The sequence below is a fragment of the Paraburkholderia sp. MM5482-R2 genome (assembly GCF_050436125.1).
GTDB classification, from domain to species: domain Bacteria; phylum Pseudomonadota; class Gammaproteobacteria; order Burkholderiales; family Burkholderiaceae; genus Paraburkholderia; species Paraburkholderia tuberum.
This window is the reverse complement of record NZ_JBNDLP010000002.1, coordinates 1,723,364-1,954,049: the sequence shown is the minus strand read 5'-3', so window position 1 is coordinate 1,954,049 and position 230,686 is coordinate 1,723,364. Positions and strand designations below refer to the sequence as shown.

The window sequence follows — 230,686 nt, the reverse complement described above, 5'->3', positions numbered from 1 at the left end:
ACCTGCATTCTGTTTGGTGTGGGATGGTGGCATCGTCCCACGCCTCTATCATGTAGAACGCCACCACGCCCGCCATGTTGACTGCCTGTTCCCCGTGATAGGTCACATCTACGCTGCGGCGGGTCATCACTTTGGTCCTTATAAGAAGCCGGGCGGCGCCCGGTGGGATCTGGGTGTGGCCGGCAAGCTGATGGCTTACATCGCGCTGGGCTCCGTTGACGAAGATATCGTTGAGGTATTTCGCGAGCTTTATCAGGCACGCTTTGCTGGCGACACGGAGTGTGCACAAGCTTATCGCGAGAACATCCACAGCGCGGACGCGTCACTAGCGGCTGTAGGAGAGTTCTTCGAAGCAAGCGCGCTGCGACTAGAAGCCAAGCCGCCCGAAGACGTACTCGCCTCGTTTCATGTATTCCTCGAGCGTCTTCTCGTTCATGAAATGGGTATCGCGCTGCAGCGCCATTCGATTGCGGGCCCGAAAAATTTGTGCGTCGCTGGCGGATGCGGACTCAATATCAAATGGAACAGCGCCCTGCGCGCGAGCGGTTTGTTCGACGCAATCTGGGTGCCGCCGTTTCCCAACGATAGCGGGTCTGCGATTGGCGCCGCTTGTTGCGCGCTGGCAGCCGAGAAGGGCTTCGTGCCGCTGGAGTGGTCGGTATATAGCGGACCGGCCTTAAAAGGTTGCCAAGTACCGCCCGGATGGACGGCGTCTACTTGCTCCATTGCAGAACTCGCCAGCATACTCGCCAGTAGCAAGCCCGTCATTTTCCTTGCCGGCCGAGCCGAGCTCGGACCACGAGCATTGGGGGGCAGAAGCATTCTGGCCGCCGCGACTTTGCCCACAATGAAGGATCATCTCAACGACATCAAGTTTCGAGAGCACTTCCGTCCCGTGGCGCCAATATGCCTTGAGGATCGTGCACCGACCATTTTTAGCCCGGGGAGCCCTGATCCCCTATATGTTGTTCGATCATCAGACGCGCGCGGAGTGGCGAGAAAAAATCCCTGCCGTCGTGCATCTCGACGGATCTGCCCGATTGCAGACCATTTCAAGAACTTCCGAGCATCCGGTGGCGCAACTTCTGGTCGAATACGAAAAGCTGACGGGTATTCCGTTGCTCTGCAACACGAGCGCCAACTATCACGGACGAGGTTTCTTCCCGGACGCTGCTTCAGCCTGTGCGTGGGGACGCGTCGAACGTGTGTGGTGCGATGGTTTGTTACTGACCAGGACTGGTCTTTCGCCGTCAGTCGACGAAACACTTTTCGCTACGTCGCCGTTCGAAGATTGCTGACGTTGCAGCTCAGTGGTCAGTACGACGCAGTCATTGTCCCGGCAGCTCGCTCTATCGCTACGGTCCGAAGACGATCAGCCGGCCTCCCTTGGCTCGATTTTCGCAAGCACTTATCCCCCGGGCGGAGGTTGCTCATCGACCCGCGGAACCTCGATGCCATCTTCTGAAATTTTCAAGGTAGTTGTCGCCTCAACGTTTGAGTTCAGACGGCCTTTCGCTCCTGCTGATCGCGCTGCGGAGTGCCTGGCAGGTTGTGAGTTCGATCCGGGTTCAGATGCTCAGCACTTACGCGCTGCCCGTTGCGCGTGCGGCCTTTCATCGCAGCGGATTGCGCTGCCGGGCAGTCTTGTAGAGCGCCATGCGCCGATCCAGAATGTCCTGATCAAGGTTGGCATGACGCTGCGGCGGCGTCACGAACTGGATCGCGCTGTGACGATGTTCGTCGTTGTACCCGCACACCAGTGCGCCCACCCAGCTGCGCGCGGCGAACGGGTATCGAACGCCTTGCGGGTAAGCGGGCCGGTACTTCATGGGCTTGAACAGCGACTCGGAACAGGGGTTGTCGTTGCTCACGCCCGGGCGACTCAACGACGGCATGACACCCAGCGCCTGGAGTGTGGCAAGCATCGCCGCGCCTTTCATCGGGCCGCCGTTATCCGAATGCAGAATCACCCGGTCAGGCTGTATCGCTTCACGCGGGCAGAGGTCCCTGAGAACCTCGCTGGCCAGCGCGCTGCTTTCCTCCGCATAGATCTGTCAACCCACTATCTTGCGACTGAATACATCCAGAAACAGGCACAGATAAAAGTAATGCCCACGGATCGTCGTCGGCAAATACGTGATATCGCAGGAATACAACTGGTCAATATATTGCCATGCACAGCCCGGGGTGGAAAAACCCCAAGCACGCCGACCAGTGGACCAATACCCTCGACACTTACGCGATGCCCGTCATCGGCAAGCTCGATGTCGGGCTTGTCGATACCCAGCATATCGTGCAGATCCTGGAACCGATCTGGGTCAGCAAGAACGAAACTGCGTCCCGCGTACGCGGCCGCCTGGAGCGCGTGCTGGCGTGGGCCAGAACCCGCGGCCTGCGCACCGGCGACAACCCGGCGACCTGGCGTAATCATCTTGATACCCTGTTGCCCCGTCCCGCCTCGGTACAACGGCAGAAACATCACGCAGCCCTTCCCTTCAAGGACATCCACGCGTTTGTCACCGGGCTGCATGCGCAGCCCGGCCGTGACGGCGCGAGCGCTCGAATTCACGATTCTTACTGCGACGCGCTCCGGCGAGGTCATCGCAGCCACCTGGGAAGAGATCAATCTGCGGGAGGCGGTATGGATCATTCCGACGACACGGATGAAGGCGAAGCGCGAACACCGGGTCCCGCTGTCCAGCCGCGCGATCGAACTTCTGACGCAGATGAAGAAAGCACGCAGGAGCGATTTCGTTTTCCCGGGATGGAAGGCGGGAACCGGCCTGTCGAACATGGCCATGCTTCAGTTGCTGCGCAAGGCAGGCTATCCGGAACTGACGGTTCACGGATTCCGCTCCACGTTCCGCGACTGGTGTGCCGAAATAACTGCCTACCCTCGCGAGCTCGCCGAAGCAGCGCTTGCGCATACGCTGAGCAACAAGGCAGAAGCCGCCTACTTCCGCAGCGACATGTTTGAGAAGCGGCGCAAATGATTCAGGCCTGGTGCCATTACATCAGCATGGCGCCAGCCGGAACACGGCGACCTCGCACCGCCGGACCCGACCGAGCCGCGGAGCCCTCGCGGGAGGTTGTTTCCGGCTAACGTGGAGCATGCATGCGACCATGCCTGGTTGTCCAAGGTGCGGTCGACATTTTGGGGCCACAGGACGGGAATTTTCGTTGCAGCTGCTGGCGAGATGGTCTCTCACTCTACGCTTGATTGCCGACGTCTATCGCTCGAATCAACATTCGTGACATGCAGCATAAGAGCCGGCACCTTTCATGTCCCTTGTCACCGGCCACGTAGTGCCAATTTTTGCACCCCAAAGCCAGCTCCTTCACGCTGCCGAATGTCAGGAATGGTAGGCTGATTCCCCATGCGAACTGACATCGAGCCCTTCCCGCTCACCCTCCTGTTCGATACGCAGTCCGACCGTCATGTCGACCAGCTTGAACGCGACGATCGATACCACCGCCGACCAGACCAGGGAGATACCCACGCCCCAACACTGCGCGATCAACTGAGCGAACATATCGTAGTCGCCGACCTTGTTAGCGACATAATCGTAGACACCGGTGCCACCGAGTCTCGGCGACGCAAACACGCCCGTCAGCAGTGCGCCAACCACTCCCCCGAGACAGTGCACACCAAACACGTCGAGCGAGTCGTCGACACCAAGCAGACGCTTTAGCCCGTTCACGCCCCAGTAGCAGACGCCCCCGGCGATCAAGCCCATCACGATCGCCCCCATGGGCCCGACGTAGCCGCATGCGGGCGTGATCACGACGAGTCCGGCAATCGCGCCGGACACCGCGCCGAGCATCGACGGCTTCTTCTTCAGCACCCATTCCACCAGCGTCCACGATACGGTGGCCGCGCATGTGGCGAGCAGGGTCGTGATGAACGCCAGCGTGGCCGCGCCACTGGCTTCGAGGTTCGAGCCGACGTTAAAACCGAACCAGCCGACCCACAGCAGCGATCCGCCCACCATTGTCATCGTGAGGTTATGCGGTGCCATCGTTTCGCGACCGAAACCGGTACGCTTGCCGATCATGACCGCGCCGACCAGCGCCGCGATGCCCGCGTTAATGTGCACCACCGTGCCGCCCGCAAAATCGATCGCACCCTTCTGGAACAGGAAGCCCGCGGTCGCGGTCGCCTTTTCGCCCGCGGCAGCGCTTGTGTAGGCATCGGGACCAGGCCAGTACCAGACCATATGTGCAATCGGAAGATATGAGAACGTGAACCACAGCACCATGAAAAGCAGCACCGCGGAGAATTTGGCGCGCTCAGCGATGCCGCCGATGATCAACGCCGGGGTAATCGCCGCGAACGTCAACTGGAATGACACATAGATGAATTCCGGAATCACGACACCCTTGCTGAACGTCGACGCCGTCGAGTCCGGCGTAATGCCGGCAAGAAACGCCTTGCTCAAACCGCCGAAGAAGGCATTGCCCTCGGTGAAGGCGATGCTGTAGCCATACACGGCCCACAATACGCCAAGCAGGCAGAACACCACGAGTGTCTGCATCAGCACGGACAACATGTTCTTGGCACGCACCATGCCGCCGTAAAACAACCCGAGGCCCGGCGCGGCCATCATCACGACGAGCAGCGTGGCGACGATCATCCAGGCGGTATCGCCCTTGTTCGGCACTGGTGCGGCTGCGGCGTTCTGCGAGTACACCGGCACAGCGAACGCCAGCATCATGAGTAACGCAAAAACCCTGTTCAGTCTTTTCATTGCGCGATCCTGTAGAAAACGTCGAAGCGTGCTCGTGCGCGATGGACCATGCGCGAGCAGGCGGTGACCGTGATGAGTGTGGGGTAAAACAGAATCCAATGGCGACTGCTACGCTGGTCTAAACCAGCGGCGATACCCGACCGCCGCGGCGCGGTCCTCCGTTAGCGCCGCACACAATGCATCAACCTCCGCGACAGTCCCGACGCCCGGCGTTACTCGCATGGCGAGCCCCGCACCGGGCGTCGAATCCTGCACCGATCAGTACGTCTGCCCCGGAATCCACGACGTACCCGCCAGCGGAATACGCGCCATTGCGGCGGCTTCCACGGTCAACGCAACGAGGTCCTCGGGCTCCAGGTGATGCACGTTCTGCTTGCCGCAGGCCCGCGCGATCGTCGTCAACTCCATGTTCAGCGTCTTCAGGTAGTTGCGCACGCGGCGCGATCCTTCTTCCGCCTGCACGCGCTGTTCGAGCACGGCGTCCTGCGTCGTCACGCCGACCGGGCATTTGCCGGTGTGGCAGTGATGACAGAACCCCGGCGACGTGCCGAGCGCGGCATAGTCCGCCGTCGCCGGATGCAGCGCGCCGTTCTGAAAGTACGTGTCGCTATTGCAGCCGAGCGCCATCAACATGCCCTGCCCGATCGCGACCGCATCGGCGCCCATGGCGAGCGCCTTGGCCACGTCCGCGCCGGAGCGGATACCGCCCGACACGACCAGTTGCACCGTGCCCTTCATGTTCAGGTCCTCGAGCGCGTCCACGGCCTGACGAACCGCAGCCAGCGTTGGAATACCCACGTTCTCGATGAAACACGTTTGCGTGGCGGCGGTGCCGCCCTGCATGCCGTCGATCACCACGACATCGGCGCCGGCATGCACGGCCAGCTTGACGTCGTTGAACGTGCGCGTCGCGCCGACTTTCACGTAGATCGGTTTTTCCCAGTCGGTGATTTCGCGCAATTCCTGAATCTTGATCGCCAGATCGTCGGGACCGGTCCAGTCCGGATGACGGCTCGCCGAGCGCTGGTCGACGCCCGCGGGCAGTGTGCGCATGGAGGCGACGCGCGGGTTCACCTTCTGCCCGAGCAGCATGCCGCCGCCGCCCGGCTTCGCGCCTTGACCGATCACGACTTCGATCGCATCGGCGCGGCGCACGTCGTCGGGATTCCAGCCGTAACGCGACGGCAGGCACTGATACACGAGCGTCTTCGATGAGCGTCTTTCTTCCTGCGTCATGCCGCCGTCGCCGGTGGTTGTGGACGTGCCCATCGCGGTGGCCGCCTGGCCGAGCGCTTCCTTCACGTTCGCCGACAGCGCGCCGAAGCTCATGCCCGCAATCGTGATCGGAATATCCAGCACAACGGGCTTCTTCGCGAAGCGCGTGCCGAGCACCGTTTGTGTCGTACACTTCTCGCGATATCCTTCGAGCGGATAGCGCGAGAGCGACGCGCCGAGAAACAGCAGATCGTCGAAATGCGGCACGCGGCGTTTCGCTCCGAGACCGCGAATTTCATAGAGTCCGCGCTGCGCGGCGGTGTGGATGTAGTCAATTGTCTTGCGGTCGTAGCCTTGCGACTCTTCCTGCTGCAAGCGGGCGAAATGGATGGGTTTGGCTTCCATGGAAATCTTCTCTGTGAACTGGTTGTTCGATTGCAGCTGCAGGCAGCGCTCAATACTCCTGGTCCGCGTCAGCGTTCCAGTGGTAGAGCGTGCGGGCCGATGCAATGCGCTTGAACGAGCGCGGGTCGTGACCGAGACCCGCGGCGTCGAGCAATGCGCTGACCGCCGTCACGTCCGCTTCGGTCATCGGTTCGTACTGCGCATCCGCGCCGAGCGACTTCACCTCGCCGCGCACATACAGCACGGCTTCATACAGCGAGTCGCCCAGTGCGTCGCCCGCATCGCCGCAGATCACCATGCGGCCGGCCTGCGCCATGAAGGCGGAGAAACTGCCCACCGAGCCGCCGACCACGATATCGCCGCCCTTGAGCGAAATCCCGCAGCGCAAGCCCGCATCGCCGTCGATCACGAGCAGGCCACCATGTGCGGACGCCCCCGCGCCGTTGGATGCAAATCCCTTCACGTGGACCTTGCCGCTCATCATGTTTTCCGCGACGCCGGTGCCGGCGCTGCCCTCGACGACGATCGTCGCGAGCTGGTTCATGCCGCCCACGTAATAACCGGCGTGTCCTTGCACCGTGACCGTCACGTGCGCGTTGACGCCCACCGCGATGTTGTGCGCGCCGTTCGGCGACGTGATATCCACCTTGACGCCTTCGAGCGCTTCTTTCTCGCCATGCAGGTACTGGTTCAGCGCGCGTACCGACGACCCTTCAAGGTCAAACGTCATGCTTTCCATACATACATCTCCTCGGGTGCGGGTTCGAATACCTTGGCGTTCCTGATGTCCGGCAAGTGCGCGAGCGAGCGAAACTCGGAGGCGATCGCCACGTAGTCGTCGTTTTCCGCGACCACCGCCGGCTTGCACGCGAACGGATCGCGAATCAGCGCGAGTTCGGTCGAGGTGCCCATCAGGAACGTGTAGAAGCCGTCGAGTTCTTCGAAGCCCTTCTGCAACGCGACCGGCAGTTCATCCCCTTCACGCAGCCGCCATTCGAGAAAGCGGCACGCGGCTTCGGTGTCGTTGTCCGTCTCGAAGCGGATACCTTGCGGCTCCAGCTTGCGGCGCACGCCATGCGCATTCGAGAGCGAGCCGTTATGCACGAGGCAGAAGTCTTCGCCGGCCGTGAACGGGTGCGCGCGATCCGGCGTGACCGCCGACTCGGTCGCCATCCGCGTATGGCCGACAAGATGCGAGCCTGTGAGGTTCGAGAAGTCGTAACGTTGCGCGACCTCGGCAGGCGAGCCGATGTCCTTGTACAGATCGATCGAGCGTCCGGTGGACAACAGGAACAGCTTCGGGAAATGCTCGGTGAGCCACGCCTTCACTGTTTCGACATTGCCGTTCACGGTCAGCACCGCATGATTGCCCTTTGTCTCGACGCGCGCATTCACGTCGATCGCGCCGTTGAGCGCATCGAGCAACGCGTTCCAGTCGAAGTCGTTTCCCGCGTCAGTAAAGCCCGCATACAGGCTCAGCTTGCGCTGGCTTTCGTCGACCGCGCTGCCGAACACGGCGAGTCCGGCCGAGTCCGGGCCGCGCTCGGTCATGCCGATCAGCATCGGCACCATCAATTGACCAAGTTGCGCGCGCAGTGCCGGCGTCTTGACCAGCAAGCCTACAATTCCACACATAGTCGTACCCCTTAGAAGAATTCCAGATAACTTTTCATTTCCCAGTCCGAGACATGACGCATGTACTCGAGCCATTCCATCCGCTTGAGCTTGATGAATTCGTCGGCGACGGGGCCGAGCGCATCGCAGATCAGTCGATCCCTTTCGAGTGCGTCGAGCGCCTGTTCGAGGTTCTGCGGCAGGATGCCGATCTGGTGCTCGCGCAACTTCGCAGGCGACCAGTCGTAGAGGTTTTCGTTGGCCGGCGCGCCCGGTGACAATTCACGTTCAACGCCGTCGAGACCCGCGGCGATCACAGCGGCCGTCGCGAGATACGGATTGCATGCGCCGTCGGGCAGACGCAGTTCGATGCGCTCGCCGGGCATGCGCACCATCGTCGAGCGGTTGTTATCGCCATAGCTGATGTAGGCCGGCGCCCATGTCGCGCCCGTCAGCGAGCGGCCCACCACGAGACGCTTGTACGAATTGACTGTCGGATTGCATAGCGCGGCGAGTGCCGGCGCATGCGCGAGCAGTCCCGCGGTGAACTGGTAGCCGAGCGTGGACAGCCCCATGCCGAGCTTGTCGCTTTTGTCCGAGAACAGATTGCGCTCGCCATCGCCGATCGACATATGCATGTGCATGCCGTTGCCCGGACGGTTCGCGAAGGGTTTGGGCATGAACGAGCAGATCATGCCTAACTCGTTTGCGATCTCGGAGGCGGCCATCTTGAAGAACACGTAGTGATCACACGAAGTCAGGCAATCGGTATACGTGTAGTTGATTTCGAACTGGCCGTTCGCGTCTTCGTGATCGATCTGATAGACGTCGATGCCGACCGAGCGCATCGATTCGGTGAGCCTTTCCAGGAAGACCCGCGTACGCGACAGTCCCTTGTAGTCGTAGCACGGCTTGGCGAGCGTATCGCTCGGGTCGCACGGTTCGATCGCGCCCGTCACCGAGCGCTTGAGCAGCGAGAACTCCGGCTCCAGTCCGGTGAAAAGCGTCCAGCCGCGTTGTGTCATGCGCGCGACCTGCTTCTTCAGCGTGACGCGCGAGTCGTATGCCCACGGCTGCCCGTCGACGTGGCCGTCGCAGACGATTCGCGCGAGACCGTCCTGCCAAGGCACCGGCGTGAGCGTCGACAGATCGCCCACCGCCATGTAGTCCGGACCGTTCGGCTCGATGCCCACGCCCCAGATCGCGAAGCCCGCAAAGCCGGCGCCCGCCTTCAGCACACCCTCGAGATGCGCGACCGGGACCGACTTGGCCTTCGCGACCCCGTGAATATCCACGAATTGCGCCAGCACGTATTTCACGCCGCGTTGCGTGAGATAGTCCTGGGCCTCTTCAGCCGAGCCAAAGCGGGGCACGCTACCCAACTCGTTGACCGGCAGCTTGCTCGCATCGTTCAGGTTCATCGTCACTCCTTGCACCACCATCGCTGGCTGATTGGCGAGTCATGCCCCATTGCACGACCCCACTGCGAGCCTGTTCGCAGCATCAATACAAATTTATTACCGTGCAACAATAGTTCCCAACAAGAAACATTCAGGGCGCAATGCGGCCTTTCTTATCTGCTACCCTCACGCCTTTCAACGAGGTTCAACCATGCAAAACGGCGAAGACAGCAAAAACTCGCTCGAACGCTATCTGGGTGCCACGATCCGCGAACTTCGCCAGCGCCACGGGCTGACCATCGCCCAGGTGTCGGAGCAGGCCGGGATCAGCCGCGGCATGCTCTCGAAGATCGAGAACGCCCAGACTTCCACCGGACTCGACGTGCTCAACCGGATCGCCAATGCGCTCGGTGTGTCGATGTCCACCCTGTTCCGCCGCTTCGACGTTCCCGAAGGCGGCGCCCAGCTCGTGAAGAAGGGCGAAGGCATGGAGGTGGTCCGTAAAGGCACCAAACGCGGCCACACCTATCACCTGCTTGCCTACGACCAGGGCCCCAAAAAACTGTTCGAGCCGTTCCTGATCACGATGGACGATGAATCGGAAACCTTCCCCGTCTTCGAACACCAGGGCACCGAGTTCATCCACATGCTCAAGGGTGTCATCGAGTACCGGCACGGCCAGCAAACGTACATCCTGCATCCCGGCGACACCCTCACCTTCCAGGCCGACGTGCCCCACGGTCCCGAGCGGCTGATCAAAATGCCGATTCAGTTCCTGTCCATCTTCGTGTACGGCGAAGGTGACCGGGACTGATGCGCCTTCATTCGCCGCTACCTCTTATGCAACCTCCATGCCATGATTACCCGTAGGAACATAAGATTCATGATGGGAAACACTTTGGGCGAACCGACGGCATGAAACGGGTGACTTCCGCGGATCCTCACCGCATCAAAGCAGTGCGGTTTACCGACCTGCGCGGTGCCTCGCTGCACAGGAACGGCATCTCGGGTTCAGATAAATCAACAGCATGACTTATACAAGTGGTCACAGGTGCTCGAGCGCATTCAGCGCGCCGCCCACCATGCGTTGCAGCGTCGGTTGAAGCGCCGCGGCGCGCGCGTCGTGATAGGAGAACGGCGCGTCTTCATTCATGTAGATGCACTGACACATTTCAAGCTGAACCGCGTGGATACCGCGCTCGGGTTCGCCATAGTGACGCGTGATATAACCACCCTTGAAGCGCCCGTTCGCGACCCACGTATAGGCGCTGTCCGCAGCGGCTCGTTCGGCTGCGTTTTGCACGAGCGCGTTTGCGGTGCGGCCGTCTTGCGTCCCGAGATTGAGATCCGGCAACTTCGCGTCGAAAAGGCGCGGCAGTACGCTCGCGATCGAATGTGCTTCCCATAACAGTACATTCGGATGCCGCTCGCGCAGCCTCGCCAACTCCGCTTGCAATGCCGTGTGGTATGGCTGCCAATAGGCAGCCACGCGGCGTTGCTTCTCCGCCTGATCGGGTTCCTGGCCGGGCCGGTAAACCGCTTCGCCCCGAAACGTTTCCGTCGGACAAAGGCCCGTCGTCGTTTGGCCGGGGTACAGACTCTCGTCGTTCGGCGGCCGGTTCAGGTCGATCACGTAGCGCGAGAGTCGCGCACCCAGCAAGGTCGCGCCCAGCGCTTTCGCAAAGTCGTAGAGACGGTCGAGATGCCAGTCGGTGTCCGCCACACTCAGTGCCACCTCCGAATACCCATGCTTCAACGACGACGGAATCTCCATGCCGAGATGCGGGATCGAAATCAGCAATGGCGCATCGCCGATATGCAGCTTGTAAAGCTCGCTCATCGTTGACTCCTTTAAGTTTATTTCTCAGCGCAGCGCGCCATCGGGCAAATGCGGCAATACGCGGGCCAGCGCCGGCCGGATACTGTGATCGAGCACGCCACGTGTGAGTGTGATGATCTCCGACGCGAAATCGTCCCATTCACCCTGACGATGCAGCAGAAAAAAATCACGACGCCCAAGACGGCTATCGGGCAGCGGCAATACGGCAATGTCGTCGAGATAATGACGCGCCTGCCACAAACAGAGCGGCGTCGAAATGGCGAATCCGAGCCCTGCGGCCACGAGACTCAATAGCGGATCGGTCGCGTCGAATTCATAGCGCCGCGCGCTCTCTATGCCAAGATGCCGCGCGAACCGCTCAACCTGCTGGCCGATCACGGAGCGCGCCGTATAGCGGATCAGCGGCAATTCCACTGCGAGCGTGCGCCAGTCGACGTTCTTGCGCTGATCGAGATAACGTCGCGCCACGACGGCCACGAAGGCTTCCGAAAACAGCGGGACTTCGACAATCCGTGCGTCGCTCAATAACGTCTGCGTGCAGATCGCCACGTCCAGTTCACGGTCGTGCAGCTGCTTGCTGAGGCCCGGCGTCAGACCAGACCAGAGCGAGATCTGCCGCGCCGAGCCCGATACCGCCCGGATCAGTTCGGGCCCCACGGTGGCCGCGAACGAATCCACGCAACCGAGCCGCACCGGCAGCTTGCCTGCATGCGACGCATCGCCGACGCGTGCGCTCACCATCTGCGCATGTTCGATCAACGGACCGGCCAGTTCCAGCAATGCGCGTCCAGCGATATTGGGGCGTGGCGGCCGGCTTTCGCGATCGAACAGATCGACGCCTTGATCGCGCTCCAGCGCGCTAATGGCCTGGCTGATCGCGCTCTGGCTTACGCCCAACTGCTTCGCCGCGCCCGTCATGGACCCCGCCTCGCAGACTGCGATGAAAGCCTGCAACGCGCGCAGGTCGATGGGAGGTTGGGTTCGTCGCATGAAAACTCCGCTGGTTATCGCGTCTGGCGCCTTTCGCCTTCTTGCCCTCTTTTGTCACGGAAGAGCGTGCATGATGCTTTTTTTCTGCCGGCACTTGCCGACCATGAGCAATCCACGGTCTGCACCATAAGTTTGCCTAATACAAAAGTCCCGTGGGGTTCGGTTGCCTAGAATCGGCTCCATCTTCAACGCAGAGGTTCACATGAGCCATTACGATTTTGTTGTGATCGGAGCCGGTGTGATCGGAGCCTCGGTAGCCCATCATCTGGCCGCGCTCGGCGCGAAAAGCGTGCTTGTGCTTGAACGCAGCACCATTGGCGCGGGCACGACGTCACAGTCGTCCGGTCTGTTGCGCACCCATTATTCGGTGAAACAGAACGTCGAACTGGCTCGCTCGTCGTGGTGGGCTTTCAACAATTTCGCCGAATATGTTGGCGACGACGAAGCATCGTGCGGTCTCGTCAAATGCGGCTACATGATTTCCGCACCGGACGGCGGCAAGATCGATCCGCTGCGCGCATCGTTGACCGCACAGCAGGACATGGGTATCGAGGTCCAACTGCTGGACCGGGCCGAGGCGCGCGAACGCCTGCCGATCGCGCAATTCGACGACGCCGCGTTGATCGGCTACGAGCCGGAAGCGGGCTTCGCCGACGCGTATCTGGTTGCGACCAGCTTCGCTCGCGCGGCGCGCCGGCAAGGCGTCAAGATCATGGAGGGCGTGAGCGTCACCGGCGTAGTACGCGAAGGCCGCAAGGTGGTTGGGGTTCAGACGTCGGCGGGCTCGTTCAGTTGCGGCGCGCTGATCAGCACGCAGAACATCTGGACGCCGGAGATGGCCGCGTGGATGGACGTCGAATTGCCGGTCAAGCCTGAACGTCATACGGTGCTTGCACTGGAATGCGACGCAGCCGCCTATTCGTTCAAGATGCCCGCGTTCAAGGATCTTGGCTCAGCCGGGATGCTTTACTACCGCAGCTATGGCGGCAGCCAGATGCTCGTGTCCGAAGGCGTGGTCGGCGAAACGTTGAATGCGCCGGAGACCGAGCAAGGCGATATCTCGCTCGATTACGTCGGAGAAGTCGGAGCGCAAGTCGCCGAACGCTTTCCCGCTTATGAGACCGCAGGTCTGGCGTCGTCATGGACGGGTGTGTACGACGTCACGCCCGACTGGAATCCGGTGCTCGGCTCAGTTGGCGATATCGAAGGACTGGTGGTGGGATTCGGTTTCTCGGGACACGGTTTCAAGCTGTCGCCGGGGGTCGGTAAGATTCTCGCGCAGCATGCGCTCGGACTGCCCACTGACGTTTCGCTGGACCCCTATGCGTTGAGCCGGTTCGCGAGCGGCGCGCTGCTGGTCGGCAAATACGGCGCGGGCGCCGTGTCCTGATCCGGAGCCTATCCACATGACCATTCGAATTCTCGTTCCCGTCAAACGGGTCGTCGATGCCAACGTGCGCGTGCGGGTCAGCACGAGCGGCGCGATCGACACAACCGGTTTGAAGATGTCGCTCAACCCCTTCGACGAATGCGCGGTCGAAAAGGCGCTGCAACTGAGGGAGGCAGGCGTGGCCTCCCAGGTAACGGTGGTGACGTGCGGCCAGTCCACCAGCCAGGACGTGTTGCGCACCGCCCTCGCGATGGGCGCCGACGACGCCGTGCTGATCGACACTGGCGCCGCCAGCGCCACCGTGGACTCGCTGGCCGTCGCGCGCTCGCTGCGCGCGTACATGGCAACGAGCGACTTCGGCCTCGTCCTATGCGGCAAGCAGGCAATCGACAACGACATTGGCGGCGTCGCCGCCATGCTCGCGGCGTTGCTTGGCTGGTCCCAGGCGCTGAACGCAAGCGCGTTGTCCGCACGCGACGCTCACTGGCAGGTGACGTGTGGCGATGACGGCGGCACATCCGTGTGGGAACTGGACGGTCCGAGCGTTATCAGCGCGGACTTGCGTCTGGCCGAGCCGCGTCGCGTCACGCTGCCGAGCATCGTCAAGGCGAAGCAGAAACCGCTTGTGACGATCGACGGCGCATCGCTCGGCGTCGATCTGACGCCGAGCACGACGATCGTCGAACTGCGAGACCCGCCTGTGCGCGAGGGCGGCATCAAGGTCGCGAATACCGTCGCGCTGCTGGATGCGCTCGCCGCACAGCGTCCGTTGGACAACCTGGGAGCACCGGTATGAGAAGCCTTGTGGTAGGGGAATGGGAGCATGGCGAGCTCGCGGAATCGACGCGGCGCGCCGTCACTGCGGCGTTGCAACGTGGTTTGCCGGTCGACGTCCTGGTACCGGCAGCAGGCGCCCACGCTGCGGCCAGCATCACCGGCGTGGAGCGCGTGCTCGCCATCACGGGCGATGTGGCTCATGTTCAGGTACCCGAAACGCTCGGCATGCAGCTTCAGGCCGTCTCTCACGATTACACGCTGATCGTCGCGAGTCACCGCAATCTCGGCCGCAGTGCGTTGCCGCGTGCCGCTGCGCTAACCGATGGCGCGTTTCTCGCGGACGTGACCGGCATCGACGCGCAAGGCCGCTTCACGCGAGGTCTTTATGCGGGCAGCGTCATCGCCAAAGTATCGGTCACAGCGCGCGTGACGTTTGCCACGGTACGAACCTCATCTTTCGTTGCGGCGCGGGCATCGGGCGGTGCCGCCGCGATTGTCGAAACGGAACCGGTCGCCGCGTTCAAGAAAACGAAGCTACTGGAGCGCCAGGCATCCGGACAATCCGGACGCGATCTGAGCACGGCACGTGTCGTCATCTCGGGCGGCCGCGGACTGGCATCGAAAGACAACATGGTCCGTCTCGGCGAGTTCGCCGATCGCATAGGTGCCGCACTCGGCGCATCGCGAGCCGCCGTGGATGCGGGTTATGCGCCGAACGCCACGCAAGTGGGACAGACCGGCAAAACCGTCGCACCCGATGTGTACTTCGCATTCGGCATTTCCGGCGCGATCCAGCATCTGGCCGGCATGAAGGATTCGAAGGTGATCGTCGCCGTCAACAAGGATCCGGACGCGCCGATTTTTTCGGTGGCGGATTACGGCATCGTCGGCGATCTGTTCGATGTATTAAGTGAACTCGAAGCCCACGCCGGCGCAGGGGCAGCGTGATGGAACTCGACCTGCCGAACCCCATCTCGCGCGATAGCGGCGAAGCGCTGGGTCATCTGAAAACGCATCGTGCCGACGACAACCTGCCGTCGGTCCGCTTTCTCGACTGCACGTCGGTCTCGCCCGAACCATGGGTCAACGGCGGCGGTACGACCCGCACCCTCGCTCGTGGTGCGAATCCGGCGGGCGTAGCCGACTGGCGCGTGAGTCTGGCGGACCTTAAGGGCGCCGCGCGGTTTTCGCAATTCCCTGGCTTCGAACGCACGCTGCTGCTGATCGACGACGGCACAGTCGATCTGCATTCGCAGGATGGCCAGTTGCTCGCGCGAACCGGCCAGCCTGTGCAGTTCTCCGGCGACCTGCATGTATGGGTCAGCTTGCCGACGAAGCCCGTTCAGGTACTCAACGTGATGGCCCGGCGCGGAGCCTGCCGCACGCAAGTCAGTGTAGCGACGAACGCGCTGCGGATCACGCCAGCAAGCGTGCAACTGTTGATCAGTCTCTCCGGACGATGGAGCCTGTCGAGTGAGTTGCTGAAGAACGTCACGCTGTCGCCGATGCATGGCATCTGGATCGAAGGCCGAAGCGAGGAGCTGGATCTGCATCATGTCGGCCCCGGCGCAAAGCTGGTGTCGATTGCGATCGAACCGAACGTCCGGACGCCCGCGCAATAAGGCATTCGACCATGCACAACCTCATTGAGCAGTACGGTCCTCGCGAGTCGATGGAATATGACGTCGTCATCGTCGGCGGCGGCCCGGCTGGGCTGTCCGCGGGGATCCGCCTGAAACAGCTGGCGGCGGAAAAAAGCGTCGAGCTTGGCGTGTGCGTCCTCGAAAAAGGCTCAGAGATTGGGGCGCATATTCTGTCCGGCGCGGTGATGGACCCGCGCGCGCTGACCGAACTGATCCCGGACTGGAAGGAAAAAGGCGCGCCGCTGACGGTCGACGTGACCGAAGACCGCTTCCTGTTCCTCTCGGCGACGGGCGCGAAGAGCGTGCCGAACTGGGCGTTGCCGGACAACTTCAAGAACCACGGCAACTACGTGATCAGCCTCGCGAACGTAACGCGCTGGCTGGGTCAGCAGGCCGAAGCGCTCGGCGTCGAGATTTTCCCGGGCTTTCCGGCGGCCGAAGTGCTGTACAACGACGACGGCTCGGTCAAGGGCGTCGCGACCGGCAACCTCGGCATCGGCAAGGACGGCGAACCGACCGGGAACTTCCAGCTCGGCATGGAGCTGCACGCGAACTACACGCTGTTCTGCGAAGGCGCGCGCGGCCACCTCGGCCGCCAGCTGAACGAGAAGTTCAAGCTGCGCGACGGCGTCGATCCGCAGGTCTACGGCATCGGTATCAAGGAGCTGTGGGAGATCGATCCCGCCAGGCACAAGCCGGGTCTGGTGATGCACACGGCCGGCTGGCCGCTCGAAAACGACACCTACGGCGGCTCGTTCCTCTACCACATGGACAACAACCAGGTCGTGGTCGGCTTCGTGGTCGGCCTCGGCTATTCGAATCCGTATCTGTCGCCGTTCGAGGAATTCCAGCGCTACAAGACGCATCCGGCGATCCGCGCGATTCTCGAAGGCGGCAAGCGCGTGTCCTACGGCGCGCGCGCGATCACCGCGGGCGGCCTGATGTCGTTGCCGAAGCTGGTGTTCCCGGGCGGTGCGCTGGTCGGCGACGACGCGGGCTTCCTGAACGCGTCGCGCATCAAGGGTTCGCACGCCGCGATCAAGACCGGCATGCTCGCCGCCGATGCCGCGTTCGACGCCGTGCAGGCCGGCCGCCAGTCGGACGAACTGAGCGCCTACCCGGAAGCGTTCAAGACGTCGTGGCTCTACACCGAGCTGTATCGCGCGCGTAACTTCAAGCAGTGGATGAGCAAGGGTCTCTACCTCGGCACGCTGATGGTCGGTCTCGAGCAGAAGCTGCTCGGCGGCAACGTGCCGTGGACGCTGCATCATCAGCATTCCGATCACGAGATGCTGAAGCCGGCTTCGCAGTGCAAGCCGATTACGTATCCGAAGCCGGACGGCAAGCTGACGTTCGACCGGTTGTCCTCGGTGTTCATCTCGAACACGAATCACGAAGAAAACCAGCCGGTGCACCTGACGCTGAAGGATCCGGCTGTGCCGGTCAACGTGAACTGGCAGACCTACGCGGGGCCGGAGTCACGCTTCTGCCCGGCGGGTGTCTACGAGTTCGTGAAGAACGAGCAAAACGAAGACCGCTTGCAGATCAATGCGCAGAACTGCGTGCACTGCAAGACCTGCGATATCAAGGACCCGACGCAGAACATCGTGTGGGTCACGCCGGAAGGCGGTGGCGGTCCCAATTATTCGAACATGTGACCATGTCAAATTAGAAAGCGGCTTCAACTTTGAAGCCGCTGTCTCGTAAACACTGACGAATCAACAAGCATTTGCCACCACCATGGCACAGGGCCTTTTCAACGTATTACAAAGAAACGAGAGTAAGCGGTTCGCGCCGACGGTCGCAGGCAGTGACTGACATAAACATCAAAGCAGCCTCTTGAACGGCACTAGACCTTCATGATCTCGCTTGCGCAATACGGACCTCCGCAAGCCTATCCGCCGTCTAAGCCCTCGACAATCGACACTTGCGCGATGCAGTGCCCGTCTCGCGCCTGCTTGGCCGACTGATATTCGGGTGAACTGTAGCAATCCAGCGCTGTTTGCATGTCGCTGAACTGGATAACCACGTGGCGCTCGAACGACTCCCCTTCGAGCACTTTCGACGCGCCTCCACGCGCCAGGAAAACCGCCCCGAATTTCTTGAATGCCAGCGGTGCGATGTCGGTGTAATCCTTGTATTTCACAGGGTTGAGCACGGTGACATGAGCAATCCAGTATGCAGTCATCTTTCCTCCTTTCCACCTTCAAAGATCTCTTAGCCATTACCGCCTGACACGCTGACGTCGAATTTCCGGCTCCTTCGCGCGACGCTCGTCAGCGCACATTGACCCTCGCACGAGTGCATTTCATGTCCTGAGCGCGGGCGACGCCATTTTCTGGGCCGCCATCCGTGCGCTAGGGTTAACACTCATGGTACGCCGTACTATGGCATACCACAATACTTTACATCAACAACTGACCTTGGGACACCTTGCCATGAGCCTGATTCGCAAATCTATTCTCCATGTCGAGACGGTCTTCGTGGATGGCGACAAAGCCGCCGCGAAGCCGCTGAAGATGATCGGCGCGGCGGCCGTCATCAAAAACCCGTGGGCAGGCCGAGGCTATGTCGAAGATCTGTCGTCCGAGATTCGCGCAATCGCGCCGCAACTCAGCGAGCACCTCACGAAGCTCATCCTTGACGAGGCGGGGTCAGGCGAAGCGGTCGAGGCGTTCGGCAAGAGCGCGATTGTCGGCCTCGACGGTGAGCTCGAGCATGCGTCCGCGCTGATCCACACGCTGCACTTCGGCAACATCTATCGCACGGCCGTCGGCGCCAAGTCGTATCTGGCTTTCAACAACACGCGCGGCCCGGCAAATGCGCCGCTGCTGATCCCGATGATGGACAAGAACGACGAAGGCCGCCGTTCGCATTACCTGACGCTACAGTTCGCGATCGCCGATGCGCCGGCGCCGGACGAACTGGTTATTGCAATTGGCGGCTCGACCGGCGGCCGTCCGCATCACCGCATTGGCGATCGTTACAAAGATCTGGCAGAACTCGGAAATGACCTCAACAATCCTGCATCTGTCAAGTAATCGCGTCGCGCACTATCTCGAGCAGGGAACTGGGGAGCCACTGGTCCTGATTCATGGGGTGGGCATGCAGGCGCGTGCGTGGCACCCGCAGATCGACGATCTGTCGGCCGAATTCAGGGTGATTTCGGTCGATATGCCCGGGCACGGCACGAGCACCGCGCTGGACGTGAATGCCGGATTGCAGCAATTCGTGAATTGGGCGATCGAATTCATCGAAGCACTGAACGCAGGCCCCGTCAATCTGGCGGGTCATTCGATGGGTTCATTGATTGCCGCGGGCGTGGCCGTCACACGGCCCGATCTGGTCAGGCGCGTAGCAGTTCTGAACGGCGTGTATCGTCGAACACCGGAGGCCCGCGACGCCGTGCTGCAACGCGCGGCCGAACTTCGATCGGGAACCATTGACGTCGAGACACCGCTCAGGCGCTGGTTCAATGCCGGGGAAGCGCAGCGCATCGCGGCGCAAATGGTCGAGTCCTGGCTGAAATCCGTCGATCTGGCAGGTTACGCCACGGCCTATACGGCCTTCGCGAGTGGCGATGAAGTGTACGCCGACGGCTGGCATACGATTGCCTGCCCTGCTCTCGTGCTCACCGGTTCGGATGATGCGAATTCGACCCCGGAGATGGCAGAACAGATGGCCAGTGCCGCCCACAACGGTCGTGCCGTCGTAATCCGCAACGAGCGCCATATGGTGAACCTGACCGCCCCCGAGGAAGTCAATCGCGCCCTGCGCGTCTGGCTGCAGACCGCAGCATCTCGCCGAAACGTTGAAATCGGAAGTGTGATATGACCCAAGAGACCGCCAGAATCAATCCTCGCGAACTGCGCGATGCATTCGGCGCCTTCATGACAGGCGTCACAATTGTGACGACGGCAGGAGACGACGGCAAGCCGCTCGGCTTTACCGCAAACTCGTTCTCGTCAGTTTCGTTGGACCCGGCCTTGCTGCTCGTGAGCATCGCAAAGACGTCGAGCAACTACCAGACGTTTTCCACGACGGGACACTTCGCCATCAACATTCTCGCGGAAGGCCAGAAGGATCTATCCAATACCTTCGCGCGGCCCAGCGACGATCGCTTCGCCGACGTGAACTGGCATCTGAGCGCGAACAACAACCCGCTCATCGGCGACGTCAGTGCGTGGTTCGACTGCACAACGCACACGGTGATCGATGCGGGCGACCACGCGCTCATCGTCGGCAAGGTCGAGGCATTCCACTCTGCTGGCTACGCGGGCCTCGGCTATTACCGCGGCGGCTATTTCACGCCCGCCAAGGTATCGGCCGAAGTGATCGCCGGCCCGAAAGTCATCGTGAGCGCGATCATCGCGCGCGACGACAAGGTGCTGCTCACGCGGGACGCGGACAACAGATGGCGTCTGCCTTCGAAAGAAATCGGCAAGGAAGGCGCCGACAAGGCACTCGCCGAGATCTTCGCGAAGTACCAGCCGGACGCATCGGCAAGCTTCATCTATTCGGCGTACAACAACACCGAAACCCACTACCAGTACATCTCGTTTCTCTGCAGCGCGCCGGATGAGGCCGCTGTTGCGGGCGAATTCGTGAGTCTCGACGAGATCGGCTCGAATCAGTTCCAGGACGCCGCCGTCGCCAGCATGCTCGAACGCTACCGCAAGGAAAGCCAGTTGAAGAGCTACGGCATGTACTACGGCGACCATAGCCAGGGCACCGTCCGCCCGCTTCTTTCCTGAAAGGTTACCCCATGCGTTTTTCACTTTTCGTGCACATGGAGCGCGTCTCCGACCAGACCAGTCAGAAACAGCTTTATGACGAGATGGTCGAGCTTTGTCAGATCGCGGACCGGGGCGGCATGCACGCCGTCTGGACCGGCGAGCACCACGCCATGGACTTCACGATCGCGCCCAATCCGTTCCTCAACCTCGTGGATCTGGCCAACAAGACCCAGAACGTCAGGCTGGGCACCGGCACGGTCATCGCGCCATTCTGGCATCCGATCAAGCTTGCTGGCGAAGCGGCGATGACCGACATCATCACCAACGGCCGTCTGGAATTGGGCATCGCACGCGGCGCGTATTCGTTCGAATACGAACGTCTGCTGCCGGGCCTCGATGCATGGGGTGCCGGCCAGAGAATGCGCGAACTCATTCCGGCAGTGAAAAAACTGTGGGAAGGCGATTACGCGCACGAAGGCGAGTTCTGGAAATTCCCTTCGACAACGTCGTCTCCGCGACCGCTCCAGCAGCCGCACCCGCCACTCTGGGTAGCCGCCCGCGACCCGAACAGCCACGAGTTCGCCGTGGCGAACGGCTGCAACGTCCAGGTCACGCCGTTGCATATGGGCGACGAAGAAGTCGAGAAGCTCGCCGGCCATTTCAACGCGGCATGCGAGAAGTTCAGCGACATGCCTCGCCCGCAGATCATGTTGCTGCGCCACACCTATGTCGCGAGCAGCGAGGACGACGCGCAACTGGCGGCCGACGAAGTGAACGTCTTCTATAACTACTTCGGCGCATGGTTCAAGAACGAACGTCCGGTAAGCCGTGGCATGATCAAGTCGCTGAGCAAGGAAGAGATCGCCGCTCACCCGTTCTACACGCCACAAGCCATGCGCAAGAACAACGTCATCGGTACGCCCGATGAGGTGATCGCGCGCCTGAAGGCATACGAAGCGCTCGGCTTCGACGAGTATTCCTTCTGGATCGACACCGGCATGAGCTTCGAGCGCAAGAAGGCGTCGCTCGAACGGATGATCAACGACGTGATGCCGGCCTTTCAGTGAGGACGTAATTCCATGAGTTTTCATTTTCAGCTTTATATCGACGGCCAGTTCGAATCGGGCGCCGCGACGTTCGGAAGCGTGAACCCGGCTACGGGCGAAGTGTGGGCGCAGATGCCCGAGGCCAGGAACGACGAGGTCAACCGCGCCGTGGACGCCGCCAGCCGTGCGCTGACCGATCCTGCGTGGGCCGGCATCACCGCGTCGGCCAGAGGGAAACTGCTGCACAGGCTTGCCGAACTCCTCGAAAAGGCTGCGCCGCGACTCGCTGAAATTGAAACCAACGATACCGGCAAGATCATCCGCGAGACGTCCAGCCAGATCGCGTACGTGGCGGAGTACTACCGCTATTACGCGGGCATTGCCGACAAGCTCGAAGGCAGCCATATTCCCGTCGACAAGCCGGACATGCAGGTCTGGCTCGACCGCCAACCCGTTGGCGTGGTGGCCGCGATCGTTCCATGGAATAGCCAGTTGTTCCTCTCCGCAGTGAAGCTCGGGCCGGCGCTTGCCGCCGGCTGCACGGTGGTGCTCAAGGCATCCGAGGAAGCGCCCGGCCCGTTGCTCGAATTCGCTCGCGTGGTCCACGAAGCCGGGTTCCCTCCGGGTGTCGTCAACGTGGTCACGGGCTTTGGCGCGCAATGCGGCGCCGTGCTCAGCAGCCACCCAAAGGTGGACAAAGTCGCCTTCACGGGCGGCCCCGAAACCGCGAAGCATATTGTCGCGAACACGGCGAATAACCTCGCCAAGGTTTCGCTGGAGCTGGGCGGCAAATCGCCGTTCATCGTATTCGCTGACACCGACATTCAAAGCGCCGTGAATGCACAGGTCGCGGCCATTTTCGCTGCCAGCGGTCAGAGCTGTGTCGCGGGCTCGCGTCTGTTGATCGAAGCATCCGTCAAGGACGAGTTTCTTGCGTTGCTGGTCGAACGCGTCTCGCGCATTCTCGTCGGCTTGCCCAACGACATGGCAACGGAATACGGGCCGCTTTGCACCGAGCGGCAACTGCGTAATATCGAGTCGGTCGTTGCAAGCTCCGTGCGCCAGGGCGCCAAAGTGTTGACGGGGGGCAAGGCTATCGAGCGCGCCGGCTTCTACTACGCGCCCACGATTCTGGACTGTACCGGTGTCGCGAACGCGGACAGTATTACGACGGAACTCTTCGGGCCGGTGCTTTCGGTGGATACGTTCGCCACCGAACAGGAAGCAATCGAAAAGGCAAACAGCACAGCCTACGGTCTTGCAGCCGGCATCTTTACTACCAATCTCACGCGTGCCCATCGCGTTTCAAAGCGCGTTCGATCGGGCATCGTCTGGATCAACACGTATCGGGCGGTTTCGCCGCTCGTCCCATTCGGCGGCTTCGGACTGTCGGGGCATGGCCGTGAAGGCGGATTCGCCGCTGCGCTCGAATACACGACGACGAAGTCCGTGTGGCTTCGCACCTCGGACGACCCGATCAGCGACCCGTTCGTGATGCGCTAGACGGGCGCGCTCCCCTGCCGTATCGATTCAAAGCCGTAAAGGCTGCGCTGTCGCCACACGCATTGCGTTCGTGGTGCGGCGCAGTCTGGTATAAAAATGGAGACATGATGACAAACCCGGCGAACGATAACAGCGTTCTGACCATCGAAAGCAACTCGATCGAGTATGTTGCGCCGGAAAACCGGCACGGCAAACCGGTCGATCTCTTCACCTTGTGGTTCTGCACGAATGTCGCGCCGCTGGCCGTGATTTCCGGCGCTACCTCAGTGCTGATTTTCCACCTGGATCTGGTGAGCGCCATTCTTGCCATCGTCGTCGGGCAATTCTTCGGCGCGATTTTCCACGCCCTCACCTCCGCGCAGGGGCCGCTCGTCGGCGTGCCGCAGATGATTCAGAGCCGTGCGCAATTCGGCCGGTATGGGTCGTTGCTCGTGGTGGAATTCACCACGCTGATCTATCTCGGGTTCTTCGTTTCGAACATCATTCTCGCGGGCAAGACGCTGCACGCCGCTATCCCGCCGGTTCCCGTGCCGGTTGCGACAGTGATGGGCGCCGTTCTCGCGACGCTGGTCGGCGTGATCGGCTATCACTTCATCCATCGCTTCAACAAGGTTGGTGCGTGGTTCATGGGCAGCGCGCTCCTGATCGGCATGATCCTGATGGCGCCGGGCCTCGACGCCCACGTCTTCCAGCAGGGCCATTTCGATCTCTCCGGCTGGTTCGCGATGTTCGGACTCTGCGCGGTGTGGCAAATCAGCTTCGCACCGTATACGTCCGACTATTCGCGCTACCTGCCGAGCTCCACCGGGTTCGTCAAGACCTTCGCATTCACCTACTTCGGCACGTCGCTGGGAACGATCTTCGCATTCGTGTTCGGCGTGGTCGCCGTGAGTACCGGCCATACCACCGACGCCATGCAGGCCATCCGCACGCAGACGGGCATGTTCGGCTATGTGCTGATCTTCCTCTTCCTCGTCAACATCATCGGGCATAACGGCATGAATCTGTACGGCGCTGTGCTGTCCTTCATCACCGCCGCGCAAACGTTCCGTCCGCACTGGATGCCTGGCCGCAACGTTCGCGTCGTCGTGTCGACGATCCTGCTGATCGGGTCCACCGTCACCGCGTTGTGGGCGTCGAGCAACTTCATCGCGATCTTCCTGAATGCAATCTTCGCGATGCGCATCGTGCTCGCGCCGTGGATTGCGATCAATCTCGTCGACTTCTACCTCATCAACAAACGACACTACCACGTCGCTGAAATCATCAGCAGTGACGGCGGCATGTACGGCTCGTTCAATGTGACGGCGATCGCACTGTACGTCTTCGGCATTGCGGTTCAGGTGCCGTTCATGGAAGAGAGCTTCTTCCACGGCCCTTGGGCGTCGCTGCTTGGCGGTGCGGACGTTTCCTGGATGGTCGGCCTCGTTGCGACGGCGCTTGCCTACTACCTGCTCGCGCCGACCAACGGTTCACGCTCCCCGCGCCGCGCTCCAGCAGGCGCCACGGCGTCCGAGTAACCGCGCCCGTTGAATCGCGTTTATTGAATTGCGATCTTCAGCCGGCTCGTTGCTGCAACGAGCCGGTTCTGCGTTGCCGCTACGGTCTACGCGTGTTGCCCAGCGTGATCCGCGAGATTGAATACCGCAACGGCATTTTTCAGATCCATCGCGTGGTCTTCCAGCGACTGGGCCGCCGCGGCAGCCTGCTCGACGAGCGCCGCATTCTGCTGCGTGACCTTGTCCATCAGGTTCACAGCCTGGTTCACCTGCTCGATGCCCCTGCTTTGTTCGTCGGATGCTGCCGCGATCTCGCTTACGATGTCGGCCACCTGCCTGATCGCGAGCTTCACTTCGGTCATCGTGCCGCCTGCGTTATGCGCCCGCCTCGCTCCGCTCTGGATTGTCTCCACCGATGACCCGATCAGTTCCTTGATTTCCCGCGCCGCTGTTGCCGAGCGCTGGGCGAGCGCGCGCACCTCGTTCGCCACGACGGCAAACCCGCGTCCCTGATCACCTGCGCGCGCGGCTTCGACCGCCGCATTCAAGGCCAGGATGTTCGTCTGGAAAGCGATGCCTTCGATCACGCCGGTGATTTCCGAAATCTGGTCCGAGCTGCCGCTGATGCGTTCTATCGTCTCGACCATGCCGTGCACCGCTTCATTGCTTGCGTCCGCCATGCTGGACGCGCGCGTCGCCAGTGTACTGGCCTGACGTGCGTTGTCCGCATTCTGGCGCACGGTTTCGGTCAGTTGCGTCATGCTCGCGGCCGTCTCCTCCAGCGAACTCGCCTGCTCCTCGGTGCGCGAAGACAGGTCGAGATTACCAACGGCAATCTCGCTGGACGCAGACGCAATGCGATCGGCGCTGGAGCGAACTCCGCCCACGATGCCCGCGAGACTCTGGTTCATCGCCTTCATGGCCAGCATCAATTGTCCGGTTTCGTCCGTCGACGTCGCTTCGATGCGATTCGTCAGATCGCCTTCGGCGACACACGTCGCCACCGATACGGCCTGTTTCAACGGCCGGGAAATCGTGCGCGATAGCCATCGTCCTGCGAGAATCGACGCTAGCACGGCAATCGACGACGCGCAGAGCACGCTAGCGTAAATCGAGGTGCGCAGCGAATCGAGCTGCGCACGATTCGCCGACACTCTCTGCTGCTCATAGCTTTCCAGCTTTCCGACCGCCGCAATCAGTTTTTCGGTTCCCAGATATGAGCCGAAACTCTCGGTCAACGTGGAGAGGTCGCTCACGTTCACCGAAAAAGCGTCCACCTTCTTGCGCATCTCCACGAGCGGGTCGACGACCGTTCTTACCCACGCGTCGTATTCCCGCTGACCTTCGTTGACCAGTGCCGCACCTTCGGGCGTGGGATCCATCGCGCGGAGCTTCGTCAATTTTTCGCCAAAGTCTGGGCGGTGATCGACGATCCATTGCTTGTGTGACGCCTTCCCGTTGAGGTTGTTCGCCAGAACCGCCCAGATTATGTTGAGATAGTCGCCCGTCCCGTCTTTCAAAAGACGCAACATCTGTTCCGATGCTTCGATCTCTTTCTGCTTCTGATCAATGGCCCGAACGCTGTAAAGACAAACGCACGCGCTGACAATAAAAACGAAAATCGCGCCTGAAAACGCGATGAAGATCTTGCTGGAGATGGAGACGCTTTTAATGATTTTCATGTTGAAACTGGCAAGTTGTGGTTGTAGTTCAGTCTCGTATCGGCCTTGTGCGATTGCCCGGTACCATCAGCACGGCGATTGCCGCCAGCAGACCCGCGGCAGCGAACACAAAGAAGTTCCACGCGAGCACGACGTCCCATTGCGCCAGAACGCCACCGATCAATGGTCCCGCGATCGCGCCGAAGCGTCCTATGCCGAGCGCCCAGCCGATTCCAGTCGCCCGACTGTGAGGCGGGTAGTACTGCGTGATATAAGCGCCAAGCAGCATGGTGTTGCCGATCGTGCCAACCCCCGCGATGCTGACCAGCACATACGTGAGCACCACGCCATGGGCAAACGGCAACGCGCATAGGCTCGCAGCCGCCAGCAGATACAACACGCTGACCACGCGTTTCGAACCGATGCGATCGGCCAACGCACCGCCGGACAGCGAGCCCAGCGCGGCGGCAAGATTGAGCGTCATGAGCAATGCGAGGCTCGACCCGAGCGGATAGCCCGCCTTGCGCATGAGTTGCGGCAGCCACGTGCTCAGGCCGTACAGGAGAAGCAGGCCCATAAACATCGCGAGCCAGAACGCCAGCGTGGCATGAATGAAGGAGCGATCGAACAACGAACGCACAGGCGCGGGGGCGCTTTTTTCAGCGATACGTACTGCGTCGCCGCCGCACTCGTTTTCAAGCCACGCGTGCCGGATCCGCAGCGCACGCGCCAGCGACCGCGCTTCGTCAAAACGTTTTCGTGCAATGAGGAAATCGATCGACTCCGGCAACGAAGGCCCCGCCGCGAGCACCAGCAGCAGAGGCAGCGCGCCCAGGCCGAACAGCCATCGCCAGCCATGCGTCGGCAACCAGGCGATCGCGAGCAGCGCGACGAGAATGCCGCCGAGCGAATAGCCGGTGTAGATCAACGCGTAGTTGAACGAGCGCCGGTGCGGTGGAGAATATTCGACGGTGAGCGCCGCGGCGGTCGGCACGACGCCGCCCAGCCCCAACCCGCCCACGACACGCGCGACGACGAAGACCGTGGGCGTGGGCGCCAGCGCCGCCGCAGCCATCATGGCCGAGAACAGCGCCACGCTGCCGAGTAATACCCAGCGCCGGCCGATCAGGTCGCTCACCGTGCCGGCACACATCGCGCCGATCATCATGCCCGCCAATGAGCAACTCGCAATCGCGCCCAACTGGAATGGCGAGAGCGACCAGTTCGTGCCATGCGTCAGCATGGGCAGCACGGCGCCGTAAATTGCGACGTCGTAACCTTCGGCGAGGATCATCGCCAGACAGATCGCGACGACGCGTATCGTTACCGGCAACGGTATGCTCACCGCGCCGGGTTCGGTGCGATCGAGCGCCGTGTCGTGCAAACGGGCCGCGCCCGCTTCATTGTTTCCGGATGACCAGGTATTCATGTTCGAGCGTCCGCTTTTGCACCCCGCTTTTTTCAGGTCAAACCGCCATGCACAGATATTTGATGACGACATAATCGTCGATGCCGTAGTGCGAACCCTCGCGCCCCATGCCCGACTGCTTCACGCCACCGAATGGCGCGACTTCGTTCGAAATCAGGCCCGTGTTCACGCCGACCATCCCGTACTCCAACGCTTCCGCAACCCTCCAGACGCGGCCGATGTCCCGGCTGTAGAAGTACGATGCGAGACCGAACTCGGTGTCGTTCGCGAAGCGGATCACCTCGTCGTCGCTGCTGAATCTGAAGAGCGGCGCGAGTGGGCCGAAGGTCTCGTCTTTTGCGACTCGCATCGCCGGGGTGACGTCCCGGAGCACCGTCGGTTCGAAGAAGCCGTGGCCGAGCGCATGACGCTTGCCGCCCGTGACGACGGACGCGCCCTTCGCGAGCGCATCCGCGATGTGGGCTTCAACTTTCTGCACCGCCGCCTCGTTGATGAGCGGGCCTTGCGCGACATCGGGTTCGGTGCCGCGTCCGACCTTCAGGCGGCTGACCGCTGCGGCGAGCTTTTCCGCGAACTGGTCGTACACGGTGTCGTGCACGTAGAAGCGGTTCGTGCACACGCACGTCTGCCCGCTGTTGCGGTACTTCGATGCGATGGCACCCTGGACGGCCGCATCGACGTCGGCATCGTCGAACACGATGAACGGCGCGTTGCCGCCGAGTTCGAGCGACACTTTCTTGACCGTCGACGCGCACTGGCTCATCAACAGGCGGCCCACCGGCGTCGATCCCGTGAACGAGAGCTTGCGCACGACGGGATTCGACGTCAGCTCCGCACCAATCGACTTCGGGTCACCCGTCACCACGCTGAACACACCGGAGGGCACTCCTGCACGCTGGGCCAGCACGGCCAGCGCCAGCGCCGAGAACGGCGTCGCTTCGGCGGGTTTGACGACGATGGTGCAACCGGCGGCGAGCGCGGGTCCAACCTTGCGGGTAATCATCGCGGCCGGGAAATTCCACGGCGTGATCGCGGCGCACACACCCACCGGTTCCTTCACCACGACGATGCGCTTGTCGCTCGCCGGCGTCGGAATCGTGTCGCCATACACGCGCTTGCCTTCTTCCGCAAACCATTCGAAGAACGACGCGGCATAGCCGATTTCACCCTTCGCTTCCGCAAGCGACTTGCCCTGCTCCGTCGACAGGACCAGCGCAAGATCATCGGCGTTCTCCATCATCAGATCGTGCCATTTGCGCAGAATGGCGCCGCGTTCTTTCGCGGTCTTTTTGCGCCACGCGGGCGAGGCCGCGTTCGCTGCGTCGATCGCCTGACGTGTTTCGCTCGCGCCCATCAAAGGAACGTTGCCGACGAGCGCGCCCGTTGCGGGATCGCGAACCTCGAATGTTTCGGCGTTGGCTGCGCTTTGCCATTCGCCGTTGACGTAGGCCTGTTGTCGAAACAGCAGCGGATCCTTCAACCGGGTTGCCAATTCCATGGTCATTCCTAAAGGGGTTGCAAAAAAGTGTCGCGCACCCCGATGCTGGTCAGGGCGCGCGATATCAAGCTGGGTCGAAACCGTGCTCCGCGCCAGGACGGAGCACGCTGCTATCAGAACTGGTGATACATACCGATACGCACGGCGGTCTGATGATTGTTCGACGACGCCGATCCCACCGCGCCATCGAAGATGTCGGCATTCGACGCCGCGCCCGCTGCCTTTTGCCAGACGCCCATCGCGTATAGCGAGGTGCGCTTTGACAAGGCATAGGCCGTCGTGAGTCCCACCTGGTGGTAAATCGGAATCGACTGGTCGTAGCCGACGTTGCCGTGCGTGTACACGTACTGCGCACCCACGTACCACGCCGACGTCAGGTTGTAGCGGCCCCACGCTTCGTAGTTCGCAAAAATCACCGTGCCCTGCGTGCCGTTGGCGTCGTTGAACTTCGTGTTGGTGTAATCCAGACCGAGCGTCGCCGAACCCAGCGCGTAATTGATCGCCGCACCGAAGATCTGCTCATTGGCCGGGTTGCCCACGTAGCTGAACGGGCCGCTCGCGCCAATCGCCGCGCCGGTGGTGTTGCTCACGTAATTTCCGTCGGTCAGAAGTGCCGCGGGATTCTTCGCGTACAGGTAAGCGCCCGCGATGTTGAACCCGCCAAAAGCGTAATTCGCCCCAAGGCTCCACAAGCCGGTCGTTCCACGGCCGGGCGCGTTCGTATTGGTGAACGAATAGAGGCCGCCAAAGGTCAGGCCGCCGATCTTCGGACTCGCGTATTTGATCGAATTGTCGACGCGAAAAGAGTTGTCCGTGTTGTCGATGTCACCAGCATGAACGAGCGGTCCCCCGAGTTGTCCGGGCGCGGTGAGCGGTTGCAGATAATCGACCACCGAATCGTACTGGCGCCCGAGCGTGACCGTGCCGAGATGCGCATCCGAAAGCCCTACGTAGGCCTGACGGCCGAACAGGCGTCCGCCCTGGCGGCTTTGGCCGTTTTCCGTGCTGAAACCCGATTCCAGCTTGAACAGCGCGCTCAGACCGCCGCCGAGATCCTCGCTGCCCTTCAAACCCCAGCGGCTGCCATAGACGCCGTCATACGTACCGTCGCGCATGCGCCAAAGCGAATGGCCGCCGCTGTTGCTGACGTAGTCGATGCCCTCGTCGATCACGCCATACAGCGTGACGGACGATTGCGCGTGCGCGTTCAACGCGACGAAAGCGCTCCCCGCCAATAACCACATAGCAATGTTCTTCTTATCACGACGTTTCATGCTTTCTTCTCTCCTTGTCAAATGCGCTGCTAACCCGCCACGAAACGTGGGGGCGTGTGGGTGAACGTGCTTTTTCCTTCTGAACGCTTCGTCGTACCGAGCCGTTTTATCTTTTCTATCGCCGCTTCTGCGCAAGGAGCAAAGGGCCCGAAGATTACCCCGCGCGTTTCAGGAGCAAGAGGCCCTGCCCTTCAACCAACAGCTTCCTGGCGATTTCCGCCACCCCGCTGATGTGCGTGACGGCGGCGCTGTGCGCGGCGACCGCGTCCCCCGCGCGTATCGCGGCCAGGATCTGACGCATTTCCAGAACTGCCTGGCTGCCGCGATCGTCGGACGCGATGGTCAACGCTCGCAGACGGTTGATTCTTGCCGTCAGCGACTGGACGATTTCCCACGCGACATGTTTGTGGCCCGCGGTGAACATGCGCTCGTAAAACGCCGTCGTGAACGCCAGCACTGCGCGATAGTCCCGGTCATCGAAAGCGAGCTGAATGCTGTCGATCAGTGCGTCCAGATCGTCGACGGTGCGTGCGTCGGCAAGCCGCGCACAGGCGGACGCCGCTTCGCCCTCCAGCAGGCCGCGAATTTCGTAAATCTCCGTTGCGGTCTTGAGATCGAGCACGGCAACGATGGGCCCCTGATTCGGCAGGGTATCGACGAGCCCCTCCGTCTCCAGATGGCGCAGCACTTCGCGCACGACCGTGCGGCTCACGCCCAGCTCTTCACACAAGGTCCGCTCGACCAGCCGGGCGCCTGGCTGAAAACGCGCGTCCAGGATGGCGCTACGCATTTTCTCGAGCGCAAGCGCTCTGAGCGTGGTCGTTCGGCGCTCAACTTTCAGGGACGAGATCGGTTGGTGCATTGCTGTATCCGATCAAGCCTGCGCGAACAGCCTCGTGTCGCGCGCATCCCAGTCGATCCAGGCCTGCGTGCCGATGACGATCCCACTGTCCCGATGATCTCCCGCGGGCATCCGCACTGACATGTCCTGTGCCCACGGCGTCGTCACCGAGTAGTGCATGGCGTCGCCCAGATAGGTGATGTCTCGCACGGTAACTGGCAAGCCCGCCGTGTTTTTGGCCGCGCCGGCAGCGCGAATGCGGATCTGCTCGGGGCGAACCATCAGCGTGCCGTCGCCGCCCACCGAAAGCGTGGCATCGCCGGTGGCCGCGATTGCATGGCCGCTCGGGAAGACGGCGCTCGATTGCGCCGCGTCGCGCGCGGTGATGCGAACAGGCAGGAAGTTCGAATTGCCAATGAAGTTGGCGACGAAGCGCGAAGCCGGATTTTCATAGAGCTCTTCGCCGGATCCGCATTGTTCGATGCGGCCCTTGTTGAACACAGCGATACGATCCGAAAGACGCAACGCCTCTTCCTGGTCGTGCGTCACGTAGAGAATCGTCACGCCGGTCTCCTGGTGGATGCGGCGCAATTCGAGCTGGATTTCCTCGCGAAGCTTCTTGTCGAGCGCGGACAACGGTTCGTCCATCAGCAGCACAGGCGGGTCGTACGCCAGCGCGCGCGCAATCGCCACCCGCTGTTGCTGGCCGCCCGAGAGCTGGCCGGGCATGCGATCGCGGAACTCCGCGAGATGAAGCAGCGCGAGCATCTGCTCGACCTTCTTCTTGATCTCCGCCTCGGGGCGGCGGCGCACCCGCAAGGGGAAAGCCACGTTTTGCCCGACGGTGAGATGCGGAAACAGCGTGTAGCGCTGAAACACCATGCCAATGTTGCGTTTATTGGGCGCGACCGACAGCAGCGGTTTGCCGTCGAGCAGCACGCGACCCTCAGTCGGCTCCTGAAAACCCGCGACGATATAGAGCGTCGTGCTCTTGCCCGAGCCCGACGGCCCGAGGAAGGTCATGAACTCGCCCTTGCGCACATCGAGCGAAACCTGGTCGATGGCAACGACGTCGTCGTAGGTCTTACGCAGGCGCTGGATTTGCAGGAATGCGGAAGTCATGGCTAATCACCTCATTGTTCGGGCGTTATCGGGCGCGGCGCAGCACTGCGCCCGCCAACATCAAAACGGTCGTCAGTCCAACGAGCAGCGAGGATGCTGCCGCGACGACGGGAGTCAGGTCCTGCCGCAGCGTCGCCCAGATGCGCACGGGCAGCGTCTGCAAGGTCGGACTCGACATGAAGATCGACACCACCACCTCGTCCCACGACGCAAGGAACGCGAAGATCGCCGCGGCGAACAGGCCAAGCCGGATCGCCGGCAATGTAACGCGCAGCTTCACTTCGAGCGGCGATGCCCCGCAGATCAACGCTGCGTCTTCCAGTGCGGTATCGAAGCTCGACAGCGAGTTGCTGATTGAAATGATCGAAAACGGCAAGGCGATGATCAGATGGCCGATCACGAAGCCGGTCATCGTGCCGGTCAGGCCGATGCGCAGAAAGAACGCATAGAGCGCCACAGCCAGCACCACCACGGGCAGCACCATCGGCGTCAGAAAAAACGCCTTCACCGCGTTGCGGCCGCGAAACTTGCCGCGAACGAGCGCAAGCGATGCAAGAAAGCCGATCAGCACGGACAGCACTGTCACGATCACCGCAAGTTTGGCGCTCGTGAGCAGCGAGTCGAGCCATCCCGGGTCGGTGAAAAGCTGGCGGTACCACTCCAGCGTCCAGCCCGGCGGCGGAAAGATCAGCCACTGCGAATCGCCGAACGACAAGGCGACGATGAACACGATGGGCAACAGAAGGAAAAGTGCAACGGCAGCGCCGATTGCAAGCAGCGCCCAGCGCAACGCACCTAAACGGTCGAAATCGAGCAACATGTCAAAGGCCTCCAGCAGTGGCGCGCGCGCCGCCTGTGAACCGCAGTTGAAGCGCGTAGAGCGAGAGCGTCACGGCGAGCAGCACGAAGGCGGCGGCACCGGCGAGACCCCAGTTCAACAACTCCTGCACGAGCTGGGCCACCAGTTCGGCGAGCATCATGTATTGCGCGCCGCCGAGCAATGCTGGGGTCACGAAGTAGCCGAGGGCCATGACAAATACCATCAATGCGCCCGATGCGATGCCCGGCATCGCCAATGGCACAAGGACGCGCCAGAAGGCCTGCCAGCGACTCGCGCCGCAGACCGCCGCGGCGCGCAGTGTCGAGGGGTCGATGCTGCGCAGCGTCGCGTGCAGCGGCATGACGAGAAATGGCAGCATGATGTACGTCATGCCGATCGTCACACCGATCAGGTTGTTCACGAGCGGCAGCGGCTCGTGGATGAGGCCGATCGCCATTAACATGCGGTTGATCGGGCCCGTCGACTGAAGCAGAACCATCCAGGCAAACGTGCGCGCCAGCAGGTTGGTCCACATCGAAAGCAGCATGATCGAAAACAGCAGCGAACTCAGCCTGCGCGGCGCAATGGCGAGCAGCCATGCGGTCGGGAAACCGATCGCCACCGTCACCACGGTCACGACGGTCGCGACCAGGAACGTGTTGCCGAACACGCGCAGGTAGGTGGAAGAGCCGAGAAGCTGCTCGTAGTTGTGCAGCCCCGGTGTGGGCTCCAGCACGCTGCGCAGCAGGAGCGAAAGCACCGGCAGCATGAAGAAGATCACGAGGAGCACGAGCCCCGGTATCAACAGGCGAATGTTGCGCCAGTCGCGACGCCGACGCGTGGGTGTCGCCGGCGGATGGGCCGCGGTACTCAGAACATTGGGCATGGTATCTCCTGCATTCTCCAGTTGCTGCTACGCGCCTTCTGCCTGACCGCCGCTTCGGGGCACGCCTCTTTCGCTGACGCTTATTTCGATTGCCACGCGTACCAGCGCTTCGCAATCGCGTCGCGATTGTCCGCCCAGTACTTCATGTCCAGGTCGATCTGGGAGGTCTTGTACTGGTCCGGCATCGTCTTCGCGACTGCAGCAGGCATCAGCGCCGCCGACTTCACGTTGATCGGCGCGTAGCCCGTATCCTGCGCGAACTTTGCCTGCGCCTGCGGACTCGTCGCGACGGCGAGGAACTTCATCGCCTCGGCCTTGTGCTTCGCGCCCTTCGGGATCACGAGCATGTCCGCGGCAGTCAGGTTCTGGTTCCACGAAACGCCGACCGGCACGCCCGTCTGTTCGAGCGCATGCAGACGGCCGTTCCAGAACATGCCGACGGGCGCCTCTCCCGATGCGAGCAGTTGCTGCGACTGTGCGCCGCCGCTCCACCAGACGATGTCGCTCTTGATCGAGTCGAGCTTTTTAAATGCGCGGTCGAGGTCGAGGGGATAGAGTTTGTCCGGCTGCACGCCGTCGGCAAGCAGCGCAATTTCGAGCACGCCGGGTGCGGACCACTTGTAGAACGTTCGTTTGCCGGGAAATTTCTTCGTGTCGAACAGATCGGCCCACGCCTGCGGCTGCGCGCCCTTGAAGCTCGATTTGTTATAGCCGAGTACGAACGAGTAATAGAAGCTGCCCACCGCATCGGCGCTCGAGAAGCGTGGATCGAGCTCGCCCTTCTTGACCACGGTGTAGTCGATAGGCTCGATCAGCCCTGCCTTTTGCGCGGCATAGGCAAAGTCGCCCTCGACGTCGACGACGTCCCAGCTAACATTGCCGCTGTCCACCATCGCCTTGAGCTTGCCGTAGTCGGTCGGACCATCCATCAGCACGGTGATGCCGCTCCCCTGGGTGAAAGGCTGCGCCCAGTCCTTTTGCTGCGACGATTGCGTCGTGCCGCCCCAACTCGTGAACACGATGGGATCTGCGGCAAGCGCCGGCGTCGCCATGAACGCTGCCGCGCACAGCGCGAACAGCGGAGAAATCATCAGACTGCGGGTGCGGGTCATATCGGTATCCTTCAAGTCGGTTTGGTCGCGCTAAATTGACTGCGTGGTCGTCGAATCGGTCTTCTCTGCGGCCAACGGCGAAGAACGCGCTGGCTTCATGTTGCTGTTTTCCATCTTTTCCTTTGTCTCCCCACTGCGATGCTGGATTGATGGATCTTTTTGGTGGATTAACCCCAGACAAACCGGTCGTCGCAAAGCGTATCTGGATGACGGCGGCAGCCGTGCGACACCGGGCATCTCAATGTGCTGTCGCGAGCGTCTGGACCTGTCCTGCCTCTGTGTCGCCGACGTAGATGCCGAAGGCGTCTTCGCTGCGCTCGCGCACATAGCGCTGCAGCATCGAGCGCACGGCGTCGTCGCGCAGTTCGCTCCATGGAATCCGTGGCAGCGGGACGATGTGGATCGCGGTGTCCATCATTGCGGCGAGGCTGCTGCTCACGCGTCCCCGGTAATAGACGTGGACGCTCGCCGACGGACCACTACCCGATTCGAAAACGGCAAAAATGAAATCGAGATGCGCGGTGAGACCGAGTTTCGCCAGCACGCCGCGCAGGCTCCCCGCATCACTTTCGGGTTCGAGCTTGACGCCGGTCGGCAACTGCAAACCGTTTTTCGTTTCAAGCAGCACCAGGCCGTCGCGATGTTCGAGAATTGCGCCCACCTGGGCGCGCGCGCCGGTTGCCGCGAGCGCGTCCTGCGAGAGACTGAAGTTTACGTACGCGCCACGGCAGTAACCCAACGGCGAAGAATTCGTATGCACGAAGTCGACCACGCGCCCGATCAGAATGATGTGATCGCCGGCACCCACGACGTCGTGCGTCCTGCAATCGAACGTCGCCGCCGCGCCCTCCATGATCGGCGCGCCCGTTGCGCGGACGCGCCATGAGACCTGCGCGAACTTGTCGACCGACTTCGACGCGAAGACGCCCGACACGGCCTTCTGCTCCCCCGCCAGCACGCTGACTGCGAAGTGATTCGTGGTGGCAAAGACCGCGTGGCTCGACGCGCTCTTCGCGATGCACACGAGGATCAGCGGCGGATCGAGCGAAACCGAGGCGAACGAGTTGGCCGTGAAGCCGCGCGGGGAACCGTCCGGCTGGATCGTCGTGACAACAGTCACGCCGGTGACGAATGCGCCGAGTGCGCGGCGAAATTCGAGAGTGTCGAAAGTCTGTTCGATGATCGGCTCAGACATGGTCTTCCCCCACGTTCGTTGCATTTGCCCCGTTTCGTTGCGCTGCTTCGGCGAAAAAAGCAAGCAGGCGTGCGGTGACTTCTTCTGGATGGCTAACGTTCATCATATGACGCGCACCCGCAATCACCTCGGCCCGACCGAACGGCGCGGCCTCCGCCATCGCCCACGACATGTCCGGACTCGAGTTCAGATCTAGCTCGGCGGTCAGGAACAAGGCGGGCACAGCGAGGCTCGTCAACCGACCGACGTGGACGTCGTCCGAGCAGGCGAAGAGACCGTAAGTCCGCGCATAGCCGACCGGATCGACCGAGAGCAGCAGGTGCCGCACCGCTTGCGCCGCCTGCGTCAGATGCGCCGGCACCGGGTCACCGAACCAGCGTTTGAGCGTGGCGTCGACGCCCGCAATCGCGCCCGTATCGGCCGGTGTATCGCCGAGCGTCGCGGCGCGCGACATTACTGCTTCGCGTTGTGCAGGCGAGCGGTCGTAGACCGCGTTCAGTGCAGCGACGCTCAGCGTACGCGGCGCACGAGTCAGCGCGAACTCGAGTGCGACGAGTGCGCCCATCGAATGACCGGCGACGTGCGCCTGCTCGATGTCGAGGCCGTCGAGCAGGCGTTCGAGCTGGGCGGCGTAATCATCGAGCGTCGGCTCGGCCGGAGGCAGAGCACTGGCGCCATGACCGAGCATGTCGTAGACCACGACTTCGTAGTTTGCCGCCGTCAACGGCTCGATCTGCGACGACCATACGCTCTGATTCATCCCCACGCCGTGAATCAGGACAACTGTTGCCGGCGCTTCGCCCGACTTCGGCGCATGCACGCTGTAGCTCGTCCCTGCAATCTCGCCGCGCGCTGCGGCAAGCCTGGGCGTCCGGTCAGGATTCATTCGGCTCATGCTCCACAAGATTATGGTATGCCATACTACAGCAAACTTTTCGCGTCAAAATATTATGGAATACCATAATTTCGAACGGAGAACTGGCTGGCATGGACGTTGCTGACGGCACGCGGTTGCCGGTCGGAGCCTCGCGCTGAAAAACCAGGAGCGCCTCGCGGCCGGGTCGAGCGAAGACAACGCCGCGAGCGAACGGCGCGTTATGGGGAGTGGAGTGGGAGTGGTCTGGCGCTCGGAAGGAGCGCGCGGAGCGCGCCGCGGAACCGCGGCGCAGACAAGCGGTAGAGAATCGTCAGGCCGTTCGCGTCAAGCTTCGGCCGCCCCTTCGCTTCGTTGAGCAAGCGCCGCAAGCGCAAGCTCCGCCGTGCGCCTGATATGCGCGATCGAGGCGGAAGACGCGGCATCGCCGTCGCGCCGTTCGATGGCATCAAGCATCATGTTCATCTCGCGATTCGACTCCTGGCTGCGTCCCGGCGTGGCTATCGTGAGTGCGCGCAATCGATTGATCCGCGCATTGAGCGTCTTGACCACGGCCAGGGAGACGGTCCGTTGCGCGCCCTCGAACAACGCCTCGTAGAAGTGTTCCGTGTAGGCGAGCACCGCTGGCAAGTCTTTGACCTGGAACGCTGCTTCGATCTGTTTGCGGATCTCCCGCAGTCGCCTCACGAGTTCGGGTGTGGACTGCTCGGCACACGCGCGTGCGGCATTCGCCTCCAGTAGCCCGCGCAGTTCGTATATTTCGCTAACCTGGCCGGCATTCAGTTGCGCGACGACCGGCCCTTGGCGCGCGATAACATCCACCAGCCCCTCGGTCTCGAGGTGCCGCAATACTTCGCGCACAATCGTGCGGCTCACCCCCAACTCGTCGCACAGCGTGCGTTCGACGAGGCGTGCGCCCGGCTGGAAATACCCCTGCACAATTGCGTCGCGCAGCTTGTCCAGCGTCAGTTCACGAAGGGTTTTGGTTTCGCGGACAACTTTAAGATCTGACATAAGTAAAAAAGTGGACAGAGAAAGCTCGGGTCACACCATGGCGTGATCGGAGCGTGGAATGCCATATTATCCACCATAAAGGAAGAGATTAGATGCGGTAAGGAGCGCGGATCGCACATTGCCGGTATGCAAAGTGCAGCCATAAGCGTTAAACATGTCTCCTCCGGCGCGAAGACGCACTCGACTCCGCAGACTCCGTCCTCTGCGTCCTGAGCTGGCGCAGCTTCTGGCTCACGATGATCAGCCGCGCAGTTCCACAGGCCACACCCGAAGCGGTATTCACGAAAACGGAAATCGAGTTACTGGATCGCCTGGATCTCGCCTGGGCGTTCATCGAAGCTGCGGCGTGCGACTTATTACATGATGCGTGATGACCAACCATTCGAGGTAACGCGATGCTTTAGCCAGGTTTGGCGGGAGACTGAGAGCCCGGTAGAGTCGTTGGTCCGAAACCATTGAGTTGATTGTGCCCAGTCCCCGGCCATCCCGCTGCTGCGAACACCGAGACGCCCAGGTCATAAGCCGATAGCTGTCTGGTACCGCCATGCGGGCGACCATGGAATTGACATGTATCCCTCTGGACATTGGCCCGGCACCGACGATTCTCTGGAGCTCGACTGAGCCAGGGGTGAATACCGGAAAGCGGAGGTTCACCTTGATCCCGATGAGTGACTGGTGCGGATCAGTTCCGCAGCCAGACGACGAGAAACCGGACGCGCCACCAAGCTTCGCATTGCCAGGATGGCCAAAAAAAGTACGCGATGCAGGGCTCGGGTCCTTGAGGGGAAGATTTATTCACTTACTCCAGTCTTGCAATGGGTGACAACTCCGCGGACCTGCGTAGGCTTCACTCCGTCTGGCAGCGATGGCCGGTTTCAAGGTCAAACGATCATGCGCTCACATGAGGTCGTGGCCGCAAATCGGCCATGGTGGATATCCGCTGCATTCACCCGTCACGGATCGCTGGATCGGCCTCCCCATAACTCCATTCGAATCCTCTGCCAACCCGCTTTACCGTGCCCGCCGATGTTTCCGCGAAATGCGCGGCAAATACTGTCGCGCCCGTTTCTAGTGAGAAGCGGCAGACGATGTTGATGAGCCTGAGCAGCGGTCCACCGCCTACGGACATGGCGGACAAACGCAGGCCGGGCCAAGCGCGCTAACGGAGGCGCGCGCTATGGTTGACAAAACGGGGGGCGTTATTAGCGCAAGCGTGCTTTCAACACGCGATCGCAGTCGCCGGCCATCAAGCCGCGAAGTCGCTCGAGCTGCGCGCCACGTTGAACCTCCTGCGCCTGTGGCAAGCACAAGGCAAGAGTGAGGCGGCCCGCCAGCGGCTCGCTGGAACCTATGGCGCTTTCACGGAAGGCTTCGACTCCACCGACTTGCGAGAGGCGAAGGCGGTGCCCGAAGAGCTATGAGCTGTCTCGTGCAATCGCCACGATGCAAGCCGGGGGCCCTCGCCTCAGAATTTCGTCCGCATCCCCACCACCCCGAACACTTGCGTTTTCGTGCCGGAAGGCGACAGCGAATAGATCTGTGCGAACTTTGCATCGCCGGCCGCGCGCTGGTAGGTGCCGACGAGAAAGAGGTCGGTCCGTTTGCTCAGGAAATAATCGAGCCCGACATTGATCTGATGCCATTTCGGGTCGACAGGTTGTGGGTGATAGCTGCCTGATGTGTAGATGTAGGCCGCGCCGGCGAGCAAGTCGGGTAAGACATAGTCCACCAGCGAGACCTCGAAGTTGTTCAGGTCGAGCCTGGACGTATCGAGGTAGTCGAAGCGCGACTTCGTATAGAGCACGGACGCGCTTGCCGCGCCGAACTTATAGGCCCCGCCTGCGCCGAACATCCACTGTTTGGCGACGCCTGCGCCGGTCGCCGGATTAGTGATGAACGGCGAAGTGAAGCCGTAGTCGCCGGAAACGGCGCCGCCGGTGTTATTCGGATCGTTCGGCTTTGTGACCTGGTTATAGGCCGCGCCGAGCGACAGCCCGCCGTTGTGGTACGACACGCCGGCGCTGTAGCTGCTGTTGTCCGAGAACCCGTCAGCCTTGTTCGAGAAGCCATACAGCGCGGCGACTTGCAACCCGCGATAGTCGAGACTTTTGAACTGGACAGCGTTGTTGATGCGGAACGTGTCGAACACGTTATCGTTGTCGCCGATATGCGTGCCGTAGGCGGCGAACTGGCACGCCGACTCGTAGCCATAGAGGGTTGCGGCGCCGAGGTCGTATTGCCGCCCGATCGTGAGCGTGCCGATCCTATCGGACGACAAGCCGACGAACGCCTGCCGCCCGAACATGCGGCCGCCCTGCCCAAGCGATCCATTGGTGATACTGAAGCCGTTCTCCAGCGTGAAGATGGCATGCAGCCCGCCGCCGAGGTCCTCGGTTCCCTTCAGTCCGAAGCGTGGCGCCTGCATCGGGCCGTTTGCCACGTACCATGAAGAGGCGCCTTTCTGATTATTCGCATAGGCGATGCCCGTCGAGATCAAGCCGTAGAGGGTCACGCTGCTCTGGGCACTCGCCAGCCCGGCGAAGCTCAGTAGGCCCGACGCAACAAGAAGATTGGCCAATTTAGATTTCACGCGTCTGTCTCCATTCCATTTATTTAGTAAGACTGACTACCGTCTCTATGCCGACGGATTCACATTCCGCCGTGTTCTGAACGAGCCGATGACGCCCCCTGCGGTCTATGGCCATCCGGCGCGACATCTGCCGTTCAGTGCGGTTCGCGCGTGCCGGCTTCCGCGCAATTCGTCATCGCCTCAATTGTTTGGCGTGGGCGTAACCGCCCACCTTGCGGCGCAGTTCCTAGCCCTCCCTGGCAAGAACGCCATGCATTCTTCGGCAAGTCGCTGAGGGTCAAGAGCGAGACCTTGCTGTGCCACCGCAGCGGGCGTTTGGAAGTCCGGCCCATTGGTAGCCATTAGAGCCTATCGGTGCCAATAAGTAAATTGCAATTCACTTTTGGTTTACCCGAACTGTGCTGCCAGTAACGACCTGCGAGTTTGTGCTGCGCAGACGCGAAGAATCGGGGGGTGAACCGTTAGACACTGCAGCCCGTCGCAATACACGAAGCGCAACGATAGGCGTCAGTCGAAGTTGAGTTGAGCCACGAAAGACGGACTCTTTTCTTGGATGAGGGGAATGTCGGCACGGGCAAGCTTCGAAAGCCTCGTGCCACGGATATCCAGGCGGAGATGTGGAGTTCGTGAAGACTGGGCGCACGCCCAGACAATTGGTGCGCGAGTTCTCGAGCCGACAGCAGAGGATCACCAACTGGGTGGCGCAGCCGGTCCCCGAAACATCCATGCGCTGAACGCGACTTCGCGCGTGGCCTCCGGCCCCCCATGCATTTCGAGGCCTCAACCACTACATAAGATTCGCCGGCTCAGCGGCGCTCCGATTTTGCACGACGCCGTACCGGATCGCGGCCGGGTTCCTTGTCTGCGGGAGACGCGGCTGTTGTCTCAGCGGCGCCTCCTCTCACACCGTTCAGGACCAGTCGAGTCAGTACCTCAATAGCCGCCCCGTCATCAATCAGCCGGTCTGGGAAGTCACCGGCGCGCGCAGTCCAGTTGTAACCGGTGTATTCGAGCATCGAACATAGTGCCGAAGCAATCAGTTCGCTATCGAGCCCGGCGCAATAGCCTTCCTTTTGGAGGAGCTTGATCACGCTCGACATGCCTCGTATGCCCTGTTGCCTCACGCCATGCCACGCACGAGCGAACTCACGATCCGCCATCGACATCTGAAATGCTGCAGTTGCCACAGGCCAGTCATCGCGATAGATCTTCCAGAACGCACCTAACCGCTCTTTCAGGTGTTCAAGCGGGTTCCCACGCGTGTTCAAGGGGCGGTTTACTTCTGCCTTGAGGCGCGTGCGAAATTCGTCAAGCAGCTCGTGCAGCAGTGCTTCCTTGCTTGGATAGTATTTGTAGAAGGCACCCGGTGAGCGGTTGACGCTCGCCATGATGTCGGCGATTTTCGCGTTCGAAAACCCATCTACTGCCAACGCGCGCTTCGCCGCAAGCTTGATCGCTTCTCGCGTCGTATTGCCCTTCGGGGTCCGCCGGGTCGCCGGCTCGATGAGTTCGTCCATAACGAGAACAATCGTCCATTAGTCTGACCGGCACTTGGCCGGAATATTCGTCAATTGCGGCTTCCCGCTGCTCAACGGGTTTTCGACATCACTCAGTCTCGAGGAATCCAGGTCACGCCGGGGCGCCCGCCCCCCCAGATTCAACGCCCGAGTGCGTGTCAAAGCGCCGCCTGAGCCGCATGGATCGGGAGTTTCCGCTGACGTCCCCGGGACGCGTAATTGTAATTCAGATTCACTTTCGCCGGCATCGAAACCATGCACGCTCTTTCGGCCTGCCGAGAGTGTCTAGCCAGGACTGGCGGGGCAACGGCGGGACGAACACCGTAGAATTTACTGTTCACTTTGGGAGGTGCGGCGCTTCGATTCGTTACGTCGGGAAAGCCAGCCGCGTGATGGAGTGCTCAGTGCGGTCAACTGCCGGCCGGATGGGCAGGCCATCGAAAGTGGCGGGCTCGAGAAACTCGGCCTGCCGCGGGAACGTGAGGTCCTCATGCGCGGCGCGGATTACTCGGCCACCGAAACTCCGGTGGCCGCCACCGCGTGGGCCGGCGGCCCACTGACCTCATCGCCTTGCGCTGCTCTCAAGCACGAAAATCAGACGTCGTGGGATTGCAGCCATTGCACATAATCAGCAACGCCGGTCGCAACCGACCATCGTGGTTCATAGCCGAGCGCACGCACGCGCGTTATGTCCAGATAGCGTTGGTCGCTCGAAGGCCCATGAGGGTGCAGCGGCAACGGCGGTATCGCGCCTGGGAACAGCGCGTTGACTGCATCAGCGAATTCGTCCAGCCGCGTGGTTTTGCCACTGCCCACGTTGTAGACCTTGTGCTCCGGGGCAATCGCCTGATGGACCAGCGCCATGCCGTATGCATGGTCCTTGACATAGTTGAAGTCCCAAGCCATGTCCGCGCATGGCAAGCGCCCTTTGTCCGAGGTCAGATCCATGGGGACGCCGCGCACGGCGGCGTGAACCATCCGTGCGACGACGTTGATCATCTTGTTGTAGAGCGGCCCGTATGTGCCGTCGATTCTCACGATTCGGATATCGAGGTCCGTCTGGCGCTGAAAGATGGCGGCGATCGCCTCGAGCAATTTCTTGGGCCCAGCCTGAATATAGTGATGGTCCTTCTGTTCAGTGATGGCGATCGGCCCGGCCTCGCTATACGGATAGTATTTTGAGTCCAGGCCCCAGTAGATGTCGCTGGAACTCGTGATCGTCAGCTGTCCGACATTCATGATTCGACAGGCTTCGATCACATTGAGCGCACAAGCTGTTCGTAAATGGACTTCACGCGCCGGCGACATCGATTTTGGGGCATACCCCGACGCGTCGAATACCTTATCGGGCTTGATACGGGCAATCGCATCGAAGACGTCATAGCTGACCGTCAAATCAATTCGTTCCTGCTGCGGGGCATCTCCGAAAAACTCCCTGAGTTCCGCAGGCGAGCGTTCTGCTCTCGCACCTGCAATCACAATCTCTTCGCCCCTCGCGGCAAGCTCGCGCGCGACATGCATCCCTATGAAGCCAGTACCGCCCAGGACAAGCGTTTTCATTCAGGACTTCCTTTTATCCGTGTTTCAGGAGAGCACGAACCCGCGGTATCCGGCATCGGCCACCTCGTTCAGAATCTTGCGGTAAGCCGGTACCCCGCCCACGTAGGGCATGAAGATTCGAGGCTTGCCGGGGATATTGGCGCCGACGTACCACGAATTGCCGCGTGGGTAGAGGGTGCGATCGGCCACCTCGTTGACGTGGTGAACCCACTCGTTCTCCGCCTCGAGGTCGCAAGCGACGTAGGCCCTTTTGGTCTCACGCGCGTGCTGAATGAGCCGAGTGACCCAATCGACGTGCTCTTCGATGGAGTGCACGACGTTGCTGAGCACCGATGGGCTGCCGGGCCCCGCGATGATGAACATGTTCGGAAAGCCCGCGCACGATACGCCCAGGTAGGTGCGTGGACCGTGCTGCCACCTTTCCCCCAGCGTCACGCCTCCGACTCCGCGGATGTCGATGGCACGCAGCGCACCCGTCATGGCGTCGAAACCGGTCGCGAACACGAGGATGTCCAGCTCATACGCTTGGGCGCTCGTGCGCAGCCCACGCGGTGTCACTTCCTCGATCGGCGCAGCCTTCACGTCGACCAGCGTCACGTTGGGGCGGTTGAATGTTTCGTAGTAGCCGGAGTCCACACAAAGGCGCTTCGTGCCGAAGCGCAGCTCCTTCTTGGGGCAAAGCAGCTCGGCCACCTTCGGGTCGCGCACGATCGCACGGATCTTGGAGCGCACGAAGTCGGAGACATACTCGTTGGCTTTTTCATTGACCAGCAGGTCATTGAATGCGCGGAGCATCCGGAATCCACCACCGGCACCGCGCCAGCGGAACTCGAACTCGCGCAGCCGCTCCTCTTCTGAAACCTCGAGGGCCGATTTGTCGACTGCCTCCAGATACAGGCCGTTGTTGGCTTCTCTCGCGCGAGCCCGCCGCTCACGGTAGTGGGCCTTGGCATGGCGGACGGCCTCATCGTCGAGCGGCTCGTTCTGCGCCGGCACGCTGAAGTTGGCGGTGCGCTGGAAGACTGTCAAATGGTCGGCCTGCTCCGCGATCAACGGAATCATCTGCACACCGCTAGAACCGGTGCCTATCACCCCTACCCGCTTGCCAGCGAAATCCACGCCCTGTTTCGGCCAATCGGCGCTGTGATACCAGGTGCCGGCGAAGCTGTGCAGGCCCTTGAAATTCGGGGCTTGCGCGATCGAAAGGCATCCAGTGGCCATAACACAGAACTGCGCGTCGAATGACTCGCCCGCGTCTGTCTCCAGGGTCCATCGCTTTGCCCGCTCGTCAAATACTGCCCGCGTCACACGCGTGCGAAACTGGATGTCCCGCCGCAGGTCGAATCGCTCGGCGACGTGGCGGATGTAACGCAAAATTTCCGGCTGTGTCGCGTAGCGCTCGCTCCAGGTCCATTCCTGTTCGAGCTCCTTGTCGAAGGAAAATGAGTAGTCGAGGCTTTCTACGTCGCACCGCGCGCCGGGGTAGCGGTTCCAGTACCAGGTGCCGCCGACGTCCTCGCCGGCCTCGATCACGCGGGCAGTCAGGCCCGCCTTGCGGGCGCGGTGCAACTGGTAGAGGCCGGCGAAGCCGGCCCCGACGATGACGACATCAAGCGACTTTTGTTGATTTGATGCATTCATTCCGGGGTCTTCCGATTCAGGTTGACAAAGCAGTAGCGCGCTGCGATCGCACCTCAGGAGCATCGGGCGTTCGATGCAGCCCGCCTGCGCGGCGCTATCTTCGAGCAGCCCTCCTCCCCACGCGGCGCCTAAACATCTGTCCTGAAATCCTCCGATTTCGGTGCGCGGTGATGGGTCCAGCGCGGCCCATGAAACGTATTACAATGCATGGCGCACAAAAAGTAAATCCAGATTCATTTATCGGAAACCCTTATTTGAAGTGATGGTAGCTTCGTCGAACTGGCGCTTGGTTAGCCGACCATGCCGCCCCTTCACCGCGGGAGAGTCGCGGCCATGCATGCAGACCAAAGCGAGAGGCGATCAAGCAGCGCGCCATGCGCGCGACATCGATGGCTTTGCCGCCGCGAAGGCCGCGGACGTCATGGCGCAGGCGGATTCAACCCCCGGTGGTCCTACTATTTCAAGATGAAGGAGTCGATCAGCAATGCCTCATACGCCGCAGCCAACCAAAGTCTGAGGACAAGTAACTTCGGTGGGAGAAATTCCGTCCGATGCGGTTTTCCGGCTAACCGGCTCTGCTCTTTTCAGCGGCAAGCCACGCTTCCCGCAGTTGGTTCTTTTGAACTTTGCCGATACTTGAAAGTGGTAACGGCTCGCTGCGGATGTCGTAGCTGCGTGGAACCTTGTAGCCGGCAATCTGCGCCCGGCAATGTGCGTCCAGTTCTGAGATGCTCAAACTCGCGCCAGGTTTCGGAACAACCGCGGCATGCACCCGATCTCCCCAGCGCTCATCGGGCAGACCCAAGACTGCGCAGGCGTCTACCGAAGGGTGCGAAGCCAACGCGTTCTCGACTTCGGCGCAATAGATGTTCTCGCCACCACTGATGATCATGTCCTTTATCCGATCGACGATGTACAGAAAACCGTCCTCGTCTAGATAGCCCGCATCACCGGAATAGAGCCAACCGTCAACGAGCGTCTGGGCAGTCTTCTCGGGCGCCTTCCAATAACCGCGCATGATAGCCGGGCCGCGCAGCAGGATCTCGCCCGCTTCCCCCGGTTTGCATGGGCGAGATTGATCGTTTGCAATACGGATCTCAAAGCCGGGCAACGCCTGCCCTGCCGATTTCAGTTTTCCCGCCTTGGGGCCGCTCAAGACATGCCGGTCGGGGGGCAAGCTACAAATGCCTCCGCATGCCTCGGTCATTCCATAGAACTGGTTGATCCGCGCATTGGGAAAGGCCTGCAGCATTCGAGCAAGCAACGCCTGCGATATCGGAGCAGCACCGTACTGGATCGAGCGAATTCGCGATAGAAGCTCGTCATCGCGCTCGGGCCCGTCCAGGACCATCGCAACCATCGTTGGGACGAGCTGAACGTGCGTGACACCATCGTCGCGCAGGCGCCGATAGAAAACCTCCGGCTTGAATTGCGCTATGAAGCTGTGCGTGCCGCCGCCAAGCGTCACAGCCAGCCCATTTGCAAGGTCTCCCAAATGGAACATCGGCGTCGAATGGAGATAGACCGTGTCCTGGTTGTACCCGAGTTCGCGATGCAGGCTCATCGCGGCGAAGCTGAAGTTCAGGTGCGTCAACTCCACTCCCTTGGGCAGTCCGGTCGTCCCCCCTGTGTAGCAGATCCCGGCTAGCGAATTGAGGTCACCGCAAGCATCCTCAACACGCGGGTGCTCGAGCATCGCCGCATACCGCGCGTCGTCGAAGCGGATGAATTCCTTTAGAGACGGCAGAACCTCAGCCATCCGCGCTCCGAACTCCTCGAACGACTCGTCGCTGAACAGCAGCACGGAATCGGAGTGCTCCACGATGTGGCGAAGCTCCTCGAAGGCCAAACGCGTGTTGAGGGGAACAATCACTCCGCCCGCCCACCAGATCGCCATCAGGAGTTCAAAATAGCGAGGCGAATTCCTCGCCAGCGTGGCTACCCGATCACCGCGCTCGAGCCCCGCAGATTGCAGGGCGCCAGCCAGCGCTGAGACTCGTCCCAACAGCTCGGGCCAGGTGCGCCGTTCGTCACCACTGGAAATGGCCAGCCCTTTTGGACAAATGCTCGCCGCTCTGCGCAGCGCTGCCGTCGACATCATAAATGGCGCTCCATGATCGTAAAAACTGAAGATTCAGTCGAACAGGCGAACCCGGCTTCATGGCCGAAGCCCCGCCGCACATCCGAAGCCGAAAAGGTGGTTTGCCGCAAGCCTGTCCGCTTCCACAGCGAATTGTCTCATCATCCATCCTTAAAAGTAAATCTTGAATTACCGAGGAAAACCCTACCACATTGGCGCCGTTGCCCGTTGCAGTAGCCAAGATTTGCGTGTAAATTCTGATTTACTTTAAACAACCATTCTTCAACGTCATGACCCGTCCGCCGAACACACTAAACGATTTGATTTCTCGTCGACACACCTGCAGAGCCTTTCTGCCGACTCCCGTCGCGCGCAGCACCATCGAGTCCATCCTGGAGGCCGCGCAGCGAACACCTTCGTGGGGCAACGTGCAGCCCTGGCAGGTGACCATCGTTTCGGGTGACGCCGCCGATACATTCCGAGAGGCGTACACCCGCTTCGCTCAGAAAAACGAACCGATTGCGCCCGACTTCGAATTTCCGCAGTCCTATGAAGGTGTCTTGAAAGATCGCCGTCGGGAATGCGGCTGGCGGCTCTATGAAAGCGTGGGCGTCAAAAAGGGCGATCGCGAAGGTTCGGCGCGTCAAACGCTGGAGAACTTCCGTTTTTTTGGCGCTCCACACGTGGCGATCATCACGACCCACCGTTGTCTCGGCACGTACGGTGCCGTCGACGCCGGCGCCTACCTGGCGAACTTCATCCTTGCGGCACAGGATCTTGGAGTAGCCTCTGCGCCGCAAGCAGCCTTGGCCTCGTATCCACAGTTCATACGTTCCCATCTGGGTATTTCCGACGATCGACATGTGGTGGTTGGCATCTCTTTCGGGTACGAAGACACCGCTCACGCAGCGAACAATTTCAGGACGGGACGTGCTCCACTCGATGAAGTGGTGACCTGGATCGATTGACGCCGGAGAAAGCGGGAAGCTGCCCCTGCGCGCCGATATCGGCCGTTCCGAACAGCGACCGCATGAACACGAACTCCGATGCGTCGAGACGCTTTTGGGCATGAGGGGATTGACGTCCAGCACCGCTGGGGCGTCGATCAGCGCAAAGCGGCCCTGCGGCGCGATCCATTCCACGATATCGGCGAGGTGCGCATAGGTGTTCGTCGTGCAGAACACGAGAGCCGGTGGCGCATTGAGCGACAGCGCCTCGACCCCTGGCCGGTGATGCCGAATGATCGACGACAAGATGTGCGCCGAGCGACCGAACCCACTCGATCGTCTCGGGCCGCGAGGCGGTGGCGATGACGGTGATATCGGTCAGGACGCGTGCAAGTTGGACGGCGATTGAGCCGACGCCACCTGCGCCGCCGACGATGAGGAGCGCCCGGGCCGCACCGGGCACACTCCCATTCACGTCTAGCCGATCGAACAGTGCTCCCAAGTCAACTGGCCTCCCCGCTCGCCAAGCACGTTGTCTCGATCCATGATTCTGGATAACGGGCGGCGCCGCGATCAGCGGGGGACTTGCCCGCCATCGACGGTGAAGGTCTGCCCCGTGATGAACGACGCTTGGGATGAGTTGAGGAAAAGCACCATGCCAGACATTTCCTCAGGCTCCGCTGGGCGGGCGAGCGGGATGGTCTGCAACAATCTTTGACTGAACTCAGCGTCTTCCAACCAACCCTTGGTCATGGCAGTGGCGACCAGGCCAGGAGCGATGGCATTCACGCGGATGCCCTGAGTGGCATAGTCGAGCGCGGCTGCCTTTGTAAGACCGATCACGCCATGCTTGGCGGCGACGTAGGAAGACGTGTTCCGGCCGGCGATCAGCCCGGCCACTGAGGCCGTGTTGACGATCGAGCCGCCCCCCGCCGTCAGCATGTGCGAGATCTGATACTTCAGGCAGAGAAACACGCCGCGCAAGTCGATCGAGATGACCTTGTCGAAGTCCGCGACCGACATTTCGGCGAGAGGGGTGGCTGTCGGCAGGATGCCGGCGTTGTTGAACGCGCAGTCGAGGCGGCCGTAGGTATCGACCGTGGCCTTGACGAGGGCTTCGACCGAAGCAGGATCGCTTACGTCGGTCCGCACGAACAGGGCCTCGCCGCCAGCCCGCTTGATCTGCGCAACGGTTTCCGTCGCGCCCTCGTTGACGTCTCCGATCACGACCTTCGCGCCTTGGCCGGCGAACGCTTTCGCGGTCGCTTGTCCGATCCCGGTAGCGCCGCCGGTGATCAGCACAACTTTATCCGTGTAGTCTAAAAGGTTGGGCATTTCCTTCATCCATAGGAAAGTATGAAGTCCGAATAACCACGAGGACGGGTTCCAAGAATGTTCCCCGTCCTCGAACTCACCATCAGACCAATTCGGCGAGCGCCGCTGCGTCGAACCCTTTCAGCGCGCCGTATTCGCCGTGTTCGACCTTTTTGACCCAGCTTGGGTCGTTGAGAATGGCTCTGCCAACGGCGATCAGATCGAATTCGTCGCGTTCCATTCGCTCGACGAGACGGTCCAGGCTCGCAGGACTCGATCCCTCGCCGGCAAAAGAGGTGGCGAAATCCTTTTCAAGCCCGACCGATCCGACGCTGATCGTCGCGGCACCCGTCACCTTCTTGGCCCAGCCGGCAAAATTTAGCCCATTTTCGCCATCGATCTCAGGAAACTCGGGTTCCCAGAAGCGTCGCTGCGAGCAGTGCAAGAGATCGACGCCGGCTTCAACCAGCGGCAGTAGCCAGTCCTCCATGATCGCCGGGGTCTCGGCGACGCGCACGCTCAAATCCTGCTGCTTCCACTGACTGAACCGCATGATGATCGGGAAATCCGGACCGACGGCGTCTCGCACGGCAGCGACAATCTCACTTGCGAAGCGGGACCGCTCCTTGATCGTCGGCCCACCATAGCGATCGGTCCGCTGGTTGGTCCCCGACCAAAAAAACTGGTCGATCAGATAGCCATGGGCGCCATGGATCTCTGCCGCGTCGAAGCCGAGCGCTTTGGCGTCTCTTGCCGCCTTGGCGAAGGCGGCAACCGTATCCGCGATGTCCTCTTCGGTCATAGCCACGCCGCGAGGGTCGCCGGGCGCCACTAGCCCGGATGGGCTTTCGACCGGCGCATCGGGCTCCCAGTTGTTGATGTAACGGGTGGAACCGGTGTGCCAGATCTGCGGCGCCATGCGTCCGCCTGCGCCGTGGACGGCATCGATCACATCTTTCCAACCAGCTAGCGCGGCCTCGCCATAAAACAACGGAATGCCGCCGTCGTTGCGTGATGCAGGACGGTCAATGACCGTCCCTTCGGACAGAATAAGCCCCACGCGCCCTTCCGCCCGGCGCCGGTAATAGATGACGTTCGCGTCGCCAGGCACGCCCTCGGGGGCAAAGAGCCGCGTCATCGGGGCCATGACGATCCGGTTCTTCAGGTTGAGCGAGCGGATTGAGAAGGGACGAAACAGGGTGCTGGTATCGGGGTGAAACATTGAAGAGGCTCCGTTGCAAACAAAGGCATCATGGTATATGTTTGATACCTGCCGTCAATTAGGCACCTGAAGTCGCCCAGGTGTATCGAAGGAAACCACCATGCCCGTTCCCGAACTGAAATGCTTTTCGTCTGACTGTCCCAGCCGCGCACTCTTCGACCAGATCGCGGACAAGTGGTCGATGATGGTTCTGGTCGTGCTGGATGACGGGCCGCAGCGTTTCAACGCCATCCGGCGGCGCCTCCAAGGCGTCACGCAGAAGGCGCTCACCCAAAGTCTTCGCCGGCTCGAGCGCAACGGCCTGATCTCGAGGACAGTCGTTTCGCTGTCTCCGGTGGCGGTGCAGTATCAGATCACGCCTCTTGGGCGCACGTTGCAGCCGCCATTGCGGGCACTGCATGAGTGGACGCTCGTCAAGTTTTCCGAGGTCGAGGCCGCACGTCAGGCGTTCGACGCGGCGGCGGGTGGAAGCGCGTTGGCGGAAGGATCAGAACATCGGCAGTTTGCTTGACGAGCGACCTGCAGGCTCTTGTCGACCAGGACCTGTGAGGGCGACCGGGACACTACCGCCGAACGGGTTGGCCCACGGCACCCGGTATCCTCAAGCCTACCAGCGCTACTCCAGGTGCCTAATTGACGTCTAGGTCTACGACATATACCTTGGCCTCCTTTGACGACGATGGAGAGTCCAGATATGCGCAACAATCTTCAGTTCTATATCAACGGATCGTGGGTAGAGCCTGCCGGCGACACCGTGATCGATGTCATCAACCCCGCGGATGAATCTGTCTCCGGCCAAGTCGCGATCGGCGACGCCCGCGACGTCGACCGAGCGGTCGCCGCAGCTCGCGCTGCGTTCGAGACCTTCTCGCTGACTTCGGTCGAGGACCGTCTTGCGCTCTTCGACCGTATCATCGCCGCCTACCAACGGCGTGCCGGAGACCTGGCCCACGCGGTTTCGGAGGAGATGGGCGCGCCGCTTTGGCTTGCCGAGCAGTATCAGGTGCCCGTCGGTCTCGGCCACCTTCAGATCGGCCGGACTGCGCTCGCGGGCTATAGCTTCGAGGGCCCCCACGGCACTGCACACATCGTGCGTGAGCCGATCGGGGTCTGTGCGCTCATCACCCCTTGGAACTGGCCGCTCAACCAGATCGCCTGCAAGGTCGCCGCGGCGCTGGCGACCGGTTGCACGATGGTCGTGAAGCCGTCGGAAATCTCGCCGTATTCGGCGACGATCTTCGCCGAGATCATGCATGAGGCTAAGACGCCTGCCGGCGTGTTCAACCTGGTGCAAGGCGACGGAGCAGGCGTGGGCAATGCCCTGACCGCACATCCCGATGTCGATCTCGTCTCGTTCACCGGATCCACGCCAGCCGGCATCCAGGTGGCGCGCAATGCGGCCCAGACGGTGAAGCGCGTGCATCAGGAACTGGGCGGCAAGTCGCCCAACATCCTCCTGCCCAGCGCCGATCTGGCGTCTGCTGTTGCGGCGGGCGTCGCGGGCGTCATGATCAATAGCGGTCAATCCTGCGGTGCGCCCACGCGGATGTTGGTTCCCGCCGAGCGGATGGCGGAGGCCTCCGAGCTTGCCAGGGCCGCAGCCGAGCAGTGGACCGTGGGGCATCCGGCTAGCAGCGCGAAGATGGGACCGGTCGTATCTGAGGCGCAGTGGAACAAGATCCAGCGCCTGATCCAGTCCGGCATCGATGAAGGCGCGACGCTCGTCACCGGCGGTCCTGGCCGACCCGAGGGACTGGAAACGGGCTTCTATGTTCGCCCGACCGTCTTCGCCAATGTGAAGAACGATATGGCGATCGCACAGCAGGAGATCTTCGGTCCGGTTCTCGCAATCATCGGTTATGCCGATGAAGCCGACGCCATCGCCATCGCCAACGACACGGTTTTTGGGCTGGCGGCTTACGTCCAGGGCGAGCCGGCCCAGGCCGAGCGCGTTGCGCGCAGGCTGCGCGCCGGCCAAGTCACGCTGAACTATGCCGACATGGACTTTGCCGCGCCGTTTGGCGGGTACAAGCAATCGGGCAACGGACGCGAATGGGGCGAGGTTGCCTTCGGCGAATACCTGGAGACCAAGGCGATCATCGGCTCTCGTCGGGCCGTCTGACGTAACGTACACAGCCTCGCTTCGGCTGCAATCAACTCCACCCTCGTTGGCTTGCAGCCGACACTGGCGACACTTAGGAAGACGAACATGAAAATTGGCATCATCGGCGCAGGCAACATCGGCGCAACGCTCGCGCAAAAATTTTCCGCGAACGGGCACAGCATCAAGCTGACCTCAACCCGCACCCCCGACGAACTACGCCAATTGGCCCAAAAGGTGGGCGCGGAACCGGTCACTCCGGCCGAAGCAGTCAAGAACGTCGACGTCGTCGTCGTTTCCATTCCTTTCAAGAACAACCCGGAGCTCGCCGGCCTGTTCGCCGATGTGCCGGCGGACGTGGTCGTCATCGACACCTCGAATTACTATCCCGTGCGCGACGGCAATATCGCCGAAGTCGACGACGGCAAGCCCGAGAGCGTCTGGTCTAGCGCCCAGTTCGGCCGCCCGGTAGTGAAGACGTTTAACGCCATTCTGGCTGGCGTGCTTGCGGACGGGGGAAAACCGCGCGGCGCAGCCGATCGCATCGCCGTACCGGTTGCAGGCGATGATGCGGCCGCCAAGGCGATCGCGCAGACGCTGGTGGACGAAACCGGGTTCGAGCCGGTCGATGCGGGAAGCCTTGCCGACTCCTGGCGTCAGCAGCCGGGCACGCCGGCCTATTGCACCTCCCTGACAGCGCATGACCTGCGCAAAGCGCTGGCGGCAGCGGACAAGGCCCGTGCGCCGCAGAACCTCCAAGCGCTCATGGACCGACTCGGCGCGTACCCCGCTTTCCCGAGCACCGACGAAATGACCGCGCTGAACCGAGAACTCAATCGCGGGAGCTAAGTGGTGCACTGAGCCGATGACGCCGATCAGCGGGAACGCAATGATGGGCGCTTCGACGTGCCGACAACGGAACAGGCCTTCGCTGCGTGCAGCAAGAGCCAACCACGCGTTTGCAATGACCATCGTATAGGTCAAACCAGGGCGAGTCTCCGGCTGCGCCAGCGGCTCACCTCACTGAGTTAGCGGGCGGTTATGCCGCCATCATGAACAAACACTTGACCCGTGACATAGCTCGAGGCATCGCTCGCAAGGTAGATGACGAGGCCCACGAGGTCAGCCGGCCTACCTCTATAGCCGAGCGGCACCTCCCGCTCGACAAAGGCGTCCATCTGCGCGACGGCCGCGGCGCCGCCCGTCGTGTCGCGCTCACGTCCAAGGCGCGTGCCACTATGCCAGCCCGGCGCGATCGCGTTCGACCGCACTTGCTCGGCCGCATACTCGATTGCGAGCTGCCGCGTGAAGCCAATCAGTCCGGCTTTCGATGCCGCATAGGGAATCGCGGTGACTGGGAAGCCTGGGTAGACACCGACGGTGCCGAGATAAGAACTGATGTTCACCACTGAACCGCGCCCGCTCTGAATCAATGCCGGCAGCAGTGCCTGCGTAACCAGGAAGGCGCCGCGCAAGTTGATCGCGAAGACACGATCCCAGTCCTTCGCCTGGACGTCCAGCAAACGCCCGGGCCGAGTTGCGATGCCAGCGTTGTTGATCAGCACGTCTAGCTTTCCGCCACACCAGGCAAGGACTTTTTCTGCCATCTGTGAAACGCCCGCTTCGTCGCCAAGATCAGCGACAACGCGGCAATCGCAGACGCCTACGGCCTCGCAGGCCGCGAGCGCCTCCGCCTCGCGATCGACCCAAGCCACCGCTGCGCCAGATTGGGAAAGCGCTTCGGCAAACATACGGCCCAAGCCGGATGCAGCACCGGTCACGACAACTTTCCTGCCGGCCAGGTCAAAGAGAGCGCCGGGCAGACCGCTCTGTGGTGTGCGATCCGTCGGCATCATCGCGCAACGGCCTCGCAGTCACGACGAATCGATTCGCAGCGTGACACGCTGGATCGAGCGAATGCGACGCGGATTGCCGACGCTGCCAAACCGGCTGCGTTTATCTTCTTCATGTCACTTTCTCTTTGTCTTCTTTTGGCTCGGCGCACGGACATTAGCGATGCGACCTCATCAGGCGATAGCGGTTGCCCAGGGCCGCGATGCCACCAGGAAGAACATAGACTGAAACAATCAGAAGCACCCCATACACGACCCAAGGGGCTGACTTGGAAACGCTCTCCGAAAAAGCAGGAATCACCATAATGAAGACCGCGCCGAAAGCGGCGCCCCACAGCGTTCCGACACCGCCCACGACAATCCCGACCAGGAGAGTGATTGACAGAAACAGGGAGAACGAATCGGGCGCCACGAACTGCACCGCCAGTGCTGAAACGGCGCCACCCACGCCCGTATAAGCGGCGGACAAGGCAAAGGTCTTCGTTTTGACGCTCGTTATGTTAAGACCCGTTGCCTCGGCCGCCAGCGCATGGTCACGGATCGCGCGCATGGAGCGACCGGCAGCCCCCCGAAGAAGGTTGTTGGCCATCCAGAACACGATCGCGCAGATCAAAACCGCATACAGAAACAGCCACTGATCCTGCGACAAAGGCAACCCCAATGGCACCTCTGGCTTGATCACTGCAATGCCTTGAACACCGCCTGTCCATTGTTCGAGTAAGCGGCACTTCAAAAGCTGTGGAGTCGCCACGCCAAGGCCAAAAGTGGCTAACGCCAGGTAGATTCCATCGAGCTTGAGTGCTGGCCAGGCAAATGCGTAACCAATGACCAGCGAGACGATTCCGGCCAGCGGCACCACGAGCCAGTAGGGCAAACCAAATCGATCCATGAGAATCGCAACCGTGTAAGCACCAATGCCAAAGAATGCTCCATGTCCGAGGGAGATTTGCCCGTTGTAGCCGGTCAGCAGGTTTAGGCCGAGTAGAGAGACCGCATACGTCAGCAGCATCGTCGCTTGAAAAAGCTGATACCCGTTACCGACAAAGAGCACGCCCGCCGCGACCACGAACAATCCCGCCCAGCAAAGGCGGAACGGAATGCCAACGGCGCGCTGTGCGGTATATGCGCGATCGAGGAAATTGCTCATGATCAAACCCTCGTGACGACCCGGCGGCCAAACAGGCCGTCCGGCGCAAATATCAGAACGACCACGATCAGCAACAGCGCTATCGATAGCTTTAGATCGGTGCCGACCACATAGGTCCCCAACAGATTTTCGGAAATTCCGACCAGGAATCCTCCAACAACGGCGCCAGCAGGATTGCCGATCCCGCCCAACAAGGCGCCGGCGAATGCATAGAGAACCGCTCCCATCATCATGGACGGGTCCAGGAAAACCATCGGCGCCACCAATAAGCCCGATACAGCGCCGATCGCTCCAGCGAGGCCCCACCCTAGCATCAGCATCTTGCCGACAGAAATGCCGACCAACTGAGAGGAAACGCGATTTTGCGCAACCGCGCGCATTTTCAATCCGAGGCTCGTTCTGTAAAAAAAGGCGAATAACAAGGCGACCAAAAAGAATGTCAGCGCAATCGAGCCGGCCTGATGAGCCGACAACAGCTGTGGAAATCCCCATGGCAGGTTGGCGAACGGACTGGGGAAGTCGTGGCTGTCATAGCCGAAGAGCCAACCGGCCATGCCGTGGAAAGTCACCAGCAGGCCGATGAATACCACCACCATGGACAGATCTGGGGCGTCGCGAAGAGGTCGAATCACGACCAGTTCCAACGCCGCCCCCATGACGAAGGAAACGGCGACAGTCACGAGGAACGCGGCCCAGTACGGAATGCCAGCCTGGATCAATACCCATGCGAGATACGTCGAGAACATCGCCATTTCCCCCTGAGCGAAGTTCACGTGATGGGTCGCCTGGTAGATCACTGCGAGCGCGAGCGCCACGATCGCATAGATGCTGCCTGTGCCTACTCCAGCGAGAAGCTGTTGGCCAAATGCTTCCATTCTCAGTCCCCTAGATAGGCTTGACGAATGCGCGCGTTCTTGCGCATGTCGTCGGCTTTGCCGCTCATGACGATGCGGCCTTGTTCAATCAGGTAAGCGCGGTGCGCTAGATCCAGCGCGATGTTGGCGTTCTGTTCGATCAACAGGATCGCCATGCCCTCCTCCCTGTTGATCCGCCGCATGATGCTGAAGATGTCCTGAACGACCAGGGGGGCGAGGCCGAACGAGGGTTCATCCAGCATCAGCAGTTTTGGACGCCCCATTAGCGCCCGTCCAATCGCCAGCATTTGCTGCTCGCCGCCGGAGAGCGTGCCGGCCTGCTGCTTACGGCGCTCGCGAAGGCGCGGAAAGTAGCCGTACATCCTCTCGATATCGGAAGCGATGGCCCGCGCCCCGCCCCGGGAACTTGCTCCAAGTAGCAGGTTTTCTTCGGTGGTCAATCCAAGGAAAGTTCCTCGTCCATCTGGAACATGAGCCACTCCTGCCCTTGCGATTCGCTCGGTTGTAAAGCCATCAATTCTTTGCCCGCCAAAAGTCACCGTGCCTTCGGTCTTCACCATCAACTGGCACAAGGCACGCAAGGTGGTTGTTTTGCCCGCTCCATTGGCACCGAGCAGAGCACAGATCTCGCCGTTATCCACCTGAAGATCAACACCATGGAGCACGCTTGTTGAGCCGTACCTGGCCGCGAGCTGATTCACGTCAAGCAACATAGGAATGCTCCGCTGACTTGCCCAGGTAGGCCTCGATAACTCGACCATCATTGCGTACCGCTTCCGGCGTGCCTTCGGCAATCTTGCGGCCGAAATTCAACGCGACCACCTTGTCGGAAATTGACATCACCAAGCCCATGTGGTGTTCCACAAGCAGCACCGCGAGCTTGAACCGCTGCCGTACATCTTGCAGGAGCCCCCCCAGCGCCTCGACTTCCTCGTGATTGAGACCGCACGCGGGCTCATCAAGCAGAAGTAAGCGAGGACGCGATATGAGGGCCCTCGCCATCTCCACTCTCTTCTGTGTGCCAAAGGGCAGCTCCGACACTGTGCGTTCCGCGACGGCCGCCAGCCCCAGGCTATCGATAACCTCCTGCGCGCGCCGCTGATGGTCCGCTTCGACAACGCGTTCAGAACGAAATCGCCAAGCGCTTGCCAAGAAACGCGGTTGCACTCGGCCATGCACGCCGAGCAGCACGTTCTCGCGCACAGACATGGTCTTGAAGAGCGCAAGGTTCTGGAACGTGCGACCTATACCCATGTGCGCGATCTCGTGCCTGGGCCTCGACAGTGTGGATATGCCGCCGACTTCGACGCTCCCCTCGTTGCAGTCATACAGCCTCGACAAGCAGTTGAATAGCGTGCTCTTGCCTGCGCCGTTCGGCCCGATGAGCCCGCAAATCTGTCCGGCTTCGACGTCGAAGGAGACCTTGTCGAGGGCGACGACGCCCCCGAATCGGACGCTGACATCCCTGATGCGCAGAAGAGGTAGGCAAGAGCCAATCACCCCCGTGTTTTCAGCGTCCATCACCGCCCCTCCAAGAACGCTTGGCGCTCGTTGGCGGATCTCTCCGTCGCGTTCGACTGTGCTGTGGTCGTGATCATTCATCAGAATCCATACGCCGCGGTATTTCAATTCGAAAGAAGCGCACCTTGCGGCACCCATTTGGTCCCATCAAAGCGAACAATCTGGAACTGCTTGATGGGATCGCGATCCGAGTCGCCGACATTCACCGTGATCCCAGGCAGCAAGAAGGGACTGGCTACTTTGCTCAAGCTGGTAGCCTGCTTGATGATGTTGGCACGAGTGAGGTCGTCGCCGGATTGCTCGATGATTCTGGCCAGAAGCGAGGCATCAAAATAGGCGATGGCCGCATTCCTGGACCGGGGATTCACGTCCGGCACATACTTCTTCATGAACTCAACGAACTGCACCATGCTGGGTTCGTTGGAGTAGGCAGGATCGCTCGGCTCCTTGAAGTAACTCGCAGTGATGATGCCTGTGGACTTTTCGAGGCCAACGGGTTTCAGCACCGCTTCGATCGATGCCCAGGGCGAGTCGAGGATCTGCAGCGGCCTCCAGCCGATTTCATATGCTCTGCGGATGGACAGGCTCGTTGCACGTCCCGTGGTGAAGTTCATAAAGACGTTGGCGCCGGATGCCTTCAGCGAAATCAATTGCGAGTCGAGCATTGGATCGGTGGGCTCGTAGCTCACTTCTTTTACGATCAGCGAGGCGGCTTTGGCGCCCATGCCCGCTTTCACGCCTTTGACGAAATCCCGGCCGAAATCATCGTTTTGGTAGAGGATTCCGACCTTCGGAGCGTGCGAGGAGGAAGCCGGGTCTGCCGCCAGCTGGGCAACGTAGCGCCCATAGATGGCGCCCTCCCGTTGATAAGCGGGCAATGCGGCGGTCGTCCAGGGCCAGGTCTTCGCGTCAACGAATCGAGATCCTCCGCTCGTCACGAGGATCTGAGGCACCTTGGCGGCGTTGAGGTAACGTTGAGTCGCCGCATTGGTCGGCGACCCAAAAGGCAGGGCAATGAACAGTACGCCATCCTCCTCTACCAGCTTTCTCGTCTGCTCCATGGTTCGCGGCGGGCTGTAGCCATCGTCCAACGTGACGAAGCGGATTTTCCGGCCGTTGATACCGCCTTTCTCATTCAGGCGCTCGAAATACGCGGCCTGCACTTTCGTTTCGTAGGCCTCCGATGCGACTGGACCGCTGAGCGCCCATGTCTGCCCGATCTTGATCTCGGTGTCGCTCGCTCCTCTGTCATAGCGTTTCTCTGCCATGGCATGCGAACTGAGCAGTGCCGCTACGAACGCGGCAGTCAAAGCCCCTAAGCGACCCTTGTTTCGAAAATGCATGTCTGTCTCCTTGTTGACGGCAAGCTTCGCCGGCGGTCGGCGCCGCCTTGATCCGGCCATGTGCGACTGGCTAAAGTAAGCCACGGCCAAGCTTAAAAGTAAATCACGATTTACTCCGCATTTACCCGGTATTTGTCTTGCTTTCATGCGATGAGGAGGTCGATAGTCCGCAGCCAAACCGGCGCCTGAACGACTATCACCTCTTGCAGGGCGTTTCCCTGCTCGCGCACAGGCTGCTGGGTCACGCAAACGGAGCCGGCACCGAGCGGCTGGCACATTCCCATGCAACCTTTGCCGCGAAGGCGGCCCTCGGTTTCACCGCATCGAGCACGCACGGGCCGCTCGCGACCACGGGGCCGCGAATGGTCCAAGAGCGGAAAGCGAATTGAGCCCTTTAGCCGAGACTGATTTCTTGTTTCATTGCTATTTGAAGACCAGATCTACTGAACATAAAAACCGCTACCGCGGCGAGCGCAAAGGGAACGGCAAAAACAGTGTAGAGCGCGTGACCGCCACTCCCGGTGCCGAGCAGCACGCCAGCGGCAAACGGCGAGATCATGTCCCCGACGCGTCCCATGCCGAGAGCCCACCCCTGGGTGTCCACGATTTGAATTTCGAATTCAGCATTTGCGATCCTTTCCGGTTTGGGCGACCTGGGGCGGCAGACCTTAACAGGAGTCCCCGCATGTACCGCAATCACGCTGCGTGCAAGTAAACACCCATCGCAGGCCGTTCGGGGTTAGGCGGGAATACATTCCATGTGCCGTCACGGTGGCGAAAGAAAAACATTGAAACCGAGCCCGTCGGCCAAAGTGCCTCGACGCGTACATAGCGCCCCCGATGTGAGCGGAAGTGCCCGAACTCGATGACTCGAACCGCCATCGCCCGATTCGGTGCGAGCCAATTTTCGACCATCAAACGCAGAGGTTTTCCTGTGCTAGCCATCATCTCTTCCTTCATTTCCCTTGATCGGGATCGATCCTATTACCGTAGCCGCGATGCAATTTGTAGGACAGGGAATCGAATTGCTCTGCACCCTGCTACAGATTCTTTCGGCCTCCGATGTGCGAGAAAACGGAGATCTCGCGCGCTTTGCGGCCCGATCCATCACTCCCGGAAATGCCGCAATCCGCTAACCAACTGAATGTGCGAAATTAAACCGACACTACTTATCGCACTTAAATCCTTAGTCGCGCACCAGCACCTGAACCACGCAGACGGAGCCGGCTCCAAGCAGATGGCACATCCCCACACGATCCTTGCCGCGCAGGCGCCGCACTGTTTCCCAAATCTGTGCGAGGCCGGTCGGTCCACCCGGATGACCCCGCGCAAGCAGCCCGCCGTCGGTTGAAAACTCCGGCAGGCCAAAGCGGTCCCGCGAACCGGGTCCGAATGCCCCTTCGCCGACTAACGCTTCCGTCTGGCCCGGTTCGGAGAATCCGAGGAGCTCGTAGTACATCAGTTCCTCCACGGCGAATGCATCGTGCACCTGCACGACGTCCACATCGGAGCGTTTCACTGACGCCTGGGTCAACGCCTGGGCCGCGGTTCGCTGCGAAAGTTCCGGCGGACCCACAATCGCGCCCTCAAGGATTAATTCAGGGGAGTACGCGTCGCTTCCGAATGCGCTGCCGGCCAGACGTATCCGGGGTTGCGTCGCGCCCACCGGCCAACCGTCGTCGCTGCACAGCACGGCCGCGGACGCACCTTCTCCCCAAGGCGTGCACATCATCGACGTGAACGGATCAGCAATCATGCGGCTGCCTAGCACCCGCTCGATCGTGACCGGCTCGGGAGCGCGGCGGGCAGCGAAAGGGTTCTCCCGCGCATAGTTCCAATTCTTTGCCGTGATGGCGGCAAGGTGCTCGCGCGTGGTGCCCGATTCATGCATGCGACGTTTGGCCCAGAGCGCGAACGAAACGACCGGTGGCAAGTTCCCTTCAGCCACGATGATGTCCTCCACCGGTACTGCCTTTTGCGGCGAGTCCATGCCCACGACGAGCACCCGTCGTGCATCGCCCGAGAGAATTGCCTGCCGGGCGCAGTGCATCGCCGACAGCCCGGTGGCGGACGCGTTGGTGACGTGCTGGACTGGCACGCCCGTTAGCCCGAGTTCTTTAGCGACAAAGATTCCTCGCGGCGACAAGGGATGCGCTGTACCGACAACCACGGCGTCAATCTCGGCGTAGGTCAAATGGGCATCTTGCAATGCCGCGAGAGCAGCATCGCGCCCCAGCTTCACGCCAACGCCTGGTCCGTGATTGCCGAACGGGACCATGCCCACGCCTGCGATCAAAACGTCATTCATGGGAGAATCTCGTCTCATTGTTGGTGTCACCGGTTTTCGCAATCACGCGATCTCCGATACGATCGGTGCCTGCCGCAAGAAGGGCCTGGATACGAGCGCCGCAGTCGAGATCCACGATCCCATAGGCTTGGCCATTGAAGGTGGTGGCGCTATACAACAGCCCCTGGGCGGGAACTTCGATCAGGTCCGGCTCCCGCAGGGAGCCGTCGGCAACGAGGCTGCGGGGCGGCACATAGACTTGGCTCGTACTGGAGTCGCGGGCCGCCTTGAGTTGTACGACTGACAAGTTGTTTCTCCTGTTTCCGATAAAACCGATTAGTGCGAGGCGTGAAATGAAGCGCCCGATGCGGCCATCTCGCGCAGGAGTGCGGGAACGACGTAGCGAGGGCCGAACTCCGTCGCCATCTCATCGCTGCGTTTCACGAACTGGCGGAGCCCCACCTGGTCGATATGCGCCAGCACGCCACCTCGGAATGCGGGATAGCTCCAGCCGAGCACTGCACCGAGATCCAGTGCGAGTGGATCGCTCGCGATGCCTTCGGCGACCACATGCGTGGTTTCGATAGACTGCATGTTCAGCAGTCGCTCCATCACCACGCTCGCTTCGGGTTGTTGCCGCTGTGGAGGGAAAACAGACGGCAGTTCGTCCCACACGGTCTTGCCCGTGGGCCCATAGCTGTAGACGCCCCCGGCACCCTTGCGTCCAACTCGTCCGGCCCGCAGCAACCTGTCAATCACATCCAGCGCCGGCTGCGACTGCACGGCCGTGCCCCGTCCGGCCTTCGCAAGGCTGGTCAAGATGTTCTTCAGCAGATCGTAGGAAGTGAGGTCGCCCATGGCCAAAGGTCCGATGGGGAATCCGGCCATCGCCGCCGCTTTGTCGATCAACTCTGGCGAGATACCTTCGCCCAGCATCTGCAGCGCTTCGCGGGAGTAGGCCGCTACCACCCGGGATGTATAGAAGCCTGGCCCATCATTGACCACGACAGGCGTCTTGCCGAGCAACTTCAGCAGGGACTTCGAGCGAGCGAGCGACTCAGCGCTCGTCTGACTGCCCATCACGACTTCCACGAGTGCCATCCGGTCCACCGGGGCGAAGAAGTGCAAGCCGATGAAGTTTCCAGGTGTCTGAACCGTCCCGGCCATCTTCGTGATCGATAGCGTCGAGGTGTTGCTCGCCACGAGGACGTCCGGACCCGCCGCGTCGAAGATCTTCCTGAACACCTCGCTCTTCACTTCCGCGATCTCCGCTACTGCCTCAACGACGGCCTGGCATCCCTCGAGGCGCCCGAAGTCAGTCGTGGCTTCAATGCGGGAGAGGGCCTCGTCGCGTTGCCCGTGCCCCATCAGTTGTCGCGCCACGGCAGCGTCCAGCGTCTTGGCGATGCGATCCAGTCCCTTGCGCGCCTCTTCGTCTGTGCGGTCGATGAGCACGGTCTCTATGCCGGACCTGGCACACACCAGAGCGATACCGCCTCCCATTGTCCCGGCACCCACGACCCCGATGCGCGTTGGCGTGAACGTCGCCGCGCCGGCTCCGGATTGGCCCGCTTTCCTGACTGCGCCCGTTGCGATGAACTGCGTACGAATGCGATTCTTGGCGGAGGGCGAAATCGCCACCGTCCCGAAACGGCGGGCTTCGATCGCGAGCCCTGCATCGATGTCGACAGCCAATCCCTCCCTCAGCACCTCCAGGACGGCGTGGGGCGCGACATCTTGCGGAGGCGATTTGCGCTGCCGCTCCGCGAACGCTTTGTCGAAGAACGCTTGGCCTTCGGCCGAGTGCGGCTGGAATCCCGGGTACTGGAACCCCTCGCGATCCCACGCTTGCTGTGCTGATGGGTGATCAAGCACCCACCGGCGCGCGGCATCCAATGCCTGGTCCGCGGGAACGATCTCATCCACGAGGCCGCAGCCGAGTGCCTCCTGCACGTCTATGGGCTTCCCTTCAAGCAACATCTTTGTCGCGGGCGCGATTCCTATGAGCCGCGGCAACCGCTGCGTGCCACCCGCACCCGGGATCAGCCCAAGATTGACTTCCGGACAGCCAAGCTGCACCCGCGCGTCGTCGCTTGCCACTCTTCGGTGGCAGGCGAGCGCAACTTCGAGCCCTCCTCCAAGCGCCGAGCCCGTGATGACTGCGACGAACGGCTTGGATGAGCGCTCGATCGCGCGTAGGCACGCGCCAACCGGAGCCACCATGGCCTGAGCTTCTTCCGGCGTCTGGATTGCGTAAAGCGCCACCAGATCGCCGCCTGCGACATAGTCGCGCTTTGCCGACCGGATCAACGCCCCTTTCACTGCGTCATCGTTGATGGCGCGGTCGACGGCGCGTGCGAATGCATCGACAGCCGCCGGGGTCTTGACGTTCACAGGACCGTCCGGGTTGTTCCAGATGATGTGTGCGATGCCATCCTTGTCCAGTTCGTAATCAATCACTTCTTCATTCCCTTTCGTTCGTTGCCGTTGCGGGTCCCGTGCGGACAAACCAAATTCGGACAGTGGCATGGCGCATAGGGGTGGTCCCTTTAACGCCACTCCGATGACGTGGTGTCCTTGAGCGGGGCCTCTCGTGAGCATTGCTCTGCGCTTAACGGCCATGGGCAGGTCTGCTGGATAGAAGTAAATCACGATTCACATGCGAAAGTAAATGGCGCGTCACATAGGGTTTTCCCCTTCAAAGCGCTGTGCCACCGAGCGCAACGGGCCAGCGTGGCAACGAACAGATGCGCGACCCGCCCCCAATACGGCGCAAACCGCTCCAGCGGAAGACGTGAACAAGCGTTCAATTATTGAGCCATGTACAGTCCCGACCATGTGCAGGTGAGCACACTCGGCGGACTCCTTTGCGGACGTCCATGCCTGCAGAGCTTTTCGGAACTCACTGTCCGGCGCAGCAGCAGCTAGTCGACCCCGAGGATTGCGCAGAGAACACCTTTGTCGGGGAACCGCGACCTTGGCCGGTGGCCTGCGGTTCGCAGGTGAAGGCAAACCTATTCAGTCATAGCCGCGCCCCGTCCGCGATATTGGGTCGGACGCTTACCGGCAACTCAGTCTCGTCAGTCGGCATTTGTACAAGGATGCGGCACGGGGAAATTCAATAGGACGTCCTTACACACGCCTGCACGAACGTCGCCATCTCAACTCCCAGGTCGTCCGAGTCGACGCCGAGGTGCTGGACGGACGTAAAATGATTTTGGTCTGGAATCAGAAACGTCGTGGTCTTAGCGCCTGGTGTCGACGTTCTGGCGCTGACCACGGTTTTCCATTGGCTAATGAATTCCGGTGGATCCAATTCTGCCGCGACCAGCAACAGAGGAGCTTCAGTCGCACCGATGCCATTGACTGTTGAATAGCGGCCTGGCGTTAAATCGTCGCCGTAGTAAGCAAACGCGCCTTGAAACGGAAGCAATGAAGGGACAAAGATACCTGAAATGAGCACGGCCCCACGGAGGGCTGACGAATCAGGGATTCGGCCATGATGCCCGGACAGCCAAGAAGCGAGATGCGTTGCACCTGCTGAATGACCGATGACGATCAGTTGCTCAGTTGATATGCCGAGTTGCCCCGAATGCATGGCCAGCCAATCAATCGCTCGCTCGATATCCTCGGCACCTGCTGGCCACTGAGCTGCAGGAGCCAAACGGTAGGACATCAATGCTGCCGCGAAGCCATGAGAATTGGCCCACGCAGCAACGTTGGAGTAAAGATAACTGCCCGGTATGCGGCGGTTCCCGCCGACAAACCCACCACCGTGGACGAAAAGAACGAGCGGCTGGCTCGGTCCCGCTGCATCGACCGTGCGATAAAGATCCAGACAATGCCGGTCATCGGGTCCGTAGCGCAGATCTGGCGTAACCGTGCTGCACGCCGCTCCTACGTCGCGCGAGTGGAGCGGCGCGCAAAGGGTGAGCGACGCTTGAAAGCTCTCCGTAGAGAGTGTCCTCGGAATTCTTCGGATTTCGGCGAGATACTCAGGTGCCAGCGGTGGCGCAGCTTCAATTCTCAAATTTGACATCGTTTTACGCAGCACTGCGTTCCGAAAAGTGGTTTGCAAGATCCGATGCGAATGCCCTACTCACAGCTGAGCTACCGACTCGAAACCATGGTCATCCGGGCCTTGTGGCAAAGGCACCTGCAAAACGACCGTACCGGACGATGGAGGCTCGCGTTAAGCGTTCTGAACCGGTTGCGCAGATCCTGCGGGCTCTCTCTCGAGCGACATTCTGGTGGATGTCATTCAGCAACGGCATCAACAAGTCCCACGAAGCTCCATTGCTTGCCCGGTGCCAATCCCGCCAATTCCTTGCCGCACTCGCTGAGCATCACGGGCGACGAGGTGACGTGTTGGGAACCGGCGTCCATGTCCCTATAGATCCGCTGTTTTGAAGAAAGAAACGAGATACCGAAGCCCGCATCCGCAGAATTCAAGAGGGCCAGGAAACCTGCGGTATGCGCAATCGAGACAACCACGAGCGGCGGGTCGAGGGAAACGGACGTGAAGGCATTTGCAGTCATTGAGCGCACACCGCCAGAATGGGAAACGCTGAGCACTGTCACGCCACTGGCGAAGCGCCCCCATCGCTCTTCTGAACTCACCGGCAGACAGTGCCTCGCCGGCGAGGCTATCCCACTCTGCCTTCTGACCTGTGCCGATGCTCCGCTCTGGAAGACTCATTTTCGAACCTCACAAGGTCGGCCGCCGTGACATTAAAGCCGACCCGCGCTACAAAGTAAATGTAGATTTACACCTAGTTTACCCGAGCGTTGCGGTCAAGCAAGGATCCGCGCGCTGCGGCCTAACCTACAGGAAGAAGAGTGGAATAAGAGCGCGGCTGCGCCACCGAGGTCGGGCGATTGTGGGACGATGACAGGGCAAACGCCACGTAAATCCATATTCACTTTTACAGATGACCATGCTTTAATTTGTCACACTGCGGTCTGCGCCCACGCCGAGCTTCACACAGCTCAGCCGAGGACAAAGCGAACCCGATCATGCATGCAATTGCTTTCACCACGTTGCACGACGGTCCGAGCTGCGAATGCAACCTCAAGATTAAGAATGACCGGCGCGAGGTTCGCCCAACCCACCGACACCATAACGGCGGCACGCTCATGCTCACTGCCGCGATATGGAAGTCTCAAATAAACGCGCGCCAGCGATTTTCGAACCCAAGGTTCTACGTCTTGCAAGGGAGCAAGCGCCTGGCGCTCGGTAGCAAAGCGTTCGATCTGCGTACCAGGCTGACGATCAGTTGAGACGGAATAACTACGGGGCACTAGCTGTTGTCCGTTTGATGCCGCGCGCTCGTTGGACGCGCCCTGTCGTTGTAGTCTCAGCGCCCTTCCTTTTTCGCCAGCCAATCATGACGCCATTCGATCCAGATCACCTGCTCCGCCCCATCGATGACAGCACGCCGACAGGCGAGAACCTCGAATACGATCCAGAATTCATCGCGCTGGAACGGCTCGCCACACCGACATCCGAGCGGGCGATGGGCGACAGCCTGAAGGCCGCCGTAGAACCGGACTGGGATAAGGTGGCAACCGCCGCCGAGGCTTTGTTCAACCGTACCAACGACCTGCGTGTGGCCATCCATCTGACCGCCGCCTCGACCCGCATTCATGGCATTGCAGGCTGGAGCGCCGGTCTGGGGCTGGTTCGCGGTCTGCTGGAACGTTACTGGGAAGCGGCGCACCCGCAATTGGACGCGGCCGACGACAACGACGCTACCGCGCGCACCAACGCGATCATGCCGCTCGGCGATCCCCGGAGCGTACTCGCCTATTTCCGCAACGCGCCCTTCGTGAGCTCACCGCGACTCGGCCGCTTTTCGTTGCGCGATCTGCGTATCGCGACGGGCGCAATCACCCGGCCACCCTCTGCGGAGGGCATGCCTGCGACCACGCTGATCGATCTCGAAGCGTGCTGCATGGATTGCCCCGAACACCAGTTGCCCGATGCGGCCGCAGCACTCGCGATAGCGCTAGAGCACGCGCGCGCCATTGATGCAATTGCGAGCGAAAAGCTGGGTACCGCTGGACCGGATCTGGGCCACCTGACCGACGATATCGAAGAGTTGAAGAAGTTCGTCGATGCACAGTTGGCGCGGCGCTTTCCAGAGCGCGGCGAAGCGCTTGCCGCCGGATTGGTGTCGACCGGCGAAGACGCGCCCACGAACCCTGCCCCTCGGCGCGATAACGGACGAATCCAGGGACCCGATGACGTCGTCCTGTGCATCGACGAAATCTGCGACTACTACGAACGTCACGAACCGTCCAGTCCGCTGCCGATCCTGCTCAAGCGAGCCAGACGTCTGGTCGGCAAGCGCTTCGCGGAGGTCCTTAAAAACATCGCGCCCGGCGGCCTCGCAGAACTGCAGACGCTATCCGGGCCGGACGAAGAATAATCCCTGCAGATCGGCGCAACATTGAGCGGCTGTTGCGCTCGGACTGGCTGCTTCGAAAACGCGGCTCAATAGGCGAAGACAAACCAGCAAAACAGCATGACGCCCACCGCGGCCACGCCGAGCAGCACGGCGGCCCACGCGGCGAGCGGTCGCGCGCCGAGGTCCGTGCGCACTGCCCCCCCTTCAGCACTTGCCGCACTTCCGGCATCGTGACCTTCCGCCGACACGTCCGGCTGTTGCATGACGCCCGACAGCACGACCCGCCGCACGGTGTCGCCTGTACCCGCAGTGTCCCGCCCCAGCGATTCGAACAACATGCGTCGGCGGTACCGGTATTCGTTGCGCTGAATCCGCTGTAGTTGATGGGCTTCGTCGAGCGCGCGCAATGCGTCGTTGACCTGCTGCTCGTCCACACTCATGCCTGCTGCCTCCTCGGTCGCAGCCACTCGCACTGCACGACATCCTGCCCGTTCGGATCGCTGCGGACCGACAGCGCAGGCGGCACGATAGTCATGCCGTGGTTGCGGCGCACGGATGCCGATAACGCACCGGCCATCTGTGCGGACGATGAAGTGGTGGAACGCGCGCCAGTTCTCGCGGGTGCCGACCCGCTGCGAAGAACGTCGATCTGACGCTCACAACGTGTCCTGAAAGCGTCGGATAGCGCGGCCAGCTTCGGCGTGCGCCCGTGATAAGCGGAAGGGATGGGGTCCGGATGGTTCATGGCGGAAATTTCACGATGCTTCGAGCCGCACGATGACGGCGGAAATGTTGTCGCGCGCGCGACGCGCAAGGGCGAGTTCGAACAGGCGCTCGATCTGCCGGCGTGGACTGTGCTGCTCGCGACAGGCGGCGGTCAATTCGCCATCACTCAGCTCCTTGTTGACGCCATCCGAGCACAGCAGGAACTGCATGCCGGGACGGCTGCCGGCCATGGCCCAGTCGACGTAGAGCGTCTCGTCGACGCCGACCGCCCGGGTCAGCACGCCAGTGCCCACGCCTGCCGGCGCGCGCAGTCCGAAATGCGTGATGTCGACCGCTTGACCATGCACGTGGTCGCGAGTGAGTTGCGTCAGTGCGCCGTTTTCCTGAACGTACACGCGGCTATCGCCGACCCAGCCGCACAGCACGAACTGCTGGTCATGCACCAGCAGCGCGACGGTCGAACCGATCACGTCGGTTTGTCGCGCGACGGCGGCCTCGCGCAGTTCGGTGTTCACCTGCTGCAGGCTGTCTTCGATCGCAGCAATGAAGTCGAAGACGCTGCCTTCGCGCGTCAGCGCACCAAGGCGTTCGATGATCAGCGTGCTCGCGTAGTCGCCGGCCGAATGGCCGCCCAGACCGTCGGCCACAGCCCACAGTCCGAGGTCCTCGCGAACCAGAATCGCATCTTCATTGCGGCGGCGCACCTTGCCTGTCTCGGTGTGGCCGGCGGAGCAACAATGCGTCGTCATGAGCCGGCTTCAATCACGGCCAGCGGCCATTGCGCGGGCTGCGTGCCGAGGCCCGCGCACATCGCAAGATGCAGGCGGGCGTCATCGTTCGTGGTCAATGCCAGCGCCTCGAGCAGACACGCGTGCGGAAGCTGGATGAGCGCGCGGCTGACGAGCAACAGCAGGCGATCGTCATCCTCGAGCGTGATGCACGCTTCGTCGCAATCCGGCTCTTCGGAGGCGCCGATGCCGGGCATCGCGAGCCATGCATCGCCGAACAGCAGATCGTCAAATTCGCCGCCCGCGCCTGCCGCCCGCTCGACGAACAGTGGTTGCAAGTGGCCGCGCCGCCAGTGCCAGGCTGCTGCGGCGCCGATCCGCAGCAGTCGCACCTGCGCTGCGTCAAAGCGCGCGACGAGGGCAGCGCCGTTTGCTGCCGCTGCGTAACGCGCATCGTGCGCATCGTGCCGGGCGCCGCGCAGTTGCGCGTGCAGCGCCAGCAGGCCGGTCCGCAGACTGGGCAGATCCGCCGCACTGCGCTGCGCCGTCTCGCGGATGGCGCGCGCTGCACCTTGGTGCGAGTGAGACGGACCGTCATCGGCACTCAGCAACAGCGTGCGGCCGTCGTCGAGTAGCAGCAGCGCATCGCTGGCATCTGCAGCGTGACCGGCTGCCGATGAACCGACGGGCAACACTCGATCATCGTGACCATCCTCCGCGTGCAGAGCGGATTGCCCGGCAGCGATCTCTTCATCGCCCAGCAACGCAACAGACTCGCACTGACGAGCGGATGCCGAGCCGAACTCGCGCAGCGCATCGCCCATGTCACCCATGTCGCCCACGTCGCCCACCCTCGACACCACCGGCTCCAGTAGCGCTGCGTAGCTCAACGGCAAACCACGCGTCGCCAGCAGGCACGCAGCACGTTCGGTCCACCAGAGGCACCACGGCCCCGGCCGCTTGCCGAGTTGCGACCATGCCTCGGCCAGCACCACCCCAACGGCCGCGCCTTCGGGCATCGCCAGTCGCCATTGACCGCCGTCCCACGGCAGCGCGCGCCAGAACGCAGCCATGTCGGTCGCGGGTCGCACGTGCGTCAGCGGACCGGGCAACGCCGCCACACGCACATCGAAGGTGTCGACGCTCACGACCTCGTGCTGCGCACTGCGATAGACGCACTCGAGCGCGTCGAACCACGCGTGATTGCCGAGCACGGTCGCGACATCGCCGCCACAGGGCGCGGCCAGCATCATCGGAAAGGCGCGGCCGAGCCGATCGACGGCCGGTCCGATCAGACCGCACCACGCGACGTTGCCGCACACCGGTGCCGGCAGCACGAAGCGCCACGCCGCGCCCTGTCGCCATGCGGCGTCCCAGTGCGCTCCGAGTTCGCGGCGCCCGGTTTCGACCGCGCGCTGGAAGTCACGGTCCCAGCCTTCGACGAACACGGACGGCAGCCGTCGCTGAACAAAATCGCCCGCGCTGGGCAACTTCCCGAAGAAGCCGACTCCACCGTTCATCGCGGACACCTGAAACGACGGACTTCGTCGTTGAGGAACGGGTTCTTCAGACTCGCGGGCGCGATCGGCAGCTTCACTGCATGGCCGCCGAAGTCGAAGGTCGCGAGATAGCGCAGGTCGCTTTGCTTTTGCAGACGGGCCGCATCGAGCGCGTGGAAGAACGCCCAGTCGCCATTGAATTTCAGCGGCGTGCCGACCGGCTGGCCGGACGTATCGAACGCACTGACGACCACGTGTCCGGGCTGCGGTCCAGGCCACATCATCGTCATGCTCGCGGGGCCGTTCGCCGCGTAGTCGTACTTCTGCCCGTCGATTTCGACGGTCAGCTTCGCGATTGCCGGATCGAGCTGCGGCGCGAGCAGCGTAAAGCCGACCTGCAGTTGCGCGCCGTTGCGGAAATAGATCTGGCGGATCGCGTCGGCACTCTGCGCTTCGCTCAGCACGGCGTCGGGGCCGGCCGGCGCGCCGGGCTTCCAGCGCCAGTTGCGGCCACTCGTGTCGACTGATTTCGCGAGCGTCGACTTGAAGAAACTGTCGAACCGTCCGCCATTGCCGAACAGCTCGGCGAAGTTCTGCACGGGGATGTCCGATGCACGGTTCGACGCAAACGGATAGCGGCCATCGACGAAGCTCGCGCAGTCGTTGCCCGCTGCCTCGCGAAACTGGCTGGCGAGCGCGGCGCTGCTTCCGCTCGCGACCAGATCCGCGCTCCTGCCAGTGAGGCCGGAAATCAGCGAAGCCACCTGCGGCGGCAACTGGTCGCTCTCCTGGCGCGCCGCGAGCACGGCCGGATTGTTCTGCGCGCCGGGTGCGCTCAGGTCAGTCATCGTTAACAGGTTCTTGCCGAGCTGGTCGAGCACGGTGGACATCTGATCGAGCGGCGTCGAACCCGGCGTGCCGACGCTCATCTCGTTCAACTGCGCGAAATGCGCCTCGATGGCGGCGCCCGGCTGGCTGGCCGGCGCTTCGCCCGAACCCGGTTTGGTGCTTGCGGTGCCGTTGGTCGTGGTGCCGTCCGGCAACGTTGCGCCCGCATCGCGCAATTCGCCGGCAAGGCGCGTGTTCGCAGCGCGTCTCGCGACCAGGCTCTCGCCTACAGACGCCGCCTGCGCGCCCACCGCCGAAGCCGACAAAACCGATGAAGCCGAAGTTGCACCGTCAGCCGTGGCGCCGCGCAACATGTCGCTGGTGTTGTCACGCACGAGATGCAGCAGCGCTTTCAGCGGCGAACTCGGACCCGACAGTTTCGCGGCCAGCGCACTCGCGCCCTGAATGTCGGACACCGGCTGAAGTTGCAGATCGGCGAGCAATGCGTCCCACGCCTTGATGTAGTCCTGCTCATACAGCGCCAGCACCTGCTGTTCATAGCGCGAGCGCGCGAGCGGATCGATGCGGCTGGCGTTGAAGACCCAGTAGTCCTTCACGAAGCCGTCCACCGATCGATCGATTCCGCCGTTTACTTCGGCGGCGAAAACCGGCCTCGTGAACAGCGCGGGGAACGGTTGCGAAAGCGGCGCGCCACTCTTGCGGCGAAACACGCTGCCAAGCAGTCCGAGCGAATGGTCGAGTCGCACCGGCGGCGCCCCCGAACGCCCGGCGTCGAGCTGGACGCTGCCGTAGATCAGCGTCGCGAGATCAGCGGTCTTCAGCGTCGCGCGCGCCTGATCGATCAGCGCGTTGTCGAGCGTCAGCGCGCGCGGCTTCGCCGGATCGTCGACCAGCGCGGAAAAGTGTTTGCCGAGCGCGTTCTGGATCGCCGGGTCCTGCGGGAACATGCGTTGCCATTCGATGCGCGCGAGCGCGGCCAGCTCGCCGGGATCGAGATGCTGCGGCTGGCCGAGCATCAGATAGCCCTTCAGGTAGTCGTAGAGTGCCTGCGGAGCGTTGGCACTGGCGTTGAGTCCTTCCCGAAAGCGCACGCCGACGCCGGGCAGCAAGGTGCCGTCGAGTTCGCGCAGATACGCGGCATGCACCTGCCCGAACAACGCGTGGCCCTGGAACAGGCCGAAGCGCATCAGCCAGGGCACGTGGCCCTGATACTGGCCCGCGACGCCCTGCGCGCCCGAGATGACTTCGAGGCGCGCGAGCGCTCGCGCGAAATACGTCTTGAGATCCGGTGCGCCGACGAGGCTGCTGGCTGGCGGCAGGTCTTCCAGGGTGTCCTGCACCTGCGCGACGTAGAGACGGTTGCGCGTGTAACTGGTGGCGAAGCCGGTGATCAGCAGCGCCGTGACGAGCGCGATGCCGATATACATCCCGGCCTGCATCAGCAGCTTCTGCCGTTCCAGCCGCGGATTGGTGCCGGCGAGGCCCGACTCGCGGAACAGCACTTCCTTCAGCAGCCGTTCGACGAAAAAGGTCCGGCGTTGCGTGCCGCCGCCCTGCACGCGCGCCGCGTCGACGCCGAAGGTGCGCGCGACGGCGTTCAGCATGCGGTCGATCGGCGCGCCCTGCTGGGTGCCGGAGGTCAGATAGACGCCGCGCAACAGTGGCGCTGCGCCGTACTGATGACGCCCGAACGCGCCTTCGACGAACTGCCGCGCAATTTCGCGAAACGCGCCGAGCTGCTGCGGAAAGCTGAGCACGGCGGCGCGTCGGCTGCGATCGCGCTCCCCATGCAGACGCTCGATCACGCGCGTATTCAGACGCTCCAGCAACAGGTCGAACTCGCCCGCGAAGCGCGCGCAGGCGCTACAGTCGATACTCGTGTCGACGGGAAACGTCATGCCCCAGACCTGATTGCGCAGATCGGGCCCGAGATCGTCGAAGAACTCGGTGAAGCCCGCCACGAGATCGCACTTGGTGAACACGAGATACACGGGCACCGCCACCTTCAGGTGCTGCGCGAGTTCGTCGAGGCGCCGGCGCACGGTGCGGATGTGCTGCTGACGCGTGTCTTCGTCGAACGTCAGCAGATCGGACACGCTCATGGTCACGATCACGCCGTTCAGCGGACGGCGCCGCCGATAGCGGCGCAGCAGCGACAGAAACGCCTGCCACGCGGACGCGTCGGCGGCCGCATCGGAGTCCTGCGTCGTGTAGCGGCCCGCGGTGTCGAGAAACACCGCCTCGTCGGTGAACCACCAGTCGCAGTTGCGCGTGCCGCCGATGCCGCGCAGCGCCTCCTTGCCGAAGCGCTCCGAGAGCGGAAACTCGAGCCCGGAATTCTGCACCAGGGTGCTCTTGCCCGAGCCCGGCGGACCGATCACCACATACCACGGCAGCGCGTAGAGATTGCTGCCATTGCTGCGGGTCTTGCGCAACATATCGATTGCTTCGCGAAAGCGACGCTGCAACTGCTCGCGTTCGGCGCTGCCGGGATCGTCGAGCGGAAGCTGCGCGTCCTGTCCAGCCAGCTCGCCGGACAGTTGCGACGTCTTGAGCCGCGCGCGCCATTGCATGACCTGTTCGACCAGCAGCCAGCCGAGCACGATCGCGAAGATCAGAGCCAGCCGGGCCGCGGCGCTCGCGAGCGGTTGCCGTTCTCCGATCCCGAGATAGGGGCCGCCCAGCCAGATCAGCGCAGCGATCAATAGCAATCCGATCGCGACGGTGAACCACCGGGACGTCACCCAGGTTTTCAGCGTGTTCATGGGTTCAGTGCTCCGGGATATACAGGATTTCCACGCGACGGTTGCGCGTGCGGTTCGCCGGCAGATCGGCCGGCGTCGCGATCGGCTGCGACGAGCCAGCGCCGCTCGCTTCGAGACGATGCGGATCGTCGAGCCCCTGCGCGAGAATCTGCTGCGTGTTCTGCGCGCGCGCCGTCGACAGCGCGAAGTTGTCCTTGAAGGTCAGCGAACGCACGGGCTGGTCGTCGGTGTGGCCGACGACGATCACCCTGCCCTTCACCTGATTCAGCGCCGACGTGATCCGGTGCAGGAGCGACACCACGTCGGGCGCGATGTCGGCGCCGCCCGACGGGAACAGTTCGGCGGCGGCGAGACGCACCGTGTCGCGGCCATCGGGTTGTTCGTCGACGCTCAACTGGCCGGCCTGTTCCTGTGGCGCGAGCAGTTGCTTGAGCGTCACGCGCGCGGCCGTGGGCGCGGGCGTCGCGACGGTTTGCGGCGGCGGCGTGTTCTCGAGACCGATCGCGGCAAGCTGTGCGCCGACTGGCGCAGCGAGCGCGTTGAGCTTCGTGAAAAACACCAGAAATGCACCCAGCAGCACGACGGCCGCAGCCGACGCGGCGACCCACATCGGCACATGCCGCATCACCGGATTGCGGCGGTCTTCGACGCCGCGCCAATGCGGCGCCAGTTCCGCGGCGGGCGCTTCGCGCAGCCCGCGAATGCGTCGATAGAGATCATCCTGAATGTCGGCCAGGCGCGCGAGGCCGCCTGGTTCCACGAGATAGCGTCCGCCGAAGCCCAGCGCGAGACAGATGTACATCAGCTCGATCAGATCGAGATGGCGCGAGAAGTCGACGCTCAGGCGATCGAGAATCTGGAAGAACTTCGCGCCGCCGTAGGCCTCGCCGTGGAATGTCACGAGCAGCGTCTTTTGCGCCCAGCCGCTCAGGTCGCCCCACGGCGCGTTGTTCACCGACTCGTCGAGCATCGTGCATAGCACGTAGCGCGCTGCCACGATGGTTTGCGTGTCGATGCCCGCGCCCTGTGCATAGCGCTCGAAGCTGCGCACCTGTGCGACCGCCTGTTCGCGCAGACGGCCGACGTCGGTGGGCGGCGCAACGCTGTGCCGCAATTGCACCGTCAGCAGCAGCAGCGGATTGGCCGCACGGACGAGCGGATTGGCGACACCGCTCAGGAAGTCGCCCAGCTCGGCGCGCAGCGGCGGCGGGCCAGGCGGCTGCGACGGCCGGTTTGCCGGCATCACGCGCGAAGTGGGCGATGCCGGCCGCACGATGCGCGTGAGCTCGCCGGCGTCGGTGTTGGGATCGGCGTTGGGATCGCCGTTGACGGCGCGCTGCGGGCGCACCATCGTCGCATCGCCGCGCCGGGTTGCGTCGGCGGAACGGTCGTTGGTGGTATTCATGCGCGTACCGCCCACAGTTGCAGGTCGAGACCGGCGAAGCCGCTACCGAAGTGCATCGCGATGCCGCCGGACGTCTTCAACATGCGCCACATCGGCGAGTTTCTGTCGCACTCGAAATAGAGGAAGCCCGACATGTAGGGCAACTGGCGCGGCGCGACCGCCATCGGCGATACGCCGATGCCCGGCAGTTGCAGGTTCACCAGATCGCGGATCTTTTCGACAGGACCGATCTTCGATTGAGTCGGCAGTTGCCGGCGCATGTCTTCGGACTTCAGGTCGGCCTTCGCGGCGAGCACGAAGCTCGCCGTATCGAGCAGCGTGAGATCGGGCACCATGCCGACCCACACGCCATACTTGCGCTGCTGCAGCGGAATCGCGACAGCACTCTGTTCGAGCACCGCGCTCAACGCGATGCGCAGCGCCGCGATCACCGGCTCGAAGCTTTCGCGCAGCAGTTCGTGCCGATACGGCGGAAAAGCCTGCGCGCGCTTGCCCGGCGTCGTGAATGTAGCCAGCTCGCCGGCCAGTTCGAGCAGCAGCCGGTAAAGCGCTTCGGGGTGCAGCAGCGGCGCCTCGGCAAGATGCGCGACGAGCGGCTGATAGCGGTTGATCACCTGCAGCAGCAGAAAGTCCGCGATTTCCGCGGCACCGCCGCGATCGGTCTCGCTCACACGTCCTGCGAGCGCCTCGCCGCGCTGATGCAGCAGACCGAGCAGCTCGGACAGGAACGTGACAAGCCGCCCGGCCGCTTCGGTGCTCTGCGCGGTCGGCATGAAGCCATCGTCGAGGATCACCCGCCGATCGGCGCGGCATTCGACGACCCGTGCCAACGGAATCCGCATCAGGCCTTCCATCGGCTGCAATTCGGGTAAAAGACGTGTGCTCATGCCCGCGACTTCGAGCGCGGTGACGCCTTCCATGCTGCCCGACGCATCGCGCACTTCGGTTTCGCGCACGCGATAGCGGAACAGTTGATCGCTGCCGGCGCCGGGCCATGCGCTGTCCGGCTGCGTGGGCGAACGCAGCGGCAAGGTCAGATGGACGATCTGGTTGCGCCAGTTCGCATCGATATCGAGCGGCGGCGGCAGTGGATCATCGCCGGGCATTGCGAACGGCGTGCCGTCGGGAAACACGCCGCGTGCGCGCTTGATGCCGAGCTTGCCGATTGCGAGCAGGTCGCTTTCCAGTTCGAGTTCGTGAAAGCCCCATGCGTGCGGACGCAGATTGCCCGCGCGCAGCTCCACGTATCGCTCGAAATAGCGTTCCTGCTGCTGCATGTGCTGCGGCCTGAGGAACAGGCCTTCGCTCCATACCACCTTGTTGCTCTGGGTCATGTCGGTGAACCGGATAGGGGTTGTCACACGTCGCGCGACGAGTGCGGGTCGCGACGGCCTCGGGCCTCGCCGCACCGCGTTACGCCGGCGGGTCGCGTTGGCTGGTTACGTTGGCTCGTTGCGCCGCCTTTTCAGGCGTCCGAGCTGTTCTTCGTAGGCGCGCGCGAATTCATCGCCGAAAAGCCGCCTGAAGCATTCATCGGGATTGCTCGTGACTTCTTCGAACTGTTCCTTGTAGCGCTCCCAGTGACGCGGCCGGCCACCGAGCGGCAAACGGCGCACGCTCCCTTCGGCTTCCCGTTCGATCCTCGCCGGATCGAAATGCGCGAGCAGCGACTGGAACGCGGAACGCACGCCAGCAAGCATCGCCATCTGGTGATTGCGGATGTCGTCGGCGGCATCGTTCAGCGCGGCGTTGCCGCGGAGGAAGCCGCCATCGGGCGGCGCGAGCAGCCTCATGACGGCTTCCTGCGCGGTCGGCGCGAACTTCAACGGGTTGTTTTCGGAACGCTGGATCAACGTCGCGGGCAGCCGGAAGCTGTTCTTCAGTTCGGCGCGCGCGCGTAGCACGTCCATCATCGCGTCGACGGCAAGGTGGAACATTTCCATCAATTCGGGAGCGTCTTCGCCGGCGGGCGACGGGGCGGCAGAGGCGAGCGGAGCGGTCGGAACCGCAGGCACTGCCGGCGATGCTACTGCCGCAGCGATCACGACGGGTGTTGTGTCCGGCGACGCGTGCGAATGCATCGGCGTTTCCGACTGCGTTTGATTTTGCGGCGGCACCTGCGTCGGCGTCGATGCGTGCGTTGGCGCAACCGCGAATGGTCCGGTCAGATCTCCCGACCAGCGTTGCTGTCGCGGCGACGGTGCGGGCACAAGCGCCGGGATCCCGCCAGTCGTCATGGACACATCTTCAGAAGTTTCGAACCGCCCCTGCCCGGAACGCGCGGCGACCAGGCTCGCGCTCGCGTCCCAGTCTTCCGGGAGCACGGGCCCGCTAAGCCGTGCCGCCTCGGCCTGCGGCGGCCGGAAGCGGTCGGCCGCCGCAGGCGTGTGGTTCCAACCGGGCGCGGACGATACGCGAGGCAGCGGTTCGTCGGCGTAGGACGACGGCACATCGAACAACGCGAGTGGATCGAGGCTCGCGCCCGGCGCCGATCCATCGGCGACGCCTGGAATCAGGCCTTCGGCCTCGCCCGCATGCTCCTGCGCCGGGGTGGCGCGCCGTGGCGCGAGCAGCAGGCTCAGGTCCAGCGGACCCCTGTTTTGCGCAGGCGCAGGCGCCGGTGCGCAGGCAGGGGCCGGCGCGGCAGCAACGAAAGACGCGGTGCGCCCCGGATCGACCGAGCCGGCCCGCGGGTTCGGTTCGGTCGCACCGTTGCCGCTCAAGCGCACGCTGACATCGAATGTGTCGATCTGCAAGCGGTCGCCTTGCTTCAGGGCGGCCGGATCGCCTTTTCGCAGTGGCGCGCCGTTCAGCGACATGCCGTTCGTGCTGCGGTCCTCGATGAAATACATGCCGTTCAGGTAGCGCACCAGCGCGTGCAGACGCGACACGCCTTCCGTGCCCAGCACCCAGTCGCACTCGTCGGAACGGCCGATGCTCCCATCGCGGCAGTCGAACACCTGCTCGCGGCTTGCGTCGAAGCCGCCAGTCCCCTCGCCTTCTATCGAGAGAATCAGCCTCTGCGCGGCGCTCATTGCATACCTCCATCGATACCTTCAGGAACACTCAGCAGGCCCAGCGCATCGCGCACGAACGCGGCACGGCGTGCATCGAACCGCGCAGGAACCAGCGCGGCCATGTAGCTCACCGCGGCCGTCGCCGCGATCGCCGTCAGATGCTCCGGCGGCGGCGTCGGCCGCTCGTGCTGCGGATTCAGGTTGCCGCCCGACCAACCTGCGGCGGCAGCCGTCCATGCGCCGATCGTCCGGTAGCGATGCGTCTTCGCGAACGCGAGCGCCGCGGCGCGTTGCGCTTCCATGGGATCGCGCACCCACGCTTCCGCGAGTTCGAGACCTGCGCGGTCGTGTTCGTCGAGCGACTGACGGCGGCAGCACTGGCACGCCCACGCCACCGCATAACGGCGCGGCAGAAGACGACCAAGCAGGCTCAACGCATCGGCTGAATGTCCGGCGTCGAGCAATGTCTGCACCGCCGAACGCGCCGCCATCGACGGCCGCAGGCACGCTTGCGCGCGCGTGGAAAGCCGCATCTGGCGCGCTGCTTCGAAAATCGACGGCGTGCTCATAAGATCATCGGAGCCGCGCCGCCCAGTACCGCCGTCGCGGTCCCGATCAACTGCAGGTTGGTGGACTGCACGAGGCAATCGGCCTCGGACAGGATTTCCATCGCCGCGATCGAACTCATGTTCAGATTCGCTTTCGAGTTGATCTCCATCGCAAGGCCCGATGCCATCGTCACGTTCATCTCTGCGTTAAGCGAGATGCTGGTGCCTTGAATCGCGATCTCGCCGGTGCTGTTCATCGTGATGCTGGCAAGTCCGGTGACCAGCCTGATCTGGTTGCCCGCCGTCAGCGTGTAGTTGCGCGCGACCTGTACATCGTGGTCGTGCTCCGACTCTTCGCGCAGATCCTTTTGCGCGTGAATCAGCACCTGCTCGCTGCCTATCCGGTCTTCGAAGCGGATCTCGTTGTAGTCGTCACTACCGCCACCTTCGTGGCTGCGGCTTTTCACACCGCTTTGGGTCTTGTTGTCCGGCAGGTTGTACGGCGGCATGTTGTCGGCGTTGTAGACACTGCCGATGATCAGCGGCCGGTCCGGATTGCCGTCGAGAAAGCTAACCACCACTTCCTGTCCGACGCGCGGGATGAACTGCGCGCCCCAGCGCTTGCCGGCCCACATCTGTGCGACGCGCACCGGGCACGAGTTCCGCGCGTTCGGTTTGCCCTGACGATTCCAGAAGAACGTGACCTGCACGCGGCCGTATTTGTCGACGGCGATGTCTTCGGGCGTATCGCCGTACACCACCGCCGTCTGCAGGCCAGCGATCACCGGACGCGGCGTCGTCGGCATCGTGCGAAACAGCTGGCGGCTGCGGATCGCCTTGAAGCCGCACTTGAACGGCGCCTCGCCATCGTCTCCACCGCCGCCCGCCGAGTAGTCCGGCTCGACGAGGCGCGTCACCGCGTCGATCACGAGGTATTCGTGATTCGCGTCGGCAAGCGGAAAGTCCTTGAGCCTGAACAGCGCACCCGTGGCGAGACCACAGGCGTCGGTGTGGCCGGCGCTCATCGCGAGCGGCACATTCAACGCATCCGCGCGCACCTGCGCGTAGCGCTGGCCGTCGGACAGACGCTCGTCGTAGCCAACGTAGTCGTACCCATAGTCGTAAATGTCGAGGCCGCTCACGTTGTGCGCGTCCTCCAAGTCGGTCAGCTCTTCGGTGGCAAGCAGCGATGCTTTCGGCTTCAGATAGTCGTAGTCGTCGAGCTGCACCTTCGTCGCGTTGACCGCGCGAGAGGTCTCCCAGTCGCTGATCGACGCCTTCATGCGCTTGCCCCGCCCGATCGGCGGCGCATAGGGAATCTGCTCGAAGCCAGCCACGCTCGAGTGTGCGCCGAGCGCATCGGCGAGCACCATCGTGTGCGTGCTCTGCGTATGCGTGAAGAAGTAGTAGATGCCTTCCTGCTCCATCAGCCGGCTGACGAAGTCGAAGTCGCTTTCGCGGTACTGCACGCAATAGTCGCGCGGCGGATAGCTACCGCTGAGGCTCACCTTCAGATCGCTATAGCCGATGTCGCCAAGTACCGACTTGACGATCTGCGGCACACTCATGCTTCGATAGATGCGGCAGTCGCGTCTGCGCGTCGCTAACCACGGTTTCGGCACGAGCGTGAACGTGTAGACCGCATAGCGCACGTTGTCGATGTTGACGAAGCCGCCTTGCTCGCCTTCGCGGACAATCGCGTTGAAGTAACGCGTATAGCCTTGCGGCGTGACAAGCTTCACCGTCATCGGCGTGCCCAGCAGCGAACGCAGATCGACTTCCGCGTTCTTGCTGATCGCTTCGAGCCGATATGAAAACAGCCGACCGAGCGACTCGGTCGCGGTCATGTTTGCGAACAGGAGACTGCTGCCGAGACTGGAAGTGAGTGTGATTGCGTGGGCCATGACGTGATCTGCGAACCTTCTTTACGTTGCGGGTAAGTCGTACTGGACGGAAAGCCGCAGCGCGGTGATCGAACCGGTATCGGCGCCGCTATTGCGAACCGGACGCCTCCAGGTTGACGGTTTTTGCCTGCTGGCATCGCTCCATCTCCCGGCGCGATTAGTACGCCCTTTGGCAAACAGAACACCCGGCCCACGCGATCTATTCCTTCGCCATGGCGCAAATGAATTTGATATAGGTCGTCCTGCGTGTTATGGATCAACCCGATATTGACGTGATCCCGGATTCGTTCGAAGAACTCATACGCCAAGCCAATCGTGAAAGTAACCGTCCCTGACCTTGTGCATGGGGAAGTACCAGTTATCTCGCATGAATAGATTGTTCTGCAGTTTCTGACCCGCGGTCTGAGAGCGGACTTGCTCCTCGAACATTTTGTCCCGGACCTTTTTGAAGCCTGAACTCTGCGCTGCTGCCGTTGGTCCCGTCATTCTGATCGTGCTCGTCCGGACGTCATTCATATATTCTGTTCGCAGATCACTGCTGGTCTTGATCGATCTGAAGTTGCTGTGTATGAGCGATTTGTAGGACTTCAAGCCGCCGCTGCCAGCGTGACTCGCAATGATCGAGTTGCTGATCGATGGCGTCTGGTCGCCTCTGACGTACTGTTCCCACCAGTTTGGATTCACCCAGTCGCTCTCGCTTATTCCGTGATACCAGGCGGGATGCACGGCGGAGAATCGCGGGTAAGACTGGTGGCAGATGATTTCCCCCAAGGGACTGACGCAGCTGACGTCGGTATCGACATAGAGACCGCCATGCTGAAGAAGAATCTCGATTCGCAGAATATCGCTGGCCGAACCGAAGTTGGCTCCGCGATTGACCAATTCGCGTCGGTAAATCGTCGAGTTCTTACCCATCTTCAAATCATGCTGCACCTCGCGCAGCTTGAGCCTGTTCTGCTCGCAGAAGTTTATGATCGAGTTGACCTGCCGGCCCCGCATTCCACGCAAATCCTCGCCGCGCATGTTCAGATACTGATTCAGATATCTCATCGTTGCCGAATCGCCCCCGTCCTGACCCAAACGTTGAGCCACCTCATCCCATTGGTTCGGAGTAGTGCTGGCATTGTGTTGTACGCTGATCTGGCGGCGACGTTCGCCTGTCAGTAACTGATTGGCGTCAATCCAGAGATTCACCTCCCAATCGGGGTTCAACCTTGGAAACGTTATGATGCAATCGCGGTTTCGTTGCGGGATATCGCCGCCAATCCAGATAATATGAATTATCTTTGGAATAGCTTTCACGTTTTGAACTCCTCGTAAAGGTCAATTTCTTTCGACCGCCTCAGCGCGTGGCGCCCCGGCCACACTAATCAGGAATGCTGGGAATCGCGGCGATGAGCGGCGCACACTCGTCGAAGCGATACGCAAAATCGCCGTCCTCGACGCTCACGCCAACCCGCTCGATCGCGACGCCGTCGATCATGCGTGCGAGAAACTCGCGGCTGATCGCAGGCAACATCGTGTTGGTCAGAATCGCATCGATCATCCGGCCACCCGATTCGCTCTCCGTGCAGCGACTCACGACCAGTTGCGCCACGGCGTCGTCATAGTCGAGCGGCACGCGATAGCGACCCTCGATACGCCGCTTGATGCGATCCAGTTGCAGTCTCACGATCTTCGCGAGCATCGCGCCACTGAGCGGGAAGTAAGGAATCGGCACGAGCCGGCCTAGCAGCGCGGGGGGAAACACCTCGAGCAACGGTTCGCGCAGCGCTTTGGCGAGGCCCTGCGCATCCGGCATCAGCTCCGGGTCCTGGCACAGGCCGGCGATCAGATCCGTGCCGACGTTCGTGGTCAGCAGGATCAAGGTGTTCCTGAAATTGATCGAGCGGCCTTCACCGTCATCCATCACGCCCTTGTCGAACACCTGAAAGAAGATTTCGTGGACATCGGGATGCGCTTTCTCCACTTCGTCGAGCAGCACCACCGAATACGGCTTACGCCGCACGGCCTCGGTCAGCACTCCGCCTTCGCCATAACCGACATAGCCTGGCGGCGCGCCCTTCAGCGTCGAAACCGTGTGCGCTTCCTGAAACTCGCTCATGTTGATCGTGATCAGGTTGTGCTCGCCACCGTACAGCGCCTCGGCGAGCGCCAGCGCGGTCTCGGTCTTGCCGACGCCCGACGTGCCGGCGAGCATGAACACGCCGATCGGACGGTTGGGGTTGTCGAGACCGGCGCGCGATGTCTGGATGCGCCTGGCGATCATCTCCATCGCGTGGTCCTGACCGACGACGCGCTCGCACATCAGGTCGGCGAGATTCATCACGGTCCGCAGTTCGCTACGGACCATGCGCCCGACCGGAATGCCGGTCCAGTCAGCGACGACCGACGCGACCGCCTGGTAGTCGACATTCGCCAGGATCAGCGGGTTTTCGCCCTGCCGCTCGGCGAGCTGCGCCTGCAGTCGTTTCAACTCGGCAAGCACCTCTGCCCTCGTGTCATCGTCGAGCGCCGGCGGCGCGAACGAGTTGGTCGATGCGTCGGACTTCGCATCGCCGTGCGCAGTCGGTTCCCGCGCACTGCCGGCGCTCTCGCCCGGCGCGGCCTCGCCTCCTAGCCGCGCGCGCAACGCCAGAATCTGCTGGACCAGCGATTTTTCGTTGTCCCACGCGGCTTCGAACTGCTGCAAACGCAGCCGTTCCGCTTCGAGCGTCGCTGCAGCCAGCGACTCGCGATCCTCCACCTCCATGCCGACGCTTTTCTCGCGCGCGATGATCGTCTGCTCGGTCTGCAGCGCCTCGATCCGCTTGAGCGTGTCGTCGATTTTCGCCGGCACCGCGTGCTGGCTGATCGCGACACGCGCGCACGCGGTATCGAGCAGGCTCACGGCCTTGTCCGGCAACTGACGCGCGGGAATATAGCGATGCGACAACTTGACGGCTGCTTCGAGCGCTTCGTCGAGAATCTGCACACGATGATGCTGCTCCATCACGCTCGCGGTACCGCGCATCATCAGGATGGTCTTCTCTTCGCTCGGTTCGTCCACCTGCACGGGCTGGAAACGTCGCGTCAGCGCCGGATCCTTCTCGATGTGCTTGCGGTATTCGGCCCAGGTGGTCGCGCCGATCGTGCGCAGATTGCCGCGCGCGAGCGCGGGCTTGAGCAGGTTCGCCGCGTCGCCGGTGCCCGCCGTACCGCCCGCGCCCACCAGCGTATGCGCTTCGTCGATGAACAGGACGATCGGCTTGCGCGAAGACTGCACTTCGTCGATCACCTGACGCAGGCGGTTTTCGAACTCGCCCTTCATGCTCGCGCCGGCCTGCAACAGGCCGATATCGAGCGCACGTACCTGCACGTTGCGCAATGGCGGCGGCACGTCGGCACGCGCAATGCGCAGTGCGAACCCCTCCACCACAGCCGTCTTGCCGACACCCGCTTCGCCGACCAGCATGGGGTTGTTCTGGCGCCGGCGCATCAGTACGTCGACCAATTGGCGAATCTCGGCGTCGCGGCCGACCACCGGGTCGATCTTGCCGTCGCGCGCCTGCGCGGTCAGATCGACCGTGAACTGCTGCAACGCCTGTTGCCTGCCCATCTGCGCGGGCGCCATCGCACCGCTGCTCTCGCCCGGCGCAACCGCGCCGGACGCAACCGCGCCGGCACGAAACCCGTCGGTGGCAAGCTGGCCGTCTTCCGGCGAGCCTTCGACGATGCCGGCGAAGTCGTCGGCCAACGTCTCGGCGCGTAGCTTGTCGAATTCCCCCGAGACATCGAGCAATGCGTGGCGCAAGTGTCGCGTACGCAACAGGCCGACGATCAGATAGCCGGTGCGCACCTGGGCTTCGCCGAACAGCAGCGTAGCGAATACCCAGCCGCGCTCGACCGCTTCTTCCACCTCGGCCGACAGATCGGAGATGCTCGTACTGCCGCGCGGCAAACGTTCGAGTGCGACCGTGACGTCGCGTGCAAGGTGCGACGGATCCAGGCCGAAATGCCTGACGATGCGATGCAGATCCGAATCCTGCAGTTGCAGGATCTGATGAATCCAGTGCGCCAGTTCGACGTACGGGTTGCCGCGTAGCCTGCAGAACACGGTAGCGCTTTCGATACCCCGATAGGCCAGCGCGTTGAGCTTGCCGAACAAGGCGCCACGACTTATTTCAGCCATGATTCCAATCCTGTATGACCAGAGGCGGCCGCAAAGCAGTCGCCAGTTCAGTTGAAAGATGCCCGGACATGCGTACGCCGGACTTCACTCGGCCGGGCTCAACACGACCTGGTCGGCATCGTTGTGCTGCGGATAGCGGCCCATCCACGTGTTGAAGCCCATGCGGGCCGCCTGACCCAGATGCGTCAGCGGCACTTGTTCTTTCTTCAGCACGAGCTGCACGTCCCAGCCCTTCTCTTCGCCCACATACAACTTGACCGCCGCCACCAGTTGCGGGAGCGTGTCGCCGCCCGGCAAAAAACGGTTGAACTCGTTGCGGGTCAGCGGCCCGACGCGCAGCCGGAAGCGCTGCTGCGCGCCGCGCACATGCGTGCCGAGCAAAGCGTCGCGGCCCATCGAGGCCATGCTCTTGCCGATATGCAAACGCGCGTCCCGAGGCAATTGCATCCACCCGGCGACGAACTCGAGCACGCGCACCGGCACACCGAAGAAGTGCTCGAGAAAACGCCTGAGTCCTTCGGCATTGCGCGCTTGCGGCACCAGACGCCCGGCGAAAAAGCGCTTGTACTGATCGGGCAGCGCGTCGCGTCCGTCGAGGTGCGGCGTGGCGATGCCGATCAGCGCGCCGACATAGGTGCGAAACCGATCCTGTTCCGGACGGTCCAGCTGCACGGTGGGCTGCGCATCGGCCCACGCGCGATAGAAGAGGCTCAGCATCCGGTGATGAAACACGTCGGCAAACGCGACGAACGTCGGGTCTTTCGCGTTCCGCTCCCGATCGACGGCGTATTCGGTGAGGTGCAACGGCAGCGGCCCGTTCGGTCCGAACAAACCGAGAAACAGCCCAACCAGCCGCGCCGGCCGGCCGGCCTTTCCCGCCTCGAAACGCGCGATGCTGCGCGACGGAAATTCCAGTGCCGCGGCATGGGCGAGACGCACAGGATCTTCGGCCGGCCTGGTCGAATGACCGAACCGCGGCCGTTCCGGATACCCGCATTCGAGACGGCGCATTGCCTCGAAGAACTCGAAATCTTCCGGGCTCGCGCGCAACGCGGCTTCGAGCACTACAGGATCGGGCGCTTGCCGGGATTCGCGGGCCATCGGGCCACCTCGTTTCGTTCGAGCGTGCGCAACACCGTCTCGGCGAACGAATTCAGCGAGACATAGCGCGCAAAGAAATGTTGCAATACCGACGCGAGCAGAAATGCGCCGCTGCCTTCAAAAGCGGCATCGTCGCAGCTCAGCGTAATCTCGAGCCCGCGGCCATACGTGATCGGCCCGGGCACCGGCACGCGACGCGTGATGGGCTTCGCCGCGACATGCTTGATGCCTTCGATCTGCCGTCGCGTCGCGGCGTCGAACTCGTCGTGATACAGGCCGAGCATTTCGCGCAGCGCCGCCGCGCCCGTTTCGCCTTCCTCGTCGAGCAGTGACAGATAGTTCAACTGCAGGTGGCTGATGAGCCGCCACGCGGATTCGCCGGTCGCGGTCGGCGCGCGTGGCCGGGTCGGTCCAGCCACGCAGCGGATCGACGCCACGGGCGCGTCGGTATCGAGCGTGAAATCGGTGTACGACTTGCCCACCGGCATATGCAGCGGCAAATCGCGATTCGTGCACAGCAGCCGCAGTCCTAACTGGCGCAGCGTGGTCGCATAGGGCGCGTCGTTGGCGTCCACGAGTGCGATAAACGTTTCGCTGCCGACGTAGCTCGAGCGTGCGCCGCGTTGCTTCTGGCGGCTCGAGATCAGTCGCGGCTCGCGGCGCAGCGTGTAGAAGGCCGCCTGCCCGCCGTGCCATGTGCGAGCGGTGCTGTCGTAGAACGGCAGGAAGCTTTGCTCCGGCTCCTGGCGATCGCCGTAGCCCTGCACTTCCAGCACGCTGTGCACTTCGAAATCCATCGGCCGGGTGTGGTCGCCGAGCACGTGGTACTCGGTGTCGCCCTGCTGCAGATGAATACGGTCCGCGCGGCGCTCGAACAGATTGATTGCCGGCGCGCAGAACAGGCGGAAGTTGCCTGCATCGATCGCGTTGTGCAGGCGCGTCACGCTGCGCTCGAGCCACACCACGATCTCGAACTCGTTGCCCCGCGAACGGGCGAGCAGCGGGCGCAGCTCCGTGAACTCGGCAAACAGGAAACGCTCCGGACACGCGAAATACTCCTGCAACAGCCGGTAACCGCTGAACGAACGGCCACCGTAGGGCAGTATCGCGTCCTCTTCGTCGAAGCCTTTGGCGCGCAGCGCCGACGCGTCATGCTGTGTCTCGATGATTTGCCCATCCGGCGCGGTTGCGCGCACCGTATAGCCGATGCGGTTGGCCATCAGCTGCTCGTAGAGCCATCGCGGCAGATCGTCGGCGCCGGCGAGATAAACCGGCAGGCTGTCGAGCGCGAGCGTGTTCGCCGGCACGCCGCAAAGCGTTGCGAACTTCAGGCGCAAACCCGCGCGGACCTGCCCGGCTTTCGACGGCGGCGGCACGAGGTCAGCGGCGGCAAGCGCCGCGGGTGTGTCCAGGTATCTCGCCTCGGTGATCGCGAGCGGCCACAGCGTCACGTCGTGCGCGGTGCGGTATTCGCACGCCGTGCGCTCGCCGAAGCCGGTGAGACCGCGCAACACCGTGTGCCGCGCGACCGGGTGTCCGGTGGCAGGAAGGTCTTCGGCTTGATCCGGATACAACTGCACGACCGCCATCGACGGAATCGGCGTCAGGTAATGCGGGTAGATCATCTCCAGAAGATGCTGCGTGAATACCGGATACTGCGCATCAAGCTTCATTTGCACGCGCGCCGCCAGAAACGCGAAGCCTTCGAGCAACCGTTCGACGTACGGGTCGGCGCAATCGAGACCTTCCATCCCGAGACGGCCGGCAATCTTCGGATACTCGCTCGCAAACTCCGCTCCCATCTCGCGGACGTGTTGCAGCTCACGGTTGTAGTAGCGCAAGTGTCGTGGGTCCATGACGATCAGCCGAAGCGTTGCGACACGTGAAACTCGCCGGTCTCGAGATCGACGTCGGTGCGAAGATAGAGAGAAAGCGGCATCGGGTTCGCCCACATGTCGGCTTCGATCAGGAAACGCAGCGAACGGCTGCCCATGCGCGCCTCGTCGACCTCGACGCTCACCTGAACAGTGCTGGCGATCAGACGTGGTTCGAAGTCGAGCAGCGCCGAACGGATCCGGTTCTGCAACAGCTCGGCATCGATACCCGACAACGCCGCACCCGCAAGATCGGGGATACCGAAATTCAGTACGGAATTACCCACCTGCGCGAATCCGGTCAGCTCGTCGCTGCTCCAGTGCCGCGTGCAGTTGAGCAGCCACGCGATATCGCGTGTCACGTATTCGCGCAAACGCGCGGCCGTAATGACACGCTGCTCCCGGCTCTCCTCGCGCTGCGCAGGATCGAAATCGGTGAGACGATCGAGCAGCGACGGCTGCAGACGCTCCTGGGGCATCAGTTCTGCCATGACGTGCGCCCCCTCAAGCTGTTTCGAACGTGATCGAGCGCACGTCGAGCAAAGGATATTCGTCGACGTCGGTGATCAGCATGCGCTGACCAACGCCGATGAAACAGCCGTCGCCCAGATCGGTCCACGCCGTACGCTTGGCCAGCGCGAGCGCGACGTCTTCACCTCGCTCGCTGCCGCAATAGCGGCAAGGCACGAAGCCGATCGCCTCATCACCGCTCTTCCAGGTGATTCGCACCGGCGCCCAGATCTTGTCGCGCAGATCAGTGGGCGCATCGAAAGACAGCGCAGCGACGCGCGAGAACGGCACCCACGCATAGCTGTCCTTCAGGATCACTTCGAGGCACGGCCCGAAACGCGGGTCTGCGTCGGCGATCCATTTGAACGGCACGCCGTCGATGCTGCCGCGCACCGTTTCCGCTTCGTCGAAGGCTCGCGCGCGCAATGCGAGCGCTTCGGCGATCCGTCCGCCGCACAGTTGTTGCAGCGACTGCAACAGCAAGCGCTCCCATTCCGACCGCTCGCCGACCGTCGCCGGGTTACGCAGGGCGGCCAGCACGGCTTCGCGTTCGCGTTCGCCGACCAGTGCCGCGCGGTAGGCGGCGACCATCAACGCGTTTTGTCGTTCCAGTTCGCCCGCCACGGTCAACTGGGTTCCGGCACGCTCCCAGTCACCCCGCAACGCAAGCAACTGAAACAGAAACACGCGCAGCGTCGCGTCCGCCGGCGAGTTTTTCACTTTCGCGGCCAACGCTTGCAACGCGTCGTTCAAGTGACCGTCCGCGAGCAGCTTTTCAGGTTTGACATCGACTGAAGAAAGTGTCACTGGATGTGCTCCATTCAATCAAAGAAAGCGGACGAAAAGACCGGTATCGCCGCCTGCTTACTGCTTGGTGACCTGCTGGATATCGAATGTGAAATCCTTGGTGCCGCCGTTTGCCTTGCCTTCATCGTCCTGCGGCTGGAACGAGTACTTGAACTTCCCGAAATGCAACGTGATGTTCTCGGTGAGTCGTTCGTCGCCACCGCTGCCGCCCGTGGATACCGACGTGACCAGCACCCCTTCGCTCAGCTCGATGGTCAGGAAGTCGGTCTGCTGACCCGTTGCGTTGGTGACGTACAGATAGGCGTTGTCGACGCGCGCGCCCGTGCAGCAAGCGTTTAGCAACGCGTTCGAGCAACTGTCGATGTACTTCGTGACGGTGATGTCCTGAATGTTGGCCTTGCCGCCCGATGCATAGCCCGCACCCGTGTGCAGATTGCCGGTATTGCTGGCGCCCCACGACCACGCGATGATCGGAACCTGGTTCTTGTGCTTCGAGTGATTGGAAGCGCCCTGGATCGTGACCGCTCCGGAGCCGAATTTCAGGTGCATGTCGAATGCCATAGTGACCTCTATTTGTGAGCCAAAGAGTGCGCTCGCCGTAGCGACGAACGATCAGGACCGGAACGCTGCCGCTCCGGACGATTACCTGCAAGGTGAGATGCAGCAGAAGCCTCAGGCCGCCTGCGCGGAAGGCAGTCGCGATACGAGCCGCAGCGATACGGTGAGTCCTTCGAGCTGGTAGTGCGGCTTCAGGAAGAACTTCGACGTGTAGTAGCCGGGATTGCCTTCGACATCCTCGACGACGACTTGCGCGGCAGCGAGCGGCTTGCGGGCCTTGGTTTCCTCGCTGGAATTCACCGGATCGCCATCGACATAATTCATGACCCAGTTCGACAGCCAGCTCTCCATCTGCTCGCGCGTGCTGAATGAGCCGATCTTGTCGCGCACGATGCATTTGAGGTAGTGCGCGAAACGGCAGCACGCGAACATGTATGGCAAACGTGCCGACAGATTCGAATTCGCCGTGGCGGCCGGATCGTCGTACTCTTCCGGCTTCGCGACCGATTGCGCGCCGATGAATGCCGCGATGTCCGAATTCTTGCGATGCACGAGCGGCATCAACCCCATCTTGTCGAGTTCGGCCGAGCGCCGATCGGTGATCGCGATCTCGGTCGGGCACTTCATGTCGACGCCACCGTCGTCGCTCGGGAAGGTATGCACCGGCAGACTGTCGACCGCTCCTCCCGACTCGACGCCGCGAATCCGCGTGCACCATCCGTAGTACTTGAACGAACGGTTGATGTTCACCGCCATCGCATACGCAGCGTTCTGCCATGTGTACTTCGATGAATCCGCGCCTTCGGTGTCTTCTTCGAAGTCGAACCCGTCGACTGGGTCGGTCTTCGCGCCGTACGGCAGGCGTGCAAGCGTGCGCGGCATCGTCAGCGCGAGATAGCGCGCGTCGTCCATTTCGCGAAGCGAACGCCAGCCCGCGTAGTCCGGCGTCGTGAAGATCATCGACAGATCGCGCGGATTGGCCAGCTCGTTCCAGCCTTCCATGCCGAGCAACGTCGAATCCGCCGCCGAGATGAACGGCGCATGCGCGGCGGCGGCGACCTGCGAAATGCCGCGTAGCAGTTCGACGTCCTGGGGACCGTGATCGAAATAGTAATCGCCGATGAGGCAGCCATACGGTTCGCCGCCCAGTTGACCATATTCTTCTTCATAGATGCGCTTGAACACAGGGCTCTGGTCCCATGCAACGCCCTTGAAGCGCTTGAGATTTTTTGCGAGTTCCTTCTTCGATATGTTCAGCACCCGGATCTTCAGCATCGGATCCGTTTCGGTGTTGGTAACGAGATGGTGCAGCCCTCGCCACGCGCCTTCCAGCTTCTGAAAGTCCGCGTGGTGCATGATCTGGTTCAACTGCTCGCTGAGCTTGCGGTCGATCTCGGCGACATACGCGTTGATGGTTTGCGTCACGTCATCCGAAACGATGTGCGAATCCTGCAGCACCTGCGCAGCGAGCGTACGCACGGCCGATTCGACTTCCTGCTTCGCGCGCTCGTTCTTCGGCTTGAACTCCCTGTTGAGCAGCGCGGCGAAATCATCGGCGCCGCTCAATGAGTCCTCGACGCCTTGCTCGATCTGATTCTGGCTTTCCATGATCGCGCTCACTCCTGTGCGGGTTCGGTGTCGGCGGCTTTCGGCGCCGCGCCCAGGGATTGCAGCAAGGCGGGATCCTTGATCGCCTGCGCGATCAGCTTCTCCGCGCCCGACTTGCCATCGAGATAAGTGCCGAGGTTGGCGAGCTGCGTGCGCGCCTCGAGCAGCTTCGCGAGCGAGTCGACCTTGCGCGCCACTTCGGCGGGCGAAAAATCGTCCATGCCTTCGAAGGTGATATCGACCGCCAGATTGCCTTCGCCCGTCAGCGTGTTGGGCACGCTGAAGTTCACCCGCGGCTTCATCGACTGCATGCGGCTGTCGAAGTTATCGACGTCCACTTCCACCGCCTTGCGCGCTTCGAGCGGCGGAAGATCGCCGGCATTGGCGCCTGACAGATCCGACATCACACCCATCACGAACGGGATCTGCACTTTTTTCTGCGCGCCGTACAGCTCCACGTCGTACTCGATCTGTACGCGTGGCGCGCGATTGCGCGCGATGAATTTCTGACTGCTCTGTCTCGTTGCCATGCGCTGATTTCCTCTGGTATCCGTAGGGTTTCGTGAATCCGGCGATGCGTCTTACGAGCCTGCACTCGACTTGCAGCGTTGCAGACGCGTCGTCCATGCACCCAGAACAGCGCAGCATCGCGATCTATTCCACGTCTGTCGAAGCTGTTGCGTTCATGTTCCAAATCACACTCGCCGCCGTCTGCGCAAATCAGAACAGCCCAGCCGGGCAGATATTCCGTTCCGTCGTGGGCTGCATCTTTTCGTGCGTGCGTCACGCGGAGACCAGGTCACTATCTGGGACACACGGAGGCGAGTTTGTGATCATCGAAACCCTGGAATAAACGCGCGAGCCGGCTGTTTTATTGATACTCGCGCGATATAACGCGCCGCATTCACTGCGCTTCGTCAAATGAAACGCTCAACCCAACTCATCTGGATGATCTTCGGACTTTTCAAGCGGTCTGTACCGTTCGCCTTGCTGCTGCTTGCACCCTATGCCAATGCGGCGTGGACGCTCGTGCAGGCCGATGCGCCCGTCACCGTCATTCATGAGACGGGGCGTTATCAGGCAGATGTCGGGCAGCGCTTTGCGCTTGACGATATGGTCGAAACGCCGACGAGCGCAGGCGTGCAGATCCAGGACGACGCGGGCAATAGCGTCGCGCTGGGTCATGGCACTCGCGTGATGCTGATGCGCGACGCGCATATCGCGTTGCTCGGCGGCTGGCTGAAGGTGCTGCACGCGTGCGACGCAAACACGGCGAATTGCGCCGCCCCTGTGATCGAAACCGCGCGCACGCGATTCACGCCCGCGGACAATGCCGTGCTGGTCATCGCGGCAACGGCAACGAATTATCGGAGTGGCAATGAGCGGAACGCCAACGTCCAGGACACCGACGCAGTGTTCTGTGAGAGCGGCGCGGCCAGCATTCTCGGCATCGGCACTTCGCACGGCAATGTTGCGCCGCTCAAGCTCGATGCGCCTCGCTTCGCCACGCATCCCGCCGCGAGCGACACGATTGCCGTGACAGCAGGCCCTGATCCCGCTTTCGTCGCCGCGATGCCCGTTACATTCCGCGACGCGTTGCGTGTGCTGCCGATGCCGGCCCATCCACGCAACGAGCCGCCGGGCAGCATCCGACCGGTCGCTTACGACGACGTATCGGACTGGCTCGACAGCGAACTCGCGGCGCGCAGGGATCCATCGACGCGCTTCACTTCGCGCTTTCGGGCGCGCCTGACCGATCCCGCGTTTCGCCGCGCAGTCGTGCAGCGCATTCGCGATTTGCCGGACTGGCGTGCGCTGGTCTTTCCGCCGCCAGCGCGTGCCGTGATACGGAGCCCCGCAATCCAGACCGGTTCCGTCTACGGTTCCGTCTACGGTTCCGCTTACCGTTCCGCTTACCGTTCCGCTTACCCATCCGCTCCGGTTCGCCCATGAAGCTGTCACTCGCCATCAAGTTCAATCTCGTGTTCATCGCGATCTTCGCGATCGGACTGACCGCCATCGGATTCGTCGCGGATCGTGTGTTGCAACAGCAGGCGCTCGACGAAACCCGTCACGATGCGGACGTGCTTCTGAACGCCGCCAGCGCGATGCAGAACTACACGGCGCAACACATCACGCCGCTGCTCGCGACGCAGATCAAATATTCGTTCGTGCCCGAGTCGGTGCCGGCGTACTCGGCGATCGAAATGCTGAACTCGTTGCAGAGCGCGTTTCCGAACTTCTCGTACAAGTCGGCGATGCTCAATCCGACCAACCCGCGCGACCGGCCAAGCGACTGGGAAAGCGAAGTGATCGCTCATCTGCACGACCATCCGGAATTGAAACAGGCCACCGGACAGCGTCATACGCCGGGCGGCGAGCAGTTGCTGTTTCTCGCCCATCCGAGCCGCATTACCGACGCCGCGTGCATGCAATGTCACAGCACGCCGTCCGGGGCGCCGCGCACGATGATCGACAAGTACGGGCCGGCCAATGGTTTCGGCTGGACCATGAACGCCGTGATCGGCGCAGAGTTCGTGTCGGTGCCGATGTCGGAGTCGATCGCGCGCGGCCGTGCGGTATGGCGCAGCCTGATGGTCTCACTGACCGCTGTATTCGCGGTGGTGCTCGTCGTGCTGAACGCGATGGTGCACTTCCTCGTCACGCGGCGTTTGCAGATGTTGTCGCGCGCCGCGGACGAAGTGAGTCTTGGCAAACTCGGCGACGTCGAACTGCCGGCCGGCGGCAGCGATGAAATAGCGTCGCTCGCCGTGTCGTTCGGACGGATGCGCACGAGCCTCGTCGCAGCGTTCGAAATGATCGAAGAGCGCCACGAGTAAGCGTGCCGCACACATCGTGGACGACTCCATGACTTCCCAAACCGGCGCGACTGAGCGACAGATCGGCCGCTATCGGATCGAACGGGTGCTCGGTCGCGGCGCGATGGGCACGGTCTATCTCGCGACCGATCCGCATATCCAGCGCGAGGTAGCACTGAAAACGATTCGCACCCCGTCACTGAACGACGGACAAGGCACGGCGGAGCCATCCGGTGCGGAGCTGACCGCACGCTTTCTCAACGAAGCGCGCGCTGCCGGCCGTCTCGTGCATCCGCACATCGTCGGCGTGTTCGACTATGGCGAGGCGCAAGGCGTCGCGTTCATCGCGCTTGAATACGTACGCGGCGAGAACCTCGCGCAACGGCTCGCGCAGCACGCCCGCGATGGCAGCATGATGCCGTTGCTCGATGCGCTCACGTGGTTCGCGCAACTGCTCGACGCACTCGCTTATGCGCACGAACTCGGCGTGATCCATCGCGACATCAAACCCGCGAACCTGCTGATCGCGCCGCGCGGCGAATGCAAGGTGACCGACTTCGGCATCGCACAGCTCGATACAGGACGCCTGACGCAGGCCGGCATGATGATCGGCACGCCAAGCTACATGTCGCCGGAGCAGTATGCAGGCGCGGAGATCGACGCACGCAGCGACCTGTTTTCCGCCGGCGTCGTTCTGTACGAGATGCTGAGCGGGCAATGCCCGTTTAGCGGCGCGCCAGCCGCCGTGATGCATCAGGTGATGAACGAGACGCCGCCGCCCCCATCGACGCATGTCACAAGCCTGCCCGCCGAACTCGATGGCATGGTGCTGAAGGCGCTCGCCAAACGGCCAGACGACCGCTATGCGTCCGCGCAAAGCTGGCGCAACGCCTTGTTTACGCTGCACGACTCATTCATGGCGCGGCTCGATCCCGACCATACCGTCGTGCGCGCGCAGCCGTTCCGTCAGACGCTTGCGCCACCGGCGGGGGCTGCCAGACCAGACTGGCCACCCGAGTTTCTGGCCCAGTTGGAGCAACGGCTCGCCAGCCACGTCGGCCCCATTGCCTCGCTGCTCGTGCGGCGCGCCGCGTCGCATGCGACCGACTCGCAAACACTGGCGGCTCAGCTTGCGCGCCATTTGTCCAACGACGCCGCTCGTCGTGAGTTCGATACGCTGCTCAAGCAGCACGTGATCGCTTCGGGCGATGACTCGAAGCGCGGTACGCTGCCCATCGAATCGACATCCGCGGCGTGCGTGCCGCTCGATGCCGAGCACGTCGAGGCCGCCGCGCGGCGGCTCGCATCGCACGTCGGACCGTTCGCACACGTGATCGCCGAGCGGGCCGCGCGTGGCGCGGACGCAGCGACCTTCCGTGCGCGACTGGCCGACGCGCTGCCGGCGTCGGTGGATCGCGAGGCTTTTTTGCGTGCCTTCGACGACCCGCCACCCTGAATCTCCCGGCTCGCGCCGCCGATCGATCGTCAGGCGGCCGCGATCAGGCGATCGATCCGTAACCGCAGCGCTACGGGCAATGCGGGCAAGCTTTGCCGGCCAACGATCTCAGTGTATGGAAACTTCGATGCCATCAGCCATATCACGCGATTCGCAATATCGACGGACTCGTGCATCGCTCGCTCTATGTCGGCCACGCGCGCGTGAGCCAACGTACGATCGACATAAGCAAGCAGGTCGGCGTCGTCGATCGTCATCGCCCGACTTCGACCCGAGGCGGAGCCGAACGTGCGGCCGGTCCCGCGCCGCCGTCGAAGCGCGCGCCAATGCTTTGCCGCGCGCGCGACAGGCGGCTCATGATCGTGCCGATCGGAACATCGAGCACCTGCGCGGCTTCGGCGTAACTCAATCCTTCGAACGCGACGAGCAGCATCACCACGCGCTGAGCCTCGGGCAAGCGCCCGACGGCGGCGATGATCTCACGGCTCAGCAGCACATCTTCCGGAGAACGCGCGGCAGGATCGGAGACGGCTAGCAATGCGTCATCCCACTCGACACTCGCCCGGCCTCGTACGCTGCGTGCCCGCAATTCGTTGAGCCACGTGGAATGGATGATCGAGAACATCCAGCTGAGCGGCGCCGTGCCGGGCTGCAGTTGATGCGCCCGTTCGAGTCCGCGTACGCACGAACGTTGCAGCAGGTCTTCGGCGTCGTGCTGATTGCCGGACAGGCGCAACGAGAAAGCCCACAATCTGGGCAGCATTGCGGGTAAAAGGTCCGGCAAACTCTCAACGACAGTGGTGGACATGGTTGAGTGGCCAATTTCGAGTAGAGCCCTTGAACGACGGCTCGACGTGCCGCTTGAGGGTCACGTCGAACCAGGCCCTAACATCGATCACATCAGGAACAAGGCCAGACAGAATTTCTCTGGACCGGTTGATTGGTCTCTTCGCCGAGCAGAGGTTTGGCGGATCTGACGCCACCTCTTTATCTGGGACCGTTGCATGGAGTTCGTCAACGGCTTAAACGCGGATGCTTGCAGAATTGCCAGAGGCAGCGCCGCTCCATTTCGATTTTGACCGAACGCGTGCGCAGGGCATCTTTATCCAAAAACCACTGTTGCGACCAATCGTTTGTGGCTATGACCTCGATTACGAATCGCGGCTCACGGGTCGCCGTTTACTGAATAGAACGAAACAACGACCAGCGAGGTCATCGTTTCGTTTCACTACGACTCTCCTGTCATACCCCGTCACGCAAAAAACCGGCAGAACTTGACTCCGGACGCCGTCACGCGGAATGGCCCGCACTGCGATCAGATCGCGCCGCGCTCATGTACTCGCATCCCTCGGCTTCGCATCGGGCGCATCGTTAAGCGCGAACAACGCGTCCACGCTCCTGTTCGAGATCCGCTGTGCGATCGACTGGAGATCGGTTGAGTCCGGTTTGCCGATCAACGCATAGGCAAGATCGTTCTGCCGCCACGATACGACGGTCATGCCGTTCAACTGCTGTTGCGCGATCGCCTGGTCCGGTCGCGCGTCCTTCATCACACACAGCGCAACCGGCGCGCCGTGGTCGGGCAGATAGACGATCTGGACCAGCGGCTTGTCGTTGAAGCGCAGGCGCGCGACTGCCTTGAACGACAGCCCCGCCTCCCGCAAATCCGGCACACGCAATGCAATGCCGTCGACGTACCGGATCGCCGTGACGGTCTTCGCCGACGCGCCGAGGTCGGGCGTGATGTCGGCAACGGTATCGCGTGTATAGAGCCGTTGATAGCCCACCGCTGCATGGATCCACGACGCCGCATCGTTCGACGCGACAATTGCGCCGCCACTGCCGGGCACGCCCAGCCATGCAGGTCCGAGCCGCATCGCGAGGCCGGCGCAAAACGCGCCGGCGACAAATGCCGCGGCAAGCCACAGCCGCGCCTGCGGCTTTCTTGCGGGTATCGGCTGATGGGATGCGTGATTCGATTCGTCGCGCCGTGCGGCGCTCGCCATTGCTTCGATACGGCGCTGCAATTCGCCCGGTAAAGGCGGTAGCTTCTGCGTTGAAAACGCCTCGCGATAAGGGAGCTGCGACGCGCGCAGCAAATCGACGCTCTCCTGCAACTCAGGCGAAACGGCGAGTTCCTTTTCGATCGATGCCGCCTCGGACGGGTCAAGTTCGCCATCGACATACGCGATCAATTTACTGTCGTCGGGTCTCATAGGACGATAGGCTTAAAGGAAGTTGAGCACGATCAGCATTCGCCTGCAAGGCGCGGGTCGGGCACCGCCCGTTCGTCATCAAATTCCCATGATAACCGTAGTTGCGCGTTGTTCGCAGGTCGTACGCAGCGCGCGGATGAAGCGTGGATCACTGGCCAGGACTTGCTATTGCCAACCGTTTTCTCAGGCGTCGCTCCCGACACCTCGCGGTAGAGACGACATTCAACGACCATTCGATCCGGCAACGGCCTCCTCCCGAGTTCGGCGATTGAACGATACGCTATACGTCGACGACCGCGCGGCCAGCAACGGATCGGCGGATGGCGCGATGCCATCGGGCAGGATGGTCGGATCGAACGTGATGTCGCGACAGGGACCGTCGATCTGCGCCTGCGCGCGATCGATGACGATCGTGCCCACGTCGACCCGCTCGCGTTGCGGTGAGTCGATCCATTGCCGCGTCGAGTCGTCGATCGGATCGCCGGGCATCGCGACGTTCAGCACCAGATGCCAGCGCAATGGCCCCTTCGCGAGTTGCGTCATCAGAGCGTGCGACAGAAAGTCTGGATCGCTTTGCGCGCGAGCTTCGACAGGACGCCAGGGACTGTCCGGCACCACCTCCCAACGCACGAAACGCTGCACGCCCTGCGCATCCGTAGTCTGGAACGAACTGATACCGAAATAGGCCGCGTTGTCGAAGCGGGACGATGGCGGGTGCAAGCGGACCCATTCGAGAAACGCGCTGGCCTCAGGATGGCCGTCGAGAAACGCCTGCATTTTTGCGGGGTTCGCCTGACCGGTGTGCGGATCCAGCGCTTCCGCCTGAAGCTGTTCGAATAGCGCCTGCGGCGTGCGCACCGCGAAAATCGGCGTCGAATTCATCGCGAGACGCCATTGCTCGCGGTGCGGCAGCGCGATCAGCAACGCGAAGCTGCGCACCAGGGCTTCGCCGTCGTCTTGTTGCGGATTGCCGCCGGGCCTCGACAGTCGCCCGACGACGGCGTAGCTGCCGCGTTCGAACACGCTTGCGCGCGATACCGACGCGCCGTTGCCGTTGCTGTCGAAGTGTCCGGTGATGCAGATGCCCTTCGCGTGGTTGCGCCGGAAGCCCGGGTGCGGCGTCGTCGTCGCTTCGAATGCATCGACGATCCGCTGCGAAGTCAGGCGCGGCGGGAACCATCCGGCGCACCAGACGAACAGCGCCAGCAGTAACATAGGCGCCGCGAAAACCGCGAGCCAGCGCAGCAGCAAGCCATGGCCTCGCTGGTGATCAGCCCGACCGGGCATCGTCATGCGCGTCCGTGCGGCCGATGGTGGTCGACACCTCGCCGCCGTAAAGGCGTTTGCCGAGTGCTTCGAGATCGACGCCGCCGTGCTCGCCGATCAGCGCATAACCGAGTTGGCCGCGCCGCCACGCCACCACGTCCATGCCGCCGACGCGATCGCGCGCGGGCGCCGCGTCGGCCTTCGCTTCTTTCAGCACGCATAACGCGACGGGGCCGCCATGCTCCGGCAGGTAGACGATCTGCACGAGCGGTTTGCCACGAAATCTCAGGCGCTGCACGCGCTTGAACGAGAGCCCTTGACTGCGCAGGTCGGGAATCTGCAACGCCAGATTGTCGTATTGACGAATATTGGCGGCGGTGACGGCGGTCGCGCGCATGTCGGGTTGCAACGAGGCGACGGTGTCGCGTGTGTAAAGCTGCTGATAGCCGGCCGCCGCAGCGATCCACGGCGACACGCCCGGATCATTCGATGCCGTCGTGATGGCGCCGCCACCGGTCAGTTGCGGCAACAGACGGAACGCGATGCCGCAGGAGAACACGCCCGCGACGAACGCCACCGCCAGCCACGGCAATGATGCGCGCGGCTTCAGCCGATGCACATTGCCACCGGACGGGATCGATGACTCACCGCTGGTCGCGGTATCGATTGCGTCGGCGGCATTGACCGCGCCTTGTGCCGACGCACCTGCCAGATGCTGTCGAATCAGTTCGTCGACTTTGCGGCGCAACGTCTCCGGTACCGGCGGCAAAGCCTGCTGGCTGAACGCTTCCGCGTACGGCAATTGCGAGGCCCGCAGTATCGACAGGCGCGACGCCACGTCGTCCGACTTGCCGATCGCGCTCTCGACATGTGCGCATTCGTCCGGCGGCAATTCTCCGTCGACGTACGCCAACAGGGTGGTGTCGTCGATCGTCATCACACTTCTCGCTCGCTGCCGGATGAGCGCGCCGCCGTGGTTTCACGATTGCCGAATTGCGCCCCAATGGTCTGCCGCGCGCGGGACAGGCGACTCATGATCGTGCCGATCGGCACGCCGAGCGCCTCGGCGGCCTCGGCGTAACTCAGGCCCTCGACGGCCACGAGCAGCATGACGATCCGTTGTGCCTCGGGCAGACGGTTGACGGCGGCGATGATCTCGCCATTCAGCAGGTTCTCTTCCGGCGTGCGCGCATCGGGATCAGCAACGGTCTGCAGAAAATCGTCGTCCCATTCCATGCTCGAGCGGTTGCGCACGTTGCGCGCTCTCAGCTCGTTGATCCAGGTGGAATGAACGATCGAAAACATCCAGCTCAGAGGAGAAGTGCCTGGCTGCAATTGATGGGCGCGTTCGAGTCCGCGGACACAGGCCCGCTGGACGAGATCCTCGGCGTCGTGCTGGTTGCCGCACAGGCGCAGCGAGAACGCCCATAATCGCGGCAGCATTCCCGGCAGTTGACTGGGCAGACTCTCAACCTCTGCTGTTGGCATGATTGACTGGCTAATGGCGGCTTAATGGCGGCTTGATGGCGGCCGGGCGTGGCGGCCAACGACTGGCCAATTCCGGCTGGTTTCCCCAAGCCGTATTGTGCAACGTTCGCAAAATGTTTGCCGACGCGCGGCAATCGGCTCGCAAACATCATCCGCGGGCAATGAGCGTCAGATCGGCGAAGCACGCGCGCCGTCTTTGACGGTCGCGTCGGCATTCGACGCGCCTTCCTCCGCTTACTTCATGATCCATGGTCGCCGGTGTCCTCACCGGCGCCAATGTGTTGTGGAAATTGCCATACGTCAGCCTGGCTTGCCCCTGGGCACATCGTGCGTTGATCGTGCGGGCGCTCGAGGGCTTGAACGAGATGGTCAGTATGTCGGTGATCCACTGGCTGATGCTCGAGCACGGATGGACCTTCGCTGAGGGGCCCGGTACTGTGCCCGAAGCGCGTACGAGGAAGCAGTCGAGCCGCTATTCGAGACGCTGGCGTGGCACGAGGAGCCGCCGCACGCGCACGGAAAGACCGGGATGGTCGTGGGCCATCTCAGGCTAGCCAGCCGCGCAGCCGCGCGTGATCGAGAAAGCGATAGACGTCGGGCGCAAGTTCGGACGTGCCGAAAAGCCGTTCGAGTTCGCCGATGATGTCGTCGAGCTCGTGTTCTCCGTCGCAACGTGCGAGGATCGCGCCGGCGCTAGCGTTGAGCTTTACCATCCCTTCGGGATAGAGCAGCACGTAGGCGTCCTGCGCCGCTTCCCACTGCAGGCGGAAGACGCTCCGCAGGCGGGGGGCGCAGCGGCACGCCGCTATCCGCGTCACGCGTGTTCATAGGGGCCAGGCCTTTTCGACCGCATCGAGGATCGACCAGAGAATATCGAGTTTGAACCGCAGGATATCGAGCGCGCGCTGCTGCGCCTCGGGCGTGCCCGGCGTGGCGAGCGCCGCCCGCGGCGCCACTACGGCACTGCGGGCGGCATGCCGCAGCCCGCTCAGCGATTGGCGATATACATCGTGACTTCAAAGCCGAAACGCACCTCGGCGTACGACGGGGTGATCCATTGCATGGCATGTCTCCTTGTTTGCGATGGGACGGAAGAACCGCACTCGATGCGCGGCCGTTCCCTTCAGAGCAAAGGACATGCCGATGTCGCCACGCGAGGCTCGTTTGGCTCGCGCACAAGCCTTCGCCTGGGTATGGGCGCCGACATCGTCAATTCGCCGACGTAAGCGGGACGAACGCGTCGCCATACGACGCGCTCGGGAGATGGGCAGTGTTGATTTTTGGAGCACCACTGCTGCGGGACGCAACAACGGTGTGACAGCACGTGGGCGAAACAGAAGTGCTGATGAAAGCGGCGCGGTGGGTTCAGAAGTCGTCCACCTCACGATCCGGCTCGACCGCGGGCATCTTGCGATAGATCGTGTTGCGCGACACGCCGAGCTCGCGCGCGGCCGCCGAAACGTTGCCGCCATGCCGCGCGAGGGCGGCGGCAATCACCGACACGGTCACGTCCTGCAGGCGCGCGCACTCCGAAGCGAACGCATTGCCCGAGCCCGGCGTATCCGCCGCGCCGCTCGACGAAACGCCGCAGCGCAGATCATCGAAGAAGTCATCGGGCAAATGCTCGCGCCGGATCTCGCCGTCCGCGTCGACCATGGCCGCCGCGGTGCGCAGCAGGTTGCCAAGCTGCCTGAAGTTGCCCGGCCATGGACAGCGCTCGAACATCGCCATGACATCGGGTGCGACGTGAAGCGGCCGTCCGCTCGCGCTGGCGATCGATTCGCGCAGCAACATCTTCTGGATCACGACCGCGAGGTCGGTACGGTCGCGCAGCCGCGGCAGACGCACCACGAGGCCATTGAGCCGATAGTAGAGATCCTCGCGGAAGCGGTTTTGCGCGATCATCTCGCGCAAGTCCCGGTGCGTCGCGCAGATGATCGCGACGTCCACCGCGATGCTCCTCGTCGAGCCGAGCGGGTTGACGACGCGTTCCTGCAGCACGCGCAGCAGCCGCACTTGCAGCGAATACGGCATATCGCCGATCTCGTCGAGAAACAGCGTGCCGCCGTTTGCCTGCAGCAGCTTGCCGATCGCGCCTTTGCGCCGCGCCCCGGTGAATGCGCCCTCCTCGTAGCCGAACAGCTCGGATTCGATCAGCGTCTCGGGAATCGAAGCACAGTTGACCGCCACGAACGGCCCGGCGCAGCGCGGCGAATCGTTGTGGATCGCCTGCGCGAGCAGTTCCTTGCCCGTGCCGGTCTCCCCATTGATCAGGATCGGAATGTCCTTGCCGATCACCCTCCTGACCTTCGCAATGACCGCGGCGACCTGCGGGTCACCCGTGTCGAGATAGCTCAGACGCGAGAGTCCGGCGGCCGCCTGCGGCGGCTCCTCGCGCGCGAGCGCGCGGGCGCCGTCGTGCACGGCGACCGGACGGCTGCCCTCGGCGAGCGACGCCCGCCTGAACTGCACGCGCGCGCAGACGACCGCGCCGCTGCTCAGATTGAGCATCAGGTGCGCGTCGAGGCTCACGCGCGCGCGATCGATCAGTTGCGCGCTCGTGGTCTGGAACAGCGACGACAGCGTATGCGCGCGCAGCCCGGCGAGCGACATGCCGAGCTGGAACTGGGCACTGCGATTGGCCGACAGAAAGCGTCCGTCGCTCGTGAACGCCACGAGGCCTTCCATCAACGTGCCCAGAAACTCCGGACGACTATGGAAGGACACCTGCAGCGTTTCGTGAAAGGTGGTCGTAAAGAGATGATTCTCGATCATCTGCACCGACATTTTGGCGAGCGCCATCGTGTGCTGATGGTAGCTGCGGTAGTCGCCCGTCACGTCGAGCACCCCGATCGCGTCGCCATACGGATCGAGAATCGGCACGCTCGAGCAGGTCAGGAAGCGGTTTGCCGCCAGGTAGTGCTGGTCGCCGTGCACGACCATCGCGCAGCGCTCGGCCAGCGCCGTACCGATCGCATTGGTGCCCTGGCGGTCCTCGGCCCAGTTCGCGCCGGGCCGCAGCGCGACTTTCTCCGCGCGCGCGAGGAAGTCGTCGTCGCCGATCGAATGCAGGATCAGCCCTTCGGCATTGGTCAGCACGATCATGCTTTGCGTGTCGGCGATCTGCTCGTGCAGCGACTCCAGCACCGGCATCGCATGCGCGCACAACACCCGGTTCTGCTCGCGTTTGAGCACGAGACCCGCGTTCGAAAGAACCTCGTATTCCGGCCGCGCCGACGCGCACAGACCAAACGTTTCGGAGCGTTCGTGCGCTTTCTGAATTGCCGGCACGGGAAAGTCATTAGACCGTATGGCAGTCTGAGCCACGGCCCGGTGAACGTCATCGCGCATTGTCTCCCTCCTGGAAAGCCTGGTACCTCGCCAGACTTTTCTCCGTCCTCTTAAGCAAGCTCCGGGCCATCCATTTCAGCGACAGCTTCGCCCGCGATCCTGGCGTCGCCCTCGACCCGAGCATGCGCGCCAGCGCTGCAACTGTCCTGTTTCTCAACACTCCATCGCCCAGCGTTGTACCGGGATGCAACACATGGAGCGCCCTGCGCGCGATATGTGCCGCCGCACGTTTCAGGCGTGCCGCCCTTTCGGACTCGCCCACAAAAATGGCATGTGACTTGCAGTAACGGCACCGCAACCGGATCGACACGGAACAAAGGGGCGACGCCTCTGCCGGCACTGCATCGACAAACACTCAGGAGACGACCATGAAGAACCGTTCGCCCGCCGCAGGCCGGCTGGCTGTCCTTGGAGCGAGCATCGCGATCGCGGCACTGAACGTGGCTCCGGTGCACGCCGCCCCGGACTACCCCGCCGTGACCTACGAGCGCCTCGCTCAAGCACAGAGCGACCCAGGCTGGCTCACCTACTACCGCAGCTATAGCGGCCAGTCACATTCGCCACTGAAGCAGATCGATGCATCGAATGTCGCCGGGCTCAAGGAGGCCTGGAGCTATCAGTTCCCCGCGGAACTCAAGCAAGGCTTCGAAGCAACCCCGATCGTCAACGGCGGCTACCTTTTCGTCAGCACGCCGAAAGACAACGTCTATGCATTCGATGTCAAGACCGGCACGAAGCTCTGGAAATACGAGCCGAAGCTCGGTGCGGAATCGTTCAGGACCGCATGCTGCGACGTAGTGAATCGCGGCGTCGCGCTGTATGGCAAGAACGTCTACGTGGCCATGCTGAGCGGCGAGGTAGCCGCGATCGACGCGCAGAGCGGCAATGTCGTATGGAAGAAGCAGATGTTCGAACCGGGTCTCGGCTACGCGTTCTCGCTCGCGCCGCTCGCGCTCGACGGCGCGATCGTGGTCGGTACATCAGGCGGCGAGTATGGGATTCGCGGCTATATCGCCGCACTCGATCCCGACGACGGCTCGATCATCTGGAAGCGCTATACGATCCCGAATGCCGGCGACAAGGGCGGCGATACGTGGCCCGACGGCATGCAGGAACATGGCGGCGGCGCGGCGTGGCTGACCGGCACCTACGACGCCGCCACGCGGACGCTGTACTGGGGCGTCGGCAATCCGGGACCGTGGCTCGCCGCGCTGCGTCCCGGCGACAATCTGTACTCCGATTCCCTGCTCGCGCTCGATCCGAAGAACGGCGACCTGAAGTGGCACTATCAGTACACGAGTAACGACACGTGGGACTACGACGGCGTCAACACGCCGGTTCTTGCCAACATCAGCTACAAGGGCAAGCAGTATGACGCCATCATCCATGCCGACCGCAACGGCTTCTTCCACGCGATCGACCGCACGACCGGCAAGCTGATCTACGCGGAGCCGTTCGTCAAGGCGCTGTCGGTGACGGGCTATACCGCCGACGGCAAACCAGTTCAGGACGCCAGCCGGTTTCCCAAGGCCGGCACGACGATCAACACCTGTCCGAGCTTTCTCGGCGGCAAGAACTGGTGGTCGACTTCCTACGATCCCGAGCGGCACATCGCGGTGGTGCCCTCGCTGCATGCGTGCATGAGCCTGTCCGGCAAGTCGGTCAGCTACATGGAGGGTCTGCCCTACCTCGGCGAAGGCTTCGAGATCCAGCCTGAACCGGGCAGCCAGGGTTATGGCGAGCTTCAGGCCATCGATGTCAATACGGGCAAGAAGCTGTGGGGTCACTGGACCAGGATGCCCTGGAACGGTGGCGTCGCCACCACGGCCAGCGGCCTCGCCTTCAGCGGCTCGCTCGACGGCCATCTGTACGCGTTCGACGTGACGACGGGCAAGGTGCTGTGGGAGAGCCCGCAACTCGCGAGCGGCATCGTCGCGCAACCTTCCGTGTTCGAAGTCGACGGCAAGGAATACGTGGCCGTGCTCGCGGGCTACGGCGGTGCGAATCCGATCTGGGGCGGCCCGATGGCCGACGTCGCGAAGGACGTTCCGCGCGGCGGCACGCTGTACGTGTTCGCGCTCGATCGCAGCTAGGCGCAGCCACCGCACCCGCATCGTTCTGCCCATCCGGCCTTCGCAGCCGCATCTTTCCGCGCCCGCGCGCAGCCCATGCGGGCGCGGTGTTCCCGCCATCACAGGAACGCACCATCATGAACATTCGATTCACTCACCTTGCTCTCGCCAGCGCGCTCGTCGCCGGCGCCGCACATGTTGCCGTCCAGGCGGCCGCGCGGACGTCTTCCAGCGTCCGTGTGTGCACGATGCCCGGCAGCCCTTCGGCCGAGCTGGACAAGTCCGTTGCACGCGCGGTGTTGAGCGCGGCGGGCATTACCGCGACATTCGCGCCGCGCGGCATCGACGACGACGGCGGCGACGACGGCATCTCCGCTCGCGAGCTCTCGACATCGCTGCAGCGCAACTGCGACGTGATCGCGGGCTTTCCGCGTTCGAGCGTGGCCGACGGCTCCGACTCGCACCTGCTCTTTTCCGACAGCTATCTGCACTCCGGTTACGTCAGCGTCACGCTGCGCGGCGCCCATGCGGCCAACACCCCGGTCACGGCGCCGGACGGCAAAATCACCATTGCCGCCACCTGGTCGAGCCCGTCGCAACTGATCGCGGTCCAGCAGAAGAACGCGCGCTTCGATCTGGAAACCACCTCCGAGCTGACCGTCGACGCCCTCGCGAAAGGGCGCGCCCAGCGCGCGATCGTCTGGTACCCGGCCGTGGTGGCGTATCGGCATGCGCACCCGCAGCAGCACTTCGACGTTGCCGTCGCCGAGTCGCCCTATGCCGACTGGAATCTGGTGTTCGCGTCGGGGCCCGACACGCAGCCGCTGCAAAAGCGCATCGATGACGCGCTCACGCGTCTGCGCAGCGATGGCCGGCTCGCAGCGCTCACGCGCAACTGGGCGCTGCCAACCACCCTCGCGAGCGGTTCGGCGACCGCGGCCAGCACTCACGCGAGTCTCGCGCGCTATCTCGACGGCCCGACCCAGGCGTCGCCGCGTGCGGACCTATGGCGCGTGGGCGGCATGCCCGCCGCCAGCGGCTTCATCAAGGTTGCGGCGACGACCGAGACACCGTCGTTCGATCACGATCAGGTCACCCACGGTGAACATCTGTATGCCGATTCGTGTGCGAAATGCCACGGCGAGAAGCTCGAAGGCAACACCGCGCCGTCGTTGATCGGACCGGCCTTCGCGCCAACGGCGAACTCGCATCTGACGATCGGCGGCATTTACCAGTACATGTCGACCAACATGCCCGCGGATCATCCCGGCAAGATGAGCGACGAGGAGTACGCCGATCTGATGGCCTTCCTGCTCTATACGAATGGCTACGACGCCGGTAACGCGAAGCTGACCGCGCAAGCCGCGCAATCCTCGACCACACCGCTGAACGCCGGACCGCGCCACTAACACGTTGCTTCGCACCGCATTACGACGCCACGCCGCTTCAAGCGAATGCGGCATGGAGGACCCATTTCTTTTCTCAGGGCATCATCATGGTCTCTCACAACCGCAGACACTTCATTCTCCAGGCCGCGGGCCTGTGTGCCGCGCTCGCCAGCGCCGAGCTCGCGTTAGCCGCGCCGCCCGCCGTCGATGAAAACGACGCCACGGCCAGCTCGCTCGGCTATCGTGCGAAAGCGAGCAGCGTCGACGCAGCGAAGTTCCCCAAGTACCACGCGGGCCAGGACTGCGCGAACTGTCGTTTCTACACTGGCGCAGCGGGCGAGGCTTCAGGACCGTGCCCGATGTTCCCCGGCAAATCGGTTGCCGCCGACGGCTGGTGCAACGTCTATGCGCCACGCGTTTGAGGGCTGGTCCGTGGGTGCGCCGCCAAGCGGCGCACCCATGACGGCAGGCGAAGACACGTCGCCCCTGGACCCTTCGCTCGCTGATTCGATGCGATAGCTGAACGACGTTCGAGCTCTGCTAAGCTACGGTCCGCCGCACCTATTCTTAGGCTCCCGAACAAACCGCGAGATCATTTGAACCGGAGAAGATCGATGTCGACACCCTGGCTGGGGCGCTGCCTGTGCGGCGCGGTGCAATACGAAGCTCGCGGTGATTCACTCGCGCAACTGATCTGCCATTGCCGCGATTGTCAGCGCGCGTCAGGTTCCGCGGGGTTGCCGGTTGTCGTAGTGAGAGCCGCCGGCTTTTCGTTCAAAGGCGACGTCAGGCCTTATACGAAGATCGGCGGCAGCGGAATGCCCACGACGCGCAACTTCTGCGCTCATTGCGGCAGCCTGCTATTCGCTACGCCGCATCATGCGCCGGACATCGTGACCCTCTATGCCGGCACGCTCGATGATCCTGCGCGGTTCAAGCCCGAGTTCGCCCAGTTCACGTCCGAACGCCGTCAACTGGATGCCCACCAGCCTGACATTCCCCACCATCCGCAAAGAGCGCCCTGACCGGTGCAATCAAAGATGCCGTGTTTGCGCGGGCGGATTGCCCCAGTCGTCGTGCAGCCCATCGCGATAGGTGACTGGCGCATTCAGCGCGGCATCGAGATCGAGTTCATCGAGGCACATGATGTTCACGTTGATATACGGATACCCCGTGCCGTTTGGCATATCGATGCGATCGAATACGTGGACCCCGCAGCGTTTGCAGAACGGGTGATGCGCGACCGCATTGTGCCCCTGATATTCGCTCAGCGCGGCTTCATCCGAAAGAAGACGAAAATCTTCCCGGCGAACCTGCACGTGCCAGAATCGCAGCCTGCTGCAGTAGCTGCAATTGCACTTCGACGTGCCCTCGTCGAAATCGATGCGAGCCTCGAACTTCACGAATTGGCAATGGCAACTTCCGAGGTACGTGCGCAACATGGGGTTCTCCGGGGTTGAGGGCCGCTGCCATTATGGACGGCACGACTTCGCGCTGCCAATGCACGAGCCGTCGCAACCCTCGCAGTAATGGCGGTCGCGCACCGCGCGATCCACGCGCCAGACGTTGGCCGCAACCGGCGCCGCCGTCCCCGCCGAGCGTCCGTTTTCCCGCGCATGAAAGGTCGGCTCGCCCGCCTTGCCGCGGCGAATCGCTTCATCGACGTCCTGCTCGCCGAACACCGCTTTCAGTTCGGCCACGAACGCCGCGATCTCCGGCATCGGATGCCCGGCTGGCTTGCGCACTCGCATGTCCATGAACCCGCCCCCCAAAAAGTGCCTGTTCGCTATCTCATAAAACCATGTAGGATACTGTATATCCATACAGGTATTTTCGCAAATGACAGCCCCCCTGCCAGCACCGGAAGCCATTCACCCGTCCTTGTGGCGGGCGTCCCAGCTTGGCGCTGGCCGCGGCCGCAGCGTCGATACCGGCTATCCGGCCCTGTCGGCGGAGTTGCCCGGCGGTGGCTGGCCGCTCGGCGCGCTGGTCGATCTGCTCGTGCAGCAGGCCGGCGTCGGCGAACTGCGGCTGTTGCAGCCGGCGCTCAGCGCCGTCGGCGAGCGTCCGCTCGTCTTCGTGCAACCGCCGCATACGCCGGACGGCCTCGGGCTCAACTACATCGGCCTGTCGCTGCAGCAGGTGCTGCGGATCAATGCGCCGAAAACCGCCGACGCGCTGTGGTCCGCCGAGCAGATCCTGCGCGCCGGCAGTTGCGGCGCGCTGATCTTCTGGGCGCAGTACGCGCAGGCGTCGTCGCTGCGCCGTTTGCATCTGGCCGCGCAGTCGTCGGAGACGCTTTTCATCATGGTGCGGCCGCTCGCCACCGCGCAGGAGGCATCCCCCGCGCTGCTGCGGCTCGCGCTCAGGCCATCGGCCGAAGGTCTCACCATCGACATCGTGAAACGACGAGGGCCCGCTCGCGCAGAGCCCCTGTCGATTCCCCTTCAACCCACTCCCGTTCTGCTTTCCCGACATGCGCGTCTTTCTCGCCGTTCATCTGCCAAAGTTGCCGCTCGAGGTCTTCAGACCGAAGTGGTCGCCTGAGCCCGCGCATGGCTGCGCGGTGCTGGAGAAAGACAAGGTGGTCATGGCCGACCCCGCCGCGCGCTCGGCAGGCGTGCGTCCGGGCATGAGGCGCGGCGGCGTGCTGACGCTGTCGCCGCAGACCGAGATGTATGAGCGCGATAGCGGCCGCGAAACGGCGGCCCATCGCGAGGTGGGTATCGCGCTGATGCGCTTCTCGCCCGAAGTCGCGCTGCTCGATGAGGCGACGGTCGTCGTCGAGATCGGCGCGAGTTTGCGGCTCTTCGGCGGCCTGCTCGCGCTGTGCCGCGATACGAAAACCATCCTCGACGCGCTCGGCTTCACCGCGCGCATCAGTGCCGCGCCGACCGGCCAGGGCGCGTGGCTGCTCGCGAAGTTTGGCAACCGGCGCGTGCTGAAGCTCGCGTCGCTCGACCAGCGCCTGTCCGCCCTGCCGATGCTCGCCGTGCCCGAAGTCCGCCCGTTCGCCGACTGGTTCACGGGCCTCGGTTGCGAGCGCATCGCCGATCTGCGCCGCCTGCCCCGCGCCGGCCTGCAGCGCCGCTGCGGCGAACATCTGCTCGACTCGCTCGACCGCGCGTTCGGGACTGCGCCCGAACTGTTCGACTGGCTCGAACTGCCGCCCACGTTCTCGGCGCGCATCGAGATGCCGGACCGGCTCGAACACGCGGATGGCGCGGTGTTCGGCGCGCAGCGCCTGATCGTGCAACTGTGCGGATGGCTGTGCGCAAAACAGCTCGCGCTCACCGGCATTCGCCTGTCGCTCGAACACGAGCGCGGACGCGCTGCGATCGAGCCGACCACGATCGACGTCGCACTCGGCGAGCCGACCTGGCGCGAAGAACATCTGATGCGGCTGCTCAAGGAGCGGCTGCATCGTATCGAACTCGCCGCGCCCGTGATCGCGTTGCGGCTCGACGCGTCGAACGTCGAGTCGGCCGCGCCCGCGTCCGACACGCTGTTTCCCGAACCGGGCGGCTCGCAGGAGGATCACGCGCGGCTGCTCGAACTGCTGGTCGCGCGGCTCGGCGAAGAGAACGTGCTGAAACCCGCGCCGAGCGCCGATCATCGTCCGGAGATCGCGAACCGCTGGCTGCCGGTGTCGCAGCCGGTCAAGCCCGGCCCGCTGCCGCAGAATCTGCCCCGCCCGACGTGGATGCTCGACACGCCCGTGCGTCTGCTGATGCGCCAGCACCGCCCGTTTTATGGCTCGCCGTTGCGCATGGTGTCGCCGGGCGAGCGCATCGAGAGCGGCTGGTTCGACGGCGAGCTCGTCACGCGCGACTACTTCGTCGCGCAGGCGGACGACCAGAGCTGCTACTGGATCTACCGCGAGCGCGTGAGCAGCCGCGACGCGGAAGAAGAGCAACGCTGGTTCCTGCATGGCCTGTTCGGCTGATAGGCGCGGATGAGCGGCCATGGACACCACCTTCACGATGCTGCCGGCGTATGCCGAGCTGTTCTGCTTTTCCAACTTCACGTTTCTGCGGGGCGCGTCGCACGCTGAGGAACTGGCCGAGCGTGCCGCGCAACTCGGCTACTCCGCGCTCGCGATCACCGACGAATGCTCGCTCGCGGGAGTCGTGCGCGCGCATGTCGCGGCGAAAGAAGCGAAGCTGCCGTTCATCGTCGGTTCGTATTTCCGGCTCGTCAACGCCGATGGTTCGCCGGCGTTCGGCCTGATCCTGCTCGCCCGCAACCGCAACGGCTACGGCAATCTGTCCGAGCTGATCACGCTGGCGCGCATGCGCGCGCCCAAGGGCGAATACCGGCTCACGCCGCAGGATCTGTCGCGGCCGGAGAAGGAGTATCGCCACCTGCTCGGCATGCCCGACTGCCTCGCGATTCTCGTGCCGGATTTCCCGGCCAGCGAAGACGCGCTCGATGCGCAGGTCGAATGGCTCGACGAAACGTTCACCGGCCGCGCATGGGTCGGCCTCGTGCTCCATCAACGCGCGATGGACGACCTGCATCGCGGCGCGGTCGAGTTCGTCGCGCGCAGCCGCGACCTGCCCGTCGTCGCGCTCGGCGAAGTCGTGATGCACGTGCGCTCGCGCAAGCCGCTGCAAGACACGATGACCGCGATCCGGGTCGGCAAACCGGTCCATCAGTGCGGCTATGATCTGGCGCCGAACGCCGAGCAGCATCTGCGCTCGAGGTTGCGGCTCGCCAACCTGTACCCGCAAGACGCGCTGGCCGCGACGGTCGACATCATGAGCCGCTGCACGTTTTCGCTCGACGAGCTGCGCTACGAGTATCCCGACGAGCTGGTGCCGGCCGGCCATACGCCGGCCTCGTATCTTCGTCAGGAAACCTATGTCGGCGCGCAGCGGCGTTTTCCCGCGGGGATTGCGCATCACGTGCAGCAGCAGATCGAGCACGAACTCGAACTGATCGCGGATCTGCAGTACGAGCCGTATTTCCTGACCGTCTACGACATCGTCCGCTTCGCGCGCAGCCAGCACATTCTGTGTCAGGGGCGCGGGTCGGCCGCGAACTCGGCGGTCTGCTACTGCCTCGGCGTGACCGAGGTGGACCCCGCGCGCGGCAACATGCTGTTCGAGCGCTTCATCAGCAAGGAGCGCGGCGAGCCGCCCGATATCGACGTCGACTTCGAGCATCAGCGGCGCGAAGAAGTGATCCAGTACATCTATCGCAAGTACGGCCGCGACCGGGCGGCGATCGCGGCGGCGGTGTCGACCTATCGTCCGCGTGGTGCGCTGCGGGAAACGGGCAAGGCGCTCGGCGTCGATCCGCAGATCGTCGACGCGGTCGCGAAGTCGCATCACTGGTTCGATACCAGTCGGGATCTGCTCGCGCGTTTCGCGGAATCCGGCCTCGATCCGAACCAGCCCCTGATTCAGGCCTGGGCGAAGCTCGCCTCGCAACTGCTGAATTTTCCGCGCCACCTGTCGCAGCATTCGGGCGGCTTCGTGATCAGCCGCGGCAAGCTCACCCGGCTCGTGCCGGTGGAAAACGCGGCGATGGCCGACCGCTCGGTGATCGAGTGGGACAAGGACGACCTCGAATCATTGGGCTTGCTGAAGGTCGACGTGCTCGCGCTCGGCATGCTGTCGGCGATCCGGCGCACGCTCGACCTCGTTTCGGAACAGCGCGGAGAACGCTTCGAAATGCAGGACATCCCCGCCGAGGATGAGGCGACCTACGCGATGATTTCGGCCGCCGATACGGTCGGCGTGTTCCAGATCGAATCGCGCGCGCAGATGAGCATGCTGCCGCGCATGCGGCCAGAGAAGTTCTACGACCTCGTCATCGAAGTTGCGATCGTGCGGCCCGGTCCGATTCAGGGCGGCGCCGTGCATCCCTATCTGCAGCGCCGTCAGGGCTTCGAGCCCGTGACCTATCCGAGCGACGCGTTGAAGACCGCGCTGGGCCGCACACTCGGCGTGCCGATCTTCCAGGAGCAGGTGATGCAGGTGGCGATTCTCGCGGCCGGCTTCACCGCCGGCGAAGCCGACCAGCTGCGACGCGCGATGGCCGCGTGGAAACGCAAGGGCGGACTCGAAAAATACTATGACCGCATCGTGCTCGGCATGCAGGAGCGCGGCTACGACCAGGCCTTCGCCGAGGCGATCTTCGAGCAGATCAAGGGCTTCGGCGAATATGGCTTCCCCGAAAGTCACGCGGCCAGTTTCGCGCTGCTGGTCTATGCGAGCAGCTGGCTCAAGCATCACGAACCCGAAGCCTTTCTCGCCGCGATGCTGAACAGCCAGCCGATGGGCTTCTATTCGCCGTCGCAACTGGTTCAGGATGCGCAGCGGCACGGCGTCACGGTGTTGCCGGTCGATGTGACGATCAGCGGTTGGGACTCCTCGCTCGAACACCGCGCGGGGGCGACGCGCCCCGCCGTGCGTCTCGGTCTTTCGCTGCTGCGCGGCATGAAGGACGGCGCCGCCGAACGGATCGAGAACGCGCGCGCGGTTCGCCCGTTCGCGAGCGTCAACGATCTCGCGCGCCGCGCGCAGCTCGACCGCAAAGACCTGCATGCGCTCGCGGATGCGAATGCGTTGGCAGCGCTCGCGGGAAACCGCCGCGAAGCGCTGTGGCAGTCGGTCGTCGCGGTGCCGGACAAGGATATGCTCGCGGCCGCGGCGACTCAGGACGAAACGCCCGAACTGGGCGCACCGAGCGAAGCGAACGACATCGTCGCCGACTACCGTTCGCTCGGCCTGACGCTCAACCGCCATCCGCTGGAACTGCTCCGGCCGCAGTTGCTCGCGAACCGGCTGATGCCGGCCTCGACGCTGCGGACCTATCGCGACGGCCGCCTCGCGCGCGGCTGCGGACTAGTGACGGTGCGTCAGCGTCCCGGCACGGCCAAGGGCGTCGTGTTCGTCACGCTCGAAGACGAGACGGGCAACGTCAATGTGATCATCTGGCCGAGTCTGCTCGAAAAGCAGCGCAAAGAAGCGTTGGGCGCCGCGCTGCTCGCCGTATACGGCACGTGGCAGTGTCAGGGAGAAGTACGGCACCTCGTCGCGCAGCGGCTGGTCGACATGTCTCATCTGCTGGGCGAGTTGCAGACGACGAGCAGAGACTTCTGCTGACGCGAGCGCGCAAATGCGTATCATCGGAACGGCAAACGGAGGCATCCATGTGCTATTCGGCTCAGATTCTGGCGGACTACCGGCGCTACGTCCGCATGTTCGGCGCGCACATGAGCATCGAGGAATTCGCGCGTCTTTTCTTCGAACGCGCAGAGGACGGTCAGGCCAGGATTCCCAAAGCGATGGAAGACGCCTTCTCGGAACCGCAGTCCGACGCGCAACGGGAAGTCTGGGCGCTGATCGAGCGCTTCAGATCGCAGCAGACCGTGAAGCTCGAACAGGAACTGTTCAAACAGCGCACCCGCTTCGCCGATGCCGAGCGCTCTTTGCAGACCAAAGCCACCAAGGCGGCGACCGAGAGCAAACGGATCGCGAAAGACAAGATCGACCGCACGCTCGAGCGACTCGACGACCTCGGCCAAACCGCTCCCAAAGCAAGCGACTCGCGCATCTTTCCAGGCTACTACGCGCCGGTGATGCTGATGGAGAATGGCCAGCGCGTCGTCAAACCGATGCGCTATCAGTGCCGCCTGGCCGGCAAGCCCGCATCGTACGACACCCGCTATCCCGGCACGTACAACGCTCGTCGGGACAGTCTCGAAAGTTTCTGGAAAGCGCTATTCGGCTATTCGCATGGACTCGTGCTGGCCAGTTCTTTCTATGAGAACGTCTCGCGCGCGCGAATGGAAGGCCGCGAACCGGCGCCCGGCGAGAAAGATGAAAATGTCCGGCTCGAGTTCCGGCCCAATCCGCCTCACGACATGCTGATCGCATGCTTATGGTCCCGCTGGAGCGGCAAAGGCGAGCCCGATCTATTGTCCTTCGCGGCCATCACCGATGATCCGCCACCCGAGGTGGCCGCTGCCGGCCATGATCGCTGCATCATTCCGATCAAGCCTGAGCATATCGACGCGTGGTTGAATCCCGATCCGCGCGATCTGGCAGCGTTGTACGCAATTCTCGATGATCGGGACCGGCCGTTCTACGAACATCGGATCGCGGCCTGAATACAAGACGCGGTTTCGCGGGCCGCGCGAGACGGTGTCGGATCATCCTTGCAATCTTCGCGCAGTAACATATTCTGCGTTATGGATGTTCATCGGCTGGCGAAGAATACCCGGTTGTAGAGGTCCGCCAACAGGCGCGACTCGGACCCCATCAATCATCGAAGCGCCTGCGCAGCGCACCCGACGCGATCCACACCCTCGGGTTGCGGCTGCAAGCACAGGAGACGTCGGTATGGGCAAACATCCCGCGGCGGACGCTTCGCAGCAGACCGCGCTCGGCAGCGACGAACTTCAGCTGATCGATGCGTGGTGGCGCGCATGCAATTATCTTTCGGTCGGCATGATCTATCTGCTGGACAACCCGCTGCTGCGGGAGCCGCTGAAAGTCGAACACGTCAAGTATCGCCTGCTCGGACACTGGGGCGCGAGCCCGGCGTTATCGTTCGTCTGGGCGCATCTGAACCGCGTGATCAAACGCGACGATCTCGACGTCGTCTTCATGGCCGGTCCCGGACACGGCGCACCGGGCGTGCTCGGCCCCACCTATCTGGAAGGCACCTACTCGGAGATCTATCCGGACAAGAGCGCGGATGCCGAGGGCATGCAGAAGTTCTTCAAGCAGTTCTCGTTTCCCGGCCATATCGGTTCGCATGTGACGCCGGAGACGCCCGGGTCCATCCATGAAGGCGGCGAGCTTGGCTACAGCCTGTCGCATGCGTATGGCGCCGTGCTCGACAACCCGGACCTCATCGTGGCCTGCGTGGTCGGCGATGGAGAAGCGGAGACCGGCCCGCTCGCCACCGCGTGGCATTCGAATAAATTCATCAACCCGGCCCGCGACGGCACCGTGCTGCCGATCCTCAATCTGAACGGCTACAAGATCGCCAATCCGACCATCCTGTCGCGCATCAGCAGCAGAGAACTGGAAGCGCTCTTCGTCGGCTACGGCTACACCCCGCATTTCGTCGAAGGATCGGATCACGCGGAAATGCATCGGAAGATGGCGCACACGCTCGATACCGTGCTCGGCGAAATTCGCGCAATTCATCAGCAGGCACGCGCGAACGGCAATCTCGAGCGGCCGCTCTGGCCGATGATCGTGCTGCGCACGCCCAAGGGCTGGAGCGGACCGAAGCAGATCAACGGGCACAAGGTCGAAGGCTCGTGGCGCTCGCATCAGGTGCCTTTTTCCGATGTGCGCAACAACTCCGCGAATCTCGAAGTGCTCGAAGAATGGATGCGCAGCTACCGGCCCGCCGAACTTTTCGATGCCGAGGGCCGGCTGATCCCCGAACTCAAGGCGCTGTCGCCCCAAGGCCCGCGGCGCATGAGCGCCAATCCGCACGCGAACGGCGGCGTGCTGCGCCGCGAACTGAAGCTGCCCGACATCCGCGCGTACGCGGTGGATGTGCTGCACGCGGGCAAGGTGCTGCAGGAGAACACGCGGCCACTCGGCGAATTTCTGCGCGACACGATGCGCGCGAACATGAACACCTTCCGCGTGTTCGGCCCGGACGAAACGGCCTCGAACCGTCTGCAGTCGATCTACGAGGTCAGCAAGAAGGTGTGGATGGCCGAGATGCTCCCCGAGGACGAGGACGGCGGCGAACTGGCGCGCGACGGCCGCGTGATGGAGATGCTGTCCGAACACACGCTGATGGGATGGCTCGAAGGCTATCTGCTGACGGGCCGCCACGGCTTCTTCCATACCTACGAAGCGTTTGCGCACGTGGTGGATTCGATGTTCAACCAGCACGCGAAGTGGCTCGACATCAGCCGCAATCACGTGCCATGGCGCGCGTGGGTGTCGGCGGAAAACATTCTGCTGTCGTCGACCGTGTGGCGGCAGGATCACAACGGCTTTTCGCATCAGGACCCCGGCTTCATCGATCTCGTCACCAACAAGAGCCCCTCGGTCACGCGCGTCTATCTTCCGCCCGACGCGAACACGCTGCTGGTGGTCGCCGACCACTGTCTGCGCACCACCGACTGCATCAACGTGATCGTCGCCGACAAGCAGAAACACCTGCAATTCACCACCATCGACGAAGCCGTCGTGCACTGCGCCAAAGGCATCGGCGTGTGGCGGCGCGCGAGCAACGACGAGGACGCCGAACCGGACGTGGTGATGGCCTCGTGCGGCGACGTCGCCACCCAGGAAGCGCTGGCGGCGACGGCGATCCTGCGCGAACGTCTGCCCGAACTGAAGCTGCGTTTCGTCAACGTGGTCGACCTGTTCAGGATGCAGCCGGCGAGCGAGCACCCGCACGGCTCGACCGAACGCGAATTCGACAGCCTGTTTACGACCAATAAGCCGGTGATCTTCAATTTCCACGGTTACCCGTGGCTGATCCACAAGCTCGCCTATCGCTTTCGCAATCACGAGAATCTGCACGTGCGGGGCTACAAGGAGAAAGGCAACATCAACACGCCGCTCGAACTGGCGATTCTCAATCAGGTGGACCGCTTCAATCTGGTGATCGACGTGCTCGACCGCGTGCCGCGCTTGCAGGGCAGATCCGCGCATCTCAGGGAAGACATGAGGAACGCGATCGTCAGCAACCTGAACTATGCGCATACGCATGGCACGGACCGCGCCGAGATCGTCGACTGGGTCTGGCCCTTCTGAACGTCACGCGCAGCATGCACCGAGGAAAGCATCATGGCCGACGCTCCCACCACGACCTCGCAGCAAAGCGCGGATGCAGCGCGCACCGGCCTGAGCGCCGCCGCGCTCCAACGCGGCGTGCTCGACAATCTGCTGTGCCTGCGGGGCCGCTATCCGGCGATCGCTTCCCCGCATGACTGGTACATGGCGCTCGCGTATAGTGTGCGCGACCGGCTGCTGGCCCGCTGGGCAACCTCCGTACAGACCTACGCCGGAAGCGATGTGCGGGTCGCCTGCTACCTGTCCGCCGAGTTCCTGATCGGCCCGCAACTCGGCAACAACCTCGTCAATCTCGGCATCGAGGCCAACACACGCGAAGCGCTGCGCGCGCTCGGCGTCGACCTCGATATGCTGCTCGAACTCGAGGAAGAGCCGGGGCTCGGCAATGGCGGACTTGGCCGCCTCGCGGCCTGCTATCTGGATTCGCTCGCAAGTTTGGAAATACCGGCCATCGGCTATGGCATCCGCTACGAGTTCGGCATCTTCGACCAGCAGATTCGCGACGGCTGGCAGGTCGAAACCACCGACAAATGGCTGCAAAAGGGCAATCCATGGGAGATCGTGCGCCCGGAGGTTGCGTACTACGTGGGGTTTGGCGGCAGCACCCACAACGAAACCGATGCACGCGGGAACCTGTGCGTGCGCTGGACACCCACACGGCAGGTCAAGGGCGTGGCTTGCGACACGCCGATGCCCGGCTATCACGTCAACACGTGCAACACCTTGCGGCTGTGGAAGAGCGAGGCGGTCGAGTCGTTCGACCTGCAGGACTTCAACGCCGGCGACTATTACGAGGCCGTCAACGAAAAGGTCATCTCCGAGACGCTGTCGAAGGTGCTGTATCCGAACGACGAGCCCGCGATCGGCAAGCGCCTGCGTCTCGCGCAGCAATACTTCTTCGTGTCGTGCTCGCTGCAGGACATGCTGCGCCTGCTCCAAATCAAGGGCGAACCGGTCGGACACTTCGCGCAGTTGTTCAACGTGCAGTTGAACGACACGCATCCGTCGATCGCCGTCGCCGAGCTGATGCGTCTGCTGGTGGACGACAGGCAGGTGCCGTGGGACGAGGCCTGGGACATCACGCGGCGCGCGCTCGCGTACACCAATCACACCCTGCTGCCCGAAGCGCTCGAAACCTGGGGGCTGCCGCTGATGCGCAACCTGCTGCCGCGCCTGCTCGAAATCATCTACGAGATCAACCGCCGCTTCCTCGACGAGGTCCGGCAGCGCTATCCGGGCGACGACGCGCGCATCGCACGCATGTCGCTGATCGACGAGCGCGGTGACAAGCTCGTGCGCATGGCGCATCTGGCGACGGTCGGCAGCCACGCGATCAACGGCGTCGCCGAACTGCATTCCGGGCTGCTCAAGCAGACCGTGCTGCGGGACTTCGCCGAATTGTGGCCCGAGCGCTTTCACAACGTCACGAACGGCGTCACGCCGCGCCGTTTCATGCTGCTTTGCAATCCGGCGCTCGCGCGGCTGCTCGACGAGACCATCGGCGCCGGCTGGGTCACTGATCTCGCGCGACTGCGCAAGCTCGAAGCCTATGCCGACGACGCCGCGTTTCAGCAGCAGTGGCGTAGCGTGAAGCAGTCGAACAAGGCCGTGCTCGCCGAGCATATCCGGAGCGTCACGGGCATCGGCGTCGACACCGCCGCGCTGTTCGACGTGCAGGTCAAGCGCATCCACGAATACAAGCGGCAACATCTGAACGCGTTGCTGATCGTCACGCTGTACCGGCGCCTGCTGCGTGATCCGCAGCTCGCGCTGACACCGCGCTGTTTCGTATTCGGCGGCAAGGCGGCGCCCGGCTACGCGACGGCCAAGCTGATCATCCGTTTGATCAACGGCATCGCCGAAGTCGTGAATAACGACCCGATGGTGAACGGGCGGCTGAAAGTCGTGTTCTATCCGGACTTCAATGTGAAGAACGCGCACTTCATCTACCCTGCCGCCGACCTGTCCGAGCAGATTTCGACGGCCGGCAAGGAAGCATCGGGCACCGGCAACATGAAGTTCATGATGAACGGCGCGTTGACGATCGGCACGCTCGACGGCGCCAACGTCGAAATCCGCGAAGAGGTCGGCGACGAAAATTTCTTCCTGTTCGGCCTGAGCGCCGACGAAGTGGAACGTGTGAAGCGCGCGGGTTATCGCCCCGCGGACTATGTGAAGGATGACGCGGAACTGAGCGAAGTGCTGCAACTGATCGCCGACGGTCATTTCTCGCGAGGAGACCGCGAGATGTTCCGCCCGCTGATCGACAATCTGACGCACGCGGACCCGTTTCTCGTGCTCGCCGACTACGCCGCCTACGTGGCGCGTCAGGACGACGTGAGCGCCGCCTGGCAGGACACGCGGCGCTGGACCCGGATGTCGATCCTGAACACCGCGCGCTCGGGCAAGTTCTCTTCCGACCGCGCCATCGGCGAATACTGCGACAAGATCTGGAAGATCCGCCCGATGAGGATCACCCTTGATCAATGACCCTGAAACGGGATCGGTGCGTGCTCATGCGGTTCGCTCCGGGTCGCGGTTTCCCGTGGGCGCGTCGGCGGTGCCCGGCGGCATCAATTTCTGCATCTTCTGCCGTCACGCGACGCGCGTCGAGCTGTTGCTGTACGACGCGGCTGACAGCCCCGAGCCGTTCCAGATCGTCACGCTCGCCGCCGCTTGCAACCGCACCTTCTACTACTGGCACGTGATGGTCGAAGCGCTGCCGTTCGGCACCTACTACACGTGGCGGGCGGACGGTCCGCGCGATACGCGCTCTAGCGGCCACGCGTTCGACCCCGACCGCGAACTCCTCGACCCGTATGCCCGCGCGGTCAGCGACGTGCTGTGGACGCGGCCTGCGCTCGACCAGCCGAATCCCGACGGGCACAAAACCCACCGCGCGATCGTGACGGAACCCCTGCCCTCGTCCCCTGGGCGTATCTCGCGCGGACTCGACGACGCGATCATCTACGAACTGCATGTCGGCGGCTTTACACGTGATCCGTCGAGCGGCGTGCAGCATCCCGGTACCTTCGCCGGCCTGATCGAAAAGATTCCGTACCTGACGCAGCTTGGCGTGACCCACGTCGAGCTGCTGCCGGTGATGGCCTTCGACGAACAGGACGTTCCGCCCGCCACGGCGGCCCTCGGCCTGAGCAACTACTGGGGTTACAGCACGCATAGCTATTACAGCCCGCATCCTCGCTACTGCCGCGATCCCGCGCGCGCGCCCCAGGAGTTTCGCGCGCTGACCGACGCCATGCACGCCGCGGGCATCGCCGTGCTGCTCGACGTCGTGTTCAACCATACGGCCGAAGCGGGCGAGACGGGCCCCGTCATCAACTTCAAGGGCCTCGTCAACGATATCTTCTACCACCTCGACGCGGCCGACCGGCGCCGCTACCGGGACTACACCGGCTGCGGCAACACGATCAATTGCAACCATCCACTGGTGACGACGTTCATCGTGCGCTGCCTCGAATACTGGGTGGAAGAACTCGGCGTCGATGGCTTCCGGTTCGATCTGGCGAGTATCTTCGCGCGCGACCAGCGCGGCGAGCTGATGGTCGATCCACCGCTGCCCTGGGCGATCGAGTCTTCGCGTGTGCTGTCGCGCGTGCCGTTGATCGCGGAGGCGTGGGACGCCGCCGGCATGTATCAGGTCGGCGCCTTTCCCGGCATGGCGTGGGCCGAGTGGAACGGCCGCTATCGGGACGTGATTCGCCGTTTCGTGCGCGGCGACCCGGGGCTCATCGGGGCGGTCGCCACCTGCATCGCGGGCAGCTCGGATCTCTATGCGGACGACGGCAGGCTGCCCAACAACAGCGTCAACTTCGTGACGTGCCACGACGGCTTCACGCTGATCGATCTCGTCAGCTACGAATCGAAGCACAACGAAGCCAACGGCGACGAGAATCGCGACGGCAGCTCCGACAACCTGTCGTGGAACTGTGGCGTCGAGGGCGAGACCGGCGACGCCGGGATTCTCGGTCTGCGACACCGCCAGGCACGCAACGTGATGGCCATCCTGTTCCTGAGTCTGGGTGTGCCGATGACGCTCGCCGGCGACGAGGTGCTGCGCAGCCAGCGCGGCAACAACAACGCCTATTGTCAAGACAACACCCTCAGCTGGTTCGACTGGACACCCACTGAAGCCGGCTCGGCCATGTCGCGCTTCGTGCGCGAGCTGATCGCGCTGCGCAAGCGCCACGCAAGTTTGCGGCGGCGGTATTTCCTGACCGGCCGGCCCTCGCCGGGGCAGACTCGGCCGGATGCGGCATGGCACGGCGAGCGCCTGAACGAGCCGGGCTGGCACGATCCAGGCGCGCGGCTTCTCGCCGTCACGCTGGGCGGCGAAGCGCCTGGCGAGCCGGCACTGCACGCGGTGTTCAACATGGACGATTGCGCCCGCACGGTCCAGTTGCCCGCGTCCGACGGGCGGCACTGGCGGCGTATCGTCGATACCGCGCGCGACAGTCCGCATGACATCGTGCAAGCGGCGCAACAGGGCGCTGTCGAAAGCGATCAATTTCGCGTGGAGGCGCGCAGTGTCGTGGTTCTGGAAGAAGCGAGCTGAACCGACGCAAATAACCCGGGTTCTTGTCCTCTAACGTCGATGCTGTGGCGGATATGCCGTGCGCAGTTTCGATTTACTGGCGGAACAATCCATCGGCCACGATCGCGGAGGGGCATCATGAGAATCAGCGTAGACGGGCCGTCCGTCGTCTTTGCGATGGTTGCGGTCGTGGCCCATGGCAGCGCATTCGCGAGGTCCGAAGCCTGCCATCCCACCTCCGAAAAGCAGATTTCCGCACTGTTCGATCGCTGGAACGACTCGCTGAAAACCGGCGACCCGCAGAAGGTCGTGGCGAACTACGCGCCGAACTCGATCCTGCTGCCGACCGTCTCGAACAAGCCGCGTTTGACCGCCGACGAAAAGCTCGACTATTTCAAACACTTCCTCGAAAACAAACCGGTCGGCACGATCGACTTCCGCGACATCATGATCGAATGCAACACCGCGATCGACTCGGGGCTCTACACCTTCAAGTTCGCGGACGGCTCGGTCGTCAAGGCGCGCTATACGTTCACCTACGCGTGGAATGGGCACAAGTGGCTGATTACCAGCCATCATTCGTCGAAAATGCCGGAAGGCAATTAGCCGATGTGGTTTAGAAAAAGTCAGGCTGGGACTTGAACCTCATTCATGAATGACCTGAATACGTCCCGCCTCGACTGCCGCCTTCAATACCGTCCAGTCCGCCTCATTCTGTTCCGCGCCTCGCTATCCCGTCCTTTCCGCCCGATGCGCGGCCTCCTGCACACCTCGTACAGCCGCGGCCACGATCAAGCCGGTGAATACCACACCGATCAGCCCGAGGCATGCGGCGTCGATCCGGCCGAACGCCGAAGTGGGCACGACATCGCCGTACCCGATGGTGAGCGCCGTGATCGCGCAGAAGTACACGGTTTCACCCAACGGCGACGGTGTCCGGTTCGCTGTCTCGACGGGCGCGCCCCAGTAGTCCATGCCAATCGTCAGCAAGACGAACAGTAGAAGCAGACCGATCAGAATCGCTCTCAGATACCACAGGGTTATCGCCATTTCCTTCAGAATCTCACCAGCCCGAGGACGGACCGCGCCATCGCCTGTCGCATTTCCCATTGCACGCTCCTGTTGCGATCACCCGATCGGCTTTGCAGCATGCCGCACCGCCTCACTCCGCACGGCGGTGCTGCTCGAAAAGCAGAAGCATCAAATACGCATAGGCCGTTACGGCCAGAAAGAGCCCCATTCGCACGGCAAACGCGGTGTAGACATCCTTGCCCGCCACGCTGTCCTGCACCGATTGCCCGAGCAGAATGATCATCGTCACGAGACTGTTCAGCCAGAAGCCCGGCGAACAACGCGTGGGTTGCAGGCCGTACAGCTTGCGTCCCACCAGCAGGCCGAACAACAGCATCCACAGAAAGAACATCCACAGATGCACGAACAGCCTCAGCGCAAACCAGAACGCGATGGCGAGCAGACCGCCGAGCAGCGTCGAGCCGATCAGATCGCGTGCGGCGCCGCGGGCCGAGGTCGTGCAGGTTTGTCTGCCGAGGCTGACGGACTTCATGATGATCGGCATGTAGTTCGCCGGGTCGGTCATCGCGAGCAGATAGGCCGGCATGACGACGAGCGCGGCACGCAGCGCGATATAGGCCGCCTCGTCTTCCGCCATCGCTGCCGCGGCGGGCTGTTCTCGCGCGCCCATGCTTTCAGGAAACAATCTGTGCGCCAGCGTCGACGCCAGCACGGCAAGCAGAAGTCCCTTCGCCAGCGCGCCGACGACCGTCAGGGCCAGTTCGAAGTCGGCCGTGCCCGCGGCGGAAATCATCGTCAGTCCCGCGACCAGAAAAGTCGCGACGAGATTGTTGCCGCCACGCAGCCCGTAACGAAACGCGAAGAACAGCATGAGGCCGACGATCATGATGCCGGCCAACGCATAGTGACGAAGCAACGGAACGAGGAGCAGGCCGCTGCCGGTGGTCGACGCCACCACCAGCGAAAGAATCACGCCGGCCTTCAACGATAGCGGGCGACTCTGCGTGGCCAGCAGAAAAACCGTGAATACCGGCGCGACGACGGGTATCGGGAAATCGAGTCCAAAGCTGACGGCAAGAGCGATTGCCGTTCCGATAGCCACACGTATCGCGCGATAACCGAGGCGCTGGGTCACGGGTTGCATGGGCTTCTCAATAGACGTAGGAAAGCCAGCTCATCAGCCGGATGAACGCGTGTCCCAGCGGATTGAGCGGATTGCCCTGGGTCGGAAAGGCCATCACTTCGGCCTGCCCGCCCACCCGCAGATCGCGCAGACGCGCGCGCTCGTTATCGTCGAATTCGACGATTACCGGGAAACGCTGCGCGGGACGCAGCCAGTCGCGGCTATTCTGCACAGTGGGCAGGCTGCCCGCCGGCGTGCTCTGCCCCACACTCACGCCATAGCCGATACTGCGAACCCGCCCGCCGAACACTTCGCCGGGCAGCACGTCCAAGGCGATCTCGACGCGCGTGCCGGGTTTGAGATGGCCCAGATTGTTCTCCGTCATGTCGGCGCTGACCCACACGTCGCGGATCGCGATCAGCGTCATGACCGGATTGCCCGCCGCGGCGAACTGACCGACTTCCGTGCGCAGATCGGTCACGACGCCGCTCGAGCGGGCTCTGATCCGCGCGTTGGCGAGATCGAGTTCGGCCTTCTCCAGCGCGCCAGCGGCGCTGCGCAACTGTGCATTCTCCGCCTCGCTTCCGCCCTGCTGCTCCCGCGCCCGCTCGACTTCGGCACGGGCCCCGTCGACCTGGCTTAGCGCCTGTTCATGCGTCGCCCGCGCGACCTCGAGGCGTCGCAGGGAGACGGTGCCCTCGTCTTCACGATAGAGCCGCTCGAGACGGTCGCTGTCCTGGCGCGCCTTGACCTCGTTCGCGATGGCGGCCCGCAACGCCGCGACTGCCGACTCGATGCCGGCCGTGCTGGCACCGAGCTGCCGGCGCGTGGACTCCAGATCGGCGCGCGCGCGGTCAGCGGCAATGCGGTAGGGCTCGCTATCGACTTCGAACAGCACGTCCCCCGCGTTGACATCCTGGTTGTTATGGACGAACACCCGCGTCACGCGTCCCGACACCTCGGCGGCGACGGGCACGACATAGGCCTGAATCCGCGCCTGCTGCGTATACGGCGTGAAGCGGTCGGCGAGCAGATACCAGATCAGGCTCAGCACGATCAGACAGACGACCCATTTGACCGCCCTGCCCGAAGGGTCGGCGGCAGGCGTCGACGACTTCGGCGGGGCGGCGGTTCGAGGCTCACGGGTATCCTGGGTATCGCTCATCGTGACGCCCCTTCGGCTTGCCCCGGCGTACCGGAAGACGGCGCCGTCTGGTCGAGCAGGTCGCCCCAATCGGTGCGTTGCCGCATCTGCGCGCGCGTCGCCGCGTCGACGAGCGGCTGTTCGGTTTCCCAGCCGCCTCCGAGCGCCTTGTAAAGCGCGATCACACTACCGAGCGCATTGCTGCGATTGACCACGTACGCGTCCTGCTGCGCGAACAGCGCGCGCTGCGCATCGAGGACCCGCTGGAAGTCCGAATACCCTTCCCGATAGATCGTATTGGCGAGCGTCAGCGAGCGCCGCGCCGCGCCCTGCGCGTCATTCAGAATGGTGTCGCGCTGCAAGGCGGCGAGCAGCGCCGTCGCGGCATCGTCGGCCTCGCGCGCCGCCTCGCGCACCGTGTTCTGATAAGCGAGCGTCAACTCTTGCAGCCGTGCGTCCTGGACGCGCACGTTGTTCGTGATCCTGCCGTAATCGAACACGTTCCACGTCACGCTCGGGCCCGCGGCAAAGAGCAGTGTGCTCGGTGCGCCCGCGAGCGAACTGGCGGTCCACGTCAGCGTGCCGAGCAACGATACCGACGGGTACAGATCCGCTTTTGCCACGCCGATGAGCGCCGACTGCGAAGCCATCTGATACTCGGCCGCGCGAACGTCAGGGCGGCGCAACAGCAGATCGGCCGGCACGTCCTGCAGCACCGCATGATCCACCAGCGGCACCACGCCTTCCTTGCCCGACTGCACGTCGAGTTCCGGCAGCGGACCCGGCGCTCGCCCGATCAGCACCGACAGCGCATGACGCGCAAGCACGATCTGGCTTTCGAGATCGGGGATGCTGCTCAGCGTCCCAAGGTACTGCGTCTTCGCCTGCTGGAAGTCGAGTTCGTCGGATTCGCCAGCCTTGAAGAGCTTTTGAGCGATGTCGTAGCTGCGTTTTTGCAACTGGGCGTTCTCGCGAGCGATACGTAGCCGCGCCTGCGCGACCCGCAGCGTGAAATACGTATCCGCGACCTGCGCGTGCAACAGAACCAGCGCATCGTCGCGGTTGGCTTGCGCGGCGAAGAACCCGGCGTCGGCCGATTCGATCGCGCGGCTGAAGCGTCCCCAGAAATCGAGTTCCCAGCCGATGCTGAAGCCCGCGCCGTACTGCACGAAGGCGCCCGAGCGCGGATTGGAACCATCCGAGCGCTTGCGCGCCGAAGCCAGTACATCGGCACTCGCCTGCTGCACCTGCGGATAGCGTCCCGCGAGCGCGATGCCGAGCTGTGCGCGCGCCTCGAGCACGCGCAGTCCGGCGATCTTCAGGTCGCCGTTGTTCGCGTCGGCTTCGGCGATCAGACGTTCGAGATTCCTATCGTCGAAGATCAGCCACCACTGGCGCACATCGGGCTGTGCACCCTGTTGCGTGACCCGCGTGATCGATTCGCTACTCCAGTGCTCGCTCCACGCTTCATGCTGCGGCTTGAAGTCCGGGCCCACCCGCATGCATCCGCTCAGGCCAACCGCCGCCCCGAAAAGCACTGCGATCCCGTACGGACGCATCAACGGTGACACGGAGCCATCCTCGAGCTTCAGGTCTGCTTCTGTTCGTGGGTCTGCGTGGGTTGCGTGGGTTGCCTGGGTTGAGGCTGGTCTCGGACCCAGCGCCAGAACAGCTGATAACCGACGGCCAGCATCACGGGCCCAACGAATAGCCCGATGACGCCTCCCGTCACCATGCCGCCGAGCGCTCCGATCAGCACGACGGGCATCGGCACCGCGACGCCACGGCCCAGCATCAATGGCTTGAGCACGTTGTCGGCGAGGCCCGCGACGAACACGTAAACCGAGAAGATGATGTTTGCGGTGTTCACGCCGTCCGTGACGATCACGAAGGCGATCACCGGAATGGTGATCAGCGTGGCCGGCAATTGCATGATGCCGAGCAGCAGCACGGCCAGCGCGAGCAACCCCGCGCCGGGTATCCCCTTCACGACGAAGCCGATGCCGATCAGCAGCATCTGGATAAACGCGATGCCCACTACCCCTTGGGCCACCGCGCGAATCGTCGCCGTGCACAAGTCGGCGATCTGAGCGCCGTTCTCGGGGCCCGAGATGCGCGAGGCGATCTGCACCGCGCTGTGATAGCCCTTCTCACCGTGGGCCATCAGGATTCCTGCGACGATCAGCGCGACGAAAAATATCACCAGGCCGGCACCGAGACCCGTCACCGTTGCAAGCACAGCGAGCCCGGCCTCCTTCAGCTGCGGGGCGAATTTATGCGCAAGACCGGTCAGGTCCGTCGATGCCTGTTGCCAGAAGTCGTACACACGCTGGCCGACCAGCGGCCAACTCGCCACCGAGTCCGCGGGAGGCGGAATCCGGAAGCTACCGCTCCTGGCAATGGCTATCGATTTCTCGACCGAATCGGCTACCGCGAGACCCAGCGCATACGTTGGCACCAGAATCACGACAAGCGCGACAAGCACGATCAGCGTGGCGATCAGGCCATCCTTGCCGCCGAGCATGGAGCGAAGCAGGACCTGCAGCGGATAGAGCGTGATCGCAAGAATCACCGACCAGGCCATCAGGTTAAGAAACGGCGCGAAGATCCGAAAACAGAATACGGCCAGGACCGCGATGAGTCCGGCGCGGATCAGGACGTCGAGCATCTCTCGGGACGGAGTCCGTTGGGGAATCGGTGTGAGCAGCATAAGTTGTTCTCCCGCCAGGTCGCGTCGCGGTTCGGCGGCGACACCGTGATAGGCCTGCAATCGCGAAAACTCAAACCCACTGGAACGTTCTTGACGCCAATACCAAGGCCTGCCTGCAATTCCGGCATTTTAGGAAGAGGATCGCGCCGGCTTTGTCGTCGACAGAACGCGGCGTTTCACTACTATTGAACCCGCGCCTGAAATATTCAATTGGACTTTGGTCTCATAGACCTCAAGCCGTCCGGAGCTCAGCCGCCGAGCCGCCGCTCACGGCCGGAATCTGGTATCCCACCGATGCGCCGGCCACGCCGCACGCCTTGGGCGACGTCACCCGGACCGTTGCGGCCGGCACGCCGATAGCAGGCCATCACCTGCCGCTGATCGTGCTGTCGCACGGCGGCGGCGGCTGGTACGGCGCCTTTCGAGTCGATGTTGCGATAGGAAGGAGACTCACCCGAATTCGTCGTGTTGCGGCAATTGGTCGGTGATCGAATACCACGGTGCCTTTGAACCCACGAAAATGTGGGCAGTGGGAGACATGGCGGGCGAGTCCGTGAGTGTTCCCAGCGTGACGTGAACGTATTGCCCCTGACGAACCACCGAGAACATAAGGCTTCCACATATTTTGCAGCGCACGTCATGCGACGCTCGTTCATCGCCGAAAATCAACAGGCTGTCTTCGCCCCGAGTGATGCGCAGCTTGTCGCGCTCGATTCCCGCGAAGGGTTTGAACGCCGAGCCGGTCGCGCGCCGGCAGTTTGAACAGTGGCAGTTCAACGCATAGACGAATTCGTCTCTTACCGAGTAATGGACGGCACCGCAAAGGCATCGGCCGGCAAGCAATGGTGTCATGGCTGCTTTTAAACAGAAGGTACGTCGCAAATTGGAAAGTCACGCAGCCGTGATTATTCGCGAGCCGACGCGCGATGTCGAACCGCCAGACCGCTAGCGCCTGAAAATGACCTGCGCCGTGCCGACCTCGATCGGAGAGGAGGTGTGCTGGTGGACAATTTTCCATCCGTCGGCCTGCTGCCTCAGCGTCATGGTGAGGCGATTGTCCATGGAGCGCAGTTCCGATCCGTCGGCGTCGACGGCTTTATATGTCGCGAAGGCGTGAACGACGGCGAGGTCCGCGGCGACGATCGTTTGCGCCGCGCTGAAATCGACTATCACACGTTCCGTACCCAGCGAACCGAACCAGCCCTCCACCATGGCGCGCCACGATGCGATGCCGTTGTACGACCATGTCCCCCACATGTCGAAGACCACCGCATCGCGGTCGTATAGCGCAACGAACGCGTCCACGTCTTTTGCCAATACCGCGGCTTTGTAGCCCTCCAGGACTTGCAGGATCGGATTGTCGAGTCGGTTCACAGTGTGCTCCCAGGTCGGATGACGATGGCGGCCAGACCTGGCGCAAAACGGCAGATCCAGGGTTCCTGACCAATTGTCTTACCAGGTAACGACGATCGACGCACCATCGGATCGACATCCCCCGAAAAAACCTTCAACACGATATTGCGTTGCATTGATCAGATCCCCGCCCGCTGCGCGGATCACTGGGCGATCTGCTGACGTTGATACTCGTCGTGCTTCATTTGCATATAGTCGGCGCGGCTGACCTCGTGCAATTGCCGCGGATACTGCTCGGTGGCATCGAACCAGTCAGCGAGGCGTTTGTCGAGGCGGGCGTTGGGCGGGCTGGAAAGCGCGCCAAGATAGGCATCGATGGCGAGGTAGTAGCGCATCGTATTGCGTTCGACCAGGCCGCGCACGCCGCCGATGTATTGCGGCTCGCTCGTCGACGAATCGGGCGTTGCGGAAAAGCCGACCTTGTCGCTGCCGATCGTCGCCAGGTAGGTTTTCATGGCAATCCGTCCCGCCGTGCCATATCCGTACGCGTAGGTCAGGTGAATAAAGGTGCGGTTATCGCCCACCGGTATCGCTTCCAGCACGATACGGTAGTCTTTCGTGCTCAGCGGACCCTTGGCGGCAGTGAGCTCGACGCGAAAATAATCAGGGGTGCTCGCTACCGCACGAAAGTTGAATTGCACGCGGTACGACGACGAAAGCGATTCCTCGGTTTTCTTGCCGATGTTCACGGTGAGGATCGTACCGCTGTCGCTGGTCGACGCATGGCAGTATTTGGTGTTCAGATGCAGGATCAGCACGTCGCACCAGTTGGCCGGGCCCTGAGTCGGGTCGTTGAGCGCGCCGCTGACCACCGCGAAAGGATAGTTGAGCACCCCGTAAATATCGCCCTTGAGCGCCGACGGCAACTCCTGCGATTCGAGGTACAGCGGTCGCTGAAACTGGTTGTGCGCGAGTTGCTGCGTCAGACTTTGATATTTCGCGTGCAGGCGAGCCGCGCCGTCGTCCGCTTGCGCGACGACGCTCTGGCATAAGAAACAGAACACCGTCGTGATCAAGACAATCCACCACGGTCGCGTCCGCCGATTACCTGCCGGGGATGTCGCAAGCCTGCTCATGGTCCTCCTCCTACTTTGGCTCAGGTCGTGGCGCAACGGAGGCGGATCCGATCCTGGCGCCCTCGTGGTTCCCGCATATCGCCGACGTCATACGGCCATGCGCAAATACAGGCCGCGGAACCCGGACCCTCATCGCTCGCCTACGCTGATTCGCCTGACGTCCACCGACATCATCCGAGCATAGGTCTCACTCATTTTCGCCGCGAGCAGTCTTTTGCTCTCGACAGAGTAGTGATCGTTTACATCAAGCTGTAGATAAGGCATTGCGTCGATCTCCAATGAGAGTGTTGCGCACGCGCCAACTATATGCCGCGCCATCCAATCGATCAAAACCGTCGCCGCACCACGCTCTGGCGAGCCGATCGTCGCTCGTGTCCGTAGCAGTGTCGAACGCCAGGCATGCATGGCTGACGGGCACTCTGTTTTGGCCAATTGCCCTTGCATAATGGTCTTCACTATTTACACGAAGTCCCGGATCAACGAGGTACGTTCGCTGCCGGGAACTCGCCACCGACATTCAACAGCGATGAGTCGTTTATTTCATTGGCTGTCCTATTGTTTGTTCGCGTTCTCGCCAACAGCGTGCCTGCTGTCAAATCGATCGTCAGGAGAATCGTCATGCGTAAGATGCTTACCGTCGCTGTCGCAGCGTTTTGTATTGCGTCCTTTTCGCACGAAAGTCGTGCCTCTGGCGATGATGATGTCCCACAAGCCCGATGCACGCTACCTCAAGGTACGGTCGCATTGGTGGAAAAGCAGTTGCATACGGTCGTGAACCTGTCCGATGCGAACGGCGGGATCTTCAAGCCTAACCGGATGTGGGCGGCCATTGTCGATCGGCAGGGGCATCTGTGTTCGGTGATCGTGACCGGCGACGCCTGGCCCGGTAGCCGGGCCATTGCAATCGCGAAGGCTTATACCGCGAACGGTTTCAGCAACGACGCACTCGCCCTATCGACGGCAAATCTCTATGCGGCCGCCCAGCCGGGCGGCTCCCTTTACGGCCTGAATAATTCGAATCCTTTCGACGCGCGCTTCCTCGAACAGGGCAGCGGCATCGGACACACGCTTGGCGGCGTCATTACCTTCGGCGGCGGCATCGCGCTTTATGCAGCAGGGAAAGTCATCGGAGGATTGGGCGTGAGCGGCGATAGCGCCTGCGCCGATCATGCGATCGCCTATCGCATGCGCAAGCTCGCGGGGCTCGGCACTGTACCCGCCGGCCAAGGCCCGAACAACACGGATAACATCGTCTATTCAACGAGCGGATCTCCGATCGGCTTTGAGCATCCTCATTGCTTCCCGAGCGACCTGAGCGCCGATAAGATCGAGCAGATACCTTCGCACTGACCGGCTCCGAACGGTTGGCCGGCGACACCCACTGACGACGGCAATCATCGACCCGTGGCATCGGGCTTCCGGACAACGTATCGGAAGCCCGCGTAGCGTCTCGGACAGTCGGATCTGGAGTGCGTTCGTACCCGCAGAGTGATGCGGTGAAAATCGTCAACGCATCTGCCCGTCAATTTGCCTGCGCAGACGATTCTCCTCGTCTTGAAGCTCGGGCGTAAAAGCTTCGCCAAAGTCCGCAGGCTCAAAGAACGGGCGAATCTCGATCTCTGAATCACTGACCATCGGATTCGGGCAGCGCTTTACCCATTCAATCGCTTCGTCCATCGATTGAACCTGCCAGAGCCAGTACCCGGCGATCAATTCCTTGGTTTCCGCAAACGGGCCGTCAATGACGGTGCGGTCCTTCCCTGAGAACCTCACGCGAGCGCCGGCCGAACTCGGCTTCAACCCGTCGCCGCCCTGCATGATGCCGGCCTTGACCAATTGCTCGTTGTACTGCCCCATCGCCGTGAGGAGTTCGGTACTCGGCATTTGCCCGGCTTCCGATTCGGGGGTTGCCTTGATGATGACCATGACGCGCATTTGGGTTTTCCCTTAGAAGACGAAAGTGTCTGGAGGCAACGGCGCCTCCAGTGACGACGACGAATGATCATAGGGGAAATCGACATGCGCCAGACACGATTGCTGGTCACGGCACTGCGAACGCGTTGTGCACCGACTTTTCGCCTGTATCGGCGGGCCATTGTGCGCGGATCTTCGTCACGACCAGCTCCGGAAGCGGTATGTAATCCAGCGCGTTGACCGTCGGCCCACCATGACTCAACGCCCATTCGAAAAACTTCAAGGTGGCTTCGTCGTGGCCCGGCTTGTTCGGCATCGCGGGAAGCAACACATAAGTCGCACCCATGACCGGCCAGGCATCCTTGCCCGGCTGGTTGGTCAGCGATTGCGAGAGAGAGCCCGACCAGTCGGCGCTCGCCGCGGCTGCCTTGAAGGTCGCGGCGCTGGGCTGAACGACATTACCCGCCGCATTGGTCATGGCAACGTACTTCAAGCGGTTCTGTTTCGTGAAATCCCATGCGACATAGCCGATTGCGCCGGGCAGATAGCCGACATACGTGGCAATGCCCTCGTTGCCCTTGCCGCCGATGCCGAGCGGCCACCGCACGCTAGTGCCTTCGCCTACCCTGCGCTTCCATTCGGGACTGACCTGCGCGAGGTAGTGAGTCCAGATCAGCGTCGTGCCCGAGCCATCCTGGCGACGCACCACGGCAATCGGGTAATTAGGCATCTTGATCTTTGGGTTCAACCGCACGATTGCCGGGTCGTCCCAGAACTGAATCTTGCCGAGATAGATGTCGGCGACGACCGGCCCCGTCAACATCACCTCGCCGGCTTTGAGCCCCGGAAGGTTCACGACGGCTACCACGCCGCCGATTACGATTGGAAATTGCCGCAAGCCGTTGCGGGTCAGTTGATCGTCGGTCAGTGGCGCGTCCGAGCCCGCAAAGTCGACTTCCCGGGCGATGACCTGCTTGAGCCCATCGGACGAACCCGTGCCCTGATAGATCACCCTGCTGCCACCCGACTTCTGGTAGTCGGCGGCCCATTGGGTGTAGAGGGGAGCGGCGAACGTGCTGCCGGCTCCCTTGATGTCGGCGGCGTAGGCCGCGGCTGCGCATGAACAGCAGATCAGACCGGCCATGATGGCGTCGGATGTTCTCACGAATGTCTCCCGTCGGTTCTTGTTCCGGGACATCGCTGATCCAGACCTGCCACCGCATGAGCTCGTTGGAGGGCGACCGTGCCGGTAATTCAATGTGCAGTTTTCATCGGGTGTGTCAGGTCTCCTGCATGACGCGCCATACGACACATTAAAGAACGGTGACAGACCGAATTCCAGTTGAATCATGCTATCGAACGCGCCGTGCCCGGCGGCCTCTTCCCCAATTGCAGGCATCCGGTTTCCGGACAGCCGACACACATCAGACATCCCTTCACGTCTCGTCCCACGGTGGCACGCCCGAGAACGCGTTGACCAGGAAATCGATTGCCGCACGAACTTTTGCGCTCACGTGGCGACGGCTCGGATACAGCGCGAGCACATCGATATCCGGCAAACGGTATTCAGGCAATACCTGGACGAGCCGGCCTGCGCGTAGGTCAGCGACGCTGGCCACCAACCTGACGAGCGCGTTTGTCGGCGCCAAGCATCAGATTCCTGAAATGATCAAGCAAGGCGGTGGGTCGATCATCTTCACGTCGACGTTCGTCGGCTACTCGTTCGCCTTCGCGGGGACCGCCGCCTATGCCGCGAGCAAAGCCGGGCTGATCGGACTGACGCAAGCGCTCGCGGCTGAATACGGCCCGCAAGGCGTGCGCGTCAACGCGATCCTCCCGGGCGCGGTGGACACGCAGATGTATCGCGGTATGAACGATACGGCCGAATCGCAGACGTTCGTGACCGGGCTGCACGCGCTCAAGCGGGTCGCAAAGCCGGAAGAGATTGCCCGCTCGGCGCTCTACCTTGCTTCCGACGATTCGTCCTTCGTGACGGGTACCGCTTCGTTGGTGGACGGTGGGGCTTCGATTACGCGCACCTGAGCTTTCTTGACGACGGCACCCGCGGGAATGCGGATGTTCGACGACGACCCGCGAACGGCTGCTTGACCCACGCTTCGATGATGTCGGCTCGTGTCCGGAGGTACGGTCTCGGATGCGCGGCCGACATCGGAGCGTTCGGGCGCTAGCGTCGACCGGCGTCGGCTGATGGACGAACCCCCTACCATGAAAAATAAACGACCACTGTGCGGTTCCTCACCTAACCTTTGATCAGTTGAACCGCGAAAAGCAAAGCGCGAGTCAGCCGGAGTAACCAACAAGGAGGCGGGCCATCATGAAGACGTTAGTCCACACAGCTTGCGCGGTCGCGGTCATGGCTGTGTCAGTTGCATCGCTGGCGCAGTCGGACGGGGCGCTGACGCACGCGCAAGTGCAGGCAGAAATCGCTCAGCTCGAGCAAGCCGGCTTCAATCCGGCCAATGCGAATACCGTCGACTTTCCTACCAACATGCCGACCACCAACGCCACTGCCGCAGGCCAAAGCAGCGGCTACGGCCCCGCGACCAGCGGTACGCAGCAGATGGGTAATCCGGCCAGCACGAGTGGGATGAAGCCGGTGTTCTTTGGCGGATCGTAAGCCTGCTCGCCTGACCAGCTCGACGATGCAGAGCATGCCGTCCCCGCCGGGACGGCGTGGAGTGTCGTGCTATGCGCGCTTGCAGAGTGGTTTCGGCCGCCGCCTGAATGCCCGAAGCCGTCATGACGACGATTTCGGACGCACCCGACCCGAGCGCCATGTCGCATGGCGCCTGTTGTATTGCCAGCCTTGTTTCGCTGAGCGCCTGGGCGCAAACAGCTAACACCTCGTCAGCGTTTGTTAACGTCGATGGTCAGGATTTCGTATCCGGGGTCGGCGTGCTCGTTCGCGACTTTATTCGCTTCCTCATACGAGCGAAAGGACGTGGCTTCCTTAATCTCCGGTGCCATGCCGATATCGCCGTCCTCTGCCGTGCAGAGGAACTTTTCGCCGGTCTTTACGACGTAGACGGTCGTCATATTTCCCTCCATGGCTTGCAGGGGAACTTCCAGTCTAGCAGGCTGGTAGGGTTGCACACGGTTCGCTGAGGCGATTCTGCTTTGCCTGGTCCGATCGCTGCATTCGCTCAGGGCGTCACTGCGCGATCGACCGCCGCACATTGCGGGCGATCCACGCCGCAAGACCGGAACGGCCCGCGATCGACAGCGTGCGGCGCGGCCCCAGCACGATGCCGCCGATCACCAGCGCGAGAAGCAGCGCAACATGCGGCGCCTCGGCGAGCGACGCGAGCACATTGCCGGCGGAGTAGCGCGAGGCTGCCCGCACCGCCGGCAACGCGGCAGTCTGGTTCGCCGCGACCAATGCGGCTCGCGATGCCTCCATGCGTTCCAGAATGGTGACCCGGGCAAGCTCATTTGCGTGATGTGGCTGACTCATTTGAGCGACTCCCTGAGAGCGTCGAGATCGGAATGAATCTCGGCCTTGAGCACGTGAAGCGATTGCGCCGGTTTCTGCGCCCGCAAGACGAGCAAGGACACGATGCACACGAGCAGCCACGCGGCGGCAACGCCCCAGACCACCGCAAGGAAGTAAGGCGTCTGCCACGCGGTGGCGATGATCGCGATGCAAATGAAGGACAGCGTGAACAGGCCCGCGACTGCCAACGCCATGAGTGCGCTCAACTCGCGCACCAGACGCTTTCGCGTCTCCTCGACTTCCAGCGCGAACAGTTCGCTATAGTCGGTTACACGTTCGACGCAGAATCGCCCGACGTTGCGCCACCTCGTGACCTTCGCATGGATCGACATTCCGTCCTCCTTACGATTCATTTGCGGCGGCCGCCATCAGCAAAGACTTCGCCTCTCGGCCGACAGAGCGAAGCGACGCCAGCGTTGAGCGCAGCGCAAGAGCCGGGCCCGCGCTGAGCGCTCGCACGCCGCGTGCCCGTTCCTGGACGGATGCCTGCACGCGTTCGCCCTGTCGGCACAGCGCTTGCTCAAATCATGCAGATCATTCGCTCGCCGAGGACAGCATGACCCCGCTCCCCCCAACCGATCACACTGACCGCACCGCCGGCGCAAGCATCGGCGAGACCGGCTCCGATATGGCTAGCGCGGACGGACGCGCGATGCCGGCCGCGCGCGCCGAGCCCGGCTCCCACCACGCGATGCATGACGCGCACCGCGGCGCGCTGATCACGGTGACCGCGCATCGGAACTCGCGAGGCGCCTGGATCGCCGACGTGTCGATTTCCCGCGAGGGCCGGCCGCTGGAGATACCCGCCAATCTGGCCAACGCGGAGCCCGTGACGCCGGAATGGCTCACCGAGGCGGAAGCGTTGCGCGCCGGCATCGAACAGGGCCGCTATCTGATCGACCGGATGCTGGGCGGCGGCTCCGCACCTCTGTCGGCGTCGCTGGGGCCGGTGCGCTGACGCGGGCGTCGCCACACGCGCACGTTGCAATACGCGCACGTTGCAAATGTCGTGATTGCAGGTTCGACGGATTGTCCGGGTCGAGATTGTCTTTCTGATCGCCGAGGCGTTAGAACCGTGCCCGAGCCGGCGACCCGGCGCAAACGCGTTACTCGTCGCTATCGAGCCCGCCCGGCGGCGGCCCGATCGTCATGCCCGCGCCCGACCCTGTGCGGGTTCCGGGGGGATAGGCATCGGTTGCTGTCTCGGGCGGAACGTCCGCGACGCAGCGGCTCGCGTCGCCGTCGCGCAGACATTGCACGAAACGGTCCGCCTCCTGCGGCGAGCGAAATCCGTAGATCTTGCTGGCAACCTGCACCTGTGTGTCCGACAGTCGCTTCGACGGCGTTTCCATCACCACTCCTTTTTGCTCGAAGATCTATCGCTACGAGCAACGCGCGCGCCACCTCCAATGCAATCGCGCCGCGACTGCGGCACAGCGCTTGCGTTGGCCCTACGCAGACCTGGCAGGCCTAGCGCGCCGCGCTCAACCGTCTTGCGTCGGCGATGCCGACGGCGGCCCGCAAGTCGTCCGGATGAACCATCAATTCGCGGACCTCGCGCAGCGTCGCGTACTGGTCGAGCGCCGTCCGCCATCTCGGCGATTCGAGCAACTGATGCCACACCGGTTCCAGCACCGCGCAATCGGCATCACGGCCATCCGCCAGTGCTGCCGCGAAATCGAGGCTGGCGTGCGCCGACAGCAGCTGCATCCGGCTCGCAGGGCCCAGCACGCGCGGCGCCGCTTCGACGGGTGCGTCGCAGCAATACAGCACGGTCCTGCGAAGACCGGCCCCGTCGCTCGTCAGCGCGGCGAGCGACGCGCCGCTCAATCCCACCGTCCCCTGCTGCGTCCGAAACGGGTAGACGGTGTGCGGGTCCGCATGCGCAAGCAGCGTCAGTCCACGCACGAGCCGCGGCAGATCGGTGGTGGCCGCATCGACCGATGCCTTCGCTTCGACGAGCAGGCAGACGTCCCACGCCGCCGCGTCGGCCGGGGGCTGTGCCTGGCGCAGCAGCACCACGTCCCATTCGGTTTTCGCGCGCTCGTGGCTCGCGGGTATCGCGGCCGGCACGCGCATCGAGTTCACGACACGGTACGAGGCGAGCGCACCGTGCGCGTCATTGAGGCGCCGCGCGAGCGCGTCGAGCGCATCGGCGGCCGATGCCTCGACCGCGGCGCCGCGCTGCTTCGAACTCAAGCCTCGTGCTACGGCAGTCGAGCTTCCCGGCCGCGGCCCCTGGCGATCCCACAGCGTCTGGTACTGACGCACGCGCGCGTCGGACGCGAGCGCGTAAAGACGGCGCAAGCGCTGCAAAGCGGCACTCTCCAGCAATTGCGCGAGGCCGCGTTGCAGCGCCGCGTCGTGCGCGATTTGCGGCGTATCGATGCAAGCTTGCACGGCTTCGGCCAGCGCGGGCCACGCTTCGGCGAACGCCAGCGCGTGCAGATGCGCCAGCGCGTCGCGTTGCAGGCCGGGTAGCAGCCGCTGCTGTTTGGCCGGATGTGCGATCGCATTGACGGCCGCGTAGATCAGCCGGCGATCGACGCTCGCGTGCGCGGCCAGCGACGCGTACTCGCGCACCACCGTGCTGCGATGCCGTAGCAGCATCGCCTGAAACACCGGGTCGCCGGCTTCCTCGCGCATCGCCTCCCGAATCATGCGCGCGAGCGCCTCGACGAAGAAGCGCTGGTTCGCCGCATCCGGCGCTTCGCCACGCGCGCTCGCCTCGCGAGCCTGCTCGATCGCGAGCGCGAGCACGGTGGCGGGTCTCGCTTGCTGCGTCGGCGCGCAGACGGCCGCAAGCGCCGGCAGGCGATAGCGACGCGCGACAGCGTCGAGCATCTCGTCGAGCAACGAAGGCGATGGCGTCAAGGACATAGCGATATGTCGATCAGTTGGCGAAATAACTGTACATGAAGGTTCGATGCGGCGCGCGGACCGGCACGGGCCGCCCCGTCAAAACGCCATTGCCATAAACTTCATGAAAAATGGGCGCTGGGAAATCCCGATAAACATTACAAAATACAAACATGAATCGAACCGGCAATTGCATTTTTCCGACATTAAACATGCACTACGAATTCAGCACGAATATTGCTCTCCGGATTAACACGGAGAAAACCGGCTTCAACCATGCAGACGTTTAATGCTCGGCGTACACTCGCCGGGAAGCGCTTGCCATAAGGCGCAAGGGCTACGGTGCCGTCCGCGATCAAACGCGGTTTTGTGGAGACTGAGGAGAACAATCAATGAGCTGGACTCGGGAACAGAGAAACGTCACGATCGCCGCCTATCTAGGCTGGACGCTCGACGCATTCGATTTCTTTCTGATGGTGTTCGTATTGAAAGATATCGCGCAGGAATTCAATACGGACATTCCTTCGGTCACAGTCGCGATCATGCTGACCTTGATGATGCGCCCGCTCGGCGCATTGATTTTCGGCTGGCTCGCCGACAAATACGGCCGCCGTCCGACACTGATGATCAACATCGCGTGCTTCTCCCTGCTCGAACTGCTGTCCGGTCTGTCGCCGAACCTGATGACGCTGCTCGTGCTGCGCGCGCTGTTCGGTATCGCGATGGGCGGCGAATGGGGTGTCGGCGGCGCGCTGACCATGGAAACCGTGCCGACGAAGTCGCGCGGTATCGTGTCGGGTCTTCTGCAAGCCGGTTATCCGAGCGGCTACCTGCTCGCGTCGATCGTGTTCGGCCTGTTCTATCAATACATCGGCTGGCGCGGCATGTTCTTCGTCGGCGTGCTGCCCGCGCTGCTCGTGCTGTACATTCGCGCGCACGTGCCGGAGTCGCCCGCGTTCAAGACGCTCGAGAAGAAGGTCCGTCCTGGCCTCGTCGCGACGCTCAAGCTGAACGTCGGTCTGTCGATGTACGCGATCATCCTGATGACCGCCTTCAACTTCTTCTCGCACGGCTCGCAGGATCTGTATCCGACCTTCCTGCGCGTACAGCGCCAGTTCGACGCGCACACGGTGTCGTGGATCACGATCACGCTGAACATCGGCGCGATCTGCGGGGGTCTGTTCTTCGGCTGGGCGTCGGAGAAGATCGGCCGCAAGCGCGCGATTTTCATCGCCGCGTTGATCGCGCTGCCGGTGCTGCCGCTGTGGGCCTTCTCGACCACGCCGATCCTGCTCGCGCTCGGCGCGTTCCTGATGCAGATCTCGGTGCAAGGCGCCTGGGGCGTGATTCCGGTGCACCTGAACGAAATCTCGCCCGATGAAATCCGCGCGACCTTCCCCGGTCTCGTGTATCAGCTCGGCAATCTGATCGCGTCGGTCAACGGTCCGCTGCAAGCGAAAATCGCCGAAGTGCACGGCAACAACTACGCGCTCGTGCTGGCGATCGTTGTCGGCATCGTCGCGATCCTGATCTGCGCGCTGATTCCGTTCAGTCGCGAGCGCCGTGGCATCGACATGACGCAGTCCGCGCGTGAAGTCGTCGGCGCGGAATCGACGGACGGCGCGGTCGGAGGACGAGTTTAAGAGCTTGAGGCTTTCGAACCAGACGGCTAGCCAATACGCGTCAACGCGTGGAGCCGGGTCAACCCGGTCGTCGAGCGCAAGGCCAGATTACATCGCAACACGACACGAGGCCGTTCCGATTCGTTCGGAACGGTCTTTTTATTTTCCGCGCGGCATGACGCGCCGCGCTTCGCCAGCATGGCTCCCCGACAGGTCTTCTAGAGGAGTTCGTCGAGCCCGTCCCTTGATCGCACCGACCATCCTTTCTTATCCTAAAAAAAACGGTCGTTTCAAATATCGATTTGAATCGCGTGTTTGCGAGCCGGCAGCCCCGGCAACTGGGAGACGGCAACATGGCAGTTCGCACAGCCGGCCGGCATGCCGGCGATACGAAGTCACGCATTCTCGACGCCGCGGAGACGCTGTTCATCGAATGCGGCTATGAGGCGATGTCGCTGCGCCAGATCACTTCGCGCGCCGAAGTCAATCTCGCGGCGGTCAACTATCACTTCGGCAGCAAGGAATCGCTGATTCACTCGATGCTGTCGCGCCGGCTCGATCAGCTGAACCGGGAGCGCCTGAAGCTGCTCGACCGCTTCGACGTCATGCTCGGCGCGCGCCTGACCTGCGAGCACGTGCTCGGCGCGATGTTCATTCCGGCGCTGCGTCTGTCGCGCGATCCGCGTGTCGGCGGCAAAGCGTTTCTGCGCCTGCTCGGGCGCGCCTACACCGACCCCGCGTCGTTCATCCGCGACTTTCTGAACGCGCATTACGAAGCGGTGGCGATGCGCTTCTTCGACGCGTTCCAGCGCGCGCTGCCGCATCTGCCGCGCGAGGAGCTCGGCTGGCGGTTGCATTTCGCGATTGGCGCGCTGTCGGGGGTGCTCGCCGGCACCGATACCGACAGCCTGATTGCCGAGTTCTCGCAAGGCAAGTCGATGAACGATCTGCAGCTCATCGCGCGCCTTGCGTCGCTGATGGTCTCCGCGCTGAAGGCGCCGCTGCCGGACGGCTCGCAACTGGCCGCGTTCGGCGCCGTGCTCGGCGATGCGACCGACGGCGGCGTGGACGGCACGTTCGCCAGTGCGCAAGAACAGACCAGCGGCGAGGCGGCCAAGTGCGCAGTGGCACGCGACACGTTCGACAGCAACAGCCGCGGCGGCACGATGGAAGCGGCGCCGGCAAGCTATCAGCATGGGCTGCACGGCACCGCCTGACGACGTCTCACGGCGTCATCGCGTCATCACTCGACGTAACCACCACACGTCGTACATGGAACCCGAACGAGCTCGCTTACCCGAGCAGTACATCTACGTTGCGCAGCGTCAGTCGAGTCGGTAAGACACGGTAACGCCCGACGCAAGAGCGCGACTCGCAGCTGGCCCGGCGATTGCGTCACCACAGAGGAGGAAACGTCATGCCGTGGTTCATCCTGGCGCTCGTCATCGCCGCATTCGCTCTCGTCTACGTTCAGGCCCGCGCCTCATGGTGGCTCGCGGCGCTGATCGTCTGGGTCGCGGCCGCACTCGTGAGCGGCGCGGCCGGCCCGCTGCTGACGACACTGCTCGCGATCGTGTTCGTACTCCCCGCCCTCGTGCTGACGATCAAACCGCTGCGCCGCGCATGGCTCGCGAAACCGGTGCTCGACACGTTCCGCAAGATCCTGCCGCAGATGTCGCCGACCGAGCGCGACGCGATCGAGGCGGGCACGGTCTGGTGGGATGCCGAGCTGTTCTCGGGCCGCCCGCACTGGGACACGCTGCTCGGCTATGGCCCGGCCATGCTCAGCGCCGAAGAGCAGACGTTCCTCGACGTCGAATGCGAGCAGCTGTGCGACCTCGCGAACGACTGGGAAACCACGATGGTCTGGCAGGACCTGTCGCCGCCAACGTGGCAGTTCATCAAGCAGCACGGCTTTCTCGGCATGATCATTCCGAAGCAGTACGGCGGCAAGCAGTTCTCCGCGTACGCGCATTCGCAGGTGATCATGAAGCTCGCGACGCGCTGCTCGGCCGCAGCCGTGTCGGTGATGGTGCCGAACTCGCTCGGCCCGGCCGAGTTGCTGATGCACTACGGCACCGACGCGCAGAAGAACTACTATCTGCCGCGTCTCGCGCGCGGCGAGGAAATCCCCTGCTTCGCGCTGACGAGCCCGTATGCCGGGTCCGACGCCGCCGCGATTCCCGATGTCGGCATCGCTTGCCGGGGCCTGCACGAGGGCCGCGAGACGCTCGGCTTTCGCGTCACGTGGGACAAGCGCTACATCACGCTCGGGCCGATCGCGACCGTACTCGGCCTCGCGTTCCGCGCGCTCGACCCCGACCATCTGCTCGGCGCGAACGACGAACCGGGCATCACCTGCGCGCTGATTCCGACCGACCACCCTGGCGTCGACATCGGCCGGCGTCACTGGCCGTTGAACGCGGTATTCCAGAACGGTCCGAACTCGGGCAAGGACGTGTTCATTCCGCTCGACTGGGTGATCGGCGGACGCGCCCAGGTCGGCAACGGCTGGCGCATGCTGATGGAGTGTCTGGCGGCGGGCCGCGCGATCTCGCTGCCGTCGTCGAACGTCGGGATGGCGAAGATTGCCGTGCGCGGCACCGGCGCATATGCCGCGATTCGGCGCCAGTTCCGCACCGCCGTCGGCAAGTTCGAGGGCGTGCAGGAAGCGCTCGGCCGCATGGGCGGCAACCTGTACGTGATGGACGCCGCGCGCCGGCTGTCCGCGCAGGCGGTCGACCTCGGCGAAAAGCCCTCCGTCATTTCGGCGATCGCCAAATATCACATCACCGAGCGCGCGCGCATGGTCATCAACGACGGCATGGACGTCGTCGCCGGCAAGGGTATTTGCATGGGGCCGTCGAACTTTCTGGCGCGCGCGTATCAGCAAATGCCGATCTCGATCACCGTCGAAGGCGCGAACATTCTGACGCGCTGTCTGATCATCTTCGGCCAGGGCGCGATTCGCTGCCATCCGTACGTGTTGAAGGAAATGACGGCGACGCGCGAGCCCGATCGCGCGAAAGCCTTGCGCGAGTTCGACGCGGCGTTCTTCGGTCACCTGAATTTCACGGTGTCGAACGTGGTGCGCAGTGCCGTGTATGGGCTGAGCGGCGGCGCGCTGATCGCGAAGCCGCGCCGCGCGTATGCGCCGCTCCATGCGTACTATCGCGCGGCGACGCGTCTGTCGGCCGTGTTCGCGTTGCTCGCCGACGTGTCGATGTTGGTGCTCGGCGGCGATCTGAAGCGTCGCGAACGCATCTCGGGACGCCTCGGGGACGTGCTGTCGCAGCTGTTCCTGATCTCGGCGACGCTGAAGCGTTTCGAGGACGAAGGCCGACAGCACGACGACTTGCCGCTCGTGCGGTGGGGCGTCGAGGATGCGCTGTACAAGGCGCAGCACGCGCTCGACGGCGTGCTCGCGAACTACCCGAACCGGGTCGCCGCGACGCTCGTGCGTGTGCTCGCATTCCCGTTCGGCCTGCCGCATCGCGAGCCGTCGGACCGGCTCGGCAGCGAGATCGCCGAACTGATGCAAACGCCCGGCGCCGCGCGCGAGCGGCTCGTCGCCGACTCGTACGTGCCGCACCCCGACGTCGATGCGCTCGGCTATGGCGAGCTCGCGTTCGCGCTCAATCCGCAGTTCACGCAAATCGAGCAGAAGCTGCGCGAGGCGGTGAAGCAGGGTCTGCTCGAACCGCTGCCGCAAAGCCTGCCGCAGTTCGCCGCATGGACCGATGCGGCGCAACGCCAGGGCCTCGTCGACGCGGACGAGCGGCGCGTGCTCGACGACTACGCGCGCTACGGCGCGCAGGTCGTCAAGGTCGACGATTTCCCGGCCGACTTCGACCTGCTCGCGAGCTTGCAACAGCGCAAGCAGGCGCTCGAAAAGGCGCTGGAACTGGTGGCCTGATGCGCGCGCTGACGCAGAAAAAACTACCGACCCAGCGCGGCAAACCGTACCCGAGTCACGCAACTCAAGGCACACTGACACACGTCCGGCGCCCCTGAAAATCACGGGGCTGCCCGCGGCGCGTCCAGCAGAGCAACCGATAACATGAACGACTCCTACCTGAAGTTCGTCAACTCGCCGTTCGGCGGCCGTCTCGCGCACTCGCTCGGGCTGCCGAAGCCCGAGGTGCTGCGGCGCTATCGCGCGGACCGGCCCGAGTTCGACGGACTGATCGCGATCGGCGCGGGCCGCGAGCCGCGCCTGTTCGACGCGCTCGCGAGTCTGATCGCCACCATCGGCATGACGAGCGTCGCGCACGAAAGCGCCGGGCTGTGGGTGCCGCTCGCCCATCGCCACGGCCTGATGACCGGCCGCTTCGAGCCGGCCGAAGCGGGTGCGCCGGGCAAGCTTGCCGCGTTGATGTTCGACGCGAGCGGTATCGACGACAGCAGCCTGCTCGAACCGCTGCACGGCTTTTTCCACGACACGCTGCGCTCGCTCGGCAAGTGTGGGCGCATCGTCGTGCTGGGCCGGCCGCCCGAGGCCTGCGCGAGCCCGCGTCAGTGGACTGCCCAGCGCGCGCTCGAAGGGCTCGTGCGCTCGCTCGGCAAGGAAGCGCGGCGCGGCATCGCCGCGAATCTCGTGTACGTGGAGGAAGGCGCTGAAAACGCCATCGAGGCGACGCTGCGCTTTTTCCTGTCGCCGCGCTCGGCCTATGTGTCCGGTCAGGTGGTGCGGATCGCGGCACATGGCGCGCCGCCGCACGACGCGTCCGCGTTCGACTGGCGCCAGCCGCTCGCCGGCCGGCGCGCGCTGGTCACGGGCGCGGCACGCGGCATCGGCGCGGCGATCGCGAGCGTGCTCGCGGCCGAGGGCGCGCATGTGATCGGCCTCGACATTCCGTCCGCGCGCGACGCGCTCGATGCGACGATGCGGCAGCTGAACGGCAGCCCGCTCGCGTTCGACATCGCCGCGCCCGAAGCGCCCGCGCAGATCGCCGCCGCGCTCGACGAGCTCGGCGTCGACATCGTCGTGCACAACGCCGGCATCACGAAGGACAAGACCATCGCGAAGATGACCGACGCCGTCTGGCAAAGCGTGATCGACATCAACCTGAACGCGCAGGAACGCATCGACGACGCGCTGCTCGCGGGCGGCATCTTGCGCGATGGCGGGCGCATCGTCGCGGTGTCGTCGATCAGCGGCATCGCGGGCAATCCCGGCCAGACCAACTACGCCACGTCCAAGGCTGGCGTGATCGGCCGGGTGCAGAGCATGGCGCCGCCACTGCGCGCGCGCGGCATCACGATCAACGCGGTCGCGCCCGGCTTCATCGAAACGCAGATGACCGCGAAGATTCCGCTCGCGATCCGCGAGGCCGGCCGCCGCATGAACTCGATGAGTCAGGGCGGCCAGCCCGTCGACGTCGCGCAGACCATCGCGTGGCTCGCTCATCCGGGCTCGGCCGGCGTGACGGGCCAGGTCGTGCGCGTGTGCGGTCAAAGCCTGATTGGCGCCTGAACGGGAGCATGGGTATGGACGAACCGCGTGATCCGTTCGGCAACCGTCAGCTCGCTCCCGCGCCGGGCGACGGCGCGCGGCCGAAAACCGTCGTCATCGAAACGCTGCCCGCGCCGGCCAAGCTGTACGGGCGCGCGCTGACGGGCATCGTCAAGCGCGGCCGCGACGCGCGGCTGCCGCCGTTGCGGCTCGTGCGCCCCGCCGTCGTGCTCGAGCCCGGCCCCGTGTGGCGCTATGCGCGCGTGTGCGGCTTCATTCCCGAGCACGGCGTGCCGCTCACCTACCCGCACCTGCTCGCGTTTCCGCTGCATCTGCTGATGCTGACCGACCCCGCGTTTCCGTGGCCCGCGCTCGGTCTCGTGCATCTGGCCAATCACGTGCGGCTGCGCCGCCCGCTCGCCTACAAGGACCTGCTGCGCATCGAGGTCGAATTCGGCGCGCTGCTGCGTCACGACAGAGGCCAGGCGTTCGTCGTGCATACGCGCATCTATCGGCGCGGTGAGGCGGTGTGGGACGGCGACAGCGTCTATCTGAAGCGCGCGGTGCCGGCGCTCGGCCATCCGCTCGAAGCGTTGACGCTCGGCCCCGATGCGCTGCAACGGATCGCGCGCTGGCAGCTCGCGCCGCAACTGGGCCGCGACTACGCGAGCGCGTCCGGCGACTACAACCCGATTCACATCAGCGCGCTGTCGGCGAAGGCGTTCGGCTTTCCGCGCGCGATCGCGCATGGCATGTGGACGCTCGCGCGCGCGGCGTCGTCGCTGCAGCCGCCGAAGCCGCTCGCCGAAGCAACGCTCAGCGCCGAGTTCAAGGTGCCGATGCTGCTGCCGGGCGAAGCGTCGCTGTGGAGCGCATCGCCTTCGCTGATCGAGCGCGATCTCGAGGTGCGCGATATCGCCGGGGAAAAGCCGCATTTGCGCGGGCGCATGCAGTGGCGGCTGCTGTGAACCGCGAGCGCGCCGTTCGCATCGACCAATAATCTGGGAACGACCCAAAGGAGCCGAGCATGTCCCACCCGCAACCTGCCGTGCGCCGCGTCGCCGTCATCGGGGGCAACCGGATTCCGTTCGCCCGCTCGAACACCGCGTACGCGAGCGCATCGAATCAGGACATGCTGAGCTTCACGCTGCAAGGGCTGATCGATCGCTATGACCTGCACGGCGTGCGTCTCGGCGAAGTCGCGGCGGGCGCCGTCATCAAGCACTCGCGCGACTTCAACCTGACGCGCGAGTCCGTGCTGTCCACCACGCTCGCAAAGGAAACGCCCGCCTACGACGTGCAGCAGGCCTGCGGCACCGGCCTCGAAGCCGCGATCCTCGTCGCCAACAAGATCGCGCTCGGGCAGATCGACGCGGGCATCGCGGGCGGCGTCGATACCACGTCCGACACGCCGATCGGCGTCAACGAGCGCATGCGCAAGATCCTGCTCGAAGCGAATCGCGGCAAGAGTACCGGTCAGCGTCTCGCCGCACTCAGCAGGCTGCGGCCCGGCATGTTGTTCAAGCCGCTGTTGCCGCGCAACGGCGAGCCCCGCACGGGGCTGTCGATGGGCGAGCATTGCGAGCTGATGGCCAAGCGCTGGAACATCTCGCGCGAGGCGCAGGACGTGCTCGCGTACGAGAGCCATCGCAAGCTCGCCGATGCGTACGCGCGCGGCTTCGTCAACGATCTGATGACGCCGTACAAAGGCCTCGCGCGCGACAACAACCTGCGCGCCGACCTGTCGCTCGAAAGGCTTGCGAACCTGAAGCCCGTGTTCGACCGCGACGCGGGCACGCTGACCGCCGGCAACTCGACGCCGCTGACCGATGGCGCATCCGCGGTACTGCTCGCGAGCGAAGCGTGGGCGGCCGAGCGTGGCTTGCCCGTGCTCGCGTATCTGAGCTGGTCGGAAACCGCGGCGGTCGACTTTTTCGACAAGCAGGAAGGCCTTCTGATGGCGCCCGCCTACGCGGTGCCGCGCATGCTCGCGCGCGCCGGCCTCACGCTGCAGGACTTCGATTTCTACGAAATCCACGAAGCGTTCGCGGCTCAGGTGTTGTGCACGCTCGCGGCATGGCAGGATGACGAATATTGCCGCACGCAGCTTGGCCTCGCCGGCGCGCTCGGTGCGATCGACCGCACCAGGCTCAACGTGAACGGCGGTTCGCTCGCGACCGGCCATCCGTTTGCGGCGACGGGCGGACGTATCGTCGCCGCGCTCGCAAAGATGCTGGCGCAACTCGACAAACCGGCCGGCAGCGCACGCGGGCTGATCTCGATCTGCGCGGCGGGCGGCCAGGGGGTCGTCGCGATTCTGGAACGCTAGCGCGGCAGCGCATACCAACATTTTCAGGAGGCAACCGATGACCGAGCCCACCCAAGCCCCGCTGCACGTGCCGGACGCAGGCGGCACGCCTCGTCGAAACCCGGTGCCCCACCCCGCTCCGAACACCGACGGCATCTGGTACGCATCCTATCCGGACGACGTGCCGCGCGACATCGACGTCACGCAATACGAGTCGATCGATCAGTTCTTCGACGAATGCATCGCACAGTTCCGCGAGCGCGTCGCGTACGTGAGCGTCGGCGCGAACCTGACGTACGGTGAACTGGGCCGCAAGGCGAGCGCGTTCGCGGCGTACCTGCAAAGCATCGGCGTGGAGCCGGGCGAGCGCGTCGCGATCATGCTGCCGAACACGTTCCAGTATCCGGTCGCGCTGTTCGGCACGATCAAGGCGGGCGCGGTGGTCGTCAACGTGAATCCGCTCTACACGGTGCGCGAACTCGCGCACCAGCTAAAGGACAGCGGCGCGCAGACGATCGTCGTATTCGAGAACTTCGCGAAGACGCTCGAAGATGCATTGCCCGGCACCAAGGTGCGCAACGTGATCGTGACCGGGCTCGGCGATCTGCTCGCCGACGGCGCGAACCTGAAGGGACACCTGCTCAATTTCATGCTGCGTCACGTGAAAAAGATGGTGCCCCCTTACAAGCTGCCGCAGGCGGTGCCGCTCCTGACAGCGCTTTCGGCCGGTTATGCGCGGCCGCACACACCGGTGCGCGCGACCCACGAAGACATCGCGTTCCTGCAATACACGGGCGGCACGACCGGCGTCGCGAAAGGCGCGATGCTCACGCACCGGAACATCCTCGCCAATCTGTTGCAGGCGAAGGCGTGGGCCGCGGGGCAGCTGTCCGGCGAGGGCGAAACGGTGCTCACGCCGCTGCCGCTTTATCACATCTACTCGCTGACCGTGAATGCGCTGATCTTCATGGGGCTCGGCGGGCGCAACATCCTGATCGCGAATCCGCGCGACATGAAGCGCGTGATGATGATCATCCGTCACGAAAAATTCACCGGCATGACCGCGGTCAACACGCTCTATAACGCTTTCCTCGACAACGAGGAATTCTGTCGGCGCGACTTCTCGGACCTGAAGCTCGCGATGGCGGGCGGCATGGCGACGCAGAAAGCCGTCGCCGAGCGCTTCAAGGCGGTGACGGGCAAGCCGATCATCGAGGGCTACGGACTCACCGAGTGCTCGCCGATCGTCTCGATGAATCCGGTCGATCTGACCAATCTGCGCGACTTCGAGGGCTCGATCGGCTTGCCCGCGCCGTCCACGCAGGTGCGCTTCAGGAAAGACGACGGCAGTTGGGCCAATATCGGCGAGGCGGGCGAGCTGTGCGTGAAGGGCCCGCAGGTCATGAAGGGCTACTGGAACCGCCCCGACGAAACCGCGAAGGTGATCGACGACGACGGCTGGCTCGCGACCGGCGACATCGGCGTGATGGACTCGCGCGGCTTTATCCGTCTGATCGATCGCAAGAAGGACATGATCCTCGTGTCGGGCTTCAACGTGTATCCGAACGAAATCGAGGACGTGATCGCCGCGCATCCGGACGTGCGCGAAGTCGCCGCGATCGGCGTGTCCGACCCCGCGCAGGGCGAGCGCGTGAAGGTGTTCATCGTGCGGCGCACGCCGACACTGACCGCCGAGCAGGTGATTGCGTACTGCCGCAAGAATCTGACTGGCTACAAGGTGCCGAAGCTCGTCGAGTTCCGCGACGAGCTGCCGCAAACCAACGTCGGCAAAATTCTGCGCCGTGCGTTGCGCGACGAGGAACTCGCGAAACAGAAGTCCGCCTGACGGGAATAAGCGTTGCTTCAAAGCGTTATTGCTTTGTTGCTTCGCGTTATTGCCTTGCAGGTTGCATGAGCGGCCGCGTCACTTTCTGGAGAAATTCATGAAGCACCGCATGACCGCCCGTTCGCATCGCCGGCGACAGCGCTTGCTGGGTGCGCTGCTCGTCGCGCTCGGCCTGCTGTCGGTGCCGACGGCCTTCGCGCAGAACGACGATCGCCCGCCCCCGCTCAACACCGCGAGCGCCGTCAAGCCGCCCACCACGCCGGCCGCGCAGGTCGGCATGCTGACGCTCGACCAGCAGGTCAAATGGCTGCGCGCCGCGCAGCAAAGCGGCACGCTCGAAAAGCTCGACGACGCGCAACTGGTCGCGCTGTTCCAGTCGCTCGATCCGCTCGCGCTGCCGCGCTATATCAAGGAAGGGCCGAACGACTACCCGTCGTACGAGTTCACGATGTCGCGCTCCGAGCGCATTCGTGGCATATGGCCCGACAAGCCCGATCACATGCTGGTGCGCGTCGCGCACGACCCGCTGCGCATCTACGCGAAGTGGCTGCCCGACGGCGCGCACGCGGGCCAGGAAATCATCTACGACGAATCGAAACGTAGCGACGAAACCTACGGCCACCTCGGCGGCATCATGAACGTGATGCCGTTGTGGACCTCGCTGACCGGCGCGCTCGCACGCTCGCAATCGAATCACAGCGTGCGCGATCTCGGCACCGAGTACGTTGCCGATCAATACCTGAGTGAAGGAAAAAAATACACCGAGGCCGGCTTGCCCCTTTCGGTGCAGATCGCAGTGAAGACCATCGACGGTGTGCGCGTCGTCGCGTTCACGTTCGAAACACCGGTCGGCCAGCCACGGTTCTACGCGAAAAAGGAGACGCTCGGGCTCGATCTGCGTCATCCGTTCTTTCGCAGCGTCCAGTCTTACGACAACGACGGCAAGATTTTCGAGCAGATCGTGTTCGAGAGCATCACGCCGAGGACATTCGACGATTCGACCTTCGATCCGAAGAACAAGGACTACAAGTTCTAGCGCGCGCTGCGCGGCGTCAGCGCGAAGGCCACGTGGGCGGGTTGCGCGTCCAGCCCCTCGCGCGCTTCGTGACGATGCTCGACGAAGCGTCCCGTGCGAAGCGCTAGGTGTTGCAGGACGAAGTAATCGGACGCGCGCGTGAAGCCGATCAGCGCGGGCATCGCGTGCGGGGTCCGCCCAACGTCGAGCAGTGGCGCAAGTGTCGTGAACCAGAGCGCGCCCGCATCGTCGCCGGTTTCGAAGGTCGGCAAGCGAAGATGCGCGGCATAGCGTCCGAACGACGCGCCGCATTCGAGCGTCGAGTCGACGATCGCGAACGCGCGCGCATCGTCAGCGCACGCGGCGGCTCGTGCGAGCCACGGCCATGCGCCGCCCGCGGCCGTCGCGAGGCATGCACCGGTGAGCATGAAAGTGCGTCGATCCATTGGCGTGTACGTTCCGTTCTGTTTGCGCTTCGGTCTGCCGTGCGTGTCCGTACGCGTCGTTCACGTGTACCCCCGCCGGTCGCGCCATGCCGCCGGCCAGATGCCCTGCTTGCCCGGCGCGAGAATGCCGTTCGGATCGAGCGCATCCTTCAGCGTTTCGGCGAAGCGCAGCGACGCACCGTCGTTGAAGCTGTATTGCGCGGCCGCGAAATCCATGTACGCGAGATGCGCGCGATATTCGCCGTAGCCGGCCGCGCGCGCGTCGCTCATCAGCGAGCGCAGCAGCGCGCCGGCCTGCTCCACCTGGTTCGCGTCGTCGCGATCGAAAATCGCCGCGAAAATATGATGCAGATGCCGCGCGCCCGCGGTGAAGCCACCGTAGTAGTCGAAGCCGTATTCGGCGGCGCGCGCTTTCACCATCGTGTACTGGCGCATCGCGTCGCGCCCGGTCGCCGGACAGATCGGCGCGAAGTCGACGTGCGCGCCCGCGCCGCCGCGCCAGTCGAGCATGCGAAACGCGGTCATCGCGGGAATGCCGGCCATGTTGCGATCGCCGCCGCCAGTCGGCTGAGCATCGCCCGCATAGCGCGCCGCCATGAGCCGCGCCTCCGGCACACGCGCGAACGCGCGCTCGATCAGCGCGTAGCGCGCATCGATCAATTCGGGCGTGCCGTACAGCGCGAAATGCAGGTTCCAGCGTCCGACGCCGAGTTTGTCGAGCATCGCCTGCACCGCGCTCCCGGGCATCGCGCCCGCGCCGTCGTACCACTGCCGGCGTGGCGACAGGCTCGCCGCGCGCCGCAATCCGCCCTCGATCACTGCGTGATTGCGGATCGTGGCGTCGAGCCGCAACGGCCGCAGAATCTCGACGATCTCCTCCAGATCGGCCTCGCGACGAAACTGGATTTCGCCGAGCAGATACGCGGGCGGCGCGGGCATCAGCCACACGCCGAGCTTCGTCACGATGCCGTAGTTCGACTGCATGAACATCGCATCGAACGACGGCCCGTAGCCCGGCTGATACAGCTGCCACGCAGTGCCGATCTCGACGCCGCCCATGCCGGTGCGCAGCACGTCGCCGTTGGCGAGCACGACCTCCATCCCGCATTGGGCCGCCGCGTGATCGCCGTAGTCGGTATAGCCGAAGCCGCGCTCCAGCGTGTTGCCGACCACGCTGCCCCAGCCGGCAGCCGGTGGATCGACCCACAGCTTGTAGCCCTTGTCGCGCAGATGCGCGTACAGATCGAAATAGCTGACGCCCGGTTCGACCAGCGCATAGGCGAGCGTTTCGTTGACTTCGAGGATGCGGTTCATGCGCTGCAAGTCGAGCACGACCGAGCCGCTGAGACGCGGCGCCGCGCCGCCGTACGCGAAGTTGCGCCCGGTCGACACGGTCCACAGCGGAATCCGGTACTGATTGGCGATGCGCAGCACCGCGCGGATTTCATCGACCGACGCGGGCAGCAGCGCGGCGCTCGCGACAAACGCCCCCGGCTCACCAGGAGCGAACGGATCGACATAGGCGGCGAGGCCGGCGTCGGAACGCAGCACGTGCGCTTCACCGACGATCGCTCGCCAGCTGGCGAGCGCCCGGTCGAACTGCGCGGCGGACAGGTTGGGCGGCAGCGTCTGGGGCAAGGCGTCTCCTTGTCGGTCGGGCAATCCGCGGGTGCAGTCGCGCGGGCAGCCATGCGTACGTCGCCGCTGACGGCCTTGACGACACGCTACCGCCCGCTACTGCTGCCACGTCTCGGGCTTACCACCGAGCTCGCTGCACACGTCGATCGCGATCTCGCGCAGCTTGCCTTCCGCGATCGCGCCAGACAGCGCGTAGCCCATGCCGTCGCTGATCCAGTAGAAGGTGCGGCGGTCGCCGTCGCGAAACAGGCGGAACGCGGTTTCGTCGCGGGTGACGCCGGTCACGTACAGCGTCAGGCGCGCGCCGGTCTGGTTCTCGTACATGAACTGCGCAGCCGGCCCGGCCTCGCCGGGCAACAGCCGGCCGCCCACCAGCGAATAACCATACTCCTGCAGCGACGGCACCGACAGCGGACGATTCAGCCGCTTCGACAGCCAGGTGATCAGATGCTCCTCTTCGCTCGCGGCGACTTCGACCGGATGACGCCGCTCCGGCGAGTACACCGCATACGCGACATCCGCGCGCTGCGCAAAACCGGCCGGCTGTCCGCCGAAGCCGCTCCACGCGCCGCCGGTTAGCCGCGGCGCGAGCGGACCGAGGGCCAGCGCGAGCCCGGCGCCAGCCGCGAGCCAGCAGGCGGCGAGACCCGCGCGCTGCCACCACGGCCGCGTCCGACGCACGACGATAAAAGCCGGCTCCTCCGCCTCCGTGGGCTGGCTGCCTGCATAGCTTCGCTCGCCGGCTTCAGCGGCTTGCTGCCGATCGTCGGCCCGCTGCCCTGCTTGCGCTTGCCGCGCATCGCTGTCCGGCGCGCTGCACAGCGCCCGCAGCGCCGCCTTCTGCGCGCGCCACGCGGCCACGCGCGCGGTGGCCTGCGGATGCTGGCGAAGCTGCGTTTCGATCGCGGCGCGCTGCTCTTCCGGCAATTCGCCATCGACATAGGCCGACAGCGCGCGCAGATCGAGCTCGTCATGCAAGCCGGAATCGGAGTCGTCGTTGTTCATTATCGGTTTCTCACCACTTTCAGCGGCGCGACTTTATGCGCCGCCCGCGGCGCACGGGGCTGCGGTCCGTGCATCGGTCCTGGCGGCTCCTCGCACAGCAACGCGCGCATATGCTCGCGCGCCCGCGACAGCCGCGACATCACCGTACCGATCGGCACCCCCAGCGCGCTCGATGCCTGCTGGTACGACAGCTCCTCGACGCACACCAGCAGCAGCACCTCACGCTGCTCGAGCGGCAGGCAGTACAGCGCGCGCTGCACGTCGCGCAGCACCAGACCGTCGACCTCACCTTGCGGCGCCTCGAGATTGCGCCACGGCGCGCTTTCGTCGTCGACGGCGATCTCGCGGCGCCCGCGCAGCTGGTCGATGTACAGATGCCGCAGGATCGTCAGCAGCCACGCGCGCAGGTTGCTGTTCGGCCGGAATGCCGACCAGCGCGCAAGCGCGCGCTCCGCCGTATCCTGCACGAGATCGTCGGCCCAGGCGCGGTCGCCCGTCAGCGCGCGCGCATAGCGGCGCAGCTGGGGCAGCCACGCGATCACTTCCGCTTCGAATGTCACCCGGCGTGCCAGGCCCGGTCGCGGCGTTAGTAGCCGCCGCCGCTGCTGTTGCTGTTGTTGCTCGAACCCGACGCGGCGTTGTCGGTATCGGCCGCGTGCGCGAGGGAGCCGCACGCGAGCGCGAGCAGGACGAAGAGCGCTGACAGAATACGGGATGCTTTCATGGTGAGCCTCCTGGCAGATGCCCGGCACGCGATCGACCGACCGGCGCGGCGGGCGGCAGGCCGCGGAATGCGGTACTGCCATACTGGACTCAACGCCGCGATCGCGTGGTTTATTCCATCGCCGTCGTGGCGCTGTTTCGCTGCGCTGTTTCTCCGGGCTTTTCGCGGCGCTTCGACGCCGCCGCCGTGGTCGCGCAACATGCCCCTATGTTCTTCCTTTTCCGCCAACCATGCCGGCAATGCCTGGAGAGACCGGAAGAAGACGACATTGACCAGCTGATTCGTAACTCAACGTTACAGTCCCGCGTTATCGGATGCTTATGTGCTCACAAGTCGTTATAGTGGACAAAGTTCGCCCCGTCGACGCGTTCTGCCCCCGCATAGGGTAGAAAGGGTAAAATCGCGGCGAACCACCGTCTATCTAACCTGAATTGTCCATGGCTTCCGCAGAATCGCATCCGCAAAACGACTTCATGAACGCTGCGCGCAAGGAACGAAAGCGCGTCGAAATCTATCTGGTCAACGGCATCCGCCTGACCGGATGCATCGAGTCGTTCGATCAGTACCTGGTGATGCTGCGCACGCCGGTTGGCCTGCAAGGCATCTACAAGCGCGCGATCTCCACGATCCAGCTCGACACCGGCACGCGGCCGGCGCCGCGCACGGGCCGAACGTCGCATGGCGAACATGGCGCGCGCGGTCCCCATGGTTCGCGCGAACATCGCGAGCCGCGCGAAGGGCGTGAATCGTACGGCACGCCGTCGGCGGAACGCGCGCCGAGCGAGCGCAGCGGCAACTCCGAAGGTCCGGTGGTCGTCACGCGGCGGCGGCGTCTGTTCGGCACCGGCGGCGAAAGCGGCAATCATGGCGGCAACCACGGCGGCGGCAGCTCCGGCGGCAATCAGGAATAAATACGAAGAAGCTGTAGCGGCCGCGCCTCGCTACTCCGCGGACGAACCGAGGCGCCGCAGAATTTTCTCCAGTTGGGTCAGCTGACGCTCGGTCAGCTCGAATCTCCCCTTGACCGCCAGCACGCGGCGGCGCCAGTAGCCGGCGTCGAACAGGTGCAGCGCCGGTTGCCGCGTCGCCCAATCCAGGTGTTCCAGTTCGGCTTCCACGACGTGGGCTGCGAGCACTCGTCGCGAGCCCGCCGGCTTTTTCCCGTTCATCTGGTTCGCTGTGTGATGGATCGATGGAGGTGTCGTTCGCGGCTCGAGCGCGGCTCGAGCGCGGCCGGGACACTCGGAGAACGAATCGATGCCGGCCGGCTTTAAACGACGCGCCTGCGCCATCTGGCGGTCGTTCGCCGATAGCCGCGATGCGCTATGCTGAATAATCGACCCTCTACCGATGGAGCGCGCCATGACCAGCAAAAACCAGCATGCCTCCCGACCGGCGCGCACGCGCCGGACGCCCCCGACGTCCGCCGATACGCGGCTCGACGAAGCGCTGATGGAAAGCTTTCCCGCCAGCGATCCGATCGCCGTCGACGTGACGCAGCCACCTCGCGAACGGATGCGCAAAACGCAAGCGGATACGCGCAAGCGGCATTGAAGTCGCGCCGTCTTGCGTCGTACGACGGCGGCGCACAACGACGCGGCAACGAGCCGTCAGGGCTCGCGAAAAATACCGAGTGCAAATGCCGAAAAGCCCGGCGGTAAAAGTGCGATGCGCGGGCTGGCGGGGTGTGGAAAGCACCGATCAAACACAACAACGGTAACGCCCGCGGACGAGCCGGACGGCGCACCGATTTCCGCGCCGTCCCGCCACTCCACCCAGGCTCACACCGTCGTGCTCAATGCACCGGCAAGCCGCTATTGAGCTGACGCTGCAGGTCGCGCACCTGGCGCTGCGCGACGCGCAACTGATCCTGCGCGGCGGCCTTCTGCTGCGCCAGTTCGGTCGCCTCGGCGCGCTTCTGCTCCTGCTGGCTCGCGACGATGCTTTGCTGCTGACGCGCGACGTCGAGGTCGGCCTGCAGCCGGCTTGCGCGTTCCTGCGACAGCGCGACCATGCGCTGCGTGAACGCCTTCTGCGCTTCGAGTTGCGTACGGCGGATCTCGATGTCCGACAGTTGCATCGTCTGCCGCGCGAAATCCTTGTAGATCAGCTCGGCGCGCGCGGCGTCCTGCGACTTGATCACGCGCCAGAAGTTTTTCTGCTGGAACAGCGCGACGTAGTAGGTCATCTCCTTGCCGTAGAACAGCAGGCTCGCGCCATAGCTGCCGTTATACGTGGTGCGCAATTCGCTCAGATCCGGGCCGTGGATCATCTGCTGCAATTCAGCCACGTTCCCGGTGGCGGATTGCCGGTTTTCATCCGGCGTCAGTGCAGTGGTTTCCGCCTGGCCGGCCTGCGAGGTGTCGGGCAACGCACTCGTCGTACCCGGCTGGGACACGACCGTACCGCTCGCACCACTGTTCTGCAGAGCCTGTGCATTCGCGCCCTGAAGGGCCCCCAATACGATGCATGCGGCCAGAGCAATCTCTCGTAGCTTCGACTTTCGGTCCATGTGATACCTGTTGAACAGATTTTGTTTTAGTAGAAAACGGGGAATTATTACTCACTTTGGCGGCTTTCGGGATCTTCGTCGAAAATATGGTACTTGCGCGTTTGCTTCTATAACAGGCACAAACGTAGTCCCACCTCACCGGCGCGGCGGTAGACGACGATCCGTTCGATTCCCTGCCGCTGATCGCTCGTCGGCAAGGACATGCCATGAGCCGGGCGATGCGTCGGGCGATTCCGGCTGGGGCGCGACGGTCGAGGCCAACCGGCCGGTCACGCTCGGCTTCACATATGCGCACTGCTACAGCCTCGATGTGTCCGTCGGAAAAGCGGTCGGTGATGCGCCGGTGGAGAGCGCATCGCACAGTCCGCGCATCAACGCGAGGTACTGCTACCAGCTGAATTGACACGCTTCAGAAGTGCCGCGAGCGGATTAGAAGCTCCACTATCAAACGACACATGCACTTTCGCGTATTCTGCGCTGACGCTGCAAACGGCACACCGCTGGCATCGTTCCGCATCGCGAGGGCCGGTACCGCACATCCGACCACGACGCCCATAACGCCGCGCGACCATGATCGCGCTGTCTCATATCAAGGAGGAAGGCAATGACGCAATTCACTCGACGTGCCAGCGCGCTTGCGCTGCGCACCGCCCGTCACGCCGCGCTCGCCGGCGCCCTGCTCGCCAGCGCCGTGACCGCGATGGCGCAGACCGATACACCGATCGGCACGTGGCAAACCATCGACGATCACACGGGCCAGCCGAAGGCGCTCGTGCAGATCACACAAGACGGCAATGGCGAACTGAACGGCAAGGTTATCAAGGGTCTCGGCGCGAACGACCAGCCGGATCGCCGTTGCACCGAATGCACCGACGCGCGCAAGGATCAACCGGTCCTCGGCATGACCATCATCAACAGCATGAAGAAGGATGGCGACGCATGGGATCACGGCCAGATTCTCGATCCTGAAAACGGCAAGGTCTACAAATGCAAGATGCATCTCGAGGACGACGGCAACAAGCTCGTGGTGCGTGGCTACATTGGGGTCGCGCTGCTTGGCCGCTCGCAAACGTGGATACGGCAGCAATGAGGGTCGACGTGCGGCGCATGCGTGGCGCCTGGCACGTCGCCTGAATGTGCGCATGATGCTGCAACGATGCGCGCTCTGCGTCAGGAGGTGCAACATAAAAAACGGCCGGCGATCAAGAATCGCGCGGCCGTTTTCATTGGGGCAAGCTGTTTGCGATGCTCATGCTGCCTGCTTGAGCGGTGCAGCGTAAGCGATCGGCGACGCCGGCACCGACGTGGCCGGTACCGGATCGTATGTGGCGGCCGGAATACGAAACGCCGCGGGCACGCGCTTGGACGCGGCGCGCTTGTGCCGCACGCTCGCGTGCATGCGCATACGCGCTTCCATCAATCTGCAGAAATCTTCGCTCGCGGTGCCGAGCAGTTGCTCCGTGACGTGCTTGAGCACGCCCAATTCGTACCACGACTTGAAGCGGCGATGACAGGTCTGATATGACGGGTAGCGGCGCGGCATTTTGGACCAGGTGGCGCCGTTATACATGACCCAAAGCACGCCGTTGAGCACCGAGCGGGTATCGGCAAGTGGACGGCCACGCATTTCGGTACGCGGCCGGAGTTCGGGCAGCAGTGGCGCAACGCGCTGCCATTCTTCATCGGTGATTTCGCGATACGGGTTCATGCTTCCTCCTTTGTCAGAACAACGACAAAAGATAGCCAGTCATCCGTGCGCGGAATATCAGACCACTCCGAATCCTGAAAATATGTCGTGCGCGGTAGCTCAGGTTAGGGACGTGTCGACGATCCGGCGCGGCGTGTCGAGATACTCCTTCGACTGCATCTCGACGATGCGCGACACCGTACGCGTGAATTCATTAGCCATCGGACCGTCGACGTACAACTGCTCCGGCGGCACCGCAGCCGACATCAACAGCTTGACCTTGTGGTCGTAGAACACGTCGATGAGCCACGTGAAGCGGCGCGCTTCCGACGCCATGCGCACCGACATCTGCGGCACGTCCGACAGGATCACCGCGTGAAAGCGGGTCGCGAGTTCGAGGTAGTCGTTCTGCGAGCGCGGGCCCCCGCACAGCGTCGCGAAGTCGAACCAGACCACGCCGTCCGCGCGGCGCAGCGCCTTCAGCTCGCGCTTCTCGATATGCAGCAGCGGGCTTTCGTCGGGCACCGCGGCGAGGCGCGCGAAGGCGTCGCGCAGCGCCTTGCCGGCGGCGGCGTCCAGTGGCGTGTGATAGACCTCCACCTGCGCGAGCGTGCGCTGGCGATAATCGATCCCCGCGTCGACGTTGATCACGTCGAGCTTCTGCTTGATCAGTTCGATCGCGGGCAGCATGCGGTCGCGATGCAGGCCGTCCGGGTACAGCGTGTCGGGCGCGTAGTTTGACGTCATCACGAACTGCACGCCGTTCTCGAACAGCTTGTCGAGCAGGCGATACAGGATCATCGCGTCGGCGATATCCGAGACGTGGAATTCGTCGAAACAGATCAGCCGATAGCGCTTCGCAATGCGGCGCGCGAGTTCGTCGAGCGGATCGGCCCGGCCTTTGAGTTCTTCGAGCTCGCGATGCACTTCGCGCATGAACTCGTGGAAGTGCAGACGGGTTTTGCGATGCAACGGCACGATCATGTAGAAGCTGTCCATCAGGAAGCTCTTGCCGCGGCCCACGCCGCCCCACATGTACACGCCGCGCGGCAGATCAGGGTGAATGATCAGCTTTCTGAACGCGTTCGAGCGGCGCGACTTGTATGCGACCCACTCTTCATAGCACCGCTGCAGGCGGTCGACCGCCGCGCGCTGCGCCGGATCGGATTGATAACCGCGCGTCTGCAGTTCTTTTTCGTAGTATTCGGTGACGTTCATCGTGTTGCTGCAAAAAGAAAGGCGGGAGGGATTGAACCCCGCCCGCCTTTGGTGATGCCAAGGTTGCGTTTCGCTCAGGCGTGCGTGCTTACATGTTCAGCGCGCGCTTGTCGACGGCGAGTGCCGCTTCGCGCATGACTTCCGACAGCGACGGGTGCGGATGGCAAATACGGCCGATGTCTTCCGACGCCGCCTTGAACTCCATCGCCACCACGGCTTCCGCGATCAGGTCCGATGCGTTCGCCGAGATGATGTGCACGCCGAGCAGTTCGTCGGTCTTCGCGTCGGCGATCATCTTGACGAAACCGTCCGCCTTGTTGATGCCGAGCGCGCGGCCGTTCGCCATGAACGGGAACTGGCCGGTCTTGATCTCGCGGCCTTCCGCCTTCAGTTGCTGCTCCGTCTTGCCGACCCATGCGATTTCCGGTTCGGTGTAGATCACCCACGGAATGCAGTTGTAGTCGATGTGCGGCTTCTGACCGTCGATCACTTCGGCAACCAGCACGCCCTCGTCCTCAGCCTTGTGCGCGAGCATCGGGCCACGCACCACGTCACCGATCGCGTACACGTTCGGCACGGCCGTCGCGCAGTGGTCGTCCACGTCGATGAAGCCGCGCTCGTTGGCCTTCAGGCCGATCGCTTCGAGGCCGAGGTTGTCGGTGTTCGGCACGCGGCCGACCGACACGACCAGGCGGTCGGCTTCGAGCGTCTGCGCGTTGCCGTCCTTGTCCGTGTAGGCGATCGTCACGCCGTTTTCGCTCGTCTTCACTTCGCCGACCTTCACGCCGACTTGGATGTCGAGACCTTGCTTCTTGAACTGCTTGGCCGCTTCCTTCGACAGCGCCTGGTCAGCCACGCCGAGGAATTCCGGCAGCGCTTCGAGCACGGTCACGTCCGCGCCGAGGCGGCGCCACACCGAGCCGAGTTCCAGACCGATCACGCCTGCGCCGATCACGGCGAGCTTCTTCGGTGCCGTGTCGAACGACAGTGCGCCTTCGTTGTCGGCGATCAGCTTGTTGTCGACCGGAATGCCCGGCAGATGACGCGCCTTCGAACCCGTTGCGATGATCACGTTCTTCGCCGTGACGACTTCGCTGCTTGCACCATCTTCGCCTTCGCCGCTCACTTCGATCTGCACGCCGGCGTCCGTCTTGCCGGTGAACTTGCCATGGCCCTTGAGCCACGTGATCTTGTTCTTGCGGAACAGGAATTCGATGCCCTTGGTCATCTTCTCGACGATGCCGTCCTTGCGGCCCATCATCTTCGAGATATCGACCGAGACGTTTTCCACCGAGATGCCGTGGTCGGCAAGGTGATGCGACGCGTTCTCGAACTCTTCCGACGAAGCGAGCAGCGCCTTCGACGGAATGCAGCCGACGTTCAGGCAGGTGCCGCCGAGCTTCAGCGTGCCGGCCGGGTTCTTCCACTTTTCGATACATGCGACGGTCTTGCCGAGCTGCGCTGCGCGGATGGCGGCGATATAACCGCCAGGGCCTGCGCCGATCACGACGACGTCAAATTCTTTGGACATGACAATCCCTTTGATGGCGGAACGGCGCCGGGCCACTCGAGGTGGCGCGCGCCGTTCCTGTACTGCCGAATGCTAAAGACGTGCTACGGATGACGCCGGCCCGCGCAAACCACGGGCCGGCGTCGGTGGAACGTGCGCTTACAGGTCGAGCAGCAGGCGAGCCGGATCTTCCAGCGCATCCTTCATCGCGACCAGCGACAGCACTGCTTCGCGGCCGTCGATGATACGGTGGTCGTACGACAGCGCGAGGTAGTTCATCGGGCGGATCACGATCTGGCCGTTTTCGACCACTGCGCGTTCCTTGGTGGCGTGCACGCCGAGAATCGCGGACTGCGGCGGGTTGATGATCGGGGTGGACAGCATCGAGCCGAACACGCCGCCGTTCGAGATCGAGAACGTACCGCCGGTCATTTCTTCGATGGACAGCTTGCCGTCCTTCGCCTTCTGGCCAAATTCGGCGATCTTCTTCTCGATGTCGGCGAGGCTCAGCTGATCTGCATTGCGCAGGATCGGCACCACCAGACCGCGCGGCGAACCGACAGCGATACCGATGTCGAAGTAGCCGTGGTAGACGATGTCGTTACCGTCGATCGACGCGTTCACGAGCGGGAACTTCTTCAGCGCGTGAACAGCCGCCTTCACGAAGAACGACATGAAGCCGAGCTTCGCGCCGTGTTCCTTCTCGAACTTGTCCTTGTACTTGTTGCGCAGCTCCATGACCGGCGCCATGTTCACTTCGTTGAACGTCGTGAGGATGGCGTTGGTTTGCTGCGACTCGAGCAGACGCTCGGCGATACGAGCACGCAGACGCGACATCGGCACGCGCTGTTCCGGACGGTCCTTCAGCCATTGATCGGCCGATGCCGGGGCCTTGACGTCCGGCAGCGACGGCTTCGCAGCCTTCGGTGCGGCAGCCGGGGCCGGTGCAGCCTTGGCAGCCGGAGCAGCCTGGCCGGCGACGAGCACGTCGCCCTTCGTGATACGGCCATCGCGGCCGGTGCCGGCGACGTCGCCCGCAGCCAGACCCTTCTCTGCCATCAGCTTGCCGGCAGCCGGCGAAGCAGCGGTGTTCGACCCCGTTGCGACAGCGGCCTGAGCCGCCGGTGCGGGAGCCGCGGCAGCGACCGGAGCCGGCTTCACTTCGGCTTCGACAGCGGCGGCGCCTGCGGTGCCTTCCGTGTCGATCTTCGCGATCACCTGCTCAGCCGTGACCGTGTCGCCGTCGTTCGAAATGACTTGCGCGAGCACGCCTGCTGCCGGTGCCGGCACTTCGAGCACGACCTTGTCGGTCTCGATTTCGATGAGGATTTCGTCCTGAGCGACAGCCTCGCCGGGCTTCTTCTTCCACTGCAGCATGGTTGCCTCCGAGACCGACTCGGAGAGCTGGGGAACCTTGACTTCAACAATAGCCATTATGAGTATCCTGAATACGTATCGGGTGACGGCGCTTCTTCACGACCGCCTGCGAACCGTGAACGCCGCGCCTGAACCTCATGGGAAACGTTCGGCGCGGCGCGGGAAAGCGCACTGCGCTTTCCCGGCTCGTCTGTTTCTTTATTTAGCGATCGACGCGCTCTTGAGACGGCCGAAAGCGCCTTCGATCAGCGCCTTCTGCTGCTCGTAGTGCTTCGCGTAGTAGCCGACTGCAGGCGAAGCCGAAGCCGGACGGCCGCTGTACGCCAGCTTCTGCCCTTCCTTCATGCCTTCCTTCAGATGGTGCTCGATGTAGAACCATGGGCCCTGATTCTGCGGCTCGTCCTGCACCCACACCACTTCGGTTGCGTTGTCGTACTTCTTCATTTCCGCTTCGAACTGCTTGTGCGCGAACGGATAGAGCTGTTCGATACGGATGATCGCGACGTCGTTCACCTTCGCTTCGCGGCGATGCGCGACTAGGTCGTAGTACACGCGGCCCGAGCAGGCCAGCACGCGCTTGACCTTCTTCGCGTCGATGGTTTCGTCCACTTCGCCGATGACCGGCTGGAACGAACCCTTCGCGAGTTCCGACAGATCCGACACGGCTTCCTTGTGACGCAGCAACGACTTCGGCGTCGCGACGATCAGCGGCTTGCGGAACAGGCGGATCATCTGGCGACGCAGCAGGTGGAAGACCTGCGCCGGCGTGGTCGGCTGAACGACCTGCATGTTGTGGTCTGCGCACAGTTGCAGGAAACGCTCGATACGCGCCGACGAGTGCTCCGGACCCTGGCCTTCGTAGCCGTGCGGCAGCAGCATGGTCAGGCCCGACACGCGGCCCCACTTCACTTCGCCCGACGAGATGAACTGGTCGATCACGACTTGCGCGCCATTCACGAAGTCGCCGAACTGCGCTTCCCACGCGACGAACGTGTTCGGTTCAGCGGTCGAGTAACCGTATTCGAAGCCGAGCACCGCTTCTTCCGACAGCACCGAGTCGATCACCGTGAACTTCGCCTGACCTTCGGCGATGTTCTGCAGCGGCACGTAGGTGCCGTCGTTCCAGCGCTCGCGGTTCTGGTCGTGCAGCACTGCGTGACGGTGCGTGAACGTGCCGCGGCCCGAATCCTGACCGGTCAGACGAACTGCGTAGCCCGAAGCGACCAGCGATGCGAACGCGAGGTGCTCGCCCATGCCCCAGTCGAGCTTCGCTTCGCCGCGGCCCATGGCGCGACGGTCGTTGATCACGCGCTCGACGAGCGGGTGAACCTTGAAGTTTTCCGGAATCGTGGTGATGCGTTCGGCGAGGCGCTTCAGTTCCGCGAGCGGCACGGCCGTGTCGGCCGCGTCGGTCCACTTGCGGTTCAGGAACGGCACCCAGTCCACCGCGTACTTGCTCTTGTAGTTCGAGAGCACCGGGTCGACCGTGTGGTGGCCCTCGTCCATCGCCCTGCGATAAGCCTTGACGAATTCCTCGCCATCCTCGGCCTTGATGATGCCCTGCTGAACGAGCTTTTCAGCGTACAGCGCGCGCGTGCCGGGGTGCTTCGAAATCGTCTTGTACATCAGCGGCTGCGTGACCGCCGGGGTGTCCTGCTCGTTGTGGCCCAGCTTGCGGAAGCAGACGATGTCGACGACGACGTCCTTGTGGAACTGCATGCGGAAGTCGATCGCCATCTGGGTGGCCAGCACGACCGCTTCGGGATCGTCACCGTTCACGTGCAGCACCGGCGCTTCGATCATCTTGACGACGTCCGAGCAGTACAACGTGGAGCGCGAGTCGCGCGGGTCCGACGTCGTGAAGCCGATCTGGTTGTTGATGACGATGTGCAGCGTGCCGTGCGTGCCATAACCGCGCGTTTGCGCGAGGTTCAGCGTTTCCATCACGACGCCCTGGCCGGCGAAAGCCGCGTCGCCGTGGATCTGCACCGGCAGCACCTGAACGCCGTTTTCGTCGCCGCGACGGTCCATACGCGCCTTCGCCGAGCCCTCGACCACCGGGTTGACGATTTCGAGGTGCGACGGGTTGAACGCGAGCGACAGGTGAACCGGGCCGCCTTCCGTCGCGACGTCCGACGAGAAGCCCTTGTGGTACTTCACGTCGCCAGCCGGCAGATCATCGACGTGCTTGCCTTCGAATTCGGCGAACAGGTCTGCCGGCATCTTGCCGAGCGTATTGACCAGCACGTTCAAACGGCCACGGTGAGCCATCGCGATGACGATTTCCTGAACGCCGCGCAGACCGCCGTGACGCACGACTTCGTCCATCGCCGCGATGAAGCTCTCGCCGCCTTCGAGCGAGAAGCGTTTCTGGCCGACGTACTTGGTGTGCAGGAAACGCTCGAGGCCTTCGGCGGCCGTCAGGCGATTCAGGATGTGCTTCTTCTTGTCGTTGTTGAAGCTCGGCGTCGAACGGATCGATTCGAGGCGTTCCTTCCACCAGCGCTTCTGCTCCGGATCGCTGATGTACATGTACTCGGCGCCGATCGTGCCACAGTACGTGTCGCGCAGGGCTTTGACGATCTCGCGCAGCGTCGCGCGCTCGAACCCGAAGTACAGATTCGTTGCGCTGAACTCCTGGTCCATGTCGGCTTCGGTGAAGTCGTAGAACGCGGGTTCAAGTTCGGGGATCGCGGGACGCTCGCGGCGCTTCAGAGGATCGAGATTGGCCCATTGCGAGCCGAGGAAGCGATATGCGCCGATGAGGGACTGGACGTAAACCTGTTTGCGGGCGGTTGCGAGATCTTCGCCGCCGACCGTTGCGCGCGGCAGGAAGGCATTGGCCTTGGCGCGCTGGGCAAACGATTCGATGATCGGGCCATGGGCCACGTCGTTGGCGTTGCTGCCGTCCGATGCGGGCACGTTCTGCAACGCATCGAAATAGCTGCGCCAGGTCTCGGGCACTGACGCCGGATTATCGAGATACGCTTCGTACATTTCTTCAACGTACGGAGCATTGCCGCCGAACAGATAAGAGTTCGACTGGAATTGCTTCATCATTTTTACGCTCACCTTTCTTCGAGTTTCTCGAGAAATAGCGGGTTACCGAACCTTCCGCGACACGGCCTGACCGTTTAGCGGATTGCGCGAATCAAGTCTTGCTTGGAAGGACCTAAAACTTTGCACCCGGGAGCATAGCACAGAACGAATAGCCCAGATAGCGAACGGCACAGGCGCAAAGCCTGTGATGGCGGACGTTTCGCGGGCGACGGGGTGCCTTTTCACAGCGCGCAAAAGTGTTCTGTGAGAAATGAAGGCGAACGGCGCAATGGGTGTCTACATGTGTGCCGCCCCGGAAAGTGGCAGGCATGATGCAGCGCCAAACGTTTTGATGCGCCGAAAACAAGGAAGCCACCCGAAGGTGGCTTCCGCTTCCTGCTATCCAGACGGATATTCGAGTCCGGCTTATTCGCCGGCAACCTTGTTGCGGCTCGCGCTGCGGCGTTCGTGTTCCTTCAGGTAGCGCTTGCGCAGACGGATCGACTTTGGCGTGACTTCGACCAGCTCGTCGTCGTCGATGAACTCGACCGCGTACTCGAGCGACAGCTGAACCGGCGGCACGAGACGCACGGCTTCGTCGGTGCCAGACGCGCGCACGTTGGTAAGCTGCTTGCCCTTGATCGGGTTCACGACGAGATCGTTGTCGCGGCTGTGGATGCCGATGATCATGCCTTCATACAGCGCTTCTCCCGGCGCCACGAACATGCGGCCGCGGTCCTGCAGCTTCCACAGTGCGTATGCGACTGCCGCGCCGTCGTCCTGCGAGATCAGCACGCCGTTGCGACGTTCGCCGACCGCGCCTTCCTTGACCGGCTGGTAAGAATCGAACGTGTGGCTCATCAGACCCGTACCGCGCGTGAGTGTGAGGAATTCCGACTGGAAGCCGATCAGACCACGCGCCGAAATACGGTACTCGAGACGCGTGCGGCCACGGCCGTCCGATGCCATGTCGAGCATTTCGCCCTTGCGGCGGCCAAGTTCTTCCATCACGCCGCCCTGGTGGGGGTCTTCCATGTCGACGGTCAGATTTTCGTACGGCTCGTGCTTCTCGCCGTCGATTTCCTGCATCACGACGCGCGGACGCGACACGGCCAGCTCGTAGCCTTCGCGGCGCATGTTTTCGACCAGAATGGTCAGGTGCAGCTCACCGCGGCCGGCCACTTCGAACGTCGTTTCGTCGCCGGTATCGCGCACGCGCAGCGCGACGTTGTGATTCAGTTCCTTCATCAGGCGGTCGCGAATCTGGCGGCTCGTGACGAACTTGCCTTCACGGCCCGCGAGCGGCGACGAGTTGACGAGGAAGTTCATCGTCAGCGTGGGTTCGTCGACGGTGATCATCGGCAGCGCTTCCGGCTGTTCCGGCGAGCAGATCGTCACGCCGATGCCCACTTCCTCGATACCGTTGATCAGCACGATGTCGCCCGCCTCGGCCGAGTCGACCTGCACGCGATCGAGACCCTTGAACGACAGCACCTGGTTGATCTTGCGATTGAGGATTTCGCCTTCCGGGCCCGATCGCACCGCGACGGCCATGCCCGGCTTGATGCGGCCGCGCGTGATACGGCCAATGCCGATACGACCAACGTACGACGAGTAGTCGAGCGACGTGATTTGCAGTTGCAGCGGACCTTCCGGGTCGGCCGGGCGCACCGGCACGTGCTGCAGGATTGCCTCGAACAAAGGACGCATGTCGCCGTCGCGTACATCAGGCGTGAGACCCGCGTAGCCGTTCAGGCCCGATGCGTAGACGATCGGAAAGTCGAGCTGCTCTTCGCTGGCGCCGAGCTTGTCGAACAGGTCGAAGGTCTGGTTGATCACCCAGTCGATCCGCGCGCCCGGACGGTCGACCTTGTTGACCACGACGATCGGCTTCAAACCCAGTGCGAGCGCCTTCTTCGTGACGAAGCGGGTTTGCGGCATCGGGCCTTCCACCGCGTCAACGAGCAGCAGCACCGAGTCGACCATCGACAGCACGCGCTCCACTTCGCCGCCGAAGTCGGCGTGCCCCGGCGTGTCGACGATATTGATGTGCGTGCCCTCGTACTCCACCGCGCAGTTCTTCGACAGGATCGTGATGCCGCGCTCTTTTTCGATGTCGTTCGAGTCCATCACGCGCTCGGCGATCTGCTGGTTCTCGCGGAACGTGGCGGTCTGACGGAGGAGCTGGTCGACGAGCGTGGTCTTGCCGTGGTCGACGTGAGCAATGATGGCGATGTTGCGTAGGGCGCGGGTCATAGGAAACCTGAAGACGGTTGAGTGCGCCGCTTGCTTATGCTGCTGGTTGAGGAGCCAAACCACGACAACAAGCCCAAAGCGCACTTTTGGGAACCCAAAATTATAGCACGCACGGATGATCCTTTTCTGGTATTCCCCGATAGACCGTCCGCTCTCCGCGCCTGCGCGAGTTGCGCGAATCGCGCCTTGCCCCGCCCTGCGTCATTCCGTACGGTTTGTTGCTTGAGCGCGAAATAATCCTTGCCTAAGCTGTATTAACGCTTGTCGCGTCAATCAACAGCCAGCTATACTAATGCCTAGTCAACCATTGCATTCGCACGAGAATCATGACGGAGCCGTCCAACGAATCCACGCCGGATCTCAGCGAGTACCAGCTCGGCGAAAGCGTCGGCTATCTCATCTCACGGGTGAAATCGACGCTATCAAACCTGATCACACAGCGCAGCATGGCCGAACTCGGCATCACCAGCCAGCAAGGCAGCATCCTGTTCATGGTGGCGAGCGGCAAATGCCTGCTCGCGGCTGAGTTGGCGCGTGAATACGGTATCGACGCAAGCGCCGTCACGCGCCTGATCGATCGGCTCGAAAAGCGCGGCCTGCTCACGCGGGTGCGCAGTAACGAAGACCGGCGCGTCGTGCGCCTCGCGTTGACGCCGGAAGGCCATGCGATCGCGGCTCGCATGCCGGCCATTTTCAATGGCGTGCTCGATAACCTGCTGAACGGGTTCACCCCGGAAGAAGTGGGCTTCCTGAAGAGCATGCTGCGTCGCGTGCTCGTCAATTCCGGCGAACACTCGGGACTTTCCCGCGACGCCGCAAGCCATCCCAATAGCAAATCGTAATAGCTTGCTTGCTGCGTCCATCAATACATTCCACTCAAAGAAGAGTCGAGCGATGAAATCCCTTTCCCTGTCCGCGCCCGCGCTGTCGAGCCGGGCCGCTGTCGCCGCCGCGGTGACGGCGCTCGCCCTCACGGGGTGCGCGAACTACTTCGGCGTCAAAAGCGACAAGCAGATCGCGTCGCCGACGCAGTACGAGTCGACGCAGAGTCTGCCCAACGAGGGCGGCCAGTGGCCATCGCTCGACTGGGCCAACCAGTTCGGCGACCCGCAACTGCCGAAGCTGATCGCGGAAGCGCTCGAGGGCAGCCCGTCGATCGCCCAGGCGCAAGCGCGGCTCGCAAAGGCTTCGTCGTATATTGAAAGCTCGCGCGCAGCGCTGTTCCCGAAGGTCAGCGCGAGCTATTCGTGGACCCGCGAGCTGTACTCGGCAAACTCCCTTTACCCGCCTCCGTTCGGCGGCACCTGGTATAGCGAGAACAACGTGCTCGCGAGCGCGTCGTGGGATCTCGACCTGTGGGGCAAGAACCGTCAGCGGCTCGGCCAGGCCGTGTCGCAGCAGAAAGCCGCCGAGGCCGATATGCAGCAGGCGCGCGTGACGCTCGCCGCGTCGGTCGCGAGCACCTACAACCAGCTCTCGCAGCTGTATGCGTTTCGCGACATCGCCGCGCGTGAAATCGCGAACCGCCAGGACGTCGGCCGTATCACGAATGACCGCGTGACGGCCGGCCTCGACACCAACGTCGAGAAGCAGACCGCCGCCGGCAACGTCGCGACGAGCCAGTCGAACCTGACCGACCTCGACGGCCAGATCACCGTCGTGCGCTACCAGTTGGGCGCGCTGCTCGGCAAAGGCCCGGACCGTGGCCTGCAGATCGACAAGCCGGTGCTCACCGGCGGCGACGTGGTCGCTCTGCCGGACAACATCCCGGCCGACCTCGTGGCGCGTCGCGCGGACATCGTCGCCGCGCGCTGGCAGGTCGAAGCCGCGATGCATGACGTGAAGGAAGCGAAAGCCGAGTTCTACCCGGACGTGAATCTCGCGGCCGGCTTCGGCTTCGACGCGTTCGGCTGGGGCCGTTTCCTGACCGCGTCGAGCCGTCAGATCCAGTTCGGCCCGGCGATCCATCTGCCGATCTTCGACGCCGGCGCGTTGCGCGCGCAGTTGAAGGGCCGCTACGCCGACTTCGAGGGCGACGTCGCGAACTACAACCAGACGCTGATCAACGCGCTGCAGGACGTCTCGACGCAGGTGTCGTCGATCCGCTCGATCGACCGCCAGGAGGGTGACGCCCAGCGCGCGCTCGACGCGTCGAGCAAGGCGTACCAGCTCGCCGTAATTCGCTACAAGGCCGGCCTGTCGCCGCAGCTGCAGGTGCTCACCGCCGACGAAAACCGCCTTGCCGCCGAGCAGACGGTCACGGGTCTGCAGATGCGCCGCCGTAGTCTGCAGATCGGTCTGATCAAGGCACTGGGCGGCGGCTTCGACGCAACCCAGACCGGTCTCGTCGTGCCGACCGATGCTCCCGCATCGGCCAACGCCGCGAACCACGCCACGAGCACCGCCGCGAACTGAGCGAGCCCGCCCGCGCCGACGCACACGCATACATACGAACACCCGAATAAACGACGACGTTCAAAAGAACCCGGAGCACATCAATGAGCACCCCCCAGCAGCCCGCCACTCCACCGCAAGCGGCGAACAACGGCAAACGCAAGCGCATGATGACGCTGCTCGTCATCGTGATCCTGATTGCCGCGGTCGCGTACGGCCTGTACTACTTCCTCGTCGCGCGCTTCCATGAAGACACCGACGATGCCTACGTGAGCGGCAACGTCGTGCAGATCACCCCGCAGGTCACGGGCACCGTGATCGCGGTCAACGCGGACGACACCCAGGTCGTCAAGGCCGGCGACCCGCTCGTCGTGCTCGACCCGGCCGACGCGCGCGTCGCACTCGAACAGGCCGAGGCCAACCTTGCGCAGGTGGTGCGCCAGGTGCGCGGTCTGTTCGCCGACGACAGCCAGTACGAAGCGCGGGTCGCGGCGAGCCAGGCCGATCTGTCGCGCGCCCAGGACGACCTGAAGCGCCGTATGACGGTCGCGCAGACCGGCGCGGTATCGCAGGAAGAGATTTCGCACGCACGCGACTCCGTGAAGAGCGCGCAGGCCGCGCTCGACGCCGCCAAACAGCAACTCGCGGCAAACCGCGCGCTGACCGCGAACACCACGATCGCCGATCACCCGAACGTGCAGGCCGCCGCCGCGAAGCTGCGCGACGCATACCTGAACCACGCTCGCAATACTCTGCCGGCGCCGGTCACAGGCTATGTCGCAAAACGCTCGGTGCAGGTCGGCCAGCGCGTATCGCCCGGCTCGCCGCTGATGGCGATCGTGCCGCTGCATGACGTGTGGGTCGAGGCGAACTTCAAGGAAGTGCAACTGAAGCACATGCGCATCGGCCAGCCGGTCGAACTGACGGCCGACGTCTACGGCTCGTCGGTGCCGTATCACGGCAAGGTGGTCGGCTTCTCGGCCGGCACGGGTTCGGCGTTCTCGCTGCTGCCCGCGCAGAACGCGACCGGCAACTGGATCAAGGTCGTGCAGCGTCTGCCGGTGCGTATCTCGCTCGATCCGCAGGAGCTGGAGAAGCATCCGCTGCGTATCGGTCTGTCGATGCAAGCTGACGTGAACATCAAGGACGACACCGGCGGCCAGCTCGGTCAGGCGCCGTCCACGGTTTACCAGACCAACGTCTTCGACAAGTACGGCGCGGAAGCCGATGCGGAAATCGCACGCATCATCTCGGAAAACGCCGGCACGAACGCGAACGGCGGCGCGCAGAAGTCGACCGCGGCGAGCGCCGCGAAACCGGCGGCCCATAAGAGCTGAGGCTCCGTCCGACGATTCAAAGAAGGCTCTTTTAATGGCTCAGGCTCAGGCGCAAGTCCCTCACCCGCCGCTCGAGGGCGCGCAACTGGTGATCGGCACCATCGCGGTGTCGCTCGCCGTGTTCATGAACGTGCTCGACACGTCGATCGCGAACGTGTCGATCCCGTCGATTTCCGGCGACCTCGGCGTATCGTCCGACCAGGGCACGTGGGTGATTACGTCGTTCGCGGTGGCCAACGCGATCTCGGTGCCGCTGACCGGCTGGCTCACCGACCGCATCGGCCAGGTGCGGCTGTTCATGGCGTCGATCGTGCTGTTCGTGCTGTCGTCATGGATGTGCGGGCTGTCGCCGAACCTGCCGTTCCTGCTTGCGTCGCGCGTGCTGCAAGGCGCGGTGGCCGGCCCGATGATCCCGCTGTCGCAGACGCTGCTGCTCGCGAGCTATCCGCGCGCGAAAGCGCCGATGGCGCTATCGATGTGGGCGATGACCACGCTGATCGCACCGGTTGCCGGTCCGATCCTCGGCGGCTGGATTTCCGACAACATCTCGTGGCCGTGGATCTTCTACGTCAACATTCCCGTCGGCGCGGTCGCGGCCGCCGCGACGTGGATGATCTTCCGTAACCGCGATTCGGTCATCAGGAAGGCGCCAATCGACGGCGTCGGCCTCGGTCTTCTGATCGTCTGGGTCGGCTCGCTTCAGGTGATGCTCGACAAGGGCAAGGACCTCGACTGGTTCTCGTCGACGACGGTCGTCGTGCTCGCGCTCCTCGCGGTGATCGCGCTCGCGTTTTTTATCGTGTGGGAGTTGACGGCCGAGCATCCGGTGGTTGATCTGTCGCTGTTCAGCCGGCGCAATTTCACCGGCGGCACGATCGCGCTGTCGATCGGCTATGGGCTTTACTTCGGCAATCTCGTGCTGTTGCCGCTGTGGCTGCAGACCGATATCGGCTACACGGCGACCGAAGCTGGACTCGTGATGGCACCCGTCGGTGTGTTCGCGATCCTGTTGTCGCCGCTGACCGGCAAGGTGCTGCCGCGTACCGATCCGCGCTATATCGCGACGCTGTCGTTCCTGATTTTCGCGCTGTGTTTCTGGATGCGCTCGCGTTATACGACGGGCGTCGATACGTACTCGCTGATGCTGCCCACGCTGATTCAAGGTATCGGTATGGCCGGCTTCTTTATTCCGCTCGTGTCGATCACGCTGTCGGGCTTGCCGGGCCATCGGATTCCGGCGGCCTCGGGGCTGTCGAACTTCGTGCGGATCATGTGCGGCGGTATCGGCACGTCGATCTTCCAGACCGCCTGGGATCACCGCACGATCATGCACCACGCGCAACTGACCGAACAGGCGAATGCTTACAACCCAGCGTTCGGTCAATCGATTCATCAGATGGGCGCGGTGGGTCTGGATCAGCAGCAGACCTATGGTCTCTTCAACACCATGGTCACGCAGCAGGCCGCGCAGCTCGGCGTAAACGATCTGTTCTTCATTTCGGCCGGTATTTTTGTCGCGCTGATCGCGCTGATCTGGATCACGCGGCCGGAACGGGCAGGCGGCGATGCGGGAGCGGCGGCGGCCGCGGCGCATTGAGGGGGGTGTTTGTGATGTTGCTTTAGTTCGACACCGCTCCACCGGAGGGCATGATCAAAACGGGATCGCTCGATGGCGATCCCGTTTTTTTATTGTCCGCGCCGGGCTGGCAAAACGGCGACCTCTAGCTCTCCGTCGTCACGATCAGACGGTCGGGTGCGAGCACGCCTTCGCCCGGCTTCGCGACCCCCAGAAGCCGCCCCTGCGCCGAGTACACCCTCACGCGCGGGGCATTCACCGCGTCGGCGGCGATCGTCAGCGACGACAGCTTCAGGCGCTGGCCGTGAAGGAAGCGGCGCGTGTCATCGTCGTTCAGACAGACCTGCGGGAACGTGGACAGCAGCGCGTCGACCGGTTGCAGCCATGCGTCGCGTTCGAGTTCGGTCGCGTAGGACAACGCGTCGAGCGTGACCGAATGCTCGAGCGTCAGCGCGCCGACGCCCGTGCGCCGCAGCGCGACCAGATGCGCGCCGCAGCCGAGCGCTTCGCCGATATCCTCGGCAAGCGTGCGCACATAGGTGCCCTTGCTGCACGTCACGCGAAACGTCACATCCGGCAACGCGCACGCAATCAGCTCGAGCGCGCGAATCGTCACCTGCCGCCCTTCCCGTTCGACCGTCTGGCCGGCGCGCGCGTACTCGTACAGCGGCTTGCCATCGCGCTTGAGCGCCGAGTACATCGGCGGAATCTGAACGATCTCGCCGATGAATTTCGGCAAAGCTGCCCGCACCGCCGCTTCGTCGCAGTCGACGGCACGGATGTCGAACGCCTCGCCTTCGGCGTCGCCGGTGGTCGTGCGAATACCGAGGCGCATCGTCGCCTCGTAGGTCTTGTCGGCTTCGAGCAAGTCTTGCGAAAACTTGGTGGCCTCGCCGAAACACAGCGGCAGCAGGCCAGTTGCCAGCGGATCGAGCGTGCCGGTGTGGCCCGCCTTTTTCGCCAGATAAAGACGTTTCGCGCGAACCAGCGCGTCGTTGCTCGACAGGCCGAGCGGCTTGTCGAGCAGCAGCACGCCATCGAGCGCGCGACGCGGCACGCGGGGGCGTTGAGGTGCGGTCATGTCGAGGGAGGCAGAACGTTCGGGAAATGCGAAAAACGGCGCCGCGCGCTACATGGAACGCCACGGCATGGCAGACGCTCAGTCGTCTTTCGCGCGCGTGGAATTTGCCTCGTCGATCAGACGCGACATCTCCACGGCGCGCTCGATCGTCTTGTCGTAGTGGAAATGCAGCGTCGGCACCGTGTGGATATGCAGGCGCTTGAACAGCAGATTGCGCAGATGGCCGGCAGCGTGCGTCAGCGCTTCGAGCGTTTGCTGCGGGTCGCCCGTCAGCGTCGTGAAGTAGACCTTTGCGTGCGCGTAGTCGGGCGTCAGCTCGACGCTCTGAAATGTGACGATGCCGATGCGCGGATCCTTGACCTCGCGCAACAGCTCAGCCAGGTCGCGCTGGATCTGATCGGCGATCTGCACGTTGCGATTGGGAGTAGTACGTTTCTTAGGCATGGTGTTGTGTGCTCCGCTAAGACGGATGCAAAAAATTGGTTCGCGCGAGCCGTGTTCGATATTCGTTCGATACGACGGCGTCGCGGTCGCCGCGGCGGGGTGAGAGTCCATTTGCGACGAACGCGGCAGCCAAGCCAGCAACAAACTCGACACTGCGGGCTCAAAAACAACGGGCGGAGCGGGCGTCAAGCCCGTTCCGCCCGTTGTGCCGTGCCGCGTGAATTACAGCGTACGCGCGACTTCGGTGACCTCGAAGACTTCGAACTGATCGCCTTCGACGATATCGTTGAAGTTCTTGATCGACATACCGCACTCGAAGCCCTGACGGACTTCCTTCACATCGTCCTTGAACCGCTTGAGCGAATCGAGCTCGCCCGTGAAGATGACGACGTTGTTGCGCAGCACGCGCACCGACGACGAGCGCTTGACGAAACCGTCCGTGACCATACAGCCGGCCACCGTGCCGACCTTCGGCACCTTGAATACCTGGCGTACTTCCACCGTGCCGGTCACGACTTCGCGCTTCTCCGGCGCCAGCATGCCCGACATTGCCGCCTTCACCTCATCCACGGCGTCGTAGATGATGTTGTAGTAGCGGATGTCGACGCCATTAGCTTCCGCGAGCTTGCGAGCCTGCGCATCCGCGCGGGTGTTGAAGCCGATGATGACCGCCTTCGACGCCGTCGCGAGATTGACGTCCGACTCGCTGATGCCGCCGACCGCTCCGTGCACGATCTGCACGCGTACTTCGTCGGTGGAGAGCTTCTGCAGCGACTGCACCAGCGCTTCCTGCGAACCCTGCACGTCGGCCTTGACGATGAGCGGCAGGTACTGCACTTCGCCCTCGCCCATCTGCTCGAGCATGTTCTCGAGCTTCGCGGCCTGCTGCTTTGCGAGCTTGACGTCGCGGAACTTGCCCTGACGGAACAGCGCAACTTCACGCGCCTTGCGCTCGTCCGGCATCACGATTACTTCTTCGCCAGCCTGCGGCACTTCCGACAGACCCTGGATTTCGACCGGAATCGACGGACCCGCGGACTTGGTCGGCTTGCCGGTTTCGTCGAGCATGGCACGCACGCGACCGTAGGCGCTGCCTGCCAGCACGACGTCGCCGCGGTTCAGCGTACCTGACTGGACGAGGATCGTTGCGACCGGACCCTTACCCTTGTCAAGCTTCGCTTCGATGACGAGACCCTTGGCCGGCGATTCGACCGGTGCCTTCAGCTCCAGCACCTCGGCCTGCAGCAGCACGTTTTCGAGCAGATCGTCGATGCCCGCGCCGGTCTTCGCCGACACCGGCACGAACGGCGAGTCGCCGCCGTACTCTTCCGGCACGACGCCTTCCGTGACGAGCTCCTGCTTCACGCGCTCCGGATTCGCTTCCGGCTTGTCGATCTTGTTGATCGCGACGACGAGCGGCACACCGCCAGCCTTCGCGTGGGAGATCGCTTCCTTCGTCTGCGGCATCACGCCGTCGTCGGCCGCCACCACCAGGATCACGATATCGGTCGCCTTCGCACCGCGGGCACGCATTGCCGTAAAGGCTTCGTGACCCGGCGTGTCGAGGAACGTGATCACGCCGCGCGGCGTTTCGACGTGGTAGGCGCCGATGTGCTGCGTAATGCCGCCCGCTTCGCCTGCCGCAACCTTCGCGCGGCGGATGTAGTCGAGCAGCGAGGTCTTGCCGTGGTCGACGTGGCCCATCACCGTGACGACCGGCGGACGTGGCAGCGCTTCGGCGTCGCTCGCTTCGCCTTCGACCAGCATGGCTTCCGGATCGTCCAGCTTCGCCGCGAGCGCATGGTGGCCCAGTTCCTCGACGATGATCATCGCCGTTTCCTGGTCCAGCATCTGGTTGATCGTGACCATCTGGCCGAGCTTCATCATCACCTTGATGACTTCCGAAGCCTTCACCGCCATCTTGTGCGCGAGATCCGCGACCGTGACGGTTTCCGGCACATGCACTTCACGCACGATCGGTTCGGTCGGCGCCTGGAACGTGGTGCTCTGCTCCTGATGCTTGCCACGCCCCTTCGGACCGCCGCGCCAGCCACGATCGACGCCGCCGCTCGAATCGCCGCGCGTCTTGATGCCGCGGCGCTTCGCTGCATCGTCCTGCCAGCCGCTCTTACCGCCGCCCGGCTTCTTCTTGTCGCCCGCCGACGGTGCGCTCGCGGGCGCCGGAGTCGCGGCGGTTGCCGGCTTTCTCGCTGCCGGGCGCGCCGGTGCTTCACCAGCCGGACGCGCCGGCTTATGCAGCGTGCCCTTGGCTTCGGCCGCCTTGGCCGGCTCGGCGGGCTTCGGTGCCGGTTCCGGCGCCTTCACCTGCGCCTTGCGCGGCGTGTTCATCATTTCGCGAATCGCGCGCGCTTCGGCTTCGGCCGCCGCGCGGCGCTTGGCGATTTCTTCCTGTTCGGCGCGCGCCTTTTCGGCGGCCACGCGGGCGGCGTCTTCCGCTTTCTTCGCGGCTTCGCGTTGCGCGGCGCGTTCCGCTGCCGCGAGTTCGTCGTCCTGCTCGTTTGCCTTCTCGGCAACCGGTGCAGCGGCTTTCGCCGCCGCCTGCTGGGCCTTCTCGCGAGCCGCCGCCTCGGCCGTAGCCGCTGCGCGCTTCTTTGCATCTTCTTCCGCGCGCTGACGCTCGGCTTCCGCGGCCTGCTCGCGCGCCTGACGGTCGACTTCTTCGCGCTCGAGCTGTTCCTGGCGCGCCTTCAGCTCCTGCGCCTGCTTTTCGAGCAGCTCAGCTTCGTGACGTGCTTCTTCCTCACGACGCTGCAGTTCGAGATCTTCTGCGTCCGCGTTCTCGGCCACATGATTCGATGCATCCCCGCCTTCCGCGACAGTCTCGTCGCGGCGGACGAACGTGCGCTTCTTGCGCACCTCGACCTGAATGGTGCGAGCTTTGCCCGTCGCATCGGACTGCTTGATCTCCGACGTATGCCGTTTCGTCAGCGTGATCTTGCGCTTGTCTGCATCAGTCGAGCCGTGAGACTTGCGCAAGTGGTCGAGCAGACGCGCCTTGTCCGTTTCGGACAAGGAGTCGGCTTCGCTCGCTTTTGTGACGCCAGCTGCCTGCAGCTGCTCAAGCAGCACGCCTGCAGGCATTTTCAGTTCCGCGGCAAATTGGGCTACGTTGTTACTCGCCATTCATTCCTCTTAATGCAAGGACCGATTCCTTGCGGTTAGCATCGGGTCATGCGGCCTGACGGCCGCGTTCAATTCAGTGCGCCATGGTCATTTCTCACTGGAACCAGTGTTCACGTGCTTTCATGATCAACGCCTTAGCGGCATCCTCTCCCATCCCAGTCATCTCGACCAGTTCATCCACGGCCAGCTCGGCGAGTTCGTCGCGCGTCTGGATCTGATGTTCGGCCAGTTTCGCGAGCAGGTCGGCGTCCATGCCGTCCAGGCTCTTCAGGTCGAGCGCTACATTCTCGACCTTTTCTTCGTTCGCGATCGCCATCGTCAACAGCGCGTCGCGCGAGCGGTTGCGCAGTTCGTGAACGGTGTCTTCGTCGAATGCCTCGATTTCGAGCATTTCGTTGAGCGGCACGTAGGCGATCTCTTCAAGGCTCGTGAAGCCTTCGTCGATCAGGATGTCGGCGACTTCCTCGTCGACATCGAGACGCGCCATGAACAGGTCGCGCAGGACGCCGCGCTCCTGATTCTGCTTCTGCGCAGATTCGTCCGGCGTCATGATGTTGATCTGCCAGCCGGTGAGCTCGCTGGCAAGCCGCACGTTCTGGCCGCTGCGGCCGATCGCGACCGCGAGTTCGTTCTCGTCGACGACGACGTCCATCGAATGCTTTTCTTCATCGACGACGATCGACTGCACGGCTGCCGGCGCGAGCGCACCGATCACGAACTGGGCGGGGTCTTCCGACCATAGCACGATGTCGACGTTTTCGCCACCGAGCTCGTTGCGTACGGCCTGCACGCGCGAGCCGCGAATACCGACGCAGGTGCCGATCGGATCGATGCGCTTGTCATAAGCCACCACGCCGATCTTTGCGCGCACGCCCGGATCGCGAGCCGCCGCCTTGATCTCGAGCAGGCCCTGCTCGATTTCCGGCACTTCCATCTCGAACAGCTTCATCAGGAATTCCGGCGCCGTACGCGACAGCTCGATCTGCGGACCACGCGCGGTGCGGTCGACCTTCGCGATATACGCGCGCACGCGGTCGCCCACCCGAAGGTTTTCCTTCGGGATCAGCTGGTCGCGGCGCAGCAACGCTTCGACGCGACCCGATTCGACGATGAAGTTGCCCTTGTCGAGGCGCTTCACCGAGCCGGTCATGATGTGTTCGCCGCGCTCGAGGAAGTCGTTCAGGATCTGCTCGCGCTCGGCGTCGCGCACCTTCTGCAGGATCACCTGCTTGGCGGCCTGCGCGCCGATACGGCCGAATTCGATCGACGGCACCGGCTCCTCGATGAACTCGTCGAGCTGAATATCGGGCTGCTGCTCGCGCGCCTCGAACAGAAGAATTTCCTGATCCGGTTCCTGCAGACCTGCTTCGTCCGGCACCACCTTCCAGCGGCGAAACGTTTCGTGCTCGCCGCTTTCACGGTCGATGTGGACGCGGATATCCGCATCTTCTTCGAAGAGTTTCTTGGAGGCCGAAGCGAGAGCCGCTTCGAGCGCGGCAAATACCACGTCCTTATCGACATTCTTCTCGCGTGCCAGCGCATCCACCAGCATCAACACTTCGCGACTCATTGTTTGCGGCTCCTAAAGTCAACTTTCGGAACAAGGCGCGCCTTGTCCATGTCCGCGAGCGTGAAATCGAGCATCGCGGCCCCTTCTTTTCCTTCAAATTCCAGACCGATCGTCTCGCCTTGCGGAGCACGCAAAATGCCCCGGTACGATTTCCGACCGTCCAATGGCTTTTTCAGTGTGATAACCGCTTCGCTGCCCGCGAAACGTTCAAAATCCGCCAGTTTCTTCAGCGGGCGATCGAGACCGGGTGACGATACTTCGAGCCGCTCGTAATCGATATTTTCGACCGTCAGAACGTGCTGGAGCTGACGCGTGACTTTCTCGCAGTCTTCGATTGCGATGCCGGCTGGCTGGTCGATATAGATACACAACATGCCGCGCCCGGTGCGCTCGAGATCGACGAGCTCGTAGCCGAGTCCCACGACCGTGGTTTCAATCAGTTCCGTCAGTTGCACAGTGCCCTCTTAGATGTTCGCGCAGCGAGCCTCGCCTCTTCTGCAAACAACCAATGCGGGCCGCGCGCCAAGCCGGCGCACGTTCGTGCGAACCCGAGATGCCGAACCACGATGAACTGAGCGGCAAAAAAAAATGGGCTGAACGCCCATCATCTTATTGCCGGTGGTCGCACCTGAGCCGCACATGAAACCGTACGCCCAGCGACTTCGCGATTGTAGCCATTTTCCGGCCCAAACGCAATCCGCGGAACGCCGGGCGATGTGCATTTCCGCTTGAATTGATAGGAATCTTTCGACAATGTGGCGGCAAATCCGGGCTTTTGCAAGGTCGCCCGAGCCGTCGGGAAGGGGAGCCGGACGGGCTACGCCAACACTTTGCGGCGATGCGTCCTGTCGGTCTTCAGCGCAGTTTCGCACGGCGTTTGACGCATCGGAACGCCGTGCGAACGCGGCAAACAACAGGCGGCATAAAATCGCCAAAAACGATAAACGGCTCGGCCGGGAAGCACTCGACATTGCTAGTCAGTATGCAGTATGACTCCCGTGAGGCAATGGCTGGCCCGCCGTAAGGAATCAAGCGCGGGTTAGCATTGCTGCCAGAGCAGCACAGTGCGGACACGGCCGCTCCCGGCGATTTCCGGCACGGAGGCCAGCATGGAAGACGATAGCACGCTGTGCGTCGGTCTCGATGTACGCAAGGACTCGATCACGGTCGCGTATGCGCCGGGCTCGGGCGAAGTCGAACTGCTGGGCAAGATCGGTATGACGCGGGCTGATATCGATCACCTGTGCCGGCGCCTGCAGTCGAATGTGCGGCACATCTGCGTTGTCTGCGAGGCCGGTCCATGCGGCTACGGACTTTACCGGCAGTTCGTGCAGAAGGGATTCGGGTGCATCGTGTGCGCCCGATCGCTGATTCCGAAAAAACCGGGTGAACGGATCAAGACTGAGCGGCGTGATGCGATCAAGCTTGTGCGGTCTTTGCGCGCCGGTGACCTCTCCGCGGTGTACGTGCCGAGCGACGACGAAGCGTTCCGCGATCTGGCACGGACGTGGGTGGCGCCAAAGACGACCTGAAGCGCGCACGGCAACGCGTGAAGGCCTTTCTACTCTCGCTTGGGACGAGTAACCCGCGACCAGGCTACGCAACGGACTACTGCATCCGACTTGCGGTTCCAGATAGCGGCAGGCTCATTGGGCGGACATCTGTAGTGCGGTACCCAACCCGCGGATATCAGCTTGATCCACCGCCGAAATGTACTGCTACGCCGCCCTGAGGAAATTCCGGCAACGTGAATTCGAGAAACTAAAAACCCGATCCCAATTGACACCGGGAGTCATATCAGCCTGGCAGGTCATGCGAACTGCACCAAAGGGTATGGCCGTTCAACGGCCACCCCTCAAACGCGGTACAGCGCCCCGCTCAACGGCCGCGCGAGCGACCGCGCGCCGTGCCGCCGCCACGATTCGCGCCGCCCGAACCCGCGTTGCCGCCGGCACGGTTGGCGTTGCCGCCACGATTGCCGCCCGGCCCGCGATTGCCGCCGCTGTCGCCGGACGCGCCGGCACGCTTGCCGCCAGTGCGCGCACGGTTGCCGTTGGGCGACGACGCGCGGTTGCCGTCGACGTCGCGGCCGCGCTGCCCCCCGGCGCCGCGATTGCCCACACCGACACCAGAACCAGTGCCGGCCCCCCATCCCCGCGCCGAAGCCACCGCCCGCCGCGCCACGGCGACCCTGTCCGCGCGGCTGCTGCTCGAAGCGGCTGTGCGACATCAACACCGGCTCGCGGTTGATAAAGCCCATCGACGTCTGCATCGGATCCGGCTGACGACGCTCCGGCGCCGCATTGCGGCTACCGCGCTCCTCAGTCGGCGCCTTCAGGCCGACCGATGCCATCAGTGCGCGCACCTGATTGTCCTCGAGTTCTTCCCAGCGGCCGCGCTTCAGACCACGCGGCAGGGAGATCGGGCCGTGGCGCGTACGGATCAGCCGGCTGACCATCAGGCCGGCCGCTTCGAACATGCGGCGTACCTCGCGATTCCGCCCTTCGGCGAGCGCGACGTGGTACCAGTGATTCGTGCCTTCGCCGCCGCCGTCGCGGATGCGCAAGAAATTCGCCGGGCCGTCCTCGAGTTCGACGCCGTTTAGCAGCTTCTGACGCATACCCTCGGCGAGTTCGCCGACGACACGCACCGCGTATTCGCGCTCGACGCTATAACGCGGATGCATGAACCGGTTCGCGAGATCGCCCGAGGTGGTCAGCATCAGCAGACCTTCGGTGTTGAAGTCGAGACGCCCGACCGCGACCCACTTGGCGGTTTTCATCGGTGGCAGCTTGTCGAACACCGATGGACGGCCTTCCGGGTCCGCGTGGCTGACGATTTCGCCGGTCGGTTTGTGGTACAGCAGCACGCGCGGAGGCTTGCCGGCGACCTTGCGCTTGACCGGCTTGCCGTTGATGCGGACCTGGTCGGTCGGCATGATGCGCTGGCCGATGTGCGCCGGTTCGCCGTTCACCGACACGCGGCCGGCGATGATCAGCTCTTCCATGTCGCGGCGCGAGCCCATGCCCGCCTCGGCGAGCACCTTGTGCAGCTTCGGCGCGTCGTCATCGGGCGACAGCACGCGCTTCGGGGCCGCTGCCTTGCCATGGCGCAGCATCGGCGCGCGTACGCCGCCAGTCGTGGTGTTGTCGGCATCGAATGCGGGCGACGTCACGTATGAGAACAGATCGTCCTGAGCTGACTCCGCGGCCGCATCGGCGCCGCGGCGATTCTGGCGCTGGCCCTCACGTTGACCTTCGCGCGGCTGACGTTCGCGCTGGTCTTCGCGTGATGCGCCCTCGCGCTTCGCACCGCCAGCGTTACGACGCCCGCCCTGTTTCGCACCCGCGTCCTTGCGCGGCGTGCGCACCTGGGCGACGACCTCGCCGTCCGGCGGCGTTTCGGCGACGACCGGCGCGCCTTGCGCGGGCGCGCCCTCGGCTGCCTTCGTCTTCGCGCCGGCGCGGCGTCGCGCGATCAGGCTGCGCGGCCCGCGACGCAGACCGCGGCGGGGGCGCTCTTCGCCCTCTGCTTCCGCGCCATGAGCCGGGCGCTCGCCCTCGCCTGTCGCCGCTTGCGTAGTGCGTTCGTCGGTCCGCGCCGACGGCACGGGGCGCTCGGATTCGGACGAATCGGTGTCGTGGGTATGTGTCAAAACAACCTCAAAATGTCAGGTCGCGCGCGCCCGTTGCGGGCGCGGCAAAAAAGTTCGGTTACGTCAGGCGCTGCGCGACTCGGTTTCGTCGTCGGTCAGAAAACCTGCGTCCTGCGCGGCATCGCGGCGATCCTCGGGATCGTCGTGCGCCGCCTCGATCGGGTTCGGCTCGGCAGCGTGCTCCGTATTGCGAGCCACGCCTGAGCCGTGCGCGGGTGTTGCCGGATCGGTCTGGGCGACCGGATCGTAATGCTGTGCCGAGCCGGCGACGCTGGCATGCGCTGCCGCGGGTGCCGGTTCGGGCTGTTGTTGCATGTCGTGCGGCGCGCTCGACGCGTCTGACGCACTCGACGCATTCGTCGTGCCGGCCTGCCCGGTCGCTTCCGCACGGGGCTCCGGTTCGAGCGTCGACTCGGCTACCGTCTCGGGCGGCGCTGCTTCAAATCCCGACGCGGCGTGCTGCGCCGCTTCCGGCGGAGCCGGCTCGCCAGCCTCACCCGCCATGTCGTGCCCGGCATCCTGCACCGGCTGCTGCATGCTTTGCGCGTCGCCCTCGGCAAACTCGATCGCGTGCTGATCCAGCAGATCCGCGTTCAGTTGTGCGGACGGATCGGCAAGCGGAGGCAACTCGTCAAGCGCCGTTAGACCAAGGTCATCGAGGAACTGCCGCGTGGTCGCATACAGCGCCGGACGCCCCGGCACGTCGCGATGACCGATCACCTCGATCCAGCCGCGATCCTCGAGCTGCTTGACGACCTGCGTATTCACCGTCACACCGCGAATTTCTTCGATATCGCCCCGTGTCACCGGTTGCCGGTAGGCAATGATCGCGAGCGTTTCGAGCACCGCGCGCGAATATTTCGGCGGTTTTTCCGGATGCAGCCGATCCAGGTACGAACGCATCGCGGGCTTGCTTTGAAACCGCCAGCCCGACGCCAGCCCGACCAGCTCCACACCGCGCCCAGACCAGTCCCGCTTCAGGTCTTCGAGCAAGGTCCGAACAGTGTCCGCCGACACGCCGTCGGCAAAGAGCTTGCGCAATTCGCCGAGCTTTAACGGCTCCTGCGCGCAGATCAAGGCAGTCTCGAGGACGATCTTCGCCTCTTGGGTATTCATGCAGCTAGGTCAGACCCTGTGGTCAAAGAACCGGATCAAACAGACGATGTGGAACTGAAGACGCGCTCGCCCGATTCTGATCGGTCATATTGATGGGAGCACGCACCGGGGGGTGGCGAACAGACTTATCGAGCCAGACCCAGCCGGACGGAGCGGCGATATTCCTGAAAGGAATCGCGTGACTGAGCGCCATATTACGCAAAAACGACCGGGGCGTAAAGCCGCGATCTGCCGTGCATCTTCTGCTGCGGCGCCGACCGGTGTAGCCGCGCCCGCCCGCGTCGAGTCGACAGCAAGAAGATTCTGACGATTCGCGGCTTTTCGCAGCTCACGGTGCGTCAACACGAAGCGCGGGGGCGTACGAGGCCGCATGATCAGGCCCCGGCGTGGCGCGCCAGAAACCGCGTCAAGCGCTCGACGCCGGCATCGAGCCGCACCGTATCGCACGCATAGCACCAGCGCACGAACCCCTCGCCCTGCGGCCCGAACGCGCTGCCCGGTGCCACGCCGAGCCCGACCTCCCGCACCATCGCCTTGCACAAATCGAGACTGCGCGTCGAGCCCGGCATCGAGAAGAACAGATACATCGCGCCCAGCGGGGCCTTCACATCGACGCCGGGAACCGCCGACAGCGCGCGCACCAGATGATCGCGCGACGTCCTCAGGTCGCGCACCAGCTGCTGCGTAAAACGCTCGCCCTGCTCGAGCGCCGCGACGCCCGCCTGCTGCACGAACGACGGCGCGCACGACGTGTTGTACTCGACCAGCTTCGCCAGGTCGTCCATCAACGCGGTCGGCGCGACGATCCAGCCGAGCCGCCACCCCGTCATCAGCCAGGCTTTCGAGAACGAATTCACGCAGATCACGCGTTCGTCGCGTGTCGCGAGGTCGAGAAACGATGGCGCGGTGCGCACACCGGCCGCCTGGGCAGCGTCATCGCCGGGATAGTAGAGCCGCTCATAGACCTCGTCCGCGACGATCCAGATGCCGTGCCGCCGGCAATGTTCGAGCACGCTGCGCTGGTCGTCGCGATTCATCACCCAGCCGGTCGGGTTGTTCGGCGAGTTGATCATCAGCATCTTCGTGTCAGGCGTCAGCGCGGTCAGCAATTGCCCGACGTCGAGCTCCCAGCCGCGTTCGCCGTAGCCGAGCGCGACGGTTTCGACATGCGCGCCGAGAATCTTCGGGATTTCGACCAGATTCGGCCATAGCGGCGTCACCGCGACGACGCGGTCGCCGTCGCCGACCACCAGCTGCGCGGCGAGCATCAGCGCGTTGACGCCCGCGCTCGTGACCGCGACGTGCTCGGGCGACGTCGCCCCGTGCAACTCGCTGACGTAGCCCGCAAGTGCCGCGCGCAATGGCGCGATGCCGAGATTGTGCGTGTAAAACGTCGCGCCGGCGGCGAGCGCGGCGCTCGCGGCGTCGCGAATGAATGCGGGTGTGACGCGATCGGACTCGCCGAACCAGAACGGCAGCACGTCGTCGACGCCGAAACCGGCGTTCGCGACTTCACGGATTTGCGATGGACGCAGCGCGCGTACGGCGTCGCGCGCATTCGGGATGGAGAGCACGGGCAGGTCCAATTCGCTCATCGAGGCTTCCGGGTGGGTGAAGGATAAGAGGCTCGGGGCGCAACCGCGAAGGCGTGCGCGATGAAGATGGTAGTTTAACGCGCCGGGTAACCGGACAGCGGCGCAGCGAGTAGCGGTAGGCGGCGTGTGGGCGGCGGGCCGCGCCCGGCGCCAATCCACCAGTCGAACGGATCGCACGCGATCCCGCCCGTTAATTCAACTCCTCGGCCCGGCCCGGCAACTGGCGGATCAGATTCCACACCGCCTCGGCCGCGGGCGACAGCGACCGGTCGCGCCGCCGCACCAGTTCGACGAGGCGTTCCGCGCGCGGCACCAGCGGACGCGCGACCAGCGACGCCCCCGCCGGCAGCGGCAGCGCGAGCCACGGCAGCACGCTGATCCCGACGCCCGCCTCGACGAGCCCGAACACCGTCGCCGAATGGCCGAGTTCCTGCACCACGGTGGCGTTCACGCCCTGCGCCTGCATCACGGCATCGATGAGGGGGCGGCTGCCGGACGCATAATCGAGCATCACGAGTTGCTCGCCGTCGAGGTCCTTCCACGTAACCTGCTTGCGCGCGGCGAGCCGGTGATCGTCACGCGACACGATGCAGAACGAGTCCGTCATCAGCGTCTCGCTGAGCAGATCGTCGTCGGAGAACGGGCCGATGATCACGCCGAAGTCCACTTCACCCGACTTCACCTTGCGCACTACGTCGCTTTGCACGTCGTCGCGCAGCCCAAGCGTCACGTAAGGAAACTGCTGTCCGCACGACGCGACTACGCGCGGCATCAACCGGCACGCGACGGTCGGGCTCGCCGCGACCACCACGCGTCCGCGGCGCTGCTCGCCGATTTCGCGGATCTCGCGCAACGCGTCGTCGAGATCCCCCAGCAGCCGCGACACACTCGCCACGAGGTTGCCGCCTACGTCGGTTAGTTGCACTTCGCGCGTCGTGCGATCGATGAGCTTCAGGCCGATCTCGCTTTCGAGCTCGCGTACGCAGCGACTGACCGCCGACTGCGTGAGGCCGATTTCGGCGCCGGCCCGACTGAAGCTTTGCAAGCGCGCCACCTCGATGAAAACCCTGAGCTGTCGCAGCGTCACATTCATTTGTTCACCTCATCAATAGCGCAGCTTGATGCGCATTGTACGACCAAATACATGCGGCATAGCACCGTCCACGTGGGCGCTGCAATGCAGCAAAAAAGCGCGAACGCACGCCGGCCGGGCTTTTCTGCCCCAGATTGGTGATTGTCCCGATTTGCGAGATGGGTTTTTTGGATTCTTATACGGCCCTGGCTGGCGCCCGCGTTGGCCCGCCGCCACGGGGCTTTCAGGCAATCGGCAGCAGATTGGCACACTTCGTGCGTTGTGAAACGCACAGGGAGGGCGCCCTGATTTCCGATGGCAATCCGTGGCAAGCCCGTCCCCTTTGGCACTCGCCTATCGAGTGCGTGAAGAGTGCGCGGCGCGGGGCAGCGCACCGGAGTTAGCTTCGCTGAGGTGAAACATGATGCTGTTCGACGATTTGAGAGATAACGAATGGGCGCTGGTCGAGGCTTTGTTCTGCGCCGAGCCGGCGCGCAGCGAACGGCGCGGTCGACCGCGCGTGGAAGCTCGGGCGGTGGTCAACGCCGTGCTTTGGGTGTTGTCGACAGGCGAAGGCTGGTCCAAGTTGCCGGGCCGCTACCCGTCCCCCCCGACTTGCCGCCGGCGCTTCGACGAGTGGCAAGCCGATGGCACGCTCGCTGAAATTGTGAAACGGCTTGGCACGAGCGGCCGCGAAATCTCGTTGCGCGGCCGGATCGGCGCAACGGCCGCGAAACCGCCGGCACCGCCGAGCCGCGACCGCCTACGCGGCGCGTTCTGGACCAATCCGGAATCGTGGCGCGCGCCGGTCAAGATGGCCTGACGCGAAACTACGCGGTCACCGGGCGCCTGTAGGCACCCGGTTTTTTATCCAGCCGACTTTCCACGATTGCGTGCGCGCCCACGACCCGCCAGCATTTGACGGTCGCCGCGAGACGCTGTCTTCTCCGCTTCGCGCGCCCCTTTCGTCGCGCCTCCCGCACCACCGCCACAGCGCTCCTTGCGCGCTGCCTCAGACTGCCAAACTACCCGATAGCTCCGGGTGAAACATCCATTTACTATTAATTACAGCGTGCTTTCGTCCCCCGGCATACGTTAATACTTATGCAAACAGGCCTTGAGTCGAGGGGCTCGAGGTTGAGGGGGATTTCGGAATGAAACCAATGTCACTGGTGTTGTGCGGCATTGTGATTTCATCGATGGCCGCGCCCGCAATTGCGCAACAACGCCCGCAAGGGTGGAACTGGCGCCCGGACCGCCAAGCCACGCTGGAAGCGTGGCAGCAGAGCGAGGCCCATAATCGCGACTTCACGCCGCCGACGCCGCGTGGCGATCTGCGCGGCGATATCGCCAGCAATGTGCGGGCACGGCCCGATGCGCCGCGTGAGGATCAGCGGCGGCGTTGATTTGCCAAGTCGCCGCTCGGACGGCGCGTCGCGCGACGCGGTGCCCAGTATCTTGCATTGCGCACTTACGATCGGGGAACCACCGGACGCGGCACCAGTCTGACTCAACGCCATTAGCACAGCGTGGCAGTAGTAATTCCGGTATGCCCGTATCTTCGTGATACGGGCTTTTTTTCGCCCTCGAGGCGTTGATGGCATGAAAGGCGCGCAACGGCAACGACCTGCGCGGATCGCGTCGCCGCCTTGTCGATGGGAAGCCGAGATTCGCCCCGGGACGCGCCCGGCGACCGGTCGACGTCAGCGACGGCCCGCCGAGGGAGTGACATGCCCGGGCGGACAGTGACTCAGTTCGGATAAGCGATGAACCTTGAGCTAAGATCTGATTTCGGCTGTCGCGGCGGACTGCGGTTCGGCCGCGCCGAGAACATAATCGTTCATGCGTTGCGCTGTCCATGTGAGCAGACGCTCGTCGTGTTCGAGGCGCGCAAACTCCGCTTTGCCGCGTTCGGTGAGCACCGCGATGTCGACGGGAGCATGAAAGCCTGGCGCCGGTGCGACGGTTCGCTGACGAACGGTGTCCATCAGCCCCAGCGCGCGAAGATATTGGAAGACACCTGGCCTTCTGGCCCAGGGAACCTGACGATATTGCGCTCGCCGCAGCGCTTCAAGTACCGCTTCGTTGGAATACGTGGTCATCTCACTTCTTTCTTAAAGTGCAGCTATGACACATTCATGCCCACGCGTCACTGCGCCACCGGCGACGCGCGTAGCACCCGCTCCTGGTCGGAAGCTCGCCGCCTGTCTGACGGCGGATTTCCGCCAGGTGCTGCCTGGTCTCGTTTTCGGAACCCCCGTCAGAACGGCATGTTAGCGTTCTCTCCATGAACCGACGATGCAACCGCCGCGGCGCGATGGCAGGCCCGTGGATTTGTCCCGAAAGACATACGTTACCCCATTTAAATTGATTCTATTCACTTTATTAGCGCTTTTTTTTGCAGCAATCGTGCTATGGAAACGTGCGCGCCGGCCGCTCGTCGTCTGCATGATCGCGCTGTTCTGGCTGCTCGCGGCCGGCTGGCTAGCCGCGCCACTGCTCGATCTGGCGCAGCCGCAACGACAGAGCGCCACGGCCGCCACCTTCGCGCCACGCACCGCGATCATCCTGCTCGGCGGCGGCACGGTCTACGACCACGACCACGTGCTGGTGCCACCGCGCGACGTACTCTCGCGCATCGAGGTCAGCGCGCAGAACTACGCGGCCTGCAAGCGCACGGCGAGCACGTGCCGGGTGATCGTCAGCGGCGGCAATCCGCAGCGGCATAGCGCGACCGAAGCCGACACCTACCTGCTCTATCTGCTGCGTCAGCAGGTGGCGCGCTCGGACATCGTGCTCGAACAAAGCAGCCGCACGACCTATGAGAACGCGCACAACGTCTCGGTTATTGTCGGTCAATCACATTACGACACGTTGATACTTGTCACCTCCGCATATCAGATGCCGCGTGCGCTGCTCGATTTTCAGCGCTTCGGCGTCGAGCCGCAGCCGCAGATTTCGAGCGCGCGGCGCGCGCGGATCGGCGTGCTGCCGCGCTTCGCCAATCTCGTGGCCTCGGAGATAGCGTTGCATGAGCTAATCGGCCTCGCGCAATTTCACCTGTATCGCGCGATCGGCTGGTTCTGACGAACGATGTAGGCCGCTGCGCTCTCGCACTCGAGGACGTCGCAGTTTATTCAACCAGCGTCCAGTTATTACAAAACGTAACAAGTGTTGAGTACGGTTACAAAGCCATCGGCTGGAGAAGAGTTTGCTCGATAGAATGCATTGTCTTTCCCACTGGACAGGCAATACTCGGGTCCACCACCATTCTACGGAGGTAACGATGAAGAAAGTGTCCATGGCGATCCTGGTTTCCTTGTGTGCCGCAGCCGGCGCGGCTCACGCGCAGGACAACGGCATCACGACGAGCACCGATCCGGCGAAGGCCGCCGACGTCGAGCAGCGTGCGCAAGATTTGCAAAACCGCGAGCAGTCGATGGGAAGCGCACCGGCCGCGCCGGCCAAGCATCACAAGATGGCTCCGCATCATCCGAAGAAGGGTGCCGACGCGTCGGGCACCTGAACGACTTCGCGGATCTCGCCTCGCGGCCTCGTCGTGAAGGTGAAAAAGCCGAAGCTGGCAGCGCCGGTTTCGGCTTTTTTTATTTGTGCGACCCGCTCGCTGCTGGCAAGGCACTCCGAGCGCGCACCGGCCTGGCAAGCCGCCGGCGCTCTGCTCTCTGTATGCTAAAGTCGCGCACCGACCGGCGAGCCGCCGGCATCCCCTAACCCGTGCGCACCCTGGTGCGGAGGACAGCATGAGCAACATCCAGCTTGATATCGAATGGACCGAAGCAGCATCTCGCAAGATCGAAAAACTGATGCCGCGTGGCGGTCAGGAAGCGTACCTCGCGCTGCCGCCCGTCGAATGCCTGCCGATGGAAGGCGACGTGCTGTTTCTCGGCCCGGCTGGCAAGCAGGAGCCGTTCATTGTCGCGGAGCGCCAGTATCACCATGACGGCGACGCCGACTGGACCATCATCCTGATTCTCGATGTCCCGCAAGCAACCCACTGATCGCTGACGGCGCGCCGGCGGCCTCAGGGCCGCCCCACCTGTCCAGCATGTCCGCGCGCCGCTGACGCCCGCGCCCGAATTCTGGCGATCTTCGACACCACGCGAATCTCCGCGTGCTCGATCCAATCCGCGGCCGCCTTCTTATAAGCCTGGATACGCGCGGATTTCGCATGCGCCGCGAGCGCATCCTGGCTTTCCCACCGCTCGATGAACACGAACCGGCGCGGCTCCTGCACGTCGCGCCAGAATCCGCCCGGCAGAGCAGTGCCAAGCCCGCCGCCCGAATGGCCGCATCAGCGCCTACAGCGGCACTAGCATGTGAGCACCGTCGGCCTGGAGTTTGGCGGGCGACCACCGGGCGCCCTGCTACCCTCGGCGTGGTACGGTAACTCATTGCGATTGAGAATCGGTTTCGCGCGTGGCAAGCGCGCGGGACGCTCCGGCGCATTACCGCAACGGATTGCCGCACGGCCGTAGGCAGCCGTTTTGCAGACAATTTTCACGCCCATGCGTTTGTGATAACCCGCACATTGTCGCGCGCTGCAAACTGCTAGACTCATTTTGACCAATTCGCCGGAGTCCAGCGTGGCTGGCACCGCCCTTCGTGTTCGCGGGACGCATTCGTTTCGTTCCGGCGGCGCTTCGGGTGTGCGAGCGCTACGCGCCGAATGGGTTTGCGTGCCCCTTCATTCCCTTGCCGCAACGATCCCATGTCAGCTTTCATGCCCGCTTCTATGCCATCCGTCAGCGAATTGACCGTGAGCGGCCTGCTCCCGCACCTGGTCCGCGGCGAGTCGGGCTGGACCGCGACCTGGCGCGCGTTGACATTGCACAGCGTGTTCCAGCCGGTGCTGTCGGTCACGCATCAGTGCGTGGTCGGCTACGAGGGGCTGTTGCGCGCGTTCGATCCGGTCGGTCTGCCCGTCTCGCCCGAAGTATTGTTCTCGGGCACGCGCTCGGCCGCCGAAGCGCGCGAACTCGATCGCATCGCGCGCTGCCTGCATGTGGCGAACTTCATGGAGCAAGGCATCAGCACCGGGTGGCTGTTTCTGAACACGCGCCCGCAGGTGTTCGAAACCGGCTGGCCGCAGCGCGCTTTCATCGACGAGTTGTCCGCGCATTTCGGGCTGCCGCAGGAGCGCATCGTGATCGAAGTGCTCGAGCAGCCCGCCGACGATGAATCCGCCGTCGCCAGCATGCTCGCCGCCTCGCAGCCGCGCGATTTTCTGATCGCGATCGACGACTTCGGCACCGGCTTCTCGAACTTCGATCGCGTGTGGCGCTTCCGCCCCGACATCGTCAAACTCGACCGCTCGCTCGTCGCGCGCGCGGGCAAGCGCGAGGGCGACGAATCGATGATCAGCCATCTGATCGCGATGCTGCATCAGTCGGGCACGCTCGTGCTCGCCGAAGGCGTCGAAACCGATGAAGAGCTGATGATCCTGATGCAGGCCGACGTCGATTTCGTGCAGGGGTTCTGGTTCGGTCAGCCAGAGAGCAGCGTGCTGGCCGCCTGCACGAAGGTGCCTGCGCTCGTCGCGTCGATCTGGAGCAAGTTCGCCGAATACGAGCGTGCGCACGCCGGCCACCAGCGGCTCGGGTTCGAGGGCTTCGCGGAAGCGGTGCTGGCCGCCGCCGACACCTACAAGGCGACCGGTGACCTCGAACAGGCCGCGCAAAAGGTCTGGCATCTGCCCGAAGCGCGCCGCGTGTTCCTCACCGACGGCCTGGGCGAGCAGACCCAGCCTTCGGTGACGGCGGCGTCGGTCCCGCCGCCTCCGAAGCGGCTCGCGCCGCTCTATACGGAGACGCGCAGCAACTGGTCGCGTCGCGCGTATTTCCGGCACGCGCTCGCGGCGCCGGGCCGCGTCGCGATGATGGGGCCGCATTATTCGCTCGCCGATGGTCAGGACTGCTACACCGCGGCGATCGCGTTCGAGCGCGACGGCACGCACGTGCTGTGCGTCGACTTCGTGCCGGAGGCGTCGCCGCCGGATGTGCGCACCGGCACACGCGGCGCGAGACGTTAGCGACCCACGCCGCTACTCGTGCACGCGGCCGCGCCCCGTCTTGACCTCGCTGCGCCTCGCCTTGCTGTCGAGCCGCCGCAGGTTCGACGCGCGGGTCGGCCGCGTCGCGACCCGATGCTTGCGGGTCACGCTGACGCTTTCGATCAGTTCATCGAGCCGCGCGAGCGCCGCCGCGCGGTTCATCTCCTGGGTCCGATGCTCCTGCGCCTTGATGATCACGACGCCGTCGCGCGTGAGCCGGTGGTCGGACAGCGCGAGCAGACGCATCTTCAGCACTTCCGGCAGCGACGAGGCACGCACGTCGAAACGCAGATGGATCGCGCTCGACACCTTGTTGACGTTCTGGCCACCCGCCCCCTGCGCGCGCACGGCGGTCAATTCGATTTCGTTGGGCGGGACCGGATAGCGGGATGTCATGGGTGGTCGGCAAGGAAGATGCGTCAGTGTACAAGCGCTCGACGCGAGATGCCCGAACTCGCGGGAAGGCGGCGGAGCGCCCGGTGCGGCGCCCGGCGGCACCGGCTCGCGAACGCTACGAAAAAAACCATTTGCGTCGGCCCGACCGGTTCACCGATACTGGTTCTTTCGCTTACGGCGTAAATTCATATGAAAATCCGTCCCGGTTTCGTGCTCGAACTGGCCGTCAACTTTCTGCTGCCGTGGCTTGCTTACCGGCTCGCGTTGCCGCGGGTCGGCGAGACCGGCGCGCTAATCGCGTCCGCCGTGCCGCCGCTCGTGTGGAGCGCGATCGAGCTCGCGCGCTTCAGGCGCGTCGATGCGCTCAGCGTGATGGTGGTGGCGGGCATCGTGCTGTCGGTCGCGGCCATGGCGCTCGGGGGCAGTCCGCGCATGCTGCTGTTGCGCGAGTCGCTGGTGTCCGGCGCGGTCGGCGTCGTGTTCCTGCTGTCACTGCCGATGCGTCGTCCTCTGATCTTCTACCTCGCGCGCGCGACGGTCGCGCGCGAAATGGAAGGCGGCGCCGCGCATTTCGAGGCGCTATGGCGCGAGCGCCCCGGTCTCGCCACCGCGATGCGAACCATGACGCTCGTGTGGGGCATCGGGCTGACCGCCGAAACCGCGCTACGCGCGTGGATGGCGCTGACGTGGCCGATCGAACGTTTCCTCGTCGTGTCGCCGTTTATCGGCTACGGCATCTACGCGGGACTCGCGCTGTGGACACTGTGGTATCGCAGGACGATGCGCAGCCGCGTCGAGGCCATCGAGCGGGCGAGCGGGGTTGCCGGTTGAGCGCCGCTCGCACCACAAGTCCGCCACTTCGCTTTTTCTGCCTGCTGCCGCGCAATCAACGCGATGCTTCGGCAATCCGCGCGGCCAGCCCCGAATCACGCTGCGTCGGCGTCGCGATCGCCTGCGCGAGCACGGCCCGCGCGCCGATCACCTCGACGCGTTCGCGCGCGCGAGTAATCGCCGTATACACGAGCTCACGCGACAACACCCGGCTGAACGCCGACGGCAGCACCAGCACCGCTTGCTCGAACTCCGAACCTTGCGACTTGTGGACCGTCAGCGCGAACGCGGTGTCGTGCGGCGGCAGCGCGGCCGGCGACACCGCGCGCACACCGCCGTCGCCGGTGCGGAAGTACACGCGCAGCGCGCCACCCGCGCCCGGCAGCGCAATGCCGATGTCGCCATTGAACAGACCCAGCGCGTAATCGTTGCGCGTCACCATCACCGGACGTCCGGCAAACCACTGCGCGCCGACCGCGAGCGTGACGCCCGCGGCGCGGCGCACCTCAGCCGCCATCGCCGCGTTGACCTGATCGACGCCGCGAGGTCCGAGCCGCGTCGCACAGAGGATGCGGAAGCGGTTGAGCACGTCGAAGAGCGGCACTGGATCGGGCGTATCGACGGCGAGCGCCCTGGCAAGCGCGTCGGCGTACGGCGCGAAGCCACCGGCAAGTCTTGCGGTGGTGCGCTCGGCCAGCGTCGTGTGAGCGTCCTCGTGCAGCGCCGCGGCGCAGACTTCGGTCGGGTCGATCTGCAATACGTCGAGCGCCGCGCTCGGTGAGCCGTTGCGAATCGCGACGGACAAACGGCCGATCGGCGACTCGAGGCCGAACCGGTAGTTGCGCTCGAGCCAGACGACGCAGTCCGCGAGCGGGTTGCGTTCGATCGCCGATCGCTTATCGCGATCCGCCTGCTCGCCAGTCGCCGATGTCACGCCGTCACCGAACAGATCGCCCGACGCGGGCGACTCGAAGGTTTGCGGCGTCTCGGGCGGCGCAAATAAATCGTCCAACGGTGCTTCACCGGCTTCACGCAACGCGCGCGGCAAAGCCCGCGCGAGCCGCGCCTCGTCGATGTCGAGCGCCTGCGCGACCCGTCGCAATCCGCTCCCGCTCAACGCCGGCCGCGCGCTGAGTTCGGCGAACACCGCGCCGGCTTCGACCGCGGCGAGCTGGTCCTTGTCACCGAGCATCACGAGCCGCGTTTGCGGCCCGATCGCGTCGAGCAGATGCGTGGCCATCGCCACGTCGATCATCGACGCCTCGTCGATCACGACCACGTCATACGGCAACGGATTATCGCGATGATGCCGGAAGCGCCCGCCCGGCCCCGACCCCAGCAAGCGATGCAGCGTGTACGACGTCTGCGGCAAACGCGCGGCGAGTTCGGGCGGCAGGTCGCCCGCGCGCGCGAGCAACGCTTCCTGCATCCGCTGCGCCGCCTTGCCGGTCGGCGCCGCCAGCGCGATGCGCAAATCGGCCCGCGCATCGAGCAGACACGCAAGCACGCCGACCACGGTCGTGGTCTTACCGGTTCCCGGGCCGCCGCTGACGATCGTCAGCCGCCCCGACAGCGCCATCACGGCCGCGACGCGTTGCCAGTCGACGTCGTCGTCTCGCGGACGACCGAAGTAGCGCAGCAGGCGTTCGCGCAAAGCGGCGGGGGTGGTGTCGGCGTCGGCCTTCGCGGTGCTCGCCTCGCCCGTCGCATGCGCGACCAGGGCGTGGGCCAGGCGCCGCTCGTAGTCGTAGTAGCGCGCGAGATAGAGACGCTCCTGCGCGTCGATCACGAGCGGGCGCAACGCCGCCGCGCCCGCCGCGTCCGCTGCGCCATCGCTTGCCATGCCGCTCGCGAGCAGCGCCGCGCGCACTTCGGCGCTCGACGCGTCGAAGCGGCGCGCGAGCGTCGCGAGCGGCACGCACACGTGCCCTTCGGCGGTCGCGCGGCTTGCGGCGAACGCGCCGCGCGCGGCCCACTTCACCACCTCGGTCGATGCGCCACCGCGCCGCGCGAGCATGCCGATACGGCGCGCGAACCCTTCGGCGAGCGCGATGCTGAAATCGGCCGGCGCGGGCAGGTTGACGCCGATGTCTTCGATGCCGAGCGGCGCGGCCGCGCGCTCATCAAGCGTGCCGGGCGTGCTCATGCGCCACCTCCGATCATCGCCGCGTCGAGCAGCGCCACCAGTTCGAACGGCGCACGCCGCCTGTGCACACCGGCGGCACCGTCGACATCGCGCCAGTCGGGCCGCACGCCGCGCACGAACAGATACAGGTAGCCGCCGATATGCGTGTCGTATGCATAGTCGCGCACGCGCGTCTTCAGATAGCGATGCAGCGCGACCGTATAAAGCAGCGCCTGCAGGTGGTACGCGTGACTCGCCATCGCCGTTTCGAGCGGCGCGGCCGCGTAGTCGGCGGCGGTGTCGCCGAGATGGTTCGACTTCCAGTCGACGATCCAGAAGCGGCCGTCGTGCTCGACGATCATGTCGATAAATCCTTTGACGAACCCGCGCAGCACGCCGGGCTCCAGCGCGACGTCGGGATAGCCGTATTCGATCAGCAGCTCGCGCAGCGCCGGAAAATCCAGCGACGGGGCCGCGAACAGAAACTCGAGTTCGTTCAGGCGCCGACGCGGATCGAGCCGCGCGAGCGTCATGCCCGGCACGAGTTCGGTCGAGACGACGTCGGCGATCAGCCGATGCATCATCGCGGGCAAGCGCGCGGCGAGCTCGGGCGCGGCCGGCGCCGGACGCTCGCGCAGCGCGCCGCGGATCGCGTCGGGCCAGGTGCGCGCCTCGGTGAAATCGGCGAGTTCGAACATCCGATGCAGGCAATCGCCGGCCGCCGCGCCGCGCGGGAACCCGAGGATGTCGTCGTCGGCATGCGCCGGGGCGCTCGCCGCGGCGAGCGGCGGGAGCAGCGGCGCGGCGGGTAGCGCATCGGCGATTTCATCGTGGTCGGGCCGCACGTCTTCCTGCGGCGCGTGCGCGTGCGCATCCCCGCTCCTGCCGCCGGCCGCGATCAGCCCGCTGAAACTTGCCATGCGCCACTGATCGCGCAACGGCCGCCGATTCGCGCGCGCGTGCAGATGCGCGCCCTGATCCCGCAGACTTTCGAGCGGCACGCGGCGCGTCACTTCGGGCAGCGCCCGCAACGTGACCGGTCCGCCCGCGAGCGCCTGCCAGCTCGCCGCGAGCGCGGCTTCGTCGGGCGGCTCGGCGAGCCAGGCGTCGAACGTGTGGCCGCTGCCGCCGACGAGCCAGTTCAGCACGCTGCGCCGCGACTCCTTCGTCGAGCGCGACGACAGATACGTGCCCGCGACCAGGTAGCAGCGATACACCGCGCGCGTGAGCGCCACATAGACGAGCCGCGCGCGTTCCGCCGCCTGCTCGCGCACCGCGGAACGCGAGGCGCGCTCGGCTTCCTCTTCGTCGCAACCGTAGTGCAGCACCGCATCGCCGCTCTCGTCGTGATACTCGCGCGCATCGGGCAAGCCCGACGAGGGCGGCTCGCGCAAGCCGCCGTCGTTCAGAAACGGACAGAACACGACCGCGTATTCGAGTCCCTTCGATTTATGGACCGTGACGATCTGCACGAGATTGCGATCCGACTCGAGCCGCAGTTGCGCCTCGTCACCGCCGCCCTGCTCGCGCTGCGCGGCGAGCCAGCGCAAGGTAGGCGCGATGCCGGGCTGGGTGGCCGCGCGCGCCTGTACGAGCTCGGCGAGATGGTTCACGTTGGTCAGCCGACGCTCGCCGTCGACACCCGCGACGAGCCGCTGCGCGACGCGCAGCTCGCGCACCAGCGTGCGCCACATCACCGCGAAGCCGCGTTCGTGCCACAGCATCCGGTAGCGCGAAAAACGCTCGACCCAGCCCATCGCGTCGGCGGCGTCGAGCGCTGGCGCGGGGTCGTCAACGGCCGCGGCCGCGGGCGCATCGGCAACCTGCGTGAGACGCCACAGCGCGGCGGCATCGAGCCCGAGCCAGTCGGTGGCGAGCGCGGCGCGCAGGCGACGCAGATCGCCGGGCGTGTCGATGGCGGCCAGCACGCGCTCGATCTGCTCGGCGTCGAGCGTCGCGAACACCGACGCCTGCGCAAGCTCCACGCTGCCGACGCCCCACGCCGCGAGCACGCGTTTGACGAGGCTGCCCTGCTTGTGCGTCTGCACGAGCACGGCGATATCGCCCGGTGCGAGCGGCTTGTCGCCGATCGTCACGACACCTTCGCGCGCCCCTCGCAAAAGCCGCACGATCTCGGCCGCGCACGCTTCGCTCGCGGCGCGCTGCGCGCTGCGTTTGTCCAGCGGCGTTGCGCCGCGCGGCAACGTCCAGATGCGGAAATCGCCGCCGCTCGCGTCGGGATCGGTAAACGGCGCGCGGCGCCGCTCGCCCGCACGCACTGGCTGATAGTCGAGCCCGTCGAGCACGAACGCCTGGCGGTTCGCTTCGAAGATGCGGTTGCACGCCTCGACGATCGGGGCGGTCGAACGCTGGTTGACCGCGAGCGTGTAGCACGCGGACGCCGACTCGCGCGCCGCGAGATACGTATGCAGATCCGCCGCGCGAAAACTGTAGATCGCCTGCTTCGGATCGCCGACGAGGAACAGCGGTCCCGCCGGCGCGAAGATGCGGCTGAAGATCGCGAATTGCAGCGGATCGGTGTCCTGGAACTCGTCGATCAGCGCGGCCGGATAGCGGCTACGCAATGCATCGGCGAGCCAGGCATGCGCGGCCAGTGCGCGATACAGATTCGCGAGCAGATCGTCGAACGATACAACGCGGCGCGTGCGCTTGCGCGCCACCAACTCGGCCGGCGCGTAGTCGAGCCATGTCTGCACCAGCGCGAGCCAGCGCGCGCGCTGCGCGGCCTCGGCGGCGACCACGGCCGCGGCCAGCGCGTCGGCATGCTCGAAGAACGGATGTGCGGGCGGCTCGAACTTGACCTTGGTTGCCTTCTTCAACGCCGACGCTGTCAGCTTCAGCGCGGCGCGCGGCGGCGGCGCATGGCAATCGCCCTGCGCGAAGTAGTCGGTCCACGCGGCGATCGCGGCGCTCACGTGATCGGGCTTGTGCGTAGTCTTGCTCAGGCGCTCCTGTGCCTCGGCCAGTAGCGCGACGATCGCGTCGCGTTCGGCCCGCCAGATCGCGCACGCGACATCGAGGCCGGCCTGCGGATCGGCGCTTGCGCCGGCCGCGTCGACGCTGCCCCAGCGCAATTGCGCGAGCGGCTTTTTCAGGCGCCGGGCCAGTTGCTCGTCGAGCGACGCGGGACCGGCGCGCTTGGCCACCAGCCACGCGGCGAACGCCGGATGCGCATGCGCGACCGGCTCGACCTGCTCGCGCCAGAAATCGGCGGCGAGTTCGAAACGCAGCGCCGCGTCGTCGGCTTCCATCTCGAACGCGAATGGCATCGCGGCCGCGAACGGCGCTTCCTGCAAGGCGCGCTGACAGAACGCGTGGATCGTGTGGATCGCGGCCTGATCGAACGTGCGCAGCGCGCGGCGCACGACCTTCAACGCGGCCTCGCGCTCGATACCGCGCTCCGGCGCGAGCGTCGTTTCGAACAGCCGGCGGATGAACGGATCGTCGCCGTCGTCGTCCATCTCGATCGCGCGGTGCAGTTCCGCGAGACGGCCGCGTATGCGCTCGTGCAGCTCCGCGGTCGCGGCCTTCGTGAACGTGACGACGAGAATCTGATCCGCGTTCAGGTTCTTTTCGAGCAGCAGCCGCACGTACAGCGCGCAGATGTTCCACGTCTTGCCGGTGCCCGCCGACGCTTCGATCTGGTTCACGCCGTCGAGCGGACATGCGAACACGTCGAGTTCGTCGGCGGCGATGGTTTGATGGCGCAGCGCGTCGCTCATGAGGCGCTCCGCAAATGCTGGATCAGTGGCTTGAAGACGATCGCGGCGAGGCTGCCGAACGGTTCGTCGAGCGTGAGCGGTGTGCCGCGCAGCGCGATGCGCAACGCGGGGTCGTCGGATTCGCCGCGCACGCGGTCGTTGACCCATACGCCTTGCGCCGCCGATTCGCTTTCGCTGACCCGCGCCCATGCGCTTTTCGGGAAAAAGCGCAGCGGCAGCCGGCGGCCGGCATTGAAGAGCGCAGCCAACGGCGCGAGTTCGTCGAGCGGAGCCGCGACGGGCGCGAACTCGAAGCTCTCGCCGCTGCCGTGCCACACGGTGCGGCGCGGGCCGTCCGGCTGCGCCGCGCAATAGACCAGATGCGCGAGCCACGCGGACAGATAGTCGCGCGCGCTGGCTTTGGCATAACGAAAGATCACTTGTCCCGTTCCGGTCAGCAGGTTCAACGTGCCGCGCAAATGCAGCGGCGTTTCGGCGGATTCGCGCAGCAGCGCGTCGTAGTCGCCAAACAGGGACACGGCGCTGTCGGTGCCATCGCCGCCTTGCGGCCAGCGCGGCGAGACGTCGAGCACGAACGGCAAACGCTCGACGCCCGCGGCCACTTCGCGCCGCACGCTTTGCGCCAACTGCCGCAGCGCGGACAGCTCGCGCGCGCGCCACACCGCGCCGGTCGCGCCGCCGGGCAACTCGGGGCTCGCCTCGGCGACGCGCTGCACGCGGCTATAGATCACCTCGTCGTCGGTGCCGGCGTCTAGCAGCACCGGCAGCAGGCGCTCGGCGAGCGCGTCGCGGCCCGCATAGTCGAGATCGAACGGCTCGGTGTCGAGCAACTCGCCCTGCGCATCCGACAACGCGATACCGAGCCGGTCGCGCAGCAGTGCGCGCGCCGGATGACGCCAGAAGCGCACGAAGTCGTCGAACTCCACCTCGTGCATATCTTCCGGCGGCAGCGGTTGATCGAAGAACGGCGTGGCGGCGGCATGCTGCGGTTCGGCAAGCAGCGTGGCCAGCTCGGCGCGATCGGCGTCGTAGGTGAACAGGTCGGGCTTCGCCGCGAAGTAGTCCGACGCGAACGCCTGCAACGGATGCTCGACGATGAACTCGCGCCGCGCGCTGTCGACCTCGGCCGGACTCGCGTCCTCGCCCGCCGACACCTGCGCGAGATGATCGAGCAGTTCATCGACGAGCGCGGCCGGCGGCAGCGGCGCGTTATCGCGAATGCTGCGGCCCGTGTAGGCGATGAAGAGCCGCTCGCGCGCGGCGAGCAGCAGATCGAGGAACAGATTGCGCTCGTCGTCGCGGCGCTGACGGTCGCCGGCCTTACCGAACGCGGCCATCAGATCGAATTCGTCGGCGCGTGCGAGCGACGGCAGCACGCCGTCGTCCATGCCGAGCAGGCAGACCACACGGAACGGCAAACCGCGCAAGCTCGTCAGCGAAGAAAACGTCACGCTGCCCCACGGCACGCCGCCGCGTGCGGGGTCGTCGAGCGCTTCGGTGAGCGCGGTGCGCGCCACCGACGCCGGCAGCAACACATCATGCGCGCCGGCCTGCATCGCGGCGCTCATCGCATCGAGCGCGTCGCGCACGGCCGCGAGCGAATCGGCGAACTCGACGCCGCCGTCGAAGCACTGCCCGAGCGTTTCGAGCAGCAGTTGCGACCAGTCAGACGGCGTGCGCTCGATCGCGCAGCTCGCCGCGAAGCTGTCGATGTCGTCGACGAAACGCGACAGACGGCCGAGCAGTTCAGCATCCGAACCGCCCGGGCCTTCGACCGGCAGCCACGCATCGACCGGCTCGCCGCCTGCCGGCATCGCGTAGCCGAGGTACAGGCGCGTCAGCGCATCGGCGAACGTATGACGCGCGACCGGCACGTGTTCACCCAACGGTTCGAGCGGCGCGAGCCCGCGCCGCGCGCCGGCGGCCGCGAGCCATTCCTGCGCGGCCTCGAGCGAATTCGCATCGATGCCGTAGCGCACCGCGACCGCATCGACGCGCAGCCATTCGATCAGATCCGGCGCGCCGACGCTGCGCTCGGGCAGCGCGAGCCAGTCGAGCAACAGACGCGCGACCGGATTGGCCTGCGACGGCGGCAGGCCGGTAATGCGGTACGGAATGCGGCGCGTGTCGCCGGCAGGCGTGGTGCCGAACACCGCATCGATCAGCGGACCGGCCGCCGCGAGATCGGACACCGCGACCAGCACGTCGGACGGCTGTAGATCGTCGAATTCGTCGAACCAGCCGAGCAGGCGATCGTGCAGCACTTCGAGCTGCCGGGACAGGCTATGACAGACGTGCACCTCGATACCGCGCTCGATAGGCAACTCGTCGGCATCGGCCTCATTGCGCAAAGCGAGGATGCCGTTCTGCACGGCGGCGAGCCAGCTCGGCTGCGGGTTTTCGGTGAAGTCGCCAGTCTCGGCCGATGCGGCGCTTTCGGTCAGCTCGTGCAGCATATGCAGCTGCGCCTGAGTCTGGCGGCCCCATTCGGCGAGCAGCGGATGACCGACTTCCTGATAGTCGAGCTGCCCCGCCGCGTCGAGTGCCTGCACGCGCCCTTCGCTGACCACGTCGAACCAGAACTCGCGGCACGGGTTCATCACGTACAGACGCACGTCGATCCAGCGCGACAGCGCGCGCAGCAACGCGATATGCAGCGGCGGCATGGTCGGCAGCGCGAACACGCTGACCGCCTCGGGCCATCGCGCGTTCGAGATCGCCTCGAGATCGAGCGCCGCGATTTCATCGAGGAACCGGTACGCGGGCGGCAGCGCGGCCGCGGATGTTTGCGCATGACCGCCGGCTTGCGCGAGCTCGGCGAGCACCGCGCGCCACAGCGCCGCCTGCCAGCGCTCGTCCTCGCGCGCCGCGTCGCTCGCGCCGGTCAGACGCGGACCGGTGTCGTCAGCCGCGCCGCTCGCGAAGATCGAGCCGCCCTTGTGCCATTGCAGCAGCCATTCGGGGCGATAAGTCAGATAGTGATCGAGCACGGTCGCGACGCGCCGCGCGAGTTCGTAGCGCATCGACGCGTCGGCCGCATCGAGATAGGTGCGCAGACGCGGCGACGCGTTCCACGGCAGCGCTTCGTCTGAGTCGTCGAGCAGCCGGTAGCAGCGCCACACGAGCCGGTCCGGCGCGAACGGCGAATGCTTCGGCACCTCGATCACGCCGCCGATCTGCGCCCACAGCCATTGCGCGAGATAACCAAAGTTAACGTTCGCGCAGATGCCCTGGCGCGCGGCGATATCGAGCTCGAGCCGCCGGCGCACGGCCGCGCTCGGCACGATCACGGGCCGCGCGGTCCACGGGTCGGACGGCGCTTGCGCGAGGTCGCCGAGCAGCGCGCCCACCAGCGTTTCGTAGCGGTTCGAGTAGAAGAGCTGAAGCATGGATTCCAGATCACATTTGGCACGCTGATGGCCCGCGAGCGATGCGCGCGAGCCACGGCGGACATTGAAGCGACAGCATAACAAACCCATCCCCAGGGCATAACCTGGCCGAATGGACGAGGTCAGAACGCGCGCAAAATCAGTTAGACTCGACGGCAGTTTCGCGCTGTCTTTCCAACTGCGGTTTTCTCGGTGAATGGATTCAGGTAGTCGATGCGCTATTCGGTCGAAATAAGAAAATTCCTTTATAGCCAGTACTTTTATGGCGGCCTGCGCATCGCGGTCGGCGTGTCGTTACCGGCCATCCTGTGCCTGATCGTGTTTCACAATCGTGACCTCGGCTTCACGATCGCGACCGGCGCGCTCGGCGCCTGCGTCGTCGACATGCCGGGCCCGCTCAAGTACAAGCACAACGAGATGCTGGCCTGCTCGGTGATCGGCTTTCTGTCCGCGCTCGCCACCGGCCTCGCCACCGTCAATCCGCTCGCGCTGTGGTGTACGGTCGTGCCGCTCACGTTCGTGCTGTCGCTAATCGTCGTGTACGGCAATCGCTGGCCGCAGATCAGCTTCGCGACGCTGTTCATGATGATCATGACGCTGGAGGAGCACTTCACGCCCTTGCAGGCGCTCGTCAACGCGTCGTGGATCCTGCTCGGCGGTCTCTGGTACACGTACTGGTCGACCTTCGTGAGCCGCTGGATGATGCATCGGATCGAGCAGCAGGCGCTCGCCGAAAGCGTGTTCGCGTGCGCGGACTATCTGCTCGCGCGCGCCGCCTTTTACGATCTCGACAACGATCTCGACGAGTGCTATCGCAACCTCGTCGACAAGCAGATCTCCGCGGTCGATCGCCAGGACGCCGCGCGCGACATCGTGCTGCGCAATCTGCCCAAGTTGAAGCGCGGCAAGCTCCAACCACGCCGCGCGATGCTCTACAACCTGTTCATCAATACCGTCGATCTGCACGAGCTGTTCGTCGGCGCGCAAACCGATTACACGCTCGTGCGCAGCACGTTCGGCGGCTCCGATCTGCTGGTGTTCTATCGCGATCTGATCCGCAAGGCGGCCGAAGATCTCGAGGAGATCGGCCTCGCGGTGCTGCAGAACCAGGCGCCGCGCATGCGCGTGAACGTGAAGGCGGAATTGCGCGCGATCGAGTATGAAATCGAACTGATGCGCAAGCAGGAGCTGCCGACGCAGAACCCGGAGGCGTATTCGGCCGTGTCGTCGAATTTCCGCCGCATCTGGAGCGCCACGCGGCTGATCGACAAGATGCGCCGAAGCCTTACCGCCGAGCCGAGCCCGACCGAAACCGAACTGCGCATCGACCAGGCGCTGAGCCGTTTCGTGTCGAGCCGGCGCGTGCCGTTCGGGCAGATCCTGTCGAATCTGACAATGGCCTCGCCGAGCTTTCGACACGCGTTGCGCGTGACGATCGCGGTCGCCGTGGGCTTCTGGCTCGGCCGCCTGCTGCCGCTCACGAACGCGTACTGGATCGTGATGACCACCGTGATCATTCTGAAGCCCGGCTACTCGCTGACCAAGCAGCGCAACGGGCAGCGGATCATCGGCACGCTGATCGGCTGCGCGGCGAGCATCGCGCTGATCATCTTCGTGAAGGAGCCGCACATCCTGATGGTCGTGATGTTCGCGTCGATGGTGATGAGCTACAGCCTGCTGCTGTTCAACTACACGGCGAGCGTCGTGTTCACGTCATCGTATGTGCTGCTGCTGTTCCATCTGCTCGCGCCGGGCAGCATGCGCATCATCGGCGAGCGCGCGATCGACACCGTAGTCGGCTGCGCGATCGCGATCGCGGCGAGCCACCTGTTCCCGTACTGGGAGTACCGCTTGATGGGCAAGCTCGTCAACAACATGATCAGCGCGACGCGGCAGTATCTCGAAGCGAGCTGGTGGTGGAGCGGTAAACCGGCCGCGGCGGTGGTCGCGGCCGTGACCGAAGCGGGCGCGCGCGCGCCGGCGGCGGCGATGGCGGATCCGGCGATCGGCTTTGGCGGCCCGGCGCTCGCCGTCGCCGGCTCCGGCACCGGAGCCGAAGTGGCGAGTGGCGTCGGTGCGCGCGGCGCTGGGCGCGCCGGCGTGGCACAGCCGGTCGCCGACGCCAATGCCGAGGCGAACGCGGGCGAGGCCAGCCATGACACCACCACGATCCGCAACGCGACCGCGCGGCCGGCAAGCGGTGCATCGGTCGCCGCTGCCGCCGCGGCGACCGCGCTCGACCGCGATTACCGTTATCGGCTCGCGCGCAAGAACGTTCACGTTGCGTTCGCGAATCTCGGTCAGGCGTTCCAGCGGATGATGCTCGAACCGAAGTCCGCGCAGAAGTTCGTGCCGGAGTTGAACGGTCTGCTGGTGCGCAGCCATGTGCTCGCGTCGCAGATCACGGCCGCCGCGCCGCTGTTGCGCACTTCCGCGCAACAGCAGCACCAGGTCGAGGATATCTCGCTACAGCCGCTGCAGCGCGCTTTGAGCCTCGTGCGCGACAACCTGAGCGCCGCCGAAGCCGGCACCGCGTTGCCCGCCGAGCAGGGCGAGCAGATCAAACTGATGAGTCGCGAACTCGATGCGATGGTCGTCGAAACGGAGAAATCGCCGGACTATACGGCCGATGCCGTGCATGACACGAAGCTGCTCGCGCATCAATGCAAGCAGATGCTCGCGGCGTCCGCGCAGATTCGCAAAGACGCGAGCATGATCCGGCTACCGGAGGAGTGAAGCAGGAAGCGCGCGGGCGTTATTGCGCGGCGCCGCTCGCCGGTTTCATCGCGGTGGCCGCCGCGGCTGCCTGCGAAGCCACTGGCGGCACCTGCGTGGGCTGGCTGTCGAACTCGTGCTTTTCGCGGATCGCGTTATAGAACAGCGTGGCAATCACCAGCAGGATCGCCACCACGATAAAGACGGAGATGCCAAAGGTCGGATTCTTCTTGCGCGGCGGTCTGGTCATGAAGCGGGCTCGGTTCGCGACGCAGTCGCGGATGGGTCGGAGAAGGCGGCATTCTACGCCCAGTGGGCTTGCACGCGGCTTGCAGCCGGGGGAGCAGTATGGATGCGCTGTGGCGCGTTTACTGTCGAGGTAGCAAGCGGCGCTCCTTGGTCTGTGCTCTCCCGTCGCCTTAAATGCATCGACCACGTCGCCATCGTAGCGAACCCGTGTTCCGTTCGTTCGTCACCGCCCCATCGCATGTCGCGCGTCAGCCGTTATTTGTGACAGTCACAGCCGGCCGCACCGGCAATGCCGTCGAATACTTGATCTGCTCCATCGCAAAGCTCGAACTCACGTCGTACAGCGGCACGGCCGTGATCAACTGCTTGTAGATCCGGTCGTAGTCGTCGATATCGGAGACCACCACGCGCAGCAGATAGTCGGTCTCGCCGCTCATCCTGTAGACCTCGACCACTTCGGGAATATCGCGCACCGCCTGCGTAAATGCGGCGGCCCATGTCTCCGTGTGCTGATTCGTCCGCACCGCCACGAACACCGTGGTTCCGACCCCGAGCTTGCGCGCGTCGCACAGCGCCACCTGCGCGCGAATCACGCCCGCCTCCTTCAGGCGCTGCAGCCGCTTCCAGCAAGGCGTCTGTGACAGGTTCACGCGCTGCGCGAGTTCGGCGATCGGCATCGTCGCGTCTGCCTGCAGCAATTCGAGCAGCTTCCGATCGATGATATCCATACTCATACCACCACCCCTCATAGGAAATTATTCTACTTTTCTGACGGTCGAGGGAATTATATGGAAACTCTTTCTCCGGGCAAACCGGTATAAATATCGATACCGAAAATTGCCGAACTGCAGCGCCCGCGCTGCAATAAAACCATGAGCGACGACCTTCGCGCCACCGCTTTCGAGCACCTTCCCGACTACCTGAAGTCGCTGCCGGACCCGGCCCGACTTGAAGCGGCCACGTTACCGACACAAACGCTGGGCGAGATCGGGCGCACACCGCTCGAGCGCCTGTGCGAGACGCTCGACGCGATGTTCGAAGCCTGCGCGAAATTTCCGGAACCGTCGCATTCGACGTTCTTCGCGCGCACCATGCGGCTCGCGCTCGCCGAGGCGGCCGCCGACCCGGCGCTGCTCGCACCGATGCAACGCGAAGGTTCCGCCGACACCTATCGGCGCCATCTGCTCATCGCCGATCCGCAAGGCCGCTATGCGATCGCCGCGCTGGTCTGGCAGCCCGGCCAGGCGAGCCCCGTGCACGCGCATCACACCTGGTGCGGTTACGCGGTGGTCGAGGGCAAGCTGAGCGAAACGGTCTTCGAATGGGACGACGCGCATCAATGCGCGAGCGCGCTGCGCGCTCAGACGCGCAAACGCGGCGCAGTGTCGTTCGTGCGCGGCGGCCGTGCTGCGATTCATCGGCTTGGCAACAGCAGTGATGCGCCGGCGGTGTCGCTGCATATCTATGGCGTCGAAGGCGCGCGGATCGGCTCGCACGTGAACGACATCGTGCGCATGGCCGACGCGGCGGAGATGGTTTGACGGTTGCACGGCCCCCAAACACACCCCCGCCTCAATTCTTCCCACCCACATCACCCGCCGTCGGAATCTGCGGCGGAATCGGCGCGGTCTGTCCGGTCGTCGGCGGCGCCGGACGCGGTTCGTGCGACACGTCACGGGCGGGCGCAAGCGGCACCTGTGTCGACGCGCGCGCCGACGGGCCAACGACGCCCACCTCATACTCAGCTTCGCGCGGATACTCGTGCGGCCCTTCGCGGTCTCTTTCGCGAGTGGGTTCATGCGCCCTTTGATGGGTTTTGCCGCGCGCGCCGTCCCGCGCCGGCTGCTGCGCCTCGCCATGCGCATGCCGGCTGTCATCGGCACCGGCATTCACAGGCGCGACGAACCCGGTCATCTCATCGTCGCGCAGCGGCTCGCCCTCGCTATCTTTCGACGATGTGTACAGCCGCATCTGCGCGACCGGAATCTCGATGCCGGCCTCGTCCATCTTGCGCTTGAGCCGCAAATTGAACGCGCGCGCGACGCTCCATTGCTGCAGCGGCCGCGTCTTGATCTGCCCTTTGACGACCATCCAGTTCGGATCGAAGCGATCGAGGCCCCACACCTCGATCGGCCCGAGCATCTCGCGCCGGTAGCGGAAGTCGGCCATCAGCTCCGCGCCGACTTCGCGAATCAGCTGCGTGATCTCGTCGACATCGGTCGAGAACGACATGCGCACCTCGAACACCGCGTACGCGAAATCGCGCGACAGGTTCTTCACGATCTTGATCTGCGAGAACGGAATCGCGTGGATCGCGCCCTGCCCGTCGCGCAGCCGCACGGTGCGGATCGACAGATGCTCGACCGTGCCCGCATGCCCGCCATCGACGTCGATCCAGTCGCCGACCGAGATCGTGTCCTCGATGATGATGAAGAGCCCGGTGATCAGGTCGGTCACCAGCGACTGCGCGCCGAAACCGATCGCCAGACCGATCACGCCCGCGCCCGCGAGCAGCGGCGTCACGTTGATGCCGAGGTTCGCGGCGGTGACGATCCCACCGATCGTCATGATCGTGACGAGCAACACGTTGCGCACCAGCGGCAACATCGTGCGGGCGCGCATGCTCGGGCTGCGCGCCTTGTTGCGCGGGCTGCCCGGATTGAGCGTCTCGGTGATCGCGGTGTCGACCAGAATCCACAGCAGCCACGCGATGAACACGGTGGCGACGATCGCCGTCATCGCATGCGCGACGCCGCGCGCCGCCACGTTCCTCTCGATCACCGCGGCCAGCGACACGCCCCACAGACGCGCCGCGGATTCGAAGAAAAACAGCCAGATGAACAATGTCAGCAAGGTGCCGCAAAAGCGCAGCAGCCGCGTCAGATACGGCGAGCGGCGCCGCGCGCGGGCGCTGCGCGGCCGCGTCATGCGCAGCACGATCGCCGACAGGAAGAACGCCAGCACCAGCAGCAGCGCGGTGACGATCGAGATCTGCAGCACGTTTTCGCTGGAGCCGGAGCCGCCGAGCGTCGCGACCACCGACGCGGCCGCGAGCACCAGCACCGGCACGTGCCACAGCGCGGCGAGCACCTCGAACGCTTCGGTCGCGGCCTTGTGGTCGTTGCGCTGTTCGTACGGCCGGTTGCGGATCAGATGCGCGACCGGCCGGCGAAACGCGAGCGCGAAATAGCCGGTCAGCACGGCGGCCGTCATGTTGGCCGCGGTCGAAATCAGCGCGGCGAGGTTGGTGCCGAGCTGATGCTCGACGTCGTAATTGACGGCTGCGTCGCCGAGCGCGCCGCACACGCCGATCACGAACAGCACGCGGCGCGCGTGATCGATCAGCAGACGCACCGCGACGCGGCGGTGGCCCGAGCCGAACAGCGAAAACATGATCAGACAGATCGCGGAAAACACCGCGCCCGCGACGATCGCATACGCGACCACCATGCCCAGCGTGCGGCCGAGCGAATCGGGCATCGCGCGCATGAACAGCAGCGCCGCGATGAACGCGATGATCCACGGACCGACGCGGCGCAACGCGAAGATCAGCAGCTCGCGCGTGGTGGGATTGGGCCGCAGCACCAGCTCGACACCGAAGCGCCGGTGCAGCCGTTGCTGCAGATAGATCAGCGCGCCGGCACAGGCGCCCCAGCCGGCCAGCATCCCCAGCATCGCCAACAGGATCGTGCCGACACCCTCGTGTCCCTGGCCCGAGACGATCGTGTACAGCTCGTTGCCGGCCGCGGTCACGCGCCCGCTCCAGTAGCGCACCGGCGTGCGGCCCTGATGCACGTCGGATTCGAACGACGCGATGCCCGAGGCGATCGCGCCGAGCAGGCCCGGGCTAGGTTGCGCGGACGCGGGCGCAGGTGGCCCGACGGTTTGCGCGGCGCTTTGCGACACGTCGCGCAGCTTTTTCAGTTGGGCAACGAGCGCGCTGCGCTGGCGGTCGTTGTCGAGCGTGGCGATCACGCTGTCGAGCGAGCGCGCCAGCTCCGCCTGGCTCGCGGGCGACGGCGCCGACGCCGCCTCGGGCGCCGACGCCCCCGATGCCGCGGACGCCGGCGTCGCGTTCACCGTCGCGCTGTTGATCAGGCTCTGCAATGCCGGGATCACCGGCGTGCCGCCGCCGACCGCGGGGCCCGCGGCTTGCGCCATGCGCGGCAGCGCGCCGAGGCACAGAATCAGCGCGGCGCACAGCAGCGCGGCAAACCAACCGACGGCATCTGTGCTCGCGCGCGGGCGGGCGTCGCCGCTGGCAGTGTCGCAAGCGGTGTGAGCGGAGGAGAGATGGGGGGCGCTGAGAATCGCCGGCTGCTGCCCGCCGCCAGACGGCGCAGCCTCGGACTCACGCTGCGACGGGCATGACTGCATGGCAATCCGTGAGAAAACGGCAGACGCCAGTGTAGCCGCAGTTTCGCCCGGCGCGGCCGAACATGCGTAACCGAATGTTAGTACGCTTGCGCGGCCGGCGAATTCGAACCGCCGCTCGTCAGTACGCGACCGTCGCGATCTGGCGGATGAAGCGGCCCTGCTCCAGTTCGTCGACGAACGCAATCGCGTAGTCTTCGGCCGAAATGCGGCTGTTGCCGTCCGCGTCCGCAATCAGCGTGTTCGCGCCCGTGCGGAACTTGCCGGTGCGCTCGCCCGGCGCGATCAGCGCGGCCGGCGCGAAGAACGTCCAGTCGAGATCGGTCACGCCGCGGTAGTACTCGAAGGCGTCGCGGTGCGCGAGTGCGATACCCTTGTACGCGTCCGGAAAGCCGTCGGTATCGACCAGTTGTTTGCCCGCTGCGACTTCGAGCGAGCCCGCGCCGCCTACCACGACGACGCGCTTCAGCCCCGCCGCGCGCACCCCCTCGACCAGCGCGCGTGTCGCTTGCGTCAGGGTGGCGAGATCGCCCTGCGGCGGCGCATACGCGCTTGCGACCACGTCCTGACCGCGCACCGCCGCGCCGACGCTCGCGGCGTCGAGCAGATCGGCCTGCGCCGCATGCAGATTCGCGACGCCGGCCGGCACGCGCGCCGGATCGCGCACCAGCGCCGTCACCTGATGCCCGCGACGCGCGGCTTCCGCGGCAATCCGCGAACCGATCATGCCAGTCGCGCCAAACAGGGCGATCTTCAGTTGCTTGCTCATATCAACGTACTCCTCAGGTTGTCTTATATGTAACTTTTATAGTTACATATAACGAGAAAAAAAGCGGGGCGCTCACCCCGTTCCTTTGTTTGGCACGCGTGCCGGAATAGTTCGACCCGCGCCCTACGACACTGCGCTTCTATCGTTCACCGCCGACGCGTCTTGCGCGCGAAGGCACGCTCAAGCACGGCGCTTGCGCTCGCGCTGCTTCTCCGAGCGGACCACGTCGGCGGTCGCGTCGGCGAGCGTGCGCGCGCCCAGCGCCGCTTCCATTGCCTGCTGCGCTTCGTCGATGATCCCGCTCAACACGCTCTGGATATTGCGCCCCACCATGCACGCTGGATTTGGCTCCTCGCGATGCAACGCGAACAACTGCGCGTCTTCCACCGCGCGATAGACCTCGAGCAACGTGATCCGTTCCGGCCGCCGCGCAAGCAACGCGCCGCCACCGGCGCCCATCTGCGAGGTGGTGAGGCCGGCGTCGGAGAGCATGCTCAGAAGCCGGCGAATGAGCGCGGGATTGGTGTTCACGCTGCCCGCGATCATCTCCGACGACAACGGCACGCCGCCCTGTAGCGACAACAGCGCGAGCACATGCACGGCAAAGGCAAACCGGCTACTCGTGTTCACAGCAGATCCGTCCCGAAACGACAATGTGTAACCATCGTAATTACATATAACGCTAATGTCAAACGGCGAAACCGGATCGAACGGCGCGAGTCATTTATCCATCTGCTTCTGCGCGTCGGCGGAATCGGTCGATGCAGTCGACGAAGCCGACGCGCCCGCATTCTGCGCCGACCACGCCTGCAGCTTGCGCCCCGCCGTTTCGAGGCCCTGGCCCGTGATCGACGCGGCCTTGCCGAGCTGCGCGTTGGCCGCGCTCGCCGCGTTCTGCAGGTTGGCCTGCGCGCTCGACGCGAGCGCGGCCGGGTCGATCTTGAGCGACGGCGCGGAGGCCGAGTCGAGGTTCTGTTGCGCGGCGTCCTTGGTCGCGTCGACCTGTTGGCCGACGTAGCTCGCGGCCTGATCGAGCTTCTGACCGGCAAGCTGCGCGGCGTCGTTCAGCTTGCCCGCGGCCTGGCCGGCCGACGCGTCGTTCTTCTGGCACGCGGCCAGCGCGCCGAACACGAGGACCACGACCGCCGCGCGGTGCAATAACGATGAGGAAAGAGATGAAATCATGATCTGGAAGGAGCCGCGTCGAGCGGCTCGCACATGCGAAGACGTGCCCATGATACCGCCGTTGCGCCGCGCGCCCGCTTCGGATCGCCCCGGCGAGTTGGTCGCGGTTCTGTCGAACCTGATGGAGCTGACGTCCGCGCGATTCAAGAGGCGACCCTTCCCTCAACGATCGTCTTCGGCGCGCGCCTGTTGCCGCGGCAGTATTGCGAAGCCGACGCGCGCTGTATTGCCGACCATGCGCGCGAACCGCTCGGGCCACGTGATCAATGTTTCATCGATTGGCGGCTATCGTGCCGCGGCGGGCTTTGGCGTGTATTCGTCGACGAAGTTCGCCGTCGAAGGCATCACGGAAGCGTTGCATGCCGAGTTGAGACCGCTGGGCATTCACGCGACAGTCGGCACGCGGATCGCCCACCGAGTCCCGAGACCACGTGCAGCAACGAGCGTCGACTTGCAGCGGCGCTCGCCTCGACATCGCTCAACAGCGCCCCACAATTCAGAATCTTCCGACAGTTGCAGGCGAAACACCTCCGTATAGTGTCGCGGCTGCTTTTGGGGAGTGCTGTTTCGATGAAACTGATCGACTGGATCGTCACCCTCGTCATCATGCTGATGGCGATCGTTTTTTTCTGCGCGCGCCGGCTGCCCACCTGGTCGCACGACACCCGCGCTCGACATATGAAAGGGACCCGTTTGCTGATGCAGGCCGCGTGTGCACTGTGGGCGGCGCTGCTGGGTGTCACGCACGGCCTGTTTGCCGTTGAGGGTCTTGCCGGCATTCGGCCAACACCGGCCGAAACGTTCGCCGGCATCGCCGTGCTGCTGGCATGCGGTTGCTACTGGTCGGTGCGCGGCAGAAGACTGCTGAAGCCGCGGCGGATTTTCGCCGGTTGATGCGCGGACGAGCGCCATCCGCGCCGCACGATCGAGCGCCCCCTACCGCGTGCTGATTCCTCGCACCGCGTCGATCGAACGCGCGGACGACCCGCTGCCTGCGCCCAAGCCTGGTCCCGCAGCGCCCGGCACACTCTGACGCGCACCGCGCGCCGCCGGAGCCGGACCCGCCGCGGCGAGCGCAGCCGCGCCAGCCGCGGCCGGTTTCGCGCCCGCGGCACCCGCCTCTGGCAGCGACAGATAGAACGTCGTGCCTACCCCCTCCTTCGATTCCGCCCACACGCGGCCGCCATGTCGCTCGACTATCCGCCGCACGAGCGCGAGGCCGATGCCCTCGCCGGCCGCGGCATTGCCGTGCAGCCGCTGGAACGCGGTGAACAGGCGCGGCAGCGCGATCGCCGGGATACCGAGGCCGTTGTCGCGCACGTAGAAGATCCGCAGCGAATGCACGCCCGGCGGCGCAGGCGTCGTGCCGATTTCGACGCTGCCCTCGCGCGCCGGGTCCAGATAGTTGACCGCGTTGCCAATCAGGTTTGCGAAGATCTGTTCGAGCGCGGTCGGATCGCCCCATACCGCGGGCAGTTCGCCGACCGTCACTCGCGCGCGCCGCGCACGGATCGAGCCCTGCATCGCATCGACGACACGTTGCACGATGTCGCGCACATCGACATTCTGGCGCCGGTACTCGACCCGCCCGACCCGCGACAGCCGCAGCAGCGCGTCGATGATGTGTGACGCGCGCAGCACCGCGGTCTGCAGATAGTGCAGCGCCTCGCCGATGTCCTCGTCGACGAGGCGCTCGATCCGCTCGCGCGTGCTGATCGCGAGCGACGAGTTGCGCACCGCGTCGCGCATCTCGTCGCTTGCGCGAATCAGCTCCCTGGAAAATCCCTGCAGGTTCACGAGCGGCGCGCGCAGGTCGTGCGACACGCTGTAGATGAACGTTTCGTTTTCCTGGGTCTGCTGGCGCAGCGTCTCGTTGCTGCGCGCGAGCTCGGCGGCGCGCCGCTCGAGGTCCGCGTGAAAGCGAGCTTCGATGCGCTCGGCTTCGAGCAGTCGGCGGCTCGTCTCGTGCAAGGTCAGATCGAGCCGCGCGATTTCATCGCTACCCGCGCCGAGCGGCGCGAGCGGCTCGTTGCCGGCGAGCCGGCCCGCGTTGTCGGACAGTAGCGCGAGCCGGCCGCGCACGCCGCGCGTGAACATCCAGACGGCGAGCGCGACGAACAGCAGCGAGCCCAACGCGGCCGCGACGATCAGCGTCTGTTCCCGTTCGCGCACGGCGGCGACGGCATTCGAGCGCGAGCTGTCGAGACGGCGCTCCTCGGCCTGGAACGCGCTCACCTCCACACGGAAATGATCGAGCACGTCGGCCTGGGCGAGAGCGTGGAAGCGCGCGAGAATCTCGCCGGTCCGCCCGGCGTGCAGCATGTCCTGGATCCGGTCGGACCACTGGCGGTACGTCTGCACCGCCTGGCGCACCTCGGCCACGCGCTTAACCTGCGCCGGATCGTCCGCGACGAGTTCGGCGAGCTCGTCGATGCGCCGGTCGACGTCCATCCATACCGCGATCGGGGTGGTGAAATGCGCGTCGTTGGCGAGCACCGCGCCCCGCAGCGCGACCGATTCGGCCAGCACCGGATCGAGAATCTCCGTGGTCTGGCGCAACACCTTCTCGCTATGGATCGCCCAGCGCTCGGCCATCGTCGCATCGGTCTGGGCCTTCACGACACCGGTGAGCAGCGCGAGTTCGAAAACGGCCGGGATCGCGATCAGAAGCAGGCCTTTCGTGGTCAGTCTCATGCGTGCCCATGGGAGGGGTTGGCCGGCGGATCGTGGACGGAGTCGGCACATTATGTCGGCGTTTGCGCGGGAAAAGAAAGAGGGGCACGAACGCGTCGACGGCAGCTTCTGCCGTTCGCGTACAGTGCGCCAGAAATGGGCATCGACGCGCCGGCCAGCGTCTCGCTGCGTCAGGATGCCGAATGAAAATGTAATTTAAATCGAATAGTTCGCCCTCGTCTGGGTCAATCTGCGCAAGGGCGTCGATTTATGCACTTTTCTTGTGCCATTCCTCTCTGTTAAGGTGCATGACGCGCTCGGGCGGCGCATGGCTCAAAACCCACCGGATGCCCATCCCGGTGCCCGATTGCACCGTGTCGACGCGACCAGCACAGCTTTGGCCCGCTTTGGCCCGCTTCTTGCTGACATAGCGCACTTTTTTGGCATAAGCGGGACATATCGATGGAAAGTCTGAAATACGGCGCCGATACCGAGTTTCTTTTGATGGGCGCTGCCATGGTGCTGGCGATGCACGCGGGATTCGCCTTCCTGGAGCTTGGCACCGTGCGCAAGAAGAATCAGGTGAATGCGCTGGTCAAAATTCTGGTGGACTTTGCGGTCTCGACGATCGCGTACTTCTTCATCGGCTACACGATCGCATACGGCGTGCAGTTTTTCGACAGCGCGGCGACGCTCGCCCAGCACAACGGCTATGCGCTCGTGCGCTTTTTCTTCCTGCTGACGTTCGCCGCCGCGATCCCCGCGATCGTGTCGGGTGGCATCGCCGAGCGCTCCAAGTTCAATCCGCAGCTGTTCGCGACGTTCGTGCTGGTCGGTTTCATCTATCCGTTCTTCGAAGGCATCGCGTGGAATGGCCGCTTCGGCATCCAGGACTGGCTCACGCAGGCCTTCGGCGCGCCGTTCCATGACTTCGCGGGCTCGGTGGTGGTGCACGCGTTCGGCGGCTGGGTCGCGCTGCCGGCCGTGCTGCTGCTCGGCGCGCGCCACGGTCGCTATCACCGCGACGGCGGTATCGCCGCGCATCCGCCGTCGAACATTCCGTTTCTCGCGCTCGGCGCATGGGTGCTGACGGTCGGCTGGTTCGGCTTCAACGTGATGAGCTCGCAGACGCTCGACAAGATCAGCGGCCTCGTCGCGGTCAATTCGCTGATGGCGATGGTCGGCGGCACGCTGAGCGCGTGGTTCGCGGGCCGCAACGACCCGGGCTTCACGTACAACGGCCCGCTCGCCGGGCTCGTCGCGGTGTGCGCGGGCTCGGACATCATGCATCCGCTCGGCGCGCTGGTCACGGGCGGTATCGCCGGCGTGCTGTTCGTCTACATGTTCACCTGCGTGCAGAACCGCTGGCGCATCGACGACGTGCTCGGCGTGTGGCCGCTGCACGGGCTGTGCGGCGCATGGGGCGGCATCGCGGCCGGGATCTTCGGCATCCATTCGCTCGGCGGGCTGGGTGGTGTGTCGTTCGCCTCGCAGGTCATCGGCACGCTCGGCGGAATCGTCGTGTCGGGGCTCGGCGGCACGGTCGTGTACGGCGTGATCCGCATGACGGTCGGTCTGCGCCTCGACCAGGAAGAGGAATACAACGGCGCCGATCTGTCGATTCACAAGATTTCGGCAACGCCGGAGTGAACGAAGGCGGCGCTCGCGGGAAACGGGACAGGCGCGAATCACGCGCCTGTCCCCAAATGCGCGCGCCGATGTTAGACTTCGCGGCTGGAGATGGCATTCTCCATTAACCGCCCTTGGGGCTGATGATGCCTGCTACGCCCGGTTATGCGGACGCGGCATCAACTCGCCCGCATCAACCGGTCTGTCGACATTCCGGTTTCGATCCTCTTCCATGTATTGGTCTTTTCTCGCTGTCGCGATTGGCGGCGCACTCGGCTCGCTGTTTCGCTGGTTCCTCGGCTTTCGACTTAACCCGGTCTTTAGCGATCTGCCGCTCGGCACGCTCGCCGCCAACGTGATCGCCGGCTACCTCATCGGCGTGGCGGTCGCGGGCTTCGCGCGTGTGCCCCAGCTCACGCCGGAATGGCGGCTGTTCGTCATCACCGGTCTGATGGGCGGGCTGTCGACGTTCTCGACGTTCTCCGCGGAGGTCGTGCAGCGTCTGCAGGACGGCCGGTTCGGCTGGGCGGCGGGCGAAGTGGCGATTCACCTGAGCACTTCGCTGATCATGACGATTCTCGGCATCGCGACGGTTTCGTTGCTGGCGCGCTGAGGCGAACACGTTGACGAGGATCACGGACGCGGGCCCGAGCCGTCGGCAATTGGGCTAGCGCCCGTTTGCATCTGAGCTCGGTGCGAGCCAGCTCGACGATCTCGTCGCCGCGTCCGTTCAATATCGCACGCAGCATATAAAGGCTGAATCCCTTCGCATGGGCACGTTCCACCTTCGGAGGCATGGCAAGCTCATGCTTCGATGTGATCACATCGACGAGTGCGGGACCGGGATGCGCAAACGCCTGCACCTGGCCGGCAGCGCGTCTCACTGTGTCTTCGGCACCGACGTCGCTGGCAGCGGCGCGGGCCGCGCTGCGTCCCAGCGACTCTTCAGCACGCGACGCAGCCTGGTCCTGAGCGGCAACACGACCCGCTCCTGAAACAGCACCGACGCCACCAGCACCAGGACCAGATAGACCGGATAGGCGGAAAAATGCACGGGCACCTGGCTTGCCGCCTCCCGGCAAACATGCGGTCGATGCACGCATGACAACAGCGAATACGGAATGCCAAGCAGCTTCTGCACTTTGAGAAAGCCGATAAATAGCGGGTATTGCAGCGCGAAGATCGACAACGAAGCGTTGCCGAGCCGTCTCGTCCAGGCGGCCACGCGCGGCGACGCGTTTTGCAGTGCGCTCGCGCAAACAAAAATCACTGCGACTTGCGCGGGCAAGAGCGCGCCGTTGTGAAGAAGTACTTCCCACGAACGCATTCCCGCCGTAAACAGAAAAGTGGCGCCGATGAAAAGTGCCCCTGTAGCAGCGAATATGATCCACCGGCAACTCGCGATCATGCCGGTAATGCTTTCGACGTTCGCCTCGAATATCCCGTAAGCGAGAATGCCCGCCAGAAACTCCGGAAGCCGCACCAGCGGATTGGTATGCAACACACCGATCGGCCACACCTGATACCAGCCGCCTGCAACGACGATCACGGCCGGCAACAGGCTGGCGCCCCACATCGCCATCAGCATCGTGGACTTCCAGCGCATCGACAGCAGGCGTGGCGCGAGCGCCGGAAACAATAAATAGAAAAAAAACAGCGTCGACAACGACCACGACGGAATGTTGAATGACAGATAAAAGGGATTCCAGGCCTGCAATAACAGGATCTGTAAAACCGCATTGACCGCCACTTCCACACCGCTCATGGTGTGCACAATCGGCGTTGCTGAATCGAGGTTGCTCAGTTCGGTGTCGAAGGGATGGGAATTCACAGCCATTAATGCAATGCTCAGCGCTAACGTAACGATGTGAATGGGATAAATATTGCTAAAACGGTTGATAAAAAACTTCGATGCCGAAACCTTCATCGCTTCGCCAGTTTTCTTTTCCACCGAAACGTGCGATAGAATGAATCCTGACAGAATAAAGAAGATACTCGTCGCGCAGCCGCCGAATTTGAAGAAGTCGGCCATTGGCATCGCCCTCGCCTCGGGGTAAATGACGAGCGTGTGGAAGACGACCAGATAGCAGGCCAGCAGGAACCGCAGGATGTCCAGCCCCGGGAGCATCGCCTTCATTTTGTTTTCCTTTTTCTTACGTGGAAATATCGCTTCATTGCGTTTCCTTTCATTTTATCTTCTTTGATTTTTAAATTGAAAGCATTTACGCGACTCGATATGCGGAGCATGATTCATGGAGGCGCGGCAACCGGTATGTGCGCTTCCGCACCAATTGCAGCTGCAAAAAAACCACTGTGTGCGAAGATCGCCGGAAACCAGCGTGCGCGTCTCTCCGCCCGCCATCCCGTTAATGAGAAAACAGTGACAAAATAAATGCGCAGAGCTGCGATGTAAAAAAACGCCACCAATAGGCGTGTCTCAGAACACGGTGGACGGAGCTTGGGCAATGCCGGTGAAGAGACGCCACGCTTCAAATCGCGCGGCGAGCTGTTTGCGATAGAGCGAGGCGCTCAGCAGATGACTGCGTGCGTTCGGGCAAGCGAAACCCTCGCATCCGGCGCTCGCGTTCACGCGTGGGTTGATGGCTGTTTTCAGCGCGGTTGTTCGCGCGCGCAGGCCTTGACGAACACGTGCTTCACATTCGCCAGCTCAGGGATCTCTGTTTTCGCGGGCCATGTGCTGCCCGGCTTGCGACGGGCAGTCCTGACCTGATGCGCAAAACTGGCGCCGAACCGCGATATCGGCGACATTCTCGGCATGGCGCCGCGCACGGTGAACAAGCACCTCGAACATCTGTTCCGTAAGCTGCACGTCGAGACGCGCGCGGCTGGCGCTGCGCTTGCGATCAAGGCGCTGGACAGGGCCTGAAATAGCCGAACGGTCGCGCAAGCGATGACGGAAACTACCCTGCCTCGTTGTTTTACCCGAGCAGCCGCGGCACGCTCGACGCTTTGTCGGGAGCCACACGAGTTGCGGGAGTTGCAGCGCAAGAGACCCCGATGAACGCTGTAGCCACGGCGTTGCGCGCGGTGTACACGGAAAGCAGAGGAAGCGGCTTGAATGTCACTGTCGAGCGTCCAACAGGTGACGCTTTAGTTTGAGGTTGCAACCAGCATGTAGCCGAGGCCCCACACCGTGCGGATATGTCGGGGCGAGCTTGCCTCTGTCTCAATCACCTGTCGTAAGCGAAGAACTTGCACGTCAACGCTGCGGGCGCTCGCCTCATATTGCGACCCGCGCGCGCGCTCTATCAGATTTGCACGGCTTACGGGACGGTTTGGCGTCTCCGCAAGCGCACACAGGAGACGCATTTCAGCTGCGCCGAGTTCGACGATGCCCGCTTCGTCCGACATCAATTCTCTACGCCGAACGTCCAGCCTGAAGGCGCCGAACCGCAAGCATTGCGACTCGCCTGCGAGCAGCATCTCACCCCGCACGTTTTGCAGGCGCACCTGAAACTGCTGCCGACGTAACATCGCCCGAACCCGCGCTATCAGCTCGCTCGGCAGAAACGGTTTCGCGAGATAGTCGTCGGCGCCAATCTCCAAACCTACGACCTTGTCCGCGGGATCGCCACGCGCTGTTAGCATGAGGATGGGGATTGTCTCTCTCCGAGCACGCAACCGACGGCAGATGGACAGGCCGTCTTCGCCTGGCATCATGATATCGAGAATCAACAGGTCGAACGGGTAGCGCTCGATCAAGACGTCCAACTCAATGCCTGTCTTCACCGCGCGCACCGAGAAACCTTGTGCCGTCAGAAAGCGTTGCAGCATATTGCGGATTTCAACATCGTCGTCCAGCACGATGATGCGACCGGTTGGCAGATCATCTGACATATGATTAAGCAGATACCTCTAATAACGCCTGTCTTTTAGTTCCTGTTTCCGATGCTACGCGGCGAACCGCTTAGCTTTGCTACAGCCGTCACGTGCCTCGGTGGGCGGCGACAATCTCGTCGAAGCGGGCTGCGCCGGGCGGCCTGCCGGCCTGCAGTTGCGCCTGCACTGCTTACCAATCCGCTTGATGTCTGCGGCGATACGTTGCACCTCGGACAGTGCCAGTGCGGCATGCAGCTCCGGTAGCGACATCCAATGCCTCCTTTGGCAAGAAAACGGACTTGCAACCCGCTAACACCTTCGCATGCATCTGCATGCCACAGGAAGTTCCGTATGGTTCGACGAACGGAATATACAAGGATCTCCGCACTGGATGTGTTGGAAAGGTATGTCAAAAGATGTCATCGATTGTGCTGGCCACAACACTGACTGGCGAAAGCCCACGACCGCCCGGCGCCACCCGTATGTACCGGGCATGCCATCCTGACTGCTCATATTACAGCTGTCGCTCGTGGTCAGCGAAAAAGCGAGTGCACCCGTGCGTTTGCGGACAGAAAAACAGGCCCCGTCGATGACATTTCCTGACATGATTTGCTAACACCTGGCGTTATGAAATTCGCCTACATTTCTTCGATCGATCGTGTGCTGCAGCTTCTGCGGTGCGCTCGCATTGCGGTTAGTCGCGGCCCCGGTCATCACTCGTTTGTGAGCGTTATTCTCTTCCTATGTCAGCTCAGATTCTTCTAATCGACGACGACGCCGAATTGTGTGATGCGACTCGCCGCTACCTGGTAAGGTGGGGTTTCGACGTGTCAGTGCTACATGATGCGCGTTCGCTCGAACACCGGCTCAAACACGAACGCCCAGACCTGATAGTGCTCGATCTTATGATGCCGGGCGTCGACGGCTTGACGGCACTACGTAGGTTGCGCGCATCAGGCGACGACATTCCAGTCTTGATGCTCACCGCCCGCGCCAACGAAGAGGACCGCATCGCTGGCCTTGAATTGGGTGCCGATGACTATCTCCGCAAACCGTTTAACCCGCGTGAGCTGGTAGCACGGATTCAGTCCGTGCTGCGGCGCCAGCGCGCCGTACCCGATGCGGGCATTCCCCAACGACGGCAACCTTACACATTCGGCGCGTTCACGCTGGACTTTCAGTCGCGCACTCTGAATAGCGGAGAGACGTCTCTTACCTTATCTGCCAGTGAGTTTGCGCTGCTGCAGATTTTCGTTAATTCTCCCATGTGCACACTCACCCGCCGGCGTCTGCTCAAGTCACTTCATGGCGCGGAATCCGAGTCCGCCGATCGCGGCATCGACGTTCAGATCTATCGTCTGCGCCGCATCGTGGAAACTGACCCGTCGACACCACGATTCATCCAGACCGTTCGCGGGTGCGGATACATCTTCGTGCCGGACCTCGAAGAGCATTCTGCCGGCACATCGACTCACCATTCGCATAACTGAGGTCTCTTGTTGCCCTCATACTGCTGTATATGCGCTTATTGCTTCGAGCGCGACCAGTCGCCAAACTACTATACGGTAGCAGCGGCCAAGTGGTGACCACCGCGAACGCCATGGCAAGGGTAATCGAAGATAAGTCGAGCGCCGGCTCACTGACTCACTCGGATATACACGATTTTTGAGCGGCCGTTATATCCTGGTCGCTATCCGTGAACTGGACGCAGTTGCGCATCGTCCCTGCGGCGAGCTTCGGACAGGATGCAAAGCGGCCGCTATGCATCCCGCCCGCCCACGGGGCGGACACGAATAGACTCAGGTCAATAGTACGCGGGAGCGACGATCAGTGGCGGTCGAGGGACTACAACCAGTGGCCGGGCCATTATTGGACGACCCACCGGAACGACTACACAGCCGCTAAGCACCGCGGCACTCATGCAAAAACCGGCAGCAAGCGCAAAGCGACAAAGAACACGCGCATTAAGCATTAATTCAACTCCTTTCGATTGAGGCTCAGCGACTGGCATTAGGGATGCGTTCAGGCGTTACCGCTGGGGACGCCGCGCCGCTCGTGTCCCAGACCGTAATCCGCATTTGGGGGGCCAAGATTCGCGGTGTTGGTCTCCCTGTCCAGGTCGCCCTTCACTGGAGCGCCGGGCGCGACGAGCACGCTCGGATTGATTTCGGTGCGCCAGGCCCGCAGGACTTCCAGCTATCGACTTGCCCATGGCGGGTTGCTAGCGTCGGGTAACCGGAGCGCGCAGCAGCCCCATCATTCGACGTGATGAGGCGACCCGATGGGACATATTCAATACACGGTTAAACCACCCGAGGGTATTGAAGCTTGCCTTGCAAGCGCTTACTGCCGATGCTGCGCAGCGAACTGCTCGATCTGCTCAAGCGTCACGTACCCTTGATGCGTAGTATCGATCTCATCGAAATGGGCTGCGACGCGCGGCATACCTGCCTCCGCCTGTTCTTTCGTGAGCTTGCCGTCATGAGTTGCATTCGCGGCAGTAAAGCGCGCTTCCAACATCTGCTGCATGCTGCTCTGCGCGAACGCAGACGACACAGCGAACGTTGCAGCCAGAATAATGAATAAACGTTTCATCAAAGACTCCTTTAAGAAAATGAATGACGTGCACGGAATAGCCAGGGGACAAAGCTCGACCCAGGATTTCCAGCCGGCAGAATTCCAGGTCAAGCCATGACACGACCATACGAGCGAAATCAGTACGGCGCGTAGTAGTAAGGTGGGGGCGCGCCATAGATTACGGCGCGGGGCGGCACGGGGCGTACGGGCACGACGATCGCTGCCGAACGAGGTGTTTCGATCGTATCTCCCTTCGCCGTGATGCATTGCGCGTACGCGTTGTCGTATTGCTGCTGCAACGACGCTTCGGTCTGATTGTGCTGCGCCGAGCCCGTCATGCTGCCGAGCAGCAGTCCGGCACCCGCACCGATTGCGGCGCCGGCACCGGCGTTGCCTGCCCCGGCGCCGATCAGAGCCCCGGCCGCAGCGCCTCCAGCTGTGCCGACGGCGGTAGCAGCAAGTCCGGAGGTTGCCGGCTGATGCGAGGCCGCCGCCGGATTCATGACCTGCGTCGCGTACGTGCGGCAGCTATAGTCGTCCTGCTGGAACTGGTTGAGGGTCTTGCCGTTCGCTGGGACCGCCATGACGGTAGGCGCACTCGGCGGCGTGACCGCACACCCCGCCATGCCCAACCCAACAGCGAGGCAGACAAGCAGTGGCGCAATACGAGTCGATGTCAGATTCTGGTTCATTGATAGTGCTCTCACGATGATGCAGCGCGAAGTAAGCGCTCAGAAGTGGTAAGCAGCGCCCACCGATCCAAATAGTGCCAGCGCGCGAACGCACCGAAGTCGAAGGACGTTGCGATATCTCCGGTGCCGTTGAGCACCGCCGCATAGTCCTGGTTGCGGCCCAGTTGAACGCCGATCAGCGGGCCCACCGCAACACTCGGCCCCAACGGGTAGGCGACGCCGCCCGTGAGCCCCTGCACGAAGATTGCCCCGTTCAACAGCGACAGCATGGGCAACGGCAGCACACGATAGGACTTGCTGCCTTCATAGTGGGGCAATGCGGTCACGTTGATGCCCACGCTATCGTCCGGCGACGACTGCGCCAACGCTGGTGAGTAAGGCAGGCACTCAGTGGCGATGACGGCGAGCGCGCCCAGCCACCGTCGTGCGCGGCTTCGCTTGAGAACCGCGGCGACAAAGCGATAGTCATGCATGTTCAAGCCCATCTATCGATGGTTGTCCGGCGAACCGCAACGCCCACGCTGATATCAATCGCCAGGGACCCAGCAGGCGCCTTGCCGACAGCCATAGAAATTGCCGCACTGGCAGCAGACACGAGAACGATTTTAAATTTCACTGCACACTCTCCATGTGATGGATTCACCCCACTGGCGAACCCCGCATGACACAGCCGCCAATGTAGGGAACCTGTGCGCTACATGTTGTTGGAAATGTGTTGCATGTCATGTCAAGCCACGTCGCGGGGAAGCGATACCGCACAAGTGGACGTAACGGGGCCTTGCACGCGGTTCGAGACGCGGACTTTGAAAAACGGTCGTGGGCGCTACCGGACTCTGGACCGCGCAGATCGGCAGACGACGTCACAACGGCGCGCCCGCCATCATGAGATCGGGGCCTGGCTCTTCGACGACATCCAGCCGCCGCCGAGGTTCTTCACCAGCCCAACGCCGCTTTTCGCCAGTGCCCCCTGCGTGTCGTTCAGGTTCTGTCTGGCCGTGAGTAGCGTCACTTGCTGAGTCAAATCGGACTGCTCGCTCGCGGTTCCGGCCGTCAGTTGCGCGGCGACGCTCTCCAGCAATTGCCGGTTGCGCTGGTAAATGTCGGCAAACGCGTGCTCCTGCTGGCGCAGATGGTTCAGCGACGACAGGCTGTCTTCCACGTTCTGGAACGCCGTGAGCACGGCTTCGCGATAAGATGCGACGTCTTCGTCATAGGTCGCCTGCGCCTTGTGCACGGCGGCCACGCGGGCACCACCGTCAAACAGCGTGGCGGCAAGTGAGGGACCGAGCGACCACATCCGGGTCGGCAATGAGAACAGCGTCGCGAAGGTGTTGTGTTGCACGAGACCCTGTGCCGATAGATCGAGGTCCGGAAAGAATGCGGCCTTCTCTACCCCGATGAGCGCGTTCGCAGCAGCAGCGGTGCGTTCCGCGCTGACCACGTCAGGCCGTCTTTCCAGCAACGCAGACGGCAGCACGGATGGCACCTCGGGCTCGCGAAACACATAGTCGAGCCGCGGTGCAATCGACAACGAAGCCGGCGGCACACCCGTGAGCGCCGCGATTGCGTGCTCGTCCTGCTCGCGCGAGGTCTGTGAAATTTGCAGGTTCGCGACAACCGCCTCCTGCGTGTCCTGAGCATACAGCAGATCGACTTGCGACGCGGTCCCCTGTGCCAGCGCTGAGCGCGTGATCGCGAGAATCCGCCCGTTGACCGCCTCCTGCTGCTGCAACAGGTCGATGTCGATATCGAGCTGGCGGATGTCGAAATAGTCGGTCGCCAGCGTCGCGGCAATCGACAAGCGCTCGCCGGCAAGCGTCGCATCCGCGCTCTGCGCGTTCGCCTTGCCGGACTCGATCTGCCGGCGCACGGCGCCCCACAGATCGACTTCCCAACTCGCGTAGGCCTTCGCGTATTCCGTCGTCGTGCTCGAGCTGTGCGAGGCCGACGCGTCGACACCGAGCGTCGGAAACAGGCTCGCCCGGTCTGCAGCGACGGTGGCCTGCGCGAGCCGATAGGCGGCCGCCGCGCCTGCAATCGACTGATTCGACTGCAGCGCTGCGTCGACGAGCCGGGACAGCTCGGGATCGTCGTACGCGTCCCACCACCGGGTTGAGAGCGAAGCCTGCGGATTGGGCGCCGCAAGTCGCCACTGTGTGCCCGCTTCCTTGAACTGCGTTGGAATCGCTACGGCCGGCTGGTGATAGTCCGGGCCGACCGCGCAGCCCGAAAGCCAAAGCGTGGCGCCGAGCGCGCAGGCGCAGCAGCGCATGCCGACCGACACGGCCGACAGGTATCCGATGGGCGATTTCATGCGTGTTTCCTTCGGCGCCGCAACCGCCGCGACGCCCGATCGAGCCAGAGATAGATGACAGGGGTGGTATAGAGCGTGATGACCTGGCTGAACACCAGACCGCCGATGATCGAGATACCGAGCGGCTTGCGGAATTCGGATCCGTAGCCTGACCCCAGCACGAGCGGCAGCGCGCCGAAAATTGCGGCGACCGTCGTCATCATGATCGGACGGAAGCGGATCAGGCCCGCGCGCACGATCGCCTCCTCCGGCGGCAGTGCATGCTGACGCCCTTCGGCAATCGCGAAGTCGATCATCATGATCGCGTTCTTCTTCACGATGCCGATCAGCATCAGCACGCCGATCAACGCGATGATCGACAGCTCCGTGTGAGTGAGCAGCAGCGCGATCAAAGCGCCGACGCCCGCAGAAGGCAGCGTCGAGAGAATCGTCAAAGGATGAACCAGGTTCTCGTACAGCATGCCGAGCACGACGTACACCGACAACAGCGCGGCGAGGATCAGCAGCGGCTCGCTCGCCATCGACTCACGAAACGCTGCTGCCGTGCCGGCGAACGCGCCGGAGATACTCGCCGGCATTCTGAGCGCAGCGACGGCCTGACTGATCTGCTGCGTCACGGGTCCGATCGATGCACCGGGGCGCAGGTTGAACGATACGGTAATGGCGGGGAACGTAGCCTGGTGATTGATCGAAATGGCGCTGGGGTCGGTCGAGAACCGGGCCATCGCGGCGAGCGACACCAGCGCTGAACCGTTCGCCTGGGCCGCGGCCGACGGCGTAGCGGCGCTTGCGCCGGTCGCCCCCCCGGCGGCGGTCGTCGACGCGCCGCTCGTGGCGAGCGCCGGACTCGCCGGAACATGGATGTCCTTCAGTACCGAAGGACTTGTCCAGTACTCGGGTGCCACCTCCATCACGACGTGATATTGATTCGCGTTCCCGTAGATGGCCGAGACCTGCCGTTCGCCGAACGCGTCATAAAGCGCCTCGTCGATATCTTTGAAGCTCACGCCCATTCGCGCGGCGGAGTCGCGGTCGACCTCGATGCCGACCTGCATGCTCTTGTCCTGCTGGTCGGTGTTGATGTCGGCCAGCGCCGGCATCTTGTGCATCTGCGCGACTAACTTCGGCACCCATTGATCGAGTGTCGCCTGGTCGTCCGCGGTCAGGGTGTACTGGTACTGCGCGGCGCTCTGTCGGCCACCGGCCGCGAGGTCCTGCAACGACTGCAGATAGAGCTGTGTCCCCGGCATATCGGCAAGCCGTCGGCGCACCTGAGC

189 protein-coding genes, 16 pseudogenes and 1 riboswitch (2 of these 206 cut by a window edge) are annotated in these 230,686 nt (G+C 63.6%); of the genes and pseudogenes, 72 read left to right on the top strand and 133 right to left on the bottom strand.

All coding sequences use genetic code 11. The features are described 5' to 3' along the window. Positions 1 to 1,465 carry the 3' portion of a carbamoyltransferase N-terminal domain-containing protein gene (locus OKW37_RS11825; RefSeq protein WP_429509923.1) on the top strand. Its footprint begins 236 nt before the window's first position, so the window shows 1,465 of its 1,701 coding nt (coding positions 237–1,701); its start codon lies beyond the left edge, outside the window; it ends in the stop codon at positions 1,463 to 1,465. Between the two features lie 148 nt (positions 1,466 to 1,613). On the opposite strand, the gene OKW37_RS11820 is transcribed toward OKW37_RS11825, so the two are convergent. After that, positions 1,614 to 1,940, bottom strand: a complete 327-nt coding sequence (locus OKW37_RS11820; RefSeq protein ID WP_184063025.1) for an integrase core domain-containing protein — start codon at positions 1,938 to 1,940, stop codon at positions 1,614 to 1,616. A 233-nt stretch (positions 1,941 to 2,173) separates the two neighbouring features. Here OKW37_RS11820 and OKW37_RS11815 point away from each other — a divergent pair. Continuing rightward, positions 2,174 to 2,371: pseudogene (locus OKW37_RS11815) on the top strand (phage integrase central domain-containing protein); the annotation flags it as partial. 157 nt (positions 2,372 to 2,528) lie between these two features. After that, a complete protein-coding gene (locus OKW37_RS11810; protein WP_429509826.1) occupies positions 2,529 to 2,993 on the top strand; it encodes a tyrosine-type recombinase/integrase in 465 nt (154 codons plus the stop codon). Between the two features lie 360 nt (positions 2,994 to 3,353). On the opposite strand, the gene OKW37_RS11805 is transcribed toward OKW37_RS11810, so the two are convergent. The 5 genes from OKW37_RS11805 to glnT form a co-directional block, all read right to left on the bottom strand. Then, a complete protein-coding gene (locus OKW37_RS11805; protein ID WP_429408419.1) occupies positions 3,354 to 4,715 on the bottom strand; it encodes an ammonium transporter in 1,362 nt (453 codons plus the stop codon). 291 nt (positions 4,716 to 5,006) lie between these two features. Next, positions 5,007 to 6,368 carry an FMN-binding glutamate synthase family protein gene (locus OKW37_RS11800; protein WP_429406338.1) on the bottom strand — a complete coding sequence of 454 codons (1,362 nt, stop codon included), beginning with the start codon at positions 6,366 to 6,368 and terminating at the stop codon, positions 5,007 to 5,009. A gap of 49 nt (positions 6,369 to 6,417) precedes the next feature. Further along, complete coding sequence (locus OKW37_RS11795; protein WP_429406340.1) at positions 6,418 to 7,107, bottom strand: protein glxC; 690 nt, start codon at positions 7,105 to 7,107, stop codon at positions 6,418 to 6,420. Further along, positions 7,095 to 8,003, bottom strand: coding sequence for a class II glutamine amidotransferase (locus tag OKW37_RS11790; RefSeq protein WP_429406342.1), 909 nt, complete (start codon positions 8,001 to 8,003; stop codon positions 7,095 to 7,097). The genes OKW37_RS11795 and OKW37_RS11790 overlap by 13 nt, the downstream gene beginning before the upstream one ends. Before the next feature lie 11 nt (positions 8,004 to 8,014). Continuing rightward, positions 8,015 to 9,403: a type III glutamate--ammonia ligase gene (gene glnT, locus OKW37_RS11785; protein ID WP_429406344.1), complete on the bottom strand. Its 1,389-nt coding sequence runs from the start codon at positions 9,401 to 9,403 to the stop codon at positions 8,015 to 8,017. Positions 9,404 to 9,593: 190 nt separating this feature from the next. On the opposite strand from glnT, the gene OKW37_RS11780 reads away from it, so the two are divergent. Further along, entirely contained in the window at positions 9,594 to 10,196 is a 603-nt protein-coding gene (locus tag OKW37_RS11780; protein ID WP_184063039.1) for a helix-turn-helix domain-containing protein, read from the top strand. Between the two features lie 231 nt (positions 10,197 to 10,427). On the opposite strand, the gene hutG is transcribed toward OKW37_RS11780, so the two are convergent. Both hutG and OKW37_RS11770 read right to left on the bottom strand, forming a co-directional pair. After that, positions 10,428 to 11,222 (bottom strand): N-formylglutamate deformylase, encoded by a 795-nt coding sequence (gene hutG / locus OKW37_RS11775; RefSeq protein WP_184063041.1) that lies wholly within the window; start codon positions 11,220 to 11,222, stop codon positions 10,428 to 10,430. 24 nt (positions 11,223 to 11,246) lie between these two features. After that, on the bottom strand, positions 11,247 to 12,212 hold the full coding sequence (locus OKW37_RS11770; protein ID WP_184063043.1) for a LysR family transcriptional regulator: 966 nt from the start codon (positions 12,210 to 12,212) through the stop codon (positions 11,247 to 11,249). A 202-nt stretch (positions 12,213 to 12,414) separates the two neighbouring features. On the opposite strand from OKW37_RS11770, the gene OKW37_RS11765 reads away from it, so the two are divergent. The 5 genes from OKW37_RS11765 to OKW37_RS11745 are packed head-to-tail and all read left to right on the top strand — an operon-like array spanning position 12,415 to position 17,680. Beyond that, positions 12,415 to 13,602 (top strand): NAD(P)/FAD-dependent oxidoreductase, encoded by a 1,188-nt coding sequence (locus tag OKW37_RS11765; RefSeq protein WP_102633961.1) that lies wholly within the window; start codon positions 12,415 to 12,417, stop codon positions 13,600 to 13,602. Positions 13,603 to 13,624: 22 nt separating this feature from the next. Further along, positions 13,625 to 14,398, top strand: a complete 774-nt coding sequence (locus tag OKW37_RS11760) for an electron transfer flavoprotein subunit beta/FixA family protein (RefSeq protein ID WP_184063116.1) — start codon at positions 13,625 to 13,627, stop codon at positions 14,396 to 14,398. Continuing rightward, entirely contained in the window at positions 14,395 to 15,327 is a 933-nt protein-coding gene (locus OKW37_RS11755) for an electron transfer flavoprotein subunit alpha/FixB family protein (RefSeq protein WP_429355301.1), read from the top strand. The genes OKW37_RS11760 and OKW37_RS11755 overlap by 4 nt, the downstream gene beginning before the upstream one ends. Beyond that, positions 15,327 to 16,001 carry a HutD/Ves family protein gene (locus OKW37_RS11750; RefSeq protein ID WP_429406348.1) on the top strand — a complete coding sequence of 225 codons (675 nt, stop codon included), beginning with the start codon at positions 15,327 to 15,329 and terminating at the stop codon, positions 15,999 to 16,001. Before OKW37_RS11755 ends, OKW37_RS11750 begins: the two co-directional genes overlap by 1 nt. A gap of 11 nt (positions 16,002 to 16,012) precedes the next feature. Continuing rightward, on the top strand, positions 16,013 to 17,680 hold the full coding sequence (locus OKW37_RS11745; RefSeq protein ID WP_429406350.1) for an electron transfer flavoprotein-ubiquinone oxidoreductase: 1,668 nt from the start codon (positions 16,013 to 16,015) through the stop codon (positions 17,678 to 17,680). 236 nt (positions 17,681 to 17,916) lie between these two features. Here the strand turns inward: OKW37_RS11745 and OKW37_RS11740 are convergent, their stop codons facing one another. After that, on the bottom strand, positions 17,917 to 18,210 hold the full coding sequence (locus tag OKW37_RS11740; RefSeq protein WP_128598348.1) for a DUF1330 domain-containing protein: 294 nt from the start codon (positions 18,208 to 18,210) through the stop codon (positions 17,917 to 17,919). Positions 18,211 to 18,460: 250 nt separating this feature from the next. Here OKW37_RS11740 and OKW37_RS11735 point away from each other — a divergent pair, with 250 nt between their 5' ends. From OKW37_RS11735 to OKW37_RS11710, 6 genes are all read left to right on the top strand, one after another. Beyond that, the gene (locus tag OKW37_RS11735) at positions 18,461 to 19,063 is read left to right on the top strand and encodes an amino acid synthesis family protein (protein ID WP_184063051.1); all 603 of its coding nucleotides are present in this window, start codon (positions 18,461 to 18,463) and stop codon (positions 19,061 to 19,063) included. Beyond that, positions 19,032 to 19,856: an alpha/beta fold hydrolase gene (locus OKW37_RS11730; RefSeq protein WP_429406352.1), complete on the top strand. Its 825-nt coding sequence runs from the start codon at positions 19,032 to 19,034 to the stop codon at positions 19,854 to 19,856. Before OKW37_RS11735 ends, OKW37_RS11730 begins: the two co-directional genes overlap by 32 nt. After that, positions 19,853 to 20,776: a flavin reductase gene (locus OKW37_RS11725; RefSeq protein WP_128598349.1), complete on the top strand. Its 924-nt coding sequence runs from the start codon at positions 19,853 to 19,855 to the stop codon at positions 20,774 to 20,776. Before OKW37_RS11730 ends, OKW37_RS11725 begins: the two co-directional genes overlap by 4 nt. 11 nt (positions 20,777 to 20,787) lie before the next feature. Next, entirely contained in the window at positions 20,788 to 21,825 is a 1,038-nt protein-coding gene (locus OKW37_RS11720; RefSeq protein ID WP_429406354.1) for an LLM class flavin-dependent oxidoreductase, read from the top strand. 12 nt (positions 21,826 to 21,837) lie between these two features. Further along, positions 21,838 to 23,307, top strand: coding sequence for an aldehyde dehydrogenase (locus OKW37_RS11715; RefSeq protein WP_429406356.1), 1,470 nt, complete (start codon positions 21,838 to 21,840; stop codon positions 23,305 to 23,307). Positions 23,308 to 23,414: 107 nt separating this feature from the next. Next, positions 23,415 to 24,827 carry a purine-cytosine permease family protein gene (locus tag OKW37_RS11710; RefSeq protein WP_429509824.1) on the top strand — a complete coding sequence of 471 codons (1,413 nt, stop codon included), beginning with the start codon at positions 23,415 to 23,417 and terminating at the stop codon, positions 24,825 to 24,827. A gap of 86 nt (positions 24,828 to 24,913) precedes the next feature. Here the strand turns inward: OKW37_RS11710 and OKW37_RS11705 are convergent, their stop codons facing one another. The 17 genes from OKW37_RS11705 to OKW37_RS11625 form a co-directional block, all read right to left on the bottom strand. Beyond that, positions 24,914 to 26,188: a methyl-accepting chemotaxis protein gene (locus tag OKW37_RS11705; RefSeq protein ID WP_429509823.1), complete on the bottom strand. Its 1,275-nt coding sequence runs from the start codon at positions 26,186 to 26,188 to the stop codon at positions 24,914 to 24,916. 328 nt (positions 26,189 to 26,516) lie between these two features. Next, a complete protein-coding gene (locus OKW37_RS11700; protein ID WP_184063061.1) occupies positions 26,517 to 27,896 on the bottom strand; it encodes an MFS transporter in 1,380 nt (459 codons plus the stop codon). Positions 27,897 to 27,933: 37 nt separating this feature from the next. Then, on the bottom strand, positions 27,934 to 29,394 hold the full coding sequence (gabD, locus tag OKW37_RS11695; RefSeq protein ID WP_429406361.1) for an NADP-dependent succinate-semialdehyde dehydrogenase: 1,461 nt from the start codon (positions 29,392 to 29,394) through the stop codon (positions 27,934 to 27,936). A 113-nt stretch (positions 29,395 to 29,507) separates the two neighbouring features. Continuing rightward, entirely contained in the window at positions 29,508 to 30,668 is a 1,161-nt protein-coding gene (locus tag OKW37_RS11690; protein ID WP_102634262.1) for a porin, read from the bottom strand. 154 nt (positions 30,669 to 30,822) lie between these two features. Beyond that, on the bottom strand, positions 30,823 to 31,530 hold the full coding sequence (locus OKW37_RS11685) for a GntR family transcriptional regulator (RefSeq protein ID WP_184063065.1): 708 nt from the start codon (positions 31,528 to 31,530) through the stop codon (positions 30,823 to 30,825). A gap of 12 nt (positions 31,531 to 31,542) precedes the next feature. Beyond that, entirely contained in the window at positions 31,543 to 32,631 is a 1,089-nt protein-coding gene (locus tag OKW37_RS11680) for an ABC transporter ATP-binding protein (protein ID WP_429406364.1), read from the bottom strand. 25 nt (positions 32,632 to 32,656) lie between these two features. Further along, a complete protein-coding gene (locus OKW37_RS11675) occupies positions 32,657 to 33,451 on the bottom strand; it encodes an ABC transporter permease (protein ID WP_102634259.1) in 795 nt (264 codons plus the stop codon). A 1-nt stretch (position 33,452) separates the two neighbouring features. Continuing rightward, a complete protein-coding gene (locus tag OKW37_RS11670; RefSeq protein WP_027194702.1) occupies positions 33,453 to 34,337 on the bottom strand; it encodes an ABC transporter permease in 885 nt (294 codons plus the stop codon). 80 nt (positions 34,338 to 34,417) lie between these two features. Then, positions 34,418 to 35,449, bottom strand: a complete 1,032-nt coding sequence (locus tag OKW37_RS11665) for an ABC transporter substrate-binding protein (RefSeq protein WP_128598245.1) — start codon at positions 35,447 to 35,449, stop codon at positions 34,418 to 34,420. A 238-nt stretch (positions 35,450 to 35,687) separates the two neighbouring features. Then, positions 35,688 to 36,644 (bottom strand): flavin reductase family protein, encoded by a 957-nt coding sequence (locus tag OKW37_RS11660; RefSeq protein ID WP_429355288.1) that lies wholly within the window; start codon positions 36,642 to 36,644, stop codon positions 35,688 to 35,690. Next, the gene (locus OKW37_RS11655) at positions 36,637 to 37,530 is read right to left on the bottom strand and encodes an alpha/beta fold hydrolase (RefSeq protein WP_429406367.1); all 894 of its coding nucleotides are present in this window, start codon (positions 37,528 to 37,530) and stop codon (positions 36,637 to 36,639) included. The genes OKW37_RS11660 and OKW37_RS11655 overlap by 8 nt, the downstream gene beginning before the upstream one ends. Positions 37,531 to 37,845: 315 nt before the next feature. Then, positions 37,846 to 38,532 carry a GntR family transcriptional regulator gene (locus OKW37_RS11650; protein WP_102634254.1) on the bottom strand — a complete coding sequence of 229 codons (687 nt, stop codon included), beginning with the start codon at positions 38,530 to 38,532 and terminating at the stop codon, positions 37,846 to 37,848. Between the two features lie 1,465 nt (positions 38,533 to 39,997). Then, complete coding sequence (locus OKW37_RS11645) at positions 39,998 to 41,122, bottom strand: porin (protein ID WP_429406369.1); 1,125 nt, start codon at positions 41,120 to 41,122, stop codon at positions 39,998 to 40,000. A gap of 806 nt (positions 41,123 to 41,928) precedes the next feature. After that, positions 41,929 to 42,639, bottom strand: coding sequence for a TetR/AcrR family transcriptional regulator (locus OKW37_RS11640; RefSeq protein WP_429406371.1), 711 nt, complete (start codon positions 42,637 to 42,639; stop codon positions 41,929 to 41,931). Between the two features lie 594 nt (positions 42,640 to 43,233). Next, entirely contained in the window at positions 43,234 to 44,199 is a 966-nt protein-coding gene (locus OKW37_RS11635; RefSeq protein WP_184063076.1) for an NAD-dependent epimerase/dehydratase family protein, read from the bottom strand. A gap of 24 nt (positions 44,200 to 44,223) precedes the next feature. Next, a complete protein-coding gene (locus OKW37_RS11630) occupies positions 44,224 to 45,840 on the bottom strand; it encodes a flavin-containing monooxygenase (protein ID WP_429406374.1) in 1,617 nt (538 codons plus the stop codon). A 565-nt stretch (positions 45,841 to 46,405) separates the two neighbouring features. Then, the gene (locus OKW37_RS11625; RefSeq protein WP_429406376.1) at positions 46,406 to 47,941 is read right to left on the bottom strand and encodes a class I adenylate-forming enzyme family protein; all 1,536 of its coding nucleotides are present in this window, start codon (positions 47,939 to 47,941) and stop codon (positions 46,406 to 46,408) included. A gap of 269 nt (positions 47,942 to 48,210) precedes the next feature. Between OKW37_RS11625 and OKW37_RS11620 the strand changes: the two genes are divergently transcribed. Further along, positions 48,211 to 48,888, top strand: coding sequence for a nitroreductase (locus OKW37_RS11620; RefSeq protein ID WP_429406378.1), 678 nt, complete (start codon positions 48,211 to 48,213; stop codon positions 48,886 to 48,888). Between the two features lie 552 nt (positions 48,889 to 49,440). On the opposite strand, the gene OKW37_RS11615 is transcribed toward OKW37_RS11620, so the two are convergent. Further along, positions 49,441 to 50,202 carry an SDR family NAD(P)-dependent oxidoreductase gene (locus OKW37_RS11615; protein ID WP_429406380.1) on the bottom strand — a complete coding sequence of 254 codons (762 nt, stop codon included), beginning with the start codon at positions 50,200 to 50,202 and terminating at the stop codon, positions 49,441 to 49,443. Positions 50,203 to 50,284: 82 nt separating this feature from the next. Next, positions 50,285 to 51,403, bottom strand: coding sequence for an NADH:flavin oxidoreductase (locus tag OKW37_RS11610; protein WP_429406382.1), 1,119 nt, complete (start codon positions 51,401 to 51,403; stop codon positions 50,285 to 50,287). Positions 51,404 to 51,503: 100 nt separating this feature from the next. Here OKW37_RS11610 and OKW37_RS11605 point away from each other — a divergent pair, with 100 nt between their 5' ends. The 3 genes from OKW37_RS11605 to OKW37_RS11595 all read left to right on the top strand — a co-directional run bounded on the left by OKW37_RS11605 (position 51,504) and on the right by OKW37_RS11595 (position 54,353). Further along, positions 51,504 to 51,914, top strand: coding sequence for a winged helix-turn-helix transcriptional regulator (locus OKW37_RS11605; protein ID WP_184063090.1), 411 nt, complete (start codon positions 51,504 to 51,506; stop codon positions 51,912 to 51,914). 183 nt (positions 51,915 to 52,097) lie between these two features. After that, positions 52,098 to 53,525, top strand: coding sequence for an aldehyde dehydrogenase family protein (locus tag OKW37_RS11600; protein WP_429406384.1), 1,428 nt, complete (start codon positions 52,098 to 52,100; stop codon positions 53,523 to 53,525). 51 nt (positions 53,526 to 53,576) lie between these two features. Continuing rightward, positions 53,577 to 54,353 (top strand): NADPH-dependent F420 reductase, encoded by a 777-nt coding sequence (locus OKW37_RS11595; RefSeq protein ID WP_429406386.1) that lies wholly within the window; start codon positions 53,577 to 53,579, stop codon positions 54,351 to 54,353. Positions 54,354 to 54,532: 179 nt separating this feature from the next. Here OKW37_RS11595 and OKW37_RS11590 read toward each other — a convergent pair whose 3' ends face one another. The 13 genes from OKW37_RS11590 to OKW37_RS11530 form a co-directional block, all read right to left on the bottom strand. Continuing rightward, positions 54,533 to 55,360, bottom strand: coding sequence for an SDR family NAD(P)-dependent oxidoreductase (locus tag OKW37_RS11590; protein WP_184069156.1), 828 nt, complete (start codon positions 55,358 to 55,360; stop codon positions 54,533 to 54,535). Positions 55,361 to 55,514: 154 nt separating this feature from the next. Further along, positions 55,515 to 56,504 (bottom strand): branched-chain amino acid ABC transporter permease, encoded by a 990-nt coding sequence (locus tag OKW37_RS11585; protein ID WP_429509821.1) that lies wholly within the window; start codon positions 56,502 to 56,504, stop codon positions 55,515 to 55,517. 2 nt (positions 56,505 to 56,506) lie between these two features. Continuing rightward, positions 56,507 to 57,379, bottom strand: a complete 873-nt coding sequence (locus OKW37_RS11580; RefSeq protein WP_429406393.1) for a branched-chain amino acid ABC transporter permease — start codon at positions 57,377 to 57,379, stop codon at positions 56,507 to 56,509. A 2-nt stretch (positions 57,380 to 57,381) separates the two neighbouring features. Further along, on the bottom strand, positions 57,382 to 58,098 hold the full coding sequence (locus OKW37_RS11575; protein ID WP_429408422.1) for an ABC transporter ATP-binding protein: 717 nt from the start codon (positions 58,096 to 58,098) through the stop codon (positions 57,382 to 57,384). Then, complete coding sequence (locus OKW37_RS11570) at positions 58,082 to 58,900, bottom strand: ABC transporter ATP-binding protein (protein ID WP_429408424.1); 819 nt, start codon at positions 58,898 to 58,900, stop codon at positions 58,082 to 58,084. The genes OKW37_RS11575 and OKW37_RS11570 overlap by 17 nt, the downstream gene beginning before the upstream one ends. A 104-nt stretch (positions 58,901 to 59,004) precedes the next feature. Then, positions 59,005 to 60,243, bottom strand: a complete 1,239-nt coding sequence (locus tag OKW37_RS11565; RefSeq protein WP_429406395.1) for an ABC transporter substrate-binding protein — start codon at positions 60,241 to 60,243, stop codon at positions 59,005 to 59,007. 394 nt (positions 60,244 to 60,637) lie between these two features. Further along, positions 60,638 to 60,847 carry a hypothetical protein gene (locus tag OKW37_RS11560; RefSeq protein WP_429406397.1) on the bottom strand — a complete coding sequence of 70 codons (210 nt, stop codon included), beginning with the start codon at positions 60,845 to 60,847 and terminating at the stop codon, positions 60,638 to 60,640. A gap of 582 nt (positions 60,848 to 61,429) precedes the next feature. Beyond that, the gene (locus OKW37_RS11555; protein ID WP_429406399.1) at positions 61,430 to 62,551 is read right to left on the bottom strand and encodes a thiolase family protein; all 1,122 of its coding nucleotides are present in this window, start codon (positions 62,549 to 62,551) and stop codon (positions 61,430 to 61,432) included. After that, positions 62,544 to 62,837: a hypothetical protein gene (locus OKW37_RS11550; RefSeq protein WP_429406401.1), complete on the bottom strand. Its 294-nt coding sequence runs from the start codon at positions 62,835 to 62,837 to the stop codon at positions 62,544 to 62,546. The genes OKW37_RS11555 and OKW37_RS11550 overlap by 8 nt, the downstream gene beginning before the upstream one ends. 29 nt (positions 62,838 to 62,866) lie before the next feature. Then, positions 62,867 to 65,059: a 3-hydroxyacyl-CoA dehydrogenase NAD-binding domain-containing protein gene (locus OKW37_RS11545; protein WP_429406403.1), complete on the bottom strand. Its 2,193-nt coding sequence runs from the start codon at positions 65,057 to 65,059 to the stop codon at positions 62,867 to 62,869. A 589-nt stretch (positions 65,060 to 65,648) separates the two neighbouring features. Next, positions 65,649 to 66,608, bottom strand: a complete 960-nt coding sequence (locus tag OKW37_RS11540; RefSeq protein ID WP_429406405.1) for an alpha/beta hydrolase — start codon at positions 66,606 to 66,608, stop codon at positions 65,649 to 65,651. A gap of 179 nt (positions 66,609 to 66,787) precedes the next feature. Then, positions 66,788 to 67,150 carry a flavin reductase family protein gene (locus OKW37_RS11535; RefSeq protein WP_429406407.1) on the bottom strand — a complete coding sequence of 121 codons (363 nt, stop codon included), beginning with the start codon at positions 67,148 to 67,150 and terminating at the stop codon, positions 66,788 to 66,790. Between the two features lie 369 nt (positions 67,151 to 67,519). Continuing rightward, entirely contained in the window at positions 67,520 to 67,915 is a 396-nt protein-coding gene (locus OKW37_RS11530) for a hypothetical protein (protein WP_429406409.1), read from the bottom strand. 2 nt (positions 67,916 to 67,917) lie between these two features. On the opposite strand from OKW37_RS11530, the gene tssA reads away from it, so the two are divergent. Next, positions 67,918 to 68,961 (top strand): type VI secretion system protein TssA, encoded by a 1,044-nt coding sequence (gene tssA, locus OKW37_RS11525; RefSeq protein WP_429406411.1) that lies wholly within the window; start codon positions 67,918 to 67,920, stop codon positions 68,959 to 68,961. Between the two features lie 65 nt (positions 68,962 to 69,026). Here the strand turns inward: tssA and OKW37_RS11520 are convergent, their stop codons facing one another. The 18 genes from OKW37_RS11520 to tssB form a co-directional block, all read right to left on the bottom strand. Beyond that, positions 69,027 to 69,380 (bottom strand): hypothetical protein, encoded by a 354-nt coding sequence (locus OKW37_RS11520; protein WP_429406413.1) that lies wholly within the window; start codon positions 69,378 to 69,380, stop codon positions 69,027 to 69,029. A gap of 315 nt (positions 69,381 to 69,695) precedes the next feature. Further along, complete coding sequence (locus OKW37_RS11515; protein ID WP_429357100.1) at positions 69,696 to 70,415, bottom strand: PP2C family protein-serine/threonine phosphatase; 720 nt, start codon at positions 70,413 to 70,415, stop codon at positions 69,696 to 69,698. After that, positions 70,412 to 71,914 (bottom strand): type VI secretion system-associated protein TagF, encoded by a 1,503-nt coding sequence (gene tagF / locus OKW37_RS11510; RefSeq protein ID WP_429406415.1) that lies wholly within the window; start codon positions 71,912 to 71,914, stop codon positions 70,412 to 70,414. The genes OKW37_RS11515 and tagF overlap by 4 nt, the downstream gene beginning before the upstream one ends. After that, positions 71,911 to 75,507: a type VI secretion system membrane subunit TssM gene (gene tssM, locus OKW37_RS11505; RefSeq protein WP_429406418.1), complete on the bottom strand. Its 3,597-nt coding sequence runs from the start codon at positions 75,505 to 75,507 to the stop codon at positions 71,911 to 71,913. Before tssM ends, tagF begins: the two co-directional genes overlap by 4 nt. A gap of 4 nt (positions 75,508 to 75,511) precedes the next feature. Next, on the bottom strand, positions 75,512 to 76,912 hold the full coding sequence (icmH, locus tag OKW37_RS11500) for a type IVB secretion system protein IcmH/DotU (protein WP_429357097.1): 1,401 nt from the start codon (positions 76,910 to 76,912) through the stop codon (positions 75,512 to 75,514). Next, positions 76,909 to 78,246 carry a type VI secretion system baseplate subunit TssK gene (tssK, locus tag OKW37_RS11495; protein ID WP_429406420.1) on the bottom strand — a complete coding sequence of 446 codons (1,338 nt, stop codon included), beginning with the start codon at positions 78,244 to 78,246 and terminating at the stop codon, positions 76,909 to 76,911. The genes icmH and tssK overlap by 4 nt, the downstream gene beginning before the upstream one ends. A 105-nt stretch (positions 78,247 to 78,351) precedes the next feature. Continuing rightward, complete coding sequence (gene tagH, locus OKW37_RS11490) at positions 78,352 to 79,947, bottom strand: type VI secretion system-associated FHA domain protein TagH (protein ID WP_429406422.1); 1,596 nt, start codon at positions 79,945 to 79,947, stop codon at positions 78,352 to 78,354. Further along, a complete protein-coding gene (locus OKW37_RS11485) occupies positions 79,944 to 80,498 on the bottom strand; it encodes a DUF6931 family protein (RefSeq protein ID WP_429406424.1) in 555 nt (184 codons plus the stop codon). The genes tagH and OKW37_RS11485 overlap by 4 nt, the downstream gene beginning before the upstream one ends. Then, positions 80,495 to 82,381, bottom strand: a complete 1,887-nt coding sequence (gene tssI / locus OKW37_RS11480; protein ID WP_429406426.1) for a type VI secretion system tip protein TssI/VgrG — start codon at positions 82,379 to 82,381, stop codon at positions 80,495 to 80,497. Before tssI ends, OKW37_RS11485 begins: the two co-directional genes overlap by 4 nt. 297 nt (positions 82,382 to 82,678) lie before the next feature. Beyond that, positions 82,679 to 83,683, bottom strand: coding sequence for a TcdA/TcdB catalytic glycosyltransferase domain-containing protein (locus OKW37_RS11475; protein ID WP_429406428.1), 1,005 nt, complete (start codon positions 83,681 to 83,683; stop codon positions 82,679 to 82,681). Positions 83,684 to 83,747: 64 nt separating this feature from the next. Further along, on the bottom strand, positions 83,748 to 86,552 hold the full coding sequence (gene tssH, locus OKW37_RS11470) for a type VI secretion system ATPase TssH (protein WP_429406430.1): 2,805 nt from the start codon (positions 86,550 to 86,552) through the stop codon (positions 83,748 to 83,750). 84 nt (positions 86,553 to 86,636) lie between these two features. Further along, positions 86,637 to 87,653: a type VI secretion system baseplate subunit TssG gene (tssG, locus tag OKW37_RS11465; protein WP_429406432.1), complete on the bottom strand. Its 1,017-nt coding sequence runs from the start codon at positions 87,651 to 87,653 to the stop codon at positions 86,637 to 86,639. After that, positions 87,617 to 89,509, bottom strand: coding sequence for a type VI secretion system baseplate subunit TssF (gene tssF / locus OKW37_RS11460; RefSeq protein ID WP_429406434.1), 1,893 nt, complete (start codon positions 89,507 to 89,509; stop codon positions 87,617 to 87,619). Before tssF ends, tssG begins: the two co-directional genes overlap by 37 nt. Before the next feature lie 5 nt (positions 89,510 to 89,514). Further along, complete coding sequence (tssE, locus tag OKW37_RS11455; RefSeq protein ID WP_090804253.1) at positions 89,515 to 90,018, bottom strand: type VI secretion system baseplate subunit TssE; 504 nt, start codon at positions 90,016 to 90,018, stop codon at positions 89,515 to 89,517. 13 nt (positions 90,019 to 90,031) lie between these two features. Continuing rightward, positions 90,032 to 90,844 (bottom strand): type VI secretion system accessory protein TagJ, encoded by an 813-nt coding sequence (locus tag OKW37_RS11450; RefSeq protein WP_090804251.1) that lies wholly within the window; start codon positions 90,842 to 90,844, stop codon positions 90,032 to 90,034. A 57-nt stretch (positions 90,845 to 90,901) separates the two neighbouring features. Next, a complete protein-coding gene (locus OKW37_RS11445; RefSeq protein ID WP_090804249.1) occupies positions 90,902 to 91,405 on the bottom strand; it encodes an Hcp family type VI secretion system effector in 504 nt (167 codons plus the stop codon). 111 nt (positions 91,406 to 91,516) lie between these two features. Further along, positions 91,517 to 93,010, bottom strand: a complete 1,494-nt coding sequence (tssC, locus tag OKW37_RS11440) for a type VI secretion system contractile sheath large subunit (RefSeq protein ID WP_187610345.1) — start codon at positions 93,008 to 93,010, stop codon at positions 91,517 to 91,519. An 8-nt stretch (positions 93,011 to 93,018) separates the two neighbouring features. Continuing rightward, the gene (gene tssB / locus OKW37_RS11435) at positions 93,019 to 93,540 is read right to left on the bottom strand and encodes a type VI secretion system contractile sheath small subunit (RefSeq protein ID WP_184064122.1); all 522 of its coding nucleotides are present in this window, start codon (positions 93,538 to 93,540) and stop codon (positions 93,019 to 93,021) included. A gap of 391 nt (positions 93,541 to 93,931) precedes the next feature. Here tssB and OKW37_RS11430 point away from each other — a divergent pair, with 391 nt between their 5' ends. From OKW37_RS11430 to OKW37_RS11420, 3 genes are read left to right on the top strand one after another with little or no spacing between them, the layout of a single operon-like run. Beyond that, the gene (locus tag OKW37_RS11430; protein WP_429406437.1) at positions 93,932 to 94,963 is read left to right on the top strand and encodes a hypothetical protein; all 1,032 of its coding nucleotides are present in this window, start codon (positions 93,932 to 93,934) and stop codon (positions 94,961 to 94,963) included. Beyond that, positions 94,960 to 95,850, top strand: a complete 891-nt coding sequence (locus OKW37_RS11425) for a c-type heme family protein (protein WP_429406439.1) — start codon at positions 94,960 to 94,962, stop codon at positions 95,848 to 95,850. Before OKW37_RS11430 ends, OKW37_RS11425 begins: the two co-directional genes overlap by 4 nt. A 28-nt stretch (positions 95,851 to 95,878) precedes the next feature. Further along, entirely contained in the window at positions 95,879 to 97,285 is a 1,407-nt protein-coding gene (locus OKW37_RS11420) for a serine/threonine-protein kinase (protein ID WP_429406441.1), read from the top strand. 29 nt (positions 97,286 to 97,314) lie between these two features. Here the strand turns inward: OKW37_RS11420 and OKW37_RS11415 are convergent, their stop codons facing one another. The 6 genes from OKW37_RS11415 to OKW37_RS11390 form a co-directional block, all read right to left on the bottom strand. Then, a complete protein-coding gene (locus OKW37_RS11415; RefSeq protein ID WP_090804235.1) occupies positions 97,315 to 97,542 on the bottom strand; it encodes a hypothetical protein in 228 nt (75 codons plus the stop codon). Then, positions 97,539 to 98,093, bottom strand: a complete 555-nt coding sequence (locus OKW37_RS11410; protein WP_429406443.1) for an RNA polymerase sigma factor — start codon at positions 98,091 to 98,093, stop codon at positions 97,539 to 97,541. The genes OKW37_RS11415 and OKW37_RS11410 overlap by 4 nt, the downstream gene beginning before the upstream one ends. A 523-nt stretch (positions 98,094 to 98,616) precedes the next feature. Beyond that, entirely contained in the window at positions 98,617 to 99,501 is an 885-nt protein-coding gene (locus OKW37_RS11405; protein WP_429406445.1) for an anti-sigma factor family protein, read from the bottom strand. Positions 99,502 to 99,723: 222 nt separating this feature from the next. Next, positions 99,724 to 100,788 (bottom strand): catalase family peroxidase, encoded by a 1,065-nt coding sequence (locus OKW37_RS11400; RefSeq protein WP_429408426.1) that lies wholly within the window; start codon positions 100,786 to 100,788, stop codon positions 99,724 to 99,726. Further along, entirely contained in the window at positions 100,772 to 101,704 is a 933-nt protein-coding gene (locus OKW37_RS11395) for an anti-sigma factor (protein ID WP_429406447.1), read from the bottom strand. The genes OKW37_RS11400 and OKW37_RS11395 overlap by 17 nt, the downstream gene beginning before the upstream one ends. Beyond that, entirely contained in the window at positions 101,704 to 102,255 is a 552-nt protein-coding gene (locus tag OKW37_RS11390; protein WP_429406449.1) for an RNA polymerase sigma factor, read from the bottom strand. Before OKW37_RS11390 ends, OKW37_RS11395 begins: the two co-directional genes overlap by 1 nt. Before the next feature lie 296 nt (positions 102,256 to 102,551). Between OKW37_RS11390 and OKW37_RS11385 the strand changes: the two are divergent. Beyond that, a pseudogene (locus OKW37_RS11385) lies at positions 102,552 to 102,701 on the top strand (glutathione S-transferase family protein); the annotation flags it as partial. A gap of 99 nt (positions 102,702 to 102,800) precedes the next feature. Here the strand turns inward: OKW37_RS11385 and pqqD are convergent. The 4 genes and pseudogenes from pqqD to OKW37_RS11365 all read right to left on the bottom strand — a co-directional run bounded on the left by pqqD (position 102,801) and on the right by OKW37_RS11365 (position 105,606). After that, a pseudogene (pqqD, locus tag OKW37_RS11380) lies at positions 102,801 to 103,083 on the bottom strand (pyrroloquinoline quinone biosynthesis peptide chaperone PqqD). Then, positions 103,080 to 103,178: pseudogene (locus OKW37_RS11375) on the bottom strand (pyrroloquinoline-quinone synthase PqqC); the annotation flags it as partial. The pseudogenes pqqD and OKW37_RS11375, both read right to left, overlap by 4 nt. A 65-nt stretch (positions 103,179 to 103,243) precedes the next feature. Continuing rightward, complete coding sequence (gene pqqA, locus OKW37_RS11370; protein ID WP_090805708.1) at positions 103,244 to 103,318, bottom strand: pyrroloquinoline quinone precursor peptide PqqA; 75 nt, start codon at positions 103,316 to 103,318, stop codon at positions 103,244 to 103,246. A gap of 302 nt (positions 103,319 to 103,620) precedes the next feature. Further along, positions 103,621 to 105,606 carry a sigma-54-dependent Fis family transcriptional regulator gene (locus tag OKW37_RS11365; RefSeq protein ID WP_429406453.1) on the bottom strand — a complete coding sequence of 662 codons (1,986 nt, stop codon included), beginning with the start codon at positions 105,604 to 105,606 and terminating at the stop codon, positions 103,621 to 103,623. 368 nt (positions 105,607 to 105,974) lie between these two features. Here OKW37_RS11365 and OKW37_RS11360 point away from each other — a divergent pair, with 368 nt between their 5' ends. The 4 genes from OKW37_RS11360 to OKW37_RS11345 all read left to right on the top strand — a co-directional run bounded on the left by OKW37_RS11360 (position 105,975) and on the right by OKW37_RS11345 (position 110,091). Then, on the top strand, positions 105,975 to 107,699 hold the full coding sequence (locus OKW37_RS11360; RefSeq protein ID WP_429406455.1) for a methanol/ethanol family PQQ-dependent dehydrogenase: 1,725 nt from the start codon (positions 105,975 to 105,977) through the stop codon (positions 107,697 to 107,699). Positions 107,700 to 107,815: 116 nt separating this feature from the next. Continuing rightward, complete coding sequence (locus OKW37_RS11355) at positions 107,816 to 109,087, top strand: c-type cytochrome (protein ID WP_429406457.1); 1,272 nt, start codon at positions 107,816 to 107,818, stop codon at positions 109,085 to 109,087. An 86-nt stretch (positions 109,088 to 109,173) separates the two neighbouring features. Then, complete coding sequence (locus tag OKW37_RS11350) at positions 109,174 to 109,488, top strand: high-potential iron-sulfur protein (RefSeq protein WP_429406459.1); 315 nt, start codon at positions 109,174 to 109,176, stop codon at positions 109,486 to 109,488. 192 nt (positions 109,489 to 109,680) lie between these two features. Continuing rightward, the gene (locus tag OKW37_RS11345) at positions 109,681 to 110,091 is read left to right on the top strand and encodes a GFA family protein (protein WP_429406460.1); all 411 of its coding nucleotides are present in this window, start codon (positions 109,681 to 109,683) and stop codon (positions 110,089 to 110,091) included. Positions 110,092 to 110,100: 9 nt separating this feature from the next. Here the strand turns inward: OKW37_RS11345 and OKW37_RS11340 are convergent, their stop codons facing one another. Continuing rightward, the gene (locus OKW37_RS11340) at positions 110,101 to 110,508 is read right to left on the bottom strand and encodes a GFA family protein (RefSeq protein WP_429336273.1); all 408 of its coding nucleotides are present in this window, start codon (positions 110,506 to 110,508) and stop codon (positions 110,101 to 110,103) included. A 30-nt stretch (positions 110,509 to 110,538) separates the two neighbouring features. Further along, a complete protein-coding gene (locus tag OKW37_RS11335) occupies positions 110,539 to 110,823 on the bottom strand; it encodes a hypothetical protein (protein WP_184066902.1) in 285 nt (94 codons plus the stop codon). A gap of 82 nt (positions 110,824 to 110,905) precedes the next feature. On the opposite strand from OKW37_RS11335, the gene imuA reads away from it, so the two are divergent. The 8 genes from imuA to OKW37_RS11295 all read left to right on the top strand — a co-directional run bounded on the left by imuA (position 110,906) and on the right by OKW37_RS11295 (position 125,017). Then, positions 110,906 to 111,613 (top strand): translesion DNA synthesis-associated protein ImuA, encoded by a 708-nt coding sequence (imuA, locus tag OKW37_RS11330; protein WP_184066899.1) that lies wholly within the window; start codon positions 110,906 to 110,908, stop codon positions 111,611 to 111,613. Continuing rightward, positions 111,543 to 113,012: a Y-family DNA polymerase gene (locus OKW37_RS11325; protein ID WP_429406463.1), complete on the top strand. Its 1,470-nt coding sequence runs from the start codon at positions 111,543 to 111,545 to the stop codon at positions 113,010 to 113,012. Before imuA ends, OKW37_RS11325 begins: the two co-directional genes overlap by 71 nt. A gap of 19 nt (positions 113,013 to 113,031) precedes the next feature. After that, the gene (locus OKW37_RS11320; RefSeq protein WP_429406465.1) at positions 113,032 to 116,181 is read left to right on the top strand and encodes an error-prone DNA polymerase; all 3,150 of its coding nucleotides are present in this window, start codon (positions 113,032 to 113,034) and stop codon (positions 116,179 to 116,181) included. Between the two features lie 47 nt (positions 116,182 to 116,228). Continuing rightward, positions 116,229 to 117,188 (top strand): SOS response-associated peptidase family protein, encoded by a 960-nt coding sequence (locus OKW37_RS11315; RefSeq protein WP_429406467.1) that lies wholly within the window; start codon positions 116,229 to 116,231, stop codon positions 117,186 to 117,188. Between the two features lie 232 nt (positions 117,189 to 117,420). Then, the gene (locus OKW37_RS11310; RefSeq protein WP_184066887.1) at positions 117,421 to 119,817 is read left to right on the top strand and encodes a phosphoketolase family protein; all 2,397 of its coding nucleotides are present in this window, start codon (positions 117,421 to 117,423) and stop codon (positions 119,815 to 119,817) included. Positions 119,818 to 119,850: 33 nt separating this feature from the next. Continuing rightward, positions 119,851 to 122,346 carry a glycogen/starch/alpha-glucan phosphorylase gene (locus OKW37_RS11305; protein WP_429406469.1) on the top strand — a complete coding sequence of 832 codons (2,496 nt, stop codon included), beginning with the start codon at positions 119,851 to 119,853 and terminating at the stop codon, positions 122,344 to 122,346. Next, positions 122,336 to 124,432: a glycogen debranching protein GlgX gene (gene glgX, locus OKW37_RS11300; RefSeq protein ID WP_429406471.1), complete on the top strand. Its 2,097-nt coding sequence runs from the start codon at positions 122,336 to 122,338 to the stop codon at positions 124,430 to 124,432. Before OKW37_RS11305 ends, glgX begins: the two co-directional genes overlap by 11 nt. A 117-nt stretch (positions 124,433 to 124,549) precedes the next feature. Next, entirely contained in the window at positions 124,550 to 125,017 is a 468-nt protein-coding gene (locus tag OKW37_RS11295; RefSeq protein WP_090805706.1) for a DUF4440 domain-containing protein, read from the top strand. 123 nt (positions 125,018 to 125,140) lie between these two features. On the opposite strand, the gene OKW37_RS11290 is transcribed toward OKW37_RS11295, so the two are convergent. The 9 genes and pseudogenes from OKW37_RS11290 to OKW37_RS11250 all read right to left on the bottom strand — a co-directional run. Then, entirely contained in the window at positions 125,141 to 125,521 is a 381-nt protein-coding gene (locus OKW37_RS11290; protein ID WP_187618848.1) for a potassium channel family protein, read from the bottom strand. A gap of 52 nt (positions 125,522 to 125,573) precedes the next feature. Then, positions 125,574 to 126,587: a DUF2955 domain-containing protein gene (locus OKW37_RS11285; protein WP_429406474.1), complete on the bottom strand. Its 1,014-nt coding sequence runs from the start codon at positions 126,585 to 126,587 to the stop codon at positions 125,574 to 125,576. Positions 126,588 to 126,594: 7 nt separating this feature from the next. Beyond that, positions 126,595 to 127,731 (bottom strand): HlyD family secretion protein, encoded by a 1,137-nt coding sequence (locus tag OKW37_RS11280; protein ID WP_429406476.1) that lies wholly within the window; start codon positions 127,729 to 127,731, stop codon positions 126,595 to 126,597. Next, the gene (locus tag OKW37_RS11275; protein ID WP_184066959.1) at positions 127,728 to 129,269 is read right to left on the bottom strand and encodes a TolC family protein; all 1,542 of its coding nucleotides are present in this window, start codon (positions 129,267 to 129,269) and stop codon (positions 127,728 to 127,730) included. The genes OKW37_RS11280 and OKW37_RS11275 overlap by 4 nt, the downstream gene beginning before the upstream one ends. A gap of 29 nt (positions 129,270 to 129,298) precedes the next feature. After that, on the bottom strand, positions 129,299 to 130,420 hold the full coding sequence (locus OKW37_RS11270; RefSeq protein WP_429336263.1) for an AI-2E family transporter: 1,122 nt from the start codon (positions 130,418 to 130,420) through the stop codon (positions 129,299 to 129,301). A gap of 450 nt (positions 130,421 to 130,870) precedes the next feature. Beyond that, positions 130,871 to 131,272 (bottom strand): GFA family protein, encoded by a 402-nt coding sequence (locus OKW37_RS11265; RefSeq protein ID WP_429406477.1) that lies wholly within the window; start codon positions 131,270 to 131,272, stop codon positions 130,871 to 130,873. A 93-nt stretch (positions 131,273 to 131,365) separates the two neighbouring features. Continuing rightward, positions 131,366 to 131,794, bottom strand: coding sequence for a YybH family protein (locus OKW37_RS11260; RefSeq protein ID WP_184044057.1), 429 nt, complete (start codon positions 131,792 to 131,794; stop codon positions 131,366 to 131,368). A 182-nt stretch (positions 131,795 to 131,976) separates the two neighbouring features. Continuing rightward, on the bottom strand, positions 131,977 to 132,909 hold the full coding sequence (locus tag OKW37_RS11255) for a hypothetical protein (RefSeq protein WP_090804177.1): 933 nt from the start codon (positions 132,907 to 132,909) through the stop codon (positions 131,977 to 131,979). A 132-nt stretch (positions 132,910 to 133,041) separates the two neighbouring features. Then, positions 133,042 to 133,173: pseudogene (locus OKW37_RS11250) on the bottom strand (tautomerase family protein); the annotation flags it as partial. Between the two features lie 354 nt (positions 133,174 to 133,527). On the opposite strand from OKW37_RS11250, the gene OKW37_RS11245 reads away from it, so the two are divergent. After that, complete coding sequence (locus tag OKW37_RS11245) at positions 133,528 to 134,259, top strand: GlcG/HbpS family heme-binding protein (RefSeq protein ID WP_429406481.1); 732 nt, start codon at positions 133,528 to 133,530, stop codon at positions 134,257 to 134,259. Between the two features lie 156 nt (positions 134,260 to 134,415). Here OKW37_RS11245 and OKW37_RS11240 read toward each other — a convergent pair whose 3' ends face one another. From OKW37_RS11240 to OKW37_RS11230, 3 genes and pseudogenes are all read right to left on the bottom strand, one after another. Continuing rightward, a complete protein-coding gene (locus tag OKW37_RS11240; protein ID WP_018418318.1) occupies positions 134,416 to 134,844 on the bottom strand; it encodes a YciI family protein in 429 nt (142 codons plus the stop codon). Between the two features lie 106 nt (positions 134,845 to 134,950). Beyond that, entirely contained in the window at positions 134,951 to 135,967 is a 1,017-nt protein-coding gene (gene pstS / locus OKW37_RS11235) for a phosphate ABC transporter substrate-binding protein PstS (protein WP_429408428.1), read from the bottom strand. A 292-nt stretch (positions 135,968 to 136,259) separates the two neighbouring features. Beyond that, positions 136,260 to 136,427: pseudogene (locus OKW37_RS11230) on the bottom strand (LysR family transcriptional regulator); the annotation flags it as partial. Between OKW37_RS11230 and OKW37_RS11225 the strand changes: the two are divergent. Together OKW37_RS11225 and OKW37_RS11220 are read left to right on the top strand one after the other, a co-directional pair. Beyond that, positions 136,426 to 136,866: pseudogene (locus tag OKW37_RS11225) on the top strand (SDR family oxidoreductase); the annotation flags it as partial. The pseudogenes OKW37_RS11230 and OKW37_RS11225 sit on opposite strands and share 2 nt — an antisense overlap. Positions 136,867 to 137,158: 292 nt before the next feature. After that, positions 137,159 to 137,461 carry a DUF4148 domain-containing protein gene (locus tag OKW37_RS11220; protein WP_184029736.1) on the top strand — a complete coding sequence of 101 codons (303 nt, stop codon included), beginning with the start codon at positions 137,159 to 137,161 and terminating at the stop codon, positions 137,459 to 137,461. 230 nt (positions 137,462 to 137,691) lie between these two features. Here the strand turns inward: OKW37_RS11220 and OKW37_RS11215 are convergent, their stop codons facing one another. The 3 genes from OKW37_RS11215 to OKW37_RS11205 form a co-directional block, all read right to left on the bottom strand. After that, positions 137,692 to 137,880 (bottom strand): hypothetical protein, encoded by a 189-nt coding sequence (locus OKW37_RS11215; protein ID WP_018418322.1) that lies wholly within the window; start codon positions 137,878 to 137,880, stop codon positions 137,692 to 137,694. A gap of 115 nt (positions 137,881 to 137,995) precedes the next feature. Next, positions 137,996 to 138,298, bottom strand: a complete 303-nt coding sequence (locus tag OKW37_RS11210) for a hypothetical protein (RefSeq protein WP_429336260.1) — start codon at positions 138,296 to 138,298, stop codon at positions 137,996 to 137,998. Next, positions 138,295 to 138,669: a phage holin family protein gene (locus tag OKW37_RS11205; protein WP_184029739.1), complete on the bottom strand. Its 375-nt coding sequence runs from the start codon at positions 138,667 to 138,669 to the stop codon at positions 138,295 to 138,297. Before OKW37_RS11205 ends, OKW37_RS11210 begins: the two co-directional genes overlap by 4 nt. A 224-nt stretch (positions 138,670 to 138,893) precedes the next feature. Here OKW37_RS11205 and OKW37_RS11200 point away from each other — a divergent pair, with 224 nt between their 5' ends. Next, positions 138,894 to 139,295, top strand: coding sequence for a DUF6566 family protein (locus OKW37_RS11200; protein WP_429406484.1), 402 nt, complete (start codon positions 138,894 to 138,896; stop codon positions 139,293 to 139,295). A gap of 148 nt (positions 139,296 to 139,443) precedes the next feature. Here the strand turns inward: OKW37_RS11200 and OKW37_RS11195 are convergent, their stop codons facing one another. Further along, positions 139,444 to 139,689, bottom strand: coding sequence for a hypothetical protein (locus OKW37_RS11195; RefSeq protein WP_018418326.1), 246 nt, complete (start codon positions 139,687 to 139,689; stop codon positions 139,444 to 139,446). Between the two features lie 118 nt (positions 139,690 to 139,807). Beyond that, entirely contained in the window at positions 139,808 to 141,217 is a 1,410-nt protein-coding gene (locus tag OKW37_RS11190; protein WP_429406486.1) for a 3-deoxy-D-arabino-heptulosonate 7-phosphate synthase, read from the bottom strand. Between the two features lie 371 nt (positions 141,218 to 141,588). On the opposite strand from OKW37_RS11190, the gene OKW37_RS11185 reads away from it, so the two are divergent. From OKW37_RS11185 to OKW37_RS11150, 8 genes are all read left to right on the top strand, one after another. Next, a complete protein-coding gene (locus OKW37_RS11185) occupies positions 141,589 to 142,839 on the top strand; it encodes an MFS transporter (protein WP_187610380.1) in 1,251 nt (416 codons plus the stop codon). A 332-nt stretch (positions 142,840 to 143,171) separates the two neighbouring features. Next, complete coding sequence (locus tag OKW37_RS11180; RefSeq protein ID WP_429406488.1) at positions 143,172 to 144,035, top strand: TetR/AcrR family transcriptional regulator; 864 nt, start codon at positions 143,172 to 143,174, stop codon at positions 144,033 to 144,035. 200 nt (positions 144,036 to 144,235) lie between these two features. Beyond that, a complete protein-coding gene (locus tag OKW37_RS11175; protein WP_429406490.1) occupies positions 144,236 to 146,734 on the top strand; it encodes an acyl-CoA dehydrogenase in 2,499 nt (832 codons plus the stop codon). 144 nt (positions 146,735 to 146,878) lie between these two features. Further along, on the top strand, positions 146,879 to 148,294 hold the full coding sequence (locus OKW37_RS11170) for a 3-oxoacyl-ACP reductase (protein WP_429406492.1): 1,416 nt from the start codon (positions 146,879 to 146,881) through the stop codon (positions 148,292 to 148,294). Between the two features lie 14 nt (positions 148,295 to 148,308). Then, positions 148,309 to 149,241 (top strand): MaoC/PaaZ C-terminal domain-containing protein, encoded by a 933-nt coding sequence (locus OKW37_RS11165; protein WP_429406494.1) that lies wholly within the window; start codon positions 148,309 to 148,311, stop codon positions 149,239 to 149,241. Between the two features lie 59 nt (positions 149,242 to 149,300). Continuing rightward, positions 149,301 to 150,602 (top strand): acetyl-CoA C-acetyltransferase, encoded by a 1,302-nt coding sequence (locus OKW37_RS11160; RefSeq protein ID WP_429406496.1) that lies wholly within the window; start codon positions 149,301 to 149,303, stop codon positions 150,600 to 150,602. 37 nt (positions 150,603 to 150,639) lie between these two features. Further along, positions 150,640 to 152,427 carry an AMP-binding protein gene (locus OKW37_RS11155; RefSeq protein ID WP_429406498.1) on the top strand — a complete coding sequence of 596 codons (1,788 nt, stop codon included), beginning with the start codon at positions 150,640 to 150,642 and terminating at the stop codon, positions 152,425 to 152,427. Positions 152,428 to 152,524: 97 nt separating this feature from the next. Next, positions 152,525 to 153,463: a DUF1571 domain-containing protein gene (locus OKW37_RS11150; protein WP_429406500.1), complete on the top strand. Its 939-nt coding sequence runs from the start codon at positions 152,525 to 152,527 to the stop codon at positions 153,461 to 153,463. Here OKW37_RS11150 and OKW37_RS11145 read toward each other — a convergent pair. The 5 genes from OKW37_RS11145 to OKW37_RS11125 all read right to left on the bottom strand — a co-directional run bounded on the left by OKW37_RS11145 (position 153,460) and on the right by OKW37_RS11125 (position 157,255). Then, complete coding sequence (locus tag OKW37_RS11145; RefSeq protein WP_429406502.1) at positions 153,460 to 153,888, bottom strand: hypothetical protein; 429 nt, start codon at positions 153,886 to 153,888, stop codon at positions 153,460 to 153,462. The genes OKW37_RS11150 and OKW37_RS11145 overlap by 4 nt on opposite strands. A gap of 60 nt (positions 153,889 to 153,948) precedes the next feature. Further along, positions 153,949 to 155,526, bottom strand: coding sequence for an FAD-binding oxidoreductase (locus OKW37_RS11140; protein WP_429406504.1), 1,578 nt, complete (start codon positions 155,524 to 155,526; stop codon positions 153,949 to 153,951). 96 nt (positions 155,527 to 155,622) lie between these two features. Further along, complete coding sequence (locus tag OKW37_RS11135; protein WP_429406505.1) at positions 155,623 to 156,531, bottom strand: anti-sigma factor family protein; 909 nt, start codon at positions 156,529 to 156,531, stop codon at positions 155,623 to 155,625. Continuing rightward, complete coding sequence (locus OKW37_RS11130) at positions 156,531 to 157,091, bottom strand: sigma-70 family RNA polymerase sigma factor (RefSeq protein WP_429357042.1); 561 nt, start codon at positions 157,089 to 157,091, stop codon at positions 156,531 to 156,533. The genes OKW37_RS11135 and OKW37_RS11130 overlap by 1 nt, the downstream gene beginning before the upstream one ends. 26 nt (positions 157,092 to 157,117) lie before the next feature. Further along, positions 157,118 to 157,255 carry a hypothetical protein gene (locus tag OKW37_RS11125; RefSeq protein WP_167368637.1) on the bottom strand — a complete coding sequence of 46 codons (138 nt, stop codon included), beginning with the start codon at positions 157,253 to 157,255 and terminating at the stop codon, positions 157,118 to 157,120. Positions 157,256 to 157,692: 437 nt separating this feature from the next. Between OKW37_RS11125 and hfq the strand changes: the two genes are divergently transcribed. Beyond that, on the top strand, positions 157,693 to 158,166 hold the full coding sequence (hfq, locus tag OKW37_RS11120; protein ID WP_184044097.1) for an RNA chaperone Hfq: 474 nt from the start codon (positions 157,693 to 157,695) through the stop codon (positions 158,164 to 158,166). Between the two features lie 30 nt (positions 158,167 to 158,196). Here hfq and OKW37_RS11115 read toward each other — a convergent pair whose 3' ends face one another. Next, positions 158,197 to 158,424 carry a hypothetical protein gene (locus OKW37_RS11115; RefSeq protein ID WP_184044099.1) on the bottom strand — a complete coding sequence of 76 codons (228 nt, stop codon included), beginning with the start codon at positions 158,422 to 158,424 and terminating at the stop codon, positions 158,197 to 158,199. A gap of 193 nt (positions 158,425 to 158,617) precedes the next feature. Here OKW37_RS11115 and OKW37_RS11110 point away from each other — a divergent pair, with 193 nt between their 5' ends. After that, positions 158,618 to 158,809 (top strand): hypothetical protein, encoded by a 192-nt coding sequence (locus tag OKW37_RS11110; RefSeq protein WP_090805694.1) that lies wholly within the window; start codon positions 158,618 to 158,620, stop codon positions 158,807 to 158,809. A 241-nt stretch (positions 158,810 to 159,050) separates the two neighbouring features. Here OKW37_RS11110 and OKW37_RS11105 read toward each other — a convergent pair whose 3' ends face one another. Continuing rightward, the gene (locus tag OKW37_RS11105) at positions 159,051 to 159,767 is read right to left on the bottom strand and encodes a DUF2968 domain-containing protein (RefSeq protein WP_184066800.1); all 717 of its coding nucleotides are present in this window, start codon (positions 159,765 to 159,767) and stop codon (positions 159,051 to 159,053) included. A gap of 205 nt (positions 159,768 to 159,972) precedes the next feature. Here OKW37_RS11105 and OKW37_RS11100 point away from each other — a divergent pair. Then, positions 159,973 to 160,170 (top strand): annotated as a pseudogene (locus OKW37_RS11100) (ShlB/FhaC/HecB family hemolysin secretion/activation protein); the annotation flags it as partial. Between the two features lie 201 nt (positions 160,171 to 160,371). Then, positions 160,372 to 160,857, top strand: coding sequence for a DUF2147 domain-containing protein (locus tag OKW37_RS11095; RefSeq protein WP_429406506.1), 486 nt, complete (start codon positions 160,372 to 160,374; stop codon positions 160,855 to 160,857). 159 nt (positions 160,858 to 161,016) lie between these two features. Here OKW37_RS11095 and OKW37_RS11090 read toward each other — a convergent pair whose 3' ends face one another. The 6 genes from OKW37_RS11090 to typA all read right to left on the bottom strand — a co-directional run bounded on the left by OKW37_RS11090 (position 161,017) and on the right by typA (position 170,854). Next, positions 161,017 to 161,475, bottom strand: a complete 459-nt coding sequence (locus OKW37_RS11090; RefSeq protein WP_429406508.1) for a transposase — start codon at positions 161,473 to 161,475, stop codon at positions 161,017 to 161,019. Between the two features lie 99 nt (positions 161,476 to 161,574). After that, positions 161,575 to 162,672 (bottom strand): cell division protein ZapE, encoded by a 1,098-nt coding sequence (gene zapE / locus OKW37_RS11085; protein WP_090804139.1) that lies wholly within the window; start codon positions 162,670 to 162,672, stop codon positions 161,575 to 161,577. Between the two features lie 88 nt (positions 162,673 to 162,760). After that, a complete protein-coding gene (lpdA, locus tag OKW37_RS11080) occupies positions 162,761 to 164,203 on the bottom strand; it encodes a dihydrolipoyl dehydrogenase (protein ID WP_429406511.1) in 1,443 nt (480 codons plus the stop codon). A 138-nt stretch (positions 164,204 to 164,341) separates the two neighbouring features. Then, positions 164,342 to 165,616 (bottom strand): 2-oxoglutarate dehydrogenase complex dihydrolipoyllysine-residue succinyltransferase, encoded by a 1,275-nt coding sequence (gene odhB / locus OKW37_RS11075; protein WP_429406513.1) that lies wholly within the window; start codon positions 165,614 to 165,616, stop codon positions 164,342 to 164,344. Positions 165,617 to 165,757: 141 nt separating this feature from the next. Further along, positions 165,758 to 168,619 (bottom strand): 2-oxoglutarate dehydrogenase E1 component, encoded by a 2,862-nt coding sequence (locus tag OKW37_RS11070; RefSeq protein WP_429406516.1) that lies wholly within the window; start codon positions 168,617 to 168,619, stop codon positions 165,758 to 165,760. A gap of 405 nt (positions 168,620 to 169,024) precedes the next feature. Further along, the gene (gene typA, locus OKW37_RS11065; protein WP_090804133.1) at positions 169,025 to 170,854 is read right to left on the bottom strand and encodes a translational GTPase TypA; all 1,830 of its coding nucleotides are present in this window, start codon (positions 170,852 to 170,854) and stop codon (positions 169,025 to 169,027) included. Positions 170,855 to 171,180: 326 nt separating this feature from the next. On the opposite strand from typA, the gene OKW37_RS11060 reads away from it, so the two are divergent. The 4 genes from OKW37_RS11060 to OKW37_RS11045 all read left to right on the top strand — a co-directional run bounded on the left by OKW37_RS11060 (position 171,181) and on the right by OKW37_RS11045 (position 176,182). Beyond that, a complete protein-coding gene (locus OKW37_RS11060) occupies positions 171,181 to 171,696 on the top strand; it encodes a MarR family winged helix-turn-helix transcriptional regulator (protein WP_429406518.1) in 516 nt (171 codons plus the stop codon). A 52-nt stretch (positions 171,697 to 171,748) separates the two neighbouring features. Then, positions 171,749 to 173,269, top strand: a complete 1,521-nt coding sequence (locus OKW37_RS11055) for an efflux transporter outer membrane subunit (protein WP_429406520.1) — start codon at positions 171,749 to 171,751, stop codon at positions 173,267 to 173,269. Positions 173,270 to 173,352: 83 nt separating this feature from the next. Then, entirely contained in the window at positions 173,353 to 174,585 is a 1,233-nt protein-coding gene (locus OKW37_RS11050) for an EmrA/EmrK family multidrug efflux transporter periplasmic adaptor subunit (protein ID WP_429406522.1), read from the top strand. Between the two features lie 34 nt (positions 174,586 to 174,619). Beyond that, positions 174,620 to 176,182, top strand: a complete 1,563-nt coding sequence (locus OKW37_RS11045) for a DHA2 family efflux MFS transporter permease subunit (RefSeq protein WP_184066780.1) — start codon at positions 174,620 to 174,622, stop codon at positions 176,180 to 176,182. A 124-nt stretch (positions 176,183 to 176,306) separates the two neighbouring features. Here OKW37_RS11045 and truB read toward each other — a convergent pair whose 3' ends face one another. The 5 genes from truB to rimP form a co-directional block, all read right to left on the bottom strand. After that, entirely contained in the window at positions 176,307 to 177,242 is a 936-nt protein-coding gene (gene truB / locus OKW37_RS11040) for a tRNA pseudouridine(55) synthase TruB (RefSeq protein ID WP_187610397.1), read from the bottom strand. Between the two features lie 78 nt (positions 177,243 to 177,320). Further along, complete coding sequence (gene rbfA / locus OKW37_RS11035) at positions 177,321 to 177,686, bottom strand: 30S ribosome-binding factor RbfA (protein WP_008922231.1); 366 nt, start codon at positions 177,684 to 177,686, stop codon at positions 177,321 to 177,323. A gap of 222 nt (positions 177,687 to 177,908) precedes the next feature. Then, positions 177,909 to 180,830 carry a translation initiation factor IF-2 gene (infB, locus tag OKW37_RS11030; protein WP_429509818.1) on the bottom strand — a complete coding sequence of 974 codons (2,922 nt, stop codon included), beginning with the start codon at positions 180,828 to 180,830 and terminating at the stop codon, positions 177,909 to 177,911. A gap of 94 nt (positions 180,831 to 180,924) precedes the next feature. Beyond that, positions 180,925 to 182,400: a transcription termination factor NusA gene (gene nusA / locus OKW37_RS11025; RefSeq protein ID WP_176120042.1), complete on the bottom strand. Its 1,476-nt coding sequence runs from the start codon at positions 182,398 to 182,400 to the stop codon at positions 180,925 to 180,927. Continuing rightward, positions 182,397 to 182,855: a ribosome maturation factor RimP gene (gene rimP / locus OKW37_RS11020; RefSeq protein ID WP_184066771.1), complete on the bottom strand. Its 459-nt coding sequence runs from the start codon at positions 182,853 to 182,855 to the stop codon at positions 182,397 to 182,399. Before rimP ends, nusA begins: the two co-directional genes overlap by 4 nt. A 654-nt stretch (positions 182,856 to 183,509) precedes the next feature. Here rimP and OKW37_RS11015 point away from each other — a divergent pair. Continuing rightward, a pseudogene (locus OKW37_RS11015) lies at positions 183,510 to 183,976 on the top strand (IS110 family transposase); the annotation flags it as partial. Positions 183,977 to 184,278: 302 nt separating this feature from the next. Here the strand turns inward: OKW37_RS11015 and rluB are convergent. The 4 genes and pseudogenes from rluB to OKW37_RS10995 form a co-directional block, all read right to left on the bottom strand. Continuing rightward, positions 184,279 to 186,055 (bottom strand): annotated as a pseudogene (gene rluB / locus OKW37_RS11010) (23S rRNA pseudouridine(2605) synthase RluB). Positions 186,056 to 186,118: 63 nt separating this feature from the next. Beyond that, positions 186,119 to 187,171 (bottom strand): SMC-Scp complex subunit ScpB, encoded by a 1,053-nt coding sequence (scpB, locus tag OKW37_RS11005; protein WP_429406526.1) that lies wholly within the window; start codon positions 187,169 to 187,171, stop codon positions 186,119 to 186,121. A gap of 374 nt (positions 187,172 to 187,545) precedes the next feature. Next, positions 187,546 to 188,766: a pyridoxal phosphate-dependent aminotransferase gene (locus OKW37_RS11000; protein ID WP_429406528.1), complete on the bottom strand. Its 1,221-nt coding sequence runs from the start codon at positions 188,764 to 188,766 to the stop codon at positions 187,546 to 187,548. A 190-nt stretch (positions 188,767 to 188,956) separates the two neighbouring features. Next, complete coding sequence (locus tag OKW37_RS10995; RefSeq protein ID WP_184029942.1) at positions 188,957 to 189,859, bottom strand: LysR family transcriptional regulator; 903 nt, start codon at positions 189,857 to 189,859, stop codon at positions 188,957 to 188,959. A 403-nt stretch (positions 189,860 to 190,262) separates the two neighbouring features. On the opposite strand from OKW37_RS10995, the pseudogene OKW37_RS10990 reads away from it, so the two are divergent. After that, positions 190,263 to 190,658: pseudogene (locus OKW37_RS10990) on the top strand (transposase); the annotation flags it as partial. Between the two features lie 334 nt (positions 190,659 to 190,992). Then, positions 190,993 to 191,244: a hypothetical protein gene (locus OKW37_RS10985; protein WP_090804114.1), complete on the top strand. Its 252-nt coding sequence runs from the start codon at positions 190,993 to 190,995 to the stop codon at positions 191,242 to 191,244. 372 nt (positions 191,245 to 191,616) lie between these two features. Here the strand turns inward: OKW37_RS10985 and OKW37_RS10980 are convergent, their stop codons facing one another. Then, positions 191,617 to 191,940, bottom strand: a complete 324-nt coding sequence (locus OKW37_RS10980; RefSeq protein ID WP_429406530.1) for a hypothetical protein — start codon at positions 191,938 to 191,940, stop codon at positions 191,617 to 191,619. A gap of 265 nt (positions 191,941 to 192,205) precedes the next feature. Between OKW37_RS10980 and OKW37_RS10975 the strand changes: the two genes are divergently transcribed. The 3 genes from OKW37_RS10975 to OKW37_RS10965 all read left to right on the top strand — a co-directional run bounded on the left by OKW37_RS10975 (position 192,206) and on the right by OKW37_RS10965 (position 193,857). Beyond that, on the top strand, positions 192,206 to 192,925 hold the full coding sequence (locus tag OKW37_RS10975) for a YdcF family protein (RefSeq protein ID WP_429406532.1): 720 nt from the start codon (positions 192,206 to 192,208) through the stop codon (positions 192,923 to 192,925). 199 nt (positions 192,926 to 193,124) lie between these two features. Beyond that, complete coding sequence (locus OKW37_RS10970) at positions 193,125 to 193,364, top strand: hypothetical protein (protein ID WP_090804113.1); 240 nt, start codon at positions 193,125 to 193,127, stop codon at positions 193,362 to 193,364. A gap of 235 nt (positions 193,365 to 193,599) precedes the next feature. Next, positions 193,600 to 193,857, top strand: a complete 258-nt coding sequence (locus OKW37_RS10965; protein WP_090804111.1) for a DNA-binding protein — start codon at positions 193,600 to 193,602, stop codon at positions 193,855 to 193,857. A gap of 83 nt (positions 193,858 to 193,940) precedes the next feature. Here OKW37_RS10965 and OKW37_RS10960 read toward each other — a convergent pair. Continuing rightward, a pseudogene (locus OKW37_RS10960) lies at positions 193,941 to 194,099 on the bottom strand (putative quinol monooxygenase); the annotation flags it as partial. 492 nt (positions 194,100 to 194,591) lie between these two features. Between OKW37_RS10960 and OKW37_RS10955 the strand changes: the two are divergent. Further along, entirely contained in the window at positions 194,592 to 195,887 is a 1,296-nt protein-coding gene (locus OKW37_RS10955; protein ID WP_429357181.1) for a sensor domain-containing phosphodiesterase, read from the top strand. 12 nt (positions 195,888 to 195,899) lie between these two features. Here OKW37_RS10955 and arfB read toward each other — a convergent pair whose 3' ends face one another. Further along, the gene (gene arfB / locus OKW37_RS10950; protein ID WP_429406534.1) at positions 195,900 to 196,304 is read right to left on the bottom strand and encodes an alternative ribosome rescue aminoacyl-tRNA hydrolase ArfB; all 405 of its coding nucleotides are present in this window, start codon (positions 196,302 to 196,304) and stop codon (positions 195,900 to 195,902) included. Between the two features lie 189 nt (positions 196,305 to 196,493). Between arfB and OKW37_RS10945 the strand changes: the two genes are divergently transcribed. Further along, a complete protein-coding gene (locus OKW37_RS10945) occupies positions 196,494 to 197,135 on the top strand; it encodes a VC0807 family protein (protein ID WP_090804107.1) in 642 nt (213 codons plus the stop codon). Between the two features lie 55 nt (positions 197,136 to 197,190). Here the strand turns inward: OKW37_RS10945 and OKW37_RS10940 are convergent, their stop codons facing one another. Genes OKW37_RS10940 through recC form a run of 3 tightly spaced genes read right to left on the bottom strand, consistent with a single transcriptional unit; the run spans position 197,191 to position 206,392 of the window. Then, on the bottom strand, positions 197,191 to 199,281 hold the full coding sequence (locus OKW37_RS10940; protein WP_429509817.1) for an AAA family ATPase: 2,091 nt from the start codon (positions 199,279 to 199,281) through the stop codon (positions 197,191 to 197,193). Then, positions 199,278 to 203,003: an exodeoxyribonuclease V subunit beta gene (gene recB / locus OKW37_RS10935; RefSeq protein WP_429406536.1), complete on the bottom strand. Its 3,726-nt coding sequence runs from the start codon at positions 203,001 to 203,003 to the stop codon at positions 199,278 to 199,280. The genes OKW37_RS10940 and recB overlap by 4 nt, the downstream gene beginning before the upstream one ends. Further along, positions 203,000 to 206,392 carry an exodeoxyribonuclease V subunit gamma gene (recC, locus tag OKW37_RS10930; protein ID WP_429406538.1) on the bottom strand — a complete coding sequence of 1,131 codons (3,393 nt, stop codon included), beginning with the start codon at positions 206,390 to 206,392 and terminating at the stop codon, positions 203,000 to 203,002. Before recC ends, recB begins: the two co-directional genes overlap by 4 nt. A gap of 213 nt (positions 206,393 to 206,605) precedes the next feature. Here recC and OKW37_RS10925 point away from each other — a divergent pair, with 213 nt between their 5' ends. Continuing rightward, positions 206,606 to 209,128 (top strand): FUSC family protein, encoded by a 2,523-nt coding sequence (locus OKW37_RS10925; protein WP_429406540.1) that lies wholly within the window; start codon positions 206,606 to 206,608, stop codon positions 209,126 to 209,128. Positions 209,129 to 209,147: 19 nt separating this feature from the next. On the opposite strand, the gene OKW37_RS10920 is transcribed toward OKW37_RS10925, so the two are convergent. Then, entirely contained in the window at positions 209,148 to 209,357 is a 210-nt protein-coding gene (locus OKW37_RS10920) for a hypothetical protein (RefSeq protein WP_090804099.1), read from the bottom strand. 247 nt (positions 209,358 to 209,604) lie between these two features. After that, positions 209,605 to 210,090, bottom strand: coding sequence for an Lrp/AsnC family transcriptional regulator (locus tag OKW37_RS10915; RefSeq protein ID WP_090804098.1), 486 nt, complete (start codon positions 210,088 to 210,090; stop codon positions 209,605 to 209,607). 138 nt (positions 210,091 to 210,228) lie between these two features. Here OKW37_RS10915 and OKW37_RS10910 point away from each other — a divergent pair, with 138 nt between their 5' ends. Then, positions 210,229 to 210,897, top strand: coding sequence for a cysteine dioxygenase (locus tag OKW37_RS10910; RefSeq protein ID WP_429406541.1), 669 nt, complete (start codon positions 210,229 to 210,231; stop codon positions 210,895 to 210,897). Positions 210,898 to 210,928: 31 nt separating this feature from the next. Here the strand turns inward: OKW37_RS10910 and OKW37_RS10905 are convergent, their stop codons facing one another. The 4 genes from OKW37_RS10905 to OKW37_RS10890 form a co-directional block, all read right to left on the bottom strand. After that, positions 210,929 to 213,733, bottom strand: a complete 2,805-nt coding sequence (locus tag OKW37_RS10905; protein WP_184066742.1) for a mechanosensitive ion channel family protein — start codon at positions 213,731 to 213,733, stop codon at positions 210,929 to 210,931. A gap of 118 nt (positions 213,734 to 213,851) precedes the next feature. Beyond that, on the bottom strand, positions 213,852 to 214,499 hold the full coding sequence (locus OKW37_RS10900; RefSeq protein WP_184066739.1) for an NAD(P)-dependent oxidoreductase: 648 nt from the start codon (positions 214,497 to 214,499) through the stop codon (positions 213,852 to 213,854). A gap of 180 nt (positions 214,500 to 214,679) precedes the next feature. Beyond that, on the bottom strand, positions 214,680 to 215,129 hold the full coding sequence (locus OKW37_RS10895; RefSeq protein WP_429406544.1) for an Rrf2 family transcriptional regulator: 450 nt from the start codon (positions 215,127 to 215,129) through the stop codon (positions 214,680 to 214,682). A gap of 90 nt (positions 215,130 to 215,219) precedes the next feature. Beyond that, positions 215,220 to 215,684, bottom strand: coding sequence for a hypothetical protein (locus OKW37_RS10890; RefSeq protein ID WP_429408431.1), 465 nt, complete (start codon positions 215,682 to 215,684; stop codon positions 215,220 to 215,222). Between the two features lie 214 nt (positions 215,685 to 215,898). Here OKW37_RS10890 and OKW37_RS10885 point away from each other — a divergent pair. Together OKW37_RS10885 and OKW37_RS10880 are read left to right on the top strand one after the other, a co-directional pair. Further along, positions 215,899 to 216,081: pseudogene (locus tag OKW37_RS10885) on the top strand (SDR family NAD(P)-dependent oxidoreductase); the annotation flags it as partial. A 173-nt stretch (positions 216,082 to 216,254) separates the two neighbouring features. Then, positions 216,255 to 216,578: a hypothetical protein gene (locus tag OKW37_RS10880; protein WP_090804088.1), complete on the top strand. Its 324-nt coding sequence runs from the start codon at positions 216,255 to 216,257 to the stop codon at positions 216,576 to 216,578. A gap of 42 nt (positions 216,579 to 216,620) precedes the next feature. Here the strand turns inward: OKW37_RS10880 and OKW37_RS10875 are convergent, their stop codons facing one another. Then, positions 216,621 to 218,378, bottom strand: coding sequence for a sensor histidine kinase (locus OKW37_RS10875; protein ID WP_429406546.1), 1,758 nt, complete (start codon positions 218,376 to 218,378; stop codon positions 216,621 to 216,623). A 441-nt stretch (positions 218,379 to 218,819) separates the two neighbouring features. Here OKW37_RS10875 and OKW37_RS10870 point away from each other — a divergent pair, with 441 nt between their 5' ends. Further along, positions 218,820 to 220,007, top strand: coding sequence for an ammonium transporter (locus OKW37_RS10870; RefSeq protein WP_184066730.1), 1,188 nt, complete (start codon positions 218,820 to 218,822; stop codon positions 220,005 to 220,007). A gap of 77 nt (positions 220,008 to 220,084) precedes the next feature. Next, positions 220,085 to 220,146: riboswitch (Fluoride riboswitch) on the top strand. Positions 220,147 to 220,218: 72 nt separating this feature from the next. Beyond that, entirely contained in the window at positions 220,219 to 220,599 is a 381-nt protein-coding gene (gene crcB / locus OKW37_RS10865) for a fluoride efflux transporter CrcB (RefSeq protein ID WP_090804083.1), read from the top strand. Positions 220,600 to 220,669: 70 nt separating this feature from the next. Here the strand turns inward: crcB and OKW37_RS10860 are convergent. The 3 genes and pseudogenes from OKW37_RS10860 to OKW37_RS10850 form a co-directional block, all read right to left on the bottom strand. Next, positions 220,670 to 220,843 (bottom strand): annotated as a pseudogene (locus tag OKW37_RS10860) (ubiquinone-dependent pyruvate dehydrogenase); the annotation flags it as partial. A 23-nt stretch (positions 220,844 to 220,866) separates the two neighbouring features. Next, positions 220,867 to 222,123, bottom strand: coding sequence for an acyltransferase family protein (locus OKW37_RS10855; protein ID WP_429406549.1), 1,257 nt, complete (start codon positions 222,121 to 222,123; stop codon positions 220,867 to 220,869). A 403-nt stretch (positions 222,124 to 222,526) separates the two neighbouring features. Further along, positions 222,527 to 222,616, bottom strand: a pseudogene (locus OKW37_RS10850) (IS6 family transposase); the annotation flags it as partial. A gap of 119 nt (positions 222,617 to 222,735) precedes the next feature. On the opposite strand from OKW37_RS10850, the pseudogene OKW37_RS10845 reads away from it, so the two are divergent. Then, positions 222,736 to 222,873: pseudogene (locus OKW37_RS10845) on the top strand (LuxR C-terminal-related transcriptional regulator); the annotation flags it as partial. Positions 222,874 to 223,097: 224 nt separating this feature from the next. On the opposite strand, the gene OKW37_RS10840 reads toward OKW37_RS10845, so the two are convergent. Next, complete coding sequence (locus OKW37_RS10840; RefSeq protein WP_429336224.1) at positions 223,098 to 223,844, bottom strand: response regulator; 747 nt, start codon at positions 223,842 to 223,844, stop codon at positions 223,098 to 223,100. A 725-nt stretch (positions 223,845 to 224,569) separates the two neighbouring features. Here OKW37_RS10840 and OKW37_RS10835 point away from each other — a divergent pair. Next, entirely contained in the window at positions 224,570 to 225,316 is a 747-nt protein-coding gene (locus OKW37_RS10835; protein ID WP_429406551.1) for a response regulator, read from the top strand. 853 nt (positions 225,317 to 226,169) lie between these two features. Here the strand turns inward: OKW37_RS10835 and OKW37_RS10830 are convergent. From OKW37_RS10830 to OKW37_RS10805, 6 genes are all read right to left on the bottom strand, one after another. Next, positions 226,170 to 226,421, bottom strand: a complete 252-nt coding sequence (locus OKW37_RS10830) for an EF-hand domain-containing protein (RefSeq protein WP_184062163.1) — start codon at positions 226,419 to 226,421, stop codon at positions 226,170 to 226,172. Positions 226,422 to 226,540: 119 nt separating this feature from the next. Beyond that, the gene (locus OKW37_RS10825; RefSeq protein WP_184062022.1) at positions 226,541 to 226,987 is read right to left on the bottom strand and encodes a glycine zipper domain-containing protein; all 447 of its coding nucleotides are present in this window, start codon (positions 226,985 to 226,987) and stop codon (positions 226,541 to 226,543) included. Between the two features lie 119 nt (positions 226,988 to 227,106). After that, the gene (locus tag OKW37_RS10820; protein WP_429408433.1) at positions 227,107 to 227,568 is read right to left on the bottom strand and encodes a MipA/OmpV family protein; all 462 of its coding nucleotides are present in this window, start codon (positions 227,566 to 227,568) and stop codon (positions 227,107 to 227,109) included. 2 nt (positions 227,569 to 227,570) lie between these two features. After that, a complete protein-coding gene (locus tag OKW37_RS10815; RefSeq protein ID WP_429357009.1) occupies positions 227,571 to 227,711 on the bottom strand; it encodes a hypothetical protein in 141 nt (46 codons plus the stop codon). Positions 227,712 to 227,975: 264 nt separating this feature from the next. Beyond that, positions 227,976 to 229,409: an efflux transporter outer membrane subunit gene (locus tag OKW37_RS10810; RefSeq protein ID WP_429406553.1), complete on the bottom strand. Its 1,434-nt coding sequence runs from the start codon at positions 229,407 to 229,409 to the stop codon at positions 227,976 to 227,978. After that, positions 229,406 to 230,686, bottom strand: partial view of an efflux RND transporter permease subunit gene (locus OKW37_RS10805; RefSeq protein ID WP_429406555.1) — the 3' portion only. The gene runs 1,872 nt beyond the window's last position; only the last 1,281 of its 3,153 coding nucleotides appear in the window; its start codon lies beyond the right edge, outside the window; it ends in the stop codon at positions 229,406 to 229,408. The genes OKW37_RS10810 and OKW37_RS10805 overlap by 4 nt, the downstream gene beginning before the upstream one ends.

Excerpts from the sequence above, each read along its gene's own strand:
- OKW37_RS11820 (WP_184063025.1), bottom strand. The coding sequence starts at position 1,940 with ATGAAAGGCGCGGCGATGCTTGCCACACTCCAGGCGCTGGGTGTCATG.
- OKW37_RS11810 (WP_429509826.1), top strand. The coding sequence starts at position 2,529 with ATGCGCAGCCCGGCCGTGACGGCGCGAGCGCTCGAATTCACGATTCTT.
- OKW37_RS11805 (WP_429408419.1), bottom strand. The coding sequence starts at position 4,715 with ATGATGCTGGCGTTCGCTGTGCCGGTGTACTCGCAGAACGCCGCAGCC.
- OKW37_RS11800 (WP_429406338.1), bottom strand. The coding sequence starts at position 6,368 with ATGGAAGCCAAACCCATCCATTTCGCCCGCTTGCAGCAGGAAGAGTCG.
- OKW37_RS11795 (WP_429406340.1), bottom strand. The coding sequence starts at position 7,107 with ATGGAAAGCATGACGTTTGACCTTGAAGGGTCGTCGGTACGCGCGCTG.
- OKW37_RS11790 (WP_429406342.1), bottom strand. The coding sequence starts at position 8,003 with ATGTGTGGAATTGTAGGCTTGCTGGTCAAGACGCCGGCACTGCGCGCG.
- glnT (WP_429406344.1), bottom strand. The coding sequence starts at position 9,403 with ATGAACCTGAACGATGCGAGCAAGCTGCCGGTCAACGAGTTGGGTAGC.
- OKW37_RS11780 (WP_184063039.1), top strand. The coding sequence starts at position 9,594 with ATGCAAAACGGCGAAGACAGCAAAAACTCGCTCGAACGCTATCTGGGT.
- hutG (WP_184063041.1), bottom strand. The coding sequence starts at position 11,222 with ATGAGCGAGCTTTACAAGCTGCATATCGGCGATGCGCCATTGCTGATT.
- OKW37_RS11770 (WP_184063043.1), bottom strand. The coding sequence starts at position 12,212 with ATGCGACGAACCCAACCTCCCATCGACCTGCGCGCGTTGCAGGCTTTC.
- OKW37_RS11765 (WP_102633961.1), top strand. The coding sequence starts at position 12,415 with ATGAGCCATTACGATTTTGTTGTGATCGGAGCCGGTGTGATCGGAGCC.
- OKW37_RS11755 (WP_429355301.1), top strand. The coding sequence starts at position 14,395 with ATGAGAAGCCTTGTGGTAGGGGAATGGGAGCATGGCGAGCTCGCGGAA.
- OKW37_RS11750 (WP_429406348.1), top strand. The coding sequence starts at position 15,327 with ATGGAACTCGACCTGCCGAACCCCATCTCGCGCGATAGCGGCGAAGCG.
- OKW37_RS11745 (WP_429406350.1), top strand. The coding sequence starts at position 16,013 with ATGCACAACCTCATTGAGCAGTACGGTCCTCGCGAGTCGATGGAATAT.
- OKW37_RS11740 (WP_128598348.1), bottom strand. The coding sequence starts at position 18,210 with ATGACTGCATACTGGATTGCTCATGTCACCGTGCTCAACCCTGTGAAA.
- OKW37_RS11735 (WP_184063051.1), top strand. The coding sequence starts at position 18,461 with ATGAGCCTGATTCGCAAATCTATTCTCCATGTCGAGACGGTCTTCGTG.
- OKW37_RS11730 (WP_429406352.1), top strand. The coding sequence starts at position 19,032 with ATGACCTCAACAATCCTGCATCTGTCAAGTAATCGCGTCGCGCACTAT.
- OKW37_RS11725 (WP_128598349.1), top strand. The coding sequence starts at position 19,853 with ATGACCCAAGAGACCGCCAGAATCAATCCTCGCGAACTGCGCGATGCA.
- OKW37_RS11720 (WP_429406354.1), top strand. The coding sequence starts at position 20,788 with ATGCGTTTTTCACTTTTCGTGCACATGGAGCGCGTCTCCGACCAGACC.
- OKW37_RS11715 (WP_429406356.1), top strand. The coding sequence starts at position 21,838 with ATGAGTTTTCATTTTCAGCTTTATATCGACGGCCAGTTCGAATCGGGC.
- OKW37_RS11710 (WP_429509824.1), top strand. The coding sequence starts at position 23,415 with ATGACAAACCCGGCGAACGATAACAGCGTTCTGACCATCGAAAGCAAC.
- OKW37_RS11705 (WP_429509823.1), bottom strand. The coding sequence starts at position 26,188 with ATGGATCCCACGCCCGAAGGTGCGGCACTGGTCAACGAAGGTCAGCGG.
- OKW37_RS11700 (WP_184063061.1), bottom strand. The coding sequence starts at position 27,896 with ATGAATACCTGGTCATCCGGAAACAATGAAGCGGGCGCGGCCCGTTTG.
- gabD (WP_429406361.1), bottom strand. The coding sequence starts at position 29,394 with ATGGAATTGGCAACCCGGTTGAAGGATCCGCTGCTGTTTCGACAACAG.
- OKW37_RS11690 (WP_102634262.1), bottom strand. The coding sequence starts at position 30,668 with ATGAAACGTCGTGATAAGAAGAACATTGCTATGTGGTTATTGGCGGGG.
- OKW37_RS11685 (WP_184063065.1), bottom strand. The coding sequence starts at position 31,530 with ATGCACCAACCGATCTCGTCCCTGAAAGTTGAGCGCCGAACGACCACG.
- OKW37_RS11680 (WP_429406364.1), bottom strand. The coding sequence starts at position 32,631 with ATGACTTCCGCATTCCTGCAAATCCAGCGCCTGCGTAAGACCTACGAC.
- OKW37_RS11675 (WP_102634259.1), bottom strand. The coding sequence starts at position 33,451 with ATGTTGCTCGATTTCGACCGTTTAGGTGCGTTGCGCTGGGCGCTGCTT.
- OKW37_RS11670 (WP_027194702.1), bottom strand. The coding sequence starts at position 34,337 with ATGCCCAATGTTCTGAGTACCGCGGCCCATCCGCCGGCGACACCCACG.
- OKW37_RS11665 (WP_128598245.1), bottom strand. The coding sequence starts at position 35,449 with ATGACCCGCACCCGCAGTCTGATGATTTCTCCGCTGTTCGCGCTGTGC.
- OKW37_RS11660 (WP_429355288.1), bottom strand. The coding sequence starts at position 36,644 with ATGTCTGAGCCGATCATCGAACAGACTTTCGACACTCTCGAATTTCGC.
- OKW37_RS11655 (WP_429406367.1), bottom strand. The coding sequence starts at position 37,530 with ATGAATCCTGACCGGACGCCCAGGCTTGCCGCAGCGCGCGGCGAGATT.
- OKW37_RS11650 (WP_102634254.1), bottom strand. The coding sequence starts at position 38,532 with ATGTCAGATCTTAAAGTTGTCCGCGAAACCAAAACCCTTCGTGAACTG.
- OKW37_RS11640 (WP_429406371.1), bottom strand. The coding sequence starts at position 42,639 with ATGGACGAACTCATCGAGCCGGCGACCCGGCGGACCCCGAAGGGCAAT.
- OKW37_RS11635 (WP_184063076.1), bottom strand. The coding sequence starts at position 44,199 with ATGAAAACGCTTGTCCTGGGCGGTACTGGCTTCATAGGGATGCATGTC.
- OKW37_RS11630 (WP_429406374.1), bottom strand. The coding sequence starts at position 45,840 with ATGAATGCATCAAATCAACAAAAGTCGCTTGATGTCGTCATCGTCGGG.
- OKW37_RS11625 (WP_429406376.1), bottom strand. The coding sequence starts at position 47,941 with ATGATGTCGACGGCAGCGCTGCGCAGAGCGGCGAGCATTTGTCCAAAA.
- OKW37_RS11620 (WP_429406378.1), top strand. The coding sequence starts at position 48,211 with ATGACCCGTCCGCCGAACACACTAAACGATTTGATTTCTCGTCGACAC.
- OKW37_RS11615 (WP_429406380.1), bottom strand. The coding sequence starts at position 50,202 with ATGCCCAACCTTTTAGACTACACGGATAAAGTTGTGCTGATCACCGGC.
- OKW37_RS11610 (WP_429406382.1), bottom strand. The coding sequence starts at position 51,403 with ATGTTTCACCCCGATACCAGCACCCTGTTTCGTCCCTTCTCAATCCGC.
- OKW37_RS11605 (WP_184063090.1), top strand. The coding sequence starts at position 51,504 with ATGCCCGTTCCCGAACTGAAATGCTTTTCGTCTGACTGTCCCAGCCGC.
- OKW37_RS11600 (WP_429406384.1), top strand. The coding sequence starts at position 52,098 with ATGCGCAACAATCTTCAGTTCTATATCAACGGATCGTGGGTAGAGCCT.
- OKW37_RS11590 (WP_184069156.1), bottom strand. The coding sequence starts at position 55,360 with ATGATGCCGACGGATCGCACACCACAGAGCGGTCTGCCCGGCGCTCTC.
- OKW37_RS11585 (WP_429509821.1), bottom strand. The coding sequence starts at position 56,504 with ATGAGCAATTTCCTCGATCGCGCATATACCGCACAGCGCGCCGTTGGC.
- OKW37_RS11580 (WP_429406393.1), bottom strand. The coding sequence starts at position 57,379 with ATGGAAGCATTTGGCCAACAGCTTCTCGCTGGAGTAGGCACAGGCAGC.
- OKW37_RS11570 (WP_429408424.1), bottom strand. The coding sequence starts at position 58,900 with ATGGACGCTGAAAACACGGGGGTGATTGGCTCTTGCCTACCTCTTCTG.
- OKW37_RS11565 (WP_429406395.1), bottom strand. The coding sequence starts at position 60,243 with ATGCATTTTCGAAACAAGGGTCGCTTAGGGGCTTTGACTGCCGCGTTC.
- OKW37_RS11555 (WP_429406399.1), bottom strand. The coding sequence starts at position 62,551 with ATGAATGACGTTTTGATCGCAGGCGTGGGCATGGTCCCGTTCGGCAAT.
- OKW37_RS11545 (WP_429406403.1), bottom strand. The coding sequence starts at position 65,059 with ATGCCACTGTCCGAATTTGGTTTGTCCGCACGGGACCCGCAACGGCAA.
- tssA (WP_429406411.1), top strand. The coding sequence starts at position 67,918 with ATGACGCCATTCGATCCAGATCACCTGCTCCGCCCCATCGATGACAGC.
- OKW37_RS11520 (WP_429406413.1), bottom strand. The coding sequence starts at position 69,380 with ATGAGTGTGGACGAGCAGCAGGTCAACGACGCATTGCGCGCGCTCGAC.
- OKW37_RS11515 (WP_429357100.1), bottom strand. The coding sequence starts at position 70,415 with ATGACGACGCATTGTTGCTCCGCCGGCCACACCGAGACAGGCAAGGTG.
- tagF (WP_429406415.1), bottom strand. The coding sequence starts at position 71,914 with ATGAACGGTGGAGTCGGCTTCTTCGGGAAGTTGCCCAGCGCGGGCGAT.
- tssM (WP_429406418.1), bottom strand. The coding sequence starts at position 75,507 with ATGAACACGCTGAAAACCTGGGTGACGTCCCGGTGGTTCACCGTCGCG.
- icmH (WP_429357097.1), bottom strand. The coding sequence starts at position 76,912 with ATGAATACCACCAACGACCGTTCCGCCGACGCAACCCGGCGCGGCGAT.
- tssK (WP_429406420.1), bottom strand. The coding sequence starts at position 78,246 with ATGACCCAGAGCAACAAGGTGGTATGGAGCGAAGGCCTGTTCCTCAGG.
- tagH (WP_429406422.1), bottom strand. The coding sequence starts at position 79,947 with ATGAGCGCCGCGCAGAGGCTGATTCTCTCGATAGAAGGCGAGGGGACT.
- OKW37_RS11485 (WP_429406424.1), bottom strand. The coding sequence starts at position 80,498 with ATGAGCACGCCGTCGATTTTCGAAGCAGCGCGCCAGATGCGGCTTTCC.
- tssI (WP_429406426.1), bottom strand. The coding sequence starts at position 82,381 with ATGGCCCACGCAATCACACTCACTTCCAGTCTCGGCAGCAGTCTCCTG.
- tssH (WP_429406430.1), bottom strand. The coding sequence starts at position 86,552 with ATGGCTGAAATAAGTCGTGGCGCCTTGTTCGGCAAGCTCAACGCGCTG.
- tssG (WP_429406432.1), bottom strand. The coding sequence starts at position 87,653 with ATGGCCCGCGAATCCCGGCAAGCGCCCGATCCTGTAGTGCTCGAAGCC.
- tssF (WP_429406434.1), bottom strand. The coding sequence starts at position 89,509 with ATGGACCCACGACACTTGCGCTACTACAACCGTGAGCTGCAACACGTC.
- tssE (WP_090804253.1), bottom strand. The coding sequence starts at position 90,018 with ATGGCAGAACTGATGCCCCAGGAGCGTCTGCAGCCGTCGCTGCTCGAT.
- OKW37_RS11445 (WP_090804249.1), bottom strand. The coding sequence starts at position 91,405 with ATGGCATTCGACATGCACCTGAAATTCGGCTCCGGAGCGGTCACGATC.
- tssC (WP_187610345.1), bottom strand. The coding sequence starts at position 93,010 with ATGGAAAGCCAGAATCAGATCGAGCAAGGCGTCGAGGACTCATTGAGC.
- tssB (WP_184064122.1), bottom strand. The coding sequence starts at position 93,540 with ATGGCAACGAGACAGAGCAGTCAGAAATTCATCGCGCGCAATCGCGCG.
- OKW37_RS11430 (WP_429406437.1), top strand. The coding sequence starts at position 93,932 with ATGAAACGCTCAACCCAACTCATCTGGATGATCTTCGGACTTTTCAAG.
- OKW37_RS11425 (WP_429406439.1), top strand. The coding sequence starts at position 94,960 with ATGAAGCTGTCACTCGCCATCAAGTTCAATCTCGTGTTCATCGCGATC.
- OKW37_RS11420 (WP_429406441.1), top strand. The coding sequence starts at position 95,879 with ATGACTTCCCAAACCGGCGCGACTGAGCGACAGATCGGCCGCTATCGG.
- OKW37_RS11415 (WP_090804235.1), bottom strand. The coding sequence starts at position 97,542 with ATGACGATCGACGACGCCGACCTGCTTGCTTATGTCGATCGTACGTTG.
- OKW37_RS11410 (WP_429406443.1), bottom strand. The coding sequence starts at position 98,093 with ATGTCCACCACTGTCGTTGAGAGTTTGCCGGACCTTTTACCCGCAATG.
- OKW37_RS11405 (WP_429406445.1), bottom strand. The coding sequence starts at position 99,501 with ATGAGACCCGACGACAGTAAATTGATCGCGTATGTCGATGGCGAACTT.
- OKW37_RS11400 (WP_429408426.1), bottom strand. The coding sequence starts at position 100,788 with ATGCCCGGTCGGGCTGATCACCAGCGAGGCCATGGCTTGCTGCTGCGC.
- OKW37_RS11395 (WP_429406447.1), bottom strand. The coding sequence starts at position 101,704 with ATGACGATCGACGACACCACCCTGTTGGCGTACGTCGACGGAGAATTG.
- OKW37_RS11390 (WP_429406449.1), bottom strand. The coding sequence starts at position 102,255 with ATGCCAACAGCAGAGGTTGAGAGTCTGCCCAGTCAACTGCCGGGAATG.
- OKW37_RS11365 (WP_429406453.1), bottom strand. The coding sequence starts at position 105,606 with ATGCGCGATGACGTTCACCGGGCCGTGGCTCAGACTGCCATACGGTCT.
- OKW37_RS11360 (WP_429406455.1), top strand. The coding sequence starts at position 105,975 with ATGAAGAACCGTTCGCCCGCCGCAGGCCGGCTGGCTGTCCTTGGAGCG.
- OKW37_RS11355 (WP_429406457.1), top strand. The coding sequence starts at position 107,816 with ATGAACATTCGATTCACTCACCTTGCTCTCGCCAGCGCGCTCGTCGCC.
- OKW37_RS11350 (WP_429406459.1), top strand. The coding sequence starts at position 109,174 with ATGGTCTCTCACAACCGCAGACACTTCATTCTCCAGGCCGCGGGCCTG.
- OKW37_RS11345 (WP_429406460.1), top strand. The coding sequence starts at position 109,681 with ATGTCGACACCCTGGCTGGGGCGCTGCCTGTGCGGCGCGGTGCAATAC.
- OKW37_RS11340 (WP_429336273.1), bottom strand. The coding sequence starts at position 110,508 with ATGTTGCGCACGTACCTCGGAAGTTGCCATTGCCAATTCGTGAAGTTC.
- OKW37_RS11335 (WP_184066902.1), bottom strand. The coding sequence starts at position 110,823 with ATGGACATGCGAGTGCGCAAGCCAGCCGGGCATCCGATGCCGGAGATC.
- imuA (WP_184066899.1), top strand. The coding sequence starts at position 110,906 with ATGACAGCCCCCCTGCCAGCACCGGAAGCCATTCACCCGTCCTTGTGG.
- OKW37_RS11325 (WP_429406463.1), top strand. The coding sequence starts at position 111,543 with ATGCGCGTCTTTCTCGCCGTTCATCTGCCAAAGTTGCCGCTCGAGGTC.
- OKW37_RS11320 (WP_429406465.1), top strand. The coding sequence starts at position 113,032 with ATGGACACCACCTTCACGATGCTGCCGGCGTATGCCGAGCTGTTCTGC.
- OKW37_RS11315 (WP_429406467.1), top strand. The coding sequence starts at position 116,229 with ATGTGCTATTCGGCTCAGATTCTGGCGGACTACCGGCGCTACGTCCGC.
- OKW37_RS11310 (WP_184066887.1), top strand. The coding sequence starts at position 117,421 with ATGGGCAAACATCCCGCGGCGGACGCTTCGCAGCAGACCGCGCTCGGC.
- OKW37_RS11305 (WP_429406469.1), top strand. The coding sequence starts at position 119,851 with ATGGCCGACGCTCCCACCACGACCTCGCAGCAAAGCGCGGATGCAGCG.
- OKW37_RS11295 (WP_090805706.1), top strand. The coding sequence starts at position 124,550 with ATGAGAATCAGCGTAGACGGGCCGTCCGTCGTCTTTGCGATGGTTGCG.
- OKW37_RS11290 (WP_187618848.1), bottom strand. The coding sequence starts at position 125,521 with ATGGGAAATGCGACAGGCGATGGCGCGGTCCGTCCTCGGGCTGGTGAG.
- OKW37_RS11285 (WP_429406474.1), bottom strand. The coding sequence starts at position 126,587 with ATGCAACCCGTGACCCAGCGCCTCGGTTATCGCGCGATACGTGTGGCT.
- OKW37_RS11280 (WP_429406476.1), bottom strand. The coding sequence starts at position 127,731 with ATGAGCGATACCCAGGATACCCGTGAGCCTCGAACCGCCGCCCCGCCG.
- OKW37_RS11275 (WP_184066959.1), bottom strand. The coding sequence starts at position 129,269 with ATGCGTCCGTACGGGATCGCAGTGCTTTTCGGGGCGGCGGTTGGCCTG.
- OKW37_RS11270 (WP_429336263.1), bottom strand. The coding sequence starts at position 130,420 with ATGCTGCTCACACCGATTCCCCAACGGACTCCGTCCCGAGAGATGCTC.
- OKW37_RS11265 (WP_429406477.1), bottom strand. The coding sequence starts at position 131,272 with ATGACACCATTGCTTGCCGGCCGATGCCTTTGCGGTGCCGTCCATTAC.
- OKW37_RS11255 (WP_090804177.1), bottom strand. The coding sequence starts at position 132,909 with ATGAGCAGGCTTGCGACATCCCCGGCAGGTAATCGGCGGACGCGACCG.
- OKW37_RS11245 (WP_429406481.1), top strand. The coding sequence starts at position 133,528 with ATGCGTAAGATGCTTACCGTCGCTGTCGCAGCGTTTTGTATTGCGTCC.
- OKW37_RS11240 (WP_018418318.1), bottom strand. The coding sequence starts at position 134,844 with ATGCGCGTCATGGTCATCATCAAGGCAACCCCCGAATCGGAAGCCGGG.
- pstS (WP_429408428.1), bottom strand. The coding sequence starts at position 135,967 with ATGGCCGGTCTGATCTGCTGTTCATGCGCAGCCGCGGCCTACGCCGCC.
- OKW37_RS11220 (WP_184029736.1), top strand. The coding sequence starts at position 137,159 with ATGAAGACGTTAGTCCACACAGCTTGCGCGGTCGCGGTCATGGCTGTG.
- OKW37_RS11215 (WP_018418322.1), bottom strand. The coding sequence starts at position 137,880 with ATGACGACCGTCTACGTCGTAAAGACCGGCGAAAAGTTCCTCTGCACG.
- OKW37_RS11210 (WP_429336260.1), bottom strand. The coding sequence starts at position 138,298 with ATGAGTCAGCCACATCACGCAAATGAGCTTGCCCGGGTCACCATTCTG.
- OKW37_RS11205 (WP_184029739.1), bottom strand. The coding sequence starts at position 138,669 with ATGTCGATCCATGCGAAGGTCACGAGGTGGCGCAACGTCGGGCGATTC.
- OKW37_RS11200 (WP_429406484.1), top strand. The coding sequence starts at position 138,894 with ATGACCCCGCTCCCCCCAACCGATCACACTGACCGCACCGCCGGCGCA.
- OKW37_RS11195 (WP_018418326.1), bottom strand. The coding sequence starts at position 139,689 with ATGGAAACGCCGTCGAAGCGACTGTCGGACACACAGGTGCAGGTTGCC.
- OKW37_RS11190 (WP_429406486.1), bottom strand. The coding sequence starts at position 141,217 with ATGTCCTTGACGCCATCGCCTTCGTTGCTCGACGAGATGCTCGACGCT.
- OKW37_RS11185 (WP_187610380.1), top strand. The coding sequence starts at position 141,589 with ATGAGCTGGACTCGGGAACAGAGAAACGTCACGATCGCCGCCTATCTA.
- OKW37_RS11180 (WP_429406488.1), top strand. The coding sequence starts at position 143,172 with ATGGCAGTTCGCACAGCCGGCCGGCATGCCGGCGATACGAAGTCACGC.
- OKW37_RS11175 (WP_429406490.1), top strand. The coding sequence starts at position 144,236 with ATGCCGTGGTTCATCCTGGCGCTCGTCATCGCCGCATTCGCTCTCGTC.
- OKW37_RS11170 (WP_429406492.1), top strand. The coding sequence starts at position 146,879 with ATGAACGACTCCTACCTGAAGTTCGTCAACTCGCCGTTCGGCGGCCGT.
- OKW37_RS11165 (WP_429406494.1), top strand. The coding sequence starts at position 148,309 with ATGGACGAACCGCGTGATCCGTTCGGCAACCGTCAGCTCGCTCCCGCG.
- OKW37_RS11160 (WP_429406496.1), top strand. The coding sequence starts at position 149,301 with ATGTCCCACCCGCAACCTGCCGTGCGCCGCGTCGCCGTCATCGGGGGC.
- OKW37_RS11155 (WP_429406498.1), top strand. The coding sequence starts at position 150,640 with ATGACCGAGCCCACCCAAGCCCCGCTGCACGTGCCGGACGCAGGCGGC.
- OKW37_RS11150 (WP_429406500.1), top strand. The coding sequence starts at position 152,525 with ATGAAGCACCGCATGACCGCCCGTTCGCATCGCCGGCGACAGCGCTTG.
- OKW37_RS11145 (WP_429406502.1), bottom strand. The coding sequence starts at position 153,888 with ATGGATCGACGCACTTTCATGCTCACCGGTGCATGCCTCGCGACGGCC.
- OKW37_RS11135 (WP_429406505.1), bottom strand. The coding sequence starts at position 156,531 with ATGAACAACGACGACTCCGATTCCGGCTTGCATGACGAGCTCGATCTG.
- OKW37_RS11125 (WP_167368637.1), bottom strand. The coding sequence starts at position 157,255 with ATGAAAGCATCCCGTATTCTGTCAGCGCTCTTCGTCCTGCTCGCGCTC.
- hfq (WP_184044097.1), top strand. The coding sequence starts at position 157,693 with ATGGCTTCCGCAGAATCGCATCCGCAAAACGACTTCATGAACGCTGCG.
- OKW37_RS11115 (WP_184044099.1), bottom strand. The coding sequence starts at position 158,424 with ATGAACGGGAAAAAGCCGGCGGGCTCGCGACGAGTGCTCGCAGCCCAC.
- OKW37_RS11110 (WP_090805694.1), top strand. The coding sequence starts at position 158,618 with ATGACCAGCAAAAACCAGCATGCCTCCCGACCGGCGCGCACGCGCCGG.
- OKW37_RS11105 (WP_184066800.1), bottom strand. The coding sequence starts at position 159,767 with ATGGACCGAAAGTCGAAGCTACGAGAGATTGCTCTGGCCGCATGCATC.
- OKW37_RS11095 (WP_429406506.1), top strand. The coding sequence starts at position 160,372 with ATGACGCAATTCACTCGACGTGCCAGCGCGCTTGCGCTGCGCACCGCC.
- OKW37_RS11090 (WP_429406508.1), bottom strand. The coding sequence starts at position 161,475 with ATGAACCCGTATCGCGAAATCACCGATGAAGAATGGCAGCGCGTTGCG.
- zapE (WP_090804139.1), bottom strand. The coding sequence starts at position 162,672 with ATGAACGTCACCGAATACTACGAAAAAGAACTGCAGACGCGCGGTTAT.
- lpdA (WP_429406511.1), bottom strand. The coding sequence starts at position 164,203 with ATGTCCAAAGAATTTGACGTCGTCGTGATCGGCGCAGGCCCTGGCGGT.
- odhB (WP_429406513.1), bottom strand. The coding sequence starts at position 165,616 with ATGGCTATTGTTGAAGTCAAGGTTCCCCAGCTCTCCGAGTCGGTCTCG.
- OKW37_RS11070 (WP_429406516.1), bottom strand. The coding sequence starts at position 168,619 with ATGATGAAGCAATTCCAGTCGAACTCTTATCTGTTCGGCGGCAATGCT.
- typA (WP_090804133.1), bottom strand. The coding sequence starts at position 170,854 with ATGACCCGCGCCCTACGCAACATCGCCATCATTGCTCACGTCGACCAC.
- OKW37_RS11060 (WP_429406518.1), top strand. The coding sequence starts at position 171,181 with ATGACGGAGCCGTCCAACGAATCCACGCCGGATCTCAGCGAGTACCAG.
- OKW37_RS11055 (WP_429406520.1), top strand. The coding sequence starts at position 171,749 with ATGAAATCCCTTTCCCTGTCCGCGCCCGCGCTGTCGAGCCGGGCCGCT.
- OKW37_RS11050 (WP_429406522.1), top strand. The coding sequence starts at position 173,353 with ATGAGCACCCCCCAGCAGCCCGCCACTCCACCGCAAGCGGCGAACAAC.
- OKW37_RS11045 (WP_184066780.1), top strand. The coding sequence starts at position 174,620 with ATGGCTCAGGCTCAGGCGCAAGTCCCTCACCCGCCGCTCGAGGGCGCG.
- truB (WP_187610397.1), bottom strand. The coding sequence starts at position 177,242 with ATGACCGCACCTCAACGCCCCCGCGTGCCGCGTCGCGCGCTCGATGGC.
- rbfA (WP_008922231.1), bottom strand. The coding sequence starts at position 177,686 with ATGCCTAAGAAACGTACTACTCCCAATCGCAACGTGCAGATCGCCGAT.
- infB (WP_429509818.1), bottom strand. The coding sequence starts at position 180,830 with ATGGCGAGTAACAACGTAGCCCAATTTGCCGCGGAACTGAAAATGCCT.
- nusA (WP_176120042.1), bottom strand. The coding sequence starts at position 182,400 with ATGAGTCGCGAAGTGTTGATGCTGGTGGATGCGCTGGCACGCGAGAAG.
- scpB (WP_429406526.1), bottom strand. The coding sequence starts at position 187,171 with ATGAATACCCAAGAGGCGAAGATCGTCCTCGAGACTGCCTTGATCTGC.
- OKW37_RS11000 (WP_429406528.1), bottom strand. The coding sequence starts at position 188,766 with ATGAGCGAATTGGACCTGCCCGTGCTCTCCATCCCGAATGCGCGCGAC.
- OKW37_RS10995 (WP_184029942.1), bottom strand. The coding sequence starts at position 189,859 with ATGAATGTGACGCTGCGACAGCTCAGGGTTTTCATCGAGGTGGCGCGC.
- OKW37_RS10985 (WP_090804114.1), top strand. The coding sequence starts at position 190,993 with ATGAAACCAATGTCACTGGTGTTGTGCGGCATTGTGATTTCATCGATG.
- OKW37_RS10980 (WP_429406530.1), bottom strand. The coding sequence starts at position 191,940 with ATGACCACGTATTCCAACGAAGCGGTACTTGAAGCGCTGCGGCGAGCG.
- OKW37_RS10970 (WP_090804113.1), top strand. The coding sequence starts at position 193,125 with ATGAAGAAAGTGTCCATGGCGATCCTGGTTTCCTTGTGTGCCGCAGCC.
- OKW37_RS10965 (WP_090804111.1), top strand. The coding sequence starts at position 193,600 with ATGAGCAACATCCAGCTTGATATCGAATGGACCGAAGCAGCATCTCGC.
- OKW37_RS10955 (WP_429357181.1), top strand. The coding sequence starts at position 194,592 with ATGCCATCCGTCAGCGAATTGACCGTGAGCGGCCTGCTCCCGCACCTG.
- arfB (WP_429406534.1), bottom strand. The coding sequence starts at position 196,304 with ATGACATCCCGCTATCCGGTCCCGCCCAACGAAATCGAATTGACCGCC.
- OKW37_RS10945 (WP_090804107.1), top strand. The coding sequence starts at position 196,494 with ATGAAAATCCGTCCCGGTTTCGTGCTCGAACTGGCCGTCAACTTTCTG.
- OKW37_RS10940 (WP_429509817.1), bottom strand. The coding sequence starts at position 199,281 with ATGAGCACGCCCGGCACGCTTGATGAGCGCGCGGCCGCGCCGCTCGGC.
- recB (WP_429406536.1), bottom strand. The coding sequence starts at position 203,003 with ATGAGCGACGCGCTGCGCCATCAAACCATCGCCGCCGACGAACTCGAC.
- recC (WP_429406538.1), bottom strand. The coding sequence starts at position 206,392 with ATGCTTCAGCTCTTCTACTCGAACCGCTACGAAACGCTGGTGGGCGCG.
- OKW37_RS10925 (WP_429406540.1), top strand. The coding sequence starts at position 206,606 with ATGCGCTATTCGGTCGAAATAAGAAAATTCCTTTATAGCCAGTACTTT.
- OKW37_RS10920 (WP_090804099.1), bottom strand. The coding sequence starts at position 209,357 with ATGACCAGACCGCCGCGCAAGAAGAATCCGACCTTTGGCATCTCCGTC.
- OKW37_RS10915 (WP_090804098.1), bottom strand. The coding sequence starts at position 210,090 with ATGAGTATGGATATCATCGATCGGAAGCTGCTCGAATTGCTGCAGGCA.
- OKW37_RS10910 (WP_429406541.1), top strand. The coding sequence starts at position 210,229 with ATGAGCGACGACCTTCGCGCCACCGCTTTCGAGCACCTTCCCGACTAC.
- OKW37_RS10905 (WP_184066742.1), bottom strand. The coding sequence starts at position 213,733 with ATGCAGTCATGCCCGTCGCAGCGTGAGTCCGAGGCTGCGCCGTCTGGC.
- OKW37_RS10900 (WP_184066739.1), bottom strand. The coding sequence starts at position 214,499 with ATGAGCAAGCAACTGAAGATCGCCCTGTTTGGCGCGACTGGCATGATC.
- OKW37_RS10890 (WP_429408431.1), bottom strand. The coding sequence starts at position 215,684 with ATGATTTCATCTCTTTCCTCATCGTTATTGCACCGCGCGGCGGTCGTG.
- OKW37_RS10880 (WP_090804088.1), top strand. The coding sequence starts at position 216,255 with ATGAAACTGATCGACTGGATCGTCACCCTCGTCATCATGCTGATGGCG.
- OKW37_RS10875 (WP_429406546.1), bottom strand. The coding sequence starts at position 218,378 with ATGAGACTGACCACGAAAGGCCTGCTTCTGATCGCGATCCCGGCCGTT.
- OKW37_RS10870 (WP_184066730.1), top strand. The coding sequence starts at position 218,820 with ATGGAAAGTCTGAAATACGGCGCCGATACCGAGTTTCTTTTGATGGGC.
- crcB (WP_090804083.1), top strand. The coding sequence starts at position 220,219 with ATGTATTGGTCTTTTCTCGCTGTCGCGATTGGCGGCGCACTCGGCTCG.
- OKW37_RS10855 (WP_429406549.1), bottom strand. The coding sequence starts at position 222,123 with ATGAAGGCGATGCTCCCGGGGCTGGACATCCTGCGGTTCCTGCTGGCC.
- OKW37_RS10840 (WP_429336224.1), bottom strand. The coding sequence starts at position 223,844 with ATGTCAGATGATCTGCCAACCGGTCGCATCATCGTGCTGGACGACGAT.
- OKW37_RS10835 (WP_429406551.1), top strand. The coding sequence starts at position 224,570 with ATGTCAGCTCAGATTCTTCTAATCGACGACGACGCCGAATTGTGTGAT.
- OKW37_RS10830 (WP_184062163.1), bottom strand. The coding sequence starts at position 226,421 with ATGAAACGTTTATTCATTATTCTGGCTGCAACGTTCGCTGTGTCGTCT.
- OKW37_RS10825 (WP_184062022.1), bottom strand. The coding sequence starts at position 226,987 with ATGGCGGTCCCAGCGAACGGCAAGACCCTCAACCAGTTCCAGCAGGAC.
- OKW37_RS10820 (WP_429408433.1), bottom strand. The coding sequence starts at position 227,568 with ATGCATGACTATCGCTTTGTCGCCGCGGTTCTCAAGCGAAGCCGCGCA.
- OKW37_RS10810 (WP_429406553.1), bottom strand. The coding sequence starts at position 229,409 with ATGAAATCGCCCATCGGATACCTGTCGGCCGTGTCGGTCGGCATGCGC.